This window comes from Microbacterium phycohabitans, from assembly GCF_032464935.1.
GTDB classification, from domain to species: Bacteria; Actinomycetota; Actinomycetes; order Actinomycetales; family Microbacteriaceae; genus Microbacterium; species Microbacterium phycohabitans.
Map to the genome: position 1 here is coordinate 456,166 of NZ_JAWDIT010000002.1, position 230,686 is coordinate 686,851.

The 230,686-nt window shown below is 69.4% G+C and carries 200 protein-coding genes, 3 tRNA genes and 2 pseudogenes (2 of these 205 running past the window's edge); 82 read left to right on the top strand and 123 right to left on the bottom strand.

Annotated features, from left to right (window positions below):
- The 4 genes from RWH44_RS06560 to RWH44_RS06575 form a co-directional block, all read right to left on the bottom strand.
- Nucleotides 1-523, bottom strand: partial view of an alpha-ketoacid dehydrogenase subunit beta gene (locus RWH44_RS06560; protein WP_316003946.1) — the 5' portion only. The gene continues 455 nt to the left of window position 1, outside the view; 523 of the gene's 978 nt are visible here — the first part of the coding sequence; it begins with the start codon at nucleotides 521-523; its stop codon lies beyond the left edge, outside the window.
- Complete coding sequence (locus RWH44_RS06565; protein WP_298876895.1) at nucleotides 520-1,650, bottom strand: thiamine pyrophosphate-dependent dehydrogenase E1 component subunit alpha; 1,131 nt, start codon at nucleotides 1,648-1,650, stop codon at nucleotides 520-522. The genes RWH44_RS06560 and RWH44_RS06565 overlap by 4 nt, the downstream gene beginning before the upstream one ends.
- Before the next feature lie 89 nt (nucleotides 1,651-1,739).
- Nucleotides 1,740-3,242 carry a glycoside hydrolase family 43 protein gene (locus tag RWH44_RS06570; RefSeq protein WP_316003947.1) on the bottom strand — a complete coding sequence of 501 codons (1,503 nt, stop codon included), beginning with the start codon at nucleotides 3,240-3,242 and terminating at the stop codon, nucleotides 1,740-1,742.
- Entirely contained in the window at nucleotides 3,239-4,324 is a 1,086-nt protein-coding gene (locus RWH44_RS06575) for a histidinol-phosphate transaminase (RefSeq protein WP_316003948.1), read from the bottom strand. Before RWH44_RS06575 ends, RWH44_RS06570 begins: the two co-directional genes overlap by 4 nt.
- Before the next feature lie 102 nt (nucleotides 4,325-4,426).
- On the opposite strand from RWH44_RS06575, the gene RWH44_RS06580 reads away from it, so the two are divergent.
- The 5 genes from RWH44_RS06580 (at nucleotide 4,427) to RWH44_RS06600 (ending at nucleotide 11,584) form a co-directional block, all read left to right on the top strand.
- Nucleotides 4,427-4,831: a phage holin family protein gene (locus RWH44_RS06580; RefSeq protein ID WP_298876903.1), complete on the top strand. Its 405-nt coding sequence runs from the start codon at nucleotides 4,427-4,429 to the stop codon at nucleotides 4,829-4,831.
- A 58-nt stretch (nucleotides 4,832-4,889) separates the two neighbouring features.
- Complete coding sequence (locus RWH44_RS06585; protein ID WP_316003949.1) at nucleotides 4,890-5,396, top strand: low molecular weight protein-tyrosine-phosphatase; 507 nt, start codon at nucleotides 4,890-4,892, stop codon at nucleotides 5,394-5,396.
- A 27-nt stretch (nucleotides 5,397-5,423) separates the two neighbouring features.
- Entirely contained in the window at nucleotides 5,424-6,803 is a 1,380-nt protein-coding gene (gene purB / locus RWH44_RS06590; protein ID WP_316003950.1) for an adenylosuccinate lyase, read from the top strand.
- Between the two features lie 246 nt (nucleotides 6,804-7,049).
- Entirely contained in the window at nucleotides 7,050-10,427 is a 3,378-nt protein-coding gene (locus tag RWH44_RS06595) for an OmpL47-type beta-barrel domain-containing protein (RefSeq protein ID WP_316003951.1), read from the top strand.
- A gap of 116 nt (nucleotides 10,428-10,543) precedes the next feature.
- A complete protein-coding gene (locus RWH44_RS06600; RefSeq protein ID WP_316003952.1) occupies nucleotides 10,544-11,584 on the top strand; it encodes a zinc-dependent alcohol dehydrogenase family protein in 1,041 nt (346 codons plus the stop codon).
- 729 nt (nucleotides 11,585-12,313) lie between these two features.
- Here the strand turns inward: RWH44_RS06600 and RWH44_RS06605 are convergent.
- The 5 genes from RWH44_RS06605 to RWH44_RS06625 all read right to left on the bottom strand — a co-directional run bounded on the left by RWH44_RS06605 (nucleotide 12,314) and on the right by RWH44_RS06625 (nucleotide 17,912).
- The gene (locus tag RWH44_RS06605; RefSeq protein ID WP_298876918.1) at nucleotides 12,314-12,748 is read right to left on the bottom strand and encodes an amino acid transporter; all 435 of its coding nucleotides are present in this window, start codon (nucleotides 12,746-12,748) and stop codon (nucleotides 12,314-12,316) included.
- Nucleotides 12,745-13,377: an acyl-CoA synthetase gene (locus RWH44_RS06610; RefSeq protein ID WP_316003953.1), complete on the bottom strand. Its 633-nt coding sequence runs from the start codon at nucleotides 13,375-13,377 to the stop codon at nucleotides 12,745-12,747. Before RWH44_RS06610 ends, RWH44_RS06605 begins: the two co-directional genes overlap by 4 nt.
- 94 nt (nucleotides 13,378-13,471) lie before the next feature.
- Complete coding sequence (locus RWH44_RS06615; protein WP_316003954.1) at nucleotides 13,472-14,530, bottom strand: WxL protein peptidoglycan domain-containing protein; 1,059 nt, start codon at nucleotides 14,528-14,530, stop codon at nucleotides 13,472-13,474.
- A 59-nt stretch (nucleotides 14,531-14,589) separates the two neighbouring features.
- Nucleotides 14,590-16,581 carry a purple acid phosphatase family protein gene (locus RWH44_RS06620; RefSeq protein WP_316003955.1) on the bottom strand — a complete coding sequence of 664 codons (1,992 nt, stop codon included), beginning with the start codon at nucleotides 16,579-16,581 and terminating at the stop codon, nucleotides 14,590-14,592.
- Nucleotides 16,582-16,700: 119 nt separating this feature from the next.
- Nucleotides 16,701-17,912 (bottom strand): HupE/UreJ family protein, encoded by a 1,212-nt coding sequence (locus tag RWH44_RS06625; RefSeq protein ID WP_316003956.1) that lies wholly within the window; start codon nucleotides 17,910-17,912, stop codon nucleotides 16,701-16,703.
- A gap of 124 nt (nucleotides 17,913-18,036) precedes the next feature.
- Between RWH44_RS06625 and RWH44_RS06630 the strand changes: the two genes are divergently transcribed.
- Nucleotides 18,037-18,690 (top strand): type 1 periplasmic-binding domain-containing protein, encoded by a 654-nt coding sequence (locus RWH44_RS06630; protein ID WP_316003957.1) that lies wholly within the window; start codon nucleotides 18,037-18,039, stop codon nucleotides 18,688-18,690.
- Between the two features lie 94 nt (nucleotides 18,691-18,784).
- Here RWH44_RS06630 and RWH44_RS06635 read toward each other — a convergent pair whose 3' ends face one another.
- A complete protein-coding gene (locus tag RWH44_RS06635) occupies nucleotides 18,785-19,159 on the bottom strand; it encodes a hypothetical protein (RefSeq protein ID WP_298876937.1) in 375 nt (124 codons plus the stop codon).
- 373 nt (nucleotides 19,160-19,532) lie between these two features.
- Here RWH44_RS06635 and RWH44_RS06640 point away from each other — a divergent pair, with 373 nt between their 5' ends.
- The 4 genes from RWH44_RS06640 (at nucleotide 19,533) to RWH44_RS06655 (ending at nucleotide 24,942) form a co-directional block, all read left to right on the top strand.
- Nucleotides 19,533-20,360 carry a pyruvate, water dikinase regulatory protein gene (locus RWH44_RS06640; protein ID WP_316004271.1) on the top strand — a complete coding sequence of 276 codons (828 nt, stop codon included), beginning with the start codon at nucleotides 19,533-19,535 and terminating at the stop codon, nucleotides 20,358-20,360.
- A complete protein-coding gene (gene ppsA, locus RWH44_RS06645) occupies nucleotides 20,357-22,774 on the top strand; it encodes a phosphoenolpyruvate synthase (RefSeq protein ID WP_316003958.1) in 2,418 nt (805 codons plus the stop codon). Before RWH44_RS06640 ends, ppsA begins: the two co-directional genes overlap by 4 nt.
- Before the next feature lie 117 nt (nucleotides 22,775-22,891).
- Nucleotides 22,892-23,611, top strand: coding sequence for an ABC transporter ATP-binding protein (locus RWH44_RS06650; protein ID WP_316003959.1), 720 nt, complete (start codon nucleotides 22,892-22,894; stop codon nucleotides 23,609-23,611).
- 62 nt (nucleotides 23,612-23,673) lie between these two features.
- Nucleotides 23,674-24,942 (top strand): FtsX-like permease family protein, encoded by a 1,269-nt coding sequence (locus RWH44_RS06655; RefSeq protein WP_316003960.1) that lies wholly within the window; start codon nucleotides 23,674-23,676, stop codon nucleotides 24,940-24,942.
- Nucleotides 24,943-25,025: 83 nt separating this feature from the next.
- Here RWH44_RS06655 and RWH44_RS06660 read toward each other — a convergent pair whose 3' ends face one another.
- Complete coding sequence (locus tag RWH44_RS06660) at nucleotides 25,026-27,167, bottom strand: MMPL family transporter (RefSeq protein ID WP_316003961.1); 2,142 nt, start codon at nucleotides 27,165-27,167, stop codon at nucleotides 25,026-25,028.
- A gap of 81 nt (nucleotides 27,168-27,248) precedes the next feature.
- Between RWH44_RS06660 and RWH44_RS06665 the strand changes: the two genes are divergently transcribed.
- Together RWH44_RS06665 and RWH44_RS06670 are read left to right on the top strand one after the other, a co-directional pair.
- Nucleotides 27,249-27,770 (top strand): MarR family winged helix-turn-helix transcriptional regulator, encoded by a 522-nt coding sequence (locus RWH44_RS06665; RefSeq protein WP_298876961.1) that lies wholly within the window; start codon nucleotides 27,249-27,251, stop codon nucleotides 27,768-27,770.
- Nucleotides 27,771-27,971: 201 nt separating this feature from the next.
- Nucleotides 27,972-28,379 (top strand): NUDIX hydrolase, encoded by a 408-nt coding sequence (locus tag RWH44_RS06670; protein WP_316003962.1) that lies wholly within the window; start codon nucleotides 27,972-27,974, stop codon nucleotides 28,377-28,379.
- A 146-nt stretch (nucleotides 28,380-28,525) separates the two neighbouring features.
- Here RWH44_RS06670 and RWH44_RS06675 read toward each other — a convergent pair whose 3' ends face one another.
- From RWH44_RS06675 to RWH44_RS06705, 7 genes are all read right to left on the bottom strand, one after another.
- Nucleotides 28,526-30,013: an SDR family NAD(P)-dependent oxidoreductase gene (locus tag RWH44_RS06675; protein ID WP_316003963.1), complete on the bottom strand. Its 1,488-nt coding sequence runs from the start codon at nucleotides 30,011-30,013 to the stop codon at nucleotides 28,526-28,528.
- An 87-nt stretch (nucleotides 30,014-30,100) separates the two neighbouring features.
- Complete coding sequence (locus RWH44_RS06680) at nucleotides 30,101-30,247, bottom strand: hypothetical protein (RefSeq protein WP_298876970.1); 147 nt, start codon at nucleotides 30,245-30,247, stop codon at nucleotides 30,101-30,103.
- Between the two features lie 9 nt (nucleotides 30,248-30,256).
- On the bottom strand, nucleotides 30,257-31,435 hold the full coding sequence (locus RWH44_RS06685; RefSeq protein WP_316003964.1) for an acyltransferase family protein: 1,179 nt from the start codon (nucleotides 31,433-31,435) through the stop codon (nucleotides 30,257-30,259).
- Nucleotides 31,436-31,778: 343 nt separating this feature from the next.
- The gene (locus RWH44_RS06690; protein WP_316003965.1) at nucleotides 31,779-32,435 is read right to left on the bottom strand and encodes a HEAT repeat domain-containing protein; all 657 of its coding nucleotides are present in this window, start codon (nucleotides 32,433-32,435) and stop codon (nucleotides 31,779-31,781) included.
- Between the two features lie 136 nt (nucleotides 32,436-32,571).
- The gene (locus RWH44_RS06695; protein ID WP_316003966.1) at nucleotides 32,572-33,729 is read right to left on the bottom strand and encodes a GTPase family protein; all 1,158 of its coding nucleotides are present in this window, start codon (nucleotides 33,727-33,729) and stop codon (nucleotides 32,572-32,574) included.
- A 132-nt stretch (nucleotides 33,730-33,861) separates the two neighbouring features.
- Complete coding sequence (gene pdxH, locus RWH44_RS06700; RefSeq protein ID WP_316003967.1) at nucleotides 33,862-34,503, bottom strand: pyridoxamine 5'-phosphate oxidase; 642 nt, start codon at nucleotides 34,501-34,503, stop codon at nucleotides 33,862-33,864.
- Nucleotides 34,504-34,646: 143 nt separating this feature from the next.
- Nucleotides 34,647-34,802 carry a hypothetical protein gene (locus tag RWH44_RS06705; RefSeq protein WP_316003968.1) on the bottom strand — a complete coding sequence of 52 codons (156 nt, stop codon included), beginning with the start codon at nucleotides 34,800-34,802 and terminating at the stop codon, nucleotides 34,647-34,649.
- A gap of 227 nt (nucleotides 34,803-35,029) precedes the next feature.
- Between RWH44_RS06705 and RWH44_RS06710 the strand changes: the two genes are divergently transcribed.
- From RWH44_RS06710 to RWH44_RS06720, 3 genes are all read left to right on the top strand, one after another.
- A complete protein-coding gene (locus RWH44_RS06710; RefSeq protein ID WP_316003969.1) occupies nucleotides 35,030-36,106 on the top strand; it encodes an alkene reductase in 1,077 nt (358 codons plus the stop codon).
- A gap of 96 nt (nucleotides 36,107-36,202) precedes the next feature.
- On the top strand, nucleotides 36,203-36,646 hold the full coding sequence (locus tag RWH44_RS06715; RefSeq protein ID WP_316003970.1) for a helix-turn-helix domain-containing protein: 444 nt from the start codon (nucleotides 36,203-36,205) through the stop codon (nucleotides 36,644-36,646).
- Nucleotides 36,643-36,990: a HepT-like ribonuclease domain-containing protein gene (locus RWH44_RS06720; protein WP_316003971.1), complete on the top strand. Its 348-nt coding sequence runs from the start codon at nucleotides 36,643-36,645 to the stop codon at nucleotides 36,988-36,990. The genes RWH44_RS06715 and RWH44_RS06720 overlap by 4 nt, the downstream gene beginning before the upstream one ends.
- A gap of 194 nt (nucleotides 36,991-37,184) precedes the next feature.
- Here RWH44_RS06720 and RWH44_RS06725 read toward each other — a convergent pair whose 3' ends face one another.
- Nucleotides 37,185-38,642 carry a hypothetical protein gene (locus RWH44_RS06725; protein WP_316003972.1) on the bottom strand — a complete coding sequence of 486 codons (1,458 nt, stop codon included), beginning with the start codon at nucleotides 38,640-38,642 and terminating at the stop codon, nucleotides 37,185-37,187.
- 99 nt (nucleotides 38,643-38,741) lie between these two features.
- Here RWH44_RS06725 and RWH44_RS06730 point away from each other — a divergent pair, with 99 nt between their 5' ends.
- Together RWH44_RS06730 and RWH44_RS06735 are read left to right on the top strand one after the other, a co-directional pair.
- Nucleotides 38,742-39,185: a helix-turn-helix domain-containing protein gene (locus RWH44_RS06730; RefSeq protein ID WP_316003973.1), complete on the top strand. Its 444-nt coding sequence runs from the start codon at nucleotides 38,742-38,744 to the stop codon at nucleotides 39,183-39,185.
- Entirely contained in the window at nucleotides 39,182-39,529 is a 348-nt protein-coding gene (locus RWH44_RS06735; RefSeq protein WP_316003974.1) for a HepT-like ribonuclease domain-containing protein, read from the top strand. The genes RWH44_RS06730 and RWH44_RS06735 overlap by 4 nt, the downstream gene beginning before the upstream one ends.
- On the opposite strand, the gene RWH44_RS06740 is transcribed toward RWH44_RS06735, so the two are convergent.
- Nucleotides 39,513-40,466: a helix-turn-helix transcriptional regulator gene (locus RWH44_RS06740; RefSeq protein ID WP_316003975.1), complete on the bottom strand. Its 954-nt coding sequence runs from the start codon at nucleotides 40,464-40,466 to the stop codon at nucleotides 39,513-39,515. The genes RWH44_RS06735 and RWH44_RS06740 overlap by 17 nt on opposite strands.
- A 97-nt stretch (nucleotides 40,467-40,563) precedes the next feature.
- Between RWH44_RS06740 and RWH44_RS06745 the strand changes: the two genes are divergently transcribed.
- Nucleotides 40,564-41,019, top strand: a complete 456-nt coding sequence (locus RWH44_RS06745) for a VOC family protein (protein ID WP_316003976.1) — start codon at nucleotides 40,564-40,566, stop codon at nucleotides 41,017-41,019.
- Between the two features lie 45 nt (nucleotides 41,020-41,064).
- On the opposite strand, the gene RWH44_RS06750 is transcribed toward RWH44_RS06745, so the two are convergent.
- Nucleotides 41,065-41,622 carry a dihydrofolate reductase family protein gene (locus RWH44_RS06750; RefSeq protein ID WP_316003977.1) on the bottom strand — a complete coding sequence of 186 codons (558 nt, stop codon included), beginning with the start codon at nucleotides 41,620-41,622 and terminating at the stop codon, nucleotides 41,065-41,067.
- A gap of 309 nt (nucleotides 41,623-41,931) precedes the next feature.
- Between RWH44_RS06750 and RWH44_RS06755 the strand changes: the two genes are divergently transcribed.
- Both RWH44_RS06755 and RWH44_RS06760 read left to right on the top strand, forming a co-directional pair.
- Nucleotides 41,932-42,828: a hypothetical protein gene (locus RWH44_RS06755; protein ID WP_316003978.1), complete on the top strand. Its 897-nt coding sequence runs from the start codon at nucleotides 41,932-41,934 to the stop codon at nucleotides 42,826-42,828.
- A gap of 538 nt (nucleotides 42,829-43,366) precedes the next feature.
- Complete coding sequence (locus RWH44_RS06760; protein ID WP_316003979.1) at nucleotides 43,367-44,896, top strand: DUF8426 domain-containing protein; 1,530 nt, start codon at nucleotides 43,367-43,369, stop codon at nucleotides 44,894-44,896.
- Between the two features lie 43 nt (nucleotides 44,897-44,939).
- On the opposite strand, the gene RWH44_RS06765 is transcribed toward RWH44_RS06760, so the two are convergent.
- The 4 genes from RWH44_RS06765 to RWH44_RS06780 form a co-directional block, all read right to left on the bottom strand.
- On the bottom strand, nucleotides 44,940-48,056 hold the full coding sequence (locus tag RWH44_RS06765; protein ID WP_316003980.1) for a type I restriction endonuclease subunit R: 3,117 nt from the start codon (nucleotides 48,054-48,056) through the stop codon (nucleotides 44,940-44,942).
- Complete coding sequence (locus RWH44_RS06770) at nucleotides 48,053-49,246, bottom strand: restriction endonuclease subunit S (protein ID WP_316003981.1); 1,194 nt, start codon at nucleotides 49,244-49,246, stop codon at nucleotides 48,053-48,055. Before RWH44_RS06770 ends, RWH44_RS06765 begins: the two co-directional genes overlap by 4 nt.
- On the bottom strand, nucleotides 49,243-51,192 hold the full coding sequence (locus RWH44_RS06775) for a type I restriction-modification system subunit M (RefSeq protein ID WP_316003982.1): 1,950 nt from the start codon (nucleotides 51,190-51,192) through the stop codon (nucleotides 49,243-49,245). The genes RWH44_RS06770 and RWH44_RS06775 overlap by 4 nt, the downstream gene beginning before the upstream one ends.
- A 135-nt stretch (nucleotides 51,193-51,327) precedes the next feature.
- Nucleotides 51,328-51,798, bottom strand: a complete 471-nt coding sequence (locus RWH44_RS06780; RefSeq protein ID WP_316003983.1) for an MmyB family transcriptional regulator — start codon at nucleotides 51,796-51,798, stop codon at nucleotides 51,328-51,330.
- Here RWH44_RS06780 and RWH44_RS06785 point away from each other — a divergent pair.
- Nucleotides 51,746-52,324, top strand: a complete 579-nt coding sequence (locus tag RWH44_RS06785; RefSeq protein WP_316003984.1) for a hypothetical protein — start codon at nucleotides 51,746-51,748, stop codon at nucleotides 52,322-52,324. The genes RWH44_RS06780 and RWH44_RS06785 overlap by 53 nt on opposite strands.
- 147 nt (nucleotides 52,325-52,471) lie before the next feature.
- Here RWH44_RS06785 and RWH44_RS06790 read toward each other — a convergent pair whose 3' ends face one another.
- Genes RWH44_RS06790 through RWH44_RS06810 form a run of 5 tightly spaced genes read right to left on the bottom strand, consistent with a single transcriptional unit; the run spans nucleotide 52,472 to nucleotide 59,002 of the window.
- Entirely contained in the window at nucleotides 52,472-53,881 is a 1,410-nt protein-coding gene (locus tag RWH44_RS06790) for an amidase (RefSeq protein WP_316003985.1), read from the bottom strand.
- On the bottom strand, nucleotides 53,878-55,623 hold the full coding sequence (locus RWH44_RS06795) for a dipeptide ABC transporter ATP-binding protein (RefSeq protein ID WP_316003986.1): 1,746 nt from the start codon (nucleotides 55,621-55,623) through the stop codon (nucleotides 53,878-53,880). The genes RWH44_RS06790 and RWH44_RS06795 overlap by 4 nt, the downstream gene beginning before the upstream one ends.
- Nucleotides 55,623-56,522: an ABC transporter permease gene (locus tag RWH44_RS06800; RefSeq protein ID WP_298877026.1), complete on the bottom strand. Its 900-nt coding sequence runs from the start codon at nucleotides 56,520-56,522 to the stop codon at nucleotides 55,623-55,625. Before RWH44_RS06800 ends, RWH44_RS06795 begins: the two co-directional genes overlap by 1 nt.
- Entirely contained in the window at nucleotides 56,522-57,454 is a 933-nt protein-coding gene (locus RWH44_RS06805; protein WP_316003987.1) for an ABC transporter permease, read from the bottom strand. Before RWH44_RS06805 ends, RWH44_RS06800 begins: the two co-directional genes overlap by 1 nt.
- A gap of 36 nt (nucleotides 57,455-57,490) precedes the next feature.
- Nucleotides 57,491-59,002, bottom strand: coding sequence for an ABC transporter substrate-binding protein (locus tag RWH44_RS06810; protein WP_316003988.1), 1,512 nt, complete (start codon nucleotides 59,000-59,002; stop codon nucleotides 57,491-57,493).
- A 160-nt stretch (nucleotides 59,003-59,162) separates the two neighbouring features.
- Between RWH44_RS06810 and RWH44_RS06815 the strand changes: the two genes are divergently transcribed.
- Nucleotides 59,163-59,894 carry a FadR/GntR family transcriptional regulator gene (locus RWH44_RS06815; RefSeq protein ID WP_316004272.1) on the top strand — a complete coding sequence of 244 codons (732 nt, stop codon included), beginning with the start codon at nucleotides 59,163-59,165 and terminating at the stop codon, nucleotides 59,892-59,894.
- Between the two features lie 3 nt (nucleotides 59,895-59,897).
- On the opposite strand, the gene RWH44_RS06820 is transcribed toward RWH44_RS06815, so the two are convergent.
- The 3 genes and pseudogenes from RWH44_RS06820 to RWH44_RS06830 all read right to left on the bottom strand — a co-directional run bounded on the left by RWH44_RS06820 (nucleotide 59,898) and on the right by RWH44_RS06830 (nucleotide 62,570).
- Nucleotides 59,898-60,674 carry a Glu/Leu/Phe/Val family dehydrogenase gene (locus tag RWH44_RS06820; protein WP_367575651.1) on the bottom strand — a complete coding sequence of 259 codons (777 nt, stop codon included), beginning with the start codon at nucleotides 60,672-60,674 and terminating at the stop codon, nucleotides 59,898-59,900.
- A gap of 48 nt (nucleotides 60,675-60,722) precedes the next feature.
- Nucleotides 60,723-61,189 (bottom strand): annotated as a pseudogene (locus tag RWH44_RS06825) (Glu/Leu/Phe/Val dehydrogenase dimerization domain-containing protein); the annotation flags it as partial.
- A gap of 49 nt (nucleotides 61,190-61,238) precedes the next feature.
- Entirely contained in the window at nucleotides 61,239-62,570 is a 1,332-nt protein-coding gene (locus tag RWH44_RS06830) for an aspartate aminotransferase family protein (protein WP_316003990.1), read from the bottom strand.
- A 127-nt stretch (nucleotides 62,571-62,697) separates the two neighbouring features.
- Here RWH44_RS06830 and RWH44_RS06835 point away from each other — a divergent pair, with 127 nt between their 5' ends.
- Complete coding sequence (locus tag RWH44_RS06835) at nucleotides 62,698-64,218, top strand: PucR family transcriptional regulator (protein ID WP_316003991.1); 1,521 nt, start codon at nucleotides 62,698-62,700, stop codon at nucleotides 64,216-64,218.
- Nucleotides 64,219-64,427: 209 nt separating this feature from the next.
- On the opposite strand, the gene RWH44_RS06840 is transcribed toward RWH44_RS06835, so the two are convergent.
- Complete coding sequence (locus tag RWH44_RS06840) at nucleotides 64,428-65,957, bottom strand: CoA-acylating methylmalonate-semialdehyde dehydrogenase (protein WP_316003992.1); 1,530 nt, start codon at nucleotides 65,955-65,957, stop codon at nucleotides 64,428-64,430.
- 149 nt (nucleotides 65,958-66,106) lie between these two features.
- Entirely contained in the window at nucleotides 66,107-67,474 is a 1,368-nt protein-coding gene (gene dnaB, locus RWH44_RS06845; RefSeq protein ID WP_076673065.1) for a replicative DNA helicase, read from the bottom strand.
- A 590-nt stretch (nucleotides 67,475-68,064) separates the two neighbouring features.
- Between dnaB and RWH44_RS06850 the strand changes: the two genes are divergently transcribed.
- On the top strand, nucleotides 68,065-69,120 hold the full coding sequence (locus RWH44_RS06850) for a hypothetical protein (RefSeq protein WP_316003993.1): 1,056 nt from the start codon (nucleotides 68,065-68,067) through the stop codon (nucleotides 69,118-69,120).
- Between the two features lie 78 nt (nucleotides 69,121-69,198).
- A complete protein-coding gene (locus RWH44_RS06855) occupies nucleotides 69,199-70,872 on the top strand; it encodes a chaplin family protein (RefSeq protein WP_316003994.1) in 1,674 nt (557 codons plus the stop codon).
- Nucleotides 70,873-71,079: 207 nt separating this feature from the next.
- On the opposite strand, the gene RWH44_RS06860 is transcribed toward RWH44_RS06855, so the two are convergent.
- The 16 genes from RWH44_RS06860 to rpsF all read right to left on the bottom strand — a co-directional run bounded on the left by RWH44_RS06860 (nucleotide 71,080) and on the right by rpsF (nucleotide 89,316).
- Nucleotides 71,080-71,823 (bottom strand): amino acid ABC transporter ATP-binding protein, encoded by a 744-nt coding sequence (locus tag RWH44_RS06860; RefSeq protein ID WP_316003995.1) that lies wholly within the window; start codon nucleotides 71,821-71,823, stop codon nucleotides 71,080-71,082.
- On the bottom strand, nucleotides 71,820-72,686 hold the full coding sequence (locus tag RWH44_RS06865; RefSeq protein WP_316003996.1) for an amino acid ABC transporter permease: 867 nt from the start codon (nucleotides 72,684-72,686) through the stop codon (nucleotides 71,820-71,822). The genes RWH44_RS06860 and RWH44_RS06865 overlap by 4 nt, the downstream gene beginning before the upstream one ends.
- 6 nt (nucleotides 72,687-72,692) lie before the next feature.
- The gene (locus RWH44_RS06870) at nucleotides 72,693-73,559 is read right to left on the bottom strand and encodes an ABC transporter substrate-binding protein (protein ID WP_316003997.1); all 867 of its coding nucleotides are present in this window, start codon (nucleotides 73,557-73,559) and stop codon (nucleotides 72,693-72,695) included.
- 191 nt (nucleotides 73,560-73,750) lie between these two features.
- Complete coding sequence (locus RWH44_RS06875) at nucleotides 73,751-74,194, bottom strand: cupin domain-containing protein (RefSeq protein ID WP_316003998.1); 444 nt, start codon at nucleotides 74,192-74,194, stop codon at nucleotides 73,751-73,753.
- On the bottom strand, nucleotides 74,191-75,480 hold the full coding sequence (locus RWH44_RS06880) for an amidohydrolase family protein (RefSeq protein WP_316003999.1): 1,290 nt from the start codon (nucleotides 75,478-75,480) through the stop codon (nucleotides 74,191-74,193). Before RWH44_RS06880 ends, RWH44_RS06875 begins: the two co-directional genes overlap by 4 nt.
- On the bottom strand, nucleotides 75,477-76,856 hold the full coding sequence (locus tag RWH44_RS06885) for an adenosylhomocysteinase (RefSeq protein ID WP_316004000.1): 1,380 nt from the start codon (nucleotides 76,854-76,856) through the stop codon (nucleotides 75,477-75,479). Before RWH44_RS06885 ends, RWH44_RS06880 begins: the two co-directional genes overlap by 4 nt.
- 958 nt (nucleotides 76,857-77,814) lie before the next feature.
- Nucleotides 77,815-78,240, bottom strand: a complete 426-nt coding sequence (locus tag RWH44_RS06890) for a hypothetical protein (protein ID WP_316004001.1) — start codon at nucleotides 78,238-78,240, stop codon at nucleotides 77,815-77,817.
- 189 nt (nucleotides 78,241-78,429) lie between these two features.
- Nucleotides 78,430-78,777, bottom strand: coding sequence for a hypothetical protein (locus RWH44_RS06895; protein ID WP_316004002.1), 348 nt, complete (start codon nucleotides 78,775-78,777; stop codon nucleotides 78,430-78,432).
- A 122-nt stretch (nucleotides 78,778-78,899) separates the two neighbouring features.
- Nucleotides 78,900-79,475: a hypothetical protein gene (locus RWH44_RS06900; RefSeq protein WP_316004003.1), complete on the bottom strand. Its 576-nt coding sequence runs from the start codon at nucleotides 79,473-79,475 to the stop codon at nucleotides 78,900-78,902.
- Nucleotides 79,476-79,599: 124 nt separating this feature from the next.
- Nucleotides 79,600-80,139: a DUF2247 family protein gene (locus RWH44_RS06905; RefSeq protein WP_316004004.1), complete on the bottom strand. Its 540-nt coding sequence runs from the start codon at nucleotides 80,137-80,139 to the stop codon at nucleotides 79,600-79,602.
- A complete protein-coding gene (locus RWH44_RS06910) occupies nucleotides 80,114-86,626 on the bottom strand; it encodes an RHS repeat-associated core domain-containing protein (protein ID WP_316004005.1) in 6,513 nt (2,170 codons plus the stop codon). The genes RWH44_RS06905 and RWH44_RS06910 overlap by 26 nt, the downstream gene beginning before the upstream one ends.
- 8 nt (nucleotides 86,627-86,634) lie before the next feature.
- Nucleotides 86,635-87,213: a hypothetical protein gene (locus RWH44_RS06915; RefSeq protein ID WP_316004006.1), complete on the bottom strand. Its 579-nt coding sequence runs from the start codon at nucleotides 87,211-87,213 to the stop codon at nucleotides 86,635-86,637.
- A 365-nt stretch (nucleotides 87,214-87,578) separates the two neighbouring features.
- Complete coding sequence (gene rplI, locus RWH44_RS06920; protein ID WP_295839745.1) at nucleotides 87,579-88,031, bottom strand: 50S ribosomal protein L9; 453 nt, start codon at nucleotides 88,029-88,031, stop codon at nucleotides 87,579-87,581.
- A gap of 10 nt (nucleotides 88,032-88,041) precedes the next feature.
- On the bottom strand, nucleotides 88,042-88,296 hold the full coding sequence (gene rpsR, locus RWH44_RS06925; protein ID WP_013584646.1) for a 30S ribosomal protein S18: 255 nt from the start codon (nucleotides 88,294-88,296) through the stop codon (nucleotides 88,042-88,044).
- A gap of 106 nt (nucleotides 88,297-88,402) precedes the next feature.
- A complete protein-coding gene (locus RWH44_RS06930; protein ID WP_295784192.1) occupies nucleotides 88,403-88,918 on the bottom strand; it encodes a single-stranded DNA-binding protein in 516 nt (171 codons plus the stop codon).
- 5 nt (nucleotides 88,919-88,923) lie between these two features.
- Entirely contained in the window at nucleotides 88,924-89,316 is a 393-nt protein-coding gene (gene rpsF / locus RWH44_RS06935) for a 30S ribosomal protein S6 (RefSeq protein ID WP_058622540.1), read from the bottom strand.
- A 188-nt stretch (nucleotides 89,317-89,504) separates the two neighbouring features.
- Here rpsF and RWH44_RS06940 point away from each other — a divergent pair, with 188 nt between their 5' ends.
- Both RWH44_RS06940 and RWH44_RS06945 read left to right on the top strand, forming a co-directional pair.
- On the top strand, nucleotides 89,505-90,683 hold the full coding sequence (locus tag RWH44_RS06940; RefSeq protein ID WP_316004007.1) for a hypothetical protein: 1,179 nt from the start codon (nucleotides 89,505-89,507) through the stop codon (nucleotides 90,681-90,683).
- 38 nt (nucleotides 90,684-90,721) lie between these two features.
- On the top strand, nucleotides 90,722-91,810 hold the full coding sequence (locus RWH44_RS06945; RefSeq protein ID WP_316004008.1) for a DUF4148 domain-containing protein: 1,089 nt from the start codon (nucleotides 90,722-90,724) through the stop codon (nucleotides 91,808-91,810).
- 80 nt (nucleotides 91,811-91,890) lie between these two features.
- On the opposite strand, the gene RWH44_RS06950 is transcribed toward RWH44_RS06945, so the two are convergent.
- From RWH44_RS06950 to RWH44_RS06975, 6 genes are all read right to left on the bottom strand, one after another.
- A complete protein-coding gene (locus RWH44_RS06950) occupies nucleotides 91,891-93,579 on the bottom strand; it encodes a dipeptide ABC transporter ATP-binding protein (RefSeq protein ID WP_316004009.1) in 1,689 nt (562 codons plus the stop codon).
- Entirely contained in the window at nucleotides 93,576-94,640 is a 1,065-nt protein-coding gene (locus RWH44_RS06955; RefSeq protein WP_316004010.1) for an ABC transporter permease, read from the bottom strand. The genes RWH44_RS06950 and RWH44_RS06955 overlap by 4 nt, the downstream gene beginning before the upstream one ends.
- A 1-nt stretch (nucleotide 94,641) precedes the next feature.
- On the bottom strand, nucleotides 94,642-95,715 hold the full coding sequence (locus RWH44_RS06960) for an ABC transporter permease (protein WP_316004011.1): 1,074 nt from the start codon (nucleotides 95,713-95,715) through the stop codon (nucleotides 94,642-94,644).
- 74 nt (nucleotides 95,716-95,789) lie between these two features.
- Entirely contained in the window at nucleotides 95,790-97,421 is a 1,632-nt protein-coding gene (locus RWH44_RS06965; RefSeq protein WP_437127269.1) for an ABC transporter substrate-binding protein, read from the bottom strand.
- 204 nt (nucleotides 97,422-97,625) lie between these two features.
- Nucleotides 97,626-98,375: a 3-hydroxybutyrate dehydrogenase gene (locus RWH44_RS06970; RefSeq protein ID WP_316004012.1), complete on the bottom strand. Its 750-nt coding sequence runs from the start codon at nucleotides 98,373-98,375 to the stop codon at nucleotides 97,626-97,628.
- 5 nt (nucleotides 98,376-98,380) lie between these two features.
- The gene (locus RWH44_RS06975; protein WP_298870054.1) at nucleotides 98,381-99,739 is read right to left on the bottom strand and encodes an MFS transporter; all 1,359 of its coding nucleotides are present in this window, start codon (nucleotides 99,737-99,739) and stop codon (nucleotides 98,381-98,383) included.
- Between the two features lie 104 nt (nucleotides 99,740-99,843).
- Between RWH44_RS06975 and RWH44_RS06980 the strand changes: the two genes are divergently transcribed.
- Nucleotides 99,844-100,749, top strand: coding sequence for a LysR family transcriptional regulator (locus RWH44_RS06980; RefSeq protein ID WP_316004013.1), 906 nt, complete (start codon nucleotides 99,844-99,846; stop codon nucleotides 100,747-100,749).
- 7 nt (nucleotides 100,750-100,756) lie between these two features.
- Here the strand turns inward: RWH44_RS06980 and RWH44_RS06985 are convergent, their stop codons facing one another.
- Entirely contained in the window at nucleotides 100,757-101,794 is a 1,038-nt protein-coding gene (locus RWH44_RS06985) for a putative FMN-dependent luciferase-like monooxygenase (protein WP_316004014.1), read from the bottom strand.
- Between the two features lie 104 nt (nucleotides 101,795-101,898).
- A complete protein-coding gene (gene sfnG / locus RWH44_RS06990; RefSeq protein ID WP_316004015.1) occupies nucleotides 101,899-103,032 on the bottom strand; it encodes a dimethylsulfone monooxygenase SfnG in 1,134 nt (377 codons plus the stop codon).
- A 126-nt stretch (nucleotides 103,033-103,158) separates the two neighbouring features.
- On the opposite strand from sfnG, the gene RWH44_RS06995 reads away from it, so the two are divergent.
- Complete coding sequence (locus RWH44_RS06995) at nucleotides 103,159-104,220, top strand: LLM class flavin-dependent oxidoreductase (protein ID WP_298870060.1); 1,062 nt, start codon at nucleotides 103,159-103,161, stop codon at nucleotides 104,218-104,220.
- 246 nt (nucleotides 104,221-104,466) lie between these two features.
- Here RWH44_RS06995 and RWH44_RS07000 read toward each other — a convergent pair whose 3' ends face one another.
- Nucleotides 104,467-105,780 carry an O-acetylhomoserine aminocarboxypropyltransferase/cysteine synthase family protein gene (locus RWH44_RS07000; RefSeq protein ID WP_316004016.1) on the bottom strand — a complete coding sequence of 438 codons (1,314 nt, stop codon included), beginning with the start codon at nucleotides 105,778-105,780 and terminating at the stop codon, nucleotides 104,467-104,469.
- Nucleotides 105,773-106,714: an ATP-grasp domain-containing protein gene (locus RWH44_RS07005; protein WP_316004017.1), complete on the bottom strand. Its 942-nt coding sequence runs from the start codon at nucleotides 106,712-106,714 to the stop codon at nucleotides 105,773-105,775. The genes RWH44_RS07000 and RWH44_RS07005 overlap by 8 nt, the downstream gene beginning before the upstream one ends.
- 102 nt (nucleotides 106,715-106,816) lie before the next feature.
- On the opposite strand from RWH44_RS07005, the gene RWH44_RS07010 reads away from it, so the two are divergent.
- Nucleotides 106,817-107,647: a class I SAM-dependent methyltransferase gene (locus tag RWH44_RS07010; RefSeq protein WP_316004018.1), complete on the top strand. Its 831-nt coding sequence runs from the start codon at nucleotides 106,817-106,819 to the stop codon at nucleotides 107,645-107,647.
- Here RWH44_RS07010 and RWH44_RS07015 read toward each other — a convergent pair.
- The 4 genes from RWH44_RS07015 to RWH44_RS07030 form a co-directional block, all read right to left on the bottom strand.
- Nucleotides 107,625-108,071, bottom strand: coding sequence for a hypothetical protein (locus RWH44_RS07015; protein WP_316004019.1), 447 nt, complete (start codon nucleotides 108,069-108,071; stop codon nucleotides 107,625-107,627). The genes RWH44_RS07010 and RWH44_RS07015 overlap by 23 nt on opposite strands.
- 71 nt (nucleotides 108,072-108,142) lie before the next feature.
- Complete coding sequence (locus tag RWH44_RS07020) at nucleotides 108,143-109,918, bottom strand: alpha/beta hydrolase (RefSeq protein ID WP_316004020.1); 1,776 nt, start codon at nucleotides 109,916-109,918, stop codon at nucleotides 108,143-108,145.
- Nucleotides 109,915-110,205, bottom strand: coding sequence for a hypothetical protein (locus RWH44_RS07025; protein WP_316004021.1), 291 nt, complete (start codon nucleotides 110,203-110,205; stop codon nucleotides 109,915-109,917). The genes RWH44_RS07020 and RWH44_RS07025 overlap by 4 nt, the downstream gene beginning before the upstream one ends.
- A gap of 177 nt (nucleotides 110,206-110,382) precedes the next feature.
- Nucleotides 110,383-111,093, bottom strand: coding sequence for a hypothetical protein (locus tag RWH44_RS07030; protein WP_298870069.1), 711 nt, complete (start codon nucleotides 111,091-111,093; stop codon nucleotides 110,383-110,385).
- A gap of 224 nt (nucleotides 111,094-111,317) precedes the next feature.
- On the opposite strand from RWH44_RS07030, the gene RWH44_RS07035 reads away from it, so the two are divergent.
- Genes RWH44_RS07035 through RWH44_RS07045 form a run of 3 tightly spaced genes read left to right on the top strand, consistent with a single transcriptional unit; the run spans nucleotide 111,318 to nucleotide 112,803 of the window.
- On the top strand, nucleotides 111,318-111,713 hold the full coding sequence (locus RWH44_RS07035; RefSeq protein WP_298870070.1) for a YbaB/EbfC family nucleoid-associated protein: 396 nt from the start codon (nucleotides 111,318-111,320) through the stop codon (nucleotides 111,711-111,713).
- Entirely contained in the window at nucleotides 111,710-112,045 is a 336-nt protein-coding gene (locus tag RWH44_RS07040) for a hypothetical protein (RefSeq protein ID WP_298870071.1), read from the top strand. Before RWH44_RS07035 ends, RWH44_RS07040 begins: the two co-directional genes overlap by 4 nt.
- The gene (locus RWH44_RS07045) at nucleotides 112,042-112,803 is read left to right on the top strand and encodes a hypothetical protein (protein WP_316004022.1); all 762 of its coding nucleotides are present in this window, start codon (nucleotides 112,042-112,044) and stop codon (nucleotides 112,801-112,803) included. The genes RWH44_RS07040 and RWH44_RS07045 overlap by 4 nt, the downstream gene beginning before the upstream one ends.
- Before the next feature lie 46 nt (nucleotides 112,804-112,849).
- Here the strand turns inward: RWH44_RS07045 and RWH44_RS07050 are convergent, their stop codons facing one another.
- The gene (locus RWH44_RS07050) at nucleotides 112,850-113,110 is read right to left on the bottom strand and encodes a hypothetical protein (RefSeq protein WP_316004023.1); all 261 of its coding nucleotides are present in this window, start codon (nucleotides 113,108-113,110) and stop codon (nucleotides 112,850-112,852) included.
- Nucleotides 113,111-113,244: 134 nt separating this feature from the next.
- Nucleotides 113,245-113,517 carry a hypothetical protein gene (locus tag RWH44_RS07055; protein ID WP_298870076.1) on the bottom strand — a complete coding sequence of 91 codons (273 nt, stop codon included), beginning with the start codon at nucleotides 113,515-113,517 and terminating at the stop codon, nucleotides 113,245-113,247.
- 358 nt (nucleotides 113,518-113,875) lie between these two features.
- On the opposite strand from RWH44_RS07055, the gene RWH44_RS07060 reads away from it, so the two are divergent.
- A complete protein-coding gene (locus RWH44_RS07060) occupies nucleotides 113,876-114,184 on the top strand; it encodes a hypothetical protein (RefSeq protein ID WP_316004024.1) in 309 nt (102 codons plus the stop codon).
- On the opposite strand, the gene RWH44_RS07065 is transcribed toward RWH44_RS07060, so the two are convergent.
- From RWH44_RS07065 to RWH44_RS07080, 4 genes are all read right to left on the bottom strand, one after another.
- Nucleotides 114,117-114,512, bottom strand: a complete 396-nt coding sequence (locus RWH44_RS07065) for a DUF779 domain-containing protein (RefSeq protein WP_264629552.1) — start codon at nucleotides 114,510-114,512, stop codon at nucleotides 114,117-114,119. The two genes, RWH44_RS07060 and RWH44_RS07065, sit on opposite strands and share 68 nt — an antisense overlap.
- Nucleotides 114,513-114,763: 251 nt before the next feature.
- Entirely contained in the window at nucleotides 114,764-116,314 is a 1,551-nt protein-coding gene (gene exaC, locus RWH44_RS07070; protein ID WP_298870078.1) for an acetaldehyde dehydrogenase ExaC, read from the bottom strand.
- A 205-nt stretch (nucleotides 116,315-116,519) separates the two neighbouring features.
- Nucleotides 116,520-117,044: a hypothetical protein gene (locus RWH44_RS07075; protein ID WP_298870079.1), complete on the bottom strand. Its 525-nt coding sequence runs from the start codon at nucleotides 117,042-117,044 to the stop codon at nucleotides 116,520-116,522.
- A 77-nt stretch (nucleotides 117,045-117,121) separates the two neighbouring features.
- On the bottom strand, nucleotides 117,122-118,408 hold the full coding sequence (locus RWH44_RS07080) for a GAF domain-containing protein (RefSeq protein ID WP_316004025.1): 1,287 nt from the start codon (nucleotides 118,406-118,408) through the stop codon (nucleotides 117,122-117,124).
- Nucleotides 118,409-118,609: 201 nt separating this feature from the next.
- Between RWH44_RS07080 and RWH44_RS07085 the strand changes: the two genes are divergently transcribed.
- On the top strand, nucleotides 118,610-119,644 hold the full coding sequence (locus RWH44_RS07085; protein ID WP_316004026.1) for an NAD(P)-dependent alcohol dehydrogenase: 1,035 nt from the start codon (nucleotides 118,610-118,612) through the stop codon (nucleotides 119,642-119,644).
- Nucleotides 119,645-119,901: 257 nt separating this feature from the next.
- On the opposite strand, the gene RWH44_RS07090 is transcribed toward RWH44_RS07085, so the two are convergent.
- Together RWH44_RS07090 and RWH44_RS07095 are read right to left on the bottom strand one after the other, a co-directional pair.
- On the bottom strand, nucleotides 119,902-121,329 hold the full coding sequence (locus RWH44_RS07090; protein ID WP_316004027.1) for a CCA tRNA nucleotidyltransferase: 1,428 nt from the start codon (nucleotides 121,327-121,329) through the stop codon (nucleotides 119,902-119,904).
- Nucleotides 121,330-121,418: 89 nt separating this feature from the next.
- Entirely contained in the window at nucleotides 121,419-122,930 is a 1,512-nt protein-coding gene (locus RWH44_RS07095; protein ID WP_316004028.1) for a DUF7059 domain-containing protein, read from the bottom strand.
- A 109-nt stretch (nucleotides 122,931-123,039) separates the two neighbouring features.
- On the opposite strand from RWH44_RS07095, the gene RWH44_RS07100 reads away from it, so the two are divergent.
- The 4 genes from RWH44_RS07100 (at nucleotide 123,040) to trxA (ending at nucleotide 128,288) form a co-directional block, all read left to right on the top strand.
- The gene (locus tag RWH44_RS07100; protein WP_316004029.1) at nucleotides 123,040-125,247 is read left to right on the top strand and encodes a DUF6049 family protein; all 2,208 of its coding nucleotides are present in this window, start codon (nucleotides 123,040-123,042) and stop codon (nucleotides 125,245-125,247) included.
- Nucleotides 125,244-126,842: a murein biosynthesis integral membrane protein MurJ gene (gene murJ / locus RWH44_RS07105; protein WP_316004030.1), complete on the top strand. Its 1,599-nt coding sequence runs from the start codon at nucleotides 125,244-125,246 to the stop codon at nucleotides 126,840-126,842. The genes RWH44_RS07100 and murJ overlap by 4 nt, the downstream gene beginning before the upstream one ends.
- A 73-nt stretch (nucleotides 126,843-126,915) precedes the next feature.
- Nucleotides 126,916-127,902 carry a thioredoxin-disulfide reductase gene (gene trxB, locus RWH44_RS07110; RefSeq protein ID WP_316004031.1) on the top strand — a complete coding sequence of 329 codons (987 nt, stop codon included), beginning with the start codon at nucleotides 126,916-126,918 and terminating at the stop codon, nucleotides 127,900-127,902.
- Between the two features lie 62 nt (nucleotides 127,903-127,964).
- On the top strand, nucleotides 127,965-128,288 hold the full coding sequence (trxA, locus tag RWH44_RS07115; RefSeq protein ID WP_108319841.1) for a thioredoxin: 324 nt from the start codon (nucleotides 127,965-127,967) through the stop codon (nucleotides 128,286-128,288).
- 326 nt (nucleotides 128,289-128,614) lie between these two features.
- Here the strand turns inward: trxA and RWH44_RS07120 are convergent, their stop codons facing one another.
- The 9 genes from RWH44_RS07120 to rpmH all read right to left on the bottom strand — a co-directional run bounded on the left by RWH44_RS07120 (nucleotide 128,615) and on the right by rpmH (nucleotide 139,486).
- Nucleotides 128,615-128,962, bottom strand: a complete 348-nt coding sequence (locus tag RWH44_RS07120; RefSeq protein WP_298870091.1) for a tryptophan synthase subunit alpha — start codon at nucleotides 128,960-128,962, stop codon at nucleotides 128,615-128,617.
- A gap of 72 nt (nucleotides 128,963-129,034) precedes the next feature.
- The gene (locus RWH44_RS07125) at nucleotides 129,035-130,000 is read right to left on the bottom strand and encodes a ParB/RepB/Spo0J family partition protein (protein WP_316004032.1); all 966 of its coding nucleotides are present in this window, start codon (nucleotides 129,998-130,000) and stop codon (nucleotides 129,035-129,037) included.
- The gene (locus RWH44_RS07130; RefSeq protein ID WP_437127270.1) at nucleotides 130,000-130,929 is read right to left on the bottom strand and encodes a ParA family protein; all 930 of its coding nucleotides are present in this window, start codon (nucleotides 130,927-130,929) and stop codon (nucleotides 130,000-130,002) included. Before RWH44_RS07130 ends, RWH44_RS07125 begins: the two co-directional genes overlap by 1 nt.
- Nucleotides 130,930-136,415: 5,486 nt before the next feature.
- On the bottom strand, nucleotides 136,416-137,045 hold the full coding sequence (gene rsmG / locus RWH44_RS07135) for a 16S rRNA (guanine(527)-N(7))-methyltransferase RsmG (RefSeq protein WP_298870096.1): 630 nt from the start codon (nucleotides 137,043-137,045) through the stop codon (nucleotides 136,416-136,418).
- An 8-nt stretch (nucleotides 137,046-137,053) separates the two neighbouring features.
- Entirely contained in the window at nucleotides 137,054-137,557 is a 504-nt protein-coding gene (locus RWH44_RS07140; RefSeq protein ID WP_316004034.1) for a Jag family protein, read from the bottom strand.
- A gap of 15 nt (nucleotides 137,558-137,572) precedes the next feature.
- Nucleotides 137,573-138,646 (bottom strand): membrane protein insertase YidC, encoded by a 1,074-nt coding sequence (gene yidC, locus RWH44_RS07145; RefSeq protein ID WP_298870099.1) that lies wholly within the window; start codon nucleotides 138,644-138,646, stop codon nucleotides 137,573-137,575.
- 2 nt (nucleotides 138,647-138,648) lie between these two features.
- Nucleotides 138,649-139,005 (bottom strand): membrane protein insertion efficiency factor YidD, encoded by a 357-nt coding sequence (gene yidD, locus RWH44_RS07150; RefSeq protein WP_298870101.1) that lies wholly within the window; start codon nucleotides 139,003-139,005, stop codon nucleotides 138,649-138,651.
- Entirely contained in the window at nucleotides 139,002-139,340 is a 339-nt protein-coding gene (gene rnpA, locus RWH44_RS07155; RefSeq protein ID WP_076673104.1) for a ribonuclease P protein component, read from the bottom strand. The genes yidD and rnpA overlap by 4 nt, the downstream gene beginning before the upstream one ends.
- An 8-nt stretch (nucleotides 139,341-139,348) precedes the next feature.
- On the bottom strand, nucleotides 139,349-139,486 hold the full coding sequence (rpmH, locus tag RWH44_RS07160) for a 50S ribosomal protein L34 (protein WP_055952712.1): 138 nt from the start codon (nucleotides 139,484-139,486) through the stop codon (nucleotides 139,349-139,351).
- Nucleotides 139,487-139,903: 417 nt separating this feature from the next.
- On the opposite strand from rpmH, the gene dnaA reads away from it, so the two are divergent.
- From dnaA to RWH44_RS07230, 14 genes are all read left to right on the top strand, one after another.
- Entirely contained in the window at nucleotides 139,904-141,211 is a 1,308-nt protein-coding gene (gene dnaA, locus RWH44_RS07165) for a chromosomal replication initiator protein DnaA (RefSeq protein ID WP_437127279.1), read from the top strand.
- A gap of 449 nt (nucleotides 141,212-141,660) precedes the next feature.
- Nucleotides 141,661-142,812, top strand: a complete 1,152-nt coding sequence (gene dnaN, locus RWH44_RS07170; protein WP_298870113.1) for a DNA polymerase III subunit beta — start codon at nucleotides 141,661-141,663, stop codon at nucleotides 142,810-142,812.
- Between the two features lie 59 nt (nucleotides 142,813-142,871).
- Nucleotides 142,872-144,026, top strand: coding sequence for a DNA replication/repair protein RecF (gene recF / locus RWH44_RS07175; protein ID WP_298870115.1), 1,155 nt, complete (start codon nucleotides 142,872-142,874; stop codon nucleotides 144,024-144,026).
- Complete coding sequence (locus RWH44_RS07180; protein WP_298870117.1) at nucleotides 144,019-144,507, top strand: DciA family protein; 489 nt, start codon at nucleotides 144,019-144,021, stop codon at nucleotides 144,505-144,507. Before recF ends, RWH44_RS07180 begins: the two co-directional genes overlap by 8 nt.
- A 119-nt stretch (nucleotides 144,508-144,626) precedes the next feature.
- Nucleotides 144,627-146,663, top strand: a complete 2,037-nt coding sequence (gene gyrB, locus RWH44_RS07185; RefSeq protein ID WP_316004036.1) for a DNA topoisomerase (ATP-hydrolyzing) subunit B — start codon at nucleotides 144,627-144,629, stop codon at nucleotides 146,661-146,663.
- 45 nt (nucleotides 146,664-146,708) lie between these two features.
- Nucleotides 146,709-149,339: a DNA gyrase subunit A gene (gene gyrA / locus RWH44_RS07190; protein ID WP_316004037.1), complete on the top strand. Its 2,631-nt coding sequence runs from the start codon at nucleotides 146,709-146,711 to the stop codon at nucleotides 149,337-149,339.
- Complete coding sequence (locus tag RWH44_RS07195; protein WP_136586371.1) at nucleotides 149,336-149,737, top strand: DUF3566 domain-containing protein; 402 nt, start codon at nucleotides 149,336-149,338, stop codon at nucleotides 149,735-149,737. The genes gyrA and RWH44_RS07195 overlap by 4 nt, the downstream gene beginning before the upstream one ends.
- A gap of 65 nt (nucleotides 149,738-149,802) precedes the next feature.
- Nucleotides 149,803-149,876: transfer RNA gene (locus RWH44_RS07200), tRNA-Ile, on the top strand.
- A 13-nt stretch (nucleotides 149,877-149,889) separates the two neighbouring features.
- Nucleotides 149,890-149,962: transfer RNA gene (locus RWH44_RS07205), tRNA-Ala, on the top strand.
- A gap of 170 nt (nucleotides 149,963-150,132) precedes the next feature.
- Nucleotides 150,133-150,834 carry a FadR/GntR family transcriptional regulator gene (locus tag RWH44_RS07210; RefSeq protein ID WP_298870123.1) on the top strand — a complete coding sequence of 234 codons (702 nt, stop codon included), beginning with the start codon at nucleotides 150,133-150,135 and terminating at the stop codon, nucleotides 150,832-150,834.
- Nucleotides 150,835-150,946: 112 nt separating this feature from the next.
- A complete protein-coding gene (locus RWH44_RS07215) occupies nucleotides 150,947-152,362 on the top strand; it encodes a four-carbon acid sugar kinase family protein (protein WP_316004038.1) in 1,416 nt (471 codons plus the stop codon).
- A gap of 54 nt (nucleotides 152,363-152,416) precedes the next feature.
- Entirely contained in the window at nucleotides 152,417-153,319 is a 903-nt protein-coding gene (locus tag RWH44_RS07220) for an NAD(P)-dependent oxidoreductase (RefSeq protein WP_316004039.1), read from the top strand.
- A gap of 44 nt (nucleotides 153,320-153,363) precedes the next feature.
- Complete coding sequence (locus tag RWH44_RS07225) at nucleotides 153,364-154,791, top strand: GntP family transporter (RefSeq protein WP_316004040.1); 1,428 nt, start codon at nucleotides 153,364-153,366, stop codon at nucleotides 154,789-154,791.
- A 99-nt stretch (nucleotides 154,792-154,890) separates the two neighbouring features.
- Nucleotides 154,891-155,322: an NUDIX hydrolase gene (locus RWH44_RS07230; protein ID WP_316004041.1), complete on the top strand. Its 432-nt coding sequence runs from the start codon at nucleotides 154,891-154,893 to the stop codon at nucleotides 155,320-155,322.
- A gap of 6 nt (nucleotides 155,323-155,328) precedes the next feature.
- On the opposite strand, the gene RWH44_RS07235 is transcribed toward RWH44_RS07230, so the two are convergent.
- Nucleotides 155,329-155,802, bottom strand: a complete 474-nt coding sequence (locus RWH44_RS07235) for an aminoacyl-tRNA deacylase (protein WP_316004042.1) — start codon at nucleotides 155,800-155,802, stop codon at nucleotides 155,329-155,331.
- The gene (locus RWH44_RS07240; protein WP_136586367.1) at nucleotides 155,799-156,371 is read right to left on the bottom strand and encodes a DNA helicase; all 573 of its coding nucleotides are present in this window, start codon (nucleotides 156,369-156,371) and stop codon (nucleotides 155,799-155,801) included. Before RWH44_RS07240 ends, RWH44_RS07235 begins: the two co-directional genes overlap by 4 nt.
- Before the next feature lie 101 nt (nucleotides 156,372-156,472).
- Between RWH44_RS07240 and RWH44_RS07245 the strand changes: the two genes are divergently transcribed.
- Entirely contained in the window at nucleotides 156,473-157,030 is a 558-nt protein-coding gene (locus tag RWH44_RS07245) for a peptidylprolyl isomerase (RefSeq protein WP_298870133.1), read from the top strand.
- A 16-nt stretch (nucleotides 157,031-157,046) separates the two neighbouring features.
- Nucleotides 157,047-157,973, top strand: a complete 927-nt coding sequence (locus RWH44_RS07250; protein ID WP_298870135.1) for a rhomboid family intramembrane serine protease — start codon at nucleotides 157,047-157,049, stop codon at nucleotides 157,971-157,973.
- Nucleotides 157,974-158,024: 51 nt separating this feature from the next.
- Here the strand turns inward: RWH44_RS07250 and RWH44_RS07255 are convergent, their stop codons facing one another.
- Nucleotides 158,025-158,264 (bottom strand): cell division protein CrgA, encoded by a 240-nt coding sequence (locus RWH44_RS07255; protein ID WP_076673116.1) that lies wholly within the window; start codon nucleotides 158,262-158,264, stop codon nucleotides 158,025-158,027.
- A gap of 54 nt (nucleotides 158,265-158,318) precedes the next feature.
- Between RWH44_RS07255 and RWH44_RS07260 the strand changes: the two genes are divergently transcribed.
- The 3 genes from RWH44_RS07260 to RWH44_RS07270 are packed head-to-tail and all read left to right on the top strand — an operon-like array spanning nucleotide 158,319 to nucleotide 159,909.
- Nucleotides 158,319-159,101 (top strand): class E sortase, encoded by a 783-nt coding sequence (locus RWH44_RS07260; RefSeq protein ID WP_316004043.1) that lies wholly within the window; start codon nucleotides 158,319-158,321, stop codon nucleotides 159,099-159,101.
- Nucleotides 159,101-159,256, top strand: a complete 156-nt coding sequence (locus RWH44_RS07265; protein ID WP_256334149.1) for a hypothetical protein — start codon at nucleotides 159,101-159,103, stop codon at nucleotides 159,254-159,256. Before RWH44_RS07260 ends, RWH44_RS07265 begins: the two co-directional genes overlap by 1 nt.
- Nucleotides 159,253-159,909: an anthranilate synthase component II gene (locus RWH44_RS07270; protein WP_316004044.1), complete on the top strand. Its 657-nt coding sequence runs from the start codon at nucleotides 159,253-159,255 to the stop codon at nucleotides 159,907-159,909. The genes RWH44_RS07265 and RWH44_RS07270 overlap by 4 nt, the downstream gene beginning before the upstream one ends.
- Here the strand turns inward: RWH44_RS07270 and pknB are convergent.
- The 7 genes from pknB to RWH44_RS07305 are packed head-to-tail and all read right to left on the bottom strand — an operon-like array spanning nucleotide 159,881 to nucleotide 168,813.
- The gene (gene pknB, locus RWH44_RS07275) at nucleotides 159,881-161,581 is read right to left on the bottom strand and encodes a Stk1 family PASTA domain-containing Ser/Thr kinase (RefSeq protein WP_316004045.1); all 1,701 of its coding nucleotides are present in this window, start codon (nucleotides 161,579-161,581) and stop codon (nucleotides 159,881-159,883) included. The two genes, RWH44_RS07270 and pknB, sit on opposite strands and share 29 nt — an antisense overlap.
- A 31-nt stretch (nucleotides 161,582-161,612) precedes the next feature.
- Nucleotides 161,613-163,397: a serine/threonine-protein kinase gene (locus RWH44_RS07280; protein ID WP_316004046.1), complete on the bottom strand. Its 1,785-nt coding sequence runs from the start codon at nucleotides 163,395-163,397 to the stop codon at nucleotides 161,613-161,615.
- Nucleotides 163,394-164,848, bottom strand: coding sequence for a peptidoglycan D,D-transpeptidase FtsI family protein (locus tag RWH44_RS07285; protein ID WP_298870153.1), 1,455 nt, complete (start codon nucleotides 164,846-164,848; stop codon nucleotides 163,394-163,396). Before RWH44_RS07285 ends, RWH44_RS07280 begins: the two co-directional genes overlap by 4 nt.
- 40 nt (nucleotides 164,849-164,888) lie before the next feature.
- Nucleotides 164,889-166,292 (bottom strand): FtsW/RodA/SpoVE family cell cycle protein, encoded by a 1,404-nt coding sequence (locus RWH44_RS07290; RefSeq protein ID WP_298870154.1) that lies wholly within the window; start codon nucleotides 166,290-166,292, stop codon nucleotides 164,889-164,891.
- On the bottom strand, nucleotides 166,289-167,527 hold the full coding sequence (locus RWH44_RS07295; RefSeq protein ID WP_298870156.1) for a PP2C family protein-serine/threonine phosphatase: 1,239 nt from the start codon (nucleotides 167,525-167,527) through the stop codon (nucleotides 166,289-166,291). The genes RWH44_RS07290 and RWH44_RS07295 overlap by 4 nt, the downstream gene beginning before the upstream one ends.
- 9 nt (nucleotides 167,528-167,536) lie before the next feature.
- The gene (locus tag RWH44_RS07300; RefSeq protein ID WP_316004047.1) at nucleotides 167,537-168,079 is read right to left on the bottom strand and encodes an FHA domain-containing protein FhaB/FipA; all 543 of its coding nucleotides are present in this window, start codon (nucleotides 168,077-168,079) and stop codon (nucleotides 167,537-167,539) included.
- A complete protein-coding gene (locus RWH44_RS07305; RefSeq protein WP_316004048.1) occupies nucleotides 168,076-168,813 on the bottom strand; it encodes an FHA domain-containing protein in 738 nt (245 codons plus the stop codon). The genes RWH44_RS07300 and RWH44_RS07305 overlap by 4 nt, the downstream gene beginning before the upstream one ends.
- Nucleotides 168,814-168,965: 152 nt before the next feature.
- On the opposite strand from RWH44_RS07305, the gene RWH44_RS07310 reads away from it, so the two are divergent.
- The 3 genes from RWH44_RS07310 to RWH44_RS07320 all read left to right on the top strand — a co-directional run bounded on the left by RWH44_RS07310 (nucleotide 168,966) and on the right by RWH44_RS07320 (nucleotide 171,041).
- Nucleotides 168,966-169,049 (top strand) — tRNA-Leu (locus tag RWH44_RS07310).
- Nucleotides 169,050-169,634: 585 nt separating this feature from the next.
- Complete coding sequence (locus RWH44_RS07315) at nucleotides 169,635-169,901, top strand: GlsB/YeaQ/YmgE family stress response membrane protein (RefSeq protein ID WP_298870161.1); 267 nt, start codon at nucleotides 169,635-169,637, stop codon at nucleotides 169,899-169,901.
- Nucleotides 169,902-170,042: 141 nt separating this feature from the next.
- Entirely contained in the window at nucleotides 170,043-171,041 is a 999-nt protein-coding gene (locus tag RWH44_RS07320; protein ID WP_316004049.1) for an endonuclease/exonuclease/phosphatase family protein, read from the top strand.
- 229 nt (nucleotides 171,042-171,270) lie between these two features.
- Here RWH44_RS07320 and RWH44_RS07325 read toward each other — a convergent pair whose 3' ends face one another.
- The 4 genes from RWH44_RS07325 to RWH44_RS07340 are packed head-to-tail and all read right to left on the bottom strand — an operon-like array spanning nucleotide 171,271 to nucleotide 174,294.
- Nucleotides 171,271-171,948, bottom strand: coding sequence for a response regulator (locus tag RWH44_RS07325; RefSeq protein ID WP_298870179.1), 678 nt, complete (start codon nucleotides 171,946-171,948; stop codon nucleotides 171,271-171,273).
- Nucleotides 171,945-173,204: a sensor histidine kinase gene (locus RWH44_RS07330; protein ID WP_316004050.1), complete on the bottom strand. Its 1,260-nt coding sequence runs from the start codon at nucleotides 173,202-173,204 to the stop codon at nucleotides 171,945-171,947. Before RWH44_RS07330 ends, RWH44_RS07325 begins: the two co-directional genes overlap by 4 nt.
- 4 nt (nucleotides 173,205-173,208) lie before the next feature.
- The gene (locus RWH44_RS07335; RefSeq protein WP_298870182.1) at nucleotides 173,209-173,637 is read right to left on the bottom strand and encodes a hypothetical protein; all 429 of its coding nucleotides are present in this window, start codon (nucleotides 173,635-173,637) and stop codon (nucleotides 173,209-173,211) included.
- 48 nt (nucleotides 173,638-173,685) lie between these two features.
- Nucleotides 173,686-174,294 (bottom strand): GntR family transcriptional regulator, encoded by a 609-nt coding sequence (locus tag RWH44_RS07340; RefSeq protein WP_316004051.1) that lies wholly within the window; start codon nucleotides 174,292-174,294, stop codon nucleotides 173,686-173,688.
- A 331-nt stretch (nucleotides 174,295-174,625) separates the two neighbouring features.
- Here RWH44_RS07340 and RWH44_RS07345 point away from each other — a divergent pair, with 331 nt between their 5' ends.
- Entirely contained in the window at nucleotides 174,626-174,832 is a 207-nt protein-coding gene (locus tag RWH44_RS07345; RefSeq protein ID WP_136586350.1) for a cold-shock protein, read from the top strand.
- Between the two features lie 58 nt (nucleotides 174,833-174,890).
- Here RWH44_RS07345 and RWH44_RS07350 read toward each other — a convergent pair whose 3' ends face one another.
- The 5 genes from RWH44_RS07350 to RWH44_RS07370 form a co-directional block, all read right to left on the bottom strand.
- The gene (locus RWH44_RS07350; RefSeq protein WP_437127280.1) at nucleotides 174,891-176,966 is read right to left on the bottom strand and encodes a bifunctional lysylphosphatidylglycerol flippase/synthetase MprF; all 2,076 of its coding nucleotides are present in this window, start codon (nucleotides 176,964-176,966) and stop codon (nucleotides 174,891-174,893) included.
- Nucleotides 176,967-177,005: 39 nt separating this feature from the next.
- Nucleotides 177,006-178,202: a hypothetical protein gene (locus RWH44_RS07355; protein WP_316004053.1), complete on the bottom strand. Its 1,197-nt coding sequence runs from the start codon at nucleotides 178,200-178,202 to the stop codon at nucleotides 177,006-177,008.
- Nucleotides 178,195-178,881, bottom strand: a complete 687-nt coding sequence (locus RWH44_RS07360) for an HAD hydrolase-like protein (RefSeq protein ID WP_316004054.1) — start codon at nucleotides 178,879-178,881, stop codon at nucleotides 178,195-178,197. Before RWH44_RS07360 ends, RWH44_RS07355 begins: the two co-directional genes overlap by 8 nt.
- Nucleotides 178,882-178,950: 69 nt before the next feature.
- The gene (gene nucS / locus RWH44_RS07365) at nucleotides 178,951-179,649 is read right to left on the bottom strand and encodes an endonuclease NucS (protein WP_316004055.1); all 699 of its coding nucleotides are present in this window, start codon (nucleotides 179,647-179,649) and stop codon (nucleotides 178,951-178,953) included.
- A 69-nt stretch (nucleotides 179,650-179,718) separates the two neighbouring features.
- Nucleotides 179,719-180,957 carry an MFS transporter gene (locus RWH44_RS07370; protein WP_316004056.1) on the bottom strand — a complete coding sequence of 413 codons (1,239 nt, stop codon included), beginning with the start codon at nucleotides 180,955-180,957 and terminating at the stop codon, nucleotides 179,719-179,721.
- A 78-nt stretch (nucleotides 180,958-181,035) separates the two neighbouring features.
- Between RWH44_RS07370 and RWH44_RS07375 the strand changes: the two genes are divergently transcribed.
- The 7 genes from RWH44_RS07375 (at nucleotide 181,036) to mnhG (ending at nucleotide 188,494) form a co-directional block, all read left to right on the top strand.
- Entirely contained in the window at nucleotides 181,036-182,085 is a 1,050-nt protein-coding gene (locus tag RWH44_RS07375) for a LacI family DNA-binding transcriptional regulator (RefSeq protein ID WP_316004057.1), read from the top strand.
- Between the two features lie 96 nt (nucleotides 182,086-182,181).
- Entirely contained in the window at nucleotides 182,182-185,109 is a 2,928-nt protein-coding gene (locus RWH44_RS07380; protein ID WP_316004058.1) for a Na+/H+ antiporter subunit A, read from the top strand.
- Nucleotides 185,106-185,687, top strand: a complete 582-nt coding sequence (locus RWH44_RS07385) for a Na(+)/H(+) antiporter subunit C (RefSeq protein ID WP_316004059.1) — start codon at nucleotides 185,106-185,108, stop codon at nucleotides 185,685-185,687. The genes RWH44_RS07380 and RWH44_RS07385 overlap by 4 nt, the downstream gene beginning before the upstream one ends.
- The gene (locus RWH44_RS07390; protein WP_316004060.1) at nucleotides 185,684-187,240 is read left to right on the top strand and encodes a Na+/H+ antiporter subunit D; all 1,557 of its coding nucleotides are present in this window, start codon (nucleotides 185,684-185,686) and stop codon (nucleotides 187,238-187,240) included. The genes RWH44_RS07385 and RWH44_RS07390 overlap by 4 nt, the downstream gene beginning before the upstream one ends.
- Nucleotides 187,237-187,851: a Na+/H+ antiporter subunit E gene (locus RWH44_RS07395; protein ID WP_316004061.1), complete on the top strand. Its 615-nt coding sequence runs from the start codon at nucleotides 187,237-187,239 to the stop codon at nucleotides 187,849-187,851. Before RWH44_RS07390 ends, RWH44_RS07395 begins: the two co-directional genes overlap by 4 nt.
- Complete coding sequence (locus RWH44_RS07400; protein WP_316004062.1) at nucleotides 187,848-188,117, top strand: MrpF/PhaF family protein; 270 nt, start codon at nucleotides 187,848-187,850, stop codon at nucleotides 188,115-188,117. Before RWH44_RS07395 ends, RWH44_RS07400 begins: the two co-directional genes overlap by 4 nt.
- Nucleotides 188,114-188,494 carry a monovalent cation/H(+) antiporter subunit G gene (gene mnhG / locus RWH44_RS07405; protein ID WP_316004063.1) on the top strand — a complete coding sequence of 127 codons (381 nt, stop codon included), beginning with the start codon at nucleotides 188,114-188,116 and terminating at the stop codon, nucleotides 188,492-188,494. The genes RWH44_RS07400 and mnhG overlap by 4 nt, the downstream gene beginning before the upstream one ends.
- A 21-nt stretch (nucleotides 188,495-188,515) precedes the next feature.
- Here the strand turns inward: mnhG and RWH44_RS07410 are convergent.
- The 4 genes and pseudogenes from RWH44_RS07410 to RWH44_RS07425 form a co-directional block, all read right to left on the bottom strand.
- Nucleotides 188,516-188,821, bottom strand: a pseudogene (locus RWH44_RS07410) (FAD-dependent oxidoreductase); the annotation flags it as partial.
- Nucleotides 188,822-188,933: 112 nt separating this feature from the next.
- Nucleotides 188,934-189,476 carry an SRPBCC family protein gene (locus RWH44_RS07415; RefSeq protein WP_316004064.1) on the bottom strand — a complete coding sequence of 181 codons (543 nt, stop codon included), beginning with the start codon at nucleotides 189,474-189,476 and terminating at the stop codon, nucleotides 188,934-188,936.
- 389 nt (nucleotides 189,477-189,865) lie between these two features.
- Nucleotides 189,866-190,573 carry an ABC transporter ATP-binding protein gene (locus RWH44_RS07420; protein ID WP_316004065.1) on the bottom strand — a complete coding sequence of 236 codons (708 nt, stop codon included), beginning with the start codon at nucleotides 190,571-190,573 and terminating at the stop codon, nucleotides 189,866-189,868.
- A 31-nt stretch (nucleotides 190,574-190,604) separates the two neighbouring features.
- Entirely contained in the window at nucleotides 190,605-192,083 is a 1,479-nt protein-coding gene (locus RWH44_RS07425; RefSeq protein ID WP_316004066.1) for an ABC transporter permease, read from the bottom strand.
- A gap of 133 nt (nucleotides 192,084-192,216) precedes the next feature.
- On the opposite strand from RWH44_RS07425, the gene RWH44_RS07430 reads away from it, so the two are divergent.
- Together RWH44_RS07430 and RWH44_RS07435 are read left to right on the top strand one after the other, a co-directional pair.
- Complete coding sequence (locus RWH44_RS07430; protein WP_298870210.1) at nucleotides 192,217-192,939, top strand: response regulator transcription factor; 723 nt, start codon at nucleotides 192,217-192,219, stop codon at nucleotides 192,937-192,939.
- Nucleotides 192,936-194,468, top strand: coding sequence for a sensor histidine kinase (locus RWH44_RS07435; protein WP_316004067.1), 1,533 nt, complete (start codon nucleotides 192,936-192,938; stop codon nucleotides 194,466-194,468). Before RWH44_RS07430 ends, RWH44_RS07435 begins: the two co-directional genes overlap by 4 nt.
- A gap of 93 nt (nucleotides 194,469-194,561) precedes the next feature.
- Here the strand turns inward: RWH44_RS07435 and RWH44_RS07440 are convergent, their stop codons facing one another.
- From RWH44_RS07440 to RWH44_RS07465, 6 genes are all read right to left on the bottom strand, one after another.
- Nucleotides 194,562-196,499 (bottom strand): YhgE/Pip family protein, encoded by a 1,938-nt coding sequence (locus RWH44_RS07440; protein ID WP_316004068.1) that lies wholly within the window; start codon nucleotides 196,497-196,499, stop codon nucleotides 194,562-194,564.
- Nucleotides 196,496-197,104 carry a hypothetical protein gene (locus tag RWH44_RS07445; protein WP_316004069.1) on the bottom strand — a complete coding sequence of 203 codons (609 nt, stop codon included), beginning with the start codon at nucleotides 197,102-197,104 and terminating at the stop codon, nucleotides 196,496-196,498. Before RWH44_RS07445 ends, RWH44_RS07440 begins: the two co-directional genes overlap by 4 nt.
- On the bottom strand, nucleotides 197,101-197,706 hold the full coding sequence (locus RWH44_RS07450) for a TetR/AcrR family transcriptional regulator (RefSeq protein WP_316004070.1): 606 nt from the start codon (nucleotides 197,704-197,706) through the stop codon (nucleotides 197,101-197,103). Before RWH44_RS07450 ends, RWH44_RS07445 begins: the two co-directional genes overlap by 4 nt.
- A gap of 243 nt (nucleotides 197,707-197,949) precedes the next feature.
- The gene (gene argG / locus RWH44_RS07455) at nucleotides 197,950-199,392 is read right to left on the bottom strand and encodes an argininosuccinate synthase (RefSeq protein WP_298870217.1); all 1,443 of its coding nucleotides are present in this window, start codon (nucleotides 199,390-199,392) and stop codon (nucleotides 197,950-197,952) included.
- A gap of 81 nt (nucleotides 199,393-199,473) precedes the next feature.
- On the bottom strand, nucleotides 199,474-200,148 hold the full coding sequence (locus tag RWH44_RS07460) for a peptidylprolyl isomerase (RefSeq protein ID WP_316004071.1): 675 nt from the start codon (nucleotides 200,146-200,148) through the stop codon (nucleotides 199,474-199,476).
- Between the two features lie 191 nt (nucleotides 200,149-200,339).
- On the bottom strand, nucleotides 200,340-201,032 hold the full coding sequence (locus RWH44_RS07465) for a Pr6Pr family membrane protein (RefSeq protein ID WP_316004072.1): 693 nt from the start codon (nucleotides 201,030-201,032) through the stop codon (nucleotides 200,340-200,342).
- A gap of 105 nt (nucleotides 201,033-201,137) precedes the next feature.
- On the opposite strand from RWH44_RS07465, the gene RWH44_RS07470 reads away from it, so the two are divergent.
- Nucleotides 201,138-202,424, top strand: coding sequence for an adenylosuccinate synthase (locus tag RWH44_RS07470; RefSeq protein WP_298870226.1), 1,287 nt, complete (start codon nucleotides 201,138-201,140; stop codon nucleotides 202,422-202,424).
- Nucleotides 202,424-203,623, top strand: a complete 1,200-nt coding sequence (locus RWH44_RS07475; RefSeq protein ID WP_316004073.1) for a lactonase family protein — start codon at nucleotides 202,424-202,426, stop codon at nucleotides 203,621-203,623. Before RWH44_RS07470 ends, RWH44_RS07475 begins: the two co-directional genes overlap by 1 nt.
- Nucleotides 203,624-203,770: 147 nt before the next feature.
- Here the strand turns inward: RWH44_RS07475 and RWH44_RS07480 are convergent, their stop codons facing one another.
- The 4 genes from RWH44_RS07480 to RWH44_RS07495 are packed head-to-tail and all read right to left on the bottom strand — an operon-like array spanning nucleotide 203,771 to nucleotide 208,900.
- Nucleotides 203,771-205,726: a glycoside hydrolase family 127 protein gene (locus RWH44_RS07480; RefSeq protein ID WP_316004074.1), complete on the bottom strand. Its 1,956-nt coding sequence runs from the start codon at nucleotides 205,724-205,726 to the stop codon at nucleotides 203,771-203,773.
- Between the two features lie 2 nt (nucleotides 205,727-205,728).
- Nucleotides 205,729-206,634, bottom strand: a complete 906-nt coding sequence (locus RWH44_RS07485; RefSeq protein WP_316004075.1) for a carbohydrate ABC transporter permease — start codon at nucleotides 206,632-206,634, stop codon at nucleotides 205,729-205,731.
- 1 nt (nucleotide 206,635) lies between these two features.
- Nucleotides 206,636-207,544 (bottom strand): carbohydrate ABC transporter permease, encoded by a 909-nt coding sequence (locus RWH44_RS07490; protein ID WP_316004076.1) that lies wholly within the window; start codon nucleotides 207,542-207,544, stop codon nucleotides 206,636-206,638.
- Nucleotides 207,545-207,601: 57 nt separating this feature from the next.
- The gene (locus RWH44_RS07495; protein WP_316004077.1) at nucleotides 207,602-208,900 is read right to left on the bottom strand and encodes an ABC transporter substrate-binding protein; all 1,299 of its coding nucleotides are present in this window, start codon (nucleotides 208,898-208,900) and stop codon (nucleotides 207,602-207,604) included.
- Nucleotides 208,901-209,060: 160 nt separating this feature from the next.
- Between RWH44_RS07495 and RWH44_RS07500 the strand changes: the two genes are divergently transcribed.
- Both RWH44_RS07500 and RWH44_RS07505 read left to right on the top strand, forming a co-directional pair.
- Entirely contained in the window at nucleotides 209,061-210,083 is a 1,023-nt protein-coding gene (locus RWH44_RS07500; RefSeq protein ID WP_316004078.1) for a LacI family DNA-binding transcriptional regulator, read from the top strand.
- 114 nt (nucleotides 210,084-210,197) lie between these two features.
- On the top strand, nucleotides 210,198-216,398 hold the full coding sequence (locus RWH44_RS07505) for an OmpL47-type beta-barrel domain-containing protein (RefSeq protein ID WP_316004079.1): 6,201 nt from the start codon (nucleotides 210,198-210,200) through the stop codon (nucleotides 216,396-216,398).
- Nucleotides 216,399-216,508: 110 nt separating this feature from the next.
- Here the strand turns inward: RWH44_RS07505 and RWH44_RS07510 are convergent, their stop codons facing one another.
- On the bottom strand, nucleotides 216,509-217,633 hold the full coding sequence (locus RWH44_RS07510) for an AI-2E family transporter (protein WP_316004080.1): 1,125 nt from the start codon (nucleotides 217,631-217,633) through the stop codon (nucleotides 216,509-216,511).
- 90 nt (nucleotides 217,634-217,723) lie between these two features.
- Between RWH44_RS07510 and RWH44_RS07515 the strand changes: the two genes are divergently transcribed.
- The 4 genes from RWH44_RS07515 to RWH44_RS07530 all read left to right on the top strand — a co-directional run bounded on the left by RWH44_RS07515 (nucleotide 217,724) and on the right by RWH44_RS07530 (nucleotide 221,775).
- The gene (locus tag RWH44_RS07515; RefSeq protein ID WP_316004081.1) at nucleotides 217,724-218,026 is read left to right on the top strand and encodes a chorismate mutase; all 303 of its coding nucleotides are present in this window, start codon (nucleotides 217,724-217,726) and stop codon (nucleotides 218,024-218,026) included.
- A gap of 384 nt (nucleotides 218,027-218,410) precedes the next feature.
- Nucleotides 218,411-219,745, top strand: a complete 1,335-nt coding sequence (locus RWH44_RS07520; protein WP_316004082.1) for a quaternary amine ABC transporter ATP-binding protein — start codon at nucleotides 218,411-218,413, stop codon at nucleotides 219,743-219,745.
- Nucleotides 219,745-220,749, top strand: coding sequence for an ABC transporter permease (locus RWH44_RS07525; protein WP_316004083.1), 1,005 nt, complete (start codon nucleotides 219,745-219,747; stop codon nucleotides 220,747-220,749). The genes RWH44_RS07520 and RWH44_RS07525 overlap by 1 nt, the downstream gene beginning before the upstream one ends.
- A 123-nt stretch (nucleotides 220,750-220,872) precedes the next feature.
- Entirely contained in the window at nucleotides 220,873-221,775 is a 903-nt protein-coding gene (locus RWH44_RS07530) for a glycine betaine ABC transporter substrate-binding protein (protein ID WP_298870235.1), read from the top strand.
- Between the two features lie 64 nt (nucleotides 221,776-221,839).
- On the opposite strand, the gene RWH44_RS07535 is transcribed toward RWH44_RS07530, so the two are convergent.
- Nucleotides 221,840-222,142, bottom strand: coding sequence for a hypothetical protein (locus tag RWH44_RS07535; RefSeq protein WP_316004084.1), 303 nt, complete (start codon nucleotides 222,140-222,142; stop codon nucleotides 221,840-221,842).
- 398 nt (nucleotides 222,143-222,540) lie between these two features.
- Nucleotides 222,541-223,272 (bottom strand): YqjF family protein, encoded by a 732-nt coding sequence (locus tag RWH44_RS07540; protein ID WP_316004085.1) that lies wholly within the window; start codon nucleotides 223,270-223,272, stop codon nucleotides 222,541-222,543.
- A gap of 80 nt (nucleotides 223,273-223,352) precedes the next feature.
- Here RWH44_RS07540 and RWH44_RS07545 point away from each other — a divergent pair, with 80 nt between their 5' ends.
- Nucleotides 223,353-223,580, top strand: a complete 228-nt coding sequence (locus tag RWH44_RS07545) for a DUF3253 domain-containing protein (RefSeq protein ID WP_316004086.1) — start codon at nucleotides 223,353-223,355, stop codon at nucleotides 223,578-223,580.
- A 108-nt stretch (nucleotides 223,581-223,688) separates the two neighbouring features.
- Here the strand turns inward: RWH44_RS07545 and RWH44_RS07550 are convergent, their stop codons facing one another.
- Nucleotides 223,689-224,426 (bottom strand): hypothetical protein, encoded by a 738-nt coding sequence (locus tag RWH44_RS07550; protein ID WP_437127271.1) that lies wholly within the window; start codon nucleotides 224,424-224,426, stop codon nucleotides 223,689-223,691.
- Nucleotides 224,427-224,460: 34 nt separating this feature from the next.
- Nucleotides 224,461-225,450, bottom strand: coding sequence for a hypothetical protein (locus RWH44_RS07555; RefSeq protein ID WP_316004088.1), 990 nt, complete (start codon nucleotides 225,448-225,450; stop codon nucleotides 224,461-224,463).
- A gap of 91 nt (nucleotides 225,451-225,541) precedes the next feature.
- On the opposite strand from RWH44_RS07555, the gene RWH44_RS07560 reads away from it, so the two are divergent.
- Together RWH44_RS07560 and RWH44_RS07565 are read left to right on the top strand one after the other, a co-directional pair.
- On the top strand, nucleotides 225,542-226,912 hold the full coding sequence (locus RWH44_RS07560; RefSeq protein WP_316004089.1) for a TrkH family potassium uptake protein: 1,371 nt from the start codon (nucleotides 225,542-225,544) through the stop codon (nucleotides 226,910-226,912).
- Nucleotides 226,905-227,600: a potassium channel family protein gene (locus tag RWH44_RS07565; protein ID WP_298870246.1), complete on the top strand. Its 696-nt coding sequence runs from the start codon at nucleotides 226,905-226,907 to the stop codon at nucleotides 227,598-227,600. The genes RWH44_RS07560 and RWH44_RS07565 overlap by 8 nt, the downstream gene beginning before the upstream one ends.
- A gap of 7 nt (nucleotides 227,601-227,607) precedes the next feature.
- Here the strand turns inward: RWH44_RS07565 and RWH44_RS07570 are convergent, their stop codons facing one another.
- The 3 genes from RWH44_RS07570 to purL all read right to left on the bottom strand — a co-directional run.
- Nucleotides 227,608-228,048, bottom strand: coding sequence for a hypothetical protein (locus RWH44_RS07570; protein WP_316004090.1), 441 nt, complete (start codon nucleotides 228,046-228,048; stop codon nucleotides 227,608-227,610).
- A gap of 19 nt (nucleotides 228,049-228,067) precedes the next feature.
- The gene (locus RWH44_RS07575; RefSeq protein WP_276606268.1) at nucleotides 228,068-228,202 is read right to left on the bottom strand and encodes a hypothetical protein; all 135 of its coding nucleotides are present in this window, start codon (nucleotides 228,200-228,202) and stop codon (nucleotides 228,068-228,070) included.
- A 103-nt stretch (nucleotides 228,203-228,305) separates the two neighbouring features.
- Nucleotides 228,306-230,686, bottom strand: partial view of a phosphoribosylformylglycinamidine synthase subunit PurL gene (gene purL, locus RWH44_RS07580; protein WP_437127272.1) — the 3' portion only. The gene runs 22 nt beyond the window's last position; 2,381 of the gene's 2,403 nt are visible here — the last part of the coding sequence; its start codon lies beyond the right edge, outside the window; it ends in the stop codon at nucleotides 228,306-228,308.

The window sequence follows — 230,686 nt, forward strand, 5'->3', positions numbered from 1 at the left end:
TGGGCTCGAGGAACACGACCGGGTCGGGAGAGTCGATCGCCTGCTGGATCATCCAGTAGGCGTCGTTGGCGTTCGAGGGGCTGACCACGCGCAGTCCCGCGGTGTGGGTGAAGTACGCCTCGGGGCTCTCCTGGTGGTGCTCGACCGCGCCGATGTGTCCGCCGTAGGGGATGCGGATGACGACGGGCATGCGCACCGCGCCCTCGTGGCGGTTCGTGATCTTCGCCAGCTGCGAGGTGATCTGGTCGAACGCGGGGAACACGAAGCCGTCGAACTGGATCTCGAGCACCGGGCGGAACCCGCCCATCGCGAGACCGATCGCGGTGCCGACGATCCCCGACTCCGCGAGCGGCGAGTCGATGACGCGGCGCGGCCCGAAGTCCTTCTGCAGGCCCTCGGTCACGCGGAAGACGCCGCCGAGCGGGCCGATGTCCTCGCCCATGAGCAGGACGCGGTCGTTCGCCTCGAGCGCGCGGCGGAGGCCGGCGTTCAGCGCGCGGCTGATCGGGAGGTTCTCGCTCACTGCGCTCCCCCTTCCATCGACGCCTCGTAGTCGTCGAGCCAGCGCTGCTCCTCCTGGATCAGCGCGTGCGCCTCGGAGTACACGCTCTCGAACATGTGGGCACGCGGGATCGTGCCGAGCTCGTTCGTGCGCACGCGCACATCGTCGGCGAGAGCTGCGCCCTCGGCATCCGCGTCGTCGAAGAACTGCTGCGAGGCGCCGCGGCCCTCGAGGAACGCGCGCATGCGGGCGATCGGGTCGCGCCCGGCCCACGCCTTCTCTTCGTCGGAGGTGCGGTACTTCGTGGGGTCGTCGCTGGTCGTGTGGGCGCCCATGCGGTAGGTCATCGCCTCGATCGCGCGGGGGCCGCCGCCTGCACGCGCCTCGTCGAGCGCGGTCTTCGACACGGCGTAGCTGGCGAGCACGTCGTTGCCGTCGACCTGCAGGCTCGGGATGCCGTACCCCTCGCCGCGCTTGTACAGCGGCGAGCGCGATTGGGTCGCGACGGGGACCGAGATGGCCCACTGGTTGTTTTGCAGGAAGAAGACCTCGGGGGTCTGGAAGCTCGCGGCGAAGACCATGGCCTCGTGCACGTCGCCCTGGCTGGACGCGCCGTCGCCGTAATAGACGATCACCGCTTCGTCGCGCTCGGGGTCGCCGGAGCCGCTCTTGCCGTCGAACACCAGGCCCATCGCCAGGCCCGTGGCGTGCAGAGTCTGCGCGCCGAGCACGAGCGTGTAGATGTGCGTGTTGCCGTTCTTGGGGTCGGTCGGGTCCCACCCGCCGTGCGTGAGTCCGCGCATGAGCCGGATGATGTCGATCGGGTCGACGCCACGGATGCGCGTGACCACGTGCTCGCGGTACGAGGGGAAGATGTGGTCCTGCGCGCGCGCGGCGCGGGCCGAGCCGACCTGGGCGGCCTCCTGCCCGAACGACGGCGGCCAGAGGGCCAACTGCCCCTGGCGCTGCAGGTTGGTGGCCTGCACGTCGAACGCGCGGATCGAGACCATGTCGCGGTAGAAGGTCTCGAGTTCGGCGTCGGTCAGGGCGTCGATGAGCGGCAGGTAGCGCTCGGCCGCGGGCGTGGGGGCCAGCGTGCCGTCGGCTGCCAGAACGCGCACGAGAGCGGGGTCGTCGAGCGGGGTCATGAACCCACGCTAACGCCCGGCTCATGCGCGAGACCGCATGAGGTGCACAACGGATGCCGGGAACCGGGGTCGATATGCGACAAAACGCCCTACCCGGCCACCGGAGAGTACCGCGCGGACAGGATCCGTGCCGGCTCAGCGCCCAGAGCGTGAAGCCCGAGGGTGCGCCCGGTGAATCCACCGGCGACCTCCGTGGAGAGGTAGCGTCCGTCCTTCTGCGCGAGCCACCGCTCGCCGTCTGCGCCGATCACGCCGAAGCGGAGGTCGTCGGGGCCCTCGGCGGTGGCATCCACCGCCTCGACGACGAGGGTCACGGCCTCGCCGTCGACCCGGCCCACGTCGTCGGAAACGCTGAGCGGGCCGATCCGGGCGGCGAACGTGAGCGCGCCCGCGTCGAGGCGGGCCTCGTACCAGTGACGCTCGTCGAGACGCACCCGCAGCGCCACCGCGCCCGCGGAGGCATCGACCCGAGCCTCGTAGCGCCACCGGAGGTCGCGCGTGCGTGCGGAGAGAGCGGCGGGCGCGCCGGTGGCGGCATCCGTGCGCCGCAGGAGCAGTCCACCGCCGGCCGCCCGCTCGACGAAGGCGGACAGCGGGGCACCGGGGGACACCCAGCGGGGGTGGAGGGGGCCGGTGAAGTCGTCGATGAAGGCCGTGTCGGCCGGAGCGGGGAGCAGATCGTCGACATGGACGACCGGCCACCCGTCGACCCATTCGACGCGGGCGAGGAAGGTCTCGCGACCGTTGACGTGGAACGCGGGGCTGAAGCCCCGCGGGCGCACACCCAGGTACACCATCGCCCAGGTGCCGTCGGGGCGCTCGACCAGGTCGGCGTGGCCGGTGTTCTGCACCGGGGACGAGGTGCTGCGGCGGCTGAGGATCGGGTTGGCGGGGGCCGCTTCGAAGGGTCCGTCGATCGCGCGCGAGCGGGCGACCGAGACCGCGTGCCCGCGCTCGGTGCCGCCTTCCGCGATCAGCAGGTACCACCACCCGTCGCGCTGGAAGAGGTGCGGCCCCTCCGGGTGCGCGAGCCCCGTCCCTCCCCACACGACCCGCGGGCGTTCCCGGACCTCGCCGCGCGCGAGGTCGACGCGCGCCTGCGCGATGACCGGCAGATCGCCGCCGTGGGGGCGCAGGGCGGGGTCGAGACCGCAGTACGTCAGCACGCACGTGCCGTCGTCGTCCCACGCGAGGTCGGGATCGATTCCGCCGAGGCCCGCGAGCACGATCGGATCCGACCACGGCCCCGCCGGATCGGTCGCCGTGACCACGATCTGCTCGCCCGGCGCGTCGACGTTCGTCGTGACCAGGTAGAAGGTGCCGTCGCGGTAGCGGAGCGTCGGGGCGTAGATCCCGCGACTCGGGTCCGAGGCCCCCGCGGGGAACTGGCTCTCCCGGTCGAGGGCGTTGCCCAGCTGCGTCCAGGTGCGCAGGTCGCGGCTGTGCCAGATCGGGATGCCGGGGGCGTACTCGAACGACGAGTTGGCGAGGTAGTAGTCCGCGCCCACCCGGCACACCGAGGGGTCGGGGGAGAACCCCGGGATGATCGGGGTCGTGGCGGCGTCGCGCCCGCCGCCACCCTCCACGGTCATGCCCGAGCGGTCGGGGAGGTGGCCGCGGCGACCTCGACGACGCGATCGAGCGACTCCTCTTCGCCGATCGACACGCGGATGCCGTCGCCGGGGAACGGGCGCACGATGAGCCCGGCCTCCTCGAAGGCGGCCGCGACCTCGGCGGTGCGGTCTCCGGCCGCGAACCACACGAAGTTGCCCTGGGCGTCGGGGACGTTCCACCCGGTCTCGCGCAGGCGCTCGACGAGACGGTCGCGACGCTCGGCGATGACCGCGACGCGATGGAGCAGCTCGCTCTCGGCGTCGAGGCTCGCCAGCGCGGCCGCCTCGCCCGCCGCCGTCACCGACAGCGGGATCGCGGTGCTGCGCGCGGCGTCGAGCACACCGGTGTGGCCGATGGCGTAGCCGACGCGCAGACCCGCGAGGCCGTACGCCTTCGAGAACGTGCGGAGGACGACGACGTTCGGACGCGCCAGCACGGCGCGCACGCGACCGCCCTCGACCGAGGTGGTGTCGGTGACAAATTCGGCGTAGGCCTCGTCGAGCACGATGAGCACGTCGCGCGGCACACGATCGACGAAGGAGACGAACTCGTCGTAGCCGACCGTGGGGCCGGTGGGGTTGTTGGGGCTGCACACGATCACCAGGCGCGTGCGCTCGGTGACGGCATCCGCCATCGCGGGCAGGTCGTGACGGAAGTCGGCGGTCAGCGGCACCTGCACGCTCGTCGCGCCCGCGACGGCGACCAGCGACGGGTACGCCTCGAACGAGCGCCACGCGTACACGACCTCGTCTCCCGGACCCGACGTGGCCAACAGCAGCTGGGCGAGGATCGAGACGCTCCCGGCCGCGACGTGCACCTCGTCGGCCGAGACGCCGTAGCGCGCGGCGAGGCGTTCGCGCAGGCGCGCGGCCGTGGCATCCGGATAGCGGTTGAACGCCCCCGCGGCCCGGACAGCGTCGACGACCCCGGGCAGGGGTTCGAAGGGGTTCTCGTTGCTCGACAGCTTGAAGGCGTCGGGGCTCGCCTGCTTGCCCTGCCGATACGCGGGCAGCGCAGCGATCTCGGGACGGATACGGGGCAGGACCGGGTCTTCGCTCACATCGCGAGCCTAACCGCGAGACGTCGCCGCGCGTCAGACCCCCCTCCTCCCCAGGTGGGGGGATTCCTGCCGCGACGGGACTGCGCGTGCCACGATGAGGGCATGCGCTTCGTCGTCCGCGTCGCCGTCAACGCCTTCGCCATCTGGATCGTCACCCTGCTGCCCGCGCTGCAGGTGACGCTGATCCCGTTCGCCCCCGGGGAGGGGCTGCAGGTGGCGCTCACCGTGCTGGTCGTCGGCCTCATCTTCGCCCTGGTCAACACCCTCGTCGGCACGGTCGTGAAGATCGTCGCGATCCCGCTGTACATCCTCACCCTCGGGCTCATCTCGCTCGTCATCAACGGCTTCCTGCTGTGGCTGACGGGCGTCATCACCGAGAACGGGGACTGGGGTCTGCGCACGGGCGAGTTCTGGCTGACGGTCGTCGCCGCATTGCTCATCGGCATCATCAACGCCGTGCTCGGCGGAATCCTGCGTCCGCGGCGCGACGACCGGGCGCGACGCTGACGGCCGCCGCGCGCAGCCCACTGATGCGCGCGGAGCTCTTCCCCGCCATGATGGAGGGATGACCGCGAGTGCCGACGCGCCCTTCCGCGTCGTGTTCGTCTGCAGCGGCAACATCTGCCGGTCGCCGATGGCCGATGTGGTCTTCCGGCGCATCGCCGAGACGTCGGGACTCAGCGCCCGGATCTCGTCGAGTTCGGCCGGCACGGGCGACTGGCACGTCGGCGAACGCGCCGACCACCGCACGCTCCACGCGCTCGAGCGCCTCGGATACGACGGGTCCGCGCACCGCGCGCGGCAGTTCCAGTTCGCCGACTTCGACCGCAACGACCTGGTCGTCGCCCTCGACCGCAGCCACGAGCGCGTGCTGCGCGGTTGGGCGCGCAGCGACGACGACGCCGACAAGATCGCCCTGCTGCAGTCGTTCCTGCCGGATGCCGAAACCCTCGACGTTCCCGACCCGTACTACGCGGGCCCGCCGATGTTCGACGAGGTGCTCGGTATGATCGAACGCGCCAGCCGCGCCCTGTTCCGGCAGCTCGAGCCCGCCATCCGTTCCGCGGGCTGACCTTTTCGCGCGACCCCCGGGAGACCCGTGTCCGCTCTGCCTCCGCAGCCCCTCAGCCCGCTCGACGGCCGTTACTTCGGTGCCGTGTCCGAACTCGGCGATTACCTGTCGGAGGCGGGCCTGAACCGCGCCCGCGTCGAGGTCGAGGTCGAGTGGCTGCTCGCCCTGACCGACCGGTCGCTCTTCGGTACCTCGCCGGTGTCCGACGCCGACCGCGCGAAGCTGCGCGCGCTCTACGAGGAGTTCGGCGCCGACGAGATCGCGTGGCTGAAGGACAAGGAAGCGGTCACCCGCCACGACGTGAAGGCCGTCGAGTACCTCGTGCGCGATCGCCTCGACAGCCTCGGCCTCTCCGCCCTCGCCGAGCTCACGCACTTCGCGTGCACCAGCGAGGACATCAACTCCACCGCCTACGCCCTCACCGTGCAGCGGGCCGTCGACCGCGTGTGGCTGCCGAAGCTGCGCACGGTCACCGCTGCCCTCACCGAGCTCGCGGTCCAGCACCGCGACGCCGCGATGCTCTCGCGCACGCACGGCCAGCCCGCGACACCCACCACGATGGGCAAGGAGATCGGCGTCTTCGCGTGGCGCCTCGAGCGCGTCATCCGTCAGTTGGATGCCGGGGAGTACCTCGCGAAGTTCTCCGGCGCCACCGGCACGTGGTCGGCGCACGTCGCGGCCGAGCCCGACGTCGACTGGCCCGAGCTGACCCGCTCGTTCATCGAGTCGCTGGGCCTGGGCTTCAACCCGGTCACCACGCAGATCGAATCGCACGACTGGCAGGTCGAGCTGTACGACCGCGCGCGTCACGCCGGCGGCATCCTGCACAACCTCGCGACCGACATCTGGACGTACATCTCGCTCGGCTACTTCACGCAGATCCCCGTCGCGGGAGCGACCGGGTCGTCGACGATGCCGCACAAGATCAACCCGATCCGCTTCGAGAACGCCGAGGCCAACCTCGAGATCGCCGCAGGGCTCTTCGCCACCCTGGCATCCACGCTCGTCACGAGCCGCATGCAGCGCGATCTCACCGACTCCACCACGCAGCGCAACATCGGCGTCGCCTTCGGCCACTCGCTCCTCGCGCTCGACAACCTGCAGCGCGGTCTCACCGAGATCTCGCTCGCCGAAGACGTTCTGCTCGCCGATCTCGACACCAACTGGGAAGTCCTCGCCGAGGCGATCCAGACCGTCGTGCGCGCCGAGATCGCCGCGGGGCGCTCGCAGATCACCGACCCTTACGCCCTGCTGAAGGACCTCACGCGCGGACGCCGCGTCGGCGGCCCCGAGCTCGCGGACTTCGTGCGCGGACTCGACATCGGCGACGCCGCGAAGGAGCGCCTTCTCGCGCTCACCCCCGCGGCGTACGCGGGCCTCGCGTCGCGGGTGGTCGACTCGCTGTAACCGTCAAGGGGCGTACACAGCGGCAGGCGATGCCACCGACACGCCGCGTCCAGCGCCGGCCGCACGGCGTGTCGGGCGTCGGGGCCCGCCGTCGTGCACGCTCCTCCGCGGGTCATGACGGCCCGACACCTCGGCGCGTAACTGTTCTGGACTTCACGCGCGGCCGGGCCGTAGTGTTGACGTCAACATCCCCTGGCTTCGGCCGACGTGTGTCGCATCGTCGCGGCACGGAACGGAACAGACGCGATGACGCATCGACACCCCCTCCCCCTCCGCCGCCTGCTCGCGGCCGCCACCGCTGCCGTTCTCGCCGGGGCGCTGGCATCCCCCCTCGCCGCCGCCGCGGCGACGGGCGTGCCCACCGATCCGAACGACGGTGTGCCGCGCGTCGACCCGCCTGTCACGTACGCGAAGTTCGAGCCGCTCGCCAATCCCGGCCGCGGTTCCGCCGACTACTTCCAGCCGAAGTGGTACGACACCGACGGCCGGCACATCCAGGCGCACGGCGGTCAGGTCGTCACGACCCAGGAGGACGGGCAGACCGTCTATTACTGGTACGGCGAAGACCGCACGAATGGGTACTGGAACAGCCCCGGCGTCGCGGTCTACCGCTCGACGGATGCCATGAACTGGACCAACCTCGGCGACGCACTGCGCAGCATCACGACGCGTGACGATCTGCTCACCCCGTACTTCGAGAACCTCTACGACACCGTCGACGAGAACGAGCAGCCGCGGAACGAGAAGATCGACGCGCTCGCCTACCACCTGAATTCGCAGCGCTCGGCGGACTACACCGCGATCTTCGAGCGCCCCAAGGTGCTGCACAACGACGCCACCGGTCAGTGGGTCATGTGGTGGCACGCCGACGGACGCACCGAGCCCGGCGGCAGCACCTATGCCCGCTCGATGGCCGCGGTCGCGGTGTCCGACTCGCCGACCGGCCCCTTCCGCATGGTGGGCGCCTACCGCATGCCGAACCGCACCGACTACAAGGGCTGCTCGCAGTACGCCGTTCCCGGCCAGGCGCGCGACATGACCGTCTTCCAGGATGACGACGGCAAGGCCTACATCTCGTACTCGTCCGAGGAGAACTCCTCGCTCTACATCGCCGAGCTCGACGACAGCTACACCAACGTCGTGAAGACGACCGACTCGGACACCCTCGACGTGCACCAGTACTCGGAGGACGGCCGCTACCCCTACGTCTTCGCCGACGGCACGGCCGACGCTCCGGTGCGCGGCGAGGACTTCCAGATCGTGAAGGAGTGCGGCTACCTCGAGGCACCCGCCATCTTCGAGCGCGACGGGACCTACACCGCGATCGCCTCCGGCGCGACCGGGTGGGCCCCGAACCCGCAGACCTACTACACCGCTCAGAGCCTCATGGGCACGTGGATCCGTGGCGTCCAGGCGGGCGATGCCAACGAGAACACCTGGTACGCCAGCATGCCCGACGGTTCGGACGGCCTTCTCTCGGTCGGCGACACGAACCGTTCGACGTTCGGCTCGCAGTCGACCAATGTCTTCGAGCTCGAGCCGGGCAAGTTCGTCTACATGGGCGACCGCTGGAACGAGGGACAGTCGGACTCGACCTACGTCTGGCTGCCGCTCACGGTCGGCGAGAACGGCCGCCTCGAGATGCACAACCCCGCCGCCGAAGACCCCGCGCGCTACGGCGACGGCTGGGACGCCTCGTACTGGGATGACAAGGGCTTCGGCCACGGCACCTGGTCGCTCACCCCGAACGCGGTGCCCGAGACCGTGCGCCGTGGAACCACCGCGAACCTGCCCGCGACGGTGAACGTCGATTCGAATGGAACGGTGGCACCCGTCGCCGTAACGTGGTCGGCGGTGGACACCAGCGTTCTCGGCCCGCAGACGGTGACCGGCACGCTCGCCGCCGACGCGGACTTCACCGCGGGGCGCAGCTTCCAGCGCACGATCACCGTCACCGAGCCCGGCATCGCCGACATCGCCTCCGAGGCGACGGTGTCGGCATCCAGCCGTAACGACCTCGTCGGCACGATCGTCGACGGGAACCCCACCGGCAAGGGCTGGGACGACTGGACCGGCAACGGCTATCCGCGCGACAGCTGGCTGCAGTTCGACTGGGGCGTGACCCGCACGTTCGACTCGATCGTCGTGCACACCTACAAAGACGGCTCCACGGCGACGTGGCCCTCGCGCATCCAGACGCAGTACCGCGACTCCTCGGGCGCCTGGGTCGACACCGAGGTGGGGGCGACTCTGGCTCAGGATGCCACGCAGGCGGCGCCCGTGGCCGTGATCGACGCCCGCACCCTGCCCGCGGCGAGCGCCCTGCGTCTGCGGCTGACGAGCGAGGCGAACACCTGGCAGTCGATCGCGGAGGTCGACGTCTGGGGCAACGCCTCGATCCCGAACGTGTGCCGCGGCGGCGACGCCACGGTCTCGGCATCCTTCCACCAGACGAAGTGGGCCACTATGCCCGCCGCCAACGCCTGCGACGGCAAGCAGAACACGCAGTGGTCGACCTGGACCGATGCGGGATTCAAGGATGCCGCGACCTTCACGCTCGAGACGATGGAGATCCACCGCCTCGACCACGTCTCGTTCACCAACATCGAGGGCTCGGTGACCGGCGTCTCGGCGGAGTACCGCACCCCGGCCGGTGAGTGGAAGCCGGTGGAGCCCGTCGGAGCCGCACCGACCGTGACCAACGGCACCGAGACGACCCTGTCGTTCACGAAGGTGCTCGCCACTGGCCTGCGTCTGACCTTCGCGACCCCCGGGTCGTACCTGAAGATCCCGGAGATCGTCGTCCCCGAAGCCGGGGGGATCGCGGCGATCACCCCGATGCTCTCCCCCGAAGTGCCGGCCTCGGGCTGGTACCGCGAACCGGTCGCGGTGCAGCTCTCGCACGACGGCAACGACCAGGTCATCGTGCAGCACCGCACTGACGGCGGTGACTGGGTCGACGGCACGACGTTCGAGGTCACCGGAGACGGCGAACACCTCGTCGACTACCGCGCTCTGCTCGACGACGTCGAGCAGGAGGGCGTTTCGGGGTCGCTGACCGTGCGCATCGACGCGACCGCACCGGTGACCGGAGCGAGCGTCGCGGATGCCGCCGCGGCGACCCGCACCCTGGTCCTCCCCGACGTCGCGGCTCCGGTCATCGCCCGCGGTCAGGTCGTCACCCTCGAGGCGATGGATGCCACCTCCGGTGTGGCGTCCACGGAGTACTCGCTCGACGCGGGTTCGACGTGGACGACCGGGACGGAGATCGCCCTCACGACGGTGGGGACGTACCAGGTGTCGTTCCGATCGACGGATGTCGCGGGCAACGTCGAGCAGGTCCGTACCGCCGAGGTGACGGTCACGGCCCAGGGCGGCACCGACCCGGGCACCACGCCCGGCGGGACCGACTCCGGCACGACGCCCGGCGGGAACGGGGCGGGCACGACCCCCGGCGGGAACGGGGCGGGGTCTGCGCCGGCCGGCGACCGCGCGGCATCCGGTACCGCCCCCGGCGGCCTCGCACTCACCGGGACCGAGGCGCCCCTCGCCCTCACCGCGCTCGCCTTCGGCGCGGTGATCGCGGGTGCCGCGCTGGTGCTCGTCCGCCGCCGCCGCGCCTGACGCCCTCGATCGCCCCGGGACCGTTGCGACGGTTCCGGGGCGATCGTGTGTCCGGGGCGACCGCGTGTCCGGGAGTCGCCGCGGGCGGCGCCCGACCGCTTGAGAGGATGGATGCCATGCGCGCGATGATCATGGACGCCCTGGCCGAGCCCCTCGAGGTGCGCGAGGTGCCCGAGCCGTCGGCGCCGGCCGGGGGCGTGGTGGTCGAGGTGCACGCGACGGGACTCTGCAAGAGCGACTGGCACGCGTGGGTCGGTCACGACGACGTCGCCCTCCCCCACGTGCCCGGTCACGAGCTGGCCGGCATCATCGTCGAGGTCGGCGAGGGTGTGCAGCGCTGGAGCGTGGGCGACCGCGTGACCGTGCCCTTCGTCATGGGCTGCGGCGCGTGCGAGTGGTGCCGGGGCGGAAACGCGCAGGTGTGCCCCGACCAGCAGCAGCCGGGCTTCACCCAGTGGGGCAGCTTCGCCGAGCGGGTGGTGCTGCGTGCGGCCGACACGAACGTCGTGCGCATCCCCGACGGCGTCTCGTTCGAGGCGGCGGCGGCCCTCGGATGCCGCTTCGCTACGGCCTACCGCGCCCTCACCGGCCGCGCCCGCGTGCAGGCCGGCGAGTGGATCACGATCGTCGGCGCCGGCGGCGTGGGCCTGAGCGCCGTGATGATCGGCGTCGCCCTCGGCGCGCGCGTGATCGTCGTCGATCGCACCCCCGCGGCTCTCGACGCGGCCCGCCGGCTCGGGGCAGAGCACACGCTCGTCGCCGGCGAGACCGACATAGCCGCGGCGGTGCACGAGATCACCGGCGGCGGAAGCCACGTGTCGGTCGACGCCGTCGGCAGCGCCCAGACCGCGCGCGACGCGGTGCTGAGCCTGCGCCGCCGCGGCCGGCACGTGCAGATCGGCCTGCTCCCCACCGACGACGGCCTGACCGCCATGCCGATGGCACGCGTGATCGCCTGGGAGCTCGACCTGCTCGGCAGCCACGGCATGGCCGCTGTCGACTACCCCGAGATGCTCTCCCTCATCGACAGCGGCGCCCTGCGCCCCCAGGAACTCATCGAGCGCGTGATCGGTCTCGGCGAGGCCGCGGCCCTGCTTCCGGCGATGGATGCCGCCTCCCCGGCCGGCATGACGATGATCGACCCGCGGCGCGCCTGAGCGCAGCGCGCGGCGGTGCCGTTCGGCGCGGCAGTGCCGTTCGGCGCGACGCGGCGCCCTGGCATCCATGTCCCACTTATGGCCGGTCAACGGCCCTCACACCCACCACAAGTGGGACACACACCACCAGAAGTGGGACGAGGCTGCGCAGTTGTACCGGCGGGGCGCTGTTCGAGCGCAATGGCGGCACCGCGCGAAGCCCAGGCCCTGGCATCCATGTCCCACTTATGGCCGATGAGCGGCCCTCAGACCCACCACAAGTGGGACACACACCACCAGAAGTGGGACGAGGCTGCGCAGTTGTACCGGCGGGGCGCTGAGCGAACGCAGTGGCGGCACCGCGCGAAGCCCAGGCCCTGGCATCCATGTCCCACTTATGGCCGATGAGCGGCCCTCAGACCCACCACAAGTGGGACACACACCGCCAGAAGTGGGACGAGGGTGGACGGGGATACCGCCCCGGTGCCGGTGCCGCGCAGCAGCGATGGTGCAGAATCAACCAGCGTACGGATGCCGCCTCCGCAGCGCTCAGCAGCGACGCCCGCCCGAGCGCGCCCGGCGAACGCGGCGACGCGGCGCGGGCACCAGGAACTGGAGTCTCGGGCACAGGGCCAGGCGCAGGGCGACGAGCCGGGCGCCAGGCGCAGAGCCGTGGCCGGGCGCCAGACGCAGGGCAAGAGGCCCGGCGCCAGGCGCCGGAAGGTCAGGCGCGAGGGTGAAACGCGAGGGTCAGGCGCGGGGAGCGGCGCCGTCGTCGCCGGAACGCGGGGGGACCGAACCCTCCGACCGCGGCGCGGCATCCGGCGCGGTGCCCCCGGTGCGCGGGGCCTCGGCGCGCGGGGCCTCGGGCTGTGCCGAGGCGGTGGGTGTGGCATCCGGGGCGTCCTTGGGGAGGAGCAGCGGACGGTCCACCGTGGCCGTGACCTTCGAGGGGTCGACGGCGAGCAGCATGAGCGCGACGCTCACGAGCACGATGATGAACGTCGCCCCGGCCGCCACGAGGGCGACGATGAGGGCGCGCTGTATCTGGTCGGCGGGGCGCGTCTGGAAGAACCCCATCGACATGAGGGTCACGAAGCCGGCGAAGAGGGCGGCGACGAACGCCAGCCCGAGCAGCTGGACGGGCTTCATGAGGTCTTTGCGGGTGGTGGGCTTGTCGGTCATGACGCGGCCTCCTCGGAGGGTACGGCCGGAACGGGCTCGGTGCGGCGGGGCGAGAAGCCCGCGATCGCGAGGAACACGGCGATGACCGCCGCGTATCCGCCGAAGAGGCCCACGGCGATGGTGATCCCGGTGAGGGTGAACGACCCCGCGCCGGTGATGCTGTAGTCGAGCGCGTACTGCATCGGGGTGAGCAGGAGGACGACCCCGAGGACGATGCCCAGGATGCCGATGAGCACGCCGTCGCGCACGCCCGCGGTGCGGCCGGCCTTGCGGTCGCGGAGCGCTCCGACGAGCTCGATCACGCCCGAGACGACGGCCCACGTGATGACCAGGCCGAAGAACATGCCGGTGGTGCGCCACGGACCGACGCTGGCGATCAATCCCGCCACGAGCGACACGGCCGCCATCAGCGCCGGGACGGCGCGCTCCCCGCGGGAGAAGACGATCCAGGCCGACGCCGCCCACGCGAGACCGGTCGCCAGCGCGAAGCCGCTGAAGACGATCAGACCGAGGACGGCGGAGTGGTCCGGCGAGAACGTGATCATCGCGGCCGCGAGGGCGGCGAAGAGGGCGCGCGCGAGCTGCAGATGGCGCAGATCGAAGGCGCGTTCAGCAGGAGGAGTGGTCACGGAGGGTTCCCGACGGGCGAATGACGTTGGCATCCAGTCTATTCCTCGGGGGCTGAGCGGCCTCCGTGTGCGCCGACGTCGAGATATCCCCCGCTCACCCCGCGTGCGACAGGGCGTCGTCCTTCTCGGCCAGCGACCGCGCGACGGCCTCGGCGACACGGGCGTCCTCGGCCTCCTGGCGGCGGCGGCGACGCGCGCGCAGCCACCGCGGTCCGAAGACGGCCGCGAGCACGGCGAGCACCAGCACGGCGAGCAGCGGCCACGGTACGGCCGCGCCCACCGCGGACGCTTCGACGGGGTCGAGGGCGGTGATCGACCCCGACGCGTCGGTGACCGTCGGGGTCGCCGTGACCGACGCCCACAGCAGGCCCATCGCCGCCACGCCGGACACGCGCACGTCGCGCGGCCACGTCTCCCCGGGCAGCAGCGCCGGGGATGCGGCATCCGGTGCCGCCTCGGCGCGGCCCAGACCGACGGGTCCCGCGACGGCGTCGGTGTCGTCGGCGGTGAGCGAGACGTTGCCGGTGTTGTGGAGGCCGTAGTGCACCGTGGCGTCGCCGAACAGGAAGGGGACGACGCCGCCGTCCCAGTCCACCCGCACGTCGTCGACCGAGAGGGCGGGCACGAGGTCACCGCCCACCCGGATGCCGGCCCGGATGCCGAGACGTCGATCAACGTTGACGTTCGCGGACTGGTCGGCGACGGTGAGCGAGGTCACGACGCCGCCGGCGTAGTCGCCGGGTGTCGCGTCGGCCGGCACGTCGACGGTGAATGGAACCTCGACGGTCTGCCCGGCGGGCACCGAGACGTGCCGCTGCGGCACGTCGATCCACTTGCCCACGCCGGTGGGCTGCTCCGCGGCGAGCCGCAGATCCACCGCGCCCGTCGAGGTGGTGTAGCCATCGGCGGCGTAGACGTCGAGTTCGATCGCCTCGGTGCCGCGGTTCGCCACGACGAGCCCGTCGTCGAGGTGGGCGCCGGGGTTGAGGGCGTAGGAGAAGTTCGTGCGATCGGCGCCCAGCGCGTTCGAGGCGGTGCGCACGGTCCAGCTGACGTCGTCGGTCGCGGCCGAGGCGGGCGACGCCCCCAGGAGCGCGGCCGCGGTCACCAGCGGCGCGAGAGTCAGGGCGACGAGACGGGGGGAGAGGTTCATGGGGGTCCTTCGGGAGAGGCCGGCGGGGAGGGGTGCTCCCCGCCGGCCCGGATCGCTGGTCAGCCGGCCAGCGCGGTGAGGGTCAGGGTCGCGCGGTAGCTTCCCTTGTCGATGGTGTTGGGGATCTTCAGGTCGAGGTCGGCGCCCACGACGCCGGTGCCGCGGTCGTGGCCCATCGGCGCGGAGCTGAGCGACTGCGAGGTCGACAGACCGGCGCCTCCGTCGTAGCCCGAGCCGACGGCCGCGCCCGCGACCGCACCGGCACCCGGGGTGACGACCTTCGGCGTCCATCCGAGGTACTTGCCCTCGAACGTCTTGTCGCCGTCGACGAAGTCGCCCACGGATGCCGAGACCGACCAGGCGGCCTTGCTCGCGCGGGTGTCGGTCACGGAGATCGGGTTGATCTGACCGGTGGCCTCGAAGTACTGCAGGTTCTTCTCCTCGGCGGTGCCGAGGTCGACCAGTCCGTTGTGCCCGTTGATCGTCCAGCCGAACTCGCCGGGGGCGCCCGAGGGCACGTCGACCTGGATGTCCTGGCCGTCACCGTGGTTGGGGTGGATGGTCACCTCGTCCTGGATCGACCCGACGGCCTCGGCCGGCTTCGCGCCGTTGTCGGGACCGCACCACACGACGCGGTTGAGCTCCACGGCGGCGTTCGGGGCCGAGCAGTCGCCCGAGCGGATGTTCTGCACGACGAGCTGGTCCTTCTTCACCTGGACCTTGACGTACGTGCGGACGTGCTCCTGGTTCTGCACCGAGTTGTACCAGTAGTTCGCCGGGTTCAGCGGGTCGGCGCCGTTCCCGGCTCCGCTCGTGCCGCTGTTGTCGGGAGCGGTGATGTCGTAGTACTTGGATCCGGATGCCGAGTTGGCGGTGACGTACACGACGCCGCCGGGGCCCTCGAACACCTCGTCCTGACCGGGCTTCTCGTCGGGGTTTGCCTTGGCGCCGTTCTTGATCTCGTACGAGCGCGAGTAGCTGTGGTCGTGGCCCTGGAGCACGAGGTCGACGCCGAGCTTCGAGAAGGTCGTCGGGAAGTCCACGCGGCGCACCTTGTTGTCGGCGTCTTTGGCGTGATCGGCCGGCGAGTAGATCGCGTGGTGGTACACGAGCACGGTGTACTTCGCCTCGGCGCCGTGCTTGTTCACGACGTCGGTGACGTAGGCCACGTGCGCGTCGTCACCGCCGCCGCCCTGAGAGGTGGCGTAGCTGTTGCTGTTGAGGTCGATGAACAGCGTGTCCTTGTAGATGAACCAGTAGTCGCCGCCGGACTCGGTGCCGATGCTGGCGTCACCCTTGCGGTAGTAGGCACCCGTGCGGTCGGTGTTGGGCGTGTAGAGGTGCTGCTCGTAGGCCTTGCCGCCCACGTCGTGGTTTCCGATCGTCGCGACCCACGGGATCTGACGCAGAGCGTCGGGGGCGAGGAACGCGCTCCACTGGTCCTCCTTGTTGGCGGAGTCGACCTGGTCGCCACCCGAGACGAGCAGTTCGGCCTTCGGGTTGGCGTTCACGGCGACGTTCATCGTGTCCTGCCACCCGGCCTGGTCCTTCGCGACGTCGCCCGACGAGCCGATCTGCGGGTCGCCGAAGAACAGGAAGTCGTAGTCGCCGTCGAACGACTGCGTCGAGAAGGCGGAGGTCTGCGACCAGTTGCCGTCCGAGCCGACGCGGTACGAGTAGGCGGTGTTCTCGGCGAGACCCGTGATCGTCGCGTGGCGGTTGTAGCCGCCGCTGCTGGCGATGTTGGCCGTGCCGGATGCCGAGAAGGTGGTGGCCGACGCCGGGAACTCGCCGTTCACCAGGGCCGAGGTCGGCGCGACCTGCACCGACTGCGCGGTGTCGGCCGAGGAGTACCAGGTGACGATGCGCTGGGCTTCGTCGGCGCCGACACCGAGGATGACGCCGGAGAGCGTCGCCGGGGTGTCGGCCAGGGCGGCCGGTGCGGTCGCTGCGCCCGAGAGCACGAGCGAGACGCCGAGGGCGGCCGTTGCGATCCACGCGGCACGGCGGCGCGTGCGCGTCCCGTGCGACGTCGATGCGGAAAGGAGCATGATGATCCGTTTCTCTCTGTGGGGACCCGCGATCGGGCGGGTCCTCCCACGCTCCGCCCGCTCGGTGACGAGTGAGTGAATGGCGGACGCAGCACGGCTATCGAGTCGCGCAACGCCCATCACTCGACGCCGAGGACGCGTTGGACGAACCAGACGAGCCCGGCCGCGGTGACGATCACCGCGAGCAGCGCGCTCGCCCACGTGCCGACACGGGGGAACCTCCGCCGCAGCAGCACGAGCAGCGGGAAGACGATGATGATGAGTCCGATCTGCACCGCCTCGATGCCGACGTTGAACACCAGCAGCGACCACAGCAGCGTCCACGACCATGGCTCGTCGATCCCGAGCGCCGAGGCGAAGCCGAGTCCGTGCACGAGCCCGAACAGGAACACCACACCCACGCGCAGCCACCCCGCGCGATCGAGGCGCAGGAAGCCGTGGGCGTGCGAGAGGTCCTGGTCGACCTTGCCCCCGCGCCAGAGACGCCAGAGGTACCAGGCGCCGACGACGGCGATCGACAGGGCGATGGTCGGCTCGACGATCTCGGGCGGGGCGGCCACCACGCCCGTGGCGGCCAGGATGAAGGTGACCGAGTGGGCCACGGTGAAGGTGGTCGCGGCGATGACCACCTCGCGCAGGCGTCGCGAGCCGACGATGAGCGCGAGCAGGAACAGGATGTGATCGATCCCGGTGAGCAAGTGCTCGGCGCCGAGGCGGAAGAACTCCCAGAAGCGCTCGAGCGGCGACTGCGCCGTCGTGAACGACGGGTGCTCGGCATCCAGAACTGTGCTGCCCTCGTGCAGGTCGAGCGCGTAGGTGAGGATCGTCTTGGTGTCGGTGACGTAGCCCTCGTCGTCGGGGAAGAGCGACGAGACGACCTCGTGACCGTTCTCCGACGGCGGGCACGCGTAATCGAGATCGAGCACGGCGTAGGGCACGCCCTCCTGCTGCGTCATCGTGATGTCGTCGGCCGGCGTCGGGGTGCACGACCCCGCCCCGGAGATGCGGAACCTCTCGGCCACGTACGCCGACACGTCGTCGCGATGCGCCCGGAGGGCGGCGGCCTGTTCGTCGGCGTGTCGGGCCTCGAAGGCCTCCGTCCCGTCGCGGAAGAGCGCATCGTCCTTGGCCGCGTCGGCCGCGGAGACGACGAGGAGGTCGTACTCGACCTGCAGCTGCGCGTGCACGACGCCCGGTCCCCCGCTGGAGAGGTCGGCGTAGACCACCGACCGGATGCCATGAGCCGACGCGGGAGCGGCGACGGCGAGGAGGGCGACGGCGGCCACTGCGACGAACAGGGGGCGGAGCACGTGGCGAGACAGGTGTGACATGGGGTCCTTTCCGTCGCTCAGGGTGGTCCGCCGTCGTGAACGGTCGGACGCGACGGGGCGAACGGAAACGGAACGTGCGCCCGGTGTTCGCCCGCGGGTCACCCGCGTCGCGCAGGGTGACACCGTGAAGCGAAGGACGATGGTCGCAGCGGCGCTCGTGACGCTGGCGATGCTGACCGGCTGCAGCTCGGAGCCCGGGTGGGGCGAGATGCGGGCGCACCCCGCCCCGATCGGCACGCCCGCGGAGGGGTTCTCGCCCCCCACGCCTCCCGCGCCGGAGTCCACGCACACCCCCGCGCCCGGTTCGTGGGACGGAGTGCACGCGCCGGAGGGCTATCGCGTGGTGCTGCTGACCGTGGGCGACGATGCGCCCACCGGCGTGCTCGTCGATGCGGTGCAGGAGTGGGCGGGCGAGACCCGGGCCGACCTGGAGGTCGTGCACGCCGACGACGACATGATCGACGGGGCCGTGGCCGCCATGCGGATGAATCCCGACCTCATCATCAGCGCGGGCGACGCCCTGGTCGACCCCCTGGCCACCGTGACCGCGAACCACCTCGACCGGCAGTTCCTCATCGTCGGCGCGGAACTCGCCGAGCCCACCGAGAACGTCACGTCGGTCGACTGGACGGGCGCCGCCTACCGCGGCGAGGGCCTGGGCGCGGCGGCGGCGTACGATCCGGCGTCGTTCACCCCGGCGCGGGCGGCCGCGGCGGTGCGCGCCGGGGTGGCGTCGGTGCTCACCGGCCAGCGCGGCATCGTGCTCTGGATGCGGTGACGGCGCGCCCGCGCTCAGGGCACGCAGGGGGTGAGCCGGCGCGGAACGGGGTCGCGAGGGGGCGTCGACCCGCGCGACGGCGAGACCGCCGCCCTCAGCGGGTGCGGCGACGAGCGCGGGAGATCACGATGCCGGCGGCGAGCGCCCCGGAGCCGAGAGCGGCGACGGCCGCGAGACCCGCGGCATCCCATCCGGTCGCGGGGAGCGACCCGTCGGGCGTCGCTGCGGGCGTCGCGGCCGGCGTCGCGGCGGGCGTCGCTGCGGTCGAGGGAGTTACGGGAGACGGCGAGACCGGCGCGGCGGTCGACCCGCCGGGCGGCGACGGGTGGACGCCGTCGGGGACCTCGACGTCGGGGACCTCGACGACGATGACCTGGGAGTCCGACGGCAGCCCTTTCCAGGGGGCGGGGTCGGGGGTGGGAGCGCCGGCGGCCGCGAGGGCCAGCGCGATCGCGAACGTCACGGCCATGATGGGGTCCTTTCCGTCCGTCACCGTAGCGTCGCGACATGGCCGCCGCGGGCTTCCCGACCGACCGGCCGGGGACCGCCGAGCGAAGAGGGAGTCGAGCGGGGAAGTGGTCAGACCACAACCGGTCCCTTAGCGGATCAGTAAGAACGCGTCTTCTTTCGGTCATAACGGTCGCGAAGATCGACGAACTCGCCCCTAGCGTCGTCGCATGGCCCCACCTTTCGACCCGACGGTCGCGCCCGCCGCCGCGTCCGCGCCGTTGCCGGCTTCACCCGCCGCCGCGGCCGTACCGCTCCCGGCTTCACGCGCCGCCGCGTTTGCGCCGTTGCCAGCTTCACCCGCCGACCGCGCGGCGACCGACCTCGGCGTCGAGATGCGCGCGGTGTTCTTCGTGTCGGACAGCACGGGCATCACCGCCGAGACGCTCGGCAGCGCCCTGCTCGCGAACTTCCCGGGCGCCCGCTTCGAGCGGCACACCATCCCGTTCCTCGGCAGCGTCACCTCCGTCGACGCGGTCGTCGCGCGCCTCCGGCGGTCCGCGACCGACGGCGATGCGCCGATCGTCTTCGCGACGGTGAAGGATGCCGGCATCCGGCGTCGTCTCGCCGACGCGGGCGCGGTGGTCATCGACCTGCTGGCCGGGCACCTCACCGAGCTCGAGGCGGAGCTCGGCGCGACCGCCGAGACCCGCGCGGGGCAGTATCACGGCCTGGGCGACCTCGAGCAGTACTTCCGCCGCATGCGCGCGGTGGAGTTCGCGATCGAGCACGACGACGGTCAGAGCGGGCGCGATCTCGCCAGTGCCGACGTGATCATCGTCGCTCCCTCTCGATGCGGCAAGACGCCCACCACGATGTACCTCGCCCTGCACTACGGGCTGCTGGTGGCGAACTACCCGCTCACCGACGACGACTTCCCCACCGACGGCCTGCCGCGCATCGTCGCGCCGCACGCCGACCGCTGCTTCGGACTGACCACGACCGCCCTGCGCCTCAGCCAGGTGCGGCACGAGCGCAGACCGCAGTCGACCTACGCCAGCCTCGCCCAGTGCACCCTTGAGATCCGCCGGGCCGAAGACCTCTACCGCCGCACCCGCATCCCGTTCCTCAGCTCCGCGACCCGGAGCGTCGAGGAGATGTCCGCCGTGATCCTGCAGTCCATGAACCTGCGGGACCGACCCCGAGAAAGGCCCACCCCATGACCAACATCCTGCGCTTCGACGAGATCGGCATGGGCGACCTCGCCCGCGTCGGCGGCAAGAACGCCTCGCTCGGCGAGATGGTGTCGCACCTGGCATCCGCCGGCATCCGCGTCCCTCCGGGATTCGCGACGACCTCCGACGCGTTCGGGCGTTTCCTCGCGCACGACGGCCTCGACGCCCGCATCCGCGACGCGGTCGAGGGCGTCGACGTCGACGACGTCGCGGCCCTCAGCCAGCTCGGGGGCCGCGTGCGCGCGTGGATCGAGGAGCAGCCGTTCCCCGACGACCTCGACGCCGACATCCGTACCGCGTACGCAGCCCTCGTCGCGGGCGAGCAGGATCCGGATGCCGTGACCTGGGCGGTGCGCTCCAGCGCCACCGCGGAGGATCTCCCCGACGCCTCGTTCGCGGGGCAGCAGGAGACGTTCCTCAACATCGGCGGGATCGGCAACATCCTGCAGGCGATCCGTCGGGTGTTCGCCTCGCTCTACAACGACCGCGCGATCGCGTACCGCGCGCACCACGGCTTCGACCACCACGAGGTCGCCCTTTCGGCCGGGGTGCAGCGCATGGTGCGCTCCGACGTCGGGGCCTCGGGAGTGATGTTCACCCTCGACACCGAGTCGGGCTTCGACGACGCGGTCTTCGTCACCAGCTCGTACGGCCTCGGCGAAGCGGTCGTGCAGGGTGCGGTCAACCCCGACGAGTTCTACGTCTACAAGCCGGGCCTCGCCGCCGGCCGTCCCGCGATCCTCAAGCGCAGCGTGGGCGAGAAGGCCATCGCGATGCGGTACGCCGACGGGCAGCACGTCGACGGCAGCACGGCCTTCGTCGAAGTGGATGCCGACGACCGCACGCGCTTCTCGATCACCGACGCGGAGGTCGAGGAGCTCGGCCGCATCGCGCTCGTGATCGAGGCTCACTACGGCCGCCCGATGGACATCGAGTGGGGCAAGGACGGCGTCGACGGACAGCTGTACGTGCTCCAGGCGCGACCGGAGACCGTGGTGTCGCGGCGGTCGGCGAACGTCCTGAGCCGTTTCGTCCTGGCCGAGCGCAGCGCGGTGCTCGTCGAGGGCCGCGCGATCGGTCAGCGCATCGGCGCGGGGCGCGTGCGCGTGCTCCGCTCGATCGACCAGATGGCCGACTTCGCGCACGGCGACGTGCTCGTGGCCGACATGACCGATCCCGACTGGGAGCCGATCATGAAGCGCGCCTCGGCGATCGTCACCGACCGCGGCGGACGCACCTGCCACGCGGCGATCATCGCGCGCGAGCTCGGCATCCCGGCGGTCGTCGGCACCTGCGTCGCCACGCACGCGCTGACCGACGGCCAGGAGGTCACCGTCTCGTGCGCCGAGGGCGACGACGGCCTCGTGTACGACGGCATCCTGAGCTTCGCCGAGGAACAGACCGAACTCGACCGGATGCCGGCCGCCCCCGTGAAGATGATGATGAACGTCGGCACGCCCGACCAGGCCTTCGCGTTCTCGCGGCTGCCGCACGCGGGCGTGGGGCTGGCTCGCCTGGAGTTCATCATCAACCGGCAGATCGGCATCCACCCGCGGGCGCTGCTCGAGCTCGACCGCCTCGACGGGGCGCTGGCCGACGACATCCGCGCGCGCATCGCGGCCTACCCCTCGCCCGAGGAGTACTTCATCCAGCGGGTCGCCGAGGGCGTCTCGATGATCGCGGCGGCCTTCGCTCCCGAGCCCGTGATCGTGCGCCTGTCGGACTTCAAGTCCAACGAGTACGCGAACCTCATCGGCGGCACGCTGTACGAGCCCGACGAGGAGAACCCGATGCTCGGGTACCGCGGGGCGGCGCGCTACGTCTCGCCGGAGTTCCGCGCGTGCTTCGACATGGAGTGCGAAGCGCTGCGGCGCGTCCGCGACGAGATGGGGCTCACGAACGTGCAGATCATGGTGCCGTTCGTGCGCACGGTCGGCGAGGCGAAGGCCGTCGTCGACCTGCTCGCGCAGAACGGCCTGCGCCGCGGCGAGAACGGACTCAAGGTCGTCATGATGTGCGAGCTGCCCGCCAACGCGATCCTCGCGGAGCGCTTCCTCGAGCACTTCGACGGCTTCTCGATCGGCTCGAACGACATGACTCAGCTGACCCTGGGCCTCGACCGCGACTCCGCGCTCATGGCATCCGCCTTCGACGAGCGCGATCCCGCGGTGCTGCACCTGCTCGGCATGGCGATCGACGCGTGCCGGCGACAGGGCAAGTACGTCGGCATCTGCGGACAGGGACCGAGCGACCACCCCGACTTCGCGCAGTGGCTCGTGGCTCGTGGCATCCAGTCGCTGTCGCTGAACCCCGACACGGTCGTGGAGACCTGGCTCGCCCTCGCGGCGGACGAGCGGCCCAAGGCCGAGATCCTGGCGCGGGCTCACCTGTCGGGGTTGTGACGGCGGCGGGCCGGGGCGCGTGGGGGCGTCCCGGCCCGTGTCGGATCGTCCGCTCGGACGACGCGGATACTTCCCGCGACCGACGACGCGGTGAGGTTCGGTCGCTGGGATGGAGGCATGACTTCTTCTGCTGTGCTCACCGCCCACGGCCTCGTCAAGAGCTATGGAGACCTACGCGCCCTCGACGACGTCTCGCTGACCATCCGCGCCGGCGAGTCGGTCGCCGTGATGGGGCCGTCGGGATCGGGCAAGACCACGCTGCTGCACTGCCTCGCGGCGGTCATCGCCCCCGATGCCGGCTCGATCGTGCTGTCGGCCCCCGGCGCCGCTCCGCGGGAGCTGGTCGGGCTCTCGGAGAGCGAGCGCGCCCGCGTGCGTCGCGAGGCCCTGGGCTTCGTGTTCCAGCAGCACCTGCTGCTGCCCGAGCTGACGGCCGTCGAGAACGCAGCACTGCCCCTGCTGCTGACGGGGGCGAAACGACAGGATGCCGAGCGGCACGCGGCCGTGTGGCTGGCGGCGCTCGGGCTGGCCGGGCTCGAGGAGCGTCGGATCGGTCAGCTGTCGGGCGGGCAGGCGCAGCGCGTGGCGATCGCGCGCGCCCAGGTGACCGGCGCCCCGGTGGTCTTCGCCGACGAGCCGACCGGGGCCCTCGACTCGGCGACCTCGGCCGAGGTGCTCGACGCTCTGCTGCACGCCACGACGGGCCAGGGGCGCACGCTCGTCGTGGTCACGCACGACGCCGATGTCGCCCGCCGGTGCTCGCGCACGGTGCGGGTGAGCGACGGGCGCGTGGTGAGCGACACCGGTGCGGCCGCCTCGACCGGGGGTGCGCGATGAGTGTCGTCCTCCCCCTGGCGCGGCAGTTGAGCCGACCCGCGCGGTAGGGGCGTGCCGCTGTCGTGCTGCCGATCGTCGCGTTCGCCGTCACCACCGCGCTGCTGCTCGTGGTCGCCGGCGGGGCGCGGATGTTCCTCGTCGACCCGCGCACGGCCGACGGCGGCGGCCTGTACGGCATCCTCGCGGTGCTCGCGCTGCTGCTGCTCGCCGTTCCGCTCGTCACGCTCGGTGCCGCCGCCGCGCGCCTCACGAGTCGACGACGCAACGACCGGCTCGCGACCCTGCGGCTGCTGGGCGCGAGCACGCGCGAACTGTGGGCGCTCACCGTGCTCGAGGCGACGGCCGTGGCCGCCGTCGGCGCCGTCGCGGGAGTCGCGATCTACGCGGCGCTCCTGCCGCTCGTGGGGCTTCTGCCGTTCTTCGGCGCAGCCGTCGGCGTCGCCGCCGTCGCGATCGACCCGCTGCTCGGACTCGGCGTGCTCATCGGCGTCGTCGTGATCGGTGCGGCGAGCGCGGCCGCGAGCCTGCGGCGGGTCGCCGTCACCCCGCTCGGAGTGCGCACGCGCAGTGCCGCTCCCCCGTCACGCACCGCCGCGCTCGTGGTCGGCGGGGTGCTGATCGTGGCCGTCGTGCTGGTCGTGTCGAACTTCTCGGTCGTCGCGCAGCTGCTCGGCCCGGCGGTGGGGATCGCCCTGCTGCTCGGCGCGTTCGCGGGCGCGCTCGCCCTGCTCAACCTCATCGGGGCGCCGATCGTCGCCGCGCGGGGCCGGTCGCTGGCGCGCCGCGCGCGCACGGCATCCGAGCTCATCGCGGGACGCGAGCTCGCCGCGCACGCGGGCCCCGCCTGGCGGCGCGTGTCGGGCATGGCGATCGTCGCCTTCATCGCGGTGGTGGCCGGGTGCGGACTGTCGATCGTCGACGCGGCCGGCGACGCGGGTCCGACGTTCCTGATGGGCGACATCCGCACGGGCGTCCTCGTGACGCTCGGTATCGCGTTCCTCCTGCTCGCCTGCGCCGTGGGGGTGACGCAGGCCGCGTCGGCGCTCGAGGATCGCGAGCTTCTCATCGGGCTCGACCGTCTCGGCATCCCGGATGCCGAACTGCGGCGCGCACGTCGACTCACGGTCATGGTGCCGTTGCGGTGGGCGGCGGGAGGCGGTGCCGCGCTGGGGGCGGTGATGGCGTTCCCGATCGTGGGGATCAGCCTTTTCGTCGCGCCCCTGTCGGTGCTCACCATCGTCGCGACTTTCGTCGGCGGCTTCGCCCTGGTGCGGGCGGCGCTGGCGTCGACTCGGCCGATCGTCGACGGCATCCGCCGCGAGACGATCTGAGCCCGTGGCCCCCCGCCCGCCGCGAACGCGGGCGGGGCCGCGGACCGGGAGGGTTATTGGGGGCTCCTCCCGGCCCGCGGGTCTCATCGGACGCCGACGCCCTTGCGGCGTTCGGCGCGGGTCGCCGGTGCCTCGACCTGCTCGGGCGCCTCTGCGGAAAGCGCCGCGGCCTCGGCATCCGTCACCTTCGGCTTGCGGGGCCACCAGAACCGGTCTCCGGCGATGAACGCCATGGCCGGCACGATGACCGTGCGCACGAGTAGCGTGTCGATCAGCACGCCGATGCAGACGATGATGCCGATCTGCGTGAGCGTGATGAGCGGCAGCACGCCCAGCACCGCGAACACCGCGGCGAGCAGGATGCCGGCACTCGTGATCACCGCGCCGGTCGCGGCGAGCGCGCGGATCATGCCCTGCGTGGTGCCGAGCGTGCGGCTCTCCTCCTGGGCGCGGGTGACGAGGAAGATGCTGTAGTCCACGCCGAGGGCGACCAGGAACAGGAAGCTGAACAGGAGCACGTTCGTGTCGATCGCGGGGAAGCCGAACAGCGGCGTCTGGAACAGCCACCACGCGGCGCCCACCGCCGAGAAGAAGCTCGCGACGACGGCCAGCAGCAGCAGGATCGGCGCCAACAGGGCTCGCAGCAGGATCACCAGCACGAGGAAGACCAGCACGAGGATCAGCGGGATGATCAGCGACTGATCGCGCTCCTGGGCGCCCGCGACGTCGAGGGCCTGGGCGTCGAGTCCGCCGACGAGCGCGTCGCCGGAGCCGACGGTGTCGAGGTCGGCGCGCAGCCGCTCGATCGTCGCGAAGGCCTCGGGCGTCTCGGCCGCAGACGACAGCGTGACGTCGACGCGGGCCCAGTCGCCGTTCTCCTCGACCAGGCGGGCGGAGTCGACGCCCTCGATCCCGCTCGCGGCCGCGACGACCGCGTCGGCGTCGGCCACCGGGGCGACCACCGTCGCCGGGGAGGTGGCGCCGGCCGAGAAGGCCTCTGCGAGCACCTCCTGTCCCGTCACGGCGTCGGGCTTCTGCAGGAAGCGATCGTTCTGCGACAGACCCGTCTGCACGAAGAACAGGCCGCTCGCGAGCGCTCCGAGCACGACCGCCCCGGTCAGCGCGACCACGACCGGACGACGCGAGACCCCGCGGCCGAGCTTGCCCCACGGGCTGCGCGAGATGGCATCGGGCGAACCGAAGCGCGGGATGTAGGGCCAGAACAACCAGCGGCCGAACAGCACGAGAGCGGCCGGGAGCACGATCAGCGCGAACGCCATCGCCACGACGACGCCCACCGCGCAGGCGAGCCCGAGCGCCCGGTTGCCCGACAGCTCGCCGAGCAACAGGGTCGCCAGGGCCAAGGCCACGGTGGAACCGCTGGCGATGATCGCGGGACCGGCGCCGCGGACGGCGCGGCGCATGGCCTCGCGACGATCTTCGGCGAGGCGCAGTTCGTCGCGGTAGCGCGCGATGAGCAGCAGGGCGTAGTTGGTGCCCGCGCCGAACACGAGCACCGACAGGATGCCGGTGATCGACGCGTCGAGCTGCACTCCCACCGCAGCGGCCACGCGGCGCGCGACGATTCCGGCCGACGCGTCGGCGGTGCCGATGACGATGAGCGGCACGAGCCAGAGCCACGGACTGCGATAGGTGATGAGCAGCAGCACGGCGACGACGATGACGGTGGTCAGCAGCAGGGTGAAGTCGGCGCCGTCGAAGACCGCGGCGATGTCGACCTCGAAGCCCTCGGGACCGGTGAGGTACGTGCGCACCCCGTCGAGGCCGTCGGCCGCGAGGGTGCGGATCTCCGCGGCGCGCTCGGCTTGGACTTCGACGTTCGCTTCGGGGGCGAGGGGCACGATCAGCAGCGCGACGGTTCCGTCTTCGGAGACCTGCGCCGGCGGGATGAACCCGTCGGGGGTGAGATCGACGAGATCGCCGAAGGACTTCTGCTGAATGGCGGCGACCGTCTCGGCGGACAGCGCCGCTCCGTCGTCGGAGGCGAAGACGACCAGCGCCGAGGTGGTGTCGGCGTCGGGGAAGGTGTCGAGCACCTTCTGCACCTGCACGGACTCGGCGCTGTCGGGCAGCCCGGTGGCCGGTGCCGTGTCGCTCGTCGCGCCCGAGCCGAGAGCGAACAGCGCCGCGACGCCCGCGAACGCCACGACGAGCACGATCCACGACGTGCGGGCCGAGGTGAGGAAACGGAGGAAGCCGGTCATGGGGAGCCTTCGCTAGATTTTGGAGTATCTCGATAATCGAGATACGAGAAAGGTAGCCCAATCACGCGTAGAGTGCCAGTCATGGAAGAGCCGAATCCTTCCTCCCCACCCCCCGTCGTCGGCGGCGTCGCCGTGCCGCCCACGCGGCGCCCGACCGCGCTCGTGCGCGACCTCTTCACCGCCGGATCGGTGTTCGAGAAGGCCCTGCAGCGCGAACTCGCCGTCAACCCGACGGGCCTGGATGCCATGGGCCACCTCGTCATGTCGGGCCCCCTGTCGCCGGGTGAGCTCTCGCGCCGCCTCGACCTCACGACCGCCGCCACCACCGCCGCGATCGACCGCCTCGTCGACCTCGGACATGTCACGCGCACCCCGCACCCCACCGACCGCCGCAGCGTGCTCGTGGTGCCCACCGACACGTCGATGGCCCGCGCGATGGGGCACCTCATGCCGATGATCGCGAGCGTCGACGCCGTGCTCGACGAGTTCAGCGACGAGGAGCAGGAGGTCATCACCCGCTACCTCGAGCGAGTGATCGCGTCGTACGGCATCCCCGACGACGGCGAGATCCGGTCGATGGCGGTCCCCCGCACGACGCACTGACCCGGGGCCGCGCGCCCCGCCCCGCCCCGCCCAGCGCCCGGCGCTCCGCGCACGGCGCTCCGCGCCCGCCGCTCCGTCGAGTGTCCAAGACATGCCGTTCGGACGACGTCGCCGACGGCGTGTTCTGGACACTCAACGGGGTTGTGGGTGCGCCGCGCGCGGGGGGACGGAGGGGCCCGGCGCGGCTGCTACCGTGCGGGAGTGCTTCCGGATGCCACGACCCCCCGCCGAATCCACGTCTCCGCCGCCGTCATCACCGACGCCGACGGGCGCCTGCTCGTCGTGCGCAAGGCCGGGACGACGGCGTTCATGCAGCCCGGCGGCAAGCCCGAGGCGGGCGAGAACGCGGCCGAGACCCTCGCGCGCGAGCTCGCGGAGGAGATCGGCGTGCACGTCGACCCCGATGTCCTGGAGCCCCTCGGAGAGTTCACCGCGTCCGCGGCCAACGAGCCCGGCTTCGAGGTGGTCGCCGACGTGTTCCGCGTCGACATCGGCGAGCAGCAGCCGACCCCGGATGCCGAGATCGCCGAGCTCCGCTGGGTCACCGCCGCGACGGCATCCGGGATCGAGATCGCCCCGCTCGCGCGGCAGTACTTCCTGCCGGCCTGACGCGGCGGTCGCGCCGGCCCCTTCGACGAGCTCAGGGACCTCACGCCCCAGGGGGCTGAGCCTGTCGAAGCCCCCGGACCCTTCGACGAGCTCAGAGACCTCACGCCCCACTCGCCGACCTCACGCCGCGGGGATCAGGCGCCGACTCACCACGAGCTCTTGCGGTAGTCCTTCAGGAAGATGCCGAACAGGTCTTCGCCGGCCTCGCCGCGCACGATCGGGTCGTACACGCGCGCGGCTCCGTCGACGAGGTCGAGCGGGGCGTGGAAGCCCTCCTCGGCCAGGCGCACCTTGGTGAAGTGCGGGCGTTCGTCGGTGATCCAGCCGGTGTCGACGGCGGTCATGAGGATGCCGTCCGCCTCGAACATCTCGCGGGCGCTCGTGCGCGTGAGCATGTTCAGCGCCGCCTTGGCCATGTTGGTGTGCGGGTGGCCGGGTCCCTTGTATCCGCGACCGAACACGCCCTCCATCGCCGAGACGTTGACGATGTACTTGCGGTCGAACGTGGATGCCGCCATCGCGGGCCGCAGGCGACTGACGAGCAGGAACGGCGCGGTCATGTTCGCCAGCTGCACCTCGAGCATCTCGAGCGGCTCGACCTGGTCGACGTGCTGCGTCCAGCTGTTGATGCGGTCCTCGTCGGGGATGAGGCCGCCCGCGTCGATCGCCGTTCCTGTCATCAGTCGCTCGAGCGATGAGGATCCTGCCGCCATCGCCTCCGCGGTCAGCTCGTCGGCCGTGCGGGCGGCCGAGGCGAGGATCGGGTGCGCCGACACCGACTGCGCGAGCGCGAGCGGGTGCGCGTCGTTGGTGTGGCCGAAGGTGACGAGCTCGGGCAGCGGGCCGTCGGGGAGCGGTGCCAGTTCGGCATCCACCAGGGGTTTGTAGGCCCCAGGAGACCGCCGCACGGTCTGGGCGGCGTTGTTGATGAGGATATCGAGGGGCCCATCGGATGCCACCGACTCGGCGAGACCGATCACCTGCGCCGGGTCGCGCAGGTCGATGCCCACGACCTTGAGGCGGTGCAGCCAGTCGGCGCTGTCGGGGAGCGACGAGAAACGGCGCACGGCGTCGCGGGGGAACCGCGTGGTGATCGTGGTGTGCGCGCCGTCGCGCAGCAGCCGCAGGGCGATGTACATCCCGATCTTGGCGCGGCCGCCGGTGAGCAGGGCGCGTCGGCCGGTCAGGTCGGTGCGGGCGTCGCGCTTCTCGTGGCTCATCGCGGCGCAGTCGGGGCAGAGCTGGTGATAGAACGCGTCGACGAGGGTGTAGTCCTGCTTGCAGATGTAGCAGGCGCGGGCCTTGATCAGCTCGCCCGCGAACGGCATGGCGGTACGCGCCTGCAGCGGGATGCCACGGGTCTCGTCGTCGATGCGGTCGGGGGCGCCGGTGGCGGTGGCGGCGACGACCGCGCGGTCGGCGTCGGCGATGCGCTGGCGCTTCTCCTTGCGCGACTGCCGCTTGACGTCCTTGTAGAGCTTGCCGGTCTGGCGGCGCAGGGCGATGTAGGCGGGGTCGTCGTGGTCGAGCGAGGAAGCGGCGTCGATGACGCGCAGCGCGATCTCGAGCTCGGACGGGTCGATGGTGGTCGACCGCGCGGCATCGCGGTCGGGGCTCAGCAGTGTTTCGGGCACGGGGCAGTGTACCGGGGCCTTGCTGGACGACCGGTGGGCCCGGGCGTGTCGCGGCCGAGCGCGCTGCGGTTCAGCGGCCGACCGCGCCTACTGCTTCCCGCCGTCGACCCACCGCGTGTGCGCCTTCAACGCGTGCAGCACGGCGAGGCGCACCACGACGTACAGGGCCGCCCCGATGACCGCGAGGCCGACGCCCCACACGAGAAGAAGGATCAGGGAGTGGGCACCGTACATCCCGCGAGCCTATCGAGCGGCCTCGACCCCGGCCACGGTCGCTGCGCGTTGCGTCCGTGCCCGGTCGTACCGCAGCAGCCAGCGCTGGACCGGAACCTCGACGACCTTGTGCATCACGAACGCCAGAGCGAGTGCGATCCCGAATGCGGCGAGCGCGAGCAGCACGGCCCGTCGCCACGGGAGCTGCGGATGCCCGTCGGGCCACGCCGACGACACCGACGCGATCACCAGCAGGTGCACGAGGTAGAACGCGAACGACACGCGCCCGAGCTCCTGCCAGAGCGGGCGCGCGAGGAAGGTCGACGACCGATGCGCATCGGCCGAGGCCAGCGACGAGACGAGCAGCGCGAACGCCCCGACGGTCACGGCGAGACCGGGGTGCACGTCGGTTCCGGGAAGGGTCGGCGCCTCCGACAGCGCGTAGCCGACGACCGCGAGCGGGAGCACGAAGCGCAGGCGCGGCGGCATCCATGCTCCCCGCTTCACCAGGAGCGCCAGGGTCACGCCGACGACGAACTCCGGCAGTCGCAGGAGGGGAGTGGATGCCGCCGACATCGGCACGGGCGAGAGCGCGGCGATCTGCGGGGCCAGCGCGACGAGCGCGAGCGAGATGCCGACGACGATCGTCTGCGCCCGGGCCGACAGGCGCACGAGCGGGCGGATGAGGAAGGGGAAGCTGAGGTAGAAGAACGCCTCGCACACGAGCGACCAGCTGGCGGGGTTTCCCGCCTGCCACCAGTCGGGTACCCACCCGTTGACGAGGAGCACGTTGGCGGCCAGCGGGACCGCGCCGTCGGTGCGGATCTCGGGCACGAGGGTCGCAGCCGCGACCAGGGCGAGCCCCACGCCCACGAGGTGCAGGGGATAGATGCGGGCGAAGCGGTGCCACCAGAACGATCCGGCACTCTGCTGCGGCTTGTAGCCCCAGGCCAGCACGAACCCCGACAGGATGAAGAAGAGCGTGACGCCGGTCTTCCCGGCCTCGAAGACGAACGCCCATACGTCGTCGGCGGTGCCGCCGAAGTACTCGACCGCCATGAGGTGGTGGCCGAAGATGAGCATCGCGGTCGCCCAGCGCAGGCCGGTGAGCGAGGGCAGGTGCCGCGCCGCCGTCGGTCGGGCGGATGCCACGGGCCGGGCGGATGCCACCGGCCGGGCGTCGACACGAGAGGTCGTCATCGTGGTCATGCCGTCGCCTTCCGTCCCGTCGTCGTTCGCCTGGCGCGCGAGGCGGGCGCTCGTCGGCGACGTCGTTGGGCCGACCTGTGCACGTGGAGTCGCGCAGACCGGGAGAGACGGTACGGGAACTGGTTGAGGAAAACCCTGGGAGGGGTGGGGGCTTGACGAGGTCGCGCGCACCGATCTTCCGCGGAATGACGCGGCAGGAGGGGCGATTTCCCTCCGTGAGAGCGGCCGCATGCAGCGCCCGATAGTTCACCCGGTCGCCTCGATCGGGGTCGTGCAGAGCCCGGCCTCCCGGCCGTCTGCACCCTGCGAGGGGCCCTCGAGATGCACCAGGCCTGACCCGGCGTCAGTCCTCCCCGGGCAGCGCCCGCTGCGCCACCACGCGCCGCGCTTCGACCACCGCTTCGGCGAACTCGGTGTCGGGGTCGTCCATGACGATCGCCGTCGCCCGCGCGTGCGCGCTCACGACGTCGTAGGGCGAGGCCGCCGCCCGCTCGACGGTCGCTTCGGCGCGGAACCCAATCGCCGCGAACGCCCGACTCAGACTGCGCTGGGTGTCGTGGTCGCCTCGGCCGAACTGGGTGGCGAGCTCTTCGGCGAGCGCCTCGTGCGCGTCGTCGGGAACGAGTCCGGATGCCGTGCGCCACGCCGCCCGCGCCACCTCGGGGTGCCGATCGCGCAGCACCGCCGGCGTGATCACGGCGAACGCGGCGGGATCGCCGATCTTCGACAGCGTGTGCAGGGCCTGACTCCGCGCCTGCGGCACCTCGGAGGCCACCTCGGGCAGCAGTTCCGCGACCGCCCGCGCCGGGTCGTGCCGCGTGAGCGCCCACGTGAGCATGTCGCGCACGAAGAAGTCGGGCTCGACGGCGCATCGGGCCACGAGCTCGGCGATGTAGCTGTCGTCGGGGCGGGTTCCCGCGGCGAGCGCGGCCTGCAGCCGCGCGGAGGCGTCGGAGTGCGCGAGGGCGGCGCGCAGGCGGGAGGCGGGGGTGTCGGTCATCGTGGTTCCAGGGTTTCACGCCGTGCGACGGCGGGGGCCGACTCGGCGGATGCCGAGACCGGCCGGGAGGTGCGGAACGGCGCGTCACCGGCATCCATCCGCCGCCTGCTCCGCGGGCCGCCGCCTTCCGTGGGCCCTACTTCCGCCCCACGCGCCGCTCGACCAGCTTCCGCGCCACGTCCATGAAGCTCGGTGCGTACTTCGCCCACTCCTGGTCGAGCTTGCGCACGTCGATCTTGCCGGTGTGCAGGAGCTCGCAGATCTTGAGCCAGCTCTCGCCCGTCGCCGCCGTGAGAGCACCCGCGACCGCGGCGTTCACGACGATGCCCGCGCCCGGGATCAGCTTCAGGAAGCTCGTCGCGAGCGCGCGACCGGCGACCTGCACGCCGAACTGTGCGAGCGCTCCCGCCGACAGCATCGTCTTGACTTCGAGGTCGTAGATGGCGGCGATGCGCCCCATCATCGTCAGCTGGATCGGCGCCAGCGTGACAGCATCCGAGACAGGAAGCGGAACGGTCGCCGCTCCCGCGGCCGCTGCGGACGCCGCGGCGATGATCGGCCGCGCCATCTCGCGCTTCCACGGGAGGTTGAGGCGCTGTGCGATGCGAAAGGCGTCCTTGTCGCGCTCGGGCGCGAGCTCGAGCGTCTCCGTGACAAGGTCACCGAGGCCGTGCCCCTTGCCCTTCCCGTTCTTGTCGCGGGTGGAGGTGAGGATGACCTGCCGGTAGGGGATGCGCAGCCGCTCGCCGGTGTTCGGATCGACCGGATCGTTGAGCCACTCGACGAACGCCTCCAGGTCTTTCGCGACGCCCTGGTGCCCGGTGATCGGATTCTTGATCCAGTCGACCTTGGTCAACACGAGGATCACCGGCAGCCCCCGCGCGTCGAGCTCGCGGATCATGGCGATGTCGGCCGGGGTGAGCCGGTCGTCGGCGGCCCGCACGCAGTACCAGACGACCGAGATCTGGTGATCGCCGGAGTGGGCGGCGATGGCATCCAGGTGGTTCCGCAGCTGCTGATCGGGCGGAACGGGCGAGCCGATCTCGAACCCCTCGACGTCCCAGATGCCCAGCGAATCGTCGCTGTAGAAGTGCACACCGCGCGTGACCGGCAGCCCGCGCCCGACCTTCGCCCAGTCGCGCCCGAACACGGCGTTGACGAGCGACGACTTCCCCACGCCCGAGGCGCCGACGATCGCGAGATTGAACCGCCCGTAACGCGACTTCGCCTCCGACGTCGCCTCGACGAAAGCCTTCTCGTCGAGCTGCCGCGCGTCGGTGTTCTTCTTCGCCATGGTCTCGCCTCCCCCGCACGTCGGCCTCAGGATGCCGCGACGCAGGGCGCGGATGAGGTTGTGTCGAATCTACGGCTCAGGCTCGCTCGCGCGCCGTCTGACAGTGACCCTTGCGCGAGCGCGCACAACGCGTCACGGCTGTCGCCGCAGCCCCACCCACTCGTCCCCATCCCGCACGAACACGATCCGGTCGTGCAACCGCGACGGACGCCCCTGCCAGAACTCGATCTCCCGCGGCTCCACCCGATACCCGCCCCAGTGCGGCGGCCGCGGCACGGGCTGGTCGTCGCCGAAACGGGCCGACACTTCCGCCATCTGCTCCTCGAGGGCGGCACGGGATGCCACGGGCTCCGACTGGTGGCTCGCCCAGGCCGACAGCTGCGACCCGCGCGGACGCGACGCGAAGTAGGCGTCATCGCGTTCTGCGGGAAGCGGCGTGGCCGTGCCGAGCACGATCACCTGCCGCTGTAGCGCGTACCAGGGGAACAGGATCGACACCGCCGGGTTCCCCGCCAGCGCCTGCCCCTTCCGCGAGTCCCGGTTGGTGAAGAACCACAGCGCCCCGTCGTCGTCGACCCCGCGCAGCAGCACCGTCCGCGAGGTCGGTCGGGCCTCGGCATCCACCGTCGAGACCACCATCGCGTTCGGTTCGGGCAGGTCGGCGGCGTCCGTCAGCCACCGTTGGAAGAGATCGAGGGGGGATGCCGACAGCGCGGCGTCGTCGAGCTCGTCGAGCGTGTAGTCGAGGCGGTGGGCGAGGGGATTCTCGGTCATCGCGCGGTCCTCCGAAGCGTCGCTGGGGGCACCATCGTATGCGCGCGGGGTCCGGCCGCGGCCCGACCACCGCCCGGGACGATTCGCGTACACACGCCTGCGCAAGTCGTTCCGCGAAAGGCGGCCGTGTGAGGCCGTCGGGATCAGAGCCCGGCGATCTCGGCCGACCGCACGAAGAAGTACACCAGGGTCGCCACGAAGACCACCACGAGCACGACCATGGTCCAGAACAAGGCGATGCGCAGCCGGCGGATCTGGGCGGATTCCCCCGGACGGTTCCACGGCGCGCGCGCCATCACCGTTCGACTCCGACCCGTGCGACCGCGATAAACATCGGCATCCGTTCCCCCTGCGCTGCGCTGCTCTATGGACGAAAGGCCACGCTATCCAGCCCCACGGGTGGATGCCAGCACCTGGCGGCGTCCCCCGTCAACCCACCGCCGCACACATGTGCACCGCATGGAATAGGTCGTCGCCGCGCTCCGTTACGTTCGCGTGGCCCTGTGACCCCCACGAAAGGACTCCCGTGAGCCTGTTCAGCCCCACCACCGTCGGCAGCATCGGCGTGCGCAACCGCGTGTCGCTCGCCCCCATGACCCGCCTGCGCGCGAGCGCCGACGGCGTTCCCGGACCGATCGTCGCGAAGTACTACGAGCAGCGCGCCGGCATCGGCCTGCTCGTCACCGAGGGCGTGTTCCCGAGCGCCGAGTCGAAGGCGTACCCCGGCCAGCCCGGAATCGTCACCGACGAGCAGGCCGCCGGCTGGGCGAAGGTCGCGGATGCCGTGCACGCCGAAGGCGGAGTGGTGTTCATGCAGCTCATGAACGGCGGACGCGTCACCCACACCGACATCACCGGCACCGACCGCATCGTCGCCCCCTCGGCGATCGCGATCGAGGGCGACACCCGCCTCGCCGACGGCACCAAGGTCGCCTACCCCGTGCCGCACGCCCTCGAGACCGAGGAGCTCGCCACCGTCCGCGATGAGTTCGTCGCCGCAGCCCGTCGAGCGGTGGATGCCGGGATCGACGGCGTCGAGCTGCACTCGGCGAACGGCTACCTGCTGCACGAGTTCCTCTCCCCCGCCTCCAACCAGCGCACCGACGGCTACGGCGGATCGCCCGAGGCCCGCGCCCGCTTCGTCATCGAGGTCGCCCAGGCCGTCGTCGCCGAGGTCGGCGCCGACCGCGTCGGCATCCGCATCTCCCCCGCCCACAACATCCAGGACGTCTGGGAGAAGGACGACGCCGAGACCCGCGCCACCTACGAGGCCCTCATCGCCGGCCTCGCCCCGCTGGGCTTGGCCTACCTCAGCGTGCTGCACGCCGACCCCGCGAGCGACCTCATCCAGGACCTGCGCCGCGCCTTCGGCGGCACCTTCATCGTCAACTCCGGCTTCTCGAAGATGACCACGCGCGAAGAGGCCGTCACGGCCGTCGACGAGGGCATCGCCGACCTGATCGCCGTTGGCCGCCCCGCCATCGCCAACCCCGACCTCGTCACCCGCTGGGAGCAGAACGCCGACGAGAACGAGGTCGACCAGGCCTCGGTCTACGGCCCCGACGAGCGCGGATACACGGACTACCCGTTCCTCGAGAACTGACATTCGGATGCCACGCGGGGCGGCATCACGAGAGTGACGCCGCCCCGTTCTCCTGGGCTATATCGCCCTCGATAACCCTTGCACTATCCTGTCGATATGAACATCCGCGCGGGCCGCAGGGCGGCGGGCATGAGTCAGGCTCAGCTCGCCCGCGCCGCTCAGGTTCCGCAACCGAACATCTCCGCCTACGAGAACGGCCGGCGCCAGCCGAGTCCCGAGGTACTCGACCGCATTCGGCGAGCGCTCGTGGGCGACCTCAACGACCGGCTCTTCCGCCACCGCGACGAGATCCACCGAATCGTCGCCGAGCATCACGCCACCGATCCGCGGGTGTTCGGCTCCGTCGCCCGAGGCGAATCCACCGAGTCCTCTGACATCGACCTCCTCGTGGACTTCACCCCCGAGGCGGGACTGCTCGACGAGGTGGGCCTACGACTGGCTCTCACCGATCTTCTCCACGTCGACGTCGACGTCGTGGCATCCGATACCTTGCGTGGCGATCTCCGCGAGCGCATCCTTCGCGAAGCGGTACCGGTGTGACCGCGGAGGCGCAAAAGGCGCGGGATGCCGCGACTCGGGTCATTGCCGTGTGCGACGTGATCGCACAGATCGTGGCCCGGGGCGAGGAGTCGTTCCTCGCGGACGTCCAGGCCCAGTGGGCTGCAGAGATGGGGCTGATGCGGATCGGCGAAAGTATCGCGAAGATCCCCGCTTCGATGCGCGAGCGCTTTGCCGAGCAGCCGTGGCGGCAGATCATCGCGATGCGGAACTTCGCCGCACACCAGTACGACGATCTCGATCCGCACCGGGTCTGGCGGACGCTGACCCGCGACGTGCCTCGGCTACGCGCCTACCTGGCCGATGTCGTGATCCCCGGAATGTAGCCCGTCGCGGCCTCAGCGTGGAGCGCCTGTTCGGCATGACGAGCCGGGGCGAGCGACCACCGCCGCCCACCCCGGCTCGCACCGCGATCCATCACACCGGGTTCGCCGCCGCGAACACGTTCCGCGGGTCCCACAATGCATTGGCGACGCACACCGACGACGACGGATTTTCTGTCGCGCACACCCAAGTCCGATCACAATGCAGCACTCTCGTCGTGAATGGGGGGCTCCGCGTAACTGAGCGAACTGACAGGAGTCCCCCCAGTGCGCGGATCCTCGCCCGCGCTCAAACCCTTGTAGATAACGGTGCGAACAACCTGATGATATGTGTTAGCGATCAAGTCCTGGTAACGCAAAGTCACAACAACGTTGTACGCGTTTTGACGAGGATCCTCAAAACGCGGATTATCACGAGGAGCCACGAAGTATGCCCGGATGGTTCGGGAGGAGCCGTTCTTGACCAGAAAATTCACGAAGCCGGTATTTTGCTCGGCGAGCACATTCCCCTTGCTGTCCCCGACCGTATACTCCACCGCCGTTAGCAATGCATGACCCAACCCCACATTGCTGACAAGCAGCGCATGACGGAAGTGTAAAGCCCCCTCATCGCCCGAGCTAGCTCCGTCGATCGAGAAAACCGGCGTCCCGGGCTCCTCAGCAAGCTGGCCAGCAGAGTTATCGAAATGCTTAGGGTCATAGCTGACGCTCATTTCAAATAACGGCAGCATGGACAAGCGGTTTCGAAGAGTTTCAGCCGCCTGTCGAGAACGCTCCGCCGACTGGGCATTTCGGAGTGTTAAAAGAACACCTCCGAACGTAACCAGACCACCGACAACGCCGCCAACAATTGCCCCGATGAATGCCAGCCAGTCGTAGTCCGCAGAAAGTCGCACGTATTGACGAATATCGATCAAGTCCAATACAACCAGGCTCACGACCAAGAGGAGGAGCCCCGCAATTACGCCGTGCACCCAGACACGGGTATCTCCGTCCCGTTTGGCATCGCCGCGCCGATCCGCTGCAGAACGCTTCTTCGCCGCCCTTGTATCGAGCAAATACAGACCTGTTTGACGAACGACTGCGAGTAGGGCGAAGCGGATCGGCGGGGCTGGAGGCGGGCTGGCGTCGGGATCTTTGAGGTAGGCGAGCCACTCAGCAGCTTGGTCGTCTCGCAGGACAACGGGGGCGGCGCCGCGCCGCCGTCGATCTAGTGTCCAAAGAACGACGAGGCCCCCGGAATCAACAGAGGCATCGCCGGTCCACTCCATGTAGAACGCAGCACCTCGATCGTCAGCGAGGACGATATGACGCGCAACTCCGGGGTCCGGTCGATCCGAGTGCTCGAGCTGCTCCCCGAAAAGGATCACTGATATCGGATTGAGAGCTGATTCCGGCGAGAAGAAAAGAGGGTCGCCCGCCCGGGCGATGTTCTCTTGATCCAACCACACAACGCCATGCGCAATCACGCGCCTTCGACCACCGTCACACTCGCGAATGTCGACGCGAGAATTGCGGCCTTGTCGCATGCTTCTGACGGAAACTCCGTACCGGGCCCTCCTTCGCTCGCGAAACTCAACGATCAGAACGACGGCAGCAAGAAAGCAGCACGCAACGCCAACTACCTCTAGCGCGAACAGGTCTTCCGGGTTCACCACCCGAGTCTGACAGAACTTGCAACTACCGCTCCCGCGCCGCCCGCTGATCCCGCCTCATCGACGACACGGCCATATCGCCCGCGATATTCTGCCCCGATGGACATCCGCGCGGAACGACGAGCGGCCGGCGTGAGCCAGGCCGAGCTCGCCCGCGCCGCTGAGGTGCCGCAGCCGAACATCTCGGCGTACGAGAACGGTCGCCGTCAGCCGAGCCCCGAGGTTCTCGAACGTATTCGGCGAGCGCTCGCGGGCACCCTTCGCGATCGGCTCTTCCGCCACCGCGACGAGATCCACCGACTGGTCGTGCAGTATCACGCCACCGATCCGCGGGTCTTCGGGTCGGTGGCTCGCGACCAGGCCACCGAGTCCTCTGACGTCGACCTCCTCGTCGACTTCACGGCCGATGCGGGATTGCTCGACGAGATCGGCCTGCGTCTCGCCCTTGCGGATCTCCTGCAGGCAGAGGTCGACGTCGTGGCATCCGACACCCTTCGCGGAGAGCTGCGCGACCGCATCCTGCGCGAAGCGGTGCCGGTGTGAACGCGGAGGCGCTGAAGGCTCGGGATGCCGCGACCCGGGTCATTGCGGTGTGCGAGGTGATCGCGCAGATCGTGGCCGGCGGCAAGGACCCCTTCCTCACGGACGTCCAAGCGCAGTGGGCGGCCGAGATGGGGCTGATCCGCATCGGCGAGAGCGTCGCGAAGTTCCCCGTTCCGGTACGCGAGCGCTTCGCGGAGCAGCCGTGGAGACAGATCATCGACATGCGAAACTTCGCCGCCCACCAGTACGACGATCTCGACCCGCACCGCGTCTGGCGGACGCTGACCGTCGACGTTCCTCGGCTGCGCGCCTACCTCGCCGAGGTGGTCATCCCCGGGCTGTAGCGCCCGCCCGCGCGAACCGCTCGGCCTGCACCCGGAACGCCTCCGCCAACTCCGGCGGCCCCACGACGTCCATCTCGGCCTCGAACTGCCCGAGCGACGCGGCGAGGGCTCCCCACGACCACGACCCCGCCTCGAGCGTGCAGCTCCGCTCGTCCACCGCGGTGACGGTTCCGTCGCCGGCGAAGGGCCGCACGTCCCGCGCCGGGAGGTGCAGCAGAACCGTTCCGCGGCACGGCCAGGCGTTGGCATCCGCTCCCTTGAACCGGGCCGAGACGAACGCGTCGACGTCTCCGCCGGGCACCGTGCGCGGGGTGAACGGGGCACCGTGCGGGATGCGCGGATGGATGCGATCGACCCGGAAGATCCGCCAGTCGTCGCGGTCGAGATCCCACGCGACGAGGTACCACCGGCCGTCCGAGACGGCGAGGTGGTGCGGCTCCGCCCGCCGCAGCGCGTCGCCGTAGTCGAACCGCAGGGTCACCCGGTCGCGGATCGCCTGCGCGAGCGTGACGAGCACGTCGAGGGAGATCTCGGGGGATGCCACCGCCCCGGGCCGCGCGACCGTCGTGACGTCAAGGGTGTCGAGGCGGTGCCGCAGGCGCGAGGGCATGACCTGGCGCATCGTCGCGAGCGCGCGGATCGCCGCCTCGCCGATGCCCGCGCCGAGGGCCGGGGCGGTGCGCAGCGCGATCGCGACGGCGAGCGCCTGGTCGTCGTCGAAGAGCAGCGGGGGCAGCTCGGCGCCGGAGTCGAGACGGTACCCGCCGTCCGGACCCATCGTGGCCTCGATGCGGTACCCCATCTCGCGGAGGCGATCGATGTCGCGCCGCACCGTGCGGTCGGTGATGCCGAGCCGCGAGGCGAGCAGCGACCCCGGCCAGTCGCGTCGCGTCTGCAACAGCGACAGCAGGGTGAGCAGCCGCGATGTCGTGGTCATGGCATCCAGGGTATTTCCGGTCTAGGACAAAAACCGACCTACACGGTTGCGAGGGTGGTCTCACGAGCCGATCCGGCCCAAGACCCAAGGAGCAGACATGTCCGTGCAGACCACCACCCACCTGAACTTCCGCGGCGACGCCCGTCAGGCGCTCGAGTTCTACCAGTCCGTCTTCGGCGGCCACTCCGTCATCAACACGTACGCCGATTTTGGGATGCCGGCCGAGATCCCCGGCTCCGACAAGCTCGTCTTCGGCCTGGTCGCCGCCGAGAACGGGTTCCGCCTCATGGGCTACGACATCCCCGGCCAGACCGAGGGCGGCATCGCCGGCGGCAGCTCCACCCACCGCGAGAACAACACGACGATCACCGACCAGGCGCTGTTCGTCTCGATCAGTTCACCCACGCTGGACGAGCTGCAGCGCTATTGGGATGCCTTGGCGGTGGATGCCACGGTTGTTGAGCCGCTCGCGGTTTCGGCGTGGAGCGCCGGGTTCGGCATGCTGACCGACCCGTTCGGCGTGACGTGGAGCGTCTCGGTCGCCGCGGAGTGACCCGGTAGGCAGGGCCTCGCGCGATCAGGTCGCACGGGGCCTGCGCTATGCCGCCGGCCGGTATCGCTGCACCGTGACGCCCGAACGGAACTCCCGCCGCTCGATTAGCTCGAGCGTCAGCTCCACGCCGTCGAGCAAGCGGGGCCCGCGACCGGCGATCACCGGATGCACCACGAACGTGTACTCGTCGATGAGCCCCGCCGCCGCGAGCGCCGTCGGCAGCCGCACACCCCCGAGCGAGATCCCCCGCCCCGGCTGCTCCTTGAGCCGCCGCACCCCGTCGACGAGATCCCCGCGAAGGAGTTCGGCGTTCCAGTCCACGGCGTCGAGGGCAGTGGATGCCACGACCTTCCGCATCGGATCCATCACCTCCGCGAACGCGACCTCACTGTCATTTATCCAGTCAGGCCACGGTCCCGACGCGGGTCGCCGCCACACGCCCTCCATCAGCTCGTACGTGACGCGTCCGTAGAGGAGCGTGTCGGAGCGGCGCAGCTCGTCGGTCCAGAACGCCATCGACTCGGCGTCCGGCGGGAGTCCCGCTTCGTGGTGTACGCAGCCGTCGAGGGTGGTGTTGAAGCCATAGCGGAGGGGTTGGGTCACTCATTCATCCTCCTCGCTGCTCCCGAACGACGAAACGTTTTTGAGGCGCACCCTCAACGTCACTCCCCATGTTGAGGCGACCCGGCCGCGGCTCGGACGCATTGGCGCTGGTGAGCGCGGTCGCTGAAGCAATTTCTACAGTGTTCGGGACGCGCTAGTTGACTCCGCCGGCTCGTCCGCATGGCGCGTGCCCGGACACCCTTCTTCGCTACGAATCGCCGTCCGCCCACAACCTCAACCCACGTCTCACGGCGAGAATGATCACCACCCCGCATGCATCGTTACGGCGGCGGGTGTAAGGCTTGGGCAATGACACATCCTGAGTGGTGGGAACTAGTTCCGCTGCACGAGACTCTCCTAACATGCGCCGGACAACACGCTTCAGCGGCGTACGAACTGATCGACGGTGGAACTCCCACCGAGGCGACCTTCGCGGCCGCACGAGCGAGTATCCACGCTGGAGCGGCCGTAGAGCTGCTCACGAAGTCGATACTTGCCAAAGAGCATCCGGCACTGATCATGCGAAATCCCGTTGATGCCGTGCGTGCGAATGGGCACGTGCTCGAGCTGCCCAGAACAGCAGATGCCGCCGACCTACAGATTGCTCTGAGTCGACACCTCACGCTAGGCACGAAAGTAGAAGCTTTTGGTATGGGCATCCTCGGCGATCGAAACTTAGCTGCCCACGTCGGCCTCTCGAAAAACTCTCTCAAACAGAATGTAAACCGCTTGGGGCTATGGATTCACTTCGTCCAGGAGGCGTCAGGGCTGCAGGCTACCGACTGGCTCACGCCAGCGGCGGCCTCGGCGCAGGAGGGCCGCTACAACGCCTTTATTCTGGAGCTACATAGGAAGCTGGTTTCCGCGCGGGCCGTCTATGATAACAAGCGGCGCGTTCGACGAAAGTCACATGGGGATTTTGAGGAGTGGGCCGCCAGCCTCGAGCGAGAATTGGCAGAGTCCGCGCCCTACGAAATCGGGCCCGATTTTGACGAGCAACAAGCCTGCCCGGCCTGCTCGAGGACCGGCCACATGTGGGGAGTTGTCGACCTCAGGTACGGCGGACTCGACGAACCCGCCGAGTACGCATCCGTGTCGCTCTTCTTCAGGTGTGCCGTCTGCGAACTGCAGCTCGGGAGTGATGAGACCGCTGTCGTCTTTAGCCCTGACTGGAACGACGTCAGTGCGCCGCTAACGGACGTTTAGGCGGCATGGATCACCCCCGGGGTTTCGCCCGGTGGGTTCCACTGCCCAAAGCACGCCTGCCCACCTGGCTTTCTGAGACGTGCGTTGATCAAGAACGGGGATCTGCTTACCCAAGACCAGGACGCCCCGCGCCGTTCCATGCTTGGCGATTGATAACAGGCCGAGGCTCTGTCCGCCGGTCGGCGCCCGCGAGTGAGATTCGTAATCAGCGGTTCGCTCGATCGCAGCCGCTCCACGCCCAGTGGCATTCACAGCACTATGGCGAGACCGCTCGAGGTAGGACCTGACGTTCGAGGCGTCTTGTCGGGAAGGATGAGTCGGAGGCGACGATCCGACCTCCAGCGCCAAGCTGTCGACGCCGCCGCCCGATAGATAGGCCAGGCTGCAGTTGTCACCCCAGGGAGTTTGAAGCATCGCAGACCGCAGTGCCCCAACGTCCCAATCGGACGGCGACCGCCCCGATCCGTGAGCTATCGGTCGCTAGCCAAGCGCCACCCGGTAGTTGCCGTATGAGTTGACGTGCGCCCACAATGGCGAGGTGCGTGCATGGATGGTGCGGGGCGGGCGGCATGGGGAACGCGAACAGGACGCGTTGCGTGACGGACGCGCGCTAATCGGCTGGTCCGAAGTCGGGGATCTCTCGGGATTCTCGCGGGAGGAGATTCGAGATGCACTCAGCGCGGCGCATCCCGGTGAATCGAACTATCTGATTGGAAACTGGACCGGGCAGCTAGATCGTTTCGTAAACGAGATGCGCGTCGGGGACATCATGGTGATGCCGCTGAAGTCCGACGGCACCTTCGCGATCGGCACGATCAGCTCGGATTACGGCTTCGACGATCGCGAAGAGGGCGAGCACTTCCGAGGGGTGGAATGGCGACGGTCGGATGTCGAGCGCAACACCCTCAAACATGATCTGCGTGCATCACTGAAGTCGCTCCTCACTATCTGCGAGCTGTCGCGTTTTGGCTCGGTCGAGAGACTCATGGAGGTACAGGACGGCAGGCCCGACCCTGGTCCCGCGCGCGAGGGAAGCCCCCTTCCGAACAGCATCGACGGACTCTCGCGCCGCACGCCGACACCCATGACGGTGCGGGAACTGCTTGACCTTGCCGGGGCCGACCGCAGAACAGCGCAAACAGTTGCTTCTATAGACGAACTACTGCACACCTCGGGTCTCCAGTCTGTCCCGTCGATCACCGACGCCGAGATCGACGAACAGATCGTAATCACGCCGATCGACGACCCCTCCAAGCTGGATCATCACGACCAAGCATCTTCTCCAGCGCCCAGGCTCGATCTAGAGCATTCGGTCGGATACCGCATCCATCAGATTCCCTCTGCTCGCCGCGCGCCGGTGTCGGTATCCCGGGACGACCTCATCGCTGACGCAAGGACGGCCATGCTGGAGGGAAACTTCTCCCAGCTGGCTGTCGTTGAGGCGGGCGGTCTCGCGGGCGTCATCACTTGGGAATCCATCGCGATCGCACACATGCATGGGAACCCGACGATTGTCGCGGAAGCCATGACAACATCTCCGCCAACAGTTGCACCTTATGCAAACGTACTCGATGTCGTTTCCCAGATCGAATCGAGTGGATACGTATTCGTTCGCGGTGAAGCGAACGAGATCGGCGGGATTGTCACCATCGCGGATCTCACTGCAGAGTTCGGCCGCGACCGCCGACCTCTGGTGATGATCGAAGAGATCGAGATGCGAATGCGCCGCGCCGTGAAACGTCGACTCACGGACGCTGATATCGAACGATCACCCGCTCGTTGCAAGACGATTGATCGGCTCACCCTCGGCGCGTATCCGTACGTGTTCGACGATGACCAGAACTGGGACAAGCTCGGCTGGGCAGGGATCACGCGAGAACGACTGCGCTCCCTGGTGGAGAGTATCGCTGATGTGCGGAACAGCCTGATGCACTTCTCACAGGATCCTCTGCCCGAGTCGACGTTCGGAATGCTCGAAGGAACGCTGAGGCTGTTGCGTGCCGTCGACTCGTCGCGCTCTGCGCCAGAGCGCTCAGCGCCCTCAAACTCTCCAAGACGGACGGCCTGATCCACAAACTCGTGCCGCCGCCTAGGCGACGATCAGTTTGAGGTCAGCCACGCGCCGCACCCTTGTCTTTCAGGTACTCATAGAGCATCGCCGGGAGCGCCTTCCCCAACTCCGCAAACAACCCACCGTCGCCGAGCAGATCGTCGATGAACGCGGGCGTCTCTTCGCGCACCTCCACGACTGCCTTCGTGAACGCCTTCGGCAGCGCCGGCGACTCGGCGAACTGCTGGGGCGTGTTCACCTCGGCTTGCCGGGCGAGGTCGTAATCGAGGGCGAGCTTGCCGACGATGTGGTTCATGGTGATGTCGATCACACCGACGCCATATTTGTCGCCGAGGCGTTCATTCAGCTTCTCGATAATCTCCTCGAGAGCGCTGCGGTGCTTCTCGTGAATCGCCCCGGAGCCAATCGCGGTGATCGGGTCGAGCCCTGGCCCCTTCTCCAGGTTCAGCTTCACAGCCTCGCCCGCAGTGATCTTGTACCCGACGAGCTGCACCTGAGAAATGTCGACCGGCTCCTCATAAGTCGCGGTGGACAACTGCGGAAGGATGCGGCGGAAGAAGTAGTGCCGACGCGGCAGGTCGGTGTCTTCGAGGTTCCGGACCTGCGAGATGAAGTCGTAGAACTTCACGAACTGGCCGGCATCCGCTTTGAACAGACGCAGCTCGTCTTGCTCGCTCTTGTCGCCGTCGAGCACCGCGTTGAGCCAGCGCTTGCCGAAGCGGTCCACCGACGGCGTTGTCGCCGCCGACACCTTCGAGTTCGCGTTTTTCTCACCGGCGAGGGCCGCATCGAACGCCTGCTCCACTTCGCTCATTGTGTAAATCCCCGACGCATCGAGCTTCGTAACGAGGTCGTAGATGAGGTTCGGGTCGGTGAGCGCGGTCAACTCCGCCTTGCGGTAGTAGTCCTTGAACGCATCGAGCACGTCGAGGGGCTCGTTGACGAAGTCGAGAACAAAGGTCTTGTCCTTGCCCGGGTACGTGCGGTTCAGCCGGGACAGAGTCTGCACGGCCTGAACACCGCCGAGCTTCTTGTCCACGTACATTGCGACGAGGCGTGGCTGGTCGAACCCTGTCTGGAACTTCTCCGCCACGATCATCACGTTGAACGTTGACGGCCTAAATGCCTCCGCGAGATCCGAGGTGTGCAGACCCGGGTTCTGCGTCTTCTCCGTCAGCCCATCACCCACGTCGTCGGGGTCGTCGAGCGTACCCGAGAACGCCACCAACGACCGGACACCCTGCACGCCGGCATCCGTGATGTAGGCATCGAGGTACTTCTTCCACCGCACCGCCTCCTTACGCGACCCGGTGACGACCATCGCTTTCGCCTTACCGTCGAGCAACGGCTTCGCGTAGGCGGAGAAGTGGTCGACGACGATCTTCGCCTTCTGGCTGATATTCGTCGAGTGCAACCGCACGTACTGCACGAGTGCCTTTACGGCGGTTGACTCGTCGACCTCACCGTGCGCGTCATAGTCCGCACCCGGGTGCTGCAGCTTCCACGCCACCTTGTACGGGGTGTAGTTCTGCAGCACATCGAGGATGAATCCCTCCTCGATCGCCTGCTGCATCGAGTACAGATCGAACGGCTCCGGAGTCGCATCCGGCCCTGCACCATCCGGTACCCGTCCGAACAGTTCGAGGGTCTTCGCTTTCGGGGTGGCGGTGAACGCGAAGTAGGAGATGTTCGGGGCAGCCGCGGTGACTTCCATCGCCCACTGCAGGTATGCCTCCGAGTTGATCGGAGCGCCTTCGGCGATCGCGGCCTGTTCGTCCGGGGACAGCACCTTTGTCAACGCGCCGGCGGTGGACCCCGTCTGCGAGGAGTGGGCCTCGTCCGCGATCACCGCGAATCGGCGCCCCTTCAACTCGGGCATGGTCTGGATAGCGGTGATCAGCGCCTCAAAAGACTGAATCGTCACAATCACGATGTTCTTGCCGCCGGTCAGCGCATCGGCGAGCTGCTTCGACTTCGACTCGCCCGCATCCTTCGTGATCGACTGCACCACCCCGGCCTGCTTCTCGAACTGGCTGATCGAGTCCTGCAGCTGCTTGTCCAGCACCGTCCGATCGGTGACCACTACGACCGTATCGAACACCCTCGCGTTCGCGTCGTCGTGCAGCTGCGACAGGCGATGCGCGAGCCACGAGATCGAGTTCGTCTTCCCCGAGCCTGCCGAGTGCTGCACCAGGTATCGGTTCCCCGGCCCCGCCGCTCGCGCCGCATCCACCAGACGGGTCACGGCCCGCCACTGGTGGTACCGCGGGAACAGGATCTTCTCGGTCTTCGTCTTCTTCCCGGTGTCGGGGTCGACATCGACCTCGACCTGAAGGTGCACGAACGACCCCAGCAACTGCAACCAGGTGTCGCGCTGCAGGATCTCCTCCCAGAAGTACGAGGACGCTGACCCGTCGGGGTTCACGGGGTTCCCCGCACCCTCGTCCGCCCCCTTGTTGAACGGCAGGAACCGCGTGTTCGGCCCGGCGAGCTTCGTCGTCATCCGCACCTCGGAGTTCGACACCACGAAATGCACCAACGACCGCTTCGCGAACCCGAACAGCGGCTCACCGGCCGGCGACCGGTCAAACCGGTACTGGTTCACCGCGTTACCGATCACCTGAGTGAAGTCCGTCTTCAACTCCACCGTCGTGACCGGGATGCCGTTTACGAACAGCACCAGATCCAACGCCTTGTTGGGATGCTTCACCGAGTAATGCACCTGACGCATCACCCGCACCCGCATCTTCCCGTACGCCTCGACCGTGTCCGGGTTCTGAGTCGTCGCTGGCCGGAACTGCGCCAACCGGAACTTCACCGCACCCCCATGCAACGGAACCATCGAGAAACCCTCATGCAGAATCCGAATCGTCCCACCGTTCTTCAACGGATCAAGATCCAGAGACTTCGCCAGACGAGACAGGATGCTGTTGCCCGCGGCCTTCCGCTGAGCATCGGTGTCACCAGGGCGGACGACCTTTCCAAACTCGGTCGGCTGCGAATCCTCCAACCAACCGAGCACATCCGCGGGGAACAACGCCAGCTCACGGTCATATCCGGCATCGGTCGGGGAGTACAGCCACCCGTTCGCGGCGAGATGCTCGGCAATCTCGTTCTCCAGCACCGACTCCAGATGCGCCCCCGCGACACCGCTCACACCGACACCCCCACATCGATCTTCCCCGTCACCGCAGCCGAAATCAGTGCCCCACGACGCTCACGGGCAAGCGCAACGCCGCGCTCCGCGACACTCCGAGCGACGTCGATTCTCGAAGCACTGGATGCAAACTGCCTGACGAGCGCCGCCTGAGTTTCTGGGTCTGGGATCGGCACCTCGACATCGAGCACCACCGATGTATTCAGTCGCTCGCGGGTCGACCCTCGGGCGGCCAGCTTCATGAGGCCGCGGGTTGGAGGTGCCGAAAGAACCCACGCAAGAAAATCCGACGAGAGACCGTGCACTGGCCGAACTCGGTAGCAATCCGCCTTCACGATCGCGGGTCCAATGTCCGGCAGCACGCACGCGCGCCCCAAGGGCATACGGTCATCACCGAGTCCGGCCACGATTACGTCGCCTGCGGCCGCCGCGTGAGCGGTCAGCGTCGCCGCGTACTCATCGGAAACGAACGCCTCGTCACCGGCCTTGAACTCGTTGATGCCGATGTTGCCCAAGCGAATCACACGCGTCCCTGCGTCAGAATAGTGCGCCGACGTCAGGGAAGAGCCAAACGGTCCGTCGGCGATCGATGAAACGAATCTCCGAAGTGGAACGGGCCGGGCAGTCCTCGCCGCCTTCATATAGAGGTCGCTCCAGACGCTGTCGCGGCGTTCGGTGAGGAGCGTGATGAGTTCCTTGTTCTTCGCGATAAACGCGTCGATCTGCCCCGTCTCCCGATCCAGATAGCCCGCGATCGCGCGCTGGACATCCAGGGGCGGCACCGCCACCGGGAACCCTGTAAACATCGGACGCCGCAAGGAGGCGACCGTCGACTGCGCTCCCCCGTACGCGACTGTCTGACCGAACTCCGAGGAGAAGTAGTAATAGAAGAACCGTCCGTGCATGCCGCGAAAGTCGTGCATCACGTAGACCCGCTGATGGACTTCGAATCGACCATCGACGTGGTGGAAGATCTCACCGACAGCCCCATCCCCGGCGGTGAGGACTGCCTCTGTGTCGTAGGAGTACGTGTCGATCTCCAGCGGCTTCTGCGACCGAATGATGAAGGGGTACTCGCCACCCGGCACCGCGTCCACGGTGTCACGGGAGCCTGTCTCGACCCGCGCGAGATAGCGAAGCGAGATCTCCTGCCACCCCGGCGGAAGCTCGCCAAGCCAGGGTGCACTCACCGCTCGACCTCGACGAGCATTGCCCGTAGTTGGTCCATGACGGATTCGAGGTCGCGGTCGATCTCTTCGAGTGGGCGGGGTGGGACGTATCGGTAGAAGTGGCGGGTGAAGGGGATCTCCGCACCTTCCTTGGTCTTGGACTGGTCGACCCAAGCGTCAGGCGCGTACGGAAGAACCTCGCGGGCGACGTAGGCTTCGATGTCTTCGTCCCAGGGCACGTTCTCGGTGTCGCGGAGCGAGCTGTCCGGCTCCGGGTTGCCCTTCGGATCGGTGCAGATGTCGGCGGTGTCGTCCTGCGCACCGAGCTCCGTCATCACTGCCTTCAGCAGCGGCGCGGGGAGCGTGAGGCCTTCGGCTTTCGCGGCATCCTTCAGCATCTTCTGGAACTCAGAACGGTTCTTCCAGACCGTGTCGGGGCCGAGGCGGGCCAGGGCGGCACGGAGGGCGGCGGCATCTCTCTCGTTCAGCTTCTGGACCGCCTTCGCCTCGAAGACTGCGTCGATGCGTGCGGAGGTGCCATGCCAGTTGAGTTTGAGGGGGCGTTCGACGGTGATGGTGCGGTAGAGGAAGTCCTCGTTGCGGAAGATCTTCGAGTGCTCGCCGTCCTCGAACCCGGCGTACAGGCCGACGATGGTCTCGATGTTCTGCGGGGAGAGTTCGTTGCGCTTGGAGCCGAGGCCCTTGCGGAGCTTGGTGAACATCTCTCGGCCGTCGATGAGTTGCACCCGGCCCTTGCGGTCGTCGTCCTTGCGGTTGGTGAGGACCCAGATGTAGGTAGAGATGCCGGTGTTGTAAAACATGTCTTTCGGCAGTCCGATGATCGCCCCGACGAGGTCGTTGTCGAGCAGCCACTTGCGGATGTTCGACTCGCCGCCGCCGGCGCCGCCGGAGAACAGCGGCGACCCGTTGAGGACGATCGCCATGCGGGAGCCGCCGTCTTCGGGCTTGCGCATCTTCGATACAAGGTGGAGGAGGAACAGCATGGCGCCGTCGCTGACCGCGGGGGTGCCAGGCCCAAAGCGGCCGTTGAAGCCGAGCTTGATGTGTTCGTCGTCGACGTGGGTGCGTTGGTCTTTCCAGTCGACGCCGAAGGGTGGGTTGGAGAGGCCGTAGTCAAACTTCTTGTCGTCGAATGCGTCTTCGGTGAGGGTGTCGCCGAGGGCGATGTTGTCGACGTCCTGGCCCTTGATGACCATGTCGGCCTTGCAGATCGCGTACGAGGCGTCGTTGTAGTCCTGCCCGTACAGGCTGAGCTGGATTCCCGGGTTCATCTTGCGGAGATACTCGTCCGCGACCGAGAGCATGCCACCGGTGCCGGCAGTCGGGTCGTAGATGGACCGCACCACGCCCGACTTCGAGAGGGCGTCGTCGTCGAGAGCGAACAGCAGCTCGACCATGAGCTTGATGACCTCGCGGGGGGTGTAGTGGTCACCGGCGGTCTCGTTCGACTTCTCGTTCGCGAACCGGATCAGTTCCTCGAACACGAGGCCCATCTGGATGTTGCTAACCGTGCGGGGATGGAAGTCGGCCTGCGCGAACTTCTCCGTCACTGCGAACAGCTTGTTCTTCTCCGCCAGCTTGTTCAGCGTCTTGTCGAACTCGAACCGCTCGAAGATGTCGCGCACGTTCGCAGAGAACCCTGCGAGGTACGACGACAGGTTCGCTCGGAGATCCTGCGGGTCGGCGACGAGCTTCGCGAAGTTGAACGGCGACGTGTTGTAGAACTGGTGGGCTGCCGCATCCGTCAGCTTCATGTGCCGCAGCACATCTGGGGCCTGATCGACGGTCGGAGCAACTTTCAGTACCTGCGCTTTGGTGTCCGCCAGAACTGCGTCGAGCCGCCGAAGCACCGTGAACGGGAGGACGACCGAGCCGTACTCAGAGGGCTTGAACGGACCGCGCAGAGATTCGGCGATGTTCCAGATGAAGTTGACATGGTTGACCACAGGTAGGCACTCCGAAGGTCGAGCAGCGAGCAGGCGGCGTCCGCGCCGCGATCTCCTCAATACTCGCTCATCGTTGGGTGTTCAACGATGAGCGCAACCGCGACGCGGGCCTTCCGCATGGGTGTTGGCATCGATTCACGCGGCTTCGCGCCGGCATCCCAGCAGCGCCAGCGCATCCGCCGCCGCACTCCCCGCCGCCGTGTGCGTGAGTAGCCGCTGGCCGTTGCTGTCGGGCAGGTGCAGTACCTCGTAATGCAGGTCGAGGTCGCCCACCTGCGGGTGGTGCAGCCGCTTCGTCCCGCTCGAACACAACCGCACGTCGTGCTTCGCCCACAGGCGCGCGAACTCCCGACTGTTCATCGACAACTCCCCCACCAGCTCGGCGAGCGCGCGATCGTCCGGATACTGCCCCGCCACGAACCGCAGCGACGCTACCGCCGACGCCGCCTCGTCCGCCCAGTCGCGGCGCAGTTCGCGTGTGTAGGGGGGGTGAGGAACATGAATCGCATGTGGAGTCTGTCCCGTGTCGGCGCTCGGGAGTACGGTCGGCGCCATGACACTGGACCAGCTCTTCCTCCACGCCGACGCCGCGCTGCGCGAGGTCATCGACCAGATCGATCCCGCCGACTTCTCGGCGCCCGTGCCGAAGGAGTGGAGTCAGCTCGAATCGCCGACGCTGCTCGGCATCATCGGGCGTCACGCGTACGACGAAGCGTGGATCCCCGACGTGATCGCCGGACGCGCGGCCGCCGACGGCGACCCGTACGCCGACGCCGACCTGCTCGGCGACGACCCGATCGCCTCGTACGACGCGCTCAACGACACGGCCACCGCCGCCGTGCGGGCGGGCGACTTCGCCGAGACGTTCCGGTTCACGTACGGCGACTACCCGGCGGCGGAAGGCTTCGCGCACATTGCGACCTACCGCGCGTTCCAGGCGTACTCGATCGCGAAGCACTTCGGCATCCCGTTCCACCTGTCTCCCGAACTCATCGACGGGCTGAACGAGCACGTCGTGCCGCACGCCGACGAATGGCGGCAGTGGGGCGTGTTCCCTCCCGCGATCGAGCCGCCCGCGGGCGCCGACGACGAGACGCGGCTGCTGTGCGCGGTGGGCTTCTGGCAGCCCTGAGCCCGGCCCCACGAACACCGCGGCCCCTCGCCGAAGCGAGAGACCGCGGCATCACCGGGCGGCTGACTCCCCCACTGGCAGCCGCCCGTGGAACGGACACCGCGACCCCGCGCCGTCACGCGGGCACGCGGCATCCGCCCCCGATGCTCAGTTCGGAAACACCGGCCTCGCGTCCACCGGCCGCGCCCCCTCGTACCAAGCCGTCAACCGCAGCGTCTCCAGATCAGCGAACCGCCGCCCCGAGATCTGCAACCCGATCGGCCGCCCATCCGCGGTGAACCCGCAGTTCACCGACGACGCCGGCTGACCCGACATGTTGTACGGCAGCGTGAACGCGATGTGCGACATGGCCTCGCTCGCGTCGAAGCCCCACGGCATCGGCCATTCCGCGGGGAACGCCGCCACCGGAGCGACAGGCGCGAGCACCCCGTCGAACGCCGACGTCGCCGCGACCGTGCGCTTCTGCAGCTCGCCGAACGTTTCGTACGCCTCGAGGGCGCGGCGGCCGGTCATGTCGGAACCGGGGTGCACCCAGTCGGCGATGTACGGCAGCACGGCGATCTTCGCCTCGTGCGACAGGCCCAGGTAGGTGCGCCAGAAGCGGATGCGCCAGAAGTCGTCGATGTCGCGCAGGATGCCGTCGTCGATGAACGCCGGCAACTCCACGACCTCGGCTCCGGCATCCGAGAAGAGGTCCGCGGCGCGCAGCACGGCCGCGCGAACCTCCGGATCGACGGGCATACCCGCGCCCGGGTCGATGTGCACGGCGATGCGGCGGCCCCGCACGTCGGTGTCGAGGTCGAACCAGTCGATGTCGGCATCCGGAAGCGAGGTGTAGTCGCGCTCGTCGGGGCGGGCGACGGCGTGCATGCCGAGCGCCACGTCGGCGACCGTGCGTGCCAGCGGACCCGCCGAACGGCCGAAGTACGGGTTGTCGAGCGGAATGCGGCCGTTGCTGGGCTTGAGGGTCGCGACACCCGTCCACGCGGCGGGCAGGCGCACCGAGCCGCCGATGTCGGTTCCCATGTGGACGGCACCGAAACCGGCCGCGGCGGCCGCCCCCGCCCCCGAGCTCGAACCACCCACGGTCCACTCCGGGTTCCACGGGCTGCGGGTGATGCCCGACAGGCTCGACACCCCCGACGAGAGCATGCCCCAGTCGGGCATGGTCGTGGAGCCGACGATGACCGCGCCCTGCTCGAGCAGGCGCTCCACGACGGGCGAGTCGCGCTCGGGGATCACACCGGCGGTACCGGCGACACCCGCGTGCGCCGGGATCCCCGCCCGCACGAAGTTCTCCTTCACCGTGACGGGCACGCCGTCCAGCGGTCCCCGCTGCTCACCGCGCTCCCACCGGGCGGCCGAGGCCGCGGCATCCTGGAGCACCTGAGCGGGGTCGAGGTCGGTGAAGGCGTTGATCTCGGGGTTGCGGGCGGCGATGTCGGCGAGCACCGACTCGGCGGCATCCACCGGGGTGAACTCCCCCGACGCGTACCCGGCGGTGAGGGCGGCGCCGGTCATCTCGATCGGGGCGGTGATGGTGGGCTGCGCGGTCATCGCGTCTCCTGCACGTGGCTGATGGTCGGAGTCGCGTCGATGAGCACGCGCGTGTACTCCTGCTGGGGGGAGGAATAGACCGACTCCGTCGGACCCTGCTCGACGATCTCGCCCTTGCGCATGACCGCGACGCGATCGCACAGGTACCGCACGACGTGGAGGTCGTGCGAGACGAAGATCAGGGTGAGCCGGTACTCGTCCACGAGGTCGGCGAGCAGGTTCAGCACCTGCGCGCGCACCGACACGTCGAGCGCGCTGACCGGCTCGTCGGCGACGAGGATGCGCGGGCGGCACACCAGCGCACGGGCGATCGAGATGCGCTGGCGCTGCCCGCCCGAGAACTGGTGCGGGAAGCGGTCCACCGCGTCGCGCGGCAGGCCCACCGCCTCGATCATCTCGGCCACGGCATCCGCTCGCTCCTTGGCGCCCATCGCGGTGCCATGCTCGAGGTTCGCGGCGTTCAGGAGGGGCTCGGCGACGATGTCACAAATGCGCATGCGCGGATCGAGCGACGCCATCGGGTCTTGGAACACGATCTGCAGGTTGCGGCGCAGCTCGGCGAGGTCTTTCGCTCCGGCCTTCACGAGGCTCCGGCCCACGACCTCGAGCTCGCCCGACGTGGGCTGGTCGAGGCCCGACAGCAGCCGCAGCAGCGTCGACTTGCCCGAGCCCGACTCGCCGACGATGCCGAACCGGTCGCCCGCGGCGATCGAGAACGAGACGCCGTTGAGGGCCTTCACCTCGCGAGGCGCGGTGAACAGCGACGTGCGCGGGGACTTGTACACGCGGGTGAGGTTCTCGACCCGCACCACGTCGCCCGAGATTTCGGGAGCGGCGGCGGTCATGCGCGACACCGCGTGCCCCGGGCGGTAGTTCGCCGCGGTGGCGACCGTGAAGAGCTTGCCCTGGTCGTCGGTGGCCGAGAGATCGGATGCCGCGAGCAGCCCCCGCGTGTACGGGTGCTGCGGGCGGGTGAAGATCTGGTCGATCGAGCCGCGCTCGACCACCTCGCCCTTGTTCATCACGAGCACCCGCTCGCACGTCTCGCCGACCACGGCGAGGTCATGGGTGATGAAGAGCAGTCCCGTGTCGCGGCGCTTCACGGTCGCGAGCACGAGGTCGAGCACCTGCTTCTGCACGGTGACGTCGAGGGCGGTCGTGGGCTCGTCGCACACGAGCAGCTCGGGGTCGTTCGCCAGCGCAATGGCGAGCACCACGCGCTGACGCTGACCACCCGACAGCTGGTGCGGGTAGGCCTGCGCCGCTTCGGCGGGAGAGGGGATGCCGACGTCCTGCAGCAGCTGCAACGCGCGGGCGTTCGCGGCCCGGCGGTCGCGCTGCGTGCCGTGCACGATCATCGCCTCGGCGATCTGCGGACCCACCTGCATGAGCGGGTTGAGCGCGGTCATCGGCTCCTGGAACACCATCGCCGAGCGCGTGCCCCGGATGCCGGCGAGCTCGCGCTCCCCGAGGTCGACGAGGTTGCGCTCGTCGCTGCCGACGTGGACGGTTCCCTCCGCGTGGAGGTTGGCGGGCAGCAGTCCCATCACGGCGAGGGAGGTGAGCGACTTGCCCGAACCGGACTCGCCGATCAGGCCGACGCGTTCGCCGCGCTCGATGTGGAACGACAGCTCCGACACGAGCGTGCGGTCGCCGGAGCGGATGGTGAGGTCGGTCACCTCGACGGCGCGGCCCTCGACGGGCGGGGTGGCCACGGGGCCGGTCTGCAGAAGAGAGGACATCATCGACTCCTGAGTTTGGGATCGAGCCGGTCGCGCAGACCGTCGCCGAAGAGGTTGAACCCGAGCACGGCGATGGCGATGGCCAGGCCCGGGAAGATGATGAGGTAGTCGCTCGTGCCCAGGAACTGCTGCGAATCCAGCAGCATGCGGCCCCACGACGGGGTCGGCGGCATGGTCCCGAGGCCCAGGAACGACAGCCCCGCCTCGGCGAGCACCGCGATGGCGAAGTTCACCGAGCACTGCACGATCAGCATCCCGCCGATGTTCGGCAGCACGTGCCGCACCGCGATGGCGACCTCGGGGCGGTTGGCGGCCTTCGCCGCGAACACGTAGTCCATCGACATCACCTGCATCGTCCCGGCGCGGGCCACGCGGGCGAACGCCGGCGCCGATCCGATGCCGAGGGCGATCATCGCGGTGACGGTGCCGCCGCCGAAGATCGCGCCGAACACGATCGCGAGCAGCAGGCCCGGGAACGCCATGAGCACGTCGCTGCCGCCCATCACGAGCACGCCCGCGCGCTTCGGCCGCATTCCCGCCAGGATGCCGAGGGGGGCGCCGATCACCAGGCCGATGGCGACGGCGATCGTGCCGACGAGCATCGTGATCTGGGCTCCGGCCATGACCTGCGAGAGCACGTCGCGGCCGTACCGGTCGGTTCCCATCCAGTGGGCGGGCGACGGCGGCTGGAGGCGATCGGATGCCACGGCCAGGGTCGGGTCGTAGGGGGTCCAGATCAGCGAGACCAGGGCGGTCAGAGCCACCAGCAGGATGAGCGCGCCGCCGATGACCAGGCCCGGCTCGAGCGGGCGACGCTCGCGGCGAGCGCGGCGCTCGCGGACGCTCGCCTCGGGCGCGGTGCCCGGTTCGGGGCGGGCGGTGAGGGAAGTGGTGGACATCAGGCCCTCCGGAGACGGGGGTCGATCGAGGTGTAGGCCACGTCGACGAGGAAGTTGATGACGACGACCGCGAGCACCAGCAGCAGCACGATGCTCTGCACCGCCAGCAGGTCGCGGTTGGCCACGGCATCCACGAGGTAGCTGCCGAGACCGGGGATCGCGAACACCCGCTCCACGACGACCGCGCCGACGAGAAGGCCCGCGAGCTGCACACCCACCACCGTCAGCACCGGGACGCTGGCGTTCTTGAGGCCGTGACGGATGAGGGCCGCGTTCGCGGTGAGGCCCTTCGAGCGGGCGGTGCGCAGGAAGTCCTCGGCCTTGATCTCGAGCACCGCGGAACGCACGTACCGGGTGAGGATCGACGCCTGCACCGACCCGAGGGCGAGCACGGGCAGGACCGCGTAGCGGAGCACGTCGGGCCCCCACCGCCAGCCGCCCGAGGGCAGCCAGCGGAGGTGGATCGCGAAGACGGCGATGAGCAGCATCCCGACGAGGAAGCTCGGGAGGGCGACGCCGATCTGCGACAGGGCCGAGACGACCCCGCCGCTGGCCTTGCCGTGGCGCATCGCCGAGAACGTGCCGAGCGGCACGGCCACGATGAGCGCCACGACCATGGCGAGGGCGACGAGCAGCAGGGTGACCTGGGCCCGCTCGATCAGCGTCGGAGCGATCGCGGCCTGAGTCACGTACGAGGTACCGAAGTCGCCCCGGAGGACTCCCCCGATCCACTGCAGGTACTGCTCCCACAGGGGAGCCGTGGTGCCGTACTGCGCGCGCCAGGCGTCGAGCTGCTCGGCGGTGGCGTCGGTCCCGAGGGCGACCGTGGCCGGGTCACCCGGCATGACTCGCAGCAGCACGAAGACCAGCAGCGAGGACACCCAGACGGTGGCCAGGAAGGTCCCTGCGAGCTTGAGAAGACGGAGAGGCACGGTCGCCCCCTTTCAGGATCTATCGGGTGGGTGGGGTCAGTTCCAGGCGAGCTTCGTCATGTTGAGCGACTCGGTCACCGCGTTGGGCGCGATGCCCGTGAGTGCGGCATCCGCCACGACGATGTTCGGGAAGAGGAACAGGGGCAGGGATGCCACGTCTTCGGCGGTGGTCTTCGCGACCTTCTTCATGCCCTCGATCCACTCCTCCTTCGTTCCCGCGTCGGCCGCGGCGGCGATGGGGGCGATCTTCGAGTTGTCGTAGCCGATGTAGTAGTCGGGGTCGTTGAACACCGTCAGGATGTCGCGCGGCTCGACCGCGAGGATGACCGTCATCTCGTAGTCGTCCTTCGTGAACACCTCGTCGAGCCAGACGGCCGGGAACTCGAGGGTCTCGATCTTCGCGGTGACGCCGATCTCGGCGAGCTGCGAGACGACGACCTCGGCGACCGCTGTGGCGTAGGGACGCGTGGGCACCTTGAACGTGATCGACAGGTCTTCCGCTCCGGCCTCGGCGAGCAGCTCGCGCGCCTTGTCGGGGTCGTAGGGGTACAGGTCGTTGAGGTCTTCGTAGTACGGGTCGGTCGGGGGCACCATCGCGCCGATGAGCTGGCCGTAGCCGGCCCACGCGGCATCCAGGACCGCCTGGCGGTCGATGCCGTACGCGATCGCCTGACGCACGCGCTCGTCGTCGAAGGGTGCGGCCTGGTTGTTCAGGCCGAGCAGGATCTCGCCGTTCGACGTGCCCTGGAGCACCTGGAAGGCGGAGTCGGTCTCGAACTGCGAGACGAGGTCGGGCGCCTGCATGTTGTAGAGCATGTCGACGTCGCCCGCCCGCAGCGCGTTGGTGCTGGCGGTGGCGTCGGCGAAGTAGCGCAGCGTGATGTCCTTCATCTGCGGCGCCTCGCCCCAGTAGTCATCGCGGGCGGCGAGCGAGATGTGGTCGCCCTGCACGCGCTCGGTGATCGTGAACGGGCCCGTGCCGACGGGGGTGTTGGCGAGGTCGGCGACGCCGTCGGTGTCGAACATGATGCCGACGGTGCCGGCCATGTTGTACAGCCACGAGTTGCTGGGCTTGGTCAGCACGACCTTGGCCTCGGTGGGCGAGACGACCTCGACGTGGTCGAGGAGCGCCATCTTGCCCTGATTGATGGTCCAGTTCGTCTTGACGCGCTCGAGCGAGAACTTCACGTCGTCGGCGGTGAATTCCGCGCCGCTGGAGAAGGTCACGCCCTCGTGGAGGGTGAAGTCGTAGGTCAGGCCGTCGTCGCTGACCGTCCACGCGGTCGCGAGCTGCGGGACGATCTCGCCGTCCTGGTCGAGCGAGACGAGGGTCTCGTAGACGTTGTTGAGCAGCACCTGCGGGATGGCGGCCCCCGAGGTGGTGGTGAGGTCGAAGTTCGTCGGTTCGCCCGTGAGTCCGATGGTGGCGACCGGGTCGTGGGCGGTGCCGGCTGCGGGGGCGCTGCTGCCCGCGCAGGCGGTGAGAGCCAGCGCGAGGGCGGCTGCTCCGACCACCGCGGCGCCGGAGCGTCGGGAGAGAAGAGTCACGGGTTTACTCCTGGTGTGGGGTGCGGCTGAGTCGAGAATCGGTCTACTGGTCTGACCAGTAATCGAACGATAGGATCAGGGAACTCGGCGGGGCAAGCCAGGAAACAGAGTGTTTACACGGGGTGCCTTTCGCTGAAACCGAGGAGGAAACGTGGCGTTCATGCCGGTCCAGAAGGTCAGCGCGTACGAGGGGATCGTCGAGCAGATCGAGGCCGCGATCGACTCCGGCGAGCTGAAGCCCGGCGACCGCCTCCCCGGCGAACGGCGCCTCATGGAGGACTTCTCGGTCAGCCGCGCGACCGTGCGCGAGGCCCTGCGCGTGCTGCAGGCGACCGGTCTCGTCGAGTCGCGCCCCGGCGACCCGCGCGGACCCGTCATCTCGGCCTTCACGCCGCGTCTGCTCGAGAAATCGCTCGGGCAGCTCTCGCGCCAGGCGACGAGTCGCGCCGAGCTGCTGCAGTTCCGCCTCTTCCTCGAGGGCACCGCGAGCTACCTCGCCGCCCAGCACCACACCGACGAGCAGATGGCGCGCATTGACGACAACCTCCAGCGCATGCGCGACTGCGTCGACTCGGGCGACCTAACGACCTACCCGAAGCTCGTGCGCGCGTTCCACGACACGATCCGCGAGGCGGCGGCCAACAGCCTCATCGCCGTGTGCGGCAGCGTCGTCAGCGACACGATGACCGACCTCATGGGCGGGCGCATCGCCTCCGACCGCGACCCGAAGACCCTGCTGAAGCGCAGCGTCGCCGACGGCACGAAACTCGTGAAGATCATCCGCGCGCGCGACGCCCAGGCCGCGCGTCAGGCGAGCGTCGAGAGCATCTACCGCTTCTACGAGGCCGACCTCACCCCCGCCGAGCGCACCGCCGTCTCGGCCGTGATCTGAGGCTCAGCCCTCCGACCCGCGCGCCCGCACGGCCTCGGCCACCCGCTCCACGGCGAGCGCCGTCGCGGCGGTGCGCAGGTCGACGCCGTCGGCGCTCGCGCGCTGGGCGACGAGCTGCCACGAGGCGCGCATGCGCTGCGCGAGCCGCTGCTCGACGTCGGCGGCATCCCACCACCAGCCCTGGCGGGCCTGTACCCACTCGAAGTAGCTGACGACGACGCCCCCGCCGTTGGCGAGCAGGTCGGGCACGACGTCGATCCCGCGGTGGCGCAGCGCGGTCTCGGCCGTCGAGGTGATCGGGCCGTTGGCCCCCTCGACGATGATGCGGGCCCGCACGCGGTCGACGTTCTCGTGGGTGATGACCCCCTCGACGGCCGCCGGGATGAGCAGGTCGACCGCTTCGGTGAGCACGTCGGCCGAGGTGATGGCATCCGCGTCGGCGAACCCGACGACGCTGCCCGTGCCATCGACGTGCGCGGCGAGCGCGGCGAGGTCGAGGCCGTCACCGGCACGGACTCCCCCGCGCACGTCGGCGACGGCGACCACGCGCACTCCCGCCCGCGCCAGCTCGAGAGCGGCTCCGCGCCCCACCTTGCCGAAGCCGTGCACGGCGGCCGTGGCCTCGCGCGGATCGATGCCCGAGCGCTCCAGCGCCAGAAGGGCGACGGATGCCACGCCGAGCGACGTCGCCGCGGCCCGGCCCTGCGAGCCGCCGAGCGAGAGCGGCTTGCCGGTCACGGTGCCCCACCCGGCGCTGGTCGCCGGGGCAGCGTCCATCATCCAGGCCATCTCGGCGGCGCCGGAGCCCACGTCGGGGGCCGGGATGTCGAGGTCGGCGCCCGTGATGGGCGCGACGGCGCGGGCGTAGCGGCGGACGAGCCGCTCGTACTCGCGGTCTCGAGACCCGCCGGATCGACCGCTATCGCGCCCTTCGCCCCGCCGAACGGCAGGTCGAAGAGGGCGCACTTCCACGTCATCCACATCGCGAGGGCGCGCACGGTGTCGAGGTCGGCACGCGCGCTGAAGCGGATGCCGCCCTTGCCGGGGCCTCGCGCGAGCGAGTGCTGCACGCGGTGACCGGCGACCATGACGGTGCTCCCGTCGGGCAGCCGCGTGGGCAGCATGACGGTGAGCTCGCGGTGCGGCACCGACAGCACGGCGTGCAGGGCCGGGTCGAGCCCGAGCAGCCGCGAGGCCGCCTCGAACTGCGCGCGGGCGTCGCTCAGGGCGCCGCCGCGGCCCCCGCCGGAGCGGTGCAGACGCGCTGCGATCGCCGCGGCGGGGGAGTCGACCATGCCGTGGTGGGCGGTCGACGGGGGGCTCAGGGTCAGCGTCACGGTCGCGTCACCCGCGGGCGACGTCGGCGAGGACCGCGTCGATGATGTCGAGCCCGCGGTGCGCCTCGGCGTCGGTGACGACGCACGGCGGCACGACGTGGATGCGGTTGTCGGCGATGAAGGGCAGCAGACCGCGGCTCAACAGCGCGGCCTTGATCACGCCCATCGTCGCGGGCGTGACGGGCGTGCGGCTCTCGCGGTCGGAGACGAGCTCGATCGCCCAGAACACGCCGCTGCCGCGCACCTCACCGACGATCTCGTGGCGCTCGGCGAGCTCGGCGAGACGCGGGCCGATGACCTCCGCGCCGATGCGCTTGGCGTTGTCGACGATGCCCTCCTCGCGCATGGCGCCGAGGGCGGCGACGATGCTGGCCGCGGCGAGCGGGTGACCCGAGTACGTCAGGCCCCCGGGGAACACCGTGTCATCGAAGTGGTGCGCGATGGCATCCGAGATGATGACGCCGCCCACCGGCACGTAGCCGGAGTTGACGCCCTTGGCGAAGGTGATGAGGTCGGGCGTGACGTCGTGCGCGTGGAACGCGAACCACTCCCCCGTGCGGCCGAAGCCGGCCATGACCTCGTCGAGGATCATGACGATGCCGTAGCGGTCGCAGATCTCGCGGACGCCGGCGAGGTAGCCCTTCGGCGGCGTCATGACGCCCGCCGTGCCGGGCACGGTCTCGAGCAGGATCGCCGCGATCGTCGAGGCGCCCTCGGCCTGGATGACGCGCTCGAGGTGGTGCAGCGCGCGGGCGCACTCCTCCTGCTCGGTCGTCGCCCAGAACTCCGACCGGTAGAGGTAGGGCCCGAACACGTGCACGTGGCCGCGCGCGTATTCGTTGGGGATGCGGCGCCAGTCGCCCGTCGCGACGATCGCCGCCCCGGTGTTGCCGTGGTACGAGCGGTAGCGCGAGATGACCTTGTCGCGGCCGGTGACCAGGCGCGCCATGCGGATCGCGTTCTCGTTGGCATCCGCCCCGCCGTTGGTGAAGAAGACCTTCTCGAAGCCCTCGGGCGCGAGCTCGATGATCATCTTCGCCGCGCGGGCGCGCGTGGCGTTGGCGTGCGCGGGGGCCACGGTGGTGAGCAGTTCGGCCTGCTCGCGGATCGCCTGGACGACCTTCGGATGCTGGTGACCGATGTTGACGTTCACGAGCTGGCTCGAGAAGTCGAGGTACTCGTTGCCCTCGGCGTCCCACACGACCGACCCGGAGCCCGAGACGATCGGCATCGGCGCGAGCGAACCCTGCGCCGACCACGAGTGGAAGACGCGGCTGCGGTCGGCCTCGGAGATGTCGGCGTTGCTGAGAGCGGTGACGGGGTCGGCGACGAAAGTCATGGGTCCTCCGGTGATCGGATGCGGTTGCCTCCATCATCGCGACGGGAGTGCGAACATTGGATGCCGGTATGTCGTTCGACACACCGCTTCTTCGACCATCCGGCATCCCGCGAGAGAGAGGCCCCGCGTGCCCGCCGACCTGCGTTCCCTCATGGCCGAGCCCTCGTTCCGCCTGACGCCCCTGGCCGCCGTCGACGCCGCCGCCCTCGACGCCCCCCTGAGATGGGCGCACAACTCCGACCTGCCCGACCCCACCCCGTGGCTCGAACCCGGCGGTCTGCTGCTCACCGACGGCGCCCCGTTCCTCCCGCCGCACAACGCTCCCGTCGACGCCTACGTCGAGCGCCTCGTCGCCCTCGGCGTCCGCGCCCTGGGCGTGTCGGTCGGCATCCTGGTCGATCGGGTGCCGCCCGCGCTGGTCGCCGCGTGCGAACGACTCGGGATGCCGCTGATCGAGGTGTCGCGCCAGACCCCCTTCATGGGCGTCATCAAGGCCGTCTCCGACGCGACCGCGGCGGACGAGCGGGCGCGACTGGAACGCTCGCTGCTCGCCCAACGGCGCGTCGCGCGCGCCGCGCTCCGACCCGACGGTCTCAGCGCGATCCTGCGCGAACTGGAACGCGCCCTCGAGACCTGGGTCGCCCTCTTCGACGCCTCCGGCGCGCTCGTACTCGTCTCGGAGACGACGGGGATCCCCGCCGCCCTCGACGAGCCGGTGCGCGAGGCCGCCACCGCGGCGCTCGCGGGACGCCGCGCCGCCGCCGCGCGCGTGAGCCTCGGCGGAGTGGGCGAGGTCACCCTGCAGACCCTCGGCCAGCACGGCAACCTCCGCGGCGTCCTGGCCGTCGGCATCTCGAGCGCCACGTTCGACCGCGCCCGCCAAGACCTCGTCGACAGCGTCATCGCGCTCGCGAGCATCTCGCTCGAGCAGAGCAGCACCCTCGACAGCGCGCGTCGACGGCTGCGCAGCGGCATCCTGGAGCTCCTCGCCGCCGGGGTCACCGACGTCGCCGGCGACACGGTGAAGCACCTCTGGGGCCGGCTCCCCCCGGCGCCCCTCCGCGTCGCCCGGCTCGACGTGCTCGATTCGGAGCAGACGCTCGACTCCCACCCGCTGATCCCCGCCCTCGAGGTGCTCGCCGAGAAACGGCCCGGTGCGCTGTTCTTCGCGCAGCAGGACGACCACGTCGTCGCCGTGTACACCGACGGCGACGACGCCGGGCTGTTCGCCGCCGCGGCCCCGCATCACCCGACGGGAGGCGTGTCATCCCGCGTGGACTGGGATCAGATCGCATCCGCGCTCGGGGAAGCCCGCCGCGCGCAGGAGCGAGCGTCGGCCCGGCAGCCGATCGTCTTCTTCGACGAACTCGCCGGATCCGGCATCCTCGGTCACCTCGAGCAGACGCGCGCCCACGACGTCGCGCGTCGCATGCTCCTCCCCCTCGACGACGACCCCGAACTGCGGCGCATGCTGGAGGTCTGGCTCGAGCACAACGGCTCGTGGGGCACGGCGGCGGGGGCCCTCGGCATCCATCGACACACCCTGCGGCACCGCGTCGACGGCGCGTCGCTGCGCCTCGGTCTGGATCTGGAGACCTTCGGGGGGCGCGCCGAGCTCTGGAACGCCCTGCGCCTGACGGCGGAATGACGGCCCCGACCTCCGCTCAGCCGAGCCGTCCGCACGTCGACATGACGGATGCCGCGGTCGTGCGGTCGCGCCCGCCGAAGACGGAGGAATGACGGATGCCGGGGCCGCAGTCGTGCCGTCGCGCCCGCCGAAGACGGAGGAATGACGGATGCCGCGACCGCGGTCCCTCTGTCGGGATCGCGGTCGCGGCAGTCGTGGCGCGCCGGGACTCAGCTGTTCTGGGGGAAGCCGAGGTTGATGCCGCCGTGGGTGGCGGGGTCGAGCCAGCGGCTCGTGACCGCCTTCTCGCGCGTGAAGAAATCGAAGCCGTGCACGCCGTACGCCTTCGCGTCGCCGAACAGCGACTTCTTCCAGCCGCCGAACGAGTGGTACGCGACGGGGACGGGGATCGGCACGTTGATGCCGATCATGCCGACCTCGACCTCATTCTGGAATCGGCGCGCCGCTCCCCCGTCGTTGGTGAAGATCGCGGTGCCGTTGCCGAACTCGCCGCTGTTGATGAGGTCGAGGCCCTGCTCGTACGACGAGACGCGAACGACCGAGAGGACGGGTCCGAAGATCTCCTCCGTGTAGGCCCGCGAGGTCGTGGGGACGTCGTCGATGAGGGTCGGGCCGAAGAAGAAGCCGTCCTCGTGCCCGTCGACGGTGAAGCCGCGGCCGTCGACGACGATCTTCGCGCCGTCCGCCTCGGCGATGTCGACGTACGACGACACCTTGTCGCGGTGCACCTCCGTGATCAGCGGGCCCATGTCGGGCTCGACGCCGTCGGTTCCCGCACCGTTGCCGATGCGGAGCTTCGCGATGCGGTCGCTGATCTTGGCGATGAGGTCGTCGGCGACGGGCTCGACCGCCAGCACGACGCTGATCGCCATGCAGCGCTCGCCCGCCGCGCCGTAACCGGCGTTCACGGCCGAGTCGGCCACGAGGTCGAGGTCGGCATCCGGGAGGACGAGCATGTGGTTCTTCGCCCCACCCAGTGCCTGCACGCGCTTGCCGTGCTTCGACGCGGTCTCGTAGATGTACTGCGCGATGGGGGTCGAGCCCACGAACGAGATCGACTGGACGACGGGGCTGGTGAGCAGACCGTCGACGGCGAGCTTGTCGCCCTGCAGCACGGTGAAGGCGCCGTCGGGGAGACCGGCTTCCTTCCACAGCTTGGCCATCCACAGCGCAGCGGACGGATCTTTCTCGCTCGGCTTGAGCACGACCGCGTTGCCGGCGGCCAGCGCGATGGGCACGAACCACAGCGGCACCATCACGGGGAAGTTGAACGGGGAGATGACCCCGACCACGCCGAGCGGCTGCTTGAGGGAGTAGACGTCGACACCCGTGGAGGCGTTCTCACTGAACGCGCCCTTGATGAGGTGCGGGAAGCCGGTCGCGAGCTCGACGACCTCCTGGCCGCGCAGGATCTCGCCCATCGCGTCGGAGACGACCTTGCCGTGCTCGCTGGTGATGAGACGGGCCAGCTCGGGCTTGCGGGCGTTCAGCAGCTCACGGAACGCGAACAGCACCGACTGCCGCTTCGCGATGGAGTACTGCGACCACTCGCGGAAGCCGCGCTCGGCGGAGGCGATGGCCTCGTCGATCTCGGCCTGGTCGGCGAGGGCGACCTCGGCCTGGACGGCACCGGTCGCGGGGTTGTACACGGGCGCGGTGCGGCCCGAGGTCGAGGGGCGCTCCGCGCCATCGATCCAGTGCGAAACCACCGCGACGTCGACGAGCGACTCACTGACCATGCTGTTCTCCTCCGTTCGGCGCCGGCGGGCGCAAGAGAGACAGTACGTCGGTAGATGTCGCGGGTGGTCTGCCGAGAGGTCGAATGACCGCGGTGCGGATCGACAGATCGGCAGGGGTGCTGGGGTTTACAGCGACGTGAGCCGCTCGCTCACATCCCCGGCGCCATATCCGCGAACCGCGAATAGTGACCCTGGAACGCCACCGTGATCGTGTCGGTCGGGCCGTTTCGGTGCTTCGCCACGATCAGATCCGCCTCGCCCGCACGCGGGGAGTCCTTCTCGTACGCGGCCTCGCGGTGCAGCAGCACCACCATGTCGGCGTCCTGCTCGATCGAGCCCGACTCACGCAGGTCGGAGAGCGCCGGCTTCTTGTCGGCGCGCTGCTCAGCACCACGGTTCAGCTGCGACAGGGCGATGACGGGAACCTGCAGCTCCTTGGCCATCAGCTTCAGCGCACGCGAGAACTCACTGACCTCCTGCTGACGCGATTCCACCCGCTTGCCGCTGGTGAGCAGCTGCAGGTAGTCGATCACGACCATCTTCAGACCCTCGCGCTGCTTCAGGCGACGGCACTTCGCGCGGATCTCGACGAGCGTCATGTTGGGGCTGTCGTCGATGTAGAGAGGTGCGTCGTTGATGCGACCGCGCGTGGCCGCCACCGTCGTCCAGTCGCGCGAGTCGAGCGTTCCCTTGCGCATGCTCTGCAGGGGAATGGCCCCCTCGGCGCTGAGCAGACGCATGGCGATCTCGCTGCGCCCCATCTCGAGCGAGAAGAAGATGCACGGCGCGTTCGACTTGATCGCCGCGGCGCGGGCGAAGTCGAGCGCGAGCGTCGACTTACCCATGGCGGGACGCGCGGCGAGCACGATCATCTGGCCCGGGTGCAGGCCGTTGGTGAGCTGGTCGAGACCGGCGAAGCCGGTGGGGATGCCCGTCATCGACCCGTCGCGGCCGCGAGCGGCCTCGATCTCGTCGACCGCGGCATCCACCGCGACCGTCAGCGGGATGTAATCTTCGGCGCTGTCATCGCCCGAGACGTTGTAGATCTCGGCCTGCGCGCTGTTGACGAGCTCGACCGGGTCGCCCTCGCCGGCGTAGCCCATCTGCACGATGCGCGTGCCGGCCTCGACGAGGCGGCGCAGCATCGCGCGCTCCGACACGATCGAGGCGTAGTAGCCCGCGTTGGCGGCCGTGGGGACGATCGAGGTGAGCGTGTGGAGGTAGTCCGCCCCGCCAGCGCGCTGCAGTTCGCCGGTCTTGATGAGCTCGTCGGTGACGGCGACGACGTCGGTGGGCTCGCCGTGCGAGTAGAGCGTGAGGATCGCCTCGAAGATCAGCTCGTGCTTGGGCACGTAGAAATCGCCGCCGCGCAGGGTCTCGATCACATCGGCGACGGCGTCTTTCGACAGCAGCATGCCGCCCAGCGCGCTCTGCTCGGCGAGCATGTCGTGCGGCGGCGTGCGCTCGGGGCGCGGTGCTTTTCCGAGACGGTCTTCGGCGATGTCGGCGATGGCCACGTGATCTCCTTCTGTGCTCGGACGCCCCGTCTCCGCCTCACGCGCGCGCGGGAGGGGATCGGAAACACTGCGGGTGGGACGACCTCGTCAGCAGGGAATCACCAAGTTCCGACATCGACGCGCGCGGCTGGTGAGGGGGATGCCCGAGGGACTGCACCCAAGCTAGATACCCCTGTCCCGAGATGCAAACGGGCCTGTGGATAACTCTGTGGAGAGCTTGCGGGAAACGCCGCCACGTCTGTGCACAACTAGTGTGGATAACTCGGTGGATGGATACCAATTTGAGGCTATAAATGCCCTCTGAGCTGGGATAAGTCTCTCCACAGTTTTCCTGCGAGAAACCTGCGTGAACTTGGCCTTGAAGGTTCTGCGCTAGGGACTCCACATGTGTACAACTCGGGGGATAACTCGCCGGATCACTACCGATCCGAGCCCCCCGCTGTCAAATCTTTTTTTCCATCCGGCGTGTCGCCCGTCACCGCGCGGCTACCGAACCACTACTGGGATTTCACCCGCCCCCTTTCGAACCCGCGGACGCAGGCGTACCGTGGCCCGCGCAGAATCGCCGACGATTCTTTGGGGGTGCATCGATGGATGCCATGGCGGGGCGAGGGGTGTTGCACACGCTGCGACTGCTCCTTCTCGGCGCCTGCGCGGCATTCGCCCTCGCCCTCCTCTCGCTGATCCTGTCGGTGTCGTCCGCCTCCGCCGATGACGGCAGCGGATCGGGACTGCTGGGCGGCATCGCCTCGACGGTCGACGACGCGACGGACGCCGTCGCCGACGTCGTCGATCCCGTGGTGGGCCACGTCGCCGAGACCGCGGCATCCGTCACCGACACCGTCTCTGAGGCGCTGCCCGAGCCCGTGGCAGCCCCGGTGGCCGAGATTTCCAACACGGCCGGCTCCGTCTTCGACACGGTGGAGGACGTGACCGGCGGGGCCCTCGACACAGTCGACACCGTCGTTGACGGCACGACACAGGGCGTGTCCGACGTCGCCGACTCCGGCGTCGTCGGCACGATCGTCGAGCCGATCCTCGACACCGTCGAATCGCTCCCCGTGGTCGGACCCGTCGTGGGCGACACGGGCCTGGGCGAGGTCGTCACCGACGTGGGAAGTGCCGTCGACGGGACGATCCCCGTCATCGTGGGCGAGCTGCCCTCGGTCGACCCCGTCGTCCCGGTCGTTCCCGCGCCGTCGCTCCCGATCCAACCGGTCGACCTCGGCGGAGACGTCACTCCCCCGTCCGCGACTCCCGCCGCCGACACCGCGCCCCCGATTCCGGTGAGCGCATCGGCTACGGCTTCCCCGGCCGCCCCCACCGGTGCGCTCACCGCGGAGGCGCGCGAGACCGCCGCATTCTTCACCGCGGCCGCGCACTCCGCACCGTCGGCGCAGGCCGCCGCGGCCCCGGCCACCCCTGGGACCCCCGCCCACGCGCCCACGCCTCTCGCCACGGACGCCGTGTCGGGTGTTCCGGCCGCGTCATGGGCATCCGGAAGCTCTCCGACGGCCGCCTCTCCTCTCGCAACGCCCGTCGACGCCTCGCTCGGCGCCGGGCTGCTGCTGCTCGCTCTCCGCCACGCAGTCGATGACGATCTGCCGGGGAGCCCCGTCTTCGCCGCAGACGTCTCTCCTGACTGAGGACGGTCGCGCCGTGCCCCGCACGGCACACGACCACGCGCGTTCGCGCACCCTCATTCACACACAGGAGAAACTCTCATGCGCAAGTTCTACTCGCGTGCCCTGCTGGGCGCGCTCGTCGGGGGCGGCTTGGCCGTCCTCGGATGCGGCATCGCCAATGCCGCGGAGACCTCGGGAGCGGACGGTCTGCTCTCGGGCGACCAGGCCGCGATCTCGGTCGACCTGCCCGTCACCATCGGGGGCAACGCCGTCTCGGTGATCGGCGACAGCCACAGCGAGGATGCCGACACCTCGGCCCCCGCACCGGAGGCCGCCCCGGTGACCACCACCGACGGGAGCGACGGAGTCGCCTCGGGGAACCAGGGCATCATCTCGATCGACATGCCCGTCACGGTCGGCGGCAACGCCGTCTCGGTGATCGGCGACAGCCACAGCGAGGATGCCGACACCTCGGCCCCCGCGCCGGCCCCGGAGCCCGCTCCCGAGCCGGAGACGGCTCCCGAGCAGCCGCCGCTGCACGTCATGCCGGTCTCCACCGACGAGATGCCCGGAGCGGCGACCGACGGTAGCGACAGCATCCTGGGCGGCAACCAGGCCGTCATCCCCATCGAGGTCCCGGTCACCATCGGCGGAAACGCCGTCTCCGTGATCGGCGACAGCCACACCGAGGACGCCACCACCACCGGCGGCAGCACCGGAACCGGCACCATCAGCGACGTCGAAACCGACGGCACCGACAGCATCCTCGGCGGCAACCAGGCCATCATCCCCATCGAGGTCCCGGTCACCATCGGCGGAAACGCCGTCTCCGTGATCGGCGACAGCCACACCGAGAACGCAACCACCACCGGCGGCAGCACCGGACCCGGCACCATCGGCGACGTCGAAACCGACGGCACCGACAGCATCCTCGGCGGCAACCAGGCCGTCATCCCCATCGAGGTCCCGGTCACCATCGGCGGAAACGCCGTCTCCGTGATCGGCGACAGCCACACCGAGAACGCCACCACCACCGGCGGCAGCACCGGAACCGGCTCCACCGGCGACGTCGAAACCGACGGCACCGACAGCATCCTCGGCGGCAACCAGGCCATCATCCCCATCGCCGTCCCCGTCACCATCGGCGGCAACGCCGTCTCGGGCGTCGGCGACAGCACCTCCACGGGTGCGACCACGACCGGCGGCGCGGGCGGTGGTGGTGTCGTTGGGGGCATCACCACCGACGGCGCCGGCAGCATCGGCGGCGGGAACCAGCTGATCATCCCGATCCAGCTGCCCGTCACGATCGGTGGCAACGCGGTCTCGGTGATCGGCAACAGCACCACCGAGGGCTCGCACACCGGCGGGACTCCGGGAACCCCGGGAACGCCTGGCACCCCCGGAACCCCGGGAACGCCCGGAACGCCCGGAACCCCGGGAACGCCCGGGACGCCCGGAACCCCCGGAACGCCCGGAACCCCGGGAACGCCCGGCACCCCCGGCACCCCCGGCACCCCCGGGACGCCTGGCACCCCCGGAACGCCCGGAACGCCCGGCACCCCCGGCACCCCCGGAACGTCCGGAGCCCACGGCGGCACCGCCGTCGTCGGATCCCCCGCCTCGGTCAGCGCCGCGGCGCCCCTCGCGACGAACGGCGCGACGTCTCTGGCCGTGACGGGGGCCGACGGCTCGTCGGCTCTCGGCCTCGGCCTCGCGGGCCTGCTCACCCTGCTGATGGGAGGGGTGCTGCTGCGCCGCCGCTCGCGCGCGTGACCCGCGGAGGGCTCTGACCCTCAGCGGAACGACACCGGATGCCGACGTGCTGTCGTGGCATCCGGTGTCGTGGCGCGCCCGCGACGGGGCTCGGCCGGCGCCCGGACCCTTCGACAGGCTCAGGGACCTCCGCCGCGGGGGTGCGGGCTCAGTGACCTCTCACGCCGGGGGTGCCGGCTCAGGCCCCTCCGCCGTGGGGGTGCCGGGCTACAGGGCCCCGCCGCGGCGCTCGCGTTCGAGGAACGCGATCGTCTCGGGGCGCTGCGGGTCGTCGAGGATCTGCGCGGGCGTGCCCTGCTCGACGATGCGTCCGCCCCGCATGAACACGATGCGGTCGGCGACCTCGCGCGCGAACGACATCTCGTGCGTGGCCATGAGCATGGTCGACCCGCGGTCGCGCAGCACCCGCACGAGGTCGAGCACCTCGCCCACGAGCTGCGGGTCGAGCGCCGAGGTGATCTCGTCGAGCAGCAGCAGCTCGGGGTCCGTCATCACGGCGCGAACGATCGCGACGCGCTGCTGCTGCCCGCCCGACAGGCGGTCGGGGAACTCGCGGGCCTTCGCGCCGAGCCCGAGCTGCTCGAGCAGCTCGGTGCCACGGGCGTAGGCCTCGGTCTTCGGCATCCCGTGCACCTTGCGGGCGGCGAGGGTGACGTTGTCGATCACGCGCAGGTGCGGGAAGAGGTTGAAGTGCTGGAAGACGACGCCGATGCGGGCCCGCGCGGCGTCGGGGTCGATCGTCGGATCGGTGAGGTCGTCGCCGTTCAGCAGGATCTGCCCGTCGTCGACGCGCTCGATGAGGTTGATCGTGCGCAGCAGCGTCGACTTGCCCGAGCCCGAGGCACCGATCAGCACGACCACCTCGTGCTGATCGAGCTCCAAGTCGATGCCGTCGAGCACCACGTGGTCGCCGAAGGCCTTGCGGACGCTGCGGACCTCGAGCACGGTCATACGGTTCCGCCCATCTGCTCGCGTTTCGCCAGTCGGGCCGACACGTAGTCGGTGAGGCGGATCATCGGCAGCGCCATCGCCACGAACAGCAGCGCCGCGACGATGTACGGCGTGAAGTTGTAGGCCTGAGCCGAGGCGATCTGCGCCGCGCGCACGGCATCCACCGCTCCGAGCACCGAGATGAGCCCCACGTCTTTCTGCAGCGACACGAAGTCGTTCATGAGCGCGGGCACGACCTTGCGCACGCCCTGCGGGATCACGACGATCCGGAGCGTCTGGGCGTGGTTCAGCCCGAGCGAGCGGGCCGCGACGCGCTGCGAGGGGTGCACGGCCTCCATTCCCGCGCGCAGCACCTCGGCGATGTACGCCGAGTAGGTCAGCACGATCGCGATCGTGCCCCACAGCACCACCGGCACACGGCCGAAGACGCCGAGCGCCGGCAGCCCGAAGCCGACCAGGTAGAGCACGATCAGCAGGGGGATGCCGCGGAACAGGTCGGTGTAGATCGTCGCGAGCGCGCGCAGCGGGAAGAACACCGGCCCGCGCAGCGACCGCAGCACCGCGAGGGTCGTGCCGAGGATCGCGACGGCGATCGCGGCGACGAACAGCACCTGGATGTTGACCCACAGGCCCGCGAGGATCGACGGGAAACTCGCCAGCGCGATCTCGGGGTCGAAGAACGCGCGGCGCACGTCTTCCCACCCGGGGCTCGACAGGATCGCCCAGCCCACCACGACGACGAACACGACCGAGCTGACCAGCGCGATCAGCACCGACTTCGTCGACTGCCGACGCCGCGTGGCGCGCCGACCGAGCTCGAGCTCGCTCGGCCGCCACGCGGCCTCGGACGGAGGGGATGCCACGGGGTCTTACTTCAAGACGGGAGCGGCGTCGGTGCCCCCGAGCCACTTCTGCTGCAGCTCGTCGAGCGTGCCGTCGGCGCGCAGGGCGTCGACCGCGTCGGTGACGGGTCCGGTCAAGGCCGACCCCTTGGGCAGGACGAACGCGAGCTCGTCACCGCCGGCCGAGGAGTCGGGCAGCTGGCCGACGACCTTGCCGTCGTCGAGCACGGCTCCGGCGAGGTAGAACGCGGTGGGCAGGTCGACCACGATCGCGTCGACCTGACCGGCCTGCAGGGCGGCCACGGCATCGTCGTTGGAGTTGAAGACGCTGAGGTTGCCCGTGCCGAGCTGGTCGGCGGCGACCTGGTAGCTGGTGGTCGCGCTCATGACGCCGACGGGCAGATTCTTCAGCTCGGCCACGGTGGTCGCCGAGGCGGCGGGCGACGTACCGGTCGAGACGACCGCCTGCGTGGTCGTGTAGTAGGGCGACGAGAAATCGACGGCCTGCTTGCGCTGCTCGGTGATCGAGAACTGCTGCAGGTTGAGGTCCCAGTCCTTGGCGCCGGGGGCGATCGCGCTGTCGAAGGTGCTGCGCACCCACACGACGTCGTCCTTCGAGAAGCCGAGCTGGGTCGCCACCGCGTCGGCGACCGCGGCCTCGAAGCCCTCGCCCGAGGCGGGGTCGTCGTTCTCGACCCACGGCGAGAACGCGGGCTCTCCCGTGGCGATGGTGAGCTTGCCGGCCGTGACGGTCTGCAGAGCGCCCTCCGTGGCGGGCGCGGAACCGGCGTCGGAGCCCGTCGGGGCGAAGGCGCAGGCGGTCAGCGACACGACCGTGGCCGCAGCCACGGCGGTCAGGGCGGCGGCGCGGCGCAGACGTGCGAAAGCGGTCACGATGTCTCCTCGTGGACGTATCGGGGTCATCCCCGGAGTGCTGTGATGTGCTCAGCGTACCGGGGGCATGTTTCCGGGACGGTCGCCGGTGAAACCTGGCGACACGGTCTTTTCGACGGCGCGGAGACGTGCTCGAGGGCGACGGGCCGGCCGGTCGCGGGGCGCATGATCGCGGCACCTCAGACGGTGCTCTACTCGGCCAGCCGCCAGTCGTCGAAGCTGAACCCCGGCGACACGAGGCAGCTCACCACGACCTCCACGTCGCCCATGGGCCGGGCCGCCTGCCACACGCCCGCCGGAACGGTGTGCTGCAGCACGTGCCCCGCCGCCAGGTCGGGGCCGAGCGTGATCGTCTGCGCCTCGCCCGGCTCGGCGCCCGCTCCGCCGAGCGACAGCTCGAGCGCACCGGGACCGTGCCACAGCCACACCTCGTCGCTCGTGACGACGTGCCACGCGCTGCGCTCGTCGGGCCGCAGCAGGTAGTGGATGCAGGTCGCCGCGGGACGCTGACCCGCGGGAGTGTCGACGGCGTACGACCCCGTCCACATGCGACGGAACCACCCGCCCTCGGGGTGCGGTTCGAGGTCGAGCAGCCGGGCGGTCTGCGGGCGGTCGGTGTCGGCTCGATCGGTCATGCGCGCACTCCTGTCTCACGGGTGAAGGCGGGCGAGGCGGAGCGCGCCTCGCCGTCGATGAACGTCGCGGCCGCCGTTCCCGCCCCGGCCACCACGAGGTGTTCGATCGTGGCATCCACCTCCGAGACCGGGATGTCGAAGAACGCCAGATCCGCCACGGCGCCGACCGCGAGATACCCCGTGCGGGCGGGACCGGTGTCGAGACCCATCGCGTGAGCGCCCCCGAGCGTCGCCGCCCGCAGCAGCAGCTCCGACAGGTCGCGGTTGACGTACCCCTGCGCCCGCGCGAGCCGGTGCAGTTCGGCCACGTCGGCGAGCAGGTCGAGCGAGGGGCTGGATGCCAGCGAGTCGGTGCCCACGGCGAGCGCGTTCCCCTCGACGAGGTAGGCCGCGACCGGCGGCTCGTCGAGTCCGATCACCGCGTTCGATCGCGGGCACAGGGCCACGGTCGTGCCACGGGCGCGCAGGATCGCCCGGTCGCGCGCCGTCATGTACACGCCGTGCGCGATGTGGCAGTCGGGGCCGAGCACGCCGAGCTCGTCGACGAACTCGGTCGCTCCGGTGCCGAACCCCTCGTCGCGCAGGGCGCGGAAGCTCGTGGGACGCTGCTTCTGCCACGGCACCGCCTCGCCGTGCTCGCGCTCGAACGCCGCCTCGCCCAGGTGCAGGTGCAGGCGGCTCCCCCGCTCGCGCACGATGTCGGGGATCTCGAGCAGCGGCTCCACGTCGAGCGAGTACGGCGCGTGCGGAGACAGTCCGGTGCCGGGCGGAGAGGGCAGCGCGTCGAGCCGGGCCTCGACCTCGGCGCGGCCGCGCTCGGCCCACGCGGCGTTGGTCCAGCTCATCACCTCCCAGTAGGTGATGCCGTGCAGGCGCGCGTCGTGCAGCGCCGAAGCGGCTTCGACGTCGGTGACGATGTCGGCGACGGCGGTCGTGCCCGCCGCGATCATCCGGAGCGCGCCCGCGGCGGCATCCCGAGCCCAGTCGTGGCCGGCGCGGTAGACCGGCGTGAACGCGTCGTCCCAGTCGTCGAACCCCGCGTACGACCCGCGGCCCACCTCGGCCATGCCGGTGTACTGCAGGTGGGAGTGGGCGTTGACCAGGCCCGGGGTCAGCACGCCCGGCCAATGCGTCTCGTCGAACGCGATCCCCCGTGCCCGCAGCTCGTGAACGACCCACTCGCGGTCGCCGACGTGCCGGATGCGCCCACCCGCCACCGCGATCGCCCCACCCGGAATGGGAGGTGCCGTGATCGGAACGACGAGGGATGCCGAGTACACCTTCATCGCCCACCCCCGGCGTAGCGGGGCGAACGCCAGTCGTCGAGGCCCTCGAAGTCGACGGGCCGCGGCGGGTCGATCTCGGCGCCGCGCGCGCGCAGCGCCTCGCGCGCGACGAGGTCGTCGACCTCGGGGCCCAGGGCGTGCACGCCCGGTGCCGGGCGGCGGCGCAGCAGGTCGTCGAGGGCGGCGAGCTGCACGGCGAACGACAGGTCCATGATCTCGATCGGGTTGCCCTCGGCCGCGGTGATGTTCACGGCTCCTCCCCCGCCGAGCACTTCGGCGCCGGCGTCGACGCCGTCGGCCGCGACCTCGCCGGGCACGCCCCCGGCTACGGCGACGACCCGTGCGACCGCGGAGAGGTCCGCGGTCACGGTGCCGGGTACGCCGGTCGCCGAGACGACGAGCGCCCCGGTGGCGAGCTCGTGCGCCGGTCCCGTGGGGAAGCCGTCGTGCCGCGCCTCGAGCGCGCGCACGGGGTCGGTCTCGGCCACGCGCACCTCGACGCTCAAGGCCCGCAAGTGCGCGGCGACGCCGCGTCCGACGGGACCGTACCCCAGGACGAGCGCGGGCTGATCGGTGAGCGCGATCCCCCGCTCCTCGAGCAGGTCGGCGATCGCGAACACGCATGACTGCCCGGTGCCGTAGCGGTTGTCGAACATCGTCTTCGTGCGGGCGTCGTTGACCGCCATCACCGCGGTGCGCAGGATGCCGGCATCCCGCATCCGCCGCAGGGGTGTCAGTCCGCTCGTGGTCTCTTCGCACGCGCCGATCCAGTCCGCGACGAGGGACGGATCGTCGTCGTGGGCGAGGCGGATGAGGTGCGCGCCGTCGTCGAGCAGCACGTCGAGACCCGCGCGCAGGAAGGCGCGGGCGGCGGCGAGCTCCTCCGCGCCGCTCGGCGCCGGATCGGCCGTGACCGCGAAACCCTGCGCGCGCAGCGCGTCCGCCACCGCCGGATCGGTCTCGTCGGGATGCGCGTACACCGACACTTCGGCCCCCCGCTCGCGCAGCAGCAGCGACAGCACCGCGGTCTTGGGCTCGAGCACCATCGCCACCCCCACGCGCAGCCTGGTCAAGTCGAGGCGTTCGGCCATCGCGGCCGAGACGGGCATGTGCGCGCGAGCGAAGGAGATGCGGCCGGCGGCATCGCCGCGCTCGGGCAGCGGCGCACCATCGAGGTGCACCGTGTCGGCATCCAGATCGAACTCCACCCGCCCGGGAGTCGGTTCGGGACTCGGGATGCCGCCCAGCCGCACGAGCAGGTCGTGCAGGCCCGACGCGTCGGCGCCCCGCACTCCGAAGGGGCGGCCGGCGAGCATGAGGTTGGACGCGCGCGCGAAGCGCCGGACGATGCGCTCGGGTGCGCGAGGGTCGGTCACGGGGTTCAGCCTAGGGTCGCGGCTGCGGGCCGCCGTGGCGCCTACACCCGTGAGAGCCGCCCTGGGGTCTTTCGGCACGCGCGCGGACGTCTGCGCCTTCGCGCTCCGCGAGGACTCGCGGACCAGCCAGCCCGTCGCGGACCGCCCGTCGCTCGCGACCTCGGCGGAGCGAAACCACGGTTGTCAATACTTGAGGCCGGCCTGAGCCCGAGCGACGCGCGAGACCTCGTAGCCGAGCGCCCCGCTTTGCGGTATCCGTCGGAGCCACCAGTACGCGGGATTCTGCGCGTACGCGGCGAAGGAGGGCTCCGATGCGATGACAACCTCAAAATCGAACGCGTCACGCCGCGAATTTCACACCGCTTGGGGGAAGAACGCCGTCGAACCCCCTCCGTCCGCGTGGTGTCCCGACCTGCTCGAGATGGGGAATAGATGTCCCGCTCAGACACTCGACGCTGTTCTCTTTCGAGAATTTCCCCGACCTGAGGAGTCAACGCCTACTCGCTCGCATGTACCCCTCTGCGCTCGCTATTTCAAATCGAAGGGCGCCGCGCCTGAGAACGCGTTTAGTCCACCAGCGCTCTCGCTTGGAAGAGTCAGCGAGAAGCGGATCCGCGGCTGCAATCCAGCCGATCTCATCGGGCTCCGTGAGAGATCTAAAGCACGAGTCTATTGCGTCCAAGTGGTTTGTTCGGGGGACTTAGCGACCATTTCAAGTGGCTGCAAAGCAGAATCTAAGATGGACCGAAAATGCAAAAACCCAATGTAGTCGTGCGATGTTATCCTTCCTTCTACACCCTCACTGAGCACTGTCGTCTCGATAGCAATTCCTCTCACTCTTTCCGCCCAAGACGCGATCAGTTCCCCAACGGTGACGTCCTTATCATCTAGATGGACGATAGTCATGAAGTCCACTCGGTCGACCTCCTCAGCCTTTCCGGCGATTGACACGGAGCCTTTAGGCCCTCACTGCCCGCATACGCCGCTCCACCTGGGCTATCTCGAACCCAAGCGCACCTCGCCTTGGAATTCGCTCGTTCCACCACTGCCCAGAACGGGAAGTTCCCGTGAGAAGCGGGTCCATCGCTTCGATCAAGCCCTCCTCGTCGACCTCCGTGAGCGCCATGAAGCATGAATCGATAGCCTTCAGAATGGTTGACTCCGGGGAGTCGTCAGCCATTCCTAGAGGTTGCAACGCCGACTCGAGGATGGACCGAAAATGCAGAAATCCAATGTAATCGTCAGCCGTTATCCTCCCTTCAACTCCCTCCCTGAGGCTGACCGTCTCAATAGATATTCCCCTGACGCGATTTGCCCAGGAGGCGAGCAATTCGCCTACCGTGAGACTCTTATCATCAATTTTCACAAACGTCATGAAGTTCATTGCATCAGTCCCGTGATTTCAGATCGAAGTAGAGCCCTTCCCTTCCTTCTATTCGGTATGGAATCGCCCTTCTAAAGACAGTCCGAATCGTGTAGAGCATTGAGGACGATTTCCGAGGACGGATTGTGTCCGGACTGAACGTGCTACTTCGTAGCCGAGCGCGCCGTCCTTCGGAATGCGTCGCAACCACTAATAGGAGTCGTCATCGACAAGTCCGGCAAAGAGCGGCTCTGAGGTCCCGACTAAACGCCCGGGATCGTCGCGGGTCAACGATTGAAAATACTCATCGATGGTCTTCACGATGTAGAACTCCCCGTCTTGATCGGAGACGGAGAGCTGACGCATTCCTCGCTCCAGAGCGTTTCGGGTGAACAGCGCACCGATGAAGTCGTCATAGCCAAATATTCCGATTACCTCAGCTGGATACTTCGCCATGTCTGCAGCGATCTGAGAAACATACGCGGACCAGGAGCCGATAACTCCCCCCAAGGTCGGCCTCCTATCACCCCACGCGATCTCTTGCACGTATTTCGTCACGATCCCTCCTTCCGCGGAGATACATGATCGGCCTGAGCGGGGATTGCCCTCCAAACGCTCACGGTGAAGAGCCGGGGCGCTTCCATCGACCCGACCTCCAACGAAAGAGCGTGAGATTTCACTCACGCAGATTCCACGTCAATGCGCTGCGAGGCGCAGCTACTCCTCAGCGATTCCCAATCGGCGCGGGAGATTCCGAAGTCCATAACTACATAGTCTGGATCCGTTAGTGCGTCTACACCTCTTCCCGCGAGCCGACTCCCGATACCGCCTGTCGGCCCAGAGACAACGAGAAGCGCCACATCCCAATCACGCTGACCCCAGACCGCCCACTGACGCGACTCTCCCGTGATGGCAATGTAGTCGTAGAGCGTTTCCCCCGCGTTGTACTTATCCGACTCGTTCGTCTGGTTCGTGGAAAGACCAGCCCAGAAGCCGGAAACTAGGTCCTCCGCGTCTAGGCGAAACCCAGGATAGCCACCATATGTCGCAAGGTAATCGTCACCATTCCAGCCCAAGACGCAGATTTCGGCGTCATGGAAGCGTGCCGCCAGATCCTCAAGAACTGTCCCAAACCGGGGTCCGAGAACCTCGAATAAAGAGTAGACGAGCACGTTTCCCTGAATCCGGAAGGGCCAATCGGGAAAATCGACGTTGAGAATGCAGGACCGTGAGACTGAGGACTCGATGGCCCGCATCTCAGAATCATCTTTTGGAAACCTCGTCATTCGCCAACCGCAAGGGGTTCAGTCGTGTCACAGTTCACCGCGTCGAGGGTGGTATTCACCAATAATCGGTCTTGCACGTACGTGTGGCGCAACATCACGGACACGACCCCTGGGACAGCACGCGTTCGAGACACATTCGTTCATCCGCAACATATCTCCCCCACCGAGCTACCAGTGCCGCGACTCCCGAGGCCTCACCGGGAGGAGGGGGCATATATCTGATCAGAGCTGACAGCGAGACCGGGTAGCCAAAGAACGAATAGACCTCTTCCATAAGTTCCAGGGGATTACTGAACCCATGGCGTTGACTCCAGATAGTCGACGAAACGAGCCACACCCAGAACCGACCGGCAGGATCTGTCGAATAATCGATTCGCTCCGCATCAATCTGGCGCGAACAAATTTCCAAAGCGTCCTCCTCCTCGTTGTCCCGCAAAGTCTCGACGAGGAAATCCTCTTCCGTGCTCGAAAGTCGCGCATGATCTGCAAGATATTTAGCAACAGGAAATGAGATGAGACCGCGCAACAAACCAACCGCCAGAATTGTGCCATTGATCGGCAGGTCTGCCGCTAGAATCGTGCCGGCATCCACTTTGAACGTGCGCCCTTCAGGGCTTTGTCTGATTCGGGACACCACTGACCCTCCCTCCGGGTATGAACCGCTGGTGAACGATCATCGGGTCCCCACCAGACCGATCGATAATCCACTCGAATATGCCATCACGTCCATTCAGCTGGCCGCGGATTTGATAGAGTTCTCTCTCGACTCCATCACCTCCTCGAAGAGCAAACTGGGTCGCTTCTGGGTCACCGACTGCCCAGGAAGTAGCACGATGGTAGAGGTCTTCGCGGAGCCCACTCCCAGTCCTATCTAATCCAGAGTCCGATGTCCGCGTCCGGCCAGGAATCCCAGAAGACGACTTCTCGGTTGGCTGTTCCCCAGTGTCGAAGACACGTCGACCGTCAGCGCAATAGTCCCCAAGCAGGCTCTGCGGGTCGCAGTTCGGCGACCCACTCCCGGACCGTGCACCACTCGCGGCCCCGGTAGCAGCGTCACCGTTAGCCGCCGCAATGTGGCGTATCCCCACACCAGATGAATCACCGCTGAGAGTCAGCAGGGTGAGTCCCGTAGCCGCTCCCAGCGCCGCGACCCCGAGCGTGGCGGCCGCACCGGCCACCTCAGCGGTCTGCGCGGCACCGAAACCCAGCAGCGGTAGCCCCGGGCTGAGAACGCCAACCGACCCCATGTCGTGTCGCGCGGTCGGCCGCGATCTAGAGGTCGGCGAGACCACTTTCGGCTTCGCGACCTTGCCGTTCCAGTTCTTCGACGGCGCGTAGGACGACATGTCCGGCTGCGCAGCCCCGCGGAGTCCCGGCGCGGTGAACCTCGGGCGCGCGGGCCGTGGCGAGTCCGCGTAGTCGTACCGCCCGATCGGCCGGAATCCCAGCTCATCTCGCGAAGTCACGGGATTCGCCGAGACGAACCCATATCCGTTCAGCGACGATGGATCCGCCCGAGACCCCGACCACGCGTCCCGCGACAGCCACGACCCCGATCGCGTGTCGTACCCGCGCGAGTAGAAGAGGCTGAGACCGGCGACCGGGTCGGACCGCTCCCCCGAATACCCGACAGAGGCGCTCCAGCCTGAGGCCGAGAACCCCGGCACACCCCAATCCGACGCCGTCGAGACCTGAGTGATGCGGGCCGTCCGGTCGATGGCGGAGTCACGAGCCGACTGAACCGGGTTGTTCAGCGCCGACCCCATGCGCGCATCCCCGACCTGCGCCACGGCGCTACCCAGCCGATCGAGCAGGTCCCACGTCGAGGCCCCCGCGGACCGCCCCTCGAGCAGCAACTCGCCGGCGACGTCGCGCACCAGCGTCGTCGTCCCCGCTTTGTCGCTGGTGTCTTGAATCGGCTGCAGACCGTCCCACACGGTCGTCGTCGACGTCGTTCCGAAGGAACTCTGCGTGGACGTCGACACCCGCCGCCCCAGCCCGTCGTATCCGAAACCGGTCGAGCCCGACGCGTCCGAGTACCCCGTCAGCTGTCCGAGTTCGTTCCACGAGTAGGACGCGTCTTCACCTGAGCCGCCGGTTGCGGACAGGCGGTGTCCGTCCGGGTCGTAGGTGAGTCGTCGAGCGCCCGTCGCGCTGTTCTCGGTCGAGACCAGCTGATTGAGGTCGTCGAAGACCTGCGACTGGGTGAACGAGGTGTCCACCGCTCTCACCGACCCGGCCGCGATCGACGCGGGCGGACGCGGAACCGTCACGCCGGTGGCATCGACCTTCAGCACCGGATCCAGGAAGCCCGATGATGCGGTCGCGGATGTGTGCGACCACGACGTGCGGTTACCGACCTCGTCGTAGCCGTACGCATCAGCGGCACCCGTGCTCTGCGCCGACCCCGTCAGTCGATTCGCTGCGTCATAGCTGTGCAGAGTCGTCAGGCGGTCGAGCACCGTCGTCGTGGCATCCGACGCCCCGACGAGTGCGCCGGCGGGCGGTGTGCCTCCCGGAAGCGCCGCCGTCGGCACGCTGGACGTGCGGGTCGTCGCCGTGACGTTGCCCGCCGCGTCATACGCGTAGTCGAAGGCCAGCGACGCACCCTGAGCGAGGGAGCCCGTGTCCGACGGCACGGAGCGGTGCGCGAGGTACGACGACGGCTTGACGCAGCCCGGCTTGTCGACGTTCGCCGCGCGCAGTTCGGGCGCGTTCTTCGATGTGATGACCGGGCAGAGTCCGCCGGTTCCCACCGGGACCGGTGCCGCCGGCGCGGCGACCGCCCCGCTCGGCACCGGAGTCGTTGACGTGATCCCGATCACCCGGTCGTCGGCGTCGTAGTCGTACCGTGTCGAAACGCCGTTCGAGCGCGAGACGCCCGTGAGGTTGCCCCCGTCGTCGTAGGCGTAGTCGGCGGCACCCCACGCACTCGCCATCCGCGAGACCCTGCCCGCGCGATCCCGGTCGTACGCAATGTGCTGCCCACCCGGAACCGTGAGACCGGTCAGCGCCCCGGCCGCGTCGTACGCGTAGGTCAGTTCGCGGCCCTGCGGATCGATCTGCGACGCGAGCTGCCCCGACGGCGTGTACGTCCACCCCGTCGTGCCGCCGGCGTTGGTCGCCGCGATCATCCGCTGCTCGGCGTCGTATTCGAACCGGACGACGTCCGACGCCGACGACTGCTGCACACGATCACCGCGGGCGTCGTATGCGTACGCGATCGCCGCGCCGGAGGGCATGACCACGCGGGACAGCAAGCCCCGATCGTCGTATTCGTACCGCGTGCGGGAGCCCGTGGCATCCGTCATCTGCGCAGGCTGGCCCGCGGCGTCGCTCTCGTACCTCGTGACCTTTCCCCGTGCATCGGTGACCGACGCGAGCAGACCCAGCTCGTCGTACGTGTAGCGCGTGGTCGCGCCGAGCGGATCGGTGACGGATGCCAGCTGCCCGTGCTCTTCGTACGCGTAGATCGTGCGATGGCCCAAGGCATCGGTCGCGGCCGTCAGCTGCCCGGCCGCGTCGTACGTGAACATGATCGTCGCGCCCAGGGCGTCGGTCCCGCTCGTGCGGCGACCCGCGGCATCCCACGTGGCCCGGGACGTGTGTCCGTTCGGGTCAGTCACCGCCGTCACATCGCCCAGCGCGTCGTAGGCGTACGTCGTGCGGTGGCCGGCGGCATCCCTCGCCTCGACGAGCTGATCGGCGTCGTCGTAGGCGTAGGTTGTCAGGCGTCCGACCGCGTCGGTGACCGAGGTGACGTTGCCCGCGGCGTCGTACGCGTACGCAGTGGTGCCAGCCGGGTCGGTCACCTCCGTCACCTGGCCGGCCGCGTCGCGCTCGTAGAGCGTGGGACGCCCGAGCCGGTCGACGACGCCGACGAGCTGCCCGTCGACGTCGTACCGGTACTCGGAACGCAACCCCGCCGGGTCGGTCACCGCCGTAACCCGGTCGAGGTCGTCGTAAGCGTACGAGGTGGCGTTGCCCGCAGAGTCGGTCACGGACGTGACCCGCCCGACCGCGTCGTAGTCGGTGCGCTGCGCAATGCCGGTGGGCCCCACGACGGCGGTAACGCGTCCGAGCGCGTCGAGCTCGCGCGTCGTGACCGCTCCGCGCGGATCGGTCTGCGCCGTGGGCGCACCGGTGGCGTCGTACGACCGCTTCCACGTCTGACCCGCCGCGTCGGTGACGGCGCTCACCCGCGACAGTGCGTCGAGGACGAAGCTCGTCTGCCGTCCCGCGGCATCCGTCGTACCCGTCAGGCCGTCCTCGCGGTCGTACGTGTACGTGGTCGTGCCCCCGGTGGCATCGGTCGCGCTCACCACGCGGAAGAGTGCGTCCCACGCGTAGGAGGTGACGTTGCCCGCCGGATCCGTCGCACCGACGAGGTTGCCGTTGAGGTCGTAGGCGTACCGGGTGGTGCGCCCCAGCGGATCGGTCACCGCCGTCACCCGGTCGCGCGCGTCCCACTCGTACCGGGTAACCCGGCCCAGCGGATCGGTGGATGCCACCAGACGGTTGCCGTCGTCGTAGGCGAACCGCGTGACCCGCCCGAGGGGGTCGGTGCTCGCCGTGCGGTTGCCGCGCCCGTCGACCTCGAACCCGTAGACGGCGCCCGAGGGCAGGGTCATTCGCGTCGTGTTCCCGGCCGCGTCGACGTCGTACGCGATCACCGAACCGTCGGGCAGAACGGTCCGCGTCAGCGTGCCGCGGGCGTCGTAGCCGTAGCTCGTGACCCGTCCGAGGGCGTCGGTGCGCGAGGCGACCGCCCCCGTCTGCGTGTACGTGTACCGCGTGACCGCACCGGTGGCGTCGGTCACCGTCGTGACGTTGCCGGCGTCGTCGTACGCGTACCCAGTCGTCCGACCGGCCGCGTCGGTGAAAGCCGTGACGTTGTCGTCATCGTCGTAGGTCCACGACTGCTCGCCGCCGAGCGGGTCGGTGATCTTCGTGATCCGCGATCGGGCGTCGAACACGTACGTGTGCGTCCGACCCTCCTGATCGACGTACGTCGTCTCGCCCGTGCCGTAGTCGAAGCGGCGCTCGGAGCCCTCGGCATCCCACTGATGCACCACCCGGCCCGACGCGTCGTAGGCGTTGCGCAGATATGTGGCGCCGGTGGCATCCGTCATCGTCAGGACGCGATGCGCGTCGTCGTACGCGAAGGTCTTGGTGCCGCCGTCCGGCGACCCGAGCCGCACGAGGTCGCCGCGATCGTCGTAGCCGAGCGACCACGCGCGTCCATCGGGCAGGGTGAAACCGGCGATGCGACCGAGGTCGTCGGAGTCGACGCGCACCGTCTGGCCCGCGGCATCCGTGATGCCGATCAACGGCACGAACTGCTGCGACGCCGACGGTGCTCCATAGGTGAGCGTCGTCACGCGCCCGGCCGCGTCGACCGAGCGGACCATCTCGCCGATGCCATCCTGATCCGCGGCGTCGAAGTCCCACGACTCACCGGTCCGCGAGGTCAGGCGCAGGATGCCGTCGCCCGCCTCGGCCAGGTGCAGGCCCTCGCCGTGCGGGTCGACGTACCCTCCGGTGCCGTCGGGCTCGAACAGGATCGTCGCACCGTCGCCGCGCACGACGAGAACCGAGTGGTCGTCGAAGCGCTGAGCGTAACCGCCGAGCGCGAAACTCCATCCCGCACCGGTGCGGGTGAGGCGCCCGTCCTGCGCGTTGTAGACGAGCGAGACGTCGGTTGCCGAACCGCCCACCCCCGACAGCGCGAAGAGGTGCTCGCGCTCGACCAGGTTGCCCGTCGAGAACGACACCGGGTCGGCACCGTAGTGCTGCCAGTTGCGGTAGCCGAGCTGGTACCAGCGGGCGAGGTCGTCCGCAGACGGCCGGGCCGGCCACCCGCCCGTGACGGGGTTGGTGCACGAGAAGCCTTTCGACTCCAGGTACTTCCCCACCCCCGTGAACGTGCCGTTCACGATCGAGTCCCAGCCGTTGTCGATGACCGGACGGTCGAAGTTGTGGTCGAGGAACAGGGTCTCCATGTGCACGACCGCACCAGGGAGCCCCTCGTACTCTTCGTGGGGGAAATCAGGGGTCGCGGCTTTCGTCTTGGCCGGGCGCCCGGTGTAGCCGGGCATCTCATCGCGTAGCGAGTCGCGCAGCGCGTCGCTGTCGGCCCCGCCCCGTGCGAACACCTGCGTGCCTCCGTCGCGGGTGGATCCCCACGCCCTACCCCGGAACGTCGCGAAGGCGAGGGAGAGGGTGATGTCCGGGTTGTGCGAGGCCGCGATCGCGCGGCGCGTGTCGGCCGACACGAATCGCTGATCAGCTCCGCGCGTCACCGTGACGTCGGCGATGCATCGATCGCGCAGCATTCCCGCGAGCTGGTCGGCGAGCCGCACGTTGTATGGCAACTCGGTGACGTGCGGGCCCGGAGAGTCCGCCCAGCCCACGTCGTCATCCGGATCGAGCACGATCCGCGGTACGGGCGTCGTCTGCACCGGGGTGCCGATCACCACGAACTGCGAGAGGTGCTCCGACTCGGCCGCGACGGTGCCGGCATCCGCATCGAAGTACGACGGGAGCTGACTCCACGGCTCGCCGGCATTCTCTCGACTGAAGACCCGCAGGCTCGACAGATCGATTCCGGCCCGCTGGAGCGCGGCGGCGTCGACATCGAGATTCAGGCGCACGCCCGGAACGACGTCCTTCGCCACCTCGATACCCGAGGCGTCCCTCTCGAGGGTGTACGACGCCGGAAACTGCGTGACGTCGTCGCCGTCATCGGTGTGCGCCCGGATCTCGACGGGGGCGCCCGCGACCACCCCGCCGGTCTCCGACGCCGCCGAGACGGCTGCAGCATCGCCCAGCGGGGCTGCGTGCACGAACACCGACTCACCGACATCGTGGCCGGAGAACTGGGCACGGACGCCCGTGCCCGCGGCATCCAGAACCGCCCCCTCGCCCGGATTGACCGTCACCTCGGACGGGGGTGCGTTCTCGGGGCGGATATCGGGCGCTGCGGCCGGCGCAGCGGCCGCACGGACCCGCTCCAGGATCTGCTGCTGCAATTCGGCGGCGCGATCGACAGGCGCTGCCGAGGCGGGGACAGCCCCACCCGACACGATCACCGCGGTGATGGTGAGCGAGGCCCAGAGCATGCGCGCCCTCATCGGGTCACCCCCGCAGCCTCCGCGCGGCGACGCGCCCTGACCACCATCAGCGCCGCCCCCACCAGCACGAGTAGCCCGCTGCAGATGAAGGCGGGGGTCACCCACGCGTACTCGCGACCGGTGACCGCGAGGTTCTGGCGGTACGTCGCGTACGCCTGCAACGCCGAAGCGTCGGCGACACCGTCGCCGTCGAGGTCTTCGGTGCCCGTCGCGCAGGTCGCGGTTCCGCACACGAGGTACTCGACCCAATCGGGAACACCGTCGCCGTCGACGTCCTCACGGCCCGAGGTGCAGGTGGCGCTCCCACACACCAGACGCTCGACGAAGTCGGGGATACCGTCCCCGTCGACATCCGCCCCGGGATCCGCACAGGACGTCGAACCGCACGCGGCGACCTCGACCACGTCGGGGACGCCGTCGCCGTCGGTGTCCTCCGTACCGGTCGCGCAGGTGGCTGAGCCGCAGACCACGCGCTCTATGCCGTCGGGAATGGTGTCGCCGTCGACGTCGGCGATCGCACCGGCACGCACGATCGTCGTCGCGATGGCCGGACCGGGGAGAAACGTGGATGCCACGGAGGCAGCCGAGACCGCCAGAACGACGGCGAGGAGACGAAAGCGCACGCGTCACCTTGGCGTGCGTGCCAGCCGTCTCCATGGCTCATGCGCGTGATCACGCAGACGGAACGCGTGGAAAGCACCCGGCGCTTCATCATCCGCCGACGCGCCGCTCCCCGGCCGATCGCTCTGGGGCTTTCGGGGCACATCCCGCACGGCGGGGCGTGAGAATCACGCCCCAACCGGCCCGATCCCGTCACGCCCGACCTCGGTCTTCGCGACGACACCCCGCCCGTCGCCGCCGAACTCCGACCCTCGACCGGAGAACGCGAAAAGGCCCCGCCCTGCCGGAGCAGGAGCGGGGCCGAATCGTGCGTCGCGAATTACTTCGCGGCGACCACCTGGAGGGTGATCACGGCGGTGACGTCGTCACGCAGGCGAACGGTCGCCTCGTGCTCGCCGACCGACTTGATCGAGGAGGTGATCTGGATCTTGCGCTTGTCGAGCTCGCCGAGACCGGCGGCCTTGACGGCGTCGGCGACGTCGGCGGGCTTGACCGAACCGAACAGGCGTCCCTCGTTGCCGGCCTTGACCGACAGCTTGACGGTGTTCGACTCGAGCGAGTTCTTCAGTGCCACGGCGTCTTCGTGAGCGTGGATCGCGCGGGACTCGCGAGCGGCGCGGATCGACGCGACCTGCTTCTCGCCACCACGGCTCCAGGCCACGGCGAAGCCCTGCGGGATGAGGTAGTTACGGGCGTACCCGTTCTTGACCTCGACAACGTCACCGGCGCTACCGAGCCCGGTGACCTCATTCGTGAGAATCAGCTTTGCCATCGGGTGCTCCTTAGCGGCCGGCGCCGGCGTAGGGCAGGAGAGCCATCTCGCGCGCGTTCTTGATGGCGCGGGCGATCAGGCGCTGCTCCTGCACGGAGACACCGGTGATACGACGGGCGCGGATCTTCCCGCGCTCCGAGATGAACTTGCGGAGGGTTGCGACGTCCTTGTAGTCGATGACGCCGACGCGGATCGCCTTCGCGGGGGCGGCGTTCTTCGCGCCCTTCCGCGGCTTGCGGCGGTCGCCAGTGGCCTTTCCAGCCATGCTTCCTTCTTTCGTGTGGTTCGGATGCCGAGCCGGTCACGCGGACCGGGGCATGGCATCCGGAATTTCGAGGGGTCTGTCGTCTCGCTCGAGAGCGCGGCGAAGATCAGAACGGGGTGTCGTCTCCGTAGGAACCAGGAGTGCTCCACGCGTCAGCGCCGCTGTTGCCGCCGCCGTTGTTCGAGCCGGGGGTCGACCACGGCTCGTCGTTCGACTGCTGCACCTGCGCGCGCTGGCCCCCGCCACCCCCGCCGCCACCGGCGGCACGGGTGACCTGGGCGGTCGCGTAGCGGAGCGAGGGGCCGATCTCATCGACTTCGAGTTCGATGGAGGTGCGGTTGTTACCCTCGCGGTCCTGGTACGAACGCTGCTTGAGGCGACCGGTCGCGATGACACGGCTGCCCTTCGTCAGCGAACCGGCGACGTGCTCGGCGAATTCGCGCCACACCGAGGCGCGCAGGAAGAGCGCCTCGCCGTCCTTCCACTCGTTCGCCTGACGGTCGAACGTGCGGGGAGTCGACGCGATCGTGAAGTTCGCCACGGGAAGCCCGTTCTGCGTGTAGCGCAGCTCAGGGTCGGCCGTGAGGTTGCCCACGACGGTGATGACGGTTTCGCCGGCCATCGTCGTTACTTCGCAGCCTTCTCGGCGGACTCGACCTTGCGGGGAGCGGCGGCCTTGCGGGCGGCCTTCTCCTCGGAGCGCTTGGCCTCGGCGGCGACCTGGGCGATCGCTTCTTCGGCGCGCAGGACCTTGGTGCGCATGATCTGCTCGTTCAGCTTCAGCTGACGGTCGAGCTCGTTCGTGGCCTCGCTGGTCGCGACGAAGTTGACGACGGCGTAGATGCCCTCGTTCTTCTTGCGGATCTCGTAGGCGAGACGACGGCGGCCCCAGATGTCGATCTTGTCGATGGTTCCCCCATCGGCCGTGATGACCTTGAGGAATCCGTCGAGCTTCGGAGCGACCTGGCGCTCGTCGACCTCGGGATCGAAGATGACCATGAGTTCGTACTGGTGCGTCACTAACCCACCTCCTTCGGACTAGAACGGCTGACGGGCATTTCCCGGCAGCAGGAGGGTGTGTTGCACGTCGCCGCGGGCTCACACGCGCATGGGCGTCGCCGGGCAACCTTCGTAGTCTAACGGATGCCGACTCCCCCGGGGAATCGACATCGATAGCCTGGGGAGCACCGACGACGGCAGGGGGCGGGATGACGGGGATCCGACCATTCGACGCGCGCGCGCTGACGATGACGGGCGACGCCTCCGCGGCACGGGCGTTCACGGCCCGGCTGCGCTCGGAGGGCCGCCTGCCCCCGGCGAACACCGCCGTGGCGGTCGTCGCCTACGTCTTCGCGTTCGCCCTGATCGGCGGTGCGGGGGTCTTCCTCGTCGTCCTGCTCGCGATCTTCCGCACCGCGATCGGCGACGGCGTCGTCGTGCTCGGCCTGATCTTCGCGATCCCGATCCTCCTGGGCCTCGGGGCGCTCGCGGCCGCGCTGTTCGCCGTCCGCCACGGGCAGCGGAAGCAGGAGGACAGGCGCTGGCGCCTCGCCGGGTTCGCCCGCGACGTGGGGATGGAGTACGTTGCCGCTCTGCCGGAGCCGCCGCTCCCCGGCGCGATCTTCCAGATCGGCGGCGACCGCACCGCGTACGACCTGGTGCGTTCCGCCCACCCGCGATTCGTCGAGGTGGGCAACCACTCATACACGGTCAGCAACGGCAAGAACACCACCACCTCGCGGTGGGGATACATCGCGATCCGTCTCGACGTGCCGCTGCCGCACATCGTGCTCGATGCCCAGGGCAACGGCGTCCGCCTCGGCCTGTGGGAGCGAGGACAGCAGCTCAGCCTCGAGGGCGATTTCGACCGGTACTTCCGCCTGTACTGCCCGACCGGCTACGAGCGCGACGCGCTCTATCTCTTCACCCCCGACGTCATGGCGCGCTTCATCGACAGCGCGGCCACGCTCGAAGTCGAGATCGTCGACGACTGGCTGTTCCTGTACTCCTCCACCGAACTGTCGACGCTCGACCCCGCACGGTGGGCGTGGGTGTTCTCGGTGGTGTCGACCCTGCTCGACAAGCTGGAGCAGTGGGGCCGGTGGCGCGACGACCGGCTCTCGGATGCGCCCACCGCAACCGTCGTCGCGGCCCCCGCCATCGCCGGCCCGGGCGGGGCGGCGACGGCGAGCGCGGCGGTCCCTGCTCCGGATGCCGCGGTGCCCGTCGGCATCCGGAATCCGCCGCCGGGTGTCGCCGCCCCCGGACGCCGCCTGCGGCGAGGCGGAGTGTGGGCGATCACGGCGATCGTCGCCGGAACGGTCGTGCTGGCGCTGGGATTCGCGGCGCTCGTGTTCGTGCCGATCCTCCTGATGATGGCGCGCTGACAGCGACGCTCGCGAGACGCCCTCGGTAGCGTGGGGCCATGAGCGGTACGGCCCTGGACACCTCTGCCCTGACACGACCGGTCACGCGTGCGGAGGTGCGCGCCTTCACCGCGCAGCTGCGCCGCCAGGGGACGCTGACGAGCGTCGTGATCACCACGATCGGATTCGTCCTCGTGGGCGGCATCCTGCTCGTCGCCGCATCGCTGATGGCCACCGTGGTCAGCTTCGGACTGTTCGCCGATGAGGGGCGCCCGAACCCGATCGGCATCGGTTTCCTGATCTTCTTCGCCGCCGCCGTCGCGCTGATCGCCTACGCGCTGATCGTCCTCTTCCGCGGACGCGCGACGCGCCGCTATCGGCTCGCGCACTTCGCGCAGGAAAACGGGCTGTCGTGGTTCCCCACCGTCCCGACGCCCGACCTTCCCGGCATGATCTTCAGCGAGGGCCACTCGCGCGAGGCCACCGACGTCGTCCACGGGCCGCGTCCCCGATGGGTCGAGGTCGGCAACTACACGTACAAGACCGGGTCGGGCAAGAACGAGCAGACCCACAAGTGGGCGTACGTACAGCTGCGACTGGACACCCCGCTCCCCCACATCGTCCTGGATGCCGTGGGCAACAACGGCCTGTTCGGGGCGTCGAACCTCCCGACGACGTTCTCGCGCGATCAGCGCCTGAGCCTCGAGGGCGACTTCGACCAGCACTTCGCGCTGTACTGCCCGAAGGGTTACGAGCGCGACGCGCTGTACCTCTTCACCCCCGACGTCATGGCGCGCTTCATCGACAACGCCGCCGCACTCGACGTCGAGATCGTCGATGACCGCCTCTTCCTCTACGCGCGGCGCGAGCTGTCCACGATCGACCCGGCGACGTGGGAGTGGATCTTCGCAACAGTGGATGCCATCGACGACAAGCTCGGCCAGTGGGCGCGGTGGCGCGACGAGCGGTTGCCGGCGGCTCCTGCGCCGGTGGCACCCGGTGTCCCGCTCCTGACTCCCCCGCCCGTCGGCGTCGCCCGCGAGGGCCGGCGGCTGCGCCGGGGCTTCTCGTGGGTCGGCGGCGTGATCACCGTCCTGGCGATCGGCTGGTGGCTGTTCACGGTGATCTCCGACACGTTCCTGCGGTAGGACGTGCGCGTGAGTCGCCAGGATTCGTCGCCTGTGCGGCATGCAGGGCGACGAATTCCGGCGACTCGCGCAGACGCGCGCTAGCCGCGCGTTGCGCGCCAGAGCTCGCGGCGTGCCTCCTGCTCGACCGGGTCGGGCACGGGCAGCGACGCCAGCAGGCGCTTGGTGTAGTCGTCGCGCGGCTCGGTGAGCACCTGCACCGTCGTGCCCTGCTCGCGGATGACGCCCTGACGCAGCACGATCACCCGGTCGGCCACCTCGTCGACGACGGCGAGGTCGTGGCTGATGAACAGGCACGCGAAGCCGAACTCGGCCTGCAGCTGCGCGAACAGCTGCAGCACGCGCGCCTGCACCGACACGTCGAGCGCCGAGGTCGGCTCGTCGGCGATGAGCAGCTTGGGGTCCAGCGCGAGCGCTCGCGCGAGCGACGCGCGCTGACGCTGACCGCCCGAGAGCTCGTGCGGGTAGCGGTCGCCGAAGGCCCGCGGCAACTGCACCGCGTCGAGCAGCTCGTCGACGCGCTGACGCGCGGCTCGGCCGCCCGCGGCGCGCTGGTGCACGACCAGTGGTTCGGCGATGCACTCCGCGATCGTCAGCAGCGGGTTGAAGCTCGTCGCCGGGTCTTGGAAGACGAAACCGATGTCCGGTCGCGTCTTGGCCAGGTGCCGGGGCTTGGCTCCGCGCATCTCGGTCCCGAGCACCTTCAACGAGCCGCCGACCACCGAGGTCAGGCCCACCATCGCGCGACCGATCGTGGTCTTGCCCGAGCCCGACTCCCCCACCAGGCCCAGCACTTCGCCGGGACCGATCCAGAAGTCCGCGCCCTTCACCGCGACCACGCCGGCGGAGCCGAAGCGACCGGGGTATCCGATCTCGACCTTCTCGGCCACGACGAGGCTGCCCTCCGGCGGAGCGGTGGGGGCGGGGGCGTCGAGCGACTGGTGGGAGCTCTTGCCGCGACCCACGTGCGGAACGGCGGCGAGCAGGTCGCGGGTGTACTCCTCGCGGGGCGCGGCGAACAGCTCGCGCACCGGAGCCTGCTCGACGATGTCGCCGCGGTACATCACGATGACGCGGTCGGCGAGGTCGGCCACCACGCCCATGTTGTGGGTGATGAGCACGATCGTCGCCCCGAACTCGTCGCGGCACGTGCGCAACAGGTCGAGGATCTCGGCCTGCACGGTGACGTCGAGCGCGGTGGTGGGCTCGTCGGCGATGATCAGACCGGCATCCAGCACCAGGGCCATCGCGATCACCACGCGCTGCTTCTGCCCGCCCGAGAACTGGTGCGGGTAGTCGTCGACGCGCTTCTCGGGATCCGGGATGCCGACGCGGCGCAGGATGTCGACGGCCTTGGCCTTGGCCTCGGCCTTCGACAGCTTCTCGTGCGCGCGCAGTCCCTCGGCGATCTGCCACCCCACGGTGTACACGGGGTTCAGCGCCGTCGACGGCTCCTGGAACACCATCGCCGCGTCGCGTCCGCGCATCTCGCGCAGCTGGGCACCGGTGGCGTGGACGATGTCGGTCTCGCCGCCGTCGCGGCCGCGCACGATCACGGCGCCCGACAGCGTCGCGGTCTCGGGAAGCAGCCCGAGCAGCGTGTTCGCGGTCACGGTCTTGCCCGAGCCCGACTCGCCGACGATCGCGAGCACCTCGCCGGCACGGGCCTCGAGCGAGATCCCGTTGATGGCGGCGACGGGGGCGCCGTCGGTGGCGAAGGTGACGCGGAGGTCGTCGATGCGGGCGACGGATGCCGCGGTGCCGGTCATGAGGGGCTCCCGTCGGTGGCGGAGGCCGGGGTTCCGGCGGGGGCGGTGGTCGATGCGTCGGCCGGAGCCGTCGAGGGGTCGACGGCCGTGACCGGGGCGGGCGCGCGTCCGGCGCGCCGACGGGTGCGCAGGCGCGGGTCGCTGAGGTCGTTGAGGCTCTCGCCGACGAGCGTGATGCCGAGCACGGCGAGCACGATCGCGACGCCCGGCGGGATGGCCGTCCACCAGATGCCGCTGGTGACGTCGCTGACCGAGCGGTTGAGGTCGTACCCCCACTCCGCGGCGGCGGTGGCTTCGATGCCGAAGCCGAGGAAGCCCAGTCCCGCGAGGGTCAGCAGTGCCTCGGAGGCGTTGAGCGTGACCACGACCGGCAGCGACCGCGTCGAGTTGCGCAGCACGTGCCGCAGCAGGATGCGCGCGGTCGGCACGCCGATGACGCGGGCCGACTCGACGAACGGCTCCGCCTTGACCCGCACCACCTCGGCGCGGATCACGCGGAAGTACTGCGGCACGAACACCACGGTGATCGAGATGGCGGTGGCCAGGATGCCACCCCACAGCGTCGACTGGCCCTTGGTGATCGCGATGGACATCACGATCGCGAGCAGCAGCGAGGGGAAGGCGTAGATCGCGTCGCACAGCACCACGAGGACGCGGTCGAGCCATCCGCCGAAGTAGCCGCCGACCAGGCCGAGGAAGATGCCGAGGAAGATCGAGAACGCGATCGCGCACACGATCACCAGGAGCGCGGTCTGCGCGCCCCAGATCACGCGCGAGAGCACGTCGAAACCGCCGACGGTCGTGCCGAGAAGGTTCATCGCGTCCGGCGCCTGCTGCGTGCCGAACTTCACCCCGTCCGCCTCCTGCTGCGCGAAGCCGTAGGGGGCGAGCAGGGGCGCGAAGACGGCGACGATCACGAACACCGTCGTGATGACCAGGCCCAGCACGAGCATGGTGCGCTGCAGTCCGACGCTGCGGCGCAGGTGCGAGATCACGGGCAGGCGGTCGCGCAGTGGGACCTTGCGCTCGGACAGGGCCGTGGATGTCGTGGCATCCGTCATGTCAGTACCTCACTCGCGGGTCGATGATCGCCGCGATGACGTCGACGAGGAAGTTCGTGAAGGCGACGAGCACGGCGATCATGACGACGATGCCCTGCACGGCCACGAAGTCGCGGGCCTTGAGGTACTCGCTCAGCATGAAGCCCAGGCCCTTCCACTCGAAGGTGGTCTCGGTCAGCACCGCACCCGACAGCAGCAGCGCGATCTGCAGACCGATGACCGTGATGATCGGGATGAGCGCCGGGCGGTACGCGTGCTTCGTGACGAGGCGGTACTCCCCCACGCCCCGCGAACGCGCCGATGTGACGTACTGCGAGCCCAGCGTGCCGATGACGTTGGTCCGCACGAGCCGCAGGAAGATGCCCGCGGTCAGGATGCCGAGGGCCACACCGGGCAGGATCGCGTGGGTCAGCACGTCGCCCACCGCCGCACCGTCGCCGAGGCGGATCGCATCGAGCAGGTATATGCCGCTCGGGGCATCCAGCGTCGACAGCTTGAGCTCCGTGCGGGTGTTCGCGCGACCGGCGACCGGAAGCACGCTCAACCACACCGCGAACACGAGCTTGAGCAGCAGGCCGACGAAGAAGATGGGGGTCGCGTAGCCGAGGATCGCCCCGATGCGCAGCGTGGCATCCTGCCAGCGATCGCGACGGTACGCCGCGATGAGACCGAACGGGATGCCGATCAGCAACGCCACGAAGAGGGCGTAGATCGCCAGCTCGAGGGTGGCCGAGCCGTACTGCAGCAGGATGCCGATGACCGGACGGTTGTCGGTGATGGTGGTGCCGAAGTCGCCGCGCAGCACGCCCCAGATGTACTCGACGTACTGCTGGTACAGGGGGCGGTCGTAGCCGGCTGCGGCGATGCGTTCCGCGAGCTGCTCGGGCGGGAGGCGTCCGCCGAGGGCGGCCGTGATCGGGTCGCCGGTGACCCGCATGAGCAGGAAGACGACGGTGACGAGGATGAAGACCGTGGGGATGATCAGGAGGAGTCGGACGAGGATGTAGCGCCAGAGTCCGCCGCCCTTGGGGGAGGCGGGCGCGGCGATGACGGGGGCGTCGACGGCGGTGGCCATGAGGACCTAACTGGGGAACGGAAAGCCGCGGGCACCCGGTCCATCCACTGAGGGACCGGGCACCCGCCGATCGATTACTTGTGCAGCGGGGCGTAGCGGAACTTGAAGGATCCGTCGAGCACGGCGCCCTCCACGCTGGAGCCCACGACCGCGACCTGCTTGCCCTGGAGCAGCGGGAGGGTCGACAGGTCGGCGGCCACCTTGTCCTGGATGTCGCCGATCTCCTGCTCACGCGTGGTCTTGTCGGTCTGCGTCGCCTGGTCGACGAGCAGCTGCTGGACCTCGGCGTTGTCGTAGTGGTTGCCGAGGAAGTTGTCCGCCGAGAAGAACGGGGTCAGGTAGTTGTCGGCATCCGAGTAGTCCGGGAACCAGCCGAGCTGGTACGCGGGGTAGACGTCGGCGGTGCGGTCCTTGGTGTACTGCACCCACTCGGTCTGGGCGAGGTTGACGGTGAACAGGCCGTCCTCCTCGAGCTGCGCCTTGATGGCGGCGTACTCGTCGCCCGACGAGGGGCCGTAGTGGTCGCCGTTGTACTGCAGGTTCAGCGTGACGGGCGTCGAGACACCGGCGGCCTCGAGCGTCGCCTTCGCCTTCGCGGCGTCGGGCATGCCGCTGCCGTCGCCGTAGAGGTCCTTGAGGGCCTCGTTGGCGCTGGCCAGGCCCTGCGGAACGTAGGAGTACAGCGGCGAGTACGTGTCCTTGTAGACGTCGGTCGCGATCGCCTGACGGTCGATGAGGTCGGCCGCGGCCTGACGCACGGCGAGCGACTTGGCCGCGTCGGCCTCGGGCGTCGTGGCGCCGAAGGGCATCGTGTCGAAGTTGAAGACGATGTAGCGGATCTCGCCGCCGGGGCCGTCGACGATCTTGACCGCATCGTTCGACGACAGGTCGGCGATGTCGGTGGCGCTCAGGCTGCGGAACGCGACGTCGATCGCGCCGGACTGCACGTCGAGCTTGAGGTTGGAGGCGTCGGCGTAGTACTTCGCCGAGATCCCGCCGTTCTCGGGCTTGGGCAGCGAGCCCTGGTAGTCGGCGTAGGGCGCGTACGAGATCAGCTCGTTCAGCTTGTACGACTCGATCGTGTACTGCCCCGCGAAGGCCTTGCCCTCGACGATGGTGTCGTCGGGGGTGACCGAGTCGGCCGAGAAGACCTCCTCGTCGACGATGGGGGCGGCGGGGCTCGACAGGATCTGCGGCCAGACCTGGTCGTCGCCGTTCTTCAGCGTGAAGACGACGGTGGTGTCGTCGGGGGTCTCGACGCTGTCGAGGTTGCCGAGCAGCGACGAGGGGCCGTTGGGGTCGGCGATGGTGAGCTGACGCTCGAACGAGAACTTCACGTCGGACGACGTCAGGTCGTGGCCGTTCGCGAACTTCAGACCCGACTTCAGCTTCACGGTGTACTCGGTCGGCGAGGTGAACTCGGCCGACTCCGCGACGTCGGGCGTGACGTCCGACGTGCCGTACTGGCTGTTGAGCAGGAACGGGTAGACCTGGTTCATCACGGCGAACGAGCCGTTGTCGTACGAGCCGGCCGGGTCGATCGAGCTGATCTTGTCGGTCGTGCCGACGACGAGCGGGTCGGTCGAACCACTGCCGGATCCGTCGTCTCCGCCACTGGCCGAGCATCCGGCCAGGACGAGAGCCGAGACGCCGAGGGCGCCGAGGGCGAAACCGAGACGGCCTCGACCGCTGGTGTGCATTGTCATCGCATTACCTCTGCTGTGAAGTGTTGATCGCGACAAATGCCGCCATCCTTCGGACATCTTTGTCCCCGGCGGGCTGGTCACCAATTGCTCCGAGGTTTTTTTACATTACCGAAACTCACGGAAGAAGTCGGATTTCTTCCGGCCCCGCCTCTCGCAGCCCCGAAGATCTCCGCGAGGGAGCGCTCTCGACACGTCAGCTCGTGCTCAGTGCGCGGACCACCCGCCGTCCATCACGTAGCTCGTTCCGGTGACCATCGCGGCATCCGGGCCCGCGAGCCAGAGGGCGAGCGAGGCGACCTCCGCCGGTTCGACGAGCCGCTTGATCGCGGCATCCTTCAGCAGCACCGTCTCGAGCACTTCGGATTCCGGGATGCCGTGCGCCCGGGCCTGGTCGGCCAGCTGCTTCTCGACGAGCGGGGAGCGCACGTACCCGGGATCGATGCACACACTCGTCACCCCGCGAGCACCGCCCTCGAGCGCCGTCGTCTTGGAGAGCCCCTCGAGACCGTGCTTCGCGGTGACGTACGCCGACTTGTATGCCGATGCGCGTATACCGTGGACGCTCGACACATTCAGCACGCGTCCGAATCCGCGCTCGTACATCCCGGGCAGCGCCGCACGGATGAGCAGGAACGGCGCCTCGAGCATCAGGCGCAGCATGAAGGAGAACCGCTCGGGGGCGAACTCTTCGATGGGGCTCACGTGTTGGATGCCGGCGTTGTTGACGAGGATGTCGACGTCGAGGTCCAGTCCGGCCAGCGCCGACGCGTCGGAGAGGTCGACCGCCCAGGCGCGGCCGCCGATCTCGTCGGCGAGGGTCTGAGCGCCCTCGGCGTTGAGATCGGCGACCGTGACCGTGGCACCGGCCTCGGCGAAGGCTCGCGCGATCGCCGCGCCGATGCCGCTGGCACCGCCCGTGACGAGGGCCCGGCGTCCGCTGAGGTCGATGGTCATGGTGCTCACTTCCCCCGCGCGGCGTCGGCGGCGTCGATGTCGCGCAGCGAGATCCCGCGCGTCTCCTTCAGCGACAATACGGCGATCGAGGTCAGGACGCAGGCCGCCACGATGTACAGCGCGATGGGCAGCCACGAACCGAAGTCGCGCAGCCACTGCGTCGCGAGGATCGGCGCGAGCGAACCGGCGAGGATCGCCGTCACCTGGGCCCCGAGCGAGACGCCCGAGTAGCGCATACGCGTCGGGAACAGCTCGGCCATGACCGCCGGCTGCGGCGCGTACATGCCGGCGTGGAACACCAGACCCAGCGCCACGGCGGCGACGATGACGACGGGGTTCAGCGTGTCGAACATGGGGAAGGCGAAGAACGCCCAGGTCGCGCTGAGGATCGCACCCGCGAGGTAGACGGGCTTGCGGCCGATGCGGTCGGCGAGGCGCCCGATCGGGGGGATCACGGCGAAGTGGATGATGTGCGCGATCAGCAGCGCGAGCAGCAGCTGGCTCGTGTCGTAGGAGTGCACGACCTTCAGGTAGACGATCGAGAAGCTCACGACGATGTAGTAGACGATGTTCTCCGCGAAGCGCACACCCATGGCCTGGACGACGCCCTTCGGGTAGCGCCGCAGCACCTCCACGACGCCGAACGAGGTCGCCTTCTCCTGCTGCACCTGCTTCTTGGCCTCGAGGAAGATGGGCGCCTCCTCGACGTGGGTGCGGATGTAGAAGCCGACCAGCACGATCACCGCCGACAGCCAGAACGCGACGCGCCAGCCCCAGTCGAGGAACGCGGCGGGAGAGAGGATGAACGACATCACCAGAAGCACCGTCGTCGCGAGGAGGTTCCCGACGGGGACCGCCGCCTGCGGCCAGCTCGCCCAGAACGCGCGCGAGCGGTTCGGGCTCTGCTCCGCGACGAGCAGCACGGCGCCGCCCCATTCACCGCCGACGGCGAAGCCCTGGATGAAGCGCAGGGCCACGAGCATGGCGGGCGCCCAGTATCCGACCGAGGCGAAGCCGGGGAGGCATCCCATCAGGAAAGTCGCCGCACCGACGATGATGATCGTCGCCTGCAGTGTGGGCTTGCGCCCGAACCGGTCGCCGATCTGGCCGAAGACGATGCCGCCCAGGGGCCGGGCGACGAAGCCGACGGCGTAGGTGACGAAGGCGGCGATGATGCCGTCGAGCGGAGAACCCGACGACGGGAAGAAGAACGTGCCGAAGACCAGGCTCGCGGCCGTGGCGTAGAGAAAGAACTCGTACCATTCGACGACCGTGCCGGCCATCGACGCGGCGACGACCTTCTTGATCTTGCCGGTGGCGATTTCGGGGGAGGCGCTGCGCTGCGCCGCGGCGGGGGATTCCATGCTGGCTCCTTCGGTGTCGACGGTGACATCCGCCGTCGAGTCTGCGGGCGGTATCAAGATGCGACAATGCCCATTCGTGCTCCCGCGCTGTGCACAATTGCAGAATGGATGCCATCACCGCGCGGGCCGACGACCTGCTCATGCTCCTGGCGGTCGCGCGAACGGGCACGTACAGCGCTGCGGCGCAGGTGCGCGGTGTCGACCACACCACCATCGCCCGCCGCATCGCGGCACTCGAAGACGCCCTCGGGGGTCGCGTCGTCGCCCAATCGGGCCGCGGATGGGAGCTCACCTCTCTCGGCCGCCGCGCGACGGAGGCCGCCGGGCGCATCGAAGCGGCGATGACGCAGTTGGCCGCCGGGGGAGAGGAGCCCGACCCCGTCGCCGGCGTCGTCCGCATGTCGGCGACCGACGGCTTCAGCGCGTACATCGCGGCCCCCGCGATCGCCCGGTTGCGCGAGCGGCATCCCGACCTCGCCGTCGAGATCGTCGCCGCACAGCGCCGCGCGGCCTTGCACCGCCCCGGTCTCGATCTCGAGGTGGTGGTCGGTCGTCCTCAGACCTCGCGAGGAACGACCCTCGAGCTCGGCTCCTACGCGCTCGGCATGTACGCCTCGCGCGCCTACCTCGCGGCGCACGGAGAGCCCCGCGACATGGAGGAGCTGCAGACGCACCGGTTGGTCTACTTCGTCGACGCGATGCTGCAGGTCGAGGCGCTCGACCTGCCGCGCCGCGTGGTGCCGCGCATGCGCGACGGCGTCACCTCGACGAACGTCCTCGTGCAGGTCGAGGCCACACGGGCCGGGGCGGGCATCGGCATGCTCCCGTGCTTCGTCGCCGACCGCCACGACGACCTCGTGCGGCTGCTGCCTCAGCTCGCGACCGAGCGCCTGCCCTATTGGATGGTGATCCGCGCCGACTCGCTTCGGATCCCCGCCGTCGCCGCCCTCGCCGACGCCCTGCGCGAGCAGACGGCGCGCTCACGGACGATGCTGGACGGACGGGGCTGACCCTGAGTCAGCGGGGGACCGGCGTTCCGAGTCGGTGCAGCTCCGCGGCGGCGTACGCGCCCGTACGGAGCCCGAGCCGCGGCGCGACCTCGGTGGCCAGCAGCTCGATCGAGCGGAGGGTGATCTCGGCGGCCGGGTCGACGGAGTGCACCTGGAACGCCACGTCGGTGGCGAGGGAGAGGGTCCGGTCGGCGGACAGCGACGTGACGACCTGCTCGACCGTTCCCAGGTGCGTATCGGTCGACCGCGCGAGGTCGCGGAGATCGCCCTCCGCATTCCTCTTGAGGAATGTGCGGGTAAGACGCCGGACGCCGTGGTCGGCCGCCCTCCAGGTCTCGTCGAGGCGGTCGGCATCCACCACCACCGCTGTACGCGAGGCGAGGATGCGCGGCGGAACGCCGTCGGGCAGGGCGGCGAGATAAGCCTCCACGATCGGCACCTGCACCTCGTGCAGCGGCTGCCCCTCGTCACGCGGCTGCGTGCGGGACAGCAGCAGGCCGTCGCCCGCGAGTCCCGCGCGGCGGCCACCGTCGACCGAGAAGGTCGCCTGCCAGAACCGCCCGCCCAGGTGCGGTGCGGCGGGGTTCAGGCGCAAGTCGGTATTCCGGATGCCGCGTCCGCCGAACGCGTCGCGCAGCACCGCCACGTGTGCGGCCTGGATCTCGCGCCGATCGTCGGAGGAACGCTCGAACGCGGCGAACGACGACGGGGTTCCGCCCGTCCCGATGCCGAGCTGCACCCGACCCCCGCTCAGGGCGTCGACGACGGCGGCATCCTCCGCCACCCGCACCGGCTCGTCGAGGGGGAGGGTCACGATGCCGGTGCCGAGCGCGATGCGCTGCGTCTGCACGGCCGCGGCGGCGAGGAACGGGAACGGGGACGGCAATCCGCCCTCGTCGCGGTCGAAGTGATGCTGAGCGACCCACGCCGACGCGAACCCGTTCTCCTCGGCGGCACGCACCTGCGCGAGCGCCGCGCGGTATCGCTCGCCGTCGGTCCCGGCATCCAGAAGCCGCGTGAAGAACCCGAGCCGCGCGCCGGTCATCCGTCATCCTCTCCGACGCATTCCCGTCACGGAATGTCGTCGCCCTCCAGGCTAAGACCGTTCGCAGAGGGGTCGGCCGGGCGCCGGAGACTCCCACGCCCCTCTCAGCGCGAAGCGACCTCGATCGGGTCGCCCGTGCGGGCGAGGTCGGCCTCGATCTCGCGCACGATCGGGATCACCGTCTCGCCGAACCGCTCGAGCTCCTCCTGGAAGTGCAGGAACCCCAGCAGGAAGAGATCGACGCCGCGCTTCTTGTACGCGATGATGCGCTCGGCGATCTGCTGCGCGTCGCCGAACAGCTGCGTGCGGAATCCGTCGTTGTACTGCACGAGGTCGTCGATCGAGGAGTCGGCCCACATGCCCTTGCCGTCCTTCGTCGACGCACCCGCCTCCTGCACGCTCTTGCGGAAGCCCTCGACCGCGCCATCGTCGGCGTGCGCGATGATCTCGCGCAGCTGCTCCTCAGCCGCGGCGCGGCTGTCGCGCTGGATGACGAAGCCGTTGAGTCCGAAGCGCGTGCGACGCCCGTGCTCGGCGGCGATGCGGGTGACGTCGTCGTACTGCTCCGTGAAGCCGTCGAAGTCCTTGCCGTTGGAGAAGTACCAGTCGGAATAGGCCCCGCCGTTGAAGCGGGCGGCCGTCGAGTTGCCGCCCTGGAAGATGTCGGGGTGGGCGCGACCGGGCACGTCGTAGGGGAAGGGGCGCAGCGTGAAGTCGGTGATGTCGTAGTACTTGCCGTGGAACGAGAACTTCTCCTGCGTCCAGAGCCCGCGCAGCACCTGGATGAACTCCGCCGCGCGCTCGTACCGCTCGTCGTGCTCGAGCCATTCGAGTCCGAGGTCGGTGTACTCGTCTTTGAACCACCCGCTGACGACGTTGACGGCGGCCCGGCCGTGCGAGAACTGATCGGCGGTGTTGATGAACTTCGCCAGGACCGCCGGATGCCAGATGCCCGGGTGGATCGCCGAGATGACCTTGAGCTTCTCGGTGTTCAACAGCAGCGCCAGGCTGATGGAGGTGGACTCGTGCTGCTGGGCGGCGCCGTAGCTGGAGGCGTAGCGCACCTGGCTCAGCGCGTACTCGAATCCCACGCGCTCGGCGGTCTGCGCCAGTTTGACGTTGTAGTCGTAGCTCCAGTCGGTGCGCTGCTCGACCGAGCTGATCACGAGCCCGCCGCTGACGTTGGGCACCCAGTAGGCGAACTTCAGCGGCTCGTGGGTGGGGGTGGTCTCGGTCATGGGGTCCTCCTGGCGGGATCGGAACCCGGCTACCGTCGCACCGGCCCGTCACGGGCGTCAACGACATATGACGGAGGGTTTCGTCCTGTGACGCCGGGTCGGGTCGAGCGGGTGAGGATGGAGCCCATGACCTCTCCCCAGCGTGTGCGTTTCGGCTACTGGACCCCGATCTTCGGCGGATGGCTGCGCAACGTCGACGACGAGCAGACCCCCGTGTCGTTCGCGCACATCGCCGAGATCGCCCGCGCTGCCGAAGAGGGCGGTTTCGACCTCACGCTGATCCCCGAGCTGAACCTCAACGACATCAAGGGCGTCGAGGCGCCCTCGCTCGATGCGTGGGCCGTGACCGCCGGTCTCGCTGCGATCACGTCGAAACTCGAGCTCATGACCGCCGTGCGCCCGGGCTTCCACAGCCCGTTCCACACCGCGAAGCAGGCGGCCACGATCGACGAGATCAGCGGCGGACGGTTCACCCTGAACGTCGTGTCGGCATGGTGGGCCGAGGAGGCCAAGCAGTACGACGGTCTCTTCAGCGCGCACGACGACCGGTACGCCCGCACGATCGAGTGGGTCGAGGTGCTGCGGGGCCTCTGGTCGGAGACGCCCTTCGCCTACGAGGGGGAGTACTACCGCACCGAGGGCACGTACACCGAGCCGAAGCCGCGGGTCGTGCCGCGCCTGTACGCCGGCGGGGAGAGCGAGGCCGGTCGTACCGCCATCACGCGCTTCGCCGACGCCTACCTGACGCACGGCGGCACGCTGGACGAGCTCGAGGTCAAGGTCGCCGACATGCGCCGTCGCCGTGCCGAGGCGGGGGCGACGCCGTTCGAGGCGTTCGGCATGGCCGCCTACGCGATCGTGCGCGACACGGACGACGAGGCCCAGGCCGAGATCGACCGCATCACCGACGTGCGCGGGGGAGCGGCCTACGGGTCGTACCAGGACTTCGTGAGCAAGTCGAAGCTCGACACCCAGGTCGATCTCAAGGAGTACTCGGTCTCGAACCGCGGCCTCCGCCCGAACCTCGTCGGCACCCCCGACCAGGTCGCGGCGCGCATCGTGGAGTTCGCGAACGTCGGCGTCTCGACCCTGCTTCTGCAGTTCTCCCCGCACCTGCCCGAGATGCAGCGCTTCGCGGCGGAGGTCATCCCGCGCGTGCGTCGCCTGGAGGCGCAGCGCGACGCCTGACGCGTGCGCGGCGGCCCTTCCGGGGCGCCGGTTCATCAGGGGCGTCGCTGCTTGGCGCGCGACACCCCTCGACCCGTTGAGTGTCCAGAACACCCGGACGGTTCCAGAAATCGTCCGGGTGTTCTGGACACTCGACCGCCCGCGCGGACACCAGGGACCTGCGCTCAGCACCCCCAGCGAGAACGCGGACAGCGACCCGCCGGCACGCGCGGACAGGCGATGCGGATGCCGGCACCGGCGCGAGTGTCAGCGCGCCGCGCGGAGCGCCTGATCGAGGTCGGCGATGAGGTCGTCGGCATCCTCGAGGCCGATCGACAGGCGGATGAGGCCGTCGCCGATGCCGAGGCGGTCGCGCGTCTCCTGCGTGAATCCGAGGTGCGTAGTGGTCGCCGGGTGCAGCGCCATGGAGCGGGTGTCGCCGATGTTCGTCATGCGGCTGAAGAGCCGGAGGGCGTCGAAGAAGCGCTCCGCGGCGTCACGCCCCCCGCGCACGGTGAACGAGAAGACGGAGCCCGAGAGACCGTCGTAATCGCGCACCGCGATGGCGTGCTGCGGATGAGAGGGGAGACCGGCGTAATCCACACTCTCGACGGCATCGTGCGCGTCGAGCCACTGCGCGATCGTGCGCGCGCTCGCGAGGTGCTGGCGCATGCGGACCGACAGCGTTTCCATGCCCTGCTGCAGGAGGAACCCGTTGAGCGGCGACAGCGCCGGTCCGGTGTCGTTGGCGATCCCGAAGCGCAGCGACAGCTCGAACGCGCGCGGGCCGAACGCCTCGACGAACGACGAATGCGCGGCGACGGGCGTGTCGGTGAGCGCGGGGTAGGAACGGTCGGCCGCCGCCCAGTCGAACGTCCCGCCGTCGACGACCGCCCCGGCGAGGTTGGCGCCGTGCCCGGAGAGGAACTTGGTGGCCGAGTGCACGACGATGTCGGCGCCATGCTCGATCGGCCGGATGAGGAACGGCGTCGCGATGGTGTTGTCGACGACGAGCGGGATGCCGTGGCGACGCGCCACCCGCGCGACCGCGTCGATGTCGACGACGTCGTTCTTCGGATTGGGGAGGGTCTCGGTGAAGATCGCCTTCGTCTCGGGCCGGATGAGGGCGTCCCACTCGGATTCGTCGAGGGGGTTCCAGACGTACTCGACGGTGACGCCGAGGCGCGCGAAGGTGCGGTCGAAAAGCACCCGCGTGCCGCTGTAGATGCTCGCGGTGGAGACGATGTGCTCCCCGCTGCCCGCGAGCCCCAGCAGGGCCATCGTGATCGCGGCCTGACCCGATCCGACGACGAGTGCCCCGGAGCCGCCCTCGAGAGAGGCGAGACGGCGCTCGGCGACCTGGTTGGTGGGGTTGGCATTGCGCGAGTACAGATGCCCCAGGTCGACGGCGCCAAACCGATCGGTGGCCTCCTGGAACGAGCTGAAGCGATACGCCGCCGACAGGTGCACGGGAGTGATCCTCGAGCCGTGCGTGAGGTCTTCCTCTTCGCCGGCGTGCACCTGGCGGGTGGCGAAACCGAAGCCCGCCCACTCGGTGTGCGGCGCTGCCGGTTCAGCCACGGAGACCGACCGCTTCCTTCGGGAGCAGGGAGCCCAGCCAACGGGCGATCTCGCGAGGTCCGGAACGGGGTGCGGTGGCCTCGACGTCGGGGTTGTAGTTCGTGTTGGTGTTCACGTCGTACGTGACGGTGCGTCCGTCGCGCGTCTCGATGAACTCGATGCCGGCGATGCCGACGCCCTCGGCCGCGAGGAAGGCGAGATAGCTGTCGATGAGAGCGGGGTCGACGTCGTCGCGGCGGCGGAAGAGCGGCTCGGGTTCGATGCCGTCGGCTCCCGGGACGGCGCAGGCTTCGGCGGGGCAGAGCTCGAAGCTCCCCGCGCTGGTGTCGACGCGCACCGCGTAGACGAAGTCACCGGCGACGAACTCGGCGCGCGTGACGAACGGCGACTTCGCGACGAGCAGTTCCTGCAGCAGGGTGATGCCGTCGGGGGAGGGCTCGAACTCGGCACCCGCGACCCACGCGGCGAACTCCTCGACCGTCTCCCACCGCCGCACTCCGAGGCCCTTACCGCCCTGATTGTGCTTGCTGATGAACGGCGCCCCGAAGCGCTCGGCCTGAGCGACGAGGTCGTCGACGCCGAAGACGGCGACCGTGCGCGGAACGTCGATGCCCGCGTGACGCAGCGCCGCGTGCTGCGCGACCTTGCTGACCTCGAGCTCGAGCACGTCGGCGCCGTTGATGACCGTGCGCCCCCACGAGGCGAGCCATCGCAGCACGGCCCGGCCGAACTCCTTGCTGTAGGCGTGGTCGCGCGTGTGGGCCGACGCACTGAGGCGCGACCAGAAGATGCCCTCGGGCGGCTCGACCGCCAGATCGATCGACCCGTCGGTCAGCATCCACTCCTCGAAGGGCACGCCCTCGGCCTCGAACGCCGCCGCGAACGGCGGGATCCACTGGGGGTTCTCGTGAATGACATAGACCTTGCCCGACATGCGGCCAGGCTAACCCGGGGCTCCGACATCGCCGCCCTCGTCCGTCACGAGGCGACACCGAAACGACGGTTCCCTAGTCTGGAGGCCTGCCGGAAGGATGCCATGACCTCTGATTTCATCGCCGCCAATCGCGCCAACTGGAACGAACGAGCGACCCTGCACGCCGCGCGTGACGGATCGGGCTACGGCGTGCAGCGCTACGTGACCGAACCGGAGGCGTTGTCCGACGTCGTCCGCTTCGACGCACCCCTCCTCGGAGACATCGCCGGCAAGCGCACCGTGCACCTCCAGTGCCACATCGGCACCGACACCCTCTCCTTGGCGCGTCTGGGCGCTCGAGTGACCGGTCTCGACTTCTCCGAGAACGCCGTCGCCGAGGCGCGGCGACTCGCCGCCGAGGCGGGAGCCGATATCGAATACGTCCAGGCGGAGGTGAAGGATGCCGCCACCGTGCTCCCGCGCGAGTCGTTCGACCTCGTCTACACGGGCATCGGCGCCCTGTGCTGGCTTCCCTCGATCGACGAATGGGCCGGTGTGGTGGCCGACCTGCTGGCGCCCGGGGGAACCCTGCACATTCGCGAGGGACACCCCGTGCTGTGGTCGATGAACGAGACCCTGCCCGGTCTGACACTGGCCTTCCCGTACTTCGAGCAGCCCGTGCCGCTCGAGTGGGACGACGACAGCACGTACGTCGAGGTGGCGGCGCCCCTGCAGTCCACCCGGACGTACGAGTGGAACCGGGGTCTGGGCGAGATCGTCACCGCCCTCCTCTCCCGGGGCTTGCGCATCGACACGCTCGTCGAGCACGACAGTGTTCCGTGGGAGGCGCTCCCGGGTCGGATGACCCTGCGAGCCGATGGCGAGTACGGGCTGACCGAGCAGCCTTCCGTCATGCCGCTGAGCTACACGATCAGGGCGTCGAAGGCGGGATGAGCCGGGGTCCAGTTGCTCGCCGCACCTGATCGAGATCACCTGCGATGCACGGACTCACCACTTGCAGAAAGACCGCGTCATCGCTGAGAGAGAGCTGCGTGAGGCTGCCGTCCGCATTCGTGCCCGTCAGGTTCGCAGGGTCAGAGATCACGAGCCCCCCGGATTTCCCTATGGACTCATCGGAATCGATCACGGGCTGACGACCCACCTGCTGCCATGAGTCGACGACGGCCTGAGCGAGTGTGGAGGTCGGAGCGGGGATGTCCGTCAGGCTCTGAGCGACGAGCACAAGCTGCACGTGCCCCTCGCGCGGGCTCTCGCAGGGCCCCCAGGTGAGCTCGGTCGTCCAGTTCGAAGCCGAAACAACCTCCGAGGTGCGGGCGAAAAGGTCGTTCGCGTCGCGCTCAGCGTCGTCCGTCGTCATTGCGGTTCCTTCCGCCGTCGTGCACCCGCAGAGAACGAGCGCCGCGGTCGCCAGTAACAGGGCCAATTTCCTCAATTGCCCACTCGTCTCATATCTGCCTCCACGCGCCATCTGAAACGGTCATCCGGGGTGCCCGCGACGGGAAGTTCTTCGCCGCGACCGACCGCGATCATCGCCGCGCTCTTCAACCCCGCCGAGTTGTAATCGAAATAGCTGACGCGTCCGTCGCCGCCACCGAAGGGTCCGTGCGCGTCCACTTGAAGGACCTTCTCACCGTTCACCACAGTGGCTTCGGAGCTGAAGGGGCGTGCGTCGAATTCTGATGAGGTGGGGTCCGTTCGCAGTGAGAGAGCTCGTCCGACGGGAGCCCAACCGTCTCTTGTGGACTGCGATGCGAAGACCTCGCCCGAGGGTACCTGTAGGTCGTTCACGTCACGGATCTCGTCTGAGATTCCTGCAGAACCCAGAAGAACGAGATGGTCGACGGGCACATGCTGGACGGCTAAGGCAGCGACGTCCGTGCCATAGGAGTGAGCAATGACCGTAAGTGCACTCGGGGCACCGTCCGCGACGTGGCTTTGCGCCAGAGCCTGCAAGTCGCTCCCGAGGGAGCGGGCGCCGACGATAGCGCGCTCGTCGGACAGGACTTCGACGGCATTGACACCGGGCCCCGGCATTGGCGGGTGGTATCCGATCCACGCGAGAACACCCACATTCTCCAGCGGGATAGAGGCGGCTTGTGCCTCCGCCATCCGCAACCTCCGTGCCGCGAGCACATAGTTCGCCATGTCCCCGCCCACCGTCGTCCCCATCCCCGGCACGATCACGCTCACGTGCTCAGCCGCATCCAGATCCCCGACCGCCACCTGCGCCAGCGGTGGCCGGTCCAGCACGAGCGAGGCGATCGTATTCCCCTCGGCCGCTCGTTCCAGCGCCTCCAACGCCCGCACCTGCTCCGTTTGATCCCACGGACTGTTCCGCGCCTCGGCGAGCGCTTGCGCCAGCACGATGCGATTCGCGCGGTCGCGCGCGGCGTACGCCACCCCGCCGAGATTCCCGACGACCCCCGGCGCCTCGGCGATCAGCACGTTCTGTTGCGCAGCGCTCAGTCGCCGCCACCACGGCGCGACGTCCTCCGACGCCGTCTGCTTCAGACGCTCGATCAGATCGGGGCGAGCTCGCAACAGCGCCGTCAGCGATCGCTCATCGAGGGACTGTAGGACGTCGAGGACGCGCTCCGCAGTGACCGACGCGACGCCTAGAGCGACCCCCACCGACGTCCAGACGTCGCCTCGTGCTCGAACCTTCTCGATCGCCGCCCGAACGGCCTGAGCAGCGATCTCGCCGGCGGCCACCACGTCGGCGCGAGCGTCGGCGAGCATCGCCTCGGCGCGGGCCCGCGCCTCCTTCGCTGTCGGGGGAACCGGACCCTGATGGCGGGGGTCGGCGAGGAAGGCGGGCCAGCCCTGCGCGAACGAAGCGAATGCTCCTGCTGTCGCCGTGGCATCCTCCGGGAGATTCGCCGCGAAGCTCCACGCCTCGATCGCCGCCGCCGCCAGCCCCTGCGCCCGTCGGAGCGCCAGAGCGTACGTCCGCATCGGCTCGACGATCATCGTCACGCCCTGACCGATCTCCAGCCACCGTTTCGCAACCGCCTCCATCCGCGCGGTGTACGCATCGGCGCCTTCGCCGGTCCAGCCCTCGATATCGGCTTGCGAGCGCAGTCGCTCCACCACTTCCTCGCTGACCTTCGCGCGCCGTTCCGCCAGATGGGAGACCTCGTACGCCGCCTCGACGGATCCGGGGACGATCTCCTCGGGAATCGACGCAGACGAAAGGCTGCTCATGTGTCACCCGCCAGCGCTCTGACGGTGGCGTCGGAACCTTCTTCGACCCGCTCGTACAACCCCGCCGACTCCTGGAGACCCGCGGCGGTGTCGTCCACCTGCGCCGTCGCCTCCGCCCAGCCTCCCGTCATCGCCTGCATGAAGGCGTCCACGGCCTGGCCGAGCTGCGGATGCCCGAGCTGTCGCGCGTCGGCGACCGCCGTCTCCGCCTCGGCTGCTCGCGCCGTCAGGTCGAGCGATCCGGCCGCGCGACGCAGGGTGTCGGTGATGACGGTGAGGCTCCGCATCCCGGAACCGTACTGAGATCTCGATACACCGCCGCGAAGTTGTCCACAGGCTCACCCGGATGTGGGCGATCTCTCATTCATCTGGACGACCGTGCCACCGCAGCGGTCCGGGTGGTGGGAAGCGGGTCGTCACCGTCGTTCACGGGGCCTGATCCGACGCGGCGATGCCCGCGATCATCACCGCCCGAAGAAAAGCGCGGCGCCGCCCGCGATGACCATCGCGGCGAGCACGACCCCGAGGTACAGACCCACGCGCGCACCGTTCACCCGCGATCCCCGCGACTGCAGGGGTTCCGCGTGGACCGCGCCGGCCGGCGGTGCGGCGGCCGGGGTTCCAGCGGCCGGAGGCAGCTCCGCAGCGGCCTGTGGGAGCCTCAGCTCGTGCACGCGCGCCACGAACAGGTCCACGGTGGCCAGGACGGCCCGCCACGACGTCGCGTCGTCGTTTGACAGTGAACGCGGCGCGTAAAGGAAGAGCCACTGACCGCGTAGCTCCGCGTCGAGAGGATGGGCCTCGTCAGCGAGGGCGTCGACGATCTCCGGCGTGAGCAGCGCATCGACGGCCTGTTCCGAACCGGGTGCGGCTTCCACCCGCACGCCCGGACGACTGTCGTCCACCGCAGCCCCGCCCGGGGTCGCCGGAAGCGCCGACCGCGCGCGGTTGCGAACCGCCTCGATGGTTACCGAGGGCACGGCGACCCCCAGATCCACGGCGGCGTACCCCCATTGCTGCGTGAACTGATTCCCCACGGCGACCTCCGTGTAGAAGCTGTCGCCGACCTCGACCATCGGATCTCCCGGAATGCGCACGATGTTCACCGCGCGCTGAGAGAACCGCGCCTGCCCGTCCACCTCGCGGAACACCACACCGGGGAGCTGCTGATCCACGGCGTGCGTGAAGTACTGCCACCCGTTCTCCGACGCGAAGCGCGAGACCGCGTGGGCGGTCGGGTCGGTCCGTGCCGGGGGAGCGACAGGGTGCGTCAACGCGGTGTAGTCGATTTCACAATGCACGGTGTCATTCTGCCGGTCGCTTCCGAGAGGAATCTGGGGCTGCCTCCGTAACGCCGGAATGCCTAGGGTGTACGAGCACGACATTCTTGGAGGGCTGAATGACGAATTCCGCAGAAGTGCACGAGGCGCTGCGAAAGATCGACGAGCAAGTGGCGATGAGTCAGCACCGAGCCCAGCTCATGCAGGACCTGGCCGTGCAGATCGAAGCCATACACGTCGAGGTGACATCGCCCGGGGGCGAGATGACGGTTCACGTGGATGCCAATGGACGCTTGATCGACATCGATCTGACCTCGAGGGCGATGGCGCTCGAACCGTCGCGGGTGCGCACGCTGCTCCTGGACTCGCTCGACGAGGCGTACGAGGAGGCGACCCGCCGCAGCGTCGCCCTCGCATCCGCCGCCTTCGGACCCGACGCCCCGACGGTCGCGGGCCTGAGGGAGAACGCCGAACGTTACCGCCCGCAGCTCAAGCGGGAGGAGGACGAGCAGTGAGCGCCGACCTCATCCAGGTGGATCCCGATCTGCTGCGTCAGCACGCGCAGAAGATCACCGCTCTCTCCCACGACATCGGCGATGCGACCTCCGCCGCCGCTCACGTCGCTCTCGGGGGACGGGCGTTCGGCATCATGTGCTCGTTCGCCGCGCCCCCCACCACGCTGCTCGGCCTCGGTGCCGTGAATGCCGTCTCCGCCGTCCAGCGGGCGCTCATCCGTGCTGCGACGGCCGCGACGCAGATGGCCGACGACTTCGAGAACATCGAGAACCGCTTCGTGCAGGAGCTCGAGACCCTGCGGGCCGAGATCGACGGCGGGGTGTACGTGTGAGTGAAACCAATTCGTTGATCGCGCCACCCACGGAGGGAAGCCTGGCCGACGGCCTCGGCCCGTTCGAAGACGGCGCTTCGCTCGTCTCGTCGATCGCGGGAGGTGACTGGATCGGCGCTTCCCTGGCCGGCGGGTCCATCGCCGTCTCGGGCGTCGATGCCGTCGTGAACCCCATCGCGACGCTGGTCTCGCTCGGAGTCGGTTGGCTCCTCGAGCACATGTGGCCCCTGAACGACTGGCTGAATGAGCTGACCGGGGACCATCACGAGGTCGCCGGTTTCGCGCAGACGTGGCAGAACGTGTCGGGTCGACTAGGCGAGACCTCGGGTTCCCTGTCTCGAGCGGTGGGCGACCTCGCCGAGCTCGAGGGCGCAGCGGCGGACGCCTACCGCGCACTGCTGACGACTCTCACCGCCTCGCTGCAGCGGTGTGCAGAGCTCAGCGCGGGGCTCGGCGTCGCCGCTGATCTTCTGGCGGGCATCGTCAAGGCGGTGCATGACGTGGTCCGCGACGTCATCGCCGATCTCGTCGGCTTCGTCGTCCAGAGCCTGGCGGTCGCCGCCTGCACCCTCGGGGCGGCCACCCCCGCGATCGCCGCTCAGCTCGCGATCAAGTCGGCGCGCTGGACCTCGCTGCTCTCGTCCTTCGTCCGCGACCTCGTCACCTCGGCCGGCACCTACGTCGACCTCGCCAAGACGATCAAGGAGTTCGTCGAGGGGGCATCCTCCGCGCTCGACGACCGCGCGGCCGCGGCCTGATCGCCGTCACGGCGGACCAACGATCGTCGCGAGGTCAAGGAGCTGATCAGCCCCTCCACGGCCCGCCGGAACCTCCACCCATGAGGGCCATGACGCAGAGTGGCGCGGCCATGAGCACCACCGACGCGAGCACCCCGCCCCACGCCGCGTCCACCGTCAGGGCGTGCGATCCCCCCTCGTCCACGAATCCACGGAACGTCGCGACGAGAAGAATGCACACGGTGATGGCCTGACTGAACGCGACCGCCGCGAGCACGAGCGCTCCGATCACGCTCAATCCGGTGCAGATGGCTAACGAACAGACCATCACGAAGACGCGGTCTGCGCTCAGAGACAGAGCAGGCGTTCGTGGGGCATTCAACGTCATCCTCGAGGTGTCCGTCGATGCAGGGGGTTTCTCGTGATGAGGGAGCGACGTTCTGGCCGGCGTTGCCCGTTCGTTCACTCCGGCAGGAAAAGCGCCAGCGCCAGGAGCGGAGAAGCGAGGATGCCGGTCACTGCCATCGCCACCGCCCACGACCCGTCGATGAAGAGCGTCCGCCCACCCCCGCCCGGGTCTTTGGTCCCCGTGTAGGTAACGAGGTAGGGGATGTCGATGGTGGTCGCCATCTCGGTCGCGACGATCGCGAGCAGCATGAGCATCACCGCGACGAACGCTGCGGCGATGACGGGGGAGAGCAGGGCGAGCACCAGGCGACCGACACGGAATCTCATCAGGCACCTCTCGCACGGCACGGCACGACACTTCACGCCCGCTCGAGCGTGGGCGGCCCGGGCGTCGCGCCCGGAGGCATCACACGCTAGTGAGCGCTGTGCATCAGCATCCGCGGATCCGCTCGCGTTTCACCCCCTCGAGCGCGACCTTCCCCCCGCGCGCGTGAAGGAACCCGCTCACCGCTCACGCGCTGCACCCGCGGTGGGGAGGTCTCGACCGTCCTCTCCCACCGGCGTCGAAGCCCGGGCTCGAGCACGCCCCTCAGATGAAACGCCATGCGATCACGGGTGAAGCCGGCACAGAGGCGCCGAAGCGACTGGGAGGCTTGATCTCTCACCCTGTCCGTGAGGAGTTCGTATGGAAGACAGCGCGAACCTCGCCGTGATTGTCGGCATCTACGTGACGCTGATCGGCACGGCGTGGGGCGCCCTCATCGACCCCCTTCGACCGGCGACCTACTGGATCTCGGTCATCCTGGTCGTGATCACGGGATTCCTGATCGCGGGTCTCGCTCCGGATGCCACGATGTCGGTGCCGCTCCTCACCATGTCGTTCGCAACCACCGCCTGGTATCGCGAACGACGCTGGAGAGCGAGTCTCATTCGGCAGCAGCGCCCACCCCGAACGCCGCCGCCTCCTCCTCCGTCAGCATCCGCGAACGGATGAGGAATCGCATCCCCGTCGGCCCCTCGACCGAGAAGCCCGCGCCGCGCCCCGGCACGACGTCGATGGTCAGGTGCGTGAACTTCCAGTACTCGAACTGCGACTCCGACATGAAGACCTGGATCGGATCGTCGAGCCCGGCGTCGATGGTGCCCAGCAGCACGTCGCTCGGTCCGGTCAGGAACATCCCCACCGGGTAGCACATCGGCGAGCTGCCGTCGCAGCACCCGCCGGACTGGTGGAACATCAGGGGGCCGTGCGTGGCCGTCAGGTCGCGCAGCAGCGCAGCTGCGGCATCCGTCACATCCACACGGGAGAGCTGGGTCGCCATGTCCCACTCCTTTCGGTTCATGTCCCAAAGTGTGTCGGTGTCGCGGCCAGTGACCGGCCATAAGTGGGACGAGGGTCAGCGCGGCCGCCACAGGAAGGCCGACGGTCAGTGCGGCAGCTGCAGGAACGCCGCCGGTCACCGCGCCAGCCGCAACGGGCCCGGAGCGACAGCGACGAAAAGGGGTGTGACCCCCGGGACGAACCCGGGGGTCACGCGGGTCGGGATCGCCGCCACGACCCCGACACGGCCGATCAGAAGAAGCCCATCGCGCCGTCGGCGTACGACACCAGCAGGTTCTTCGTCTGCTGGTAGTGGTCGAGCATCTTGAGGTGGTTCTCGCGGCCGATGCCCGACTGCTTGTACCCGCCGAACGCGGCGTGCGCCGGGTACTGGTGGTAGGTGTTCGTCCAGACGCGACCGGCCTCGATGGCCCGACCGGCGCGGTAGGCGGTGTCGCCGCTGCGGCTCCACACGCCGGCACCCAGGCCGTAGAGCGTGTCGTTCGCGATCGAGATCGCGTCGTCGAAGTCGTCGAACGACGTGACCGACAGCACCGGACCGAAGATCTCCTCCTGGAAGATGCGCATGTCGTTCGTGCCCTCGAACACCGTCGGGGCGACGTAGTACCCCTCGGTCAGGTCGCCGCCGAGGTCGACCCGCTCACCGCCCAGGAGCAGCTTGGCGCCGCCCTGCTTGCCGATGTCGATGTACGACAGGATCTTCTCGAGCTGGTCGTTCGAGGCCTGCGCACCGATCATCGTCTCGGGGTCGAGCGGGTTGCCCTGGCGCACCTTCTTCACGCGCTCGAGGCCGTCACCGAGGAACTGGTCGTAGATCGACCGCTGGATGAGCGAACGCGACGGGCACGTGCACACCTCGCCCTGGTTGAGCGCGAACATCGTGAAGCCCTCGAGCGCCTTGTCGTAGTAGGCGTCGTCGCTGCGCAGCGCGACATCCTCGAAGAAGACGTTCGGGCTCTTGCCGCCGAGTTCGAGCGTCACCGGGATGAGGTTCTGCGAGGCGTACTGCATGATCAGACGGCCCGTCGTGGTCTCACCCGTGAAGGCGATCTTGCGGATGCGCTTGTGCTGCGCGAGCGGCGCACCCGCCTCGATCCCGAAGCCGTTGACGATGTTCACGACACCGGCGGGCAGCAGGTCGCCGATGATGTCGAACAGGAAGAGCAAGGATGCCGGAGTCTGCTCGGCCGGCTTGATAACGACGCAGTTGCCCGCGGCGAGCGCGGGGGCGAGCTTCCACGCGGCCATGAGGATCGGGAAGTTCCACGGGATGATCTGCCCCACCACACCGAGCGGCTCGTTGAAGTGGTACGCGACGGTGTTCTCGTCGAGCTGGCTGAGCGAGCCCTCCTGCGCGCGCAGCACCCCGGCGAAGTAGCGGAAATGGTCGATGGTCAGCGGGATGTCGGCGGCGAGCGTCTCGCGGACGGGCTTGCCGTTCTCCCACGTCTCGGCGACGGCGATCTTCTCGAGGTTCTCCTCGATCCGGTCGGCGATCTTGTTCAGGATGACGCTGCGCTCGGCGGGCGTGGTCTTCTTCCAGGACGCGAACGCCTTCCAGGCGGCATCCACCGCCCGATCGATGTCGTGCGCGTCACCGCGCGCGACCTCGCAGAACGGCTTGCCGGTGACGGGCGTGATGTTCTCGAAGTACTCGCCGCTGTGCGGGTCGACCCATTCGCCGCCGATGTAGTGCCCGTACCGCGAGCGGTATTCGGCGACGGCCCCGCGGGTTCCGGGTGCGGCGTAGACGCTCGAGACGCCTTCTTCGACGATGGTCATGCGTGTCTCCTTCGACGGTCATGAGACGCCGCGACGGCTCCGGTGCGGCGATGCGCCGACGCTACGCCGGGGGAGGTTGCATCCGGTTGCGCGGGAACGCGCCGCGAGAAGCATCCCGGATGCCGGAAGCCGGCCGGCAGCGGAGTACGCGCAAGACGAACGGATGCCGCGACCCGCAGGCCGTGGCATCCCTCACGCGAGACGCTCAGGCGTCGGCGTCGGCCAGCACCGAGCGCAGCGGCGGCACGTTGACCTCGTGCAGGTCGACGTCGTCGAGACGCTCGATGCTCTGCACGCGCGGCGCGATGGCGCGGTCGTCGGCGACGATCCAGCTGCCGACCAGCAGGAAGCGGTCGTTGCCCGCGGTGATCGGCCCGGTGAGAGCGAACGTCTGGTGGGTGGGCGTGAGGAACGTGACGCGCACGGGCGTGCCGTGGGGAAGCGTGGACGGGTCGACCACATCGGCCGCGAGAGCGGGCTGCGGCGCCTCGATGCCGAGGTCGATGCGCTGGATCTCGGAGCTCGTCGCGAGGATCACATCGCCCACGAGCGGCTGACCGCCCACGCCGATGCGTACCGTGCCCTCGAGGGCGTAGAGGCCGTAGCGCGGGGAGCGGACGATGACGCGGGCGACGTCGCCGGCCTTGACCTCGGCGAGCGCCTCGCGGATGCGCGCCACGTCGCGACGGGCACGGGCTGCCGAGAAGATGTCGAGCGCTTTTTCGTCCATATGTTCACTGTAACCACGGCCTCCGACATCGGGGGGCCGTGCGGCGCGTCGCCTGTGGATAGGCGGAACCGTCCGCCTCAGTCGCGCTCGAGCCGCTCGATCCGTGCGACCAGACCGGCGCGACGCGGCGACCGCGGCGGCAGCATCGACAGGCACAGCCGGAGCACCTCGTCGTCGTCTCGGCCCTCCAGGGTCTCGGCGTACGCCAGCAGGACGTCGACCCCCGCCTCGGCGATCAATGCCTCGCGGAGTGCCGAGCGCACCGAGTCGCGCACCTCCACGACGCCCGGCGCCGCGGACTCGGGCAGCACCGGTCCCGAGTACGCCGCGAGGGCGACCCGGTGCGCACCGCGATCGAGCAACGACAGCACGTGTTGCGCGTCTGTCTCAAGGTCGTCGGGCAACCGGTAGGGCCGGGATGCCGGCACCACCCGGGGCGCCAGAGGAACGAGCGCGCGCCGCAGACGCACCATCTCAGGCCGCAGCGTCTCGACGGCCGGGTGACCGTACACCGCCTCGCTCAACGCCTCGGCCGACATCCCCTCGCGGTGCACCGCGAGCAGCAGCAGGATCTCGGCGTGGCGCGCGCTGAGCTCGAGCGTCGACCCGCCCACCTCCAGCAGGGCGCGGTCGCGGCCGAGGATGCGCAGCAGCGCCCGCGACGGAGCCGAGCGTCTCGGGGGAGGAGCCTGCTGCGCGCGCAGCCGCGCGACGAGCAGTTCGCTCTCGATCGCCCGGGCCGTGGCATCCACGAGAAGCTGAGCCTGCGGAGTGACGGCCTCGGGACCTCCCGTGACGTCGATCACGCCGAGCAGCCGCCGTGTCTCCGGATCGTGCACGGGCGCCGCCGTGCACGACCAGGGCTGCACGAGCCGGTTGAAATGCTCGGCGCCGCGGATCTGCACCGACCGGTCGAGCATCAGGGCCGTTCCCGGGGCCGAGGTGCCCACGGCATCCTCCGCCCAGTTCGCCCCCGCGACGAAGCCCATGTCGCCCGTCAGCGAGCGGATGTGGCGGTCGCCCTCCACCCACAGCAGGCGACCCGCCGCGTCGCCCACGGCCACGACGACCCCCGATTCCTCCGCGGTTCCGGGCAGCAGGAGCGAGCGGACCATGTCCATGACCCCCGCCAACGGATGAGTGCGTCGGTACGCCTCGAGCTCGTCACTGGCGAATTCCAGGTGGGGGAGACCTTCGGGTCCGACGAGGGATGCCAGCGACCGCCGCCAGGACTCCTGCACGAGCGGCCGCACGTCGGCGAGCCGCCGGTCCTCGTTTCCGGCGAGCAGTTCGTCGTGGGCGCGCGCGATCAGCAGCCCCGAGGTCTCGGGGGAGATCGCGGGTCGCGACCAGGGAGAAGGCACGGAACTCCCATCGACGGTGACGGCAGGTGCGACCAGTGTAGGGCGACGACTGCTCCGCGGGCAGGCCTCGCGGCGGGCTCGCAGCAATCGGCGCCGCGCTGCCCGTGAGATGCGTTCCCCATCAGCGGAAAACGCCGTCAACCCCCGCGCGCGACACTACAGCGTGGAGGCACGGTGGAAGGAACGAGAGAAAGGGATGCCATGAAGGCAGTGCAGTATCGCGAGATCGGCAAGGGCCCCGAGGTCGTCGAGATCGAGGAACCCCACGCGGGTCCGGGGCAGGTACGGCTCAAGGTGACGGCCGCGGGCCTGTGCCACTCCGACTGGTTCGTGATGGACCTCCCCGAAGACCAGTACACCTACGGTCTGCCGCTCACCCTCGGCCACGAGGGCGCCGGTGTCGTCGACGAGCTCGGCGAGGGCGTCGAGGGCGTCGAGATCGGTGCGGCCTACGCGATCTACGGTCCGTGGGGGTGCGGCCGCTGCCACGCGTGCGCGCAGGGAGCCGAGAACTACTGCCCGTACGCGGCGGAGATGGGCATCACCCCTCCCGGTCTCGGCAGCCCCGGGGCCATGGCCGAGTACGTGATCGTCGACGATCCGCGCCACCTCGCCCCTCTCGGCGACCTCGACCCCGTCGAGACCGTGTCGCTCACCGACGCCGGACTCACGCCGTATCACGCGATCGTCGCCGCGAAGGAGAAGCTGTACCCCGGTGCGACGGCGGTCGTGATCGGCGTCGGCGGACTCGGCCACGTGGGCGTGCAGATCCTCCGCGCGATCACGCAGGCCACCGTCATCGCCGTCGACCTCGGCGACGACAAGCTCGCCCTCGCCCGCGAGGTCGGTGCGCACCACGCGGTGACCTCCGACGAGCACGCCGCGGAACGCATCCGGGAGCTGACGAACGGCCTCGGGGCGACCGCCGTGTTCGACTTCGTGGGCGTGCAGCCCACCATCGACCTCGCCCGCGCCGTGGCCGGCATGGACAGCTTCATCCACATCGTCGGCATCGGCGGCGGGATCATGCCCGCCGGCTTCTTCTCGACGCCGATGGGTGCGGCCGTCCGCGCGCCGTACTGGGGCACGCGCAGCGAGCTGATCGAGGTCCTCGACCTCGCGCGCAGTGGCGCCGTGGGCGTGCACGTCGAGCGCTACGGCTTCGACGGCGCCGTCGAGGCGTACGCGAAGCTGCACAAGGGCGCCGTCCGGGGCCGGGCGGTCGTCGTCCCCTGAGAAATGCGGTGAGGGGTGGCGTCCGGATGGTGGATGCCACCCCTCACCGCGCATGCCGAATCCGGCATACGTTGACGGCGGGAGCGACGCGGACGTCGATCGCCGTCTGCACACAAGGTCTCACGCGCAGGAGGGAGCACCTTCCGACGGGGGCGCCGCCAGTGCAACGGGACGGTCGTTGGACACCCCACTGCACGAATCACGCCCCACTACGGCGCAACCTCCCACGGCAGGCACCACGCAAGGCCACCGGCGCCTCAGCTACGCGCCGCCCACCACTCTCGCAGCCTCTTCTCGGCCTCGTCCTCGCCCAGCACGCCTTCGTCGAGGCGCAGATCGAGCAGGAACCGATAGGCCTCGCCGACCTCGCGTCCCGGCTTCAGACCCAGCACCTCCTGGATGCGGTTGCCGTCGAGCTCGGGGCGGATCGCGTCGATCTCCTCCTGCTCGCGCAGCGCGGCGATGCGGGCCTCGATGTCGTCGTAGGCGGATGCCAGGCGCTGCGCCTTGCGCTTGTTGCGCGTGGTCACATCGGCGCGCGTGAGGATGTGCAGGCGTTCCAGCTCGTCGCCGGCGTCGCGCACGTAGCGACGCACAGCGGCATCCGTCCACGCTCCCTCGGCGTAGCCGAAGAACCGCAGGTGCAGCTCGACGAGGCGCGACACAACGGTGGTCGTGTGGGCGTCGAAGCGCAGCGCCTGCAGGCGCTTACGGGCCATGCGCGCGCCCTTGATGTCGTGGTGGTGGAAGGTCACGCCGCCGCCCGACTCGAGGCGACGGGTGGCGGGCTTGCCGATGTCGTGCAGAAGCGCCGCCAGGCGCAGAGGCACGTCGGGCGCGGCATCCGGGTGCCGACTCTTCTCGAGAGAGATGGCCTGACGCAGCACCGTGAGCGAGTGCTCGTAGACGTCTTTGTGATGGTGGTGCTCGTCGACCTCGAGACGGAGCGCGGGCACCTCGGGCAGGAACTCCTCGATCAGACCGGTCTCGACGAGCACGCGGACGCCGCGCACCGGGTCGTCGGTCTGCAGCAGCCGCACGAGCTCGGCCTGCACGCGCTCGGGGCTGACGATCTCGAGCGACGCCCGCAGCTCGCTGATGGCGTCGAGCGTCGCGGGATCGACGGCGAAGTCGAGCTGCGACGAGAACCGCGCCGCGCGCAGCATGCGCAGCGGATCGTCGCCGAAGCTGACGGCGGGATCGATCGGGGTGCGCAGGCGCCCGGCCAGGAGGTCTTCGACGCCACCCGTGGGGTCGACGAGGGTCCGGGCCGGAACCCGCAGCGCCATGGCGTTGACGGTGAAGTCGCGACGGCTGAGGTCGGCCTCGAGGGTGTCGCCGAATTCGACCGTGGGCTTGCGGGTGACGCCGTCGTAGCTGTCGGCGCGGTACGTCGTGATCTCGACCTGCTCGCCCTTGACGCGGGCGCCGATCGTTCCGAAGGCGCGCCCGACGTCCCACTGCACCGAGGAGATCGGCTTGATCAGCGCGAGGATCTCGTCGGGACGAGCGTCGGTGGTGAAGTCGAAGTCGTGGGTGATGCGACCCAGGAGGGCGTCGCGGACCGGGCCGCCGACGATCGCCAGATCGCGGCCCGCATCGGCGAAGGCGCGGGCGACGGCGGCGACGACGGGGTGCGCGGCGAGCTCCTCGAGGCGCGCGAGACCCTCGGCCATGTTCAGCATGCCTTCGAGCCTAACCGGGGCCGCTGACAGCGCTCAGCGGGGCTGTGGACGGCGACGCCCGCACCGGAACGGCCGCGACCCGGCGTCACTCACTCCTCGAACGACAGGAAGCCGGTCACCAGCAGCTCGCGCACGCGCGGAAGCAGGTCGGCGCGCAGGTGCGCGGCATCCACCTCCATCAGCTGGGCGATCGCGTCGACGAGGGTCCCGACGGGAAGGTCGCCGTCGCACGCGCCCACGAGGGCCGCCATCGCCGGATCGACCTCGATCGTGCTCGCGAAACCGCCGCCCTGCCGCAGCTCGATCACCGACGGGTCGCCCTCGCCCGGCCGGTGGTGGCGCGCCTCGGTCACGTCGGGCGCCACGCGCAGCAGGCTGTCGGCGAGGTCGTCGTCGTCGAGCAGAGCGGCGCGGTCGTGCGCGGCCAGACAGTCCGCGAGGTGCGGACCGAAACCCGCCTCGCCGCCGCCCGCCACGCGTTCATATCGCGCGAGGGTCGGGGCGCCCGCGAGCGGCCGGCGCACCAGGACGTAGCCGAAGCCGACCCCGGTCACGCCGCGCCGGGCGAAGTCGTCGAGCCACGCCTCGATGAGCCGGGCGTAGGCGGGGGTGCCGGGAACCGTCCCCCCGTCGCGCACCCACAGCTCCGCGTAGGCCAGCGGGTCCAGCACCTCGCGCTCGACGACCCACGCGTCGAGGGCGTCACCGACCCATCCGCGCACGCGGTCGAGGCCCGACTCGCCCTCGTGGTACTCCCAGTTGCCGAGCGACTGCGCCACACCGCCCGGCGACAGGTGCGCCCCGACCTCGCGGATCACGGTGGCCACCAGGGCGTCGCCCTCCATGCCGCCGTCGCGGTACTCGTACGCGGGAACCCCCTCGACGCGTGGGGTGATGACGAACGGCGGGTTGGATGCCACCCGGTCGAACGTCTCGCCCGCCACCGGTTCGAAGAGCGAGCCGTGCCGCGTCTCGATGCCGTCCACACCGTTCAGCAGGGCGTTCAGTCGGGTGAAGCGCAGCGCGCGCTCCGAGATGTCGGTGGCGACGACGCGGTCCACCAGGCGTCGCAGACGCAGAGCCTGGATGCCGCAGCCCGTGCCCAGATCGAGAGCGGTCCCGCCCCGACGCGTGAGCTGGAGACGGGCCAGGGTCTGCGACGCTCCGCCGACCCCCAGCACGTGATCCTCGGGAAGGGGTCCGCCGAGCGCTGCCTCGTCGAGATCGCTCGCGATCCACCATTCCACCTCGCCCGCGTCGTCGGCGAAGGCCTGCGGACGGACGAGCACCGCGGGGCGCGCCTGCTGGTCGGTCAGGGTGAGCAGGCCCAACGCCACGGCTCCCTCGACACCGAGCGCGGGCAATGCCGCCGCGACCTCGCTCTGCAGAACCTCGAGGCCCAGCCCCCACAGGCGCCCCAGAGTCGCGAGAGCGTCGTCGCGAGAGCCGAGCGCCCGCTCCGCCGGCCCGCGCAGACCTCGGGCCACGGCGTCATCCGCCTGCTCACCCCACGCCTCTCGCAGCGCCGCGCTGGTGTAACCCGCCGCGCGAAGGTCGGAGGCGAGCGCGTCGCAGAGCTGGGCATCGGGTTCAGGGAGCACCGGTCCATTCAATCGTCTGCGCGAGGCTATCGGCGGGCGTGAAGGGACGCGGCCTAGACTCGTCGCAATGCGAGGCCTGCCCCCTCGTGACACCGACGCTCGTATGACCGTGACTTCTCCGCCTTCGGGCTCACCCGTGCCGCGGCGCCTCCGCACGCGCCGGCTCCTTGCGACCCTCGCGGCATTCGCCGTGGCCCTCGGCGTCGCGCTCCCGGCCTCGGCGGCGGTCGCCGACGCCACCCCGTCGCCCTCGGCGTCCACCACGCCGGCGACGCTGTCCGCAGCGCCGGCCGCGAACGGCATCCTCCGATCCGGTGAAACCCTGTCGGTCGTCACCACCCTCACCGCGGGATCCTCGGGCGCCGTGGCGACCCCCGTCGCCCTGGGCCTCGGTCGCGACCCGCTCGCCGACGACGCGGCACTCGAGCGCTGGCTCAGCGGAGACGCGACAGGAGTGACCCTCCAGCAGGTGGCGACCGGATCGATGGATGCCACCACTGCCGGCGCCCAGAGCACCACCACCCTCTCCGCACCGGCGACCGATCCCGCCCTGGCCGGCCGCGCCGCGGGCGTCTATCCCGTGCAGGTGAGCGCGACGACCGTCGGTCTTTCGGCGCCGAGCGTCGTCGTCGTCCCCACCGACACCGGCGCTCAGACGCCGATCGCCCTCGTCGTCCCCATCACCGCGGCGCCGCTGACCCGCGGCCTGCTGACGGCGAACGAGCTCGCCGAGCTCACCGCCGTCGATGGCGCCCTCTCGGCGCAACTCGACGCGGTCGACGGAACCGGGGCGACCCTTGCCATCGACCCCGCGGTCCCTGCCGCCATCCGCGTGCTGGGCTCCTCCGCGCCCCCCACGGCGGTGGCCTGGCTCCAGCGACTGCTCGCTCTGCCGAACGACCGCTTCGCCCTGCAGTTCGGCGATTCCGACGTCGCCGCCCAGCTGCGCGCCGGCCTCTCGAGTCCCCTCGCACCCACCTCGCTGCAGACCTACATGGCGGCCGCCGACTTCACGGAGCCCGCCCCGGCCGTCTCCGCCGTCTCGACCCCCGACCCCTCGCCCGCGTCGACACCCGGGCAGCCGACGTATCCCTCCACCGCGACGCTGCTCGACATCGGCACGGCGACGCCCAATGTGTACTGGCCGTCCACCGGTTCCGCGGGGTCCGACACCGTCGCCGCCCTCGGCGCCCTGGGAACCTCCGACGATCCCGCCCACGTCCTGGTCCCGTCGACGAGCGTGACCGGAGGAGCGCGCCAGGCCGCCGCCTCGGTCGGGGGAGTGTCGACGCCCGTCTACGACGCCGAGGTGTCGCGAGCCCTCGCCGACGCCGCCGGACAGAACGACGCCACTCTCCGCGGGGCCTCGCTCGCCGCCGCGCAGGGATACCTCGCCATCGCCCGCGCGGCCACCGGTGATCAGCCCGTCCTCGCCGTCCTCGACCGGGGGACGGATCGCTCACGCGTGAGTCTGCGCGCCACACTCGGGCTCATCGCCACCGCGCCGGGATTCGCCGGCTCGCGCCTCGCGACGATCGCGGCACTCCCGGCATCCGCGGTCACCCTCTCCGATCCCACCGTCGACGACGCGCGCGTGGCCGAGGTGAGCGCTCTGCTCGGAGACGAGCAGGTGATCGACCGTTTCGCCACGATCCTCGACCAGCCCGAGCTGCTCACCGGTCGCGAGCGCGCCGAGGTGCTGCAGGTCACCAGCACGTCCTGGACGGGGGATGCCGCCCGCAAGGCCGTCTCCGACCACCGCGCCGCGACCTCCACGACGCTCGACTCCGTCGGCATCCTGTCGTCCGATTTCCGGCTCGTCAGTTCGAGCGCTCCGCTTCGGCCCTGGGTGCGCAACGACCTGCCGTGGCCGGTGACGGTCGTCCTCTCGGTGCGCCCCGACGACGCCCGCCTCCGCGTGCAGGACCACACGACCGTCGACGCTCAGGCTTCGGCCAACACCCGCGTCGAGGTTCCGGTCGAGGCGCGCATCGCCAACGGCGAGGTCAGCGTCGATCTGCAGCTGTTCAGCCCCAGCGGTGAGCCGATCGGTCAACCGCAGGCCGTCGACGTCGAGGTCCGCGCCGAGTGGGAGAGCATCGGCCTCATCGTCATCATCGTGCTGGTGGTGGCGTTCCTGAGCCTCGGCGTCATCCGCACCATCACCCGCCGCCGCCGCGCCACCGCCGCACCCCCCGAGGGCGACCCCGACGCCGTGGACGGCGTGGGGAACAAGGATCCGGATGCCGACGGCCGAAGCGAAGCCGATCCCGACGACGCCCAGAGCACCGACACCGACCAGGAGACGCACCCGTGAGCAGTATCGGACGGGCGAGCGTGCTCATCGGGGCGGGCACGATCGTGTCGCGCGTCAGCGGGTTGCTGCGGACGGTGGTTCTCGTCGCCGCCATCGGCTCGATCAGCAGCGCCGGGGATGCCTTCGCGGTCGCCAATCAGCTGCCGAACAACATCTACGCCATCATCTCGACGGGTCTGTTGACCGCTGTCGTGGTTCCCCAGATCGTGAAGGCCGCCGCCCACGCCGACGCGGGACAGGCCTTCATCTCGAAGTTGTTCACGCTGGGCACCGTCGGCCTGCTGGGCGCCACCGCTCTCGCGATGATCGCCGCGCCGCTTCTCGTGCAGGTGTACGCCGGCAAGTTCACCGAGGACCAGATCGCGCTGTCGACGGCGTTCGCCTACTGGTGCCTGCCGCAGATCTTCTTCTACGGTCTCTACGCCCTCCTCGGCGAGATCTTGAACGCCCGCCGTGTCTTCGGTCCCTACACGTGGGCGCCCATCGTCAACAACATCGTCTCGATCGCCGGCTTCGGGGCGTTCATCCTGCTCTTCGGGGGGCCGCAGAAGAACGTCGAGGCATGGACGCCGAGCATGATCGCCGTGCTCGCGGCCACGGCGACAGCGGGAATCGTCGTGCAGACGGCGGTGCTCATGTTCTTCTGGCGTCGCGCCGGTCTCACTCTCCGGCCGGACTTCCAGTGGAAGGGCGTGGGGCTGCGACACATCAGCCGCCTGGCCGGGTGGACGTTCCTCATGGTCGTGGCCGGGCAGCTCGCGGGAATCGTGCAGTCCAACGTCCTGTCCGGGGCTTCGGGCGACGACCCCGCGATCTTCGCCTCGCAGAACGCCTGGCTGCTGTTCATGCTGCCGTACTCGATCATCGTGCTGTCCATCGGAACCCCCTACTTCACGCAGCTCAGCGAGCACGCCGCCGCGGGACGCCACGACGAGGTGCGGGCGGACATCTCCCGCAGCATCCGCACGCTCGGATTCTTCATCGTCGCGGCCACCGCCGCCCTCGCGGTGGCCGCCGTCCCCGCCAGCCGGATCTTCACGAACGGCCCGGATCAGGCCGCCGCAGCCGCACCCGTGCTGTGGTGCTTCCTGGTCTGCCTCGTGCCGCTCGCCGTGCTCTTCGTCATCCAGCGCACGTTCTACGCCTACAACGACACCCGGACCCCCTTCTTCTTCACGCTCTTGCAGTGCGTGCTCGTCGCGGGTGGCGCTCTCCTGGCCGGAGCTCTGCTCGGACGGTCCGAGTTGGCCGCGGGCGTCGCCCTGACGCAGTCCATCGCCAGCATCGTGCAGGTCGTCGTCGCCACGGTTCTGCTGCGTCGTCGCCTTTCCGGTATCGGCACGGGCTCGTGGCTCCTCGCCCTGGGTCGATTCGCCCTGGCCGCCGTTCCGGCCGCCGCAGCGGGATGGGGCGTTCTCCTGCTCCTCGGCGGAACGACGGGATGGATGACGACGAGCGCTCTCGCCGGCGCCGCCGGCGCCGCGGTGCTCGGCATCGTCGTCCTGGTCGTCTACATCGGCATCCTGGCTCTGTTCCGCACCCCCGAGCTGGCTCCGGCCCTCGCGCTCGGCCGACGGTTCCTCCCCAAGCGCTAGCCCCCCGCTCCCGGAATACCCCAGGGCTAGCATGGGTTTCATCCGGCGGAATCAACGAAGGGAACGCGCTACCGTGCGTCACGTCATCATCATCGGATCCGGCCCCGCCGGCTACACGGCCGCCATCTACGCGGCTCGCGCCAACCTCGAGCCCCTTGTCGTCGCGAGCTCGGTCGAAGCCGGCGGCGACCTCATGAACACCACCGAGGTCGAGAACTTCCCGGGCTTCCCCGACGGCATCCAGGGGCCCGACCTCATGGCCAAGATGCAGGCCCAGGCCGAACGGTTCGGCGCGCAGGTGCTCTACGACGACGTCGTGTCGCTCGAACTCGAGGGACCGGTCAAGAAGGTCACGCTCGGCAGCGGCAAGGTCGAAGAGGCCGTCTCGGTCATCTACGCCACCGGTTCGGCTTACCGCAAGCTCGGCCTCGAGGGCGAAGACCGCCTCTCCGGCCGCGGCGTCTCGTGGTGCGCCACGTGCGACGGCTTCTTCTTCCGCGACCGCACGATCGCCGTGGTCGGCGGCGGCGACTCGGCCATGGAAGAGGCGAACTTCCTCACCAAGTTCGCGTCGAAGGTCTACGTCATCCACCGCAAAGACACCCTGCGTGCGTCGAAGATCATGCAGGAGCGCGCGTTCGCGAACCCCAAGATCGAGTTCATCTGGAACAGCGCGGTCGACGAGATCCTCGGCGACGAGGCAGTGAACGGCGTCCGTCTGCGCTCGACCGTCGACGACACCACCCGCGAGCTCCCGCTCGACGGCCTCTTCGTCGCGATCGGCAACGACCCGCGCACGCACCTCGTGCACGACAAGCTCCAGCTCACCGACCAGGGCACCATCTGGGTCGACGGCCGTTCGTCGCGCACGTCCGTCGACGGCGTGTTCGCCGCCGGTGATGTGATCGACCCGACCTACCGCCAGGCCATCACGGCCGCCGGCAGCGGAACGGTGGCCGCTCTCGACGTCGAGCACTTCCTCGCCGCGCGCGGTGAGGCCGGCGAGCCCGCTGTCGCCGAGAGCCCGATCGAGGGCCTCCCCGACGCGGCCGTCGTCTGAGGAACAAATCAACCCTCACCGGCGTTTTCACTAACTGACGCTTCCATCTAAGGAGAAATCACATGACCGCCAAGGCGACGACCTCTGCGACCTTCGAGCAGGACGTCCTGCAGGCCGACGGACCCGTTCTCGTGGACTTCTGGGCCGAGTGGTGCGGACCGTGTCGTATGGTCGCCCCCGTCCTCGACGAGATCCAGAACGAGAACTCGGGCAAGATCACGATCCTCAAGCTCAACGTCGACGAGAACCCCGATCTGGCCATGAAGTACCAGATCACCTCGATCCCCGCGATGAAGGTCTTCCAGGGCGGTGAGGTCAAGACGACCATCATCGGCGCGAAGCCCAAGTACGCGCTCGAGCAGGACCTCGCCCCGTTCATCGGCTGAGTCTTCTCACAGACGACAGAGCCCCGGCACCTCGGTGTCGGGGCTCTTCTCGTTCCGGCGACCCGGCAGGGGTATTCCGGATGCCGTGTACGCGGCAGAGGAAGAGGACCTGGGCCCCCTTCCTCGTCGACTTCTCGGGGGCGCGCCGTCGTGACGACTACCGGCGTCGCAGCGCATCGCGGCTCGGGGGTAGTGACGAGTACGCATTCCCGGTCTCAGCTCGGGTCGACGGGATCAGAGACGATCACGCGGCCCGAGCGAAGAGGTCCGTTCGCGAATCGTTCGATCCCGGGAGCGATACTGCGCTGAGACGGCGTGTGTGCCCCTCAGGACGCGTCGAGCCGCACCGAGGCGTCCCAGCGCCGGTGGGGCTCCTCATCGCCCAGAATGCGCCACACAGCGCGCGTGAGGGCGGGATAGTCGAGGGCGATCTGTCGCAGGACACGGTAGTTGCGCGCCTTGTTCGGACGGACGCCCCCGTTCTCGGCGATGTTGTCCGCGCGGAGAGTGAGCACGACGAGTTCGTCGACGCTGGGCAGGTCTTCCATGAAGTCCCACGGATCCTCGCCGCCACGAAGGCGCTCGTGGATCAGGACGGCCAATTCGTCGGACGCCTCGGCGCGCAGAAGCTCGAGGCTGGCGCGACGGCGCAGGTTGTCATCGTTCGCAGTCACCATTCCAGCGTACGTCGCACCGCCGACACGAAGGCCCGGAACCGTTCGCTCCCCGCGGATGCGGGACGAGGATCAGCCCGCGTAACCCTCTTCACCGAGCGCCGCGAGGATGCGATTGAGATCCCGAATGGTCGCGAAATCAATACTGATCTGGCCTTTTTTCGCGCTGAGAGAAACGCGGACCTTGGTGTCGAGTCGGTCACCGAGCCGCTCGGCGACGTCGTCGAGGCCCGAACGACGCGAGCCGGCCGTCGGCTTCTGGCGGACCGGGGCGACCCCGGGCATCTTCGCGGCCGCCTCGGCGGCTCGAACCGACAGGTCCTCGTTGACGATCTTGTCGGCGAGTTTCTGCATCTCCTTCGCGTCGTCGAGGGAGAGGATCGCGCGAGCATGGCCCGCGCTCAACACGCCGGCCGCGACGCGCTGCTGCACCGGGACCGGCAGTTTCAGAAGGCGGATGGTGTTGCTGATCTGCGGGCGGGAGCGCCCGATGCGCGTCGCGAGCTCCTCCTGAGTGATACCGAAGTCTTCGAGCAACTGCTGGTAGGCGGAGGCCTCTTCCAGCGGGTTGAGCTGCGACCGGTGCAGGTTCTCCAGCAGCGCGTCGCGCAACAGGTACTCGTCATCCGTCTCACGCACGACGGCGGGAATGGTCTCGAGGCCGGCCTCGCGCGAGGCACGCGTACGTCGCTCTCCCATGATGAGCTCATACGTGCCGTCGCCCTTGTCGCGGACGACGACGGGCTGGAGCACTCCGAATTCGCGAACGGAGTGAATGAGTTCCGCAAGATCATCGGGATCGAAGTGGGTGCGCGGCTGACGCGGATTGGGCACGATCGACTTCGGATCGATGTGCACGAGACGGGCGCCAGGAACGGTAACGAGAGCGTCCTCGGTGGAAGGAGCTTCCGTGGGGGAGTCGCTCTTCGACGCTGCATTCCCTTCGGGGAAGAACACGTCGACCGGGCGAGCCTCCGAGGGTTCCGCCGTGGGGATGAGGGCGCCGATGCCGCGACCCAGTCCGGTCCTCTTCGCCATCAGGAACCCTTCTTCGTGGTGTCTCGGGCGACGATCTCTACCGCTGCTTCGCGGTAGGCGATGGCGCCCGCTGACTGGCCATCGTACGCGATGACCGTCTGCCCGAAGCTCGGCGCCTCGGATACGCGGACCGAACGCGGAATGACGGTGTCGAGCACCTCGCTCGTGAAGTGCGACCGAACTTCTTCCGCCACCTGCTGCGCCAGGCGCGTGCGCCCGTCGTACATCGTCAGGAGGATCGTCGAGACGTGCAGGGTCGGGTTGAGGTGCTTCTGGATCATCTGCACACTGCCCAGCAGCTGGCTCAGGCCTTCCAGCGCGTAGTACTCGCACTGGATGGGGATCATGACTTCGTCAGCAGCAGTGAATGCGTTGATCGTCAGCAGCCCCAGAGAGGGCGGACAGTCGATGATGACGAAGTCGAGCTGATTGTCCTCGATCGCCAGGTAGTCGCGCAGGGCTCCACGGAGACGATGTTCACGCGCCACCTGGGAAACGAGCTCGATCTCCGCTCCCGCCAGATGGATGGTGCTGGGGGCACAGAGGAGGTTCGGTGACTCCGGGCTCGTCTGAACGATATCGACGAGAGGGAACTCGTCGATGAGAACGTCGTAAATGCTGGGCGTCTCGGCGTTGTGCGCGACGCCGAGCGCCGTCGATGCGTTTCCCTGAGGATCCAGATCGATGACGAGGACACGCGCTCCCACCGATGCGAGAGCCGCGGCGACATTGACGGCGGTCGTCGTCTTGCCGACTCCGCCCTTCTGATTCGAGACGGTGAACACGCGGGTTCGACCCGAGAGTTCCACCTTCGCGGCTTCCAACGCACGACGACGGGCAGACAGATCGGCGATCTCGCGAGCGATGGGGGAGTCGTCGAGCGAAAACGACGACGTGGACGCCTCATCGGACTGTTTCACGTGAAACACACCTCTCCGTCGCGAACTCGCCCAGTCTACCCGCGTGGTGCGTCCTTGATGATGACTTCTGCACATGGTGAACAGGGACCGTCTTGAGAAGTGCCTCGTATCGCGGTTCCCCGACATCAGGTAGCTGAGTCCGAGGCAAACCTGCCGGTCGGACTGAGCAGTGCGGTGCACACAGGCGACGCGGTCATTTGGGCGAGGAGGCTGATCGGGCCGAACCCGCCACCCGACGCTCGATGCGCCATTCGATCGTTCCGCGTCGTTGAACGTTGCGGGCATTTTGACATCGATTCCGGTACCAGCTGGATGAGCCTTTGGGGCCGCTTCCACCCCCGCATCGACGGGACTCACCCCCGTCACACGCCCGAGTCGAACGATCGGCGGGATCGTCGGGTTCCGAGGTCACGATCATCGCGGGCTCAGCCGTCGTCAGCGCTCCCGGAAGGGCCCCGTTCATCCCCAACAACCGGACATTCAGACTTGGGCCGACGCATGCTCGCATGCACGCTGAACCCCCTCCGGTGGTTAACGAAGAACACCTCAGCGCGCACCCCCTAGAGGGCAGACTTCGACGGCTCATGGCCCTAGCCACGAACTGCTCGCGCTCCATGCGTTCCAAGAAGTGCTCTATCCAGAGTTCTCATCGCGACAGACCAGCAGGCCTGGCGAGCTGGCACGGAGAGCTAGTCGTGTAGTTCAGCGAGCTGGGGATGGCAGGTGTATGCAGACCCCTTAACGACGCGAGACCCATTCGCATCGGCGCATCATCTTCTTCCGACCGTCACGTGAGGACTCGTCCACCCATCGAATCGCGCGACGTCTTTATGCGAGCCCCGGGCGTATCGAACCCGCGATAAGCAACTCCCTCTTCAAGGCGACCGATGAGGTGGGCGCAGCGACATTGCCGGCAACAGCACCACGGCTGCGATGGCCTGGGTCCCTTAGGCCATTGCATGCTGGCGCGCGTTTCTGGCGCGACTACTGAATGGCCCTTGCGGGTCCGACGACGTCGACATTTGTGGCTGCGCAGTGATGACACCTCGATGTTTCACGTGAAACACGCACACGTGTTTGCGTCACGTCAATCCGAATCAAGCCGTGAACGCTCGCGGTTCTCTCAACTGAGCCCGGACAGGAGGCCGCCGAGAACCTGGTCGCTCTCCTGACCGTGAATACTCCCTCACTGCCGGGCGTCCAAAAAGCAACAGGCTCCTATGGGTTCCGCGGTAGAAAACGACGCTCCGGAGTCTTACGGTGATCACAGTGCTCCGATGTTTCACGTGAACGCGCGCTTTGGCATGCTGAACGTACACGTGTCTTCGGTGGACCCAGGGAGTCGAACGCGATCCGCCCGGTCGAGTGTGTGCCCACGTCTGCACCCGGACGGGAGCGCGGCGCGTCATGGCAATGCGGCGACTGTTCGACTAGGCAACGGTCACTTGAGACTCCGGGCCAACATGCCAAGCACGGCCAAGACGTTCGCGGGTGAGCGTTTGGTGGATCCCGTAGAACCCGCGCCGCGCCTCAGAACAGGAGCAACCGCCACGACGACGGGGAACGACAATCGACCGAGGAGCCGTTCGAGATCGATAGTGGGCAGCGGCAAGGCTCGAAACGGCACACCTCGACCGTGTCAGGTGGGATCACCAACGAACGAAGCGCACAGCGAGACCGGCTCTGATCGGCGACCCCAAGGATCGGAAATGCTCGTCCGTGTCGTGTGAAGCCGGGAATGCGCGGTACGGCACCCCTCGGCCGTGTGATACGAAATCGCTGCCGAACGAAGCGAACAGCGAGAATGACTTGCGCAACAGCACGGCACAGGACGGACTCTGCTCAAGCGCGTCACGCGACCCCGGGAACCGTCGACCATTTCATTCGGAGCCAGCACCGAGCGACCTCCTTTATCCGAGCCGCTCTTCGTGGGCCATCTCCTGCCCCGTGCGAATGGCCATTCTCGTGTGACGACTCAACTAGGCAGGACTCTGCGCACAGTGCGCCTCGGAGGCGCTGAGGAGACCGAATACCCACACTCCCAACCGCGTCGGTCACCCTTTCGCTTGGCCTAGCGCCCAAGTTCAGACACAGTTGCAGTGCGATCCAAAACTCATTCACGTCTCAGCGGGATGCTTCTCGACACGCTGACCACGGACAACGCCACGCACTCCGGCACTCGCGCCCGTGATTCGACACATGTGGATCTCTGTTCGAAATCTCCCGTCGTGCTCACTTCTCGGCACCCTGCTGCTGTCTCGACACCACCGCTCCTCTCAAGCAGAACTCGCAGCGAGAGGCGTGACGACAATGATCATCGTCCCGCCCACCCAGGCATCCTGGCAACGCCCGCTGAACGAAGGGCAGGACGCCCGACGGTTAAGGGGGAGGGAGGGGGGAGGGTTCAGCTCCCACAGTCGGTCCTGTTGGTGCCTCCCCGGTTCCCATGCCCAATAGTCGGCGATGTTGACGACATCGTCGTGCGGGGCGTGGGTGTTTACGATGGGACTCCGTTCCTCACCGGCGGAGTAGCTCCTCGACCAGAACGTGCAGCAACTCCTGACCGGACCTATCTACACCGACTCCTCCTGCGTTCCATGAGCGCCGCGAGGGGAAATCAGTGAAGCGGCGTGAGCCTCGCGACGCTCCTTGCGTGACGGGTTCTCGTGCCTCCCCCTCACAGTGGGTGGACCCGTCCCTGCTGTGGACCCGTCCCTGCTGGCTCCACCCGGCGATTCTGTGACACCCACTGGAGTGTCACAGCCGGATACGGGAATCCACCCGCAGGTTTCAACCGCACCCGCCCCACCGAATCCTCAAGAGCGCGTCGTGTCAGACATCGTCAGTCGCACACGCACATGCCCGGCCAAGGCCCGCTCTGCCCATATGTGTCCCTCCCGAGGCGCGCACCTCGGGTGCCTATCAATCCTGCTCCAATAGCCGCGAAACGAAGGCAGCAGCGATGTCCTCCCGTTTCACGTGAAACATCCTCACTGTCAGCTGATGTCTCAAAGCCGCACCGACAACGGATGCGGTGTTGTCGCCTCAGAGCGCACAGCATGTCGCCTGCGCACCAACTTCTGCGAAGCCGTCACACCCGCCCCATCCGTGTGTCGTACAGCGCCACTCGGTTATCGGCGTCCCGCCGCCGGCTTGCGAGTGGGCACCGAGGCCACGCGAGTGATCCGACAGCGGGTTGACGACCATCAGATGCACGTGTCGACGGCACACGAGGAGGGGCAACGGCACCTACTCGACACGCCAGCAATTCGCACCCACGAAGCGCCGTTATATCGAGCTCGGTCGCGTGTCGGTGTCCTGACGTGCAGCGTTGGAGAGTCGCGTGTTCGGAGTGACGACACAGCTGCGCACCACGCAAACGGCGATCGTTTCACGTGAAACACGCACCCGAAGATCGCGGCTACCCCCGCGCTGTGCTGTGTGCAAACAAGTTGCATGCACAGACGACTGATCCGTCCCCTCCATCACTCGAGGCCGGCTCACCCGACATAGATCTCGCCTATTGCGCCTCAGATGGCTGCTCTCGCCCACATCACCCGCGGTCTCTGCCCGGAGCGTGGCAGGGGAGCACCCGTGTGCACCGCTGCGGTGCCCCTGGGGCCGATGATCTACCGCCCCGCACTGCAGACCGACACCTCCTCTCAGCACATCGATCCCGTCGGAAAAATCTCATGGCCCTCGGGGGCATCAGGTCGAAGCGGACGAACGCTCCCACCCGTCGAGTGACACCCATGTTCAGCCCTCCTCACCGGAAGAGCCGAACGAGGAGGCGAAACGAGCCAGGACAATATTGGGCGAGTTCGACCGGTCTCGAGCGCTTGTCATCTACGGGTGCTCAGGATGTCTCCAGACATCGACCACGGGGGCGGTAATGCGGTCAGCCGTAGCCTCGTCGGTCAGACCGGCGGCAAAACGACCATCAGACCTACCCACGCGGACGGGAGGGCCTTCTCTGACCACTGAGTGTGAACCTCCCAGGGACGCCATGCGACGCTGCCGCATCGCTCAGAGAGTGCACTATCGCTTGCTCGAGCAGCGCGGCCGCAAGTAGAAGCTGACGGAAGCGTCGAATCCATCCACTCGCCCGTTCCTGTCCAGCCACCCCGCCAAGGGCGGCGAGCCGATGACACAGGTGCTCACCTGCGTCGCACTTCGCGTCGCGCGGGCAATCTCCTCGCAATCCTCACGTCAACGACTCCGAACCACCGAGCGGCCCGTGAAAGATCATGGGGGAGACCCGCGCAAGAACCGACGGAAGGCACACAGGACCTGAAGGCACCTCTCCCCAGCATCAGCCTCAACCCGCCTCTGCGATCTCCGTCGTTTCACGTGAAACATTGCCCGCCGTTCTCAACCCGCAGGATGGGGACGAGGTGACGAGACGCGCATGGTGATCGCGAGCTCACACTCGACAACCCATTATCGGAAACGGCGTCGTCCGAATGACTTGTCGCCGCGCATCGAACCTGAACTACGCACATGCGCCAGATTCATCGGAACCCTCACCAGTACCTTGCAACACGCGACCAACCATCCGTCAGCTGATCGCGCCTAGACGACGACCGGTTCTCCGTCAGAGAACGCTCCATGGCAGGAGGAACAACGCGGAACAGGCTCACCACCCGCGCGTTCGCCATCTACGGACACCGAAGGTGATGCTCCGGTCCCATCCCTCGTACGTCGCCATCGGTCCACAGTCCGAAGCACCCGCTATGACGTCTTGGGGGAGGAGCCCCGTGGACTCTCAGCCGTCGACGACGTCTCACCGCCTCGACGGGGATCTGATCGGCGGCCCCTCGCCGAGAAACAGCCGGCCCGGTCGTCAGCTACGCGCTGGGGCGTTCCCCATCCTCGAGCGGACACGCGGACGGCGACATGGCCCGCCGGCACAAACGGGTCGGTTTCGGCGGGCCATACCGGCGGAGCCTCTCACCTCTCAGAGCGGGTGGATGGATGACGAACCAGCACGAGGGAGCGAACCGTCGTGTCGCGCGACCCGACCCGCATCTGCGAGACGATTCGTGTCCCCAACGGAACGGCTGGGTGGTATCCCCTCTCGAGCAGACCCATCGTGACCCTTGCAGGGACGCGGCTCGCCGACCACAGCCCCGTCCCCCCGCGCACAGCCGCCCCCCCCACATCGCGGGTCGATCTGCTTGTCGATGCACTGTCTACGTGCGCTGCGAAGAACCGCAGCAATCGCCATCTCTAGAGCTCGTTGAGCGCCGGCCGAACGGCATCCTCGATCCGAACACATGGACCATGGCCGATCAGTCTCCGAATCATCGCCGAGAAAACGCGGGCCAGTGCGCGACCGGTCTCAGGCGTCAACACGTGACTCCCGGAAGCACCCCGTGCTGACCCTCAGGCGCATTCCGCCTCAGAGCCACGCTGCGACACCGAGCCGCGATCACGACTGACAGCTCTCCAGGCAAATGGCTGATCAGAGGACTTTTTGAAAGGGCAACTCGATATCAGCGCGCCACGGTCGCCACGAAGACCCGCGTCGGCTCATCGAGAACGCCGTCGCCGACGACCTCGATCGACACGTCCTCCAGAGCGAACTTCCGTACCTGCTTCGACGCCGCTTCCAGCTCCGCGCCCACGTTGGCACCCTTGAGGAACACCAGACGACCCTGCGGGCGCACGAGCGGTGCGGTGAAGGGGAGCAGGGTGCGCAGCGCGCTCACCGCGCGAGCGGTGGCGACGTCGAACACGCGACCTCCGGTCCACTCCTCACCGCGCATACGCGCCACGGTGACGTTGGAGAGGGACAGCTCCGCGACTTGCTCCGACAGCCACGCCGTGCGACGCTCCATGGGCTCGATCAGCGTCCACTCCACGTCGGGCCGGGCGATCGCCAGCACCAGCCCCGGAAGACCCGCCCCCGACCCCACGTCGACAGCTCGGCCGTGGAAGTAGGGCGCCGCGATCGCGCTGTTGAGGATGTGGCGCGTCCACAGTCGAGGGACCTCGAGCGGGCCGATCAGACCGCGTTCTTCGCCGTGCCGCGCCAGGTTCTCCGTGAACCGGCGAGCACGGTCGATGTTCTCGCCGAAGATCGACGCGGCGACAGCCGGCTCGGTTTCGAGCTGTTCCGGCATCTCCGGCCTCAGCCGCGACGCAGCACGGTGTGACGATCGGCTCCTTCGCCGAACGACTCCGAGACGTACCCGCGGTCCGCGGCGATGTCGTGCACGAGCTTGCGCTCGTAGCTCGACATCGCGGGCAGCGATGCCTGCGATGCTCCCTCGTCCAACCGGGCGATGGCGCGGTCGACCAGGGTCTCAAGCTGGCGCTGTCGTGCGTCTCGAGATCCACCGATGTCGAGGATGAGTCGCGAGAAACGGCCCGTCGAGTTCTGCACGGCCAACCGCGTCAGCTCCTGCAACGCCTGAACCGTGTCAGGGTGGGACAGGCTCCCGAGGGCCGCGGCATCCTCGGCTTCGACGGACACGTATGCGCGCCCGCCACGGACATCCATCGCCAGGTCGCCGTCGATGTCGGCGATGTCGAGGAGCCCCTCGAGGTAGTCGGCGGCGATGTCGCCTTCCTGCTCGAGCTGCTCTTCCGTGGCGGCGGTCTGGTCGGGGGCGATCTGATCGGACGTCGTCATCGTGATCTCCGGATGTCAGGAGGCGGGGGAGGAGCCGGGGCTGCCGGCGGACCCGCCCGCGGCACCGGTGTTCTTGGCGGACTGCTGCTTTTTCGCGCGCTGCTTGCCGACGGGCTGCTGACGCTTGGGGGCCGCGGCGCGGGCACGCTCGGCCTCCTCGAGGAGACGCTGCTGCTCGGCTTCGTACTTCTCGATCGGCACGACCTTGCCCGACGAATCGATCGCCTTGCCCTTGCGCGCGAGTCGCTCTTCGCGGGCCTTCGCTGCATCCGAGCCCGGCGTGGGCATCTCACGGATGACGACGAACTGCTGCACCATCGTCCACAGGTTGCTGACGAACCAGTAGATGACGACACCGAGCGGGAAGAAGACACCCGAGAAGATGAAGGCCAGCGGCAGGATGTAGAGCATGATCTTCTGCATCTGGTACGCCTGACCGGTCTTGGCCTCGGGCGACAGGTTCTTCGAGATGATCTGCAGCTGGGTGAAGAACTGCGAGCCGATCATCAGCACGACCAGCGTCAGGAGGATCGCGACGGTGACCTGACCGTCGGGCTGGGTCCACGCGGTGACCAGGTTCACGTGCATGGATGCCACGTCGAAGAGGCGTGCGTCGTAGAACTCGGTCGTGAGCTCGGGCGTGAGCAGACCCACACCACCGACGCCGCTCGCCGCGTGCTTCGACACGTCGTTCAGCACGCTGAAAAGAGCGAAGAAGATCGGCATCTGCACCAGCAGGGGCAGACAGCTGGACACGGGGGTGGTGCCGTGCTTCTTGTAGAGCGCCATCGTCTCGCGGCTCATCGCCTCACGCGAGAGCTGGTCCCGCTTGCCGCGGTACTTCTCCTGCACCTTGCGGAGCTCGGGGGCGATCTCCATCATCTTGCGCTGGCTCTTGATCTGCCTCACGAAGAGCGGGATGAGAGCCGCGCGGACGATGAGGACCAGGCCGATGATCGACAGCACCCACGTCAGACCGGCTGCCGGCGGCATGCCGAGGGCCGTGAACAATGCGTGCCAGCCCACCAGCACGAGCTCGACCGCCCATTTCAGCGGCCAGAGGATGGTCCCAATGAGATCGAATTGCACGATCAGTCCTTTCGGGCGGGCACGACGAATCCGTGCCGAGTGAGTTCGTGGCGGAAGGCCCGATGAGGACGGACGTCGTCGATGCCACCCTGAGCCCAGGGATGACACCGTGCGAGACGGGCCGCGGTGAACGCGATGCCCTTCACGAGTCCGTGCTGCTGGACGGCGCCCACCGAATAGGCGGAGCAGGACGGGTAGTACTTGCACACGTCGCCGTAGACGTGCGAGATCGTCGCTCGGTAGGCGTGCAGCAGCGCGAGCCCCGCATTACGCGGGAGGAGCGGGACGGATGCCAGGACGGCATCCGCTCGAAGGCGACCGGTCCCCGTGGAGGACGTCGGGAGTGTCGAAGCGCTCATGCTGACGCTTTTCGTTCGAGGCACCTCACCACGTCGGCGCGAAGGGTCGCGTAGTCGATCGTGGCGGCGGAGGGAAGTGCGCGGATGACGATCGAGGCGCCCCCGCGGATGGACGGGAGCGCCTCGGCGCACACCGCTTTGAGGCGGCGGCGGATGGTGTTGCGGGTGACAGCGGAGCCGACCTGTCGGCTCACGATGAAGCCGAAGCGAGGCGAATCGGTCTCGGCCGACGAGCCGACGTAGGTGATCGTGTGCGCTCCGGCACAACGAGAGCCCCGTCGGACTGTGGCTTTGTAGTCCGATCCGCGGGTGAGTCGGTTCGGCTTCGCGAGCACCGGGTCTATCAGGCCGAGAGCTCGGTGCGGCCCTTGGCGCGACGCGCCGAAAGGATGCCGCGGCCGGCACGCGTGCGCATGCGGGCGCGGAAGCCGTGCTTCTTGGCGCGGCGGCGGTTGTTGGGCTGGAAGGTGCGCTTGCTCATGGGTCACTCCGGAGGTGGTGTCGCCCGATGCTCTTCTGCCGGGGACGGGGTCGGGACTGCCGTATAGGCATAAGTCAACCGACTAAGGCTACGTCGCGCGCGCCGTTAACTCAAACCGAGGAGCCGACCGGCCATTATCCCCAGGCGTTGTCCACAAGCGTGGCAAAGACACGCGGCCGGGTCTTACAGTGGATTTTGCTCCGCGAGAGCCGCGAACTAGCGTGGCCCCGGAAGTTATCCACAGGTTCGGCGCGACACGTCGATCACCCGTCGCGTCTAGACCCCGGAGGGGACATGTCTCTGCACGAAGTACCGGATGTCCCCGTCTGGTCAGCTGTGCTGGACCATCTTCTCACCGACGATCGCGTCACCCCGCAGCTGCACGGCTTTCTCAACCTCGCGGTTCCGCAGGGCGTGATGGGAGGGACGCTGTATCTCGACGTCCCCAACGACCTGACCGCGGCCCAGTTCAACAAGCGCATGCGAGCCCCCATCATGGAGGCGCTCGCCCAGGTGCAGGGAGAAGACCCGTCGGTCGGGACGTTCCGCGTCGTCGTGAACCCGGACCTCGTCGACGCCCCGCGGCCGTCGACCTCACCGGCGATGACGACTCCCGACCGTTCGCCGGCGAACTCCGGCTCGCACGGGCCGTCGATCGAGCAGACCCCCGAGCCGATCGTTCCGGCCTCGCGCAACGACACACGACTGAACCCGAAGTACACCTTCGACAACTTCGTGATCGGTCAGTCCAACCGCTTCGCTCACGCCGCCGCCGTCGCGGTCGCCGAGGCGCCCGCCAAGGCCTACAACCCCCTCTTCATCTACGGCGATTCCGGCCTGGGCAAGACGCACCTGCTGCACGCCATCGGCGATTACGCCGCGAGCATGTACGCCGGCATCCGGGTTCGCTACGTCTCGAGCGAAGAGTTCACGAACGACTTCATCAACTCGATCGCCAACAACCGCGGTTCGGCCTTCCAAGCCCGCTACCGCGACGTCGACATCCTTCTCATCGACGACATCCAATTCCTTCAGGGTCGCGCCGAGACCCAGGAGGCGTTCTTCCACACCTTCAACACGCTGCACGATCACGACAAGCAGGTCGTCATCACGAGCGACCTGCCTCCGAAGCAACTGACCGGTTTCGAAGACCGCATGCGAAGCCGCTTCGAATGGGGTCTGATCACCGACGTCCAGGCACCCGACCTCGAGACGCGCATCGCGATCCTCCGCAAGAAGGCGCAGAGCGAGCGTCTGCTCATCCCCGACGACGTCCTCGAATACATCGCCACCGTCGTCTCGTCGAACATCCGCGAACTCGAGGGCGCCCTCATCCGTGTCTCCGCGTTCGCGAGCCTGAACCGCTCGACGCTCGACATGTCGCTGGCGCAGACGGTGCTCCGCGACATCATCGACCAGGACGACGCGAACGTGATCTCGCCGACCGACATCATCACCGCGACCGCGCAGTACTTCAAACTCTCCGTCGACGATCTCTACGGATCGAGCCGGTCGCAGGCCGTGGCGACGGCCCGACAGATCGCCATGTACCTCTGCCGGGAGCGCACGAGTCTGTCGTTGCCGAAGATCGGGCAGCTCTTCGGCAACCGCGACCACACCACGGTCATGTACGCCTACAAGAAGATCAGCGACCTCATGAAGGAGCGCCGTTCCATCTTCAACCAGGTCTCCGAGATCACGAGCCAGCTCGGCCGCATGCGCTGAGCGCTCCTCTCGCCGAGGGGTCCGTCCGAGGTTTCGGACGGACCCCTCGGTCGTTTTCGCGCGCCAGCTCGCCGCGAAACGCCGCTGAGCGATATCTTTCAGCCGGTTCTACACAGTGTGGAAAACCTGTGGATAACTCTGATTTGCTGCGGATGAGATGTGCACGAACGCGTTAACACTGTGGATGACGCCGAGGGGGCCGCATCCGCGATCGCTGTTAACTGCCCAGGGTCTCCGCAAAGCGTCCACAGCCCACCGACGCTTCGATCCCTTGTGTTAACACGCGTGTCGAGAGTTATCCACAGTCTCCACAGCGGTTAACAAGATGAAGATCGTTTATCCGTGTTAAGAGATATCCGATGACCTTGCCGTGCAAGCGGCGCACGACGGGGACTGCGGGAGCAGGGCACTAGCATGGGTAAGCCATACCCGCCGTCAAGGGAGCGCCCGTGAAGTTCCACGTCAATCGCGATGTGTTCAGCGAAGCCGTCTCGTTCGTGGTCAAGCTCCTGCCCCAGCGCAATCCGCAGCCGATCCTGGCCGGTGTGCTGATCGAGGCGGGGGAGCAGGGACTCACGCTCGCGGCCTTCGACTACGAGGCATCCGCCCGCACCACCATCGAGGCGACGGTCGACGAGCCGGGCACGATCCTCGTCCACGGCCGACTGCTCAGCGACATCGCGAGCCGCCTGCCGAACGCTCCGATCCAGATCGCGGTCGACGATGACGGCGGCATCCTGCTCACGTGCGGCTCGGCCCGATTCACCCTGGCATCCATGCCCGTGCAGGAATACCCCGCCATCCCCGAGGTCACGGGGGAGTCGGGCCTCGTACCCGCAGACGAGTTCGCGACCGCGATCGCCCAGGTGGCGTTTGCCGCCTCCCGTGACGACGTCACGCCCGTCCTCACCGGTGTCCAGCTCGAGGTCACGGGCACGCAGCTCAGCCTCGTCGCGACCGACCGCTATCGCGTCGCGCTGCGCGAGATCCCCTGGGACGGCGGCGCCGCGGCATCTGACGAGCCGACCTCGGCGCTCGTGCCGGCACGCACCCTCCAGGAGGTCGGCAAGACCTTCGCCCACGGCGGCGATATCTCGATCGCCTTCTCCGGGTCGGGAGACCGCGAGATCATTGCTTTCTCGTCGGGCAACAAGACCGTCACGTCCCTGCTCATCAAGGGCAACTTCCCGCCCGTGCGTCGCCTCTTCCCGGCCCAGACCGAGCACCACAGCGTCGTGAACACCGCCGAGCTCGCCGAGGCGGTCCGCCGTGTCGCGCTGGTGCTCGATCGTTCCGCGCCCCTGCGTTTCACCTTCGGTCCCGAGGGCGTGTCCATGGACGCGTCGGGCACCGAGCAGGCGCGCGCGACGGAGTCCGTTGACGCGACCCTGGTGGGCGACGAGGTGACCCTCGGTCTGAACCCCCAGTACCTGCTGGAGTCGCTCGGGGCGGTGCGCAGCGAGTTCACGCGCATCACGTTCACCTCGAGCGACAACGCGAACAAGCTCAGCCCCGTGCTCGTCACCCCGCAGACCTCGGTCGACAAGGGCGGCGAGGGGTCGTTCAAGTACCTTCTGCAGCCCAACCTGCTGCTGCGCTGACGCACGGAGCGCGACCCGTCCGCCATCGCCGTGTCGGAGGCGGCGGGTAGTCTGACTCGGTGATCGTCGAGCAGTTGGGACTGAAGGACTTCCGCAATTACGCGGGTGCCGACGTCTCGCTCTCCGCGGGCGCCAATCTCTTCGTCGGACGCAACGGACAGGGCAAGACGAACCTCGTCGAGGCCGTCGCGTACCTTGCCACCCTCGGCTCGCACCGAGTGTCGAACGACGCCCCGATGGTGCGCGACGGAACGGATGCCGCGATCGTCCGCGCGCGGCTCGCCCACGGTGAGCGCACCGTGCTGCTCGAGCTGCAGCTCAATCGCCAGGGGGCGAACAAGGCGCGCGTCAACGGGGTGAACGTCCGCACCTCCGAACTCCCGCGGTACGCCCAGGTCGTGCTGTTCGCCCCGGAAGACCTCCAGATCGTGCGGGGCGACCCCTCGTCGCGTCGTCGCTTCGCCGACCAGCTGATCGTGCAGCGCAGCCCGCGCATGTCGGCCGTGCTCTCCGACTACGACCGGGTGCTGCGCCAGCGCAGCGCCCTGCTGAAGTCCGCGCGCGCACGCGGAGTGCGCGGTGACGCGCTGAGCACCCTCGACGTCTGGGACGAGAAGCTTGTGTCCCTCGGCACCGAAGTGATCGAGGCGCGCCTCGCCCTGGCATCCGATCTCTCGGCCCCGGTCGCCAGCGCGTACGCCTCGATCGCCGGCGACGACCACGGGCCCCGCTTGTCGTGGGCGCTGTCGGTGGGCGGCGGCGACCCCGAAGAGGGTGACGCCGGGGCGGCAGAAGGGCCGGCCGGCCCGCTCGCGGACCAGTTCCGCGCCGCCCTCGCCGCCCGGCGCTCCGCAGAGCTCGAGCGGGGGCTGACCCTCGTCGGACCGCACCGCGACGACCTCGTGCTCGAGGTGCGCGGCCTCCCGGTCAAGGGCTACGCGTCGCACGGCGAATCCTGGTCGGTCGCGCTCGCCCTGCGGTTGGCCTCCGCGGAACTCCTGCGGGCCGAATCCCGCTTGGGCGACCCCGTCCTCATCCTCGACGACGTCTTCGCCGAGCTCGACGCCGGTCGCCGCACGCGCCTGGCCGAGCTGGCGGGCGGCTTCGAGCAGGTCATCGTCACCTCCGCCGTCGAAGAAGACGTGCCCGACGCCCTCCGAGCCCACGTCGTGCGGGTCGAGGCCGGTCGCATCCGGGAGAGCGCCGATGACTGAGGAGCCGGAACTCCCCGAGACCATGGCCACCTACCTGCGGCTCCGCGGGCTCGAACCGTCGCCCTATCGGAAGAGGAAGCGTCGGCGTCGCGCCGACGACGGCGAGAACGCGCCTTTCACCCCCGGACGCGACCCGCACGGCCTCGGCGACGTCCTCTCCACGCTCACGCGATCGGCGGGGTGGGAGCCGCAGCTCTCGCGTGAGGACCTCGTGCGCACCTGGGACGAGGTGGCCGGCGCCGAGACGGCCGCCCACACCCGGCCGGTGGCGTTGGACAACGGCACGCTGACGGTGCAGGCCGACTCGACGGCGTGGGCGAAGCAACTGCAGCTCATGCGCGCGCACATCCTCTCGGAGATCGTCCGGCGCTTCCCCGAGGCGGGGGTCGAGGCGATCCGCTTCGTCGGGCCCGACGTCCCCTCTTGGAAATGGGGGCCCAGAGCCGTTCCAGGCCGCGGTCCGCGCGATACCTACGGTTAGGCCATGGTCGGTCCCGGTTCGACACGATTTCTCCCCGCGTAGAGGCGTACACGCCATTTCGGCGGGCCCCGCGCGGTAAGATGGAGATTCCGACGAATCGATCTGGAGCGCGTTTACTCATGACGTCCGAGAACCCCGACAACGTTTCCGAGGAACCCGAAGCGACCACCCCCGCGAAGGTTCCCAACGAGTACGGGGCAGACGCCATCCAGGTGCTCGAAGGGCTCGAGGCCGTTCGCAAGCGCCCCGGCATGTACATCGGGTCCACCGGTGAGCGAGGACTCCACCACCTCGTGCAGGAGATCGTCGACAACTCCGTCGATGAGGCGCTCGCCGGTTACTGCGACACCATCGACGTGACGATCATGAGCGACGGTGCCGTCCGCGTGATCGACAACGGCCGCGGCATCCCGGTCGACATGCACCGCACCGAGGGCAAGTCGACCGTCGAGGTCGTGCTCACCGTGCTGCACGCCGGTGGCAAGTTCGGCGGTGGCGGCTACGCGGTCTCCGGCGGTCTCCACGGCGTCGGCTCCTCGGTCGTGAACGCGCTGTCGACCCGGCTCGAGGTCGAGGTGAAGCGCCAGGGTCACGTCTGGCGTCAGTCGTTCCGCGACGGCGGCGTTCCCCAGGCCCCGCTCGCGCAGGGCGAGGCCAGCGAAGACACCGGCACCTCGATTACGTTCTGGCCGGATGCCACGATCTTCGACACCGTCGACTTCGACTACGACACGCTGCGCACGCGCTTCCAGCAGATGGCGTTCCTGAACAAGGGCCTGCGCATCAGCCTGCGCGACGAGCGCCCGCAGGCGGTCGTCACCGAGGGCGAGCCCGGAGAAGAGGTCACCGAGGCGCGTCACGACTCGTTCCTCTACGAGCGCGGTCTGGTCGACTACGTCGAGCACCTCAACCGCGTGCGCAAGGCCGACGTGGTCAACGACGAGATCATCGAGGTCGAGTCCGAGGACACCGATCGCAAGATCGCGCTCGAGCTGGCGATGCAGTGGACGACCGCCTACACCGAGAACGTCTTCACCTACGCCAACACCATCAACACGCACGAGGGCGGCACGCACGAAGAGGGCTTCCGTGCCGCTCTGACCACCCTCGTCAACCGCTACGCCCGCGCGAACAACCTCCTCAAGGAGAAGGACGACAACCTCACCGGTGACGACATCCGCGAGGGTCTCACCGCGGTCATCTCCGTGAAGCTGTCGGAGCCGCAGTTCGAGGGTCAGACCAAGACCAAGCTCGGCAACACCGAGGCGCGCGCCTTCGTGCAGAAGGTCGTGGGAGACAAGCTGGGCGACTGGTTCGACCGCAACCCGGGTCAGGCGAAGAACATCATCCGCAAGGCGATCGATGCCGCGACCGCCCGTCTGGCCGCTCGCAAGGCCCGTGAGACCGCTCGCCGCAAGAGCGTGTTCGAGTCGGCGGCCATGCCCGACAAGCTCAAGGACTGCACGTCGAAGGATCCCTCGATCAGCGAGATCTTCCTCGTCGAGGGTGACTCCGCCGGCGGCTCGGCCGTGCAGGGGCGCGATCCCCACACGCAGGCGATCCTCGCGCTGCGCGGCAAGATCCTGAACGTCGAGCGTGCGCGTCTGGACCGCGCCCTGGGCAACAAGGAAGTCCAGGCGATGATCCAGGCCTTCGGCACGGGCATCGGCGAAGACTTCGACATGGCCAAGGCGCGCTACCACAAGATCGTCCTGATGGCGGATGCCGACGTCGACGGCCAGCACATCACGACGCTGCTGCTCACGCTGCTGTTCCGCTACATGCGCGGGCTGATCGAGGCCGGATTCGTCTACCTCGCCCAGCCGCCGCTCTACCGTCTGAAGTGGTCGAACCACGCGCACGAGTACGCCTACAGCGACCGTGAGCGCGATGCGATGCTCGTCGACGGCCAGGCCTCCGGCCGGCGCATCCCGAAGGACAACGGCATCCAGCGTTACAAGGGTCTCGGTGAGATGAACGACCACGAGCTGTGGGAGACCACGATGGACCCGGAGACCCGCACGCTGAAGCAGGTCACGATCGACGACGCGGCCGCGGCCGATGAGATCTTCTCGGTCCTGATGGGCGAAGACGTCGAGTCGCGACGCAGCTTCATCCAGCGCAACGCCAAAGACGTCCGCTTCCTCGACATCTGAGTCCGGCCCGGCCGACGACGAACGACGACACGAAACTGAGAACCCATGGCTGACGAAAACACTCCCGAGCCCGGTGACGTCCGCGACGTGGCCGCACACAACCACGGCAGGATCGACCAGGTCGACCTGCAGCTCGAGATGCAGCGGAGCTACCTCGACTACGCGATGAGCGTCATCGTCGGGCGCGCGCTTCCCGACGTCCGCGACGGTCTGAAGCCGGTGCACCGCCGTGTGATCTACGGCATGTACGACGGGGGTTTCCGCCCCGACAAGTCGTTCTCGAAGTGCGCCCGTGTGGTCGGCGAGGTCATGGGGCACTACCACCCGCACGGTGACGCGCCGATCTACGACGCCCTCGTGCGTCTCGTGCAGCCGTGGTCGCTGCGCTACCCCCTGGCCCTCGGCCAGGGCAACTTCGGCTCCCCCGGAAACCAGGGCGCCGCCGCCCCGCGGTACACCGAGACCAAGATGGCTCCGCTCGCGCTCGAGATGGTGCGCGACATCGAAGAGGAGACCGTCGACTTCGAGGACAACTACGACGGTCAGACGCAGGAGCCGACGGTCCTCCCGTCGCGGTTCCCGAACCTGCTCGTCAACGGCTCGGTCGGCATTGCGGTCGGCATGGCGACAAACATCCCGCCGCACAACCTCCGCGAGGTCTCCGCCGGAGCGCTCTGGGCTCTCGAACACCCGGATGCCACCCGCGAGGAACTGCTCGAAGCCCTCATGGACCGCATCCCGGGTCCCGATTTCCCGACCGCGGCCCAGATCCTCGGCACCCGCGGCATCAAGGACGCCTACCGCACCGGCCGCGGGTCGATCACGATGCGCGCGGTGGTCAACATCGAGGAGATCCAGGGCCGGACGTGCCTGGTGATCACCGAGCTGCCGTACCAGGTGAACCCCGACAACGTCGCCGTCAAGATCGGCGACCTCGCGCGCGAGGGCAAGATCACCGGTATCGCCGACATCCGCGATGAGACCTCGGGCCGCACCGGTCAGCGACTCGTCATCGTCCTCAAGCGCGACGCGGTCGCCAAGGTCGTGCTGAACAACCTGTACAAGCACACGCAACTGCAGGAGAACTTCGGCGCCAACATGCTGGCGATCGTCGACGGCGTGCCCCGCACCCTCCCGCTCGACGGCTTCATCAGCCTGTGGATCGACCACCAGGTCGAGGTCATCGTCCGTCGCACGCGCTACCGCCTGCGCAAGGCCGAAGAGCGCATGCACATCCTGCGCGGCTACCTCAAGGCTCTCGACGCCCTCGACGACGTCATCGCGCTCATCCGCCGGTCGCCCACGGCCCAGGATGCCAACGAGGGACTGCAGAAGCTCCTCGACATCGACGACGTGCAGGCTCAGGCCATCCTCGACATGCAGCTGCGCCGTCTCGCGGCCCTCGAGCGCCAGAAGATCGTCGACGAGGCCACCGAGCTCGAAGCGCGCATCGCCGACTACAACGACATCCTCGCCACTCCCGGTCGTCAGCGCACGATCATCCGCGACGAGCTCACGGCCATCGTCGACCGCTTCGGCGACGACCGTCGCACCGAGATCCTGCACGGATTCGACGGCGACGTGTCGATCGAAGACCTCATCGCCGAGGAGGAGATGGTCGTCACCGTCACCCGTGACGGCTACATCAAGCGCACGCGCAGCGACAACTACCGCTCGCAGCACCGCGGCGGCAAGGGTGTGAAGGGCGCACAGCTGCGCGCCGACGACGTGGTGGAGCACTTCTTCGTCACGACGACGCACCACTGGCTGCTGTTCTTCACGAACAAGGGCCGGGTCTACCGCTCGAAGGCGTACGAGGTTCCCGAGGCCGGTCGGGATGCCAAGGGCCAGCATGTCGCGAACCTGCTCGCCCTGCAGCCCGACGAGGAGATCGCACAGATCCTCGACATCCGCGACTATCAGGTGGCGACGTACCTCGTTCTCGCCACCCGTGGCGGTCTGGTGAAGAAGACCCGCCTCGAGGAGTACGACACCAACCGTCAGGGCGGTGTGATCGCGATCAAGCTGCGCGGTCAGGCCTCCGACGAGGGCGACGACGCCGAGCAGGGCGGCGCTGACGAGCTCGTCAGCGCGCTGCTGGTCGACGAGGGCGACGACATCCTCCTCATCAGTCGCCTGGGCATGTCGCTGCGCTTCTCCGCCACCGACAGCGCGCTGCGACCGATGGGCCGCTCCACGTCGGGCGTGAAGGGCATGGACTTCCGCGAGGGCGACAGCCTGCTCTCGGCATCCGTCGCGAAGGACGACGAGTACGTGTTCGTCGTCACCGAGGGCGGCTACGCCAAGCGCACGGCGGTGACCGAATACCGCATGCAGAACCGCGGCGGATTGGGCATCAAGGTGGCCCGTCTGACCGACGATCGCGGCGTGCTCGCGGGCGGAATGATGGTGTCCGAGACCGACGAGGTCCTTGTGGTTCTTGCCAGCGGCAAGGTGGTACGCTCCTCCGTGGCCGAGGTGCCCGCCAAGGGACGCGACACGATGGGTGTCGTTTTCGCCCGCGCAGGCGGCGACGACAAGATCATCGCGATCGCCCGCAACGCCGAGCGCAACCTGACCGAGACGACGGAGACACCCGCGGAGCCCACCGCAGATGATGCGGACGAGGCCAGCGCCTCCACTCCCGAGACCCCCGAGGAAAGTACTGACGCATGAGCACGGTAGCCGACAAGCTCGCCAAGAAGTCGACTCACAAGACCCCCGCCAAGCAGGTGCGGCTGCGCCTGGTGTACATCGACTTCTGGTCGGCCGTGAAGCTGTCGTTCCTCGTGGCGGTCGCTCTCGCGATCGTGACCGTCGTGTCGTACTTCCTGATCTACCTGGTGGTCTCGGCGACGCTGCTCACGAAGCTCGACGAGTTCTTCACCAGCTTCACCGACGGCGGGGCGACGCTCTCGCAGTACATCGGACTGCCGCAGGTGATGGCGTTCGCGGCGATCGTGGCCATCCTCAATCTGGTCGTCGTTACCGTTCTCGGCGCCGTGATGGCCGGCATCTACAACCTCGCGGTGAAGGTGACCGGCGGTCTGCTCGTCGGTTTCACCTCGAACTGACGTCGATTCGTCAAAACCTCGCGAGTCCGGTAAAGTCTTCGAGGTTGACATCACGTCAGCGAGACGGGGCTATAGCTCAGGCGGTTAGAGCGCTTCACTGATAATGAAGAGGTCCCAGGTTCAAGTCCTGGTAGCCCCACCCCTTCCCTCGCGGGGCCTTAGCTCAGCTGGTAGAGCGCCTGCTTTGCAAGCAGGATGTCAGGAGTTCGAATCTCCTAGGCTCCACTCTCGCGGAACGAGAAGCCGACCTTCGGGTCGGCTTTTCGCATATCCGCCGCCGCATCCGCCCGAGGGGGCGCGACGGGATCGTCCGGGCGGAGGTCGTACGCTGGACCCATGACGGCGGTGCGACTGGTGGGCCTGCGGCGGACGCCCGTGCCACGGAGGACCACCCGGTGAGCCGCCGGAAATCCCTGGTGAACACCGTGGCCGACGATCTGTTCGACCGGATCGTGGCGGGGGAGTTCGGACCCGGCGATCCGCTACCGAGCGAGGCCGAGATCGGGGAGCAGTTCGACGTCAGCCGGGTCACCGTGCGGGAGGCCCTGCGCACGCTCACGACGCGGGGCATCGTGCGCGTGGTGTCCGGCATCGGTTCCCGGGTGGCTCCGGTCGAGGCATGGCGCTCGGTACCGGATGCGCTGCGCTACCGGGCCGCTCACGGCGACGACGCGACCGTGTCGGAGCAGCTGATCTCCACGCGCCGCCTCATCGAGTGCGAAGCGGCCGCGCTCGCGGCCCCCCTGATCTCGGATTCGGCGCTCGAGGACTGCGAGGCCTGCATCACGGCGATGGAGGACGCGTCGAAGGCCGCGGACGTGGATGCTTTCGTGGCATCCGATCTGCGATTCCACAGTGTCATCCTCGAGGCGTCGGGCAATCTCTTCCTCGCGGTCCTGCTGGCCCCGCTGACCGAGGTGCTCGCCGATCGCCGCACCGAGACGTCGCGGGTGCCGGAGATCCAACGGCACGCGATCCACGAGCACCGCGCGATCGTCGCGGCGCTGCGTTCGCGGGACAGCGCCGCATCACGCGCCGCCATGGAGCATCACCTGCAGCAGACGCTCGACGATCTGCGCCACTACGTCCTCCACTGAGCTGGGCGTCGTCGATCGCCCGCTTGACTCCTGACGACTCTCTGCTGCATGCTGTCATACACCTGACAGCAGAGCGGCACGGGAGCCGCTCACTCGATGACGAGGAGTGAACGTGGCATCCATCGATCTGCACGCGCTGCCGCCGGCCGCCGAACCCGACGTCGACGCCCTCGCCGCTCGCGTCGCGCGCAGCGGGCGCGTGTTCGTCGTGCTCGACGACGATCCCACCGGCACGCAGTCGGTCGCCGACCTCCCCGTCCTCGGTGCGTGGGACGTCGACGACTTCGCGTGGGCCTTCGCCTCGGGCGCCCCGGCGGTCTACGTGCTGACGAACTCGCGGAGCCTCGATCCGGAATCCGCGGAGCGGGTCAACCGCGAGGTCGTGCGCAACGCGATGGAAGCCGCGACCACGGCGGACCTGCGGGTCGCGTTCGTCAGCCGGAGCGACTCCACCCTGCGCGGTCACTACCCGCTCGAGCCCGACGTCATCTCGTCGGAGGTCGCGAACGCGGGAGGGGCTCCCATCGCGAACGTGGTCATCGTCCCCGCCTTCCCGGATGCCGGGCGCATCACGGTGTGCGGAACGCACGGGATGCTCGACGCCGGCGACTTCACCCCCATCGGCGAGACCGAGTTCGCGAAGGACTCGACCTTCGGGTTCGCCTCTTCGCGCCTGGCGGACTGGGTCGAGGAGAAGTCGCACGGGCGCTTCGCGGCGTCCGAGGTCGTCGAGGTGCACATCGACGTGCTGCGGGACAGCGAGGAAGCCGTCGCCGACGCCCTGCGATCGGCCCCCGAGGGTGCGCCCATCGTCGTCGACGCCGTCGTCGAAGAGGACCTCGTGCAGCTGGCGCTCGGACTCGAGATCGTCGAGGCCGAGGGGCGCGCGTTCGTGTACCGCGTCGGACCTCCGTTCCTCCGTGCGCGCATCGGACAGCGCCGGCGCGAACCCATCGCCACCGACCGGGCGGGCGAGGGCGGAGCCACCCGCGGCGGCCTCATCGTCGTCGGGTCCCACGTCGGACTCACCAGCCGTCAGCTCGCCCACCTCACCGCGAACCGCGACCTCGCGGCGGTCGTGGAGATCGACGTCCCCCGTCTGCTCGACCCCGAGACCGGGACGCAGGAGGTGTCGCGCGCCGTCGCCGCCGTCTCCGATGCGCTCCTGCGCGGCGACGTCGTGCTGCACACCAGCAGGACCCTCGTGCGGACGGAGGATCCCGACGAGAGCCTCCGGATCTCGCGCCGCGTGTCCCAGGCGGTCGTCGACAGCGTGCACGCCGTCGCCGAACGACGCACCCCGCGTTTCGTCATCGCCAAGGGCGGGATCACCTCCAGCGACGTCGCGACGCGAGGTCTCGACATCCGTCGCGCCCACGTGAAGGGCTCGCTGTTCCCGGGCATCGTCTCGGTCTGGGAAGCCGTCGACGGTCTCGCCGCGGGCATCCCGTACGTCGTCTTCGCGGGCAACGTCGGCGACGACACCTCGCTGACCGCAGCCGTCGAGCGGCTCTCCGCCACGCCCTGACCGCGGCACTCGTCGCCGCACCTCCCCCTTCCGTCGTCCGCAAAGGAGCACCCCATGACAATCGTCCCCGCACCCACCGTCGCCGTCCTCGGACTCGGAGCGATGGGCCTTCCGATGGCCGCCCGCCTCGCCGAGACCCTGCCCGTACGCGGCTTCGACATCGCCGACGCGCGTCTCGCCCTCGCGGAGAAGGAGGGGGTCGTCCCCACCCCGTCGGCCCAGGATGCCGCGACCGGCGCCCAGGTCGTCCTCGTGGCGGTGCGCGACTCGGCGCAGCTGACCGACCTGCTCTTCGGGGCCGCGGGAATCGCGGAGGTCCTCACCGCGGGGGCGGTCGTCGTGCTCACGAGCACCGTCGGAACCGACGGAGTCACGGACGTGGCATCCGCCCTCGCCGAGAGGGGGATCGGCCTCGTCGATGCGCCGTTGAGCGGGGGGCCCGTCCGCGCCCGCCAGGGCGACCTCCTCATCGTCGTCGGTGCCGCACCCGCCGACCTCGAGATCGCTCGACCGGTGCTCGAGGCCCTCGCGTCGACGCTGACGGTCGTGGGAGAGCGCGCCGGCGACGGGCAGGCGTTGAAGACCGTGAACCAGCTGCTGTGCGGGGTGCACATCGCGGCCGCGGCCGAGGCGCTCGCTCTCGCCGACCGGTTGGGGCTGGACCTCGAGCGAACCCTCGAGGCCCTGCAGGCCGGAGCCGCAGCCTCGTTCATGCTCGGCAACCGCGGACCGCGGATGCTGCAGGCCTGGGACGACGAGGGCGCAGAGGTCCTCAGTCGTCTCGACATCTTCGTCAAGGACATGGGGATCGTCGGCGCGGCCGCCCGTCGCGTGGGACTGCCCGCACCGCTGGCGGCCGCTGCGGAGCAGAGCTACCTCGTCGCGCAGACCCAGGGCCTCGGCGAGGTCGACGACTCCGCGGTGATCCGCATCTCCGCCCCGACCCGTCGGTCCTGACACCTCACCCCGCCCACCCGCACCGTCAAGGGAGACCCCGCGAAATGAGCACGCCCGTCCTTCTGGCCATCGGAGTCGGAGGCATCCTCCTTCTCCTCCTCCTGATCATCAGGCTGAAGCTGAACGCCTTCCTCGCGCTGCTGATCGTCAGCATCATCGTGGGGTTGGCAGCGGGGCTGCCGTTGGCCACCGTGCCCGCGACGGAGGACACCCCCGAGAAGCTCGGCGTGGTGCCCGCCATCGTGGCGGGTCTCGGCAGCACCGTCGGCTCCATCGCGATCCTCATCACGCTGGGGGCCATGCTCGGCCGCATCATCGAACTGTCGGGCGGGGCCTCGAGCCTGGCAGGGCGCTTCACCGAGATCCTCGGCCCGAAGCGCGTGGGCGCCGCACTGACCGGTGCCGCCCTCGTGCTGGCGATCCCCGTCTTCTTCGACGTCGGATTCATCATCCTCGTGCCGATCGTGTACGGCTTCGCCCAGGCGGCGGGACTCAAGCCCCTGCGGTTCGGTCTTCCCGTGGCGGGGATCATGCTCGCCGTGCACGTGTCGGTTCCGCCCCACCCGGGCGTCGTCGGCGGAGCCGCCCTCCTCGGAGCCGACATCGGATGGCTCACCATCGTCGGAATCCTCATCGCCATCCCGCTGGCGTTCGTCAGCCACCTGCTGTCGAAGCGTCTGACGCGTCGCGAGTTCGACATGCTGGCCTCCACGGAGGAGATGTTCGAGCAGGCGGGCCGCGGGGGCGTGCAGACGACGGTCACGGGCACGGTCACCTCCACCATCGCACCGCCCTCGGCGGGGATGGTGCTCACCCTCATCGTGACGCCCCTCATCATGATCGGGATCGGCACCACGGCCGCCACGGTGCTGCCGTCGGGCGACCCCGTGCGCAACATCGCCCAGTTCATCGGTGCCCCTCTCTTCGCGCTGCTGGTCACCGTGCTGCTCGCGATCTACTTCCTCGGCGTGCGCCGCAAATGGGGCCGCGACAAGATCAGCGATGTGCTCGAATCGGCTCTGCCGCCGACGGCGGCGATCATCCTGGTCAGCGGTGCGGGCGGTGCATTCGCGCGGGTCCTCACCGAGAGCGGCATCGGTTCGGCGCTGTCGAGCGTGCTCCTGCAGACCGGGCTGCCGGTCCTCGTCCTGGCTTTCGTGGTCTCCCTCGCTCTGCGCGCCGCGCAGGGATCGGCGACCGTCGCCATCCTCACCACGGCCGGCCTGCTCACCGACACCGTCGCGAACGGCGGCTTCTCGATGCTCCAGATCGTCGCGATCACCCTGGCGATCGCCTTCGGCGCGCTCGGCCTGTCGCACGTGAACGACTCGGGCTTCTGGGTGGTCACCCGTTACCTCGGCCTCAGCGTCGGAGACGGCCTGCGCACCTGGACCGTCTTGACCACCGTGCTGGGTGTGTGCGGATTCGCCCTGGTCGCCGTGTTCTGGGGCATCGCCACCGCGGTCGGCTGACCCGCGCCCGCCCGCTCGCGTCCGCCTCCCGAGCGGACCGGGCGGGTTCGCGCGTACCCCGCGTCCTCGCGACCCGGTGGAGGTGGCTAGAGTCTGGTCATGGACATGCGGGTCGCCGCGTACGCCGTCATCACCGACGCCGACGACCGCGTGCTGCTCGCGCACTGGATCGACGGCCGCCGGGCCGCGTGGACGCTCCCGGGTGGGGGGCTCGAGCCCGGAGAGGATCCCGTGCAGGCGGTGCGCCGCGAGGTGCGCGAAGAGACCGGGTTCCGGGTGGTCGTCGGCGACCTGCTCGGCATCCATTCGCGGGTGATCCCGGCCGAGTCGCGGCTCGCGGAGGGGGCCACCGATCCGCTGCACGCGTTGCGGATCGTCTACCGTGCCCGGATCGTGGGCGGCCGGCTCCGCTTCGAGACCGACGGCTCCACCGACCGGGCGGCGTGGTTCACGCTCGCGGCCGCACGGAAGGTGCGGAGGGTGCAGCTCGTCGACATCGCGTTCCGGATGGCGGATCTGCCCCGTCCGTGAACGCTGTCAGGGACGCTCGGTGGTGATGTCGGCCACGGTGGCGCCGTAGGCGGCGATCAGGTCGTCGGCCTCGACGAAGAGGCTGAAGCCGTGCGCGCCCGCGCCCATGGCGATACGGGTGCCCACGATGCGTTCGTCGGCGTAGACGGGCCATGCGGTGGAGCTGCCGATCGGCACGATCGTGCCGCGTTCGTAGCCCGTCGCCGCGAGAGCGAGCTCGGGCTCGGGGAGGCGGAGCTTGTTCACGCCGACGACGGCCCGCAGCTTCGGCCACGAGATGGCCCGGTCGCCGGGAACCAGGGCGAAGAGGTACGTGTCGTCCGACCTCTTCACGACGAGGGTCTTGACGATGGATGCCGGCGGGATGCCGAGCAGGGCGGCCGCTTCGTCGAGGCTCGATGCCGCCGGGCGCTCCCGCACATCGACGGAGAGGCCGCGCTCGCGCGCGGCCTCTCTGACTCTGATGGTGGGATCGCTCACGCGTCCGGCGCGCGCAGCGGGTCGTCGGCCACCCACAGCTCGTCGTCCGCACGCAGCGTCTGCCACGCGGCGTACGCGACGCCCGCCGCCGCGACGACGCCGAGGATGATGGCGATGACGCCACCGGCGCCGATCCCGTCGTGCTGCGAGGGGAGCTTCTTGGAGAGGCGCTTCGAGGCCTGCTTGCCGTACTTCTCGGCACGCTTGGCGTACTTGTGGGCGTCGAGCTCGAAGCCCTTGCCCTTGGCGAGACGGTCACGGGTGTCGCCCGCGGCGTCCCACACCGAGAGTGCGCCGCCGACGACAGCACCGGCGGCCGGAACGACCTTGTTGCTGAGGAAGCGGTTGCTGTACTTCACGCTCTTGTCGACGTACGGTGCGGCGTACTTGTTGTAGCCGTCCTGCACGGCGGGGACGAGATCTTCGCGGCTGAAGCGACCGAGCTGGTGGCCGGCTTCACGAGCGACCTTCCCGCTCTCGCCCAGCAGCACCTGCTGCGACTCCCACACCTTGGCGGCGTGCTTCTGGAGCTTGCGCAGTTCCTTCTTGCTCTTGCGGCTGAGGCCCACGGCTCATCCTCCCTATCGATGGGATGTACGTTGCCCTCATCTTGCCAGAACGGGCTGTCCGCGCCGCCGACCCTTGCAGATAACTCTGAGAGAATGTACCCATGGCCAACCACACCGCCGTCGCGACCCTGCACACCAACCACGGCGACATCGTCGTCAACCTCTTCGGTGACCACGCTCCGCGCACCGTCCGCAACTTCATCGGTCTGTCCGACGGGACGCAGGAGTGGACCAACCCGGCCACCGGCGCCAAGGGCGAGGGTCCCCTCTACTCCGACGTCATCTTCCACCGCATCATCCCCAACTTCATGATCCAGGGCGGCGACCCGCTCGGTCAGGGGATCGGCGGCCCCGGGTACACGTTCAACGACGAGATCCACCCCGAGCTCGACTTCACCGCGCCGTACAAGCTCGCCATGGCCAACGCCGGCCTCCGCCGCAACGCCATCACCGGCCAGGCCGAGGGCACGAACGGCTCGCAGTTCTTCATCACCACCGACCCCACCCCGTGGCTCCAGGGCAAGCACACGATCTTCGGCGAGGTGGCGGACGACGCCTCCAAGGCCGTGGTCGACGCCATCGCGGCCGTCCCCACCGGTGCCCAGGATCGACCGAAGGCAGACGTCGTGCTGCAGTCGGTCGACATCGTCTCGGTCTGACCCCGGACGGCGGCGGGTGTCCACCACCGACGAGTTCCGTCGCAACAGCGACAACTTCTGTTACCGGCATCCCGACCGGCAGAGCTTCGTGCTGTGCCAGCGGTGCATGCGCACCGTGTGCTCGGAGTGCCGGACGCCCGCCGCCGTCGGAGTGATCTGCCCCGAGTGCATGGCGCAGCAACGCGCCGCGCAGACGCCTTCCCAGAAGAAGGCGGAGCGTCGCTGGGCGTCTCGTCCCATGTCGGTGGTGTCGTCCGGTCGTCCGACCATGACGCTCGGCATCATCGCCGTGACCGGCCTGGTCTACATCATCGGGCTGATCCCGGGCGTCGGGGGCGTGCTGTCCGACCTGCTGGCGTTCAACAGCTTCTTCCTGCTCCCGCAGGCGGGGCTGTTGCAGCCGTGGCGCCTGTTGACCGTGGCCCTCGTGCACGGCAGCTTCCTGCACATGGCGCTGAACATGCTCGCCCTGTGGTTCATCGGGCGCAGCCTCGAGCCCTTGCTCGGGCGCGCGCGTTTCCTCATCCTGTATCTGCTGGGGGCGCTGGGCGGTTCGGTGGCCGTCGCGCTGCTGGCGCCGGGAGTGTGGACGGTCGGTGCGTCGGGAGCCATCTTCGCGCTCTTCGGCGCGCTGCTGGTGATCGGGCGGCACCTCGGCGCCGACATCCGCGTGATCGCGATCCTCATCGGCATCAACTTCGCGTGGCCGTTCGTCCTCGCGGGGATCAACGCGATCGGATCCGGCGACTTCGCGTCGTCGCTCTCGGCGATCGGCATCTCGTGGCAGGCGCACCTCGGCGGCCTGGTCACGGGCGCGGTGGTCGGCGTGATCTACTCGCGCACGCGCGCTCAACGACAGCGAGGTCTGCAAATCGGTCTGCTCGTGGCGTTCACGGTGGTGCTCATCGCCCTGCTGGCGATACCCGCCGTGGCCTACCTCTGAGACTTATCCACAGCCCCATCCACAGGTGGGGATGAATTACACGGGTGTAAGTCAGCGCCACCGGGTGGTCATGAGGAAACCGACGAAGGCGATGCCGAACCCGATGACGAGGTTCCACGGGCCGATCCCCGGGATGGGGAACTGCGAGTTGCTGAGGTAGAACACCAGCACCCAGACGAGGCCGATCAGCATCAGGCCGATCATGATGGGCAGGAACCACACCGGGTTCGGGGCGGATCCACCGTCGTTGCGTTCGGCGATCGGGTCTTCGCCTTTGCCAGTTCGAGCCATGCGGCACAGTCTAATGCTCCGGTGTCCGCGAACCCACGGAACTAGACTCGCCTCGTGCACACCGTCACGCAGCCGCAGACCCGACGGGCGAGGCGGCGCACGACGGCCCCCCGCCGCGGGCTCTCGGTCGTCGGCGTCATCGGTGACCTCCTCGTCACGGCCGGTGTGCTGGTGCTCCTCTTCGTCGTGTGGCAGTTGTGGATCGGCGACGTGATCATCGGGTCGCAGTTCAAGAACGAGGCGCGCGATATCACCGAGTCCTGGGCGGCCGACCCGCCGCCACCGGCCCCCGGCGACACCTCGACCCCCGGCATCCCGCCTACGGCCGATCCGCCCGAGATGACGCAGCCCGACGACGCGCAGATCTTCGGCGTCGTCCGCATCCCACGTCTGGGTCCCGACTACCAGTTCCGCCTCGCCGGCGGAGTGAGCGCGTCGCGCACGCTCGACCCGATCGGCCTCGGGCACTACCCCGACACCGCCATGCCCGGTCAACTCGGCAACTTCGCGATCGCCGGTCACCGCGGGAGCCACGGGGCCCCGTTCGCGGACCTTCCGTCGCTGCACATCGGGGATGCCATCGTGGTGGAGACCGAGACGGGGTGGTACACCTACCGCTACCGCAACCTCGAGTACGTGCGTCCGGATGCCGTCGACGTGCTGCTGCCCTTCCCGCAGCAGCCCGAGATCGAGGCGACGGACCGCATCATCACGATGACGACCTGCAGCCCGCGCTACGGCTTCTCGGAGCGCGCGATCGCCTACGGCGTCTTCGAGTCGTACACCCCTCGTACCGAGGCGGGCCCGCCGCTCGCCCTCACCTCTGGAGCCGCCTGATGTACGGAGCCCTGTGGCGCGTCCTCCCCGGCCCCTGGTGGGTGCGACTGCTGATCGTGCTCGTGCTGTTGGCGGCCGTGCTATACGGACTGTTCTTCTACGTCTTCCCGTGGGTCAGCGACATCGTCTACCCGCAGGAGGTCACGGTCGAGTGAAGCCCTGGCGCGTCGTCGTCGTCGACAACCGCGACAGTTTCGTCCACACCCTCGCCGGCTACCTCCGCGACCTGGGCGCGGAGACCGTGCTCGTGGCGGCCGACGACGTCCGGTTGACGGCCCTGGTCCGGGACACCGCCCGCGCCGTCCTCGTCTCTCCGGGTCCGGGCCACCCCGCCGACGCCGGCCAGTCCGAGCGAGTGGTCCTCGAGGCGGCGGAGCTCGGCATCCCCCTGCTCGGCGTGTGCCTCGGGCACCAGGCCATCGCGACGGCGTTCGGTGCTCGCGTGGGCCACGCCCCGGAGCTGCTCCACGGAATCACCAGTGTCGTCCGACACGACGGTACGGGTGTCTTCGCCGACCTTCCGGACGGATTCGCGGCGACCCGCTACCACTCCCTCGCGGTGGACCCGGCGTCTGTCCCGGACGAGCTCGAGGTGACGGCGCGCACGGATCACGGCGTCATCATGGGGATCCGCCACCGATCGGCGCCCATCGAGGGAGTGCAATTTCACCCCGAGAGCGTTCTGACCGAGGGAGGTCACGCCCTCCTGGGCCGGTGGCTCGAGGACGCCGGCATGCCGGGCGCGGTGGAACGCGCCGCCCGCCTGCGCCCGCGTGGGCTCAGGAGCCCGAGCAGACCGTCAGCGTAATCTCGCTGTGCACGGGCACCTCGCCGGGCGCGAGCGACTGACCGCTCACCGTCGGCGGGGTCGTGGCACGGCATCCGGGATCTTCCGTGGCGATGACCGTCAGCTGCTTGCTGTCGGACTCGAGCTCGCGCTTGGCGCCATCGAGGGTGTACCCGGTGTAGTTGACGATGACGACCTGACCACTGGCGACCACGAGGTTGACGGCGGTCCCCTTGGCGAGCTGCGTCTCGGCCTCGGCGCTCGCGGAGATCACGGTGCCCGCGGCGAGGGCGGGGTCGGTGGTGCGGCGTATCGATCCCACCGAGAGTCCCGCCCCCTCCAGTGCACTGCGGGCGGCGGTCTCGGAGAGGCCCTCCAGTGCGGGCACCGACGCGGTGTCGGGTCCGGTCGAGACGTAGACGGTGACCTGCTGACCGGATGCCACCGTGGTCCCCGCAGCGGGGGTGGTGCGCGTGACGTTCCCCGCGGCGATGCTCGCGTCGGGTTCGTTGACGCGGCTCGCCGTGAGCTCCTGCGCCTCGAGCGTCTCGACCGCCCGGTCGTACGACATGTCGACGACGTTGGGGACCGTGAACGAGTTCGTGGGGACGTCGTCGTTCGGCTGGATCTGCATCACCCAGATGAGCACCGCGACGAGGAGGACGGCGAGGACGGTGACGCCGGCCCAGATCCAGGCCACGGGAGGACCGGGTTGGGTGCGACGCATGGTCGTGTCGGTGCTGAGCTGCCGCAGTGAACGGGCGGTCTCCGCGGCCTGGCGGGGATTGGGCCCGTAGAGCTCGTTCGACAGTGCCGACATCTGACGCTTCGTCGGCGCCTTGCCGTCGGCGGTCTCGTCGAGCGCCTCGCGGAAGCCCGCGGCATCCTGCGGACGCTGGAACGGATCCTTCGCGAGGGCGCGCAGCACGATCGCGTCGAGTGCGCGGGGGATGCTCTCGACGATCTCGCTCGGCGGCAGCGGCGCCTCGCTCACGTGCTGGTAGGCGACGGCCACGGGTGTCTCGCCGCGGAAGGGAGGGCGACCGGTGAGCAGTTCGTAGAGAACGACACCGGTCGAGTACAGGTCGGCGCGGGCGTCGACCGATTCGCCCTTGGCCTGCTCCGGTGAGAAGTACGCCGCCGTGCCCACGATCGCGGTGGTCTCGGCGACGGTGGAGGACGAGTCGGACACGGCGCGCGCGATGCCGAAGTCCATGACCTTCACGCGCCCGGCATCCGTGATCATGACGTTGCCGGGCTTGATGTCGCGGTGCACGACTCCCGCGCGGTGGGAGTATTCGAGGGCTTCGAGGATGCCGTCGACGTAGCGCAGGGCGTCGTCGACCGGCACGGAGCCCTCGGCGATGATCTCCTTCAGCAGGCGACCGTGCACCAGCTCCATGACAATGTACGGAACGGGGCGCTCCTGGCCATCGACGCCCACCTCGACGTCTTCTCCCGCGTCGAAGACCCGGACGATGGTCGGGTGCGCCATGCGCGACGCCGCCTGAGCCTCGAGACGGAACCGCGTGCGGAATGCGGCGTCGCCCGCCAGATCGGCCTTGAGGATCTTGATGGCCACCGTGCGCCCGAGCGTCTGGTCGTAGCCGCGATAGACGCTCGCCATGCCGCCGCGACCGATGAGGTCGTCGACACGGTAGCGCCCGGACAGGACGCGCGTCTCAATGGTCACGAAAAGACTCCCGGAGAGGCTGGATCGAAGCTCAGGGCTTGGTGGTGGGGACGGCGGCGCTCGTCGGGGTCGGGCTGGGCGAGTTGCCCCCCGTGATCGACGCGGACGCCTCGCCCGACGGACCGGCCGTGCGGTCGGTCCCCGAGCAGCTGACGGTGTACGTGACGCGCAGCGACTGTCCGGCTGCGTTGCTCACCTTCAGCTGCGCATTGCGCTCGTCGGGCGAGAACGACGCCGTGGACTGGCCGTTCGTGTCGAACGTGCCGTTGGTCGCGGTGAAGTCGTACGACGTCACGCTGCCGGTGCCGGCCGGGCAGGAGTACTGCTGCCACGACACCTGGACGTCGCTGCCGGCCGTGACCGACGTTCCCGGCAGGGTGGGCGTGCCGGGCTGCTGCAGAGGCGTCTCTTCGCCGTAGACGGTCACGGTGATGTTGGTGCCCTCGGGGTTACGTCCCGTGGGGTCGACGATGTAGACGAGGCCGATCTGATCGGCGTTCGCGGCAGCCGTGCCGGTGGTGCACGTCGCGCCGAGCTTCGCCCCGCCCAGGATGCTGCGCGCTTCGTCGCAGGTCTTGCCGATGAGATCGAGGGCGTCGACGTCGACCAACTGCGTGGTCTGCGTGGGGGTGGGACTGGCCGACGGCGATGCGGGGGCGCTGGGCGTCGCGGAGCTCGGAGGGGTGCTGGACGCCACCGCGTCGGGCTCGTTCTGGTTCGCCAGCAGAGTGAAGAGGGTTCCGCCGAGCACCAGGGCCAGCAGCACGATGAGCGCGACCAGCGGCCAGGTCCACGGGCTGCGCTTCTTCTTCTGCGCCGTGGCGTCTTCTTCGGTGTGCTCCTCGGTGAGGAGGGAGGTGGCACCCGCTGCGGCGCCGGCCGCGGGCAGGAGGCGCGTGGTGGCCGAGGTCTGCCCCGACGTCAGCAGCTGCGTGGCGTCGTCGACGACGGCGGTCCCGGCGGCGATCGCCGGGACGGCAGCCGCGGCGGCGGCGAGGTCGCCGCGACGGAGGGCTGCGGCCGCGCGCGAGACCGCGGCGGACGACGCCGGGCGATCCTCGGGCTTCTTGGCGATCATCGCCATCACGAGGTTCTGCACCGGGACGGCGACCGTCGGCGGCAGCGGAGCGGGCTGCTCGTTGATCTGCGCCATCGCGATGGCCACCTGGGACTCGCCCGTGAACGGACGCTTGCCCGCGAGGCACTCGTACGCGACGATGCCGAGCGAATACGTGTCGGTGGCCGGCGACGCCGGGTGCCCCGACGCCTGCTCGGGGGAGAGGTACTGCACCGTGCCCATGACCTGGCCGGTCGCGGTGAGCGGGACCTGGTCGGCGATGCGCGCGATACCGAAGTCGGTGATCTTGACGCGGCCGTCGGGGGTGATGAGCAGGTTGCCGGGCTTGATGTCGCGGTGCACGAGGCCCGCGGCGTGAGCGGCCTGGAGAGCGGCAGCGGTCTGCGCGACGATGTCGAGGGTCTTGTCGCTCGACAGCGACCCCTCGCGTTCGAGGATCGTGGACAGGGCCTCGCCGGGGACGAGCTCCATGACGAGGAAGGCGCTGCCGTCTTCCTCGCCGTAGTCGAAGACGCTCGCGATGCCCTCGTGGTTGACGAGAGCGGCGTGTCGGGCCTCGGCGCGGAAGCGCTCGAGGAAGCCCGGGTCGCCCATGTACTCGTCTTTGAGGATCTTGATGGCGACGGTTCGTCCGATGACGTGGTCGGTCGCTTCCCAGACCTCGCCCATGCCGCCGATCGCGATCCGCGAATCGAGCTCGTACCGCCCGCCGAAGGTCACACCCTGTGTCGGTCTCATTTACCCAGCACCGCCTCCATGACCTTCTTCGCTATCGGGGCGGCGATCTCGTTGCCGCTCCCGCTCTGCCCCTGGCCTCCACCGTTTTCGACGACCACGGCGACGGCGACCTGGGGGTCGTCCGCCGGTGCGAAGCCGGTGAACCAGAGAGTGTAGGGGCGGGAATCGTTCTCCGCGGTGCCGGTCTTACCCGCCACCTGGACCCCGTCTATTCTTGCATTCGATGCCGCGCCGTCCTGGACGTTCGCCGTCATCATCGACACCATCTGCGCTGCGACGTCGGACTCGATGGCGCGACCGAACTCGCTGCTGGTGCCCTCGTCGGTGACCGACAGGTTGGGCTCGATCACCCGATCGACCATCCGCGGGTTCATCACCACACCGTCGTTCGCGATGCCGGCCGAGACCATCGCCATCTGCAGCGGCGTCGCCCGCACGTCGCCCTGGCCGAAGCCGCTCAGCGCGGTCTGCGGGGCGTTGGGGCTGGCGGGGTACGTGGAGGCCGTGGACTGGAGCGGCATCGTGAACGACGTGTCGAAGCCGTACTTCTCGGCCTCCGCACGGATCGCGTCGTCGCCCAGTTCGACGGCGAGCTCGGCGAACGGGATGTTGCAGCTCAGGCGCAGGGCCGTGGCGATGGTGACGGTGTCGCCGCCGCCGCACGTTCCGCCTCCCGCGTTGCTGACGACGTTGGTCGACTGCGGCAGCGTGTAGGCGGCGAGGTTGGGGAACGCCGAGTCGGGCGTGTACTTGCCGGATGCCAGGGCGGCCGAGGCCACGACGAGCTTGAACGTCGAGCCCGGGGGGTTGAGGTTGCCCGCGATCGCGCGGTTGTCGAGCGGCTTCGCGGTGTCGGCGACCAGCTGGTCGTACGCCGCGTTCACGGCATCCGAGTCGTGGGAGGCGAGGGTGTTCGTGTCGTAGCTCGGCTTCGAGACCATGGCGAGGATGCGGCCGGTCGAGGGCTCGATCGCCACGACGGCCCCCTGCTGGTCGCCGAGGGCGTCCCACGCCGCCTTCTGCACGCTCGCGTCGAGCGAGAGCTCGACGTTCGAGCCGCGCGGGGCCTGACCGGTGATGGCGCGGTCGATGCGCGAGAAGAACTGATTCGAGTCGGAGCCGCTGAGCACACTGTTCTCGGCGGCCTCGATGTTGGTCTTCGCGTCGAGCACGGGGTTCATGTAGCCGGTCACCGGCGCCCACATGGCGGCATCCGTGTACTGGCGCTGCCAGCTGTAGACGTCGTCGGACGGGACCGATTGGGCGATCGGCGTGCCGCTGACGATGATCGATCCGCGCTGGATCTCGAAGGAGTCGTAGAGGGCGCGGGTGTTGCCCTGGGTGTTGGTCAGGGCGTTCGCCTGGACGACCTGGATGACGCTGGTCGAGGCGAACAGCGCCAGGAACATGGCGAGCATGACGATGCTGAGGCGTCGGAGCTCTTTGGTCACGGTGCCTCCTCGAGTCGGGGGGCGGCGGGGGTGCGGCGCATCAGCCGATCACCACCCGGGGGCGGGAGCGGACGGCGTCGGAGATGCGCAGGAGGAACGCCACGATGATCCAGTTCGCGATCAGCGAGGATCCTCCGGCGGCGAGGAAGGGGGTGGTCAGACCGGTCAGCGGGATGACCCGGGTGACGCCGCCGACCATGATGAACACCTGCAGCGCGATCGTGAACGAGAACCCGGTCGCGAGAAGCTTGCCGAAGTCGTCCTGACCGGCGAGTCCCACACGGATGCCGCGGCTGGTGAACACCATGTACAGCGCGAGGATCGCGAAGATCCCGACGAGGCCGAGCTCCTCTCCGAGGCTGGGGACGATGTAGTCGCTCTGCGACAGGGGCGTGATGTACGGGCGACCCTGGCCGAGCCCGGTGCCGAACAGTCCGCCGTGCGAGAGGCCGAAGATGCCCTGCACCAGCTGATAGCTGCCGCCGTCGCGGTCGATCACGTCCTGATCGAACGCGTTGAGCCAGTTGGCGAATCGACCCTGCACGTAGGGCAGGACACGGGATGCCAGGAACGCACCGCTCGCGACGAGGATGAGGCCGATGACGACCCAGCTCGTCTTGCCGGTCGCGGCGTACAGCATCGCGACGAACATGCCGAAGATGAGCAGGCCCGTACCGAGGTCGCGCTGCAGCACGATGATGCCGAGCGAGACGAGCCAGATGATCAGCACCGGCCCGAGCTCGCGCGCCCGCGGCCAGGTCATGAAGAGGAACCGCGTGCCGGTGGAGGTCAGGCTCTCGCGCGTGCGCACGAGGTAGCCGGCGAAGAAGATCGCGAGGCAGATCTTCGCCAGCTCGCCGGGCTGGAACGACACGAAACCGAGCGAGACCCACACGTCGGCGTTCTGATCGGTGCCCAGTCCCGGCACGAACGGCAGGAGCAGCAGCAGGATGCCGACCAGGCCCGAGAGGTACGTGTACCGGAAGAGCACGCGGTAGTTGCGCACGAAGATCAGCACGGCCAGCGCGCAGACCATCGCGATGGCGGCCCACGCGATCTGGCGGTGGCCCGTGGCATCCCATCCGCTGCTCTGGTCGGCGAGATCGATGCGGTAGATCATCGCGATCCCGAGGCCCGTGAGCACGGTGGCGATGGGGAGGACGAACGGATCGGCGTCGCGCACACGCAGGCGCAGCACGACGTGGATGACGAGACCGAGCACGGCCGGCACCGCCGCGAGCGTGAGGAAGCCGGTGTCGATCGCGCCGGTGGCCCCGAGCTGCACGAGGGCGACCGCTGAGCCGTAGACGGCGATCGCGAAGACGAGCAGGCCCAGCTCGCGGTTGCGCTGCGTCGCCGGGACGCGGATCTTCTTCAGGGCGCGCATGACGGCCGTGTCGGTCGACACGGCGTCGGGCGAACGCGTCTGCTTCTGGTCGGTCATCCGCTTCCCTCCGCCGCCGGTCGCAGGCGGTCGACGATCAGCTCCGCATCGGAGAGCGAGCGGGCCGAGATCGTGGCCTCGACGGTCTGACGGTCGAAGTCCGACAGGTCGGCGAGGACGATGTTCGTGTCCGCGTAGACGGTGGACAGCGAGATCGGCCCGATGGACTGCTGGATGCCGCGGTAGATGACCACCGAGTTCTCGTCGGCGCCGACGTAATACCGCGTCTGCGTCCAGTTGTATCCGGCGAACAGGGCGAGACCGATGCCGGCCAGCACGACCAGCAGCGCCGCGAGCCACCCGAAGCGGCGTCGGCGTGCGCGTCGGCGGTCTTCTTCGATGAGCTCCTCGAGGAACTCGGCGGCGGGCTCGAAGTGGGTGGGTTCGTTCGCGACCTGGCGGGCGTGGTGCAGCCAGGTGGGCCGGCTGGGCCGAGCCGCGGGCACCACGACACCACTCGGGTTGGAGGCGGAACCGACGATCGCCGGCGTGCCGATGAACACCGGATGCTGGCCGCCCACGTCGACGAGCACCACGGTGACGTTGTCGGGGGCGCCGCCGTCGAGCGCCTGCTTGAGCAGAGCGTCGGCCGTACGCGCCGGGGGCATGCCGAGGGCGAGCGTCTTGGCCGTGTGCGCGTCGTCGACGACGCCGGACAGTCCGTCGGAGCACAGCAGCCAGCGGTCGCCGTCCTGCGTCGGCATGATGAAGCTGTCGACCTCGGGGTCGGGGTCCATGTCGCCGAGCACGCGCATGAGGACGGAACGACGAGGGTGGTACCGCGCCTCTTCGGGCGTGATGCGACCCGAATCCACCAGACGCTGCACGAACGTGTGGTCGGCCGTGATCTGCGTGAGGGTGTCGTCGCGGTAGAGGTAGATGCGCGAATCGCCGATGTGCCCGATCACGGCGTAGTCGTCGACCATCACCAGGGCGCTGACGGTGGTGCCCATTCCGGCGAGCTCGGGGCGTCGCGCGACGGTGTCGATCAGCTCGGCCGCGGTGTCGGCGAGGGCGTCGCGGATCGCGTGCTCCGCCTGCGCGGGGGTCGAGTAGGGCTGATCGAGCTCGGTCAGACGCTGGATCGCCAGACTCGAGGCGACGTCACCTCCGGCGTGCCCGCCCATGCCGTCGGCGACCACGAAGAGATTGGACCCGGCATAGCCGGAGTCCTGGTTGTTGGAGCGCACCTTGCCCGTGTGCGAGATGGCGGCGCTCGAGCCCTGGAAGACCATGGAGGTGGCTTACGTCCTCAACTCGAACGTGGTCGCGCCGACCTTGATGGGCGCTCCCACCTTGACCTGCACGGGTGAGGCGACGCGGACGCCGTCGTGGGTGGTGCCGTTGGTGGAGTCGAGGTCCTGCAGCATCCACTGGTCGCCCCACAGCACGAGACGCGCATGGTGGCTGGAGGTGTAGTCGTCGCGGATGACGAGACCCGACTCGCTCGAGCGGCCGATCGTGAGCGGCTCGGTGCCCAGCGGGAGCTCGAGACCCGCCTTGGGGCCGCTCGTGATGACGATGCGCGAGACCGCCGAGGTCGTCGCGAGTCCGCCGACCGGGGCGGGAGCGGGAGGCGCAGCCGGCCGCTTGACCTGCGTGGTCACGGCGTCGGGAGACGCGGTCGGTGCGGCCACCGCGGGGGCGGGGGAGGCCGCGGGCTCGGGGAGCTTGCGCACCTTGACGCCGAAGAGGTCGGCGCGCAGGGAGTACACGACGCCGAACACGAAGAACCACAGCAGCACGAGGAACCCGCCCTGCAGAAGAAGAAGAGTCAGCTGACTCATGACAGGGGTCCCCGTTCCCGGACGTCGAAGATGCTCGTGGCGTCGGGCGCCTGCGGGCGCCGCGGCGGCTGCGCCTGCGCGACCACACGGAACACGATATTGGTGCGGCCGATCGAGATCGTCGAATCCGGCGGCAGCGCGGCCTCGGAGACCTTGCGGCCGTTCAGGGTGGTGCCGTTGGTCGAACCCAGGTCGCGGACCATGGCGCGCTCGCCGTCCCACAGGATCTCGACGTGCTTGCGGCTGGTGCCGGCGTCGGGGATGGTGATGTCGGCGTCGCTTCCGCGCCCGATCACCGTGCGCGAGCTCGTGAGCGGATGACGCTTCCCGTCGATGTCGACGACCCCGCGCCAGGCGACGCGACCCTCGGTGGTCTGCGAGTCCACCCGGAGCGTGCCCGTCGACAGTGAGGCGTCGCGCTCGATCGTGATGGCCACGGGACCGGCGAACGAGTACCCCTGCGTGCGGGCGTGCTTCTTCACGAGCGTGTCGAGCTCGGTGAGCAGCGTCGAGCCCAGGGCGCCCATCTTCTCGTCATCGGCGGGCGAGAGGCGGACCGTGAACGCGTTCGGGGCGAGGATGCGCTCGCGGGTGACCACCACGGCCTTCTTGTCGAGCTCGCTGCGCAGCGCGGAGGCGATCTCCACCGGCTGGATGCCGCTGCGGAAGGTCTTCGCGAACGCACCATTGACGGCGCGTTCGAGACCTTTCTCGAAACTGTCGAGTAGTCCCACGAGACTCCTTCGGGCAGGCAAACCAGTAGGCACATCGTAGCCAGGGCTGCTGGACAGGTCATGGAAGCGCCCTGCGACGGCCGCGTTTCGTCACGCGGACGCCGCCGTGATATTGTCGGGAAGTTGAGTTCGCGGCATCCGTGCCGCATCTCGCGCGAGTGGCGGAATAGGTAGACGCGCTGGCTTCAGGTGCCAGTGCCCGCAAGGGCGTGGGGGTTCAAGTCCCCCCTCGCGCACAGAACGAGAAAGGCCCCGGGGTTCATCCCCGGGGCCTTTCTCGTTGTCTGCGGGAGTGGGAGGGCTTGAACGCGTGTGGGGTTGGGCCCACGCCGCCGGCCGCAGGGGAAGCGGAGACGCGCGCCGGCCGCCATCGGTGAGAAAGTTATCCACAGTTTCCACCCCTTGTGAACGAAGTTCTCCCCAGCGCGCTTGCTGTCTCGATCAACGGACCCGTCCCGCAGAATTACGCGGATGTAATTCGCCTGCAACCCCGGAAAGACGCGTTGAAGAGCGGCGTCGATCAGGCTGCGCCGCAGCGTCCATCCGAACTTCCCACAGGGTTATCCACATGACTTTTTCGATTGTGCACAGAGTTGTCCACAGTTGGGGGATCGGGGTTCGGCGGCGAAGCGGCGAGTCGCGCTTCACTGCCGTGAGAAGGCGTACCGCCGCCGCGGGACGGGCGTTCGCGCGTCGCGCGAACCAGACAAACCCCTCCGACGCAACCCACCCCTCGAAACGCTTACCTGGGAGGAACCTGGAAGCAATGAGAGTCCCGCCTCCCGCGGGCTTCGATTCTCACTCGCGAAAGGAACGACAACATGGGATTCTTCGGATTTCTCCTCCTCGGCCTGTTGGCCGGCGCCATCGCCAAGCTGATCCTCCCCGGGAAGCAGGGCGGCGGATGGCTCGTCACGCTGCTGCTCGGTGTCGTGGGCGCGCTCCTCGGCGGATTCCTCGGTGGCCTGCTGTTCAACGCTCCGCTCCAGGACTTCTTCTCGATCCAGACGTGGCTGCTGGCCATCGGCGGATCGATCATCGTGCTGCTGATCTACGGCCTCATCGTGGGTCGTCGCGCCGCGCGCTGATCACTGACCCGAGGGCCCGGGGCGCGAAACCGCGTCCCGGGCCCTCGCACGTCGTGCCGACGACGATCCGACAGTCCCGCGGTGCCTCCGCATCGGGGGAATGTCGTACGAGGTCATGACGGGCGCGGTTTACTGATCAGGATGCCGACCAGACCCCGCCCCTCGTTCGTGATCGCGCTGCTGTTCGGTGCGGTCGCGGCGACCGTCGCGATCTGGCCCCAGGGGATCGGCATCCATCGTCTGCCGCTCGTCGCCAACGCCATCTCGTTCCGGGCCCTGCTGGCGATCGGCCTCACGGTGGCGGCCCTCGTGTTCGCTGCGGTCGCGGCGCGACGCCGACGCTGGGGAGTGTCGGCGGCCCTCGCCCTGTCGCTCCTCGTGGCATCGGTGGGCAACGGCGTCGTGCTCGCGGTGCGTGGTCCGGGTTCGGTGGTGCCCGACGGAGACCTCACCGTCATGGCCTGGAACACCTACGGGGGATCGGTCCCTCCGGAGCGGATCGCTCGAGCGGTGCGGGAGACGGGCGCCGACGTCGTGAGCCTGCCCGAGACGGATGCCTTCGCCGCAGCCGAGGTGACCGCCATCCTGGAGGCGGACGGTGTCTCGATGCACCACGACACGGTGTGGGCGGCGGAGGGCGGGGAGATGATCCCCACCTCGATCCTCATCTCCGACGAGCTCGGCGCGTACCGGCGGGACACCCTCGCGGGGTCGACGCCCGGACTGCCGAGCGGAGTGTGGCGCCCGGCCGATGGCTCAGGTCCCACGCTGGTCGCCGCACACCCGATGCCGCCTTTCCCCGAGGTCCTCGCGCAGTGGAACGCCGGGCTGGGCTGGATCGCCGACGTCTGCACCGATGACGACGTGATCGTCGCGGGCGACCTCAACGCGACCCTCGATCACTTCGCCGGGTACGGCACCGACGGAGGGGATCTGGGCGGATGCCGTGATGCCGCAGCCGTCGCGGGCGCCGCCGCGGTGGGGACCTGGCCCGTGCGGCTACCGTCGCTCCTGGGGGCGCCCATCGATCACGTGCTCGTCGGCTCGGGATGGGTCGTCGACGGGTTCGCCGTCGTCACCGGGTCCGACGACGCGGGAAGCGATCACCGGCCGATCGTGGCGAAGCTGTCCCGACGCTGAGTCTTACCGACGCTGAGGTGAGGAGCGCCCGCGCGGGCCGGTGGCCGCGCGGGGCCGCCCCCAAACTCCCGGCCCCGCGCGGACCAGCGGCGAAGCCCTGCCGCTGTGAGCAGCATTCTGGCGCGTTCGCGGCGGGCCGTGCGCATCATTCCTGCGGGGTGCTTCGCGTGCTCCCTCGCGTGGCGCGGAAATCGGGCTCGGGGACCGGCCGCGATTTCATCCGTTCGGACTACGGGTTGCGGCGATCGAGGCCGTTCCGGGCGCCCCAGAGGGCGAGCTGCGTCCGATCGTCGAGATGGAGCTTGCGGAGGGCGGCCGCCGTCTGAGTCCGCACGGTGTTGACCGAGACGCAGAGGTGACGGGCGATGTCGTCGTTGGAGGTCACGCCACTGCTCAGCAGTCCCACCACCCGCCGTTCGGCGGCGGTGAGCAGCTCGAGCTGCGCGGGATCCGCCGGTGCCGGCCGCGCCTCGCGGAGTTCGCGGAGCAGCCGCGGGGCGACCAGAGGCGAGATCGTCGCGGTGCCGGCCGCGGCGCCGCGGATCACCGGCAGCAGCTGATCGCTGTCGTGCCCCTTCACCAGATACCCGCTGGCACCGGCCTCGAGGGCGTCGACGAGGAAGGCGTCGGACACCTCGCTGGTGAGGAGGACGACACGACAGCGGTCGCCACGATCAGCCGTGATCCGACGGGTGGCCTCGATGCCGTCCATTCCGGGCATGTGGAGATCCATGAGCACGACGTCGACCCGCTCTGCGCGCGCGAGGACCACGGCATCCTGGCCATTCGATGCCTCCCCGGCGACACGGATCCCCCGCGCGTTCTCGAGTCGGAGGCGGATGCCGCGGCGCACCGTGCGGTTGTCGTCGACGATGAGGACGCTGACCTCCGGGTCGTCGGCCGTCACGGCGAGACCGAGTCGAAGACGCCGACGGGCGCGCGGAGAACCACGGACCACCCGCCGTCTTCGCGGGGGCCCGCGGTGAGGGCGCCGTGGATGAGGTCCACCCGCTCGGCCATGCCGGTCAGTCCCCACCCGAGACCCCCGGCATCCGGCGCGGCGCGGGGGACGAGGGCGGCGTCGTTCTGCACGGAGACCCGCAGTATCGCGGGGGAGGCCTCGACGTCGACCCTCGTCACTGCTCCCGGCGCGTGCTTGCTCGCATTCGTGAGGGCCTCCTGCACGACGCGGTACGCCGTCGTGGAGACCATCGCGGGAAGGTCGGCGATGGACCCGCGCACGTCGACGTCGATGCTCATGCCGCGCGCCGCCCAGAAGTCGCGCAGTGCGTCGAGGGAGCGCAGGTCGAGGGTCGGTTCGACGCGGGAGCCGTTCTGGATGCGCAGGTCTCGCAGGGCGGCGTACAGGCTGGCCGAGGCGAAGCGGCCCTCGGCCCGCATCTCCGCGATCAGCTCGGTCGCCTGCGCGGTGTCGAGGACGTCGATGTCGACCGCCGCGTCGGCCAGGGAGAGCAGCCCGGCGAGGTGCTGACCCGCCACGTCGTGCAGCTCCTGTGCGATGCGCGCGCGTTCGAGGGCGGTGACGCGCTCCATCTCGGCGGCATGACGTTCGGCGGCGGCGGCGAGCTCGTCGCGCGTTCGTCGCAGGACGCGCATGCGCCGCGCCCACCAGACGCCCAGGGCCACCGCTCCCGCGACCGGGGTGCCGAAAGCGAGGAGGGTCTCGAAGACGAAGCTCGCCACGATCCCGGGGGTGGCGCCCGTCGACATCGCCCAGGCGAACAGCGACAGACTCACCGCGCCGACGACCGCGACGGACCAGACGATCGCGACGAGCGGTCGCCTGCCCGCGGCGAGGAGGAACACGGCGACCGCCACCACCAGGGGAAGAGCCGTGAGCCAGCGGGGGATGGACAGGCCGACGACGAGGGCGACGTAGCAGCCCGCGGTGCCGACGACCGCGATCACCGGCGCGCGGGCGCCCAGGAAGAGGAATGCGCTCTGGGCCGCGCAGCCGAGGACCACGAGGGCCACGACGGCGGGAAGGGGCACGGGTCCCTCCCACGGGAACTCGCCCTCCAGCAGGCCCGCGAGGGGGTTGATGAGCGACTGCACCGTGGTGACGACGAAGACGATCGCGACGAAGACCGCCATCGAGCGGGGGCGCGTCAGGACGCGGGTGAAGTCGTCGTTCGTCGGCACCGCGTCACTCTAGCGTCGGCGGCAACACGTAGACCACGTCGGCCCCGTCGTGCTCGTGCTCGACGAAACCGATGCGCGCGAGCATGTCGTGGGCGGGCTCGTCGTCGGCCGATACGCAGGCGTAGAGCGGACGCTCGGCCTCGCGCACCGTCAGTTGACGCAGCGCCTCCGTCGGTGCGGTGTCATCCGCCTCCGGCGAGACGGCCAGCAGGATCTCCCGGTCGCCGTCGACGTCCATTGCGGCAGCGACGCCGGTGACCCGGTCGTCCTGGGAGATCGTGAAGACCTCGACATCGGAACGTTCCACCCAGGCATCGAACGACGCCCGGCCGTCGAAGACGCCGCGGGGCCAGGACGATGTGCTGTCCCGCACGGCGTCGAACGCGGCGTCCCGGTTGTCGTCGGTGAGGGGGCGCAGCTCGATGTGGGGCATGGCGTCACGCTAGCGCCGTGCGGCGGCGGCGCGTCAGACCTTGTGCGGTCAGGCGAAACCGTGCAGCGTCAGGAACGTCCAGCTGGCGCCGTTGGCATCGCGTCGCGCGATCTGTTCGTGCAGATGCCGGAAGAGCGGTTCGCGGGTGTCGTCGTCGATGCTCGCCCACCCGTCGAGATTGCGGCGGAGGACGAGATCGGTCTGTTCGTAGGCCTTCCGGAAGACGACATTGCGCGAATCGGCCACCAGTTGCGAATACAAGGTCATCGCGGCCTCGACGTAGGCGCTCGAGGACGGGGCCTGGCGGAGGGCGTCGACGATGCTCAGCAATCGGACGATCTCCTCGTCGTCGGCGCGAGCGAGGGCGACGTGCATCACGCCGGCGATCGTGTGCGCGGCGTACTCGCGCATGTCCGTCCGGGCGCGGTCGGTGAGCGCGGCCACGCGCGTGTACCTGTTGGCGGCGACCTCGACGAGACCGATTCTCTCGAGACGCTGCAACGCCTCGCGGACGGGGGTGCGGGAGATACCCATGAGCGCGGCCAATTCCACGTCGCGCAGACGGTCGCCCGGCTGCAGGCGACCGTCGACGATGGCCTCGCCGAGAGAGCGATATGCCTCATCGACGAGGGCCGAAGCACGCCGCCGACCATCCATGAGGCGGATTTTACGGCCCATCTTTAGCACAGAACATCGTCATAACTGACTGATTCTTCGTTTTCGTGTCGCGCGCACGCTTCCGCGACGGTAAAGTGATCGCCGTCACGCATCGCGTGGCATATCCGGGGGGATCCGTCGACGCCCGGGCTTCGAGCTCTGCTCAGCCCGGGCGTCGTATGGGCTCAGGGCATTTCCACCGGCCATTCCGCCGCATTCTGCCGACCGCAACGTTTATGTCACGGAGCCGTGCATCGGACGATTCCGGCCATTACCGTGGGGGCACAGACCGGCGCGCTCGGCGTCGGCTCAAGCGGAAAACGGCATGACGATGAGCACGCAGGGCACGGTCAAGTGGTTCAACTCGGAGAAGGGCTTCGGCTTCATCGCCCCGGATGACGGTGGGCAGGACGTCTTCGCGCACTACAGCGCCATCCAATCGGGCGGTTACCGCTCGCTCGAGGAGAACCAGCGCGTGGAGTTCGAGATCGCCCAGGGCCCCAAGGGCCTGCAGGCCGAGAACATCCGCGCGCTCTGACGCGTCCGGCTGCGGCCGGTGCCGCTCCGCCCGCGCGCACTCGCGCCGGTCGGGGCGATCAGCGTTCCTGGCGCACGAGGTCCACGCCGGCGGCCGCGAACTGCCGGAGCGTGGCGTGGGGCAGGAACGCGCGCGTCAGCGCCGCACCGATCCGCGTGAGGTCGGCTTCGTCGCGGTAGAGCAGGTACATCGTCTCGTACCGCGGGTGGAACTTCTGCTTGAAGCGGTGCAGTGACGCGAAGCCGTAGACCGGCTCGAGCATGTCGGCCATGCGCGTCTGCAGGTCGGCGATGGCGCCGGCATCCGGGGGATACTCGTGCGCCAGCGGAGCGCCCGACAGCGACATGACCTGAGCGCCCTCGGCCGAGAACTGCTGTGCCGACGATCCGATCAGGTATTCCATGACGGGACCGAAGCCACCGTCACGCCGTCGCATGAGATCGAGGGTCCACCCCCGCACCTCCCCCTCGCCGTAGACCGGCAGCCACGAGAGGAATCCGTCGACGTCGCCGTCGGGGGAGACCGCCAGGGCCAGCCGCACCTCGGGGTCGGAGGCCTCGTGCAGTGTGCCGAGGGTGAAGCCCATCTCGGGGAGACCCTTGTCGCCGACCCAGCTCTCGGAGATCGCCCGCAACTGCTGGCGCACTCCCCACGGTTCATCGCCGAGGCGCGTGAGCCGGAACGTCATGCCCTCTCTCTGCGCGCGGTTCAGCGAGGTTCGCACGGCGCCCCAGGCCTTGCCGGTGAACTGCAGACCCGGCAGATCGACCACGGTGTCGTCGGCGACGACGATCCGACGCCAATCCGCGGGCACGGCGGCGCTCGTCGCCTCGCCGGCGCTGAAGAAGCAGGGGGCGAGGCCCGCAGCCTCGGACCGCTCGATGAAGCGGCGCACGGTGGCGGCGCGATCGGCATCCGGCCCGAGCGGATCGCCGAGCGCGAGGGCGACCCCGGACCGGCGTTGGTAGGCGACGATCCCGCGACCGAACCGCGCGTACGACATGCCGTCCCAGGTCGTCATCCATGACAGCGTCCCCCCACCGGTGGCGCGCAGCTCGGCCTTCACGTCGTCGACAGCCGGTGCGGGCCCGTCGCCGAGGGCGGCGCGCGGACGAGCGTGGAACGCGCCGCGCACCAGCACGAAGTAGGCGGATGCCACGATCCACAGCACCGACGAGGCCAGGATGCTCGTGACGTCGGTGTCGATCTCGGCCTCGACACCGGACAGGCCGACGGCGACCAGGATGCCGATGACCGCCACGACGAGCAGGACGTTGAGGAGGCAGTACAGCAGGACGAGGACCCACGCCCACCGGCGACCCCGGCGCAGGGACGTGGCGACGACCAGCACGACCGCGGTGTTGATCGCCACGTCGACCCAGGAGCCGGAGGTCGCGGCCGAGGTGCCGAACGGGCCGGTCATCGGCGCGACGTACCCGAGGATCTCGATGGCACCCAGGCCGCACACGACGACGAAGGCGATGAGGCGCTGCTCGCGCACGCTCACGCGCTGCGGTCGGAGCGAGCGGTCGACCGCGAGCACCAGGCCCACCGCGAGCACGTGCTCGAGATCGGGGAGCGAGCCGTAGTAGACGAACGTCACGGCCAGGATCGCGATGAACACGGTCCACGCGCGGAGTCGCCACGGGGAGGGCAGGAGCGCGAGCGCTCCGGCGATGCACGCGAAGACACCTCCCGAGGGGCCGACGTCGAGGACGACGGCCTGCTCCTGCGCCCACGACCACGGCAACAACGACGCGAGGGCGAGGAACCCCGCCGCCGCCAGGACGGAGAAGAGCTGGCCTCCGGCGAAGTAGATCGCGGCGACGCGGCTCCCCCGGCGGTGCTCGAAGAAGGCCATCACCGCCAGGGCGGGGATGCCGGCGAGATACACCCAGGGCGCCGAGACGAAGAAGGTGCCGGTGACGGGGGTCCACCACCGCCCCTCGGCGAGGGCGGGCAGCCCGTAGGCGACGTCGGCCCACATCGGGGAGGCCGAGAACGGCGACCACAGGCCGCCTCCGACGACTCCGACGACGAGGAGGACGGCGACCAGCCCGAGGGTGACCGGGATGCGCCGTGCGGCATTCGTGAGGTGTGCGATGCGGGAGGAGTCCGCCGTGCCACTCACCATCATGCCGCTCACCATATTGCACGGTGCGGCGACGCCGCCTCAGCCGCGGGCGGCGGGAACCGCGTGCCATGCCGCCCGGGCGTTGGCCAGGGCTTCGGCGGCGTCGGTGGCCGCGCGGGCGGCGGCGAGCTCGTGGCGCGCCCGAGCGAGTCGCCGGCGGTCGGCGATGGGCGGGGCGTCGTCGCGCGCCTCCGCCGCAGCGACGGCGGCTCGCGCGCACGCGAGCGTGCCGGGAAGAGCGGCGCGAGCGGCTTCGAGTCGCTGGCGCGCGTTGACAGCGGTGCCCAGGGCGTGATCGCGAGTCTCTCGGACGCGCGCCACGGTCGCGATCGCCTCGCGCGGGCGACGAACGGCGGCGGCGGCCGCGGCGTCGAGCTCTTCGAGAGCCGCGCGCAGCGTCTCTTCGGCGGACGGCGCGCAGTCCGCGGGGCGGGCCACGGCGATCGCCAGCGCCGCATCGAGCTCGTCGCGGGCGGCCGCGAGTTCTTCCTCGGCGTTGTCGGCCGCCTGGAGAGCGATGCGGTGGGCGTCCTCGACGGCACGTCCGTGCCGCTCGGCGCGTCGCAGCGCTGCGGTCGCGCGTCGGAGGACGGCGGGAGAAGGATCGGTCTCGGCGTCGCGCAGCGCCTCGTCGGCGTCGGAGAGCGCCGCGGCAGCGGCATCGGCCGCTCGCTGCGCGTCGATCCAGTCGGATGCATCGAAGCGCTGCCGGAGAGCCGCGAGGAGGGGTTCCGGGTCGCCCGTCGCGGAGAGGATCGCGTCGCGGCGCGCTCGTGCGGCGTCACGCAGGGCGGAGGGGGAGCGACCGGCGGCAGCCCATTCGTCGAGGCGTTCTCCGAGAGCGTCGACCCGCGCCCGGCTCGCGTCGAGCTCCTCGCCGACACGTCGAGCCTGATCGCGCCGACGCGCCGGGACGGCGGAGCGGTCGTCCAGCGCGTCCAGGTCGATGAATCCGCGGTCGCGGGCGCGGTGCACGGCGGAGCGTCCGCGCCGCAGCTCCGTCGGGGCGTCCGGCGCGTCGAGCGCGTCGACGGACTCGAAGGCCACGTCGAGCTCCTCCACGGCGTCGTCGAGCCGGCGCAGCGCCTCCGCCGCACCGGCCACGGCCTCGTCGGCCGCGCTGCGGGCGCGCGGAGAGCGCCCCGCCGCCCGCACGACGAGCACGATCACGAGGGCGACGACGACCGCCGCGACGAGGGCGATGACGAACGGCACCGCCGCGGCGAGGTCAGGCACCGGCGGGATCCTCCAGGAGCAGCAGAGAGCGCAGCTGCGCGACGTCATCGACGACCGCCTGGGCGCCGTCTGCCTCGTGGGGCCAGCTGAAGCCCCACCGCACGAAGATCACCGGCACCCCGGCATCCGCCCCGCCTTCGACGTCGTGATGCCGGTCGCCGATCAGGACGGGGCGCGAGACGTCGACTCCGGTGGCGGCGAGACGACGAAGCGCCTCGCGGACGATGTCGGCCTTCGAGCTGAGGGTGCGTTCGTCGAGGGTCGCCCCCACGATGGCCTCGAGGTCGGGGGCCAGGCCGAAGTGGTCCATGAGGGCCACGACCTGGACCTCGGGCTTCGAGCTCGCGGTGGACTGCGGCACTCCGGCCGCGTGCACGTCGTGCAGGAGGTCGGCCACGCCGGGATAGAGCTGCGCGCTGACCGTGTAGCCCTCGCTCTTGTTGAGCTGGCGGTAGAACACCACCGCTTCGGTCGCCTGCTCGGGCGTCATCCCGACGTTGGCCTGGAACGACTCGAACATCGGCGGGCCGATCCAGTGCGACAGCTCACCGCGCGTGGGCGCCCGGTGGCCGAAATGCTCGAGCGTGGTGGTCAGGCGGCGGAGGATCCCCTCCGATGCGTCGACGAGAGTGCCGTCGACGTCCCACAGGACGCAGGAGAAGGGAGAGCGTACGCGCATACGACCACGCTACCGGCGGAGTCGTGCGGCCCGGGTCCCACGGGTGGGCGGGCCTCGAGGCGTGTCCGCTCAGAACAATCGCGGAGCCCCGGACTGCACGCCCTTCATCTCGTCGTAGTCGAGGGTGAGGCAGCGGATGCCGCGGTCGGTGGCGAGGACACGCGCCTGCGGCTTGATCTCCTGCGCCGCGAACACGCCGGTCACGGGCGCCAGGAGCGGGTCGCGGTTCAGCAGCTCGAGGTAGCGCGTGAGCTGCTCGACACCGTCGATGTCGCCGCGGCGCTTGACCTCGATGGCGACCGTGCCGGGTCCGTCGTCGTTGCGCAGCAGCAGGTCGACCGGGCCGATCGCGGTGGGGTACTCGCGGCGCACGAGGGTGAGGTTCTCACCGACCACCGAGACCTGCTCGGCCAGGAGGCGCTGCAGGTCGGCCTCGACGCCGTCTTTGATGAGCCCGGGATCGACGCCGAGGTCGTGCGCGGTGTCGTGCATGATCTCGTGGATGCGCACGAGGAGCGCGTCGCCGGTCTTCGCGTGCGTCACCCGCCACCGCTCGATCACGCCGTCTTCGAGGTCGACCTCGTCGGGGTCCTCGCGCGTCAGGCTGCACGGAGGGCTCATCCAGTTCAGCGGCTTGTAGGAGCCGCCGTCGGAGTGCACCAGCAGACTGCCGTCGTTCTTGTGCACGAGCAGGCGGGTGGCGAGGGGCAGATGCGCGTTGAGTCGGCCGGTGTAATCGACGGAGCAACGGGCGATGACGAGACGCACCCGACGAGCCTAATCGCGCTCGCCGGCGACACCGACCCCGAAGTCGGCCGCCCGCGCACCCGGCCGGCCTCAGCGGCGCGCGGCCTCGTCGACCTTCGCCTCGGCGGTCACGAGCGGCTTCGCCGCGCCGGAGAAGAGCCCGGATGCCACGATCAGCCCGACCACGATCAACAGGGTGTTCAGCAGACCGATGTGATCGCCGATCCAGCCCAGGATGGGCGGGCCGCACAGGAACGCGACGTAGCCGATGGTCGCGGCCGCCGCCACGCGGGAGGCGGCTTTGGCGGGGTCGTCGGCGGCCGCCGACATGCCGATCGGGAATCCGAGCGAGGCCCCGAGGCCCCACAGCGCCGCCCCGATGAACACGAGCGGTCCGTACGGCGCCAGGATGAACAGCAGCAGACCCGCCGCCGCCGTGCCGGCGAGCACGCGCAGCACGAGCACGCGGCCGAGGCGGTCGACGATCGGGCCGCCGGCGATGCGGCCGACGGTCATCGCCACGGAGAACACCGCGAGCACCGCGGGGCCCGCTTCTTCCGGTGCGCCGTGGCCGTAGACCACCGCGGAGGGCAGCCAGTCGTTCGCGCTGCCCTCGGCGAAGGCCATGCCGAGCATGATGACGCCGAGCGTGTAGGTGCGCGGTTCGCGCCAGGCCTGCAGCGAGGTGGCGAGCCGCTCGCGCCAGTGCGCGCGCTCCTCGTCGGCGGGGGCGTCCATCGCGACCTCGGCGCGGGGCACGTTCGCCACCGAGACGAAGGCGACGACGAGGATGACGACGGCCATCGCGACGCTGTGCGCGAGCACGGGGATGCCCGCGCTGACGGCGACGAAGCCCAGGCCGGCGCCGATGACCGTGCCGAAGCTGAAGAACGCGTGCAGCAACGGCATGATCGTGCGGCCGGTCGCCTTCTCGAGGGCGGCTCCCTCGACGTTCATCATCACGTCGACGGCGCCGTTGCCGAAGCCGAACAGGGCGAGGCCGACGAGGGCGATCCCGAAGGTCTGCAGGGTGTCGGCCCCGAATCCGATGATCGCGAGTCCGACCCCCACGAGGACGAGGGCGACGAGCATGCCCGAGCGGGCACCGAGCCGCGCGATCACGGCCGGGGCGATGGAGAGACCGATGATGGATGCCACGCCCATGCCGAGAAGCAGCAGGCCGACGCCGGAGTTCTCGATGCCGAGCGACTCGCGGATCGCGGGCACCCGCGACGCCCAGGTCGAGATGCTCAGTCCGCTCGCCAGGAAGATGGCGCAGATGGCGATGTGCCAGCGCACGAGCTGGGAGCGGGTCAGCGAGGTGGGCATGGGGACACTGTACCGAATCGATTCGACATCGATCGAATCGATTCGGCGCCCGGGGTGCGGCGCGGGTACGATCGGGCCGTGAGCACCCGTCGCGCCACCATCAGCGACGTCGCCCGTGAGGCCGGCGTCTCCGCGTCGACCGCCTCGGTGGTGTTCAGCGGCAAGACCCCCACCTCCGAGGCGACCCGGGCCCGCGTGCTCGCGGCCGCCGAAGCCCTCGGCTACACGGGGCCCGACCCGCGCGCGGCGTCGCTGCGTCGCGGTCGCAGCGGGATCGTCGGCGTGGTGTTCGACACGCACCTCGGCACGGCGTTCCTCGACCCGGTCACCACGCACATGATGGACGGCCTGGCCGACGGCGTCTCGCGTCTCGGCGCGGCGTTGCTGCTGCTGCGCGACGACGGCGAGACCGTCAGCGAACCCTCGCTGCACACCGCCCCCATCGACGCGGCCGTGCTGATCGGGTGCAGCCCGCGCATGCGCGATTCCCTCGAGATCGTGCGGGGGCGCGGCATCCCGGTCGTGGTCGTCGAGGGCGACGCGGGCGAGGGGGTCCCCCGGGTGCTGCTCGACAACGCCGAGGCTCAGCGCGCCGCGGCGCAGCACGTCGCCGACCTCGGCCACCGCGACGTCGTGCTCGTGACCCTGCCGATCGACACCTCGCGGCGACGCGGGTGGGTCGCCGCCGACGAGCCCGTCCGCGTCGACGTGACCGCCGATCGTCTGGCGGGGGCGCGTGAGGTGTTCCCCCACGCGCCGATGCTCGCGGCCGCGACCAGCTCGATCGACGAGGGCACGATCGCGGGCCGCACGATCTTCGCCGATCCGTCGCGCCGACCCACCGCGGTGATCGCGCAGAGCGACCTGCTCGCCGCCGGTGTCATCCGCGCGGCGGAGGAGGCCGGGCTGCGCGTTCCGCACGACGTCAGCGTCACGGGCTTCGACGGCGTGGTGGTCGACGGCCTCGCCCCTCACTTGCTCACGACGCTTGTCCAGCCCGCGACCGCGAAGGGGCGTGCGGCGGGGGAGGCGGTCGCGGCGATGCTGGAGGATGCCGAACCCTCCGGTCTCGACCTGAAGTGCACGTTCCGCGCCGGCACGACGACCGCCCCGCCGCCTACCACATGAGGATTCGTGGTCCGCGAACTCTCATGCTCCGCATAGAATAGGTCCGACACCCCGAGAGCCCGGGCATTCGCCCGTCGACCCCGAGGAGGCCCGAACATGTTGATGTTCCTCGGCGCCTTCGCGGTCCTGCCCTTGGCGCTCCCGTGGCTCGTTTCGCGGATCGGGGCTCGCGCCTTCTACATCGCCGCGGTCCTTCCGGCGCTCGCTTTCGCGCACGCGATCGTCCTCGCCCCCGCGGTGTTCGCCGGTGACATTCCGTTCGAGGAATACCAATGGATCCCGGCGATCGACGTCTCGCTGTCGATGCGCATGGACGTGCTCGGGTGGCTCCTGACCCTGGTGGTCACGGGTGTCGGAGCGCTCGTGATGCTCTACTGCCGCTGGTATTTCCGTGACAAGACGCGGGGCGTCGGACAGTTCTCCGCGGTTCTCCTCGCATTCGCGGGAGCGATGTACGGTCTCGTCCTCACCGACGACATCGTCGTGCTGGTCATGCTGTGGGAAGCGACGAGCGTGCTGTCGTACCTCCTGATCGGCTACTACCACGCCCGTGCAGCGAGTCGTCGAGCGGCACTGCAGGCGCTGCTGGTCACCACACTCGGTGGACTCGTGATGCTGATCGGTGTCGTGCTGATGGTCGTGCAGGCGGGAACGTCGAGCCTGTCGGCGATCCTCGCCGACCCGCCCACGGGCACGGTCGTCGACATCGCGGTCCTCCTCCTGCTGGTCGGCGCGCTCAGCAAGTCCGCGATCTTCCCCTTCCACTTCTGGCTGCCCGGAGCGATGGCCGCGCCGACCCCGGTCAGCGCCTACCTGCACGCGGCGGCCATGGTGAAGGCCGGCATCTACCTCATCGCGCGCCTGGCGCCTGGCTTCGCGGAGACGCCGTTCTGGCGCCCGACCCTCATCGCGCTCGGCGTGTTCACGATGCTGTTGGGCGGGTTCCAGGCCCTGCGCGAGCGAGACCTCAAGCGCATCCTCGCCTTCGGCACGGTCAGCCAACTGGGTTTCCTCACCGTCATGCTGGGCTACGGCACGAGGGATGCCGCCCTCGCGGGCGTCGCGATCCTGCTCAGCCACGCGCTGTTCAAGTCGTGCCTGTTCCTCGTGGTGGGCGTCATCGACCGTCAGCTCAACACGCGAGACATCGGGCAGCTGTCGGGCCTCGGCCGGCAGGCGCCGGTGATGGCGACCGCGTCGTTCATCGCGATCGGGTCGATGGCCGGCGTCATCCCCACGCTGGGATTCGTCGCGAAGGAGACCGCGCTGACGGCGCTCCTGCACGAGGCCGAGGCCGGAGCGCCCTGGGGTCTCGTGGCCCTGATCGGCATCGTGCTGGGCTCCGCCCTGACGGCGGGGTACGGCATCCGGTTCCTGTGGGGCGCGTACTGGACCAAGCGCGACGTCGAGACGACCGACTGGCCCGATCCGCCCATCGGCTTCCTGTCGGCTCCCGTCCTGCTGGCCGCGGCATCCCTGGCCCTCGGCCTCCTCGCCCCGATCGTCGACCACTGGCTCGCGCCCTATGCCGACGGTCTTCCCGAGGCGACGCCCGGCGTTCCCGCTCCCGACTACCCCTACCACCTGGCTCTCTGGCACGGTCTCGAGCCCGCGCTGTTCATCTCGCTCGGCACCCTCGCGCTCGGCGCGGGCGTGTTCTGGCTGGTGCGCAAGACGCAGCTGCACAAGCGACCCCGGGTGCTCCCCTTCACCGCGAACGACGCCTACAACGTCACTCTGCGCGCGATCGATCACTCGTCCGAGTGGGTCACGGCGCGGTTCCAGCGCGGGTCGCTGCCGTTCTACGTGGGCACGATCTTCGTGGTCTTCGTCGTCGCCGAGGGCACCGCTCTGCTGGCCTCGAGCGAGTGGCGCGCCCAACTCGATGCGTGGCAGTCTCCGACGCAGCTCATCGCCGCCCCGCTCATGATCGCCGCCGGCATCCTGGCCGTCCGCGCCCGCAAGCGGTACACGGGTGTCGCGCTGGTCTCGGTGACGGGGCTGGGACTCGTGGTGCTCTTCGCGACCAGTGGCGCCCCCGACCTCGCGCTCACGCAGGTGCTCGTCGAGACCGTGACGCTGGTGGTGTTCGCCCTCGTGCTGCGGCGACTGCCGGCGCGCATGGGGGAGCACAACGAGTCCGTCGCCCCGATCGCCCGGGCCGTGCTGGGCGCGGGCGTGGGTCTGATGATGGCGCTCGTGGCCATCGTCGCCACCGGCGCGCGCCAGGACCTGCCCATCTCGCTCGAGTGGCCTGCGCTGGCGTACGAGATCGGCCACGGCCGCAATGTCGTGAACGTCGCCCTGGTCGATCTGCGAGGCTGGGACACGATGGGCGAGCTGTCGGTGCTCATCCTCGCGGCCACCGGCGTGGCATCCCTCGTCTTCATCACCGACCGCAGCGACAACCTCAACCGTCGCTCGGGGACGGCGCGCAGTCGGGTCGGACTCGGCCGACGTCGTCCGCTCATCGAGACCGATGCCGGAGTGCGCGCTCAGCGCGTGGGCGAGTCCGGGGCTCCGCGCGCGTGGCTCATCTCGGGGTCGAAGGTGCAGCCCGAGAACCGGTCGATCCTGCTCGAGATCATCATCCGCGTGCTGTTCCACTCGATCATGGTCATCTCGCTCTACCTGCTCTTCGCCGGTCACAACCTGCCCGGCGGCGGTTTCGCGGGTGGGCTCGTGGCAGGCATGGGCCTCGTCATGCGCTACATCGCCGGTGGTCGCTGGGAGCTGGGTGCCGCGGCGCCGACCGACGCGGGCCGCCTGCTCGGAGCGGGCATGGCGATCGCGGTGCTGTGCGCCCTCGTGCCGATGGTCTCCGGCTTCGCTCCGCTGCAGAGCTTCACGTTCGAGGGTGAGCTGCCGATCATCGGGCACTGGGAGTTCGTCACCAGCACGATCTTCGACATCGGGGTGTACCTGGTGGTCATCGGTCTGGTGCTCGACGTTCTGCGCAGTCTCGGTGCCGAGGTCGATCGGCAGTCGCAACTGCCCGAGGACGCGGAGGTGGGCAGCTCGTGAGCATCTCCCTCGTGCTGGTCATCGTGATGGCCGTGCTCTTCGCGTGCGGCGTGTACGCGATGCTCGAGCGCAGCCTGACGCGCGTGCTCATCGGATTCCTGCTGCTGGGCAACGCGGCCAACCTCCTGCTGCTCGTCGTGATGGGCGCGCCGGGCCGGGCGCCCTTCTACGACGGCGGGGAGACGGATGCCGCCGACATGTCGGACGCGCTCCCGCAGGCGCTGACGCTCACGGCGATCGTCATCACGTTCAGCATCTCCGCGTTCCTGCTGGCCCTGATCTACCGGTCGTGGCAGCTGGGGCAGGCGGACACCGTCATCGACGACGCCGACGACGTGGCCCTGCGCACGCGCACCGCCGAAGAGGTCGAGGACGCGATGGACGAGGAGTCGCGCTCCGACGACGAGGACGTCACCACCGACTTCGTCGGCGACGTCGCCAACCCCATCCGCGTGCTGCACCAGGGCGACCTCTCGCAGCTCGTCGACGACGCCCCGGTCGATCGGGTCGCGGTTCGCCGAGAGACGGACGATGCGGGAGCCGACTCCCGCGACCCCCAGGACGGTGATCGCTCGTGAGCGCCCTCGTGCCCCTGCTCGTCGGCATCCCACTCATCGGTGCCGCGATCAACCTCATCTTCGGCCGCCGCAAGCGGACGCAGATCGTCGTGTCGGTCGCCGCCCTCGCGACCGTGCTCGTGCTCGGCGCGATCCTGCTCGTCACGGTCGACACCAGCGGCCCCATCGCGGTGGCCATCGCGGCGTGGCAGATCCCGCTGGGGATCGTGCTCTACGTCGACGTGCTGGCCGCCCTCCTGGTGGTGGTAACGAGCATCGTGCTCCTCGCGGTGCTGCTCTTCTCGATCGGCCAGGGGGCCGCCGACAACGACGCCGACACCCCGGTCTCGATCTTCTATCCGGCGTATCTGATCCTGGGCGCGGGCATCTTCAACGCCTTCATCGCCGGCGACCTGTTCAACCTCTACGTCGGTTTCGAGATCCTGCTCGTGGCCTCGTACGTGCTCATCACGCTCGGCGGCACCGAGTCCCGCATCCGCACCGGCGTCGTCTACATCGTCGTCTCGCTGGTGTCGTCGATCCTCTTCCTCGCCGCGATCGCCATGGTCTACGGCGCCCTGGGCACCGTGAACATGGTGCAGATCAGCGAGCGCATGGCACTGCTGCCGCAGGACACCCAGACGATCCTGCACCTCATGCTGCTGCTGGCCTTCGCCATCAAGGCCGCCGTGTTCCCCCTGTCGTTCTGGCTGCCTGACTCGTACCCGACGGCTCCGGCCCCGGTCACGGCGGTGTTCGCGGGTCTGCTGACGAAGGTCGGCGTCTACGCGATCATCCGCACCGAGACGCAGCTCTTCGTCGACAACGACATCAACTTCCTGCTGATGATGGTCGCGCTCGCCACGATGATCGTCGGGGTGCTCGGGGCGGTCGCGCAGGCCGAGCTCAAACGCATCCTGTCGTTCACGCTCGTGAGCCACATCGGGTACATGATCTTCGGACTCGCGATCAACACCCCGCTCGCGATCGGCGCGACGATCTACTACATCGTCCACCACATCATCGTGCAGACGACGCTGTTCCTGGCGGTGGGGTTGATCGAGCGCAAGGCCGGCAGCACCTCGATCTTGAAGGTCAAGGGCCTCATGCGCGGAGCGCCCCTGCTCGCGGTGCTGTACTTCATCCCGGCGATCAACCTGGGCGGACTCCCGCCGTTCTCGGGCTTCATCGGCAAGTACGCGCTCTTCGACGCGGCCGCCCAGGTGGGCACCCCGGTGATGATGGTGCTGATCGTCGGTGGCATCGTCACCTCGGTGCTGACCCTCTACGCCCTGATGCGCGCATGGAACCTCTCGTTCTGGCGCGAGGACGACGACTCCGCCGAGACGAGCGAGCGCATCGCCTACCTCGGCAACGCCCCCGCCGCCGCGATCTCGACCGAGCGCCGGACCATTCCGAAGATCATGACCCTGGCCACGGCCGGCATGGTGATCGTCACGATCTCGCTGACGGTGTTCGCCGGCCCCCTGCTCGACATGTGCCTTCGTGCGGGGGAGCGCGTCGCCGACGGCGTCACCCTCGTGCAGCTGCAGGAACAGGCGGGTCAACGATGAGCCCGACGCGTCGCTCGCAGGTGTCGCTCTTCCTGCATCAGCTGCCCCTGCTGGTGTGGCTGGTCGCGCTGTGGATGCTGCTGTGGGGCCAGTTCACCTGGCTCGGCCTGCTCACGGGCCTGGTCATGGCGGTCTTCGTCACCCGCGTGTTCCGCCTGCCCCCGGTCGAGCTGTCGGGCCGGATCAACCTCTGGTACGGCCTCATCTTCGTCGTCACCTTCCTCGGCGCCGTCATCAAGGGCTCCCTCATCGTGGCGTGGCAGGTGCTCGACCTCCGACGCCAGCCGGGGGCTGCGATCATCGCCGTTCCGCTGCGGGTCGACGACGACGTCATCATGGCGCACACCGCGGTCACGGCATCCCTCATCCCGGGTTCGCTCATCGTCGACGTCGATCGCGAGAACCGCACGCTCTACCTGCACACCATCGGGGTGCGAAGCGACGAGGATGCCGAGCACCAGCGTCGCATCGTGCTCGGCTGGGAGGCTCGCATCACGCGTGCCGTGGGCTCGAAGGAGGAGCTGCAGGAACTGCGTGCGCGCATCGCCGACAGCTCGACGCACCACCACGAGTCCATCGAATCGCCGCGCGAGGGGAGGACCCCGCTGTGAACACCGCTCTCGTCCTCGTGATCCTGGTCGTCTTCGCTGCGGCCGCCGTGCTCGCCCTGATCCGACTGGTCATCGGGCCCTCTATCCTCGACCGCGCGGTCGCCGCCGACGTGCTGCTGACCGAGGTGGTCTGCATCCTGGGCGCCGACATGGTGATCAACCACCACACGCGCTCGCTCCCGGCGATGCTGATCATCGCCGCGGTGGGCGTGTTCGGCTCGATCGCGGTCGCCCGCTTCGTCGCGCGGAAGGAGAACCCGCGGTGAGCCTCGAATCCGTGCTCGACACCGTCGCCCTCGTCCTCGTGCTGATCGGCGCCGTGCTGTGCCTGACGGCGACGATGGGGCTCCTCCGCTGGCGCGACGTGCCCACGCGCCTGCACGCCGCCACCAAGCCCCAGGTGCTGGGCGTGCTGCTGATCGTCATCGCCGTGGCACTGTCGGTGCGCACGTGGGAGGTGGTGGCCTTCGGCATCCCGATCGTGCTCATCCAGTTCGCCACGGCTCCTCTCGCCGCGCACATGGTGGGGCGGGCGGCGTACCGCAACCGCACGACCGACGAAGAGAACCTCTACATCGACGAGCTGCAGCACCGTACCGAGCAGCCCGGGTCGACGGGCGCCCAGGAGCGACCCGAGCGCTGAGAGCCGCAGCGGTCACAGCGCGTCCGCGAGCGTCCGCCCCCACTTCTTCGCCCATTCGTCCTCCCCGTGCGGGCCGTCGAGCCGGTCCCACCCGGCCGAGCCCTGCCAGTCCTGCCAGGCGAGATCGAACGAGTCGCGCACGCCGAGGCGACGCTGCATGGGGGAGTCGACGAGGAGGATTCCTCCGAACGACCAGAACGCCTGCCCACCGAGGTTCGCGGCGTTCTCCTGGTCGACGAGGATCACGCGTCGGCCCGCCCGCACGAGCTCGTTGCTCGCGACCAGGCCGGCCAGCCCCGCGCCCACGACGATGACGTCGGCATCCATCGGTTTCTCCCTTCGCGCGTCGGCGGTGACGGGCGTTCTTCGCATCATCTCCCGGAGCGGTGGGGACCGCGGGCGTGCGACGGTGCGTTTCCCCGGGACGAGGCGTTCGGCGTCAGACGCCGGCTTCCCGCACGTCCTCCTCCGCCTGCGGCGACGGGGTTCCCTCGGCGGGATCGGGTGTCTCGGTGCGGTGGTCGAGCTCGCGCGCCTCGCGCTCGTCGCGGCGCCCCTCGGCGAGGAACGCCAAGCGGTTCAGGCACTCGTGATTGCGCGCCACGAGCATCGGCTTCCACAGCAGCGAGGGCAGGAGGGCGGCGGCGCCCGACACGGGTTCCTCGACGATCGTCACGGCGATCCCGTCGCCGCGCGGGCGCACATCGATGCGGATCACTCCGCGACCGAGCAGACCGGCTTCCGGCCGCAGGCGGAGTCGACGCGGAGGGTCCCACTCGACGATCTCGGTCTCGTCGTGGATCATCACGGGCCAGACACCGAGCGAATGGTGGATTCGACTGCCCTCGCGCGGCCACTGCGCGTCGACGTCTCGCATGCGGGCCGCGCCGACCACCCACACGGGGTACAGCCACCCGTCCGACAGCACCGCGAAGAGGTCGTCGGGCGTGCAGCGCATGAGTCGGGTGTTGCGGGCGGCCATGGCATCCCATCCCTCGGTTTCGACGTGCTTCGACTGTAGGGGGTGGATGCCGCGGCCGCGGCGGGACTTGACGGCTCGGGTGGTCGGAGGGGTCCGGGTGGAGGCGGCTGAGCTTGTCGAAGCCTCCGGGCGCGGCGCGGCGCGGATCGGGGCGGAGGTGGCTGAGCTTGTCGAAGCCTCCGGGGTCGGGGCGGGGTCCGGAGCCTTCGACAGGCTCAGGGTCCTACCGGTCTCGATGAGCTCGGGGTCGGGGCGGGGTCCGGACCCTTCGACAGGCTCAGGGTCCTCGCGTTCTCGCAGGCTCAGGGTCCTCGCGTTCTCGACAGGATCCGGGCCTCGCGGCTGCGACGGAGGGGGTGGCCCGGTGCCCCGGACCACCCCTCCCCGGGTCAGCCGTTCGTGATGTCGGTCACCACGCCCTTCGCCAGACGCAGGCGGCGGCGGGCCCGGCGCGCCACGGCGGAGTCGTGCGTCACGACCACCAGCGTCAGCCCCTCGGCGTTGAGCGTCTCGAGCACGTCGAGGATCTCGTCGCGCATGCTCTCGTCGAGGTTGCCGGTCGGCTCGTCGGCGAGCAGCACGCGGGGCTGCTTCGCAACGGCACGCGCGATCGCGACGCGCTGCTGCTGACCGCCCGAGAGCTCGCCCGGGCGGTGGTCGGCACGATCGGCCAGGCCGACGCGCGTGAGGGCCTCGGTCACCCGCCGGTCGCGCTCGCCGCGGTCGAGGTGCAACGGCTCGAGCCCCATGTCGACGTTCTCCGCCGCGGTCAGGGTGGGGATGAGGTTGAAGCCCTGGAACACGAAGCCGATCTCCTCGGCGCGCAAGCGGCTCAGCTGCGCGTTCGACGCGCTCGCGATGTCGACCTCGCCGAGCGTCACCGACCCGCTCGAGGGGCGGTCGAGCGCGCCGAGCATCTGCAGCAGCGTCGACTTGCCGCCACCGGTCGGGCCCTGGATGGTCACGAAGTCGCCCGCGGCGATCTCGAGGTCGATGCCGGCGAGGGCCTGCACGGTGCGCTCGCGCTGTCGGTAGGTGCGCGTGACCTTCGAGAGGCGATACGCGGTGGCGGTGGTGGTGGGAACGGTGAGGGTCATGATGTCTCCTTCGAAGGACGGGGGATGCCGCTCACGCGACCGAACGGAGGGCGGCGGCGGGGCTGAGGCGAGCGGCGCGCCATCCACCGAACGCTCCGGCGAGCACGCCGCCGAGCACCGCGATGCCGACCGCGGCCAGGACGACGACCGGAGTGACGGGGGCGCTCAGCACGATGTCGGTGGCCTGCGCCGCCGCCTGACCGAAACCGCCGCCGGGACCACCGGCGCCGGGCCCGCCCTGGCCTCCGGAGCCGCCCGAGCTGCTCGCCGCGACCGAGATGGTCGGCGAGATGACGTTGACCAGCAGGATGCCGCCGAGCCCGAGGATCAGACCCGCGACGCCGCCGAGCAGGCCTTGCACGAGCGACTCGCCCGCGACCTGCCGCACGATGCGCGCGTTCGACCACCCGATGGCCTTGAGCGTGCCGAACTCGCGCGTGCGGCGGGCGACGCCGGAGATCGTGAAGAGGACCGCGAGGGCCAGGGCCACCAGCAGCACGACGAGGCTGAGCCAGGTGCCGAGGTTCGAGATCATCGTCGAGGCGCTCGAGAGCGAACCCGAGACGGTGGAGGCGAGCTCGGACTGCGAGCTCACGGTGGCGTCGGGGAGTGCGGCGGCGATCTCGCTCTGCACCTGGTCGATGGCATCCGCCGAATCGGCCTGCACGTAGACGGTCGACACCACGTCGCCGACCCCGGCGAGGGACTGGGCCACGTCGAGGGGGAGGTAGACGTTCGCGGCGGTGTCGGCGTCGGCCGAGGCCGAGGCGACGATGCCGACGATCTGCATCGCGGTGCCGCCCACGTCGACGGTCCCGCCGACGCTGAGGCCGGCGCTCGCCGCATAGGTCGCGTCGATGACGGCGACGTCGGTGCCGGCATCCGCGGCATCGAGAGCGCGGCCCTCGCTGACCGTGACGGAGGAGAGGGGGCCGACGGATGCCGAGGGGTCGACGCCGAGGACGCTGAAGGAGTCGACGCCGAAGGCGCTGCCGCCGTCGCCGCCGGGGCCGCCGGCCGGGGGCTCGCCCATGCCCTGGCCCTGCGCGGAGCCGCTGCCCGTGCTGCCGTCGGTGGTGGCGCTGCGGTCGGGGATCTGGCCCGAGAACGTGGTGTTGGTCAGCGCGAGTGCGCCGGTCGCGGCCGAGACGCCGTCGAGACCGGTGACCGTCGTCACGGTGGACGCGTCGAGCGTTCCGCGCATCATGTCGGTCATGAGGCGCGACTGGCTGAGCGTGGTCGTCCCGTCGCTGGTGGCGCCGTCCTCGGCGCCGAAGTCGAACCGCGGACCCCCGCCGTCCTCGCCGGGCTGGGTCTGCGCGCCCGTGACGGTGAGGTCGGTGCCGACGCCGTAGACCGACGACAGCGCCTGCGACTGCGCGTCGCGCACTCCCGCCGACAGGGCGTTGACCACGATGACGAGAGCGATCGCGATCGCGAGTCCGACCGCGACGATCACGGTCTGCTTGGTGCGGCCGGCGAGTTCGCGCCGCAGGTAGGTGCCGTACATGCTTCTCCTTCCGGACGCGAGGTGCGGCCGTCGCAGCGAACGTAGGAACGGCACCCTCACCGCCGCCTCACGGTTTCTATGAAGCGCGTATGTCGCGGTGACACGGCGGCTGTGGGCGGGCATGCTGGCATCCATGACCTCCCGCCCCGCCCCCCTCCTGCGCCCCGACGGCACGCCGATCCGCGCGCTCGTCGTCGACGACGAGGCCAACCTGAGCGAGCTCCTGCGCATGGCGCTGCAGAACGAGGGGTGGGAGGCGCGCACCGCCGCCGATGGGCAGGAGGCGCTCGGCGTCATCCGCGAGTTCGACCCCGACCTGCTCGTGCTCGACATCATGATGCCGGGGCTCGACGGCATGGCGCTGCTCGCCCGCGTGCGCGCGGCCGGGAACGACGCTCCCGTGCTGTTCCTGACGGCGAAGGATGCCGTCGAAGACCGCATCGCCGGCATCTCGGCGGGAGCCGACGACTACGTCACGAAGCCCTTCAACCTCGAGGAGGTCGTCGTGCGCCTGCGCGGCATGGCCCGACGCCACGTCGCCGCGGTCGCCGACGCCGATCCGCGGCTGCGCGTGGGCGATCTGACGCTCGACGAGGAGGCGTACGAGGTCGAGCGCGGCGGCATCCCGATCAAGCTCACCGCCCGCGAGTTCGAGCTGCTGCGCTACCTCATGCAGAATCCGCGCCGCGTGCTGAGCAAGGCGCAGATCCTCGACCAGGTGTGGAGCTACGACTTCGGCGGAGACGGCAGCGTCGTGGAGATCTACATCTCGTACCTGCGCAAGAAGATCGACACCCTCGGCGAACCGCTCATCCATACGGTGCGCGGCGTCGGCTACACGATCAAGGCGTCATGACCGCGTCCGCCGTGTCGCGGTCCTCGTCGTCGTCGCATTCGTCGTCGCGGCAGCCGGCCGATCGGCGCTCGCCGGGGCGGCGGTGGACGCTGCGCCGCACCCTCGTCGTCGGCACCAGCCTTCTGGTCGCGCTCGCCTTCGTCGTCATGAGCCTCGCGACGATCGTGTCGCTGCGCTCCTTCACCCTCGATCGGCTCGATCAGCAGGTGACCGAGGGGCTGTCGTTCGCATCCGGTCGCGGGTCGTTCGAGAACCGCGGCGGATCCCAGCCCCCGCCGGGCCAGGATCAGGATCAGGGCCAGAATGCGGACCGCCCGGCGCCGCGGATCGGTTCGCTGCAGGCGGTCGTCGCCTCCGACGGCACCGTGCGCACGTCGGACTACACGCGCAGCGACGGCACGCAGGTGCAGCTGACGGCGGACCAGGTCGCGTTGCTGCAGGCGGACGTGCCCACCGACCGCACCCCGGTCACGATCGACCTCGGCGGCGACCTGGGGTCGTTCCGGGTCGCCGCGGCCGAGGTCGACGGCACGACGGTGTTCGCCGGCAACTCGGATGCCGACGTCTCGGCGACCACGACAGCCCTGACGGTGATCCTCCTCGCGGTCAGCGCGGCGACCCTGCTGATCGCCGTGATCGGCCTCTCGCTCTTCGTGCGTCGGAGTCTGCGGCCCCTCGATCGCGTCGCCGCGGTCGCTCAGCGGGTGTCGACGCTCTCTCTGGCCGCGGGGAGCGTGGAGATCCCCGATCGCGTGGGTGACGCCGACACCGACCCGACCACCGAGGTGGGCCGCGTCGGGGCTTCGCTGAACGGACTCCTGGGGCACGTGCAGACCTCGCTCGCGGCGCGCCAGCACAGCGAGGACCAGCTCCGCCGGTTCATCGCCGACGCGAGCCACGAGCTGCGCACCCCGCTGTCGAGCATCCGCGGCTACGCGCAGTTGTCGCTCGGCGAAGATGCCCCGATGACGCCGACGCAGGCGCGCTCGTTCGACCGGATCGAGTCGGAGGCCACGCGCATGGCATCACTCGTCGACGACCTGCTGCTGCTGGCGCGCCTGGATGCCGGTCAGCCCCTGCGCCGCGACGAGGTGGAGCTCACGCTGCTCGCCGTCGACGCCGTGAGCGACGCGCAGGCGGCGGATGCCACGCACGCCTGGCGCCTCGACGTCACCGACGACCTGATCTCGGTGACCGGCGACGAGAACCGCCTGCGGCAGGTGGTGGCCAACCTGCTGCGCAACGCCCAGGTGCACACGCCGCCCGGCACGACGGTGACCCTCTCGCTCGCCCGCGACGGGGCGGAGGCGGTGCTGCGCGTCGTCGACGACGGGCCGGGCATCGACCCGGGGGTCGCCGGGCGGCTGTTCGACCGGTTCGCGCGGGCCGACGATTCCCGCAACCGGGATGCCGGCAGCACGGGGCTCGGACTTTCGATCGCGCAGGCGATCACCGAGGCCCACGGCGGGAGCATCGCGGTCGAGAGCGAACCGGGGCGCACGGTGTTCGCGGTGCGTCTGCCGACGTGACCCGTCGCTCCTGCGTGAGTCGCCAGAAATTGTCGCCTGGGAGACTGGCGAAGCGACGAAATCTGGCGACTCGCGCGAGGTGGGGGCGCCGCGTCAGCCGATCAGGCTCGGCTGCAGGTCGCGCAGGGTGCGGTGATGCGTCATCCGCGTCACCCCGATCGCGGCGAGCAGCACGCCACCGGCCATCCACGCGCCGAGCACGAGCAGATCGGGTCCGACCCGCGAGACGTCGCCGCCGTACATGACCTGCCGCATGGCGTCCACGACGTATCCCATCGGCAACACGTGGTGCAGCGCCGCGAGGGGGGCGGGCAGGGTCTGCCACGGGAACGTCCCGCCGGCGGTGACGAGCTGCAGCACCATCAGCACCAGGCCGAGGAACTGCCCCACCGAGCCGAGCCACACGTTCAGCGCGAGCACGATCGCCGCATAGGTGGCCGACGCGAACAGCAGGATGCCGAGGGCCGCCCATGGGTTCGCGAACGAGAACTGCAGGGCGATGGCGAGCACCGTGAACAGCCCCACCATCTGCAGGGCCCCGAGGCCCGCCGGCGTGAGCCACCCGGCGAGGGTCACGCGCACGGGGGAGCGCAGCGCCGTGATGGCGCGCTTGGACACGGGCTTCACGATGAGGAAGAGGGCGTAGATGCCGATCCATCCCGCCAGCGCGGCGAAGAACGGGGCGAGGCCGGCGCCGTAGTTCTGCGCCTTGGTGACGGCGCTCGTGCCGACCGCGACGGGATCGCTGATGGCCGCCGCCTGCGCCTGCCGTGTGGCGTCGTCGGAGTCGGGGATCTGCTCGACCCCCGCGGCCAGGCCGTCGCGCAGCTGGGTCGCACCGTCGGAGAGCTGAGCGATGCCGCTGTCGAGCTGAGCGGCGCCGTCGCGGAGCTGGGCGGATCCGTCGCGCAGCTGTGCGGCCCCGGATGCCGCGGAGGCGGCGCCGTCGGCCAGGGCCGAGGCTCCGTCGGCGGCCGTCGCTGCCCCCGAGGCCACCGAGGCGCTGCCATCGGCGACCTGGCGGGCGCCGTCGTCGAGTTGGTCGATCTGGGCGACGGTGCTCTGCACGCGATCGTTCGCGGCGGTCAGGCGGTCACCGACGGGGTCGAGGCGGGCGAGGATCTCGTCGATGCGCGCCTGGTCGAGCCCGGCGTCGGCCAGGGCCGTGGCGATGTCGCTCCGCGCCTGCGGCAGCTGAGCCGCCGCGTCGGCGGAGATCGAGCCGACCTGTCGGGCGGCGGCATCGATGCGATCGACGCCACCGGCGACCTGCTGGGCGCCGTCGGCGACGCGCGCCGACCCGTCACGCAATTGCGCCGTCCCGTCGCGCAGCTGGTTCGCTCCGGCCGAGAGCTGCGACGTTCCGTCGGCCAGCTGAGAGGAACCGTCGGCGAGCGTGACCGAGCCGCTCGCCAGCTGGGAGGAGCCGTCCTTCGCGGTCGCGAGACCGTCGACCAGCTGTGTGGCCCCGGTCGTGGCATCCACGAGCTTCACGCGGATGGTGTGCAGGGCGTCGAGCAGGGTCCCACCGGCCTCGTCGATCACCTTCTGCGCGACGGAGGTCTGGATCTTCGCGACCGCCTGCGTGCCGATCGTCGAGGCGAGGTAGTTGTTGGCGTCGTTCGTGCGCAGCTCGATGTCGGCCTGGCGGGGACTGTCGCTCGAGAGCGAGGCGACGGCCTCCGTGAAATCGGCCGGCAGGGTGACGATGAAGTCGAAATCGCCCGCCTGCAGGCCGGCGTCGGCCTGATCCGCCGAGACCCGGTGCCACTCGAAGGTGCCGTCGTCGAGCAGCTGCTCGGCGGCCTCGTCTCCGAGGTCGCGCTGCTCGCCGTTCACCTCGGCACCCCGGTCGTCGACGACGAGGGCCACGGGAACGTTGGAGAGGTTGCCGTAGGGGTCCTGGTTGGCCCAGAGGTACAGGCCGCCGTAGAGGATCGGCACCGCGAGCAGCGCGATCAGGGCCAGCACCGACATGCGGGTGGAGGTGAGGCGGCGCAGCTCGGCCGTGATCATCTGGGGGATCTTCATCGCGTCGCCTCCTCGGCGTCGTCGAACCGGTCGATCGCGGTGCGCGACGCGCTCCCCGCGATCACGAGCACGGCGTAGCCGCGCTCGGCGAACTCGCGCGCGATGCGCCACCACCCGAGTGGTTCGCCCCCGTGGCGGTCGGGAGCGACGAGCACGAGGCCCTCGACGTCTTTGCGCAGGGCGGCGAGCTCGAGCAGCAGGCGTACGCGCGCGGCGGGGTCGATGTTCCCCACGGGCAGCGACGCGATCGCCTCGAGCCCGATCTGCTCGAGCCAGCGCGCGGCCGCGAAGGGGGTCGGCGCGCGGCCTGCGAACATCAGTTCTTCGGCGACGACGCCGGTCACGGTGACGTTCGGCTCCGGCTCCGACACGATGGGCGCGTCGACGAGGGCGACACGACGGCGGATCGCGCCGCGGTCGGCCCGTCCGTCGATCGTCACGCTGCCGGCGTCGACCTTCATGCGACCGGATGCCACGAGACCCAACACCGTGGGACGCTGCTCCGTCTCGGCGACCACGAGGGTGGCGGTGCCGGTCTCGTAGGCCGTCGTGGTTGCGGGCAGCTCGCTGCGGCCCTTCGCGACGGCGTCGACGACGATTCTCATTGCGCCTCCAGCTCGGGGTGCTGCGCGAGGATCTCGCGCGCCTCGGTCCACGACAGTCCCGCCATGCCCAGCACGGCGCACACCGCGATGGCGCGCGCGGTGGAGGACTCGGCATCCACCCGGGAGACGACCATGCGACCGGTCTCCTCGAGCAGACGAGCCAGGGTCGGCGCGGGGAGGTCGGTGCGCAGCTCGCCCGCCTCCTGACCGCGGCGGACGATCGCATCGATGCGGCGGCGCAGCGGCGCGAGCGCCGCCGAGGTCTCGGGCAGGTGCGCGTCGTCGAGGGCGAGGGCGGCGGCGGCCTGCACGTGGGCGGCTTCGCGCCAGAGCTCGGATGCCAAGCGGGCGAGCGCGACGCGGGAGTCGGCGTCGTCGACGTCGTCGGCGATGGCGTTGAAACGGGCGGCGCCGGCGGCGATGACCTCGCGCACGATCGCGTTGCGGTCGTCGAAGTGGCCGTACAGCGCGCGGCGCGAGAGGCCGGCGCGGCGCGCGATCGTGTCGATCGAGGCGCGGGGGTCGTGGCCGATCGCGGCGGTGGCCGCGTCGAGGATGCCGGCGCGGTTCTCGACGGCGTCACGGCGGGTGGGGATGGTCACGGGTCGAGTGTACGCCTAAAGTGCACACTGGTGTGCAAGTTATAGTCGACGGCCCTCTGGATCCCATGAGGACAGGCGATCGTTCCGGAACAGGGCGGGGTGGTGGCAGTCGGTCCTGTTCTCGCGTGATGTCCTGTGCTCGCCCGTCGCGACGCCGGCGCGCCCGGCCGGACACGACGAAGCCGGTGGCCCGACGGACCACCGGCTTCGCGAAAACGCGCGTCAGCTCGTCACGCGCGCGTGTCAGTCGGTGCCGCTGTCGAACGCGGCGCCCTCGCCCGCGGCATCCGTCGCCTCGGCGAGACGCTCGCCGTCGGCCGTCAGGGGAGCGGCGGGCTCGATGATCTCCTGCGCGCCACCGGCGGCGACGTCGCCGACGAGCTCGCCGGTCGGTCCGCCGATGAGGCCGAGGGCCGCGTACTGCTCGAGGCGGGCACGCGAGTCGGCGATGTCGAGGTTGCGCATGGTGAGCTGGCCGATGCGGTCGACGGGCCCGAACGCGGCGTCGCCGACGCGCTCCATCGACAGCTTCTCGGGCGAGTACGACATGCCGGATGCCACGGTGTCGAGGATCGTGTAGTCCTCGCCACGGCGCAGGCGCACGGTGACCGAGCCGGTGATGGTCGATCCGACCCACTTCTGGATCGACTCGCGCAGCATGAGCGACTGCGGCTCGAGCCAGCGGCCCTCGTACATGAGGCGACCGAGGCGACGACCCTGCTCGTGGTACGTGGCGAGGGTGTCTTCGTTCAGGATGCTGTTGACCAGGCGCTCGTAGGTCAGGAACAGCAGCGCCATGCCCGGGGCCTCGTAGATGCCGCGCGACTTGGCCTCGATGATGCGATTCTCGATCTGGTCGCTCATGCCGAGGCCGTGGCGACCGCCGATCGTGTTCGCCTCGCGCACCAGGGCCACCGGGTCGTCGAAGCGCGTGCCGTTGATCGCGACCGGGCGACCGGCCTCGAAGGCGACGGTGACGTCTTCGGTCTCGATCTCGACCGCGGGGTCCCAGAAGCGCACGCCCATGATGGGCTCGACGATCTCGAGCGAGACGTCGAGGTGCTCGAGCGTCTTCGCCTCGTGCGTGGCGCCCCAGATGTTGGCATCCGTCGAATAGGCCTTCTCGGCGCTGTCGCGGTAGGGGAAGTCGTGGGCGACGAGCCACTCGCTCATCTCTTTGCGGCCGCCGAGCTCGGTGACGAAGTCGGCGTCGAGCCACGGCTTGTAGATGCGCAGCGCGGGGTTGGCGAGCAGGCCGTAGCGGTAGAACCGCTCGATGTCGTTGCCCTTGTAGGTGGAGCCGTCGCCCCAGATGTCGACGCCGTCTTCTTTCATGGCGCGCACGAGCAGCGTGCCGGTGACGGCGCGGCCCAGGGGCGTGGTGTTGAAGTAGGTGCGACCGCCCGAGCGGATGTGGAACGCGCCGCACGCCAGCGCGACGAAGCCCTCTTCGACGAGCGCGGTCTTGCAGTCGACCAGGCGCGAGATCTCGGCGCCGTACTGCGTGGCGCGGCCGGGGATCGAGGCGATGTCGTCTTCGTCGTACTGCCCGAGGTCGCCCGTGTAGGTGCAGGGCACGGCACCCTTGTCGCGCATCCACGCGACGGCCACGGAGGTGTCGAGACCACCCGAGAAGGCGATGCCGACGCGCTCGCCGACGGGAAGGGACTGCAGGACCTTGGACATGCCCTCGATTCTAGGGCGGAGGGATGCCGTGGCCCGACTCCGGGGGACGAGCGTGGCCGTCGAGCGGCTTGGGGAGGAGCCTCAGCCGACCACGACGTCGGTGATCGTGACGGGCGTCGCCGGGCGGCCGTCGGCGGCCCCGCCCTCGGCGCCGGCCGCGGCGATGCCCTGCACGACGGCGAGGCCCTCGGGCGACATCCGACCGAAGACGGTGTAGTCGGGCTGCAGCTGCGTGTCCTCGTAGACGAGGAAGAACTGCGACCCGTTGGTGCCCGGACCGGCGTTGGCCATCGCGACCGTCCCGGCGGGATAGGTCTCGCTGCCGTCGAGCTCGTCGGCGAAGCGGTAGCCCGGTCCGCCCCGGCCGGTGCCGGTGGGGTCGCCGCACTGCAGCACGAAGATGCCCGAGGTGGTGAGGCGGTGGCACTCGGTGTTCGAGAAGTACTGCTGCTGCGCGAGCGAGACGAAGCTCTCGACGGTGCACGGGGTGCGCTCGCCGGTGAGGGTGATCGGGATGTCTCCCGCCGAGGTCTTCAGCACCGCCTCGACGTCGCCGCTCGGTCGGTCGGTGCCCGCGGCGGGCGGGGTGACGTCGACGGCGGGCTGACCCGAAGCCGGGTACGCGCACTCCGCGCTGCCGGCGCTGGCCGAGGCACCCGCGTCGGGTGCCCTGTCGGGAGTGGTGCCCCCGGCGCAGCCGGCGAGCAGGAGCAGGGCGGAGGCGGCCAGGGCCGCGGACATCAGTCGCGTGCGCACGCGTTCCAGGGTAGGGCGCTCAGGTCTTGCGCAGCGCCACAGGGTCGGCGCTCATCAGGTGAGCACGGCCCGGCGCTCACGCCGGGCGTTCGCTGAGAGCGGCCTGGTCGGCGATCTCCCCGGGGAGGAGGGCGACCCGAGTCCCGCACCGACGATGCCCGGCTGCGCCCGAGCAAGGCCCCCGGCTCGGCTCAGATCGCGCGCCGCCCCCGCACACGGCCGATCGCGACGACGCCGTAGGCGAGTCCCACGATCACGACCGCGATGACGACGATGTAGACGACCACGCTGCCCCAGCCGCCGCCCTCGTTGGGGTTGAGGAACGGGTAGGGGTACCAGAACGGCGCCCCCGTGGTGGGGTTGGTGATGAGCGGCGCGCGCACCAGCGTGTAGACGATCCACACGACGGGGAAGATCGCCGCGCCCAGGGCCGCCGTCCAGGGCAGGCGCCGACGCCCCGATCCGAGGAGCACGTCGAGGAGGAGGAAGAGCGGACCCCAGACGTGCATGATCTCGTTGGACCAGCCGACGGTCTCGGGCTGGAGGGGGAGGCCGCGCAGAAGCAGGTTGTAGACGATGCCGGTGACGATCATGTAGGTCGACACCCACGCGAGCACGGTCGCGAGGGCGGGTGGATCGACGTCGAGACTCCGCCGCCGGAGGAACCGCACGGCGAGGAGCAGCAGCACGATCGAGGCCGACACGTTCGAGAGGATCGTGAAGAAGCTGAAGAAGTTGGCGACGGTCGTGACGACGTCGCGCCCCTTGTCGATGGCGCCGGCGACGGAGGACACGAGCTGCGCCACCACGGCGACGATGATGCTCACGGCCGCGACCGCGCGCGCGATATTCCAGCCGGTGGTCCACCGCGTCGACGTCGTCATCCGTTCAGAGTAGTGACCGGGCATTGCGTGCGGCAGGCCGACGGGCGTTGTCGCACGTGCTCGGTAGGATGGGGTGTTCCGCCGGACAACATGCGAGGAGCACTCATGCCCGGAATCGTGATCGTCGGCGTCCAGTGGGGCGACGAGGGCAAGGGCAAGGCCACCGACCTGCTCGGTGAGCGCACCGACTGGGTGGTGAAGTTCAACGGCGGCAACAACGCCGGGCACACCGTCGTCATCGGTGACGAGAAGTACGCCCTGCACCTGCTGCCCAGCGGCATCCTGTCTCCGGGGGTCACACCCGTGATCGGCAACGGCGTCGTCGTCGACCTCGAGGTGCTCTTCAACGAGCTCGAGGCGCTCAACGCCCGCGGCCTCGACACCAGCCGGCTCAAGATCAGCGCCAACGCGCACATCATCACGCAGTACCACCGCACGCTCGACAAGGTCACCGAGCGCTTCCTCGGCAAGCGCATGATCGGCACCACCGGTCGCGGCATCGGCCCCGCCTACGCCGACAAGATCAACCGCGTCGGCATCCGCGTGCAAGACCTCTTCGACGAGAACATCCTGCGGCAGAAGGTCGAGGGCGCCCTCGATCAGAAGAACCACCTCCTGGTGAAGATCTTCAACCGCAGATCGATCACGGCCGACGAGATCGTCGACGACCTGCTGGCCTACGCCGAGCGCGTGCGCCCGATGGTCGCCGACACCTCCCTGCTGCTCAACGACGCCCTCGAGGCGGGTGACGTCGTCGTCTTCGAGGGCGGCCAGGCCACCATGCTCGACGTCGACCACGGCACCTACCCCTTCGTCACCTCGTCGTCGGCGACCGCCGGTGGGGCCGCGACCGGCTCCGGGGTCGGCCCGAACCGCCTCGACCGCATCGTCGGCATCGTCAAGGCCTACACGACCCGCGTCGGCTCGGGGCCCTTCCCGACCGAGCTGTTCGACGAGAGCGGCGACTGGCTGCGCTCGCGCGGCTTCGAGTTCGGCACGACCACCGGCCGCCCGCGCCGGGTGGGCTGGTACGACGCCCCCATCACGCGCTACGCGACCCGCATCAACGGCATCACCGACCTCGTGCTGACCAAGCTCGACATCCTCGGGGGTCTCGAGCAGATCCCCGTGTGCGTCGCCTACGACGTCGACGGTGAGCGGTACGACGACCTCCCGGTCAACCAGACCGACTTCCACCACGCGAAGCCGATCCTGGAGTACTACCCGGGGTGGAGCGAAGACATCTCCTCGGCCCGCACGTTCGACGACCTGCCGCAGACCGCGCAGGACTACGTGCTCGCCCTCGAGAAGATGAGCGGCACGCGCATCTCGGTGATCGGCGTGGGCCCCGCCCGCGATCAGGTCATCGTGCGCCACGACCTCATCGACTGATGCGCCTCTGGGTCGGCGCGTACGCTGCGGATGCCGGCTCCGCGGAAGGCATCGGCATCCTGCAGGCCGGGGAGGCCGATGATGCGGGGGCCGGCGGGCCGCTCGGCATGGTCGGCACGGCCGTCGCCGCGCCCGGATCGCCCTCGTGGATCGCGCCGCACCCCTCGGGTGAGATCCTCTACGCCGCCCTGGAGTCCGACGGGGTGGTGCAGGCCTACCGCCGCGTCTCCGACACGCGGCTGGCTCCGCTCGGGGCGCCGATCGATGCGGGTGCGGCCGTGTGCCACGTGGCCGTCGCCCCCGACACGTCGTTCCTCGTCGCCAGCTGTTGGGGCGACGGGCGCGTGGTGCGCATGGACCTGGATGCCGCGGGCCGCCCCTCACGACCGGTGATCGCCGCCGCGGCCACCGACCCCTACGAATCGTCGGCGGAGGAGGGAACGCTCTCCACCGGCGCTCGGGTGTCGGGCGCCGTCGTCCCCGACCTCGCGGCCGCGGCCCGCGCTCTGCGCGAGGCGGCCGGCGAGGAGTACGCCCACCTCATCCCGGCGTACGACGACGTGCCCGAGACGGATGCCGAATCGGAGGAGGCCGTCGCCGGCGCCCGCGTCTCGCGCGCACACCAGGCCACGTTCCTCCCCGGGGGTCTCGTCGCGACCACCGACATGGGCCTCGACCTCGTGCGGATCTGGCGCACCGTTCCCGGCGGGCTGCGACCCGTGCAAGATGTGGTGCTCCCGAAGGGCAGCGGTCCGCGGCACGGGCTCTGGCATCCCTCCGGGCACTTCTACGTCGTCACCGAGCTCAGTCGCGAGGTGTTCGTGCTCGCCACCGACCGCGAGGGGCGTTGGCACGTGCGCTCCGGGGAGCAGCTGCTGGGCACGCTCGAGACCGACACCGCGGCTGAGCTGAGCATGGGACGTGACGGATCGGCGCTGTACGCCGGTGTGCGCGGGAGCGACACGGTCGGCGTGCTCGCCGTGCGCGGCGCGGGCGAGAGCCTGCAGCTGACCGCGCTCGCCGAGACCGGTACGCACTGGCCGCGTCACCATCTCGTGGTCGACGACACCCTGCTCGTGGCCGGCCAGCTCGCCGACGAGATCGTGTCTCTGCCGCTCGACGCGCGGACGGGTGTGCCGGGCCGCGTGCGCCATCGCACCGTCTCGCCGTCGCCCACGAGGCTGCTCGCGAGGCGCTGAGCGGCTCGGCGGCCACGGCCCGGCACGGAGCCCGCGTGCGACACCCGCGATGACTCGACGGGATCTGGTCGTCTGCTTGCGCGCGCACGAAGGCGGCGACGGCTCTCCGAAGGGGAGGGCGAGCCGACGCCGCCGGGTGCGTCGAGGTCAGACGGTGGGAATCCACACGCGCATGGTCGAAGGTCCCCGGTTACCCCAGTCGTGGTAGGTCACGAGGGGCACCGGCACGGCGGCGACGGTCGCCGGTTCGGTCGCGGGGGCATAGGGCCAGTCCTGCGGCGGACTCACGAGTGGCGCGACGCGCGCCCAGACGCGCCCGTCGCGCTCCTCCAGGGGGGCATCGCCCAGCAGACGGACCTCGCCGACGTCGTCGATGCCGACGAGGTCGACCGACTCCAGGGCGAGCACCTCCGGGCCGCGCTCGACGGCCACGCATCCGCGAACGGCATCGATCCGGGGGTCGGGGGTCACCACTCGCGGTGCCATGGGCAGGTCGAGGTGCACGAGGTCACCGGATCGGAAGGCACGGCGCACCCGCGCCGTGCCGGGCGCGACCGCCTCGCTGAGCGCGATCGTCCCGTCGGCGTTCTCGACACTCAGCCGCGTCCCCTCGGCCCAGTGCGGTACCCGCAGCGACAGCGTCCACTCTCCCTCGACCTCGTCGTTCACGCGGATCTGCACGCGGCCGTCCGCCGGGTAGGCGGTGTCGACGTCGAGTGAGACGTGTCGGCCGTCGTCGAGCGCCGTGCGGATCTCGGCGGGCGCGTATTGATGCAGCTGGATGCCGTCGGCATCCGCCGTCGCGATGTAGGCGTCGAGGCTGGCGAGCGTCCGGGCGACGTTGGGGGGACAGCACGACACCTCGAACCACGGTGCGCGAAGCGACGACGAGGCGCGCGGAGACGTGCCGTCCGGGTCGGCCTCGACGCCGGGCACGCGCTGGTGCAGCGGGTTGGCGTAGAAGAAGCTCTTCCCGTCGGCGGCCGGGGAGGTGGCGACGACGTTGAACAGGGCGCGTTCGATCGAGTCGCCGTAGGCCGCCCCGCCGTCGTTGAGCAGCAGTCGCCACGAGAACATGACCGAGGCGATGGCCGCACACGTTTCGGAGTACGCGCGATCCGGCGGCAGCTCCCAGTCGACTCCGAACGCCTCGTCTTGGTGGTGCGACCCCTGGCCACCCGTGATGTACGTGCGCCGAGCACGCGTTCGCGCCCACTGCCCGCGCAGTGCCTGCAGCAGTGCCTCGTCCTCGGTGTCGACCGCCACGTCGACCGCGCCGGCCGCCAGGTAATTGGCACGCACCGCGTGTCCGCTGAGCGCCGTGGCCTCGCGCACGGGCACGTCGTCCTGGAAGTAGGTACGACCCCACTCGATGTCGGCGAGGGTCTCGTGTCCGCGGCGGGCGACGAACAGCTCCGCCTGACGCGTGTAGCGCGGCTCACCCGTGACGCGACCGAGTTCGGCCAGGGCGGTCTCGACCTCGGGGTGGCCGCAGAAGGCGGCGATCCCGGCGGGGCCGAACACCTCGCACACCAGATCCGCGGAACGACGCGCGATCCCGAGGAGGCCGTCGTCGGCGCCCGGCCGCGTGCGCTCCCGCGCCACGGCGGCCTGAAAGAGGTGGCCCAGGCAGTACAGCTCGTGGCCCCACTCCAGGTCGGACCACCGGGGCTGCTGGCCCGGGCGGCCGAACTGCGTGTTGAGATAGCCGTCCGGCTCCTGCGCGGCCGCGACCCGGCGCACGACGGCACGGAAGGTCGCCTCAAGCTCGAGGTCATCGCCGCGACCGATCTCCCAGGCGACGGCCTCGAGGTATTTGTAGATCTCGGAATCGGCGAACTCGCGTCCGCGGCGCCCCTCCGGGAGGGTCCCCGCGGCGGCGCGGTCGAAATTGGGCAGCCAGCCCTCGGACTCGAGTCGCCCGAGCACGTGGGCGAGGGTGTGCCGGGCGTTGACGCTCTGACGTTCGCCCCAGAACCCGCCGGTGATCCGCACCTCCGAGAGCCCGAGGGGGCGGAGGGCGGATCGTCGGGGGACGACGGGGGCGACGGCGTCGGAGACGTCGGCGGTGTTCTGCGGACGGGTGGGGAGGGTGGTGGACATGGTCATCCCTTGAAGGCGCCCGACATGAAGCCGCGCACGTAGTGGCGTTGAAGGATCAGGAACAGCACGATGCAGGGCAGTGCGAGCACGACGACGCCCGCCTCGGTGACGCCGTAGTCGATCACGCCCATGGTCTGACCGCGGAGGTTGGCGACGGCCAGGGGGAGGGTGATCTTGGACTGGTCGTTGATGAGGATCAGGGGCGCGATGAAGTCGTTCCAGGCGGTCAGGAACGCGAACAGGCCCACCGTGATCAGGCCGGGCTTGACCGCCGGCAGGAGCACGCGCCAAAGGGCGGTGAGGCTCGTGCACCCGTCGACGAGGGCGGCCTCGTCGAGCTCGCGCGGCACTGACTCGAACGAGATGCGCATCATGAACATCGAGAACGGGAGCTGGAACATCGTCAGCACGAGGGCGACACCGACGAGGGAGTTCTGCAGGCCGATCGCGTTGAGGATCACGTAGAGCGGGATCAGGAGCGTCGCGTAGGGCACCATCAGGATGGCGAGGACCGAGAGGAAGAGGACGTTCTTGCCCGGAAACGTGAATCGCGCGAAGGCGTACCCGCCCAGGAACGACACGAGCAGCGTCAGGAACACCGTCAGCAGCGACACGAAGAGCGAGTTGCCGATGTAGACCCAGATCCCCGCCTGGAAGTTCGCCAGCTTGGCGTAATTGCCGAGCCCGAAGCCGTCGGTCTGGCTGGTGCCGGCCTGCGGGCTGACGGAGGCGACCCCGGTCCATACCAGCGGATAGAGGAAGATGATCGCGAGCGCGCCCGTGAAGATCCTCGACGGGATGCCCCACAGGAGGCGGTCGCTGGGACGACGACGGTCGCGGAAGCCCGGTGCGACGATCGTTCGCGTGGTGTCGGTGGCGGCGGGGGTGGGTGCCGTGGTCAGGGCCATGTCAGGCCTCCTCGGTGCGACGGAACGCGCGCAGTTGCACGACGTTGATGACCACCAGGGCGAGCAGGACGATGACCGAGAGCGCGGCCGCGATCCCGAGGCTGTTCTGGCCCTGGAAGGCGATGTTGTAGATGAGCTGGACGACGGTCATGGTGCTGTTGTCGGGCCCGCCCTTGGTGAGGATGTAGAACTGGTCGAACGCCAGCAACGAGCCCGTGACGCACATGACCGTGGTGAGGGCGAAGGTGGGACGCAGCAGGGGCACCGTGATGTCGCGGAAGATCTGCCACCGGCTACCACCGTCGATGCGTGCGGCTTCGTAGATCTCCTCGGGAATGCCCTGGAGGCCCACGAGCAGCAGCAGCATGTAGAACCCGGCGAAGCGCCAGACGATGAGGAACACCGTCGACCACAGCGCACCCTCGGGGGATCCGAGGAAGGTGATCCCCCACGACTCCATGAGCCCCGCGAAGGGACCGGCGATGGGGGAGTAGAGCACGTAGAAGAGCAGCGACGCGGATGCCAGGCCCAGCGCGCTCGGGAGGAGGAAGGCGGTTCGGAGGAACCCCTTCCATGCCGTGGACTCCTGGACGAGCAGCGCCAGGCCGAGACCGAGGCCGATGAGCAGGACGGTCGTGATGACCGTGTAGAGCACGGTGAAACGCACCGAGTCCCAGAACAGGCGGTGGTCGAGGGCATCGACGAAGTTCTGGGGGAAGTTCGGCCCCATGTTGCCGCGCAGGAGCGGCCATTCGGATCCGGACATCTGCAGCACCAGCAGCAGCGGGACGATGAAGAGGGCGGCCACGAAGAGGGCCGTCGGGGCCGCGTACAGCCAGCCCTGGATGGGCCCGCCGAGCGCGGACCGCGCATACCGACGCGGGCGTCGGATCGAGGAGGAGAGAGCCACGGTGTTCCTTCCGGGAGGAGTGGGGGCGCCGACTTGAGCCGGCGCCCCCACGGGGGATTACTGCGACAGGACGGCGGTGATCTCGTCGTTGTCGGCGTCGACCGTGTCGCCGTCGCCCAGGACGGCGTTGCGCACCAGCGAGAGCCAGGGGCTGCCCGGCGCGTTGAACGCCTGCTGGAAGTTCAGGGCGACCGGGGTCTTGCCCTTGCCGGCCACCTCGTTGATGGCGACCTGACGGGGATCCTTGGCGGCGTACTCGTTGTCAGCGAGGTCGGAGCGCGAGACCGTGCTGCCGTCCTTGGCGAGGACGCCGACCTGCGCGTCCTCGGAAGTGAGCCACGACAGGAAATTCCACGCCTGCGGGGACTGCTTCGAGTCCTTCGAGATGCCGACGCCGTCGCCGCCGACGAACGTCGACTCGCCGCCGTCCACCCCGGGAATGCCGGAGACGCCGGCGTCGAAGCTCAGACCGGACAGCAGGGTGGCTGGGAACGGCATGATGCCGACGTTGCCCTCCTGGAAGCCGGCGACCCAGGTGGCGCCGGTCTCGTCTGCGGAACCGGGAGCGACGGCCCCCGACGCCTCGAGGTCCTTCCACGTGGAGTAGACGTCCTTGGCCGCGCTGTTGTTCAGCAGCGACTCGGTGCCGTCGGCGTTGAGCACGTCTTCACCCGAGGCCCAGATGGACGGGAACCAGGTGAACAACAGGCACCCGCCGCAGTTCAGGCCGGTGGAGGTGCCGGAGACACCGGACTTGCCGAGGGCCTGCACGGCCTTGGCGGTCTTGGCGAAGTCGGAGATGGTGGCGGGGGCCTTCTCGGGGTCGAGGCCGGCCTCCTTGACGAGGTCCTTGTTCCACATCATGACCGAGAGGTCGAGGACGAACGGAAGGACGTACTCCTGCCCGTCGAGCGTGCCCGCGTCGAGGTGGCCCTGGTTGATGCTGTCCTTGTACGACAGGCCGTCGATCTGCGTGGTGATGTCTTGGAACAGGCCCTGCTGCACCCAGTTCGGAACGTAGACGATGTCGGCCGCGAAGAGGTCGGGCAGCCCGCCCGAACCGGCGGCGGCGCCGACCTTGGCGACGTAGTCGTCGTTGGGGACGACGGTCAGCTCGACCTGGTTCTTGTGCGAGGCGTTGTATGCCTCCACGAGGAGCTTCGCCTGCTTCTCGAGGGGGGCGCGCGTCCACAGGGTCAGCGTGGCGCCGTCGTCCACGCCCTCCGCGGGGATGTCCTGAGGGGCGGTGCTGGTGCCGCCGCTACCGGAGCACGCGGCGAGAGAGCCCGCGATCACTCCTGCCGTGACGACCGCCGCCACCGTGCGCAACACGGTTCGGGTCCGGAATCGCTTCATGGGTAACTCCTCTTGCTCTTCGTCGAGTCGCGCCGCGGCTTCGGTGCCGGGTCGCACATGTGATTGGGGCTCTCGAAACTTCGAAACCCGTTTCGGGACACTATCGATCATCTGGGCTATGGTCAACTACCATCGATAAGGTTTTCGGAGAGGAGTGCCGGTGACGACCAACGGAAGCACCCGTGCCGTCACGCTGGGCGACGTGGCCCGGCGCGCGAAGGTCTCCATCGCGACGGCGTCCAAGGCGCTCAACGGCCGGGAGGACGTCGCCGATGCGACGAGGCGTCGCGTGCTGCTCGCGGCCGACGAGCTCTCGTTCACCCCGAACGCGATGGCGCGGGGGTTGGTCGCCGGTCGGACCGGCACCGTCGGCCTGCTCACCAGCGATCTCGAGGGTCGCTTCATGCTCCCGATCCTGATGGGCGCCGAAGACGCCTTCGGTGCCGGCCAGGTGAACGTCTTCCTCTGCGACGCGCGCGGCGACGCGATTCGCGAGCAGCACCACCTGCGGGCTCTGCTCAGCCGTCGCGTCGACGGCATCATCGTCGTCGGTCGTCAGACCGATCCCCGCCCCTCCCTCGGCCCCGACATCCCCGTGCCGGTCGTCTACGCCTACTCGCCCTCCGACGACCCGCGCGATCTCTCACTGACGCCCGACAATCGCGCGGGCGGTCGCTTGGCGGTCGAACACCTGATCGCCTGCGGTCGCACGCGCATCGCCCACATCTCCGGCGACCCCACCTACGCGGCCGCTCAAGACCGCCTGCAGGGCGCCCGAGAGGGATTGGCCGCGGCGGGTCTGTCGTTCGTCGGCGAGCCGATGTTCTCGGAATGGACGGAGAACTGGGGCCGCAACGCGGCCGCCATGCTCCTGGCGAAGCACCCCGACATCGACGGCGTGTTCGCCGCCTCCGACCAGATCGCGCGAGGCGTGCTCGACACGGCGCGCGATCTGGGGCGCTCCGTGCCGGGCGATCTCGCGGTCGTCGGTTACGACAACTGGGAGATCCTCGCCACCAACTCCCGTCCGGAACTGACGACGGTCGACGCCAATCTGCAGCACCTGGGGCGCGTCGCCGCACAGCGCGTGTTCGAGGCGATCGACGGCGCGCGCCTGGAGTCGGGCACGACGCAGCTCCCCGTGCGGCTCATCATCCGCGGATCGACCATCGCCCGTCGCTAGCTCGATTTCGATCCGTTCGAAATTATCGAAAAGGATTGCGAAGACGTAAAGGTTTGCTTAGCGTCCCCTGAGGCGCCCCTCGGAGTTGAGGCGGGCCCGAAAGGACGAGACAGAGTGGACTCCCTCAACGGCGTCATCCCCCGCGCCTGCCGCGCCGTCGCCGCGACCATCGGCGCCACCGCCGTCGTCGCGACGATCGTGGTCGCGGCCCCGGCGCAGGCAGCCAACACAGACATCGGCTATCCGACTTTCTCGGGCAGCCCCCAACCCGTGCCGGCGACGGGGGTGGCCTACACGCCCGGCAATCAGCTGCAGAAGATCTTCGATGCCGACGTCGCCGCCGGCGCGGGCACGAGCGTCGACAACGACTTCTGGATGGACCGCATGCTTGCCCGCACGGGCGACGCGGGCAGCTTCGGCGACAACAACCAGTGGCTCTTCACCCGCGGGCGCGCCGCTTTCATGAAGGAGCACAACCCCGCCGCTCTCGGCTTCGGCGGGCAGCTGGCGTACTGGGAGGCCATCGACGGCCGCTCCGGCTACACGATCACCGCCCGGGTCGGCGGCGCCGACGTGGCCCTGACCGAGGACGTCGCGCAGCGCAAGCAGACGCCCAGCTACTGGCGCAGCGTCCATCGCGGCGGCGGCATCGAGGTCGTGCAGACGAAGTTCATCACGGATGCCAACGTGCTCGTGACCGACCTCGAGGTGCGCTCCAGGGGCGGGGCCGTCGATGTCGAACTCGTGGCATCCTCGCCCTACGCCACCACCGTCGACGGCGACGAGCTCGTCGGCCACGTCACGGCGCTGAACGACCTGACGAAGCTGTCGCCCCGCTTCTCGGGCGACGGATTCTCGCCCGCGGGCGCGACCCTCTCGCGCACCCTGTCGATCCCGGCCGGCGGCAGTGCGAGCGCCAAGGTGCAGCTGGGGCTGGTGACCGACGAGATCGCCGAGTCGCGCACCGAGTACGACGCCACCCGCGCGCAGTCGCCGGCCGAGGCGTACACGACCCACGTGACGGCCTACAACCGGTGGTGGGCCGAGAACGTGCCGTACCTCGACACCCCCGAGGACAACATCGACAAGTCGTTGTTCTACCGGTGGTGGCTCATGCGGTTCAACTTCCTCGACGCCGACATGCCGGGCAACACCTATCAGTTCCCGGTCGCCATGGAGGGCGTCCTCGGGTACAACAACTCGATCGTGCTGACCACCGGCATGTTCATCGACGACCTGAAGTACTTCCGCGATCCGATCTACTCGTACGGGCCGTGGGTCTCCACCGGCGAGACGAGCAAGAGCTACAAGTTCGTCGACAACCCCGGCGACCCCGCGAACTGGTCGAACAGCTACACCCAGTACATCTCCGAGGCGGCGTGGCGCTCGTACGAGCTGCACGGTGGCCCGACCGCGATCGCGGGGAAGCTCGCCACCTACGCCGAAGACGACGTCAAGGGTCTGCAGGACGCGTACGACTTCAACAAGAACGGCCTCATCGAGTACAACTGGGGCGCGATGACCGGCAACGACGCGGATGCCGTGTCGTTCCACTGGAAGGGCGGATACCAGGACCGCGCCGAGAACGCCTACCTGTACTCCAACGCCCTCGCCTCGGCCGAGGCCTACCGGACGGCCGGCAACACCGCCAAGGCCGACGAGATGGAGGCGTTCGCCCAGAACATCAAGACCCAGGTCATGAAGGTGCTGTGGAACCCCGACACCAAGCTCCTCGAGCACGCCATGGCCAATAACGGCGAGCACGTGCCGTGGAAGGAGATCAACAACTACTACCCGTTCTCGGTGGGCCTGGTGCCAAAGCCCGGCGACGCCGACTACAACGACGACTACGTCCAGGCGCTGCGGCTCTTCGCCGACGACAAGCAGTACCCGATCTTTCCCTTCTACACCGCAAACCAGGCCGATCAGGCCGCGTACAACGCCACCGGCGGCCAGGGCAGCAACAACTTCTCGGTCATCAACTCGACCGTGACCTTCCGGATGCTCTCGAAGGTGCTGCGCGACTACCCCACCGACGCGATCAACGCGGAGTGGTACAAGAAGCTCCTGTACTGGAACGCGTGGGCGCACTATCAGAACGGCGGTGACAACCGCCTGCCCGACCAGAACGAGTTCTGGGCCAACGGCTCGGCGAACCCGCAGAAGATCGACTACCGCTCCTGGATCCACCACACGATCCTGGGCGCGACGAACTTCACCATGATCGAGGACGCGATGGGCGTGCGCACCCGCGACGACGCCAAGATCGAACTCGACCCGATCGACATCGGCTGGGACCACTTCACCGCGAACAACATCCGGTACCGCGACCGCGACCTGACGGTCACGTGGGACGCCCCCGGTGGCACGCGGTACTACGGCGACGACGTCCCCGAGGGGTACTCCGTCTTCCTCGACGGAAAGCTCGCCTTCACCGTCGACAAGCTCTCGCACGTGGTCTACGACCCCGCGTCGGGAACCGTCGAGGTCGTCAAGGGCGACGCGAAGGTCACCACGGCCACGGCCTCCGCGGTCAAGGCCCCGCAGGACGTGCGCTTCGCCGACGACGCCCGCGTCGTCGATCTGTTCGCCAAGGCGGGTGCCGACGTCCGCACCGCCAGCACGGGCAGCGCGAACCTGGCGACCTCGGCCACCGCGACCTTCTCGGCATCCGGACGTGCGCCCTCGGGCGCCGTGGACGGGACCACGATCAACGAGCCCTTCTGGGGCACCGCGGGCTCGCCCAACGCGAAGGACTCCCTCACCGTCGAACTCGGCGGCGAGAAGACGTTCGACGACATCCGCCCCTACTTCTACGACAGCTCGTCGTCGGCGACCGCGCCGGGGTACGCCGAGCCGTCGGTGTACACCCTCGAGGTGCGTCGTGGCGGGCAGTGGTCGGTGATCCCGCAGCAGGCCCGCACGCCGGCGTATCCTCGCGCGAACTACAACCACGTGCAGTTCCCCGAGGTGACCGGTGACGCCGTACGTCTGACGGTGACCCACGCCAGTGGTTTCAAGACCGGCGTCAAGGAGCTGCAGGTCTTCCGCACGGGCGTGGCCGCTCCGGCATCCACGAACCAGGCTCCGCTGGTGACGGCGTGGCAGAACCTCCAGGGATCGGTCGGTGGCGCAGCGGCGCTGGTCGGCACGGTCAAGGACGACGGGCTGCCCGCGGGCACGGTGTCGTCGAAGTGGAGCGTAGTGAGCGCGCCCGAGGGGGCGACGGTGCTCTTCGACGACCCCGCGGCCGCCTCGACCACCGCGCGCTTCTCGGACAAGGGCCAATACGTGCTGCGCCTGACCGCCGACGACGGCGAGAAGACGTCGCAGACCGACGTCACCGTTCAGGGCGAGCCGGTCACCGCGGGCACGAACGTCGCCCCCGAGGCCACCCCGACCGCCGAGTACACGGCGGGCTGGAACAACGTCAAGGCCGTCAACGACGGCAAGGTGTTCTTCACCGGCGGCAGCCAGAGCGACATCTGGGGCACCTGGTCGGGCAATCACCCGGCGAGCCGTTGGCTGCAGTATGAGTGGAAGACGCCGCAGCGCATCGCCGGAGCCGAGATCGGTTTCTGGCGCGATCAGGACGACGTGAACTCCGCCAACGGCGTCAATGTCCCGAAGGGCTGGAAGGCGCAGTACTGGACCGGTTCGGACTGGGCCGACGTCGCCAATCCGTCCGACTACACCGTCGAGCGCGACGAGACGAACTCCGTCACCTTCGACGCCGTGACCACCACGCGGCTCCGCGTCGTGCTGCAGGCGGCGGGCAACGGGCCGTACGCGGCGGTCGCCGTCAGCGAGCTGAAGGTGTTCGCCGACGCGCCCACCTCCATCGAGCCGATCGACGTGCGCACGGCCGTCGGCACCAAGCCGGAGCTTCCGGCGACAGTGGATGCCACCTACTCCGACGGCAGCCACGCCGACCTCCCCGTGACGTGGGCCGAGGTCAGCGACGCGCAGGTCGCCGGCGAGGGCAGCTTCACGGTGTCGGGGATCGTTCCGGGCTCGCCGGTGTCGGCCAAGGCCACGGTCTGGGTCCGCGCGACGGCTCCCGGGCAGATCAACCAGGTGGATGCCGTCACAAGCCGCACCCAGCCGGGTGTCGCGCCGGTGCTGCCGAAGGCCGTGGGCGTGTTGTTCAACGACGGCTCGCGCCAGGACCTGCCGGTCACGTGGAACGCGGTCGCGGCGGAGTCCTACGCGGCTCCCGGGCAGTTCACGGTCGCCGGCACGGTGCAGAGCGACCTGCCCGGCACCAAGGCCGCCTCGGCCGCGGTGACCGTCGGTGACGGCGGCGACGACACGAAGGCGCCCACGGTGGCGTTCCAGGTGTCGCCGGCCGCGCCGGGGTCGGGGTGGTACACCCAGGCCGTCGCCGTCGATGTGACGGCGCGCGACGACCAGGACGCCTCTCCGCGCATCGAGGTGCGGGTGGATGCCGGCACCTGGGCCGCCTACACCGGCACCGTCTCGGTGACCGGCGACGGATCCCACGTCGTGCAGGCGCGGGCCACGGACGCGGCGGGCAACATCTCGCCGGTGGCGGAGCAGACCGTGCGCATCGACACCACGGCCCCGGCCGTCGAGGTCGTGACCGATGCGGTGGCCCGCACGGTCAAGGCTTCGGCGACGGATGCCGGCTCGGGTGTCGCGTCGATCGAGTACCGCCTGGGCGACTCCGGCGACTGGAAGGCGCTGACGGGCTCCGTGCTGATCGGTCTCGACGAGACGACGGTGCAGGTGCGCTCCACCGACACGGCCGGAAACGTCTCGGCGGTCGTCGAGCGGACGGTGCCGAAGGCCGACGGCTCGCAGCGGCGCAATGTCGCGCTGCTGGCCACGCCCACGGCATCCGGGACCGCCGGGTGGAACAAGGTGACCGGTCTGAACGACAACGTCCAGCCCACGTCGTCGGGAGATGTGACGCCCAACGACAACGCGAACGTGTGGGGCGTCTGGCCGGCAGTGACCGACCAGTGGGTGCAGTACGACTGGACCGAGCCGGTGACCGTCGGGGAGCTGGGCGTGTACTTCGTGTCGAACATCGACGCGCAGGGCCTGGGCATCGACGTTCCGGCGACCTGGAAGGCCGAATACTGGGATGCCGCGACGAGCGCGTGGGTGCCGGTGACGAACACGGGGCCCTACGGCACCGCGAAGGACGCGTACAACACGGTGTCGTTCGACCCCGTGGCCACCACGAAGCTCCGCCTCACCCTCGACCCCGCCGGGACCGAGCAGGGCAAGGGCAGCGTCGGCATCAAGGAATGGCAGGTGTGGGAGCAGCCGGAGACCCCGGTCCCCGACACACAGGCGCCTGTCGTGACCACCTCGGTCGACCCCGCCGCTCCGGCGAGCGGCTGGTACACCGGCACCGTCAAGGTCGCGGCATCCGCCATCGACGACCGCGACGATTCCCCGATGATCGAGGTGCGCGTCGGCGACGGCGCGTGGGCGGCCTACACCGCGCCCGTCGAGGTCGCGACCGACGGGACGACAACCGTGTCGTTCCGGGCGAAGGATGCCGCCAGCAACACCTCGGAACCCGTGGGTGTCGAGGTGAAGCGGGATTCCGCGAAGCCGACCGCTGACGTCGACTGGAACGCTGCCTCGCGCACGGTCACGCCGACCGGAACCGACGGTGGGTCGGGTGTGGCTGTCGTCGAGTACCAGCTGGGTGAGGGCCCGTGGACCGCGGCCGCGGGCGCGACCGCTGTCGGCGACGCCGCAACCACGGTGCGCGTGCGGGTGACCGACGTCGCCGGCAACATCTCGGACGTCGCCGAGGTCGCGGTGCCCGTCAAGACGACCGACCCCGGCACCGACCCCGGCACCACCCCCGGTGGCGGTGGCGGCACCGATCCGGGATCGGAGCCGACGGGTTCGCTCACCGGCAACGAGGCCGTGCGGATCGGCGTCACGCAGGTGGCCCCCGGCGGGCAGCTGCCCATCTCCGTCAGCGGGGCGGCACCGGGAACGGTGTTCGCGGTGGAGTTCCGCTCCACCCCGGCACGCCTCGGCACCCTCACGGTCGGCGCCGACGGCACCGCCAGCGGAGTGTTCACCGTTCCGGCCTACGCCGAGGCGGGCGTGCACACCCTGGCGCTGATGGTGCCCGGCGGTGAGCTCACCGCGCAGGTGACGGTCGTCGTCCCGGGAGCGTCATCGCCGCAGACGCCGCCGCTTGCCGTGACAGGTCAGGACGATCGCGCCGTCCGCGTCGGACTGTGGGTGGGCTCGACAGTGCTAGTGCTCGGATTGCTCGCGATGGGCGTGTCGCTCTACCGCCGGCGTCGCTCGCTCTGACCGGGACCGGAAAGGCCGGGGTGCGTATCCGCATCCCGGCCTTTCCGGTCTGCCCCAGAGGGGCTGCACCGCGTTTGCGTTGTCGCTTCGGCGCGACAAGGCAGTGATCGCTACTTCTTGGCATCCTGTCGAGGGATGACGATCTGCTTGATGATCAGCAGGACCGAGGCCGTCACGGGGATCGCCACGAGCGCGCCGAGCAGGCCCAGCAGCGTGCCGCCGACGAGAGCGCCGATCACCACGAGGGCACCGGGGACCGAGATCGTGCGGTTCATGACGCGGGGCGTGAGGATGTATGCCTCGATCTGCATGTACACGAGGTAGACGATGGCGAAGATGAGCCCGGCGGTCGGGCTGACGATGAGGGTGAACAGCGTCGCGGTCGCCCAGAACAGCACGGAACCCACGAGGGGGATGAGCGTGATGCCGAACGCGAGCGCCGCGAGCAGGGCGGCGAACGGCTGCTGCAGGATCGTCAGCACGATGAACGCGAAGACCGCGTTGCACAGCGCGAGCACGACCATGCCGGCGAGGTAGCCACCGACGGAGTCGGTGATCTGGCCGGTCATGTCGGAGACCGTCTCGCGGCTGCGCGCGGGGGTGAGGCGAACGAGGCTGTTCTTCATCTTCGGCAGAGAGGCCAGGAAGTACAGGCTCAGCACGAGCACGATGATCGCGCCCGAGACGAACTCGCCGATGCTGATACCCACCTGCAGCAGCCCCCCGCCGATCGCGGCGATGTTGGCCGGGTTCGTGACGAAGCTCTGCACCTCTTTCAGCACGTCGCCCAGGCTGTCGCCGAAGTTCTGCTCCACCCACCGCACCGCATCGCTGTCGATGACGTCGTTGACGAACGTGGGGATGTCGCCGACGAACTGCTCGACCTGACGGACGACCGGCGGGATGAGCAGCCAGAGCGCTCCGGCGAGGATGACCGCGAGCCCTCCGAACACGATGACGATGCCCCACGCCCGCGACAGGCCTCGGCGCACGAGCATGCGCACCAGGGGGTCGAGGGCGAGGGCGACGAAGAGCGCGATCGCGATGTAGATGAGAACCGTCGACAGCTTGCCCAGCGCGAGCGCCAGAAGGAAGGCGGTGAGCCCGCCGAGCGTGAGGAAGAACCCCGCCGCGTAGGGGCGGGAGATCGCCGACCACACCGGCTTGTCGCGGGAGGTGGAGGCCCCGGCGTCGGCGCCAACGGCGGTCGGGTCGGGGCGCGTCGATCGGCTCATGCTCACACTGTAGGACTCGGCCCGGGCGAACGACCGCGCACCGCACGGGGCTGCGCGGCGCGATAGGGTCGGAGCGATGTGGGAGGACTCATGACCGACGCCGATCCCTCGACGATCCTTCAGGGGCTGCGCGGCAGCATCGACAACATCGACGCCGCGCTCATCTTCCTGCTCGCCGAACGTTTCCGCTGCACCAAGCAGGTCGGTGTGCTGAAGGCGAAGCACGGGATGCCGGCATCCGACCCCGCACGCGAGGAGCAGCAGATCGCGCGGCTGATGCGTCTGGCCGAGGACGCCGATCTCGATCCGGCGTTCGCGGAGAAGTGGTTCAACTTCGTCGTGGCAGAGGTCATCCGCCACCACCGAACGGCCGCCGCGCAGCCGCACGACTGAGTCGCTGACACACCCCGCCCCGCCGCGCAAGGGCCCCACGACACGCCCGGGATGATCCCCGGCCGAGTCGATCCGCCTCACGGCGTCCGCGGAATTCAAGCGCGCGCGCGTGCCACACGGCATCCGATTCCGCAAGGAGCGGGACGATTTGCCAGCCGATCCATCACCGTGAAACGTTGGATGAGGCCCGTCAAGGGCCGTTCACCCGACCAGTCCGCGGTCGCCGGTGTCTTCTCGGGGGAGGGGACGCCGCGAGCGTACGGTCGGCGGCCAGGACGCCGGACCCGATGTCCGGCATCGACGTGCTCCACCCCCCGGAGAGCGCCGACGGCTGCCACCCGGGCGTGACCTGCGCGGCCACCCGAAGGCCGCTGAGGTGCACCAGTGACACATCCGCATGCCCCGACGGCGCCCGATTCGGCGGCGCCCGCGAGCGAGACGCCCGCCCTCGCCGCCAAGAACCTCTTCAAGGTCTTCGGCCGCGCGCCCCAGGCCGCCGTCGACAAGCTCCGCTCCGGTTCGTCGCGCGACGAGATCGCCGATCACGGAACGGCCGCCGTCATCGACGCGAGCTTCGACGTCCGCCCCGGCGAGATCTTCGTCATCATGGGCCTCTCGGGCTCGGGCAAGTCGACCATCATCCGCATGCTCAACGGCCTGCACGAGGCCACCGCGGGAACCGTCGAGGTGCAGGGCGACGCCCTCACCGGCGTCGGCGCGGCGCGACTGCGCGGCCTCCGCCGCGACCGCCTCGCCATGGTGTTCCAGCACTTCGCGCTGCTGCCGCACCGCACGGTGGCGGCCAACGTCGCCTACCCCCTCGAGCTCCGCGGAGTCGCGACGGCCGAACGTCTCGCGAAGGCGAACGAGATCCTCGCCCTCGTCGGCCTCGAGGGATGGGGCGAGAAGCTCCCCTCGGCGCTGTCGGGCGGGATGCAGCAGCGCGTCGGCATCGCCCGCGCGCTCGCCGCCGACACCGACATCCTGCTCATGGACGAGGCGTTCAGCGCGCTCGACCCGCTCATCCGTCGCGAGATGCAGGAGCAGCTCCTCGAGCTGCAGCGGACGCTGAAGAAGACCATCGTCTTCATCACCCACGACCTCAACGAGGCGATGTTCCTCGGCGACCGCATCGCGGTCATGCGCGACGGGCGCATCGTGCAGATCGGCACCCCCGAAGACATCCTCACCGACCCCGCGAACGACTACGTCGAGCAGTTCGTGCAGGACGTCGACCGCGCGCGCGTCCTCACCGCCGGCAACGTCATGGAGCGCCCGCGTCCGCGCGTCGACGCCTCGGCGGGCCCGCGCACCGCGCTTCGCCAGATGCGCGACGCGTACATGTCGGCGGTCTACGTCACCGATCGCGACCGCAAGCCGCTCGGCATCATCACCGACCGGGATGCCATCAAGCTCGTGCGGGCGGGAGAGAGCTCCCTGCTCAGCCGGCTCAAGCCGCTGCCCCAGGCGGTGCGCGAGGACGACGTGCTCATGAACCTCTTCGTGCCGTCGGTCGAATCGCCGCTTCCCCTGGCCGTGCTCGACGCGGAGGGCCGGCTCGCCGGCGTCATCCCGCGCGTCACGCTGCTCGCCGCCCTCGGGCCCGGGCCCACCTCCACCGAGGAGATCACCGTGCTGCCCCAGCCCCTGCCCTCCGCCGAGATCGACGCGGTGCTCGACACCCCGGTCGCCGCCTCCGAGACCGAGGGGGTGCGCTGATGGATGGCTTCCGCATCCCCGTCGGCTCGTGGGTCGACTCCGCCGTGGACTGGCTCCGCGACAACCTCTCGGGCCTGTTCGACGTGATCGCCGTGACCGTCCGCTTCCTCGTCGGCGGGCTCAGCGACGTGCTGCTGTCGGCACCTATCGTCGTGGTGGTCGTCGTCGCAGCGCTCCTGGCCTGGCTGCTGCGCTCGTGGAAGCTCGCGCTCGGCACGGTGATCGGTTTCGCGCTCATCCTCGCGATGGGTCAGTGGGTCACCGCGATGCAGACCCTCGCGCTCGTGCTCGTGGCGACGATCGTCGCCGTCGCGATCTCGGTGCCGCTGGGCATCTGGTCGGCGCGCAACAGCACCGTGCGTGCGGTGCTGAAGCCGATCCTCGACTTCATGCAGACGATGCCCGCCTTCGTCTACCTGATCCCCGCGATCACCTTCTTCAGCATCGGCGTCGTGCCCGGCGTCGTCTCGACGGTCATCTTCGCGCTGCCCCCGGGCGTGCGTCTGACCGAGCTCGGCATCCGCGGCGTGGACTCCGAGACGGTCGAGGCCGGCCACGCCTTCGGCGCCACGCCGTGGCAGATCCTGCGCGGCATCCAGCTGCCGCTCGCGATGCCCACCATCATGGCGGGCGTCAACCAGGTGATCATGCTCGCCCTGTCGATGGCGGTCGTCGCCGGCATCGTGGGCGCCGACGGCCTCGGCAAGGAGGTCGTGCAGTCGATCTCGACGGTCAACCTGCCCAAGGGCGTGGAGGCCGGTCTCAGCGTGGTGATCCTCGCGGTCTACCTCGATCGCCTCACCGCCGCCCTCGGCAACCGCGCCGACAACACCTCGTCGCTGCTCGGCGTGCTCGCCCGTCGGCGGGCCGCCCGTCCCGCGGCGGTCGTCGCGGCCGGTGCCACTGCGGCGCCGCACGTCGACACGGCGTCGGCGGATGCCGCGGCCGAGGCCGATCGCGAGAAGCCCTCCCCGCGCCGCGCCCCCATCTCGACGGGTCGCTGAGTCCCCGTCCCCCCGCGTGAGTCGCCAAGATTCGTCGCTTCATCACGAGCCGTGGCGACAAATCTTGGCACCTCGCGCGAGGGTCACACGGAAATCACGGACGAAAAGGAAGAGAACACAGCAATGAAGACACGACACCTCACCAGCGCCCTCGCCCTCGGCGCCGTCGGCGCGCTCGCGCTCGCCGGCTGCGCGAGCGGCAACCAGGCCGAAGGCGGAGCGGGCGACGGCGGCGACAAGGGCACCATCACCCTCGGCTTCCTCCCCTCGTGGACCGACGGCCTCAGCACCGCGTACCTGCTCGAGGACCAGCTCGGAAAGCTCGGTTACACCGTCGAGATGCAGACGCTCACCGAGGCGGGGCCGCTGTACGCCGGCCTGGCCCAGGGCGACGTCGACATCTACCCCTCGGCCTGGCCCGAGCTGACGCACGCCGACTACATGAAGACGTACGGCGACTCGATCGAAGACCTCGGCGACTACTACGAGAACGCCAAGCTCACGATCGCGGTGCCCAGCTACGTCGACATCGACTCGATCGACCAGCTCCAGGCGAACGCCGCGCGCTTCGACGGCAAGATCTACGGCATCGAGCCCGGCGCGGGTCTGACCAAGCAGACCCAGGAGGTCGCGATGCCGGGTTACGGCCTCGACGGCTACGAGCTCGTCACCTCGTCGACCGCCGCGATGCTGACCGAGCTCGACAACGCCATCGCCGCCCAGAAGGACATCGCGGTGACCCTGTGGCGCCCGTTCTGGGCCAACGACGCCTACGACGTCAAGGACCTCGAAGACCCCCAGGGCCTGATGGGCGAGCCCGAGGCGCTGCACTTCCTCGGTACCGCCGGCTTCGCGGAGAAGTACCCGGATGCCGCCGAGCTCATCGCCGGCATCACGCTCGACGACGCGCAGTACGGCTCGCTCGAAGACCTCGTCGTCAACGAGTACGGCGAGGGCAAGGAAGCCGACGCGGTCGACGCGTGGCTCGAGCAGAACCCCGACGCGTTCTCGACGCAGCGCAACTGACCTCCCGCGCGACAACGGCCCCCTCCGGTGCGGAGGGGGCCGTCGTCGCGTGGGCGAGGGCGCGTCAGCCGATCACGACGGCGTCATCGGTGAACGACCGGTCGACGAAGAGCGCCGCGAGATGGCCCACGACCTGGATGCCGACGACCAGGCCAATCACGACGACGACCGTTGCGGCGACGGAGCGCGCCGGCCGCCCCCGGACGATGCACAGCACAACGATTCCGAAGATCAAGACACCCATCTGCACGATGAGGGTCGATCCCTCCGGCAGGGGGAGAACCAGCACGAGGGCGGCGGCGGCCGCCGCCCACCAATGCAGGGTGGGCGACTGTGAAGAGTTGCGGGGGTCCGCTGTCCTCGTCATGCCGTGTCGGCGCGGTTGGGGGCGACGGCTCGCGCGGTCGCTACGCACAACATCGCGAACGGACGGACGATCATGGCTTCTCCCGGGGCGGACGTGTGGTGACGGATGCCTCGATGCACTTCCTCTTTAAGCTACGCCCGGTGATGCAGGCGCAAGAAGATGAAATCTGGTGGCCTCCGGGTGAAGGGTCTTGGAGCTTCCCTCGTCGTGCTGGCGGCCGCGTCGGTCGCTTGGCCGCGCCCGACGGTGTGCGGCCCCGAACGGGTGCCCTAGCCCGCAACAGCGCGGGGATATCGCAGGTTTTCGCGAGGAATCTGCGAGGCGCGCGACGTTCTGCGAGATCGGTGCTGCCTGCTTCGGCGCGGGCCCGAGGCAGGCTCCGGACCCGTCGGGCGGTGTCAGGCGATCGCGTGGGCGGCAGTGAACCGCGTGACGAAGCCCGGGTGGTCGGCGGGCATCGCGAGCACCGAGTCGGGGGTTCGTCCCGAGAGCTGCGGGAAACCGGCATCCGTCACGAGCTCGTCGTCGAGGGCCTCGAGCTCGGCGGTGACGAGCGGCCAGGGCTCGTGGCTGTTCGCAGCCCAGATCGTGCGCCCGAGGTGACGCTCGTGGAAGCCCCATCGGGCGGTGAGGAAGCGCGAGAGGTCGTCGTCGACGGTCCGGGTGCCGAGCTTCGCGCGGATCCGCGTTCCCGGATGCCGGCGCCCGTGGCGTCGCGAACGGTATTCGATGCGATCGTCTTCGGCGCGCACACCGGCGCGCGCCCAGCGGTAGGGGAGGCCGAACAGAGCCTGGGCCGCGAGGACCGGGGCGAGGTGCTCCGCCTCGAGCGTACGGAAGACGACACCCCGACGGCCTTCGTCGTCCACGGCGTAGGTGCGGACGTTGATCTCGGTGAAGGTGCCCACGAACGGCACCGGCGGCAACGGCAGGAACCGGAACTCGCTCAGCACGAACGGCACGAGCCCGACCCAGGCCGACCCGTCGTGGACGTCGGGGCGGGTGCCCGGGGGCAGCAGAGGGGCGACCTCGGCCGGGTCGATGCGCCAGTGCACGAACACGGCGCGGTTCCAGCGCTGTGCGATGACGGCGCGACCGGGCAGGTCGGGGGCGTGGCGGTCGGTGATCATCGGGTCATTCTGACCCCGACACCGAGCCGCGGAGGGACACTGGACAGATGACCCCGTCGTCTGGTGCGGATCCTCGACTCGTGGCATCCATTCGCGAACTCCTCGCCGCGCGCGACGCCGGGAAGACGATCTGCCCCTCGGAGGCCGCGCGCGCCGTGGGCGGCGAGGACTGGCGCGACCTCATGCAGCCGGCGCGCGATGCGGCGCACGAGCTGGTCGGCCTCGGCGAGGTGGAGGTCACCCAGAAGGGCGAGGTGGTCGACGTGACCCGCGCGCGGGGGCCGGTGCGGATTCGCCGGAAGGGCTGAGCGCCCGGTTTCTCGGAGTGGATGGCGACGGCGGACCGGTGCTCCGGCGCCTCTGTCTCGCGCGACCCGGTGCGCGAGACGGGGCGGACGTGACGCGAAGCGACGGCCTCAGGCCGAGGGCTCGGGCGGGGTGGTGGACGTGCGGGGCTCGGTCGCGCCGCGCGGGAGTTCGAGCGCGACCTTGCGCTCGAGTTCGTCGACGGCCTCGTCGCTCAGCCAGATGAGGCCGTCGAGCTCCTCGCGAACGCGCTTGTAGGCGAGCTGGCGCTCGTTCGGCGTCGCCGCCTGGTCGGTCGCGACGGTGAGCAGTTGCTTCGCGGTGTCGAGGCGCTTGCGTTCGTCGGCGGTGAACGCCGCGTCTTTCACGCGCCGCGCGTCGCGTTCGGCGACGTCGAACGCGACCTCGTAATCGGTGACGGCGTCACGATACTCCCGCAGGCGCTCAGCCGACAGGGTCTCGCCCTCGGCGGGGCGGAGGTTGTCGGCGACCTTCTTCGCGCGCAGGAACGCCGCGGTGAGCGGCTGACGGCCGTCGCTCATCGCGGGGTAGGAGATCAGCTTCGCGGCATCGAGCTCGTACTCCAGCCAGCGGTGGGTGACCGCATCGTGCGCGGACGTGAGGCGCGCGCGGGCGTCGTCGCCCGGAGCCGTGATCGCCGCCGGGGCGGGGGCCCCGGCATCCGTCGCCAGACCCCGCGCCTGCAGGAGCTCCAGCTGCTCCTTGTGGCGACGGCGGGCGGTCATCTCGCGGTGCTTCGCGCGGGCGTTCACGGCACCCATCGCCATTCCGAAGAAGGGGAAGGCGAGCCACCAGTACTGGCCGGCGAAGTTCAGGAGCTCTTGCACCTGCGCCATGCTACGCCGCCCGGCTCGGCCGTTTTCAGGATGCCGGGGGGCGCGGACGATCCCGTGCGGGAGGCGGCCAGACCGGGCCGTCTTGCGGCCGAGACCCGGCGGCATCCGGGTGCCTGGCCGAAGCACGCCGGGCGCTGCGCTCGCTCCAGGAGCGGGCGGCGGCGCGGCCCATCGACTCCATGGAGCGGGCGAGCGCTCGCTGTGCCGTTTCGGCGAGATCGGATGCCACGCGGCTCCACGCATCGGGGCCCTCGACCCCGGGCTGATCCGCGCCCTGGCGGGCCGCGCGCTCGGCACGGTCGAACGCCTGGGCGGTGCGACGCACGGCGTCGCGGTAGGCGAGGTAGTCGGCGGGCTCGAGGCGCGTCTGCACCGACGCGGGACGCAGCCACTGCGCCCGCTCGTGGGCGCGCAGGAAGTCGGCGAGCAGGGGCGAGCGGGAATCGCTCATCTGCGGATAGTCGATCGCGAGTCCGGGGTCGGTCTCGTAGGCCATCCAGCGCGCGAGGATCGCGTCGTGCTCGGCGAGCAGACGGGCGACCGGCAGCGGGGCACTGCCCGCACGGATGGCGGGGAGCATCGCCTTCGCGGCCCTCACCCCGGCACGGCGGGCGCGCACCTCGGCCATCGCGGCGCGCAGGTCGCGCTGCGCGTCGGTGAGGCGTCCCCGCGCGGCGGAGACGACGTCGGACGAGACACGGGATGCCGCCCGCTCGGCCTGAGCGCGAACCACCTCGGCGTCGGCGATCTTGACGTCGGCGCGTCCGCGGGTGACGGCGTGCCGCGCGGTCTGCAGATCGAGCAGAGCGGCGTCGAGTTCGAGGCGGCGCGCCGCGGCCTTGCCCATCGGCCGGGAGGCCCAGGCCCGCGCGGCGCGATCGCCGGTCGTCGTGGTGCCCGCGGGAAGCGCGCGGCGCCGTGTGCGGCGCACGCCGACCCAGCCGACGGTGCCCGCACCGGCCGCCGCAGGGCCGATCCACCACCACTCGGCCAGAAAGACCATCAGCGGTTCCACGTGCCCATGCTATGCCGGGCTCCCGACAGCGGGCTGGGCGGTGGGCCGGAATGCGCACGGGGTGAGCCGCCGAGTGTGAGATCGTAGGCCGGTGACTCGGCGAACCCCTGCGGCCCTCGTCCCCGGGTTCGCCCGACGGCGCGTGGTGCTCACGCCCGGGCGGGTCATCGCCCTCGCGTTCGGGGGAGTGCTCGCCCTGGGCACGGCACTGCTCTCGTTGCCCGTGGCGACCCAGGGGCGGCCGGCCACCTTCATGGAGGCGCTCTTCACGGCGACGAGCGCCGTCTGCGTGACGGGACACATCGTCGTCGACACCCCGACCTTCTGGTCGCCGTTCGGCCAGGTCGTGATCATGGTGCTCATCCAGATCGGCGGCTTCGGGGTCATGTCGCTCGCGACGCTGCTCGGCCTGCTCGTCGCGCGACGCCTCGGGCTGCGCACGCGCCTCACGGCCGTGAGCGAGACCCACACCGTCGCCGTCGGCGACGTGCGCCGCGTGCTCCTCGGCGTGGCGATCATCGCGCTGATCACCGAGGCCGTGGTCGCGGCGATGCTCGCCGGGCGCTTCTGGCTCGGCTACGGCGAGTCCTTCGGCCACGCCCTCTGGCTGGGCGTGTTCCACGCGGTGTCGTCGTTCAACAACGCGGGCTTCGCGCTCTTCAGCGACAGCCTCATCTCGTTCGCGACCGACCCGCTGATCTGCCTTCCGATCTGCGCCGCGATCATCCTCGGCGGCCTCGGCTTCCCGGTCATCATGGAGCTCTGGCGCCAGTACCGCTTCCCGCGGCGATGGACGCTCAACACCGTCACCGTGCTCGTCGGCAGCGCCGTGCTGCTCGTGGCGGGCACGATCGCCCTCACCGCGCTGGAGTGGTCGAACCCCGCGACCCTCGGGGCGATGGATCCGGCCGGCCGGCTGCTCGCCGGGTTCACGATGTCGGTGATGCCGCGCACGGCCGGATTCAACTCGATCGACGTCTCGCAGATGCTGCCCGAGAGCTGGTTCGTCACCGACATCCTCATGTTCATCGGCGGTGGCCCCGCCGGCACCGCGGGAGGCGTGAAGATCACGACGTTCGCGGTGCTGTTGTTCATCGTGCTCGCCGAGCTGCGCGGTGACACCGCGGTGAACATGTTCGGCAAACGCCTCCCCCGATCGACCCACCGCGAAGCGCTCACGGTCGCGCTGCTGTCGGTCGCCCTGGTGGTCGGATCGACCCTGGCGATCATGGTGGTGAGCCCGTTCGGCTTCGACCGGGTCTTCTTCGAGGTCATCTCGGCGTTCGCCACCGTCGGTCTGTCGACCGGCATCACGGCGGATCTGCCGACGCTGGCCCAGCTGATCCTGATCGTGCTGATGTTCATCGGCCGACTCGGTCCCGTCCTGCTCGGCGCCGCCCTGGCGCTGACGCGGGAGAAGCGCATGTACGAACTCCCGAAGGAGCGTCCGATCATTGGATAACAACACGTTCTTCAGCCGGCGCCGGATGCGCGGGAACGCGGCGACCTCGATCGCGGTGATCGGCCTCGGACGCTTCGGCGGCTCGCTCGCGACCGAGCTCGCCCGCAGCGGCAGCGAGGTGCTCGGCGTCGACACCGACGAAGACATCGTGCAGTCGCTCAACGGCGTCCTCACGCACGTCGTCCGCGCCGACTCGACGAAGCAGGCGGCCCTGGAGCAGCTCGGGATCGCCGAGTTCGACCGCGTCGTCGTCGGCATTGGTTCGGACATCCAGGCGAGCATCCTCACGACGTCGCTGCTCAAGCGCATGGGGACGCGCTCGATCTGGGCGAAGGCGATCAGCGAGCAGCACGGCCTGATCCTCGAGCAGCTCGGCATCGAGCACGTCGTCTACCCCGAGGCCGACATGGGCCGTCGGGTCGCGCACCTCGTCCGCGGCTCGATGCTCGACTACGTCGAGTTCGACCGCGACCTCGTCGTCGCGAAGACCGTGGCCCCGCGTGAGCTCGTCGGCCAGACTCTCGAGCAGGCCGCCGTCCGTCGGCGCCACGGGGTGACGATCGTGAAGATCCGGCACGCCGACGGCGAGTGGCACGCTGCGGGAGCGGCATCCGTCGTCGACGAGGGAGACCTGCTCATCGTGATCGGCCCGGTGGAGAAGACCGAGCGGTTCGCCGCCCTGGCGTGATCGGACGTCAGGCGGGCGGAGTGCTCGCGATGTGCGTCTGCATCGGGATGAGGTTGCGCAGCGGCGCCATATAGCCCTGCCCGGGCAGGTCGAACACGACGCCGGTGACGCCCTGCTGCGCGAACTCGGCCAGCCACGCGACAGCGCCCGGGAGCGGAACGCTCAGCACGCGTGAGGCGGCCTCCTCGTCGAGTCCGTTCGCGAGGGCTCCGTCGTGTGCCCGCTGTCGCGTGGTGAAGGCGAAGACCATCGGCCCGTTCGGGAGCTGACCGATGAACGGCGACGGGGCGTCGTCGGGCCCGCGGGCGATGAACGACCAGTGCGGCAGCGCGTAGACGGCCCGCCAGAGGGCGTCCATCGCCGCGAAGCTGTCGGGCTGGGCGCCTGCCGCGTCGGAGAGGGCGTCGAGCGTGGCGACGGTCTCGGAGGTCGGGTCGATCAGGGACATGCGCAACCGCCTCTCGTCGTCAGCCCAGGATGAGCGAGATCACCGTCGCGCCCCCACCGGTGAGGACGAGCGCCCCGATCACGATCCAGGCGGTGATCTTCACGCGCTTCTGACGCTTGTCACTGAACACGGTCATGTCGTCGTCGTCTGTCACGGCGCGTCTCCTCTCGGGCGGGGTGTCGTGTCGGGGATCTCGGCCCCGCCGGGGGACCGAGGCCGCCGACGCCGCGCGGGCGGGAACCCGCGCGGCGACCGGCTCAGGCCACCGGCTCGGCGACGGTCGGTCCGAAGACGGCGGGCAGGGTCTCGGTCGACAGGCGGCGCAGCTCCGACACCGGGACGGTGAAGACGTCCTGGATCTCGAGCGCGGCCTCGGTCCCCGGCTCGACGTCGGTCACGCCGATGCGCAGCACCGGGTAGCCGCGGCCGTCGCAGAGCCCCCGGAACTTCACGTCTTCCTCGCGGGGGACGCTGACCAGCACGCGGCCGGTGGACTCGCTGAACAGGGCGGCGGTGGCATCCACCCCGTCGCGCTCCATCAGCTCGGTCAGCCACACGCGGGCGCCGATGCCGAAGCGCATGACGCCCTCAGCGAGGGCCTGCGCGAGACCGCCCGACGACAGGTCGTGCGCGCTCGAGACGAGCGACTGCGATCCCGCGGCCTGCAGCAGTTCGGCGAGCTTGCGCTCCTGCGCGAGGTCGACCTTGGGCGGGCGACCGCCGAGGTGGTCGTGGATCGTGCCGGCCCACTGCGAACCGTCGAGCTCGTCGGCGGTGGTGCCGAGCAGGTAGAGGTTCTCACCGGCATCCTGCCAGCCGCTCGGGATGCGCGCGGCGACGTCGCCGATGATGCCCAGGACGCCCACGACGGGGGTCGGGTGGATCGGCTGGTCGCCGGTCTGGTTGTAGAACGAGACGTTGCCGCCGGTGACCGGGATGCCGAGCTCGAGGCAGCCGTCGGAGAGGCCCTCGACGGCCTGGCTGAACTGCCACATGACCTCGGGGTTCTCGGGGCTGCCGAAGTTGAGGCAGTCGGTGACGGCCGTGGGCACGGCTCCCGTGACGGCGACGTTGCGGTAGGCCTCGGCCAGTGCCAGCTTCGCGCCGTTGTAGGGGTCGAGCTGGTTGTAGCGGCCGTTGCAGTCGGTCGCGATGGCGAAGCCGAGACCGGTCTCTTCGTCGACGCGGATCATGCCGGCGTCGTCGGGGAAGCTCAGCGCGGTGTTGCCCAGCACGTAGTAGTCGTACTGGTTGGTGATCCACGACGTGTCGGCGAGGTTGGGGCTCGCCACCAGCGTGGTGAACTGCTCGCGGAGGGTGTCGGCATCCGTCGCCCGTTCGAGCTTCGTCGCGGAATCGGCCTGCAGGGCGTCGATCCACGAGGGGTAGGCGACCGGCCGCTCGTAGACGGGGCCGTCGACCGCGACGGTCGAGGGGTCGACGTCGACGATGCGCTCGCCGTACCAGTCGATGACGAGGCGGCCGTCGCCGGTGACCTCGCCGAGGACGCTCGTCTCGACGTCCCACTTGCCGACGACGGCGAGGAACGCGTCGAGCTTCTCGGGCGCGACGATCGCCATCATGCGCTCCTGGCTCTCGCTCATGAGGATCTCCTCCGGCGTAAGCGAGGGGTCGCGCAGCAGCACCTTCGACAGCTCGACCTTCATGCCGCTGTCGCCGTTGGCGGCCAGCTCGCTCGTGGCGCACGAGATGCCCGCCGCCCCGAGGTCTTGGATGGCCTCGACGAGGTCGTCGCGGTAGAGCTCGAGGCAGCACTCGATGAGCACCTTCTCGGCGAAGGGGTCGCCCACCTGCACCGCAGGGCGCTTCGTGGGTCCGCCGTCGGCGAAGGTGTCGGATGCCAGGATGCTCGCGCCGCCGATGCCGTCGCCGCCCGTGCGGGCACCGAACAGCACGACCTTATTGCCCACGCCCGTGGCGTTGGCGAGCTTGATGTCTTCGTGGCGCATGACGCCGACCGCGAGGGCGTTCACGAGCGGGTTGCCCTGGTAGACGGCGTCGAAGACCGTCTCGCCGCCGATGTTGGGTAGGCCCAGGCAGTTGCCGTAGAACGAGATGCCGCTGGTGACGCCGTGCACCACGCGGGGGGTGTCGGGGTGGTCGATCGCGCCGAAGCGCAGCTGGTCCATGACGGCGACCGGGCGCGCGCCCATCGAGATGATGTCGCGCACGATGCCGCCGACGCCCGTGGCCGCACCCTGGAAGGGCTCGATGTAGCTGGGGTGGTTGTGCGACTCGACCTTGAAGGTGACCGCCCAGCCGTCGCCCACGTCGACCACGCCGGCGTTCTGGCCCATACCGACCATGAGGCGGGTCTTCATCTCGTCGCTGACCTTCTGGCCGAACTGGCGCAGATAGATCTTGCTCGACTTGTACGAGCAGTGCTCGCTCCACATGACCGAGTACATCGCCAGCTCACCACTGGTGGGACGGCGGCCCAGGATCTCGCGGATCTGGGCGTACTCGTCGCTCTTGAGGCCGAGGGCGCCGTACGGCTGCTCTTTCTCGGGCGTGGCGATCGCGTTCTCGACGGTATCGGCGAGAGCGGTACGGGCGGCGGGGTTCGGGGTGGTCACGCGGCTGAGCTCCAAGAATCGCAGGGGCCGGACGGGAGTCA

What these genes read in the sequence shown, in the direction of transcription:
- RWH44_RS07485 (WP_316004075.1), bottom strand. Translation starts at nt 206,634, where the DNA reads ATGGCCCTGACCACGGCACCCACCCCCGCCGCCACCGACACCACGCGA.
- RWH44_RS06820 (WP_367575651.1), bottom strand. Translation starts at nt 60,674, where the DNA reads ATGATGGACGCTGCCCCGGCGACCAGCGCCGGGTGGGGCACCGTGACC.
- RWH44_RS07140 (WP_316004034.1), bottom strand. Translation starts at nt 137,557, where the DNA reads ATGACGACGTCCGATCAGATCGCCCCCGACCAGACCGCCGCCACGGAA.
- RWH44_RS07015 (WP_316004019.1), bottom strand. Translation starts at nt 108,071, where the DNA reads ATGACGACGGACGACGCTGAGCGCGACGCGAACGACCTTTTCGCCCGC.
- rplI (WP_295839745.1), bottom strand. Translation starts at nt 88,031, where the DNA reads ATGGCAAAGCTGATTCTCACGAATGAGGTCACCGGGCTCGGTAGCGCC.
- RWH44_RS06730 (WP_316003973.1), top strand. Translation starts at nt 38,742, where the DNA reads ATGGACATCCGCGCGGAACGACGAGCGGCCGGCGTGAGCCAGGCCGAG.
- RWH44_RS07085 (WP_316004026.1), top strand. Translation starts at nt 118,610, where the DNA reads ATGAAGGCAGTGCAGTATCGCGAGATCGGCAAGGGCCCCGAGGTCGTC.
- RWH44_RS06685 (WP_316003964.1), bottom strand. Translation starts at nt 31,435, where the DNA reads ATGACCACGATGACGACCTCTCGTGTCGACGCCCGGCCGGTGGCATCC.
- RWH44_RS07430 (WP_298870210.1), top strand. Translation starts at nt 192,217, where the DNA reads ATGACCTCCCGCCCCGCCCCCCTCCTGCGCCCCGACGGCACGCCGATC.
- sfnG (WP_316004015.1), bottom strand. Translation starts at nt 103,032, where the DNA reads ATGACCGAGACCACCCCCACCCACGAGCCGCTGAAGTTCGCCTACTGG.
- RWH44_RS06815 (WP_316004272.1), top strand. Translation starts at nt 59,163, where the DNA reads ATGCCGGTCCAGAAGGTCAGCGCGTACGAGGGGATCGTCGAGCAGATC.
- RWH44_RS06900 (WP_316004003.1), bottom strand. Translation starts at nt 79,475, where the DNA reads ATGCGGGCCATCGAGTCCTCAGTCTCACGGTCCTGCATTCTCAACGTC.
- RWH44_RS07265 (WP_256334149.1), top strand. Translation starts at nt 159,101, where the DNA reads ATGTACGGAGCCCTGTGGCGCGTCCTCCCCGGCCCCTGGTGGGTGCGA.
- RWH44_RS07255 (WP_076673116.1), bottom strand. Translation starts at nt 158,264, where the DNA reads ATGGCTCGAACTGGCAAAGGCGAAGACCCGATCGCCGAACGCAACGAC.
- RWH44_RS07075 (WP_298870079.1), bottom strand. Translation starts at nt 117,044, where the DNA reads ATGGACGAAAAAGCGCTCGACATCTTCTCGGCAGCCCGTGCCCGTCGC.
- RWH44_RS07055 (WP_298870076.1), bottom strand. Translation starts at nt 113,517, where the DNA reads ATGAGATTCCGTGTCGGTCGCCTGGTGCTCGCCCTGCTCTCCCCCGTC.
- RWH44_RS07230 (WP_316004041.1), top strand. Translation starts at nt 154,891, where the DNA reads ATGGACATGCGGGTCGCCGCGTACGCCGTCATCACCGACGCCGACGAC.
- RWH44_RS07300 (WP_316004047.1), bottom strand. Translation starts at nt 168,079, where the DNA reads ATGAGTCAGCTGACTCTTCTTCTTCTGCAGGGCGGGTTCCTCGTGCTG.
- RWH44_RS07020 (WP_316004020.1), bottom strand. Translation starts at nt 109,918, where the DNA reads ATGAGCAGCCTTTCGTCTGCGTCGATTCCCGAGGAGATCGTCCCCGGA.
- RWH44_RS07380 (WP_316004058.1), top strand. Translation starts at nt 182,182, where the DNA reads ATGTTGATGTTCCTCGGCGCCTTCGCGGTCCTGCCCTTGGCGCTCCCG.
- RWH44_RS07345 (WP_136586350.1), top strand. Translation starts at nt 174,626, where the DNA reads ATGAGCACGCAGGGCACGGTCAAGTGGTTCAACTCGGAGAAGGGCTTC.
- RWH44_RS07350 (WP_437127280.1), bottom strand. Translation starts at nt 176,966, where the DNA reads ATGGTGAGTGGCACGGCGGACTCCTCCCGCATCGCACACCTCACGAAT.
- RWH44_RS06970 (WP_316004012.1), bottom strand. Translation starts at nt 98,375, where the DNA reads ATGACCATCGACCTCAGCGGACGCCGGGCCCTCGTCACGGGCGGTGCC.
- RWH44_RS07025 (WP_316004021.1), bottom strand. Translation starts at nt 110,205, where the DNA reads ATGCGGAGCCTCACCGTCATCACCGACACCCTGCGTCGCGCGGCCGGA.
- RWH44_RS06795 (WP_316003986.1), bottom strand. Translation starts at nt 55,623, where the DNA reads ATGTCCTCTCTTCTGCAGACCGGCCCCGTGGCCACCCCGCCCGTCGAG.
- RWH44_RS07480 (WP_316004074.1), bottom strand. Translation starts at nt 205,726, where the DNA reads ATGTCCACCACCCTCCCCACCCGTCCGCAGAACACCGCCGACGTCTCC.
- RWH44_RS07050 (WP_316004023.1), bottom strand. Translation starts at nt 113,110, where the DNA reads ATGGTCTGTTCGTTAGCCATCTGCACCGGATTGAGCGTGATCGGAGCG.
- RWH44_RS07465 (WP_316004072.1), bottom strand. Translation starts at nt 201,032, where the DNA reads ATGACGACGTCGACGCGGTGGACCACCGGCTGGAATATCGCGCGCGCG.
- RWH44_RS06940 (WP_316004007.1), top strand. Translation starts at nt 89,505, where the DNA reads ATGACGGGGATCCGACCATTCGACGCGCGCGCGCTGACGATGACGGGC.
- RWH44_RS06585 (WP_316003949.1), top strand. Translation starts at nt 4,890, where the DNA reads ATGACCGCGAGTGCCGACGCGCCCTTCCGCGTCGTGTTCGTCTGCAGC.
- RWH44_RS06640 (WP_316004271.1), top strand. Translation starts at nt 19,533, where the DNA reads ATGCGCGCGGTGTTCTTCGTGTCGGACAGCACGGGCATCACCGCCGAG.
- RWH44_RS07315 (WP_298870161.1), top strand. Translation starts at nt 169,635, where the DNA reads ATGGGATTCTTCGGATTTCTCCTCCTCGGCCTGTTGGCCGGCGCCATC.
- RWH44_RS07220 (WP_316004039.1), top strand. Translation starts at nt 152,417, where the DNA reads ATGACAATCGTCCCCGCACCCACCGTCGCCGTCCTCGGACTCGGAGCG.
- RWH44_RS06745 (WP_316003976.1), top strand. Translation starts at nt 40,564, where the DNA reads ATGTCCGTGCAGACCACCACCCACCTGAACTTCCGCGGCGACGCCCGT.
- RWH44_RS06580 (WP_298876903.1), top strand. Translation starts at nt 4,427, where the DNA reads ATGCGCTTCGTCGTCCGCGTCGCCGTCAACGCCTTCGCCATCTGGATC.
- RWH44_RS07090 (WP_316004027.1), bottom strand. Translation starts at nt 121,329, where the DNA reads ATGCTGAACATGGCCGAGGGTCTCGCGCGCCTCGAGGAGCTCGCCGCG.
- dnaA (WP_437127279.1), top strand. Translation starts at nt 139,904, where the DNA reads ATGGGAGGGACGCTGTATCTCGACGTCCCCAACGACCTGACCGCGGCC.
- RWH44_RS07065 (WP_264629552.1), bottom strand. Translation starts at nt 114,512, where the DNA reads ATGGCGACCCAGCTCTCCCGTGTGGATGTGACGGATGCCGCAGCTGCG.
- RWH44_RS06860 (WP_316003995.1), bottom strand. Translation starts at nt 71,823, where the DNA reads ATGACCGTGCTCGAGGTCCGCAGCGTCCGCAAGGCCTTCGGCGACCAC.
- RWH44_RS07195 (WP_136586371.1), top strand. Translation starts at nt 149,336, where the DNA reads ATGAGCACGGTAGCCGACAAGCTCGCCAAGAAGTCGACTCACAAGACC.
- RWH44_RS06565 (WP_298876895.1), bottom strand. Translation starts at nt 1,650, where the DNA reads ATGACCCCGCTCGACGACCCCGCTCTCGTGCGCGTTCTGGCAGCCGAC.
- RWH44_RS06850 (WP_316003993.1), top strand. Translation starts at nt 68,065, where the DNA reads ATGGATGCCATGGCGGGGCGAGGGGTGTTGCACACGCTGCGACTGCTC.
- RWH44_RS07525 (WP_316004083.1), top strand. Translation starts at nt 219,745, where the DNA reads ATGGATGGCTTCCGCATCCCCGTCGGCTCGTGGGTCGACTCCGCCGTG.
- RWH44_RS07415 (WP_316004064.1), bottom strand. Translation starts at nt 189,476, where the DNA reads ATGGCCGCCCGCAACACCCGACTCATGCGCTGCACGCCCGACGACCTC.
- RWH44_RS07540 (WP_316004085.1), bottom strand. Translation starts at nt 223,272, where the DNA reads ATGATCACCGACCGCCACGCCCCCGACCTGCCCGGTCGCGCCGTCATC.
- RWH44_RS07470 (WP_298870226.1), top strand. Translation starts at nt 201,138, where the DNA reads ATGCCCGGAATCGTGATCGTCGGCGTCCAGTGGGGCGACGAGGGCAAG.
- RWH44_RS06960 (WP_316004011.1), bottom strand. Translation starts at nt 95,715, where the DNA reads ATGGCCACCGCCGTCGACGCCCCCGTCATCGCCGCGCCCGCCTCCCCC.
- RWH44_RS07370 (WP_316004056.1), bottom strand. Translation starts at nt 180,957, where the DNA reads ATGCCCACCTCGCTGACCCGCTCCCAGCTCGTGCGCTGGCACATCGCC.
- RWH44_RS06830 (WP_316003990.1), bottom strand. Translation starts at nt 62,570, where the DNA reads ATGACTTTCGTCGCCGACCCCGTCACCGCTCTCAGCAACGCCGACATC.
- RWH44_RS06790 (WP_316003985.1), bottom strand. Translation starts at nt 53,881, where the DNA reads ATGACCGCGCAGCCCACCATCACCGCCCCGATCGAGATGACCGGCGCC.
- RWH44_RS06690 (WP_316003965.1), bottom strand. Translation starts at nt 32,435, where the DNA reads ATGACCGACACCCCCGCCTCCCGCCTGCGCGCCGCCCTCGCGCACTCC.
- RWH44_RS07010 (WP_316004018.1), top strand. Translation starts at nt 106,817, where the DNA reads ATGACCTCTGATTTCATCGCCGCCAATCGCGCCAACTGGAACGAACGA.
- RWH44_RS07495 (WP_316004077.1), bottom strand. Translation starts at nt 208,900, where the DNA reads ATGAAGCGATTCCGGACCCGAACCGTGTTGCGCACGGTGGCGGCGGTC.
- RWH44_RS07060 (WP_316004024.1), top strand. Translation starts at nt 113,876, where the DNA reads ATGGAAGACAGCGCGAACCTCGCCGTGATTGTCGGCATCTACGTGACG.
- RWH44_RS07360 (WP_316004054.1), bottom strand. Translation starts at nt 178,881, where the DNA reads ATGCGCGTACGCTCTCCCTTCTCCTGCGTCCTGTGGGACGTCGACGGC.
- RWH44_RS07035 (WP_298870070.1), top strand. Translation starts at nt 111,318, where the DNA reads ATGACGAATTCCGCAGAAGTGCACGAGGCGCTGCGAAAGATCGACGAG.
- RWH44_RS06595 (WP_316003951.1), top strand. Translation starts at nt 7,050, where the DNA reads ATGACGCATCGACACCCCCTCCCCCTCCGCCGCCTGCTCGCGGCCGCC.
- RWH44_RS06975 (WP_298870054.1), bottom strand. Translation starts at nt 99,739, where the DNA reads ATGGAATCCCCCGCCGCGGCGCAGCGCAGCGCCTCCCCCGAAATCGCC.
- gyrA (WP_316004037.1), top strand. Translation starts at nt 146,709, where the DNA reads ATGGCTGACGAAAACACTCCCGAGCCCGGTGACGTCCGCGACGTGGCC.
- RWH44_RS07425 (WP_316004066.1), bottom strand. Translation starts at nt 192,083, where the DNA reads ATGTACGGCACCTACCTGCGGCGCGAACTCGCCGGCCGCACCAAGCAG.
- RWH44_RS06625 (WP_316003956.1), bottom strand. Translation starts at nt 17,912, where the DNA reads ATGTCACACCTGTCTCGCCACGTGCTCCGCCCCCTGTTCGTCGCAGTG.
- RWH44_RS07225 (WP_316004040.1), top strand. Translation starts at nt 153,364, where the DNA reads ATGAGCACGCCCGTCCTTCTGGCCATCGGAGTCGGAGGCATCCTCCTT.
- RWH44_RS07530 (WP_298870235.1), top strand. Translation starts at nt 220,873, where the DNA reads ATGAAGACACGACACCTCACCAGCGCCCTCGCCCTCGGCGCCGTCGGC.
- RWH44_RS06950 (WP_316004009.1), bottom strand. Translation starts at nt 93,579, where the DNA reads ATGACCGGCACCGCGGCATCCGTCGCCCGCATCGACGACCTCCGCGTC.
- RWH44_RS06665 (WP_298876961.1), top strand. Translation starts at nt 27,249, where the DNA reads ATGGAAGAGCCGAATCCTTCCTCCCCACCCCCCGTCGTCGGCGGCGTC.
- RWH44_RS07445 (WP_316004069.1), bottom strand. Translation starts at nt 197,104, where the DNA reads ATGAGAATCGTCGTCGACGCCGTCGCGAAGGGCCGCAGCGAGCTGCCC.
- RWH44_RS06955 (WP_316004010.1), bottom strand. Translation starts at nt 94,640, where the DNA reads ATGACGGATGCCACGACATCCACGGCCCTGTCCGAGCGCAAGGTCCCA.
- RWH44_RS06890 (WP_316004001.1), bottom strand. Translation starts at nt 78,240, where the DNA reads ATGAACTTCATGACGTTTGTGAAAATTGATGATAAGAGTCTCACGGTA.
- RWH44_RS06635 (WP_298876937.1), bottom strand. Translation starts at nt 19,159, where the DNA reads ATGGCCGTGACGTTCGCGATCGCGCTGGCCCTCGCGGCCGCCGGCGCT.
- RWH44_RS06605 (WP_298876918.1), bottom strand. Translation starts at nt 12,748, where the DNA reads ATGACCGACAAGCCCACCACCCGCAAAGACCTCATGAAGCCCGTCCAG.
- RWH44_RS06930 (WP_295784192.1), bottom strand. Translation starts at nt 88,918, where the DNA reads ATGGCCGGCGAAACCGTCATCACCGTCGTGGGCAACCTCACGGCCGAC.
- exaC (WP_298870078.1), bottom strand. Translation starts at nt 116,314, where the DNA reads ATGACCATCGTCGAAGAAGGCGTCTCGAGCGTCTACGCCGCACCCGGA.
- argG (WP_298870217.1), bottom strand. Translation starts at nt 199,392, where the DNA reads ATGTCCAAGGTCCTGCAGTCCCTTCCCGTCGGCGAGCGCGTCGGCATC.
- RWH44_RS06785 (WP_316003984.1), top strand. Translation starts at nt 51,746, where the DNA reads ATGACACTGGACCAGCTCTTCCTCCACGCCGACGCCGCGCTGCGCGAG.
- RWH44_RS07535 (WP_316004084.1), bottom strand. Translation starts at nt 222,142, where the DNA reads ATGACGAGGACAGCGGACCCCCGCAACTCTTCACAGTCGCCCACCCTG.
- RWH44_RS06910 (WP_316004005.1), bottom strand. Translation starts at nt 86,626, where the DNA reads ATGCTCTGGGCCTCGCTCACCATCACCGCGGTGATCGTGTCGGGTGGG.
- RWH44_RS06995 (WP_298870060.1), top strand. Translation starts at nt 103,159, where the DNA reads ATGACCTCTCCCCAGCGTGTGCGTTTCGGCTACTGGACCCCGATCTTC.
- rpmH (WP_055952712.1), bottom strand. Translation starts at nt 139,486, where the DNA reads ATGAGCAAGCGCACCTTCCAGCCCAACAACCGCCGCCGCGCCAAGAAG.
- RWH44_RS07475 (WP_316004073.1), top strand. Translation starts at nt 202,424, where the DNA reads ATGCGCCTCTGGGTCGGCGCGTACGCTGCGGATGCCGGCTCCGCGGAA.
- RWH44_RS06780 (WP_316003983.1), bottom strand. Translation starts at nt 51,798, where the DNA reads ATGACCTCGCGCAGCGCGGCGTCGGCGTGGAGGAAGAGCTGGTCCAGT.
- RWH44_RS07515 (WP_316004081.1), top strand. Translation starts at nt 217,724, where the DNA reads ATGACCGACGCCGATCCCTCGACGATCCTTCAGGGGCTGCGCGGCAGC.
- RWH44_RS06800 (WP_298877026.1), bottom strand. Translation starts at nt 56,522, where the DNA reads ATGTCCACCACTTCCCTCACCGCCCGCCCCGAACCGGGCACCGCGCCC.
- RWH44_RS06855 (WP_316003994.1), top strand. Translation starts at nt 69,199, where the DNA reads ATGCGCAAGTTCTACTCGCGTGCCCTGCTGGGCGCGCTCGTCGGGGGC.
- RWH44_RS07320 (WP_316004049.1), top strand. Translation starts at nt 170,043, where the DNA reads ATGCCGACCAGACCCCGCCCCTCGTTCGTGATCGCGCTGCTGTTCGGT.
- RWH44_RS07395 (WP_316004061.1), top strand. Translation starts at nt 187,237, where the DNA reads ATGAGCCCGACGCGTCGCTCGCAGGTGTCGCTCTTCCTGCATCAGCTG.
- rpsR (WP_013584646.1), bottom strand. Translation starts at nt 88,296, where the DNA reads ATGGCTGGAAAGGCCACTGGCGACCGCCGCAAGCCGCGGAAGGGCGCG.
- RWH44_RS06615 (WP_316003954.1), bottom strand. Translation starts at nt 14,530, where the DNA reads ATGAACCTCTCCCCCCGTCTCGTCGCCCTGACTCTCGCGCCGCTGGTG.
- RWH44_RS06715 (WP_316003970.1), top strand. Translation starts at nt 36,203, where the DNA reads ATGAACATCCGCGCGGGCCGCAGGGCGGCGGGCATGAGTCAGGCTCAG.
- RWH44_RS07180 (WP_298870117.1), top strand. Translation starts at nt 144,019, where the DNA reads ATGACTGAGGAGCCGGAACTCCCCGAGACCATGGCCACCTACCTGCGG.
- RWH44_RS06985 (WP_316004014.1), bottom strand. Translation starts at nt 101,794, where the DNA reads ATGACCGGCGCGCGGCTCGGGTTCTTCACGCGGCTTCTGGATGCCGGG.
- RWH44_RS06650 (WP_316003959.1), top strand. Translation starts at nt 22,892, where the DNA reads ATGACTTCTTCTGCTGTGCTCACCGCCCACGGCCTCGTCAAGAGCTAT.
- RWH44_RS06965 (WP_437127269.1), bottom strand. Translation starts at nt 97,421, where the DNA reads ATGACAATGCACACCAGCGGTCGAGGCCGTCTCGGTTTCGCCCTCGGC.
- RWH44_RS06875 (WP_316003998.1), bottom strand. Translation starts at nt 74,194, where the DNA reads ATGACCGATCGAGCCGACACCGACCGCCCGCAGACCGCCCGGCTGCTC.
- RWH44_RS06600 (WP_316003952.1), top strand. Translation starts at nt 10,544, where the DNA reads ATGCGCGCGATGATCATGGACGCCCTGGCCGAGCCCCTCGAGGTGCGC.
- RWH44_RS07570 (WP_316004090.1), bottom strand. Translation starts at nt 228,048, where the DNA reads ATGTCCCTGATCGACCCGACCTCCGAGACCGTCGCCACGCTCGACGCC.
- ppsA (WP_316003958.1), top strand. Translation starts at nt 20,357, where the DNA reads ATGACCAACATCCTGCGCTTCGACGAGATCGGCATGGGCGACCTCGCC.
- RWH44_RS06695 (WP_316003966.1), bottom strand. Translation starts at nt 33,729, where the DNA reads ATGGCGAAGAAGAACACCGACGCGCGGCAGCTCGACGAGAAGGCTTTC.
- RWH44_RS06945 (WP_316004008.1), top strand. Translation starts at nt 90,722, where the DNA reads ATGAGCGGTACGGCCCTGGACACCTCTGCCCTGACACGACCGGTCACG.
- RWH44_RS07290 (WP_298870154.1), bottom strand. Translation starts at nt 166,292, where the DNA reads ATGACCGACCAGAAGCAGACGCGTTCGCCCGACGCCGTGTCGACCGAC.
- RWH44_RS07340 (WP_316004051.1), bottom strand. Translation starts at nt 174,294, where the DNA reads ATGGATGGTCGGCGGCGTGCTTCGGCCCTCGTCGATGAGGCATATCGC.
- RWH44_RS07440 (WP_316004068.1), bottom strand. Translation starts at nt 196,499, where the DNA reads ATGAAGATCCCCCAGATGATCACGGCCGAGCTGCGCCGCCTCACCTCC.
- RWH44_RS07510 (WP_316004080.1), bottom strand. Translation starts at nt 217,633, where the DNA reads ATGAGCCGATCGACGCGCCCCGACCCGACCGCCGTTGGCGCCGACGCC.
- trxA (WP_108319841.1), top strand. Translation starts at nt 127,965, where the DNA reads ATGACCGCCAAGGCGACGACCTCTGCGACCTTCGAGCAGGACGTCCTG.
- RWH44_RS07005 (WP_316004017.1), bottom strand. Translation starts at nt 106,714, where the DNA reads ATGTCGGGCAAGGTCTATGTCATTCACGAGAACCCCCAGTGGATCCCG.
- rsmG (WP_298870096.1), bottom strand. Translation starts at nt 137,045, where the DNA reads ATGCCGGAACAGCTCGAAACCGAGCCGGCTGTCGCCGCGTCGATCTTC.
- RWH44_RS06660 (WP_316003961.1), bottom strand. Translation starts at nt 27,167, where the DNA reads ATGACCGGCTTCCTCCGTTTCCTCACCTCGGCCCGCACGTCGTGGATC.
- RWH44_RS06740 (WP_316003975.1), bottom strand. Translation starts at nt 40,466, where the DNA reads ATGACCACGACATCGCGGCTGCTCACCCTGCTGTCGCTGTTGCAGACG.
- RWH44_RS06880 (WP_316003999.1), bottom strand. Translation starts at nt 75,480, where the DNA reads ATGAAGGTGTACTCGGCATCCCTCGTCGTTCCGATCACGGCACCTCCC.
- RWH44_RS07420 (WP_316004065.1), bottom strand. Translation starts at nt 190,573, where the DNA reads ATGACCCTCACCGTTCCCACCACCACCGCCACCGCGTATCGCCTCTCG.
- RWH44_RS07245 (WP_298870133.1), top strand. Translation starts at nt 156,473, where the DNA reads ATGGCCAACCACACCGCCGTCGCGACCCTGCACACCAACCACGGCGAC.
- RWH44_RS07295 (WP_298870156.1), bottom strand. Translation starts at nt 167,527, where the DNA reads ATGGTCTTCCAGGGCTCGAGCGCCGCCATCTCGCACACGGGCAAGGTG.
- RWH44_RS06620 (WP_316003955.1), bottom strand. Translation starts at nt 16,581, where the DNA reads ATGCTCCTTTCCGCATCGACGTCGCACGGGACGCGCACGCGCCGCCGT.
- RWH44_RS06840 (WP_316003992.1), bottom strand. Translation starts at nt 65,957, where the DNA reads ATGGTCAGTGAGTCGCTCGTCGACGTCGCGGTGGTTTCGCACTGGATC.
- RWH44_RS07435 (WP_316004067.1), top strand. Translation starts at nt 192,936, where the DNA reads ATGACCGCGTCCGCCGTGTCGCGGTCCTCGTCGTCGTCGCATTCGTCG.
- pdxH (WP_316003967.1), bottom strand. Translation starts at nt 34,503, where the DNA reads ATGACCGAGAATCCCCTCGCCCACCGCCTCGACTACACGCTCGACGAG.
- RWH44_RS06980 (WP_316004013.1), top strand. Translation starts at nt 99,844, where the DNA reads ATGGATGCCATCACCGCGCGGGCCGACGACCTGCTCATGCTCCTGGCG.
- RWH44_RS06570 (WP_316003947.1), bottom strand. Translation starts at nt 3,242, where the DNA reads ATGACCGTGGAGGGTGGCGGCGGGCGCGACGCCGCCACGACCCCGATC.
- RWH44_RS07335 (WP_298870182.1), bottom strand. Translation starts at nt 173,637, where the DNA reads ATGCCCCACATCGAGCTGCGCCCCCTCACCGACGACAACCGGGACGCC.
- yidD (WP_298870101.1), bottom strand. Translation starts at nt 139,005, where the DNA reads ATGAGCGCTTCGACACTCCCGACGTCCTCCACGGGGACCGGTCGCCTT.
- RWH44_RS06680 (WP_298876970.1), bottom strand. Translation starts at nt 30,247, where the DNA reads ATGTACGGTGCCCACTCCCTGATCCTTCTTCTCGTGTGGGGCGTCGGC.
- gyrB (WP_316004036.1), top strand. Translation starts at nt 144,627, where the DNA reads ATGACGTCCGAGAACCCCGACAACGTTTCCGAGGAACCCGAAGCGACC.
- RWH44_RS06755 (WP_316003978.1), top strand. Translation starts at nt 41,932, where the DNA reads ATGACACATCCTGAGTGGTGGGAACTAGTTCCGCTGCACGAGACTCTC.
- RWH44_RS07280 (WP_316004046.1), bottom strand. Translation starts at nt 163,397, where the DNA reads ATGAGACCGACACAGGGTGTGACCTTCGGCGGGCGGTACGAGCTCGAT.
- RWH44_RS07125 (WP_316004032.1), bottom strand. Translation starts at nt 130,000, where the DNA reads ATGGCGAAGAGGACCGGACTGGGTCGCGGCATCGGCGCCCTCATCCCC.